The sequence below is a fragment of the Nocardiopsis sp. EMB25 genome, assembly GCF_026797795.1.
In the GTDB taxonomy this organism is placed as follows: domain Bacteria; phylum Actinomycetota; class Actinomycetes; order Streptosporangiales; family Streptosporangiaceae; genus Nocardiopsis; species Nocardiopsis lucentensis.
On the sequence record NZ_JAMTDN010000001.1, the window covers coordinates 4,650,160 to 4,880,845 of the forward strand.

The following is a 230,686-nucleotide window of genomic DNA, read 5'->3' on the forward strand; positions in this document are numbered from 1 at the left end:
CCTCGTCGGCCTCGACGGGGACACGGGGGTCCCGCTGCTGCTGACCGCCCACGCGCTCATCGGCGTCGGGTTCGGCTTCGCCAACGCCCCGATCACCACCACCGCGGTCGGCGGGCTCCCCACCGACCGCGCGGGCGTGGCCGGAGCGATCACGTCCACCGCGCGCCAGTTCGGCGCCGCGCTCGGCATCGCCCTCGCGGGTGGCCTGGTCGCCGGGGCCAGCCCGGCGGAACTCGCGCACGCGTCCCGTCCGGGCTGGATCCTGGTGACCGCCTGCGGCCTGTTCCTGTTCCTGGTCGCCCGCACGGCCCGGTCGGGGACCCCCGCCAGATGAGGGACCCCAGGGTCTGTTCCTTGGCACGGTCACCCGAGGGGGTCACCGTTCGGGCGCCCGAACACGGTCCGAAGCGAAGCGGCAGGACCCCGAGAACACCGCCTAGGGCAGCAGTCGGCGCAGCAGCAGCCGTTCGCCGAGCGTCCAGGCGGTCGTGGTCACCAGGTACAGCCCGGCCGCCAGCGGCACGAACGCCGCGATCACCACGGGCAGGAATCCGATCCACGACAGCGCCGCCGCCACGGGCGGCCGCCCCGACGGGGCGGCCGCCATGGACGGCAGCACGAGGTAGCGGCGGCTGGCCCACGCCAGCGCGGCGAGCAGCACGAGTAGCACCGCGAACACCGGGGCGATCAGGAACCCGTCCGCGCCCGCGCCCAGGGTCGAGCCCAACTCGACGCCGGCGAACGTGTGCTCCAGCAACGGCTCGTCCGCGACCGCGGCGCCCGTGAAGAGGCCGTACACGGCGATGAGCACCGGCGCCTGAGCCAGCCCGGGAAGGCAGCCCGCCAGCGGCGAGGTCCCCGCCTCGGCGAACACCTTCCGCTGCTCCTCGACCAGCCGCGTCGGATCGTTCTTGTGTCGGGCGGTGAGTTCGGCCAAGCGGGGCGCGATCCGGGCCCGGGCCTTCTCCGCCCGTACCTGGGCGACGCCCAGGGGGACGAGCAGCAGTCGGACGAGCATGGTGAGGACGACGACGGCGGCTCCGGCGGCGAACCCTCCGGCGAGCGGGGTGAGGAACGAGGTCAGGGCGGCGAGTACCGCCGAGAGCAGAGAGACGGCGGCCGCGATCGGCCCGAATCCGTACAAGGGTGAGGCCCTTCGTCCGTGTGGGGTGGGTCAGACGTCTGGCCGCTCGCGGAAGGCGCGTGAGCAGGGGCCCGTGCGCGAAAGGCGCGCGGGCGCACCGGAGGAGCGCGCCGTGGGGCGCGCGAAGCCGGTCAGCGCACGGGTTCGGTCAGCGAGCGGCCGGAAGGGCCGCGCCCGGGGCTCTGGGGCGGGGCCTGCCCGCCGCGTCCGGGTCACACAGGGTGAGCACGGGCAGACGTTCCGACCTGCGGCGCATCGCACGCGCCACGGTGCTCGCGGCGTCCGCCGCGGGCCAGGGGCCGATGCCGCACAGGACGTGGAGGGCCAGGGCCGCACCGAGGGCGGCCAGCAGCACCAGGGATCCGGGCTCGGGCACGAGTTCGGTCGGGAACAGGCCCAGGAGGAGGAATTCGAGCAGGGCGAGCAGCAGTGTCACCCCGGCCACCTCCTCCGCTCACTCAGTGCCCGTTCCGGTTCCGCGCTCCGCGGCGGGGCGGGCGCCCCCGATGGACGCCTGCGGCGCGGAACCCGCTCCGTCCGAGCGCCCCGATCCTACCCTCCGACGCCCGGGGCTCCGGAGCCGTTCCACCTGTCGCACGAATCACCCGACACTCCGCCGGGGTTCCCGCCCTTTCGCCTGAACCTGTAGCTAAATGACACAGAGTAACCGTCTCCGTGCCCACCGGCCGCTCACGCGTGCGAACGGGCACGGCCGAAGAGGGGAACCCCGTGCCGATCCGCCCAGCCAACCTCGCCACCATGTCCGCCACCATCGCCGGAGCGGTCTCCGGGATGTCGAACGGGGAGGACGACGCCGCCACGGTGCGGATCACCTTCGAGTCGGGCTTCGAGCAGACGGTCCGCAACGGCGGCTGCCGCACGCTGAAGACCGGCCAGGGCGGTGTCGTGGAGATCGACTCCGAGGCCAACGTCCGGTTCGCGCTCTTCTCCGGGACCAGCTGCCAGGGCAGCCGCGCGCTCGCCTCGGGACACGGGACCGTGCGGTTCGGGAATCCGGTCCTGGCGGGCGCGATCGTCATCGGCTGACATCCGGCGTCCGCACGGACCCCGGCCCCGGACGGAACCGGTCCCGCCGTCCCTATCCGACGTGTCCGCGCACCGACCGACCCGGCGACCGGTCGGTGCGGCGGCCGTCGCGGACGGTGAACTCGCCGCCCACGAGGACGTGTTCGATACCCACCGGCGCCCGGCGGGGCTCGTCGTACGTGGCTCCGGCCGCGACCGTGCCGGGGTCGAAGACCACCAGGTCCGCCACCGCCCCGACGTGGACGACGCCCCGATCGGTGAGGCCGAGTCTGCGGGCCGCGCGTGAGGTGAGGTGGCGGACGCACTCCTCCAGGCTGAGGACGCCGAGCTCCCGGACGTAGTGGCCGAGGTAGCGGGGGAAGGTGCCCCACCCTCGCGGATGGGGGCGGTCCCCGACCAGGATGCCGTCGCTGCCGCCGGTGTGCGAGCTGTGCCGCATGACGGTGCGGACGTTCTCCTCGTTGCCGACCTCCATCAGGCAACCGGACCGCAGCTCGTCCGCGACGAGGAGGTCGAGGAAGAGCTCGCCGGGCTTCGCCCCGCGCGACTCGGCGAGCGCGGCGACCGGCGAACCGACCGCCCACGACAGGGCGGGGTCGCCGACACCCGTGACCACGACGGTGGCCCAGTCCAGCGGTACGCCGTGGTTCCCGTCCGTCCCCTCGACCTCGACCTCGTGCAGGACGCGGGCGCGGATCGCGGGGTCGCGCAACCGGTCCAGGGTCGCCGCGGCACCGCCCTCCTGGACCCAGCTGGGCAGCGGGGCGGCCAGGTAGGTGGCGCTGGCCGTGTACGGGTAGCTGTCCAGGGTGACGTCGAGTCCGTACCGGACCGTGGCCTCGTCGATGGCGTCGAGGACCTCGGGGGCGCGCCCGCGGTTGCGGGGGTAGTTGACGTGGCAGTGCGCGAGGTGGAGGGGGACGTGGGCGCGGCGGGCGACCTCGAGGCACTCCTGGTAGGACTCCACGACGTGGGATCCGTAGTTGCGGTGGTGGGGGCAGTAGTAGCCGCGCGCCACGCGGACGGGTTCGAGGAGATCCACGATCTCGTCGTCGGTGGCGTACATGCCGGGGGTGTAGGTCAGTCCGGTGGAGAGGCCGTGGGCGCCCTCCGCCATGCCCCGGGCGACGATCTCGCGCATCCGTTCGGCCTCGGCGCGCGTGGGCGGTCGGTCCTCGTCCCCGATGACGGCCATGCGGACGTTGCCGTGCGGGACGAGACAGGCCACGTTGACCGGAGCGCCCCGGTCGACGAGGTCCAGGTACTCGCCGACGCCGTGCCAGGAGCGTTCGAGGTGCGGTGTGCCGTTCCACGCGGCGATCCGGCCGCTGATCTCGTCGGCGGTGGCCTCGGTGACGGGCGCGTAGCCGAGTCCGTCCTGCCCGACGACCTCCAGGGTGACGCCCTGGAGGACCTTGGCCTCATGGGCGGGGTCGGCCAGCACGGCGAGGTCGGAGTGGGCGTGCATGTCGATGAAGCCCGGCGCGACGACGAGCCCGCCGACGTCGACGTACTCCCCCGTGCTCCTGGCCCCGCCGGGCGGAACGATGTGGCTGACGCGGCCGCGCGCCAGGACGACGTCGGCGGCACGGGCGGGGGAACCGGTCCCGTCGACCACGCGCCCGCCGGTGAGTACGGTCTCGGACTGCTCGGACTGCACTGTTCCTCCGTTCGGGGTGCGCGCCGCACCCGTTCGGTGAGCCTCCGCCAGTGTTCCGGTGTGACCCAAGATACGCCGCACCCCGACAATGGATAAGTTTGTTTTCTGTTTATGGACGGTGCGGCGGCCCGTGAGTCGGCACGGGCTTCGGCATGAGCGGATGCACGTGCCCCCCATGGCCGCAATCGGTCACGACCGACAAACTGGGCGTTATAACGGACGTAACTCCGGTAGCTTGATGCATCGTCCGTAACCCACATCCCTCCCCCAACAAGAGGAAAACATGCTCATCTGGCGAGGCCGGGGCATTCTCGTCCTGCTCATCGCGGCACCGCTCGGCGGCCTGGGCGCCTTCACCGCCATGACCCTCATCGGGGAGGGCGCCGACCCCATGGGCGCCGGGATCGGCCTACTCCCCGCGGCGGTCGCCGTCTTCTTCCTCGGCAGGAAGCTCAACGCCCCGCGCCAGGGATTCCACCCGGCCACCGGACAACCGGTGCTCCACCGCAACGCGCACACGTTCTTCTTCGTGCCGATGCAGTACTGGGCCTTCATCCTGCCGGTTCCCGCCGTCGCGTTCATCGTCACGGGCCTGTCCGCCCTGGCCTGACCGGAACACGCGTCCCCCGACTCCGGCGGCCCGGCGCCGCCGGGGTTCACTCGTCCTCGGTCTCGAAGTCCGCGAGGCACAGGTCCAGCAGGGCCTGAACCCGGTCGGTGAGCCGCGCCCGATCGTGCGCGCGCAGCGCCGTGGCCCCCTCGATCAGCCGCACCCGGGTCAGGCCCAGCAGCACGGCGGCGACCAGGGAGGCGTGGACCGGCGCCTCGTCGCCCCCGAGGTAGGCGGAGAGGGGTTCGAGCATGGCGGACTTGAGCCGCCCCTCGTACACGGCCTGGAGCTCGGGGTCCCCGGAGGAGTGGTCGAGGGCGCGCTGCAACGCCGTCCCCTCGCCGTACAGGCGGCCGACCGCGTGCTCGGCCAGGCGCCGGGTCAGAGTGCCGGGATCACCTGAGATCAGCCCGGGGAAGACGCCGTCCTCGCGCAGGATCTCGGTGAGGAGACCGCGCTTGGCGCCGAAGTAGCGGTTGATCAGCGCCACGTTGACACCGGCGTGCGCGGCGATCATCCGCGAGGAGACCGCGCCGTACCCCTCACTGGTGAACAGTTCCCGCGCGCTCTCCAGGATGCGGGCACGCGTCGCCTCACGCCCGCGCGCTGGCGCGGAGCCGCCTCCGGTTTCCTCCGGACGGACCATGTGCACACCCTTCGGCGGCCGCGAACTGACTGTCGGATATCCAGGTTGACACCTCTGGGGCCGCGACGCACACCGATACGTCGGACAGATATCGATTTGACAGGTCAACAGCGTTTACATATACCGGACCATGGACGCCCGCCCCCGGCACTCAGCCGCGGGGCTATTCGCGCGTCCGGATTCGGGGGACCCATGGAACAGTCGGTACGAGACGAGCGCGAACCCGGCGGGCGACCCCCCGCCACGACCCCCGAGACCTTCGAGACCTCCGCCCCGTCCCCCGGCCCCGCCACGTCGGACTCCCCGGCGACGACCTCCCGGCCCGCCGTGCGCAGGATCATGGTCGGGCTGGTCCTGGCCATGCTCACCTCGATGCTCACCAACTCGATCATCGGGACCGCGCTGCCGACGATCATGGGTGAACTCGGCGGGCAGGACCGCCTGGCCTGGGTCGCCACCGCCGCCCTCCTGACCATGACCGCGTCCACGCCCGTGTGGGGCAAGCTCTCGGACGTGTGGGGACGCAAGCTCCTCTTCCAGATCGCGCTCGGCGTCTTCATCGTCGCCTCGCTCGCCGCCGGGATGGCCCAGGACGTCAACTCGCTGATCGCCGCCCGCGCCCTCCAGGGCCTGGGCGTCGGCGGCCTGGCCACACTGCCCAACATCATCCTCGGCGACGTCGTCCCGCCGCGCGAACGCGGGCGCTACAGCGGACTGATCGGCATGGTCTTCGGCGTGTCCACCGTCCTCGGACCGCTGGTGGGGGGTTTCCTCGTGGACAGTCCGCTGGGCTGGCGGTGGTGCTTCCTCATCACCGTGCCCCTGGCCGTCGTCGCCTTCGTCGTCATCCAGGTCATGCTCACCCTGCCCGCCCGGCCGCGCCACCGGGCCCCCGTCGACTGGCTGGGCGCCGGGTTGGTCTTCAGCGCCGCCAGCACGCTCATCGTGCTACTGAGCCTGGGCGGATCCCAGATCCCCTGGACCTCGCCGACCGCCATCGCCCTGGGCGTCGGAGCGGTGCTCTTGACCGTGTCCGCCGTCCTCGTCGAACGGCGCGCCGCCGACCCGATCGTCCCCATCCGGCTGTTCCGCGACCGCACGTTCGTCCTCGCCTCGGCGGGCTCGGTCTGCGTCGGCGTGATGATGTTCGGTCTCATCATCTACCTCCCGCAGTACCTGCAGATGGTGCACGGCGCGTCCCCGACGGTCTCCGGCCTGATGACCCTGCCGCTGGTCGTGTCGTTCCTGGTCACGTCGATCGGCTCCGGCTTCGCCGTGAGCGGGAACGGCCGTTGGAAGGGGTACACGGTCACGGGGATGGCGCTGGCCGTCACGGGCTTCGCCGTCCTCGGCCTGGGCCAGGTGCTGCCCGGTCTGGGCCAGGTGCTGCCCGATCTGGCCACGGTCGTCGTCGGTCAGGCACTGGTCGGCCTCGGGATCGGCCTCAACCTCCAGCTCCTGCTGCTCGCCACGCAGAGCGCCCTGCCGACCGGTGACCTCGCGTCGGGCACGGCCACCCTCACCTTCTTCCGCAACCTCGGCGGGTCGACGGGAGTGGCCGCGTTGGGCGCGGTGATGGTGGCGCGACTCGACACGGAGCTGGCGCAGGCGGCGGCGACGGCACGTGCGGACGTGGCGGCCCAGGACGGGCCGGGGGCCGCCGAGGCCGAGGAGTTGTCGGAGAGCCTGGCGCGTGCGGCGGAGTCGGCGCAGGGCTCCCCGGAGCTGGTCCACGCACTCCCCGGCCCCGTCCGGGACGTCATCGTGGGCGCGTTCGACCACGCCATGCAGGGCGTGTTCGTCGCGGGACTCCCCGTCGCCGTGATCGGGCTGGTCGCCGTGCTGTTCATGAGGGGCGTGCCGCTGCGCGGCGGGAGCGCCCCCGAGCGCGTTCCTCAGAGGTAGCGGCGGAAGCCCTCGGCGGAGACGCCGAAGCCGAGGGCCGCGGAGAAGCCGGAGGAGCGGTCGCGGCTCTCGTGCGCGAACAGCTCGACCTTGTAGCACCCGGCACGGGTCGCGCGGTCCAGGGCGTCCTCCATCAGGGCCCGGCCGACACCGCCTCCGCGCCGCTGCGGGTCCACCACCAGGTTGTCCACCACGGCCCAGGGCTGGGCGTCGTGGGTCAGGTTGGCGACGACGAGCAGGTCCAGGGTGCCGATGATCTGTCCGCGCTCCTCGGCGACCAGCACCGTGCGGTCCGGGTCGTTCTCCATCCGCGTCCAGGCGCGGACCGCGGCGGAGGACATGCGAACGTGCGCGCCCTGCGTGTCGGCGGTACCGCCGAGTTCCCTGAGCAGACGCAGAATCGCACCGAGGTCGGACCGGATGGCCGCGCGTATCATCATGGCTGTCGGCATCGTAGCCGACAGCCTGCGACAAGGCGGACGTCACCCTACATCCGGCCACAAAACGGCAAGGGCGCGTTCGGTGGATGCCGCCCGTCGCGAGCGGCGTCTCCGGTGCGGCTCTCGCAAGGCCGAAGAAGGAGTTCCCCTACTGTGCTCCGCTTCGCGAGCTCCGCAGTGTCGCACAGCGGGGGCCCGCCCGGGGTTGGCTGTCGACTGATGAGAACGCGGCGAGAGTTGTGCCGGGGCGTCGCGCAGCAGGGCGAGTGTCCACCGAACACGCCCTAGGGGGCGGGACCGGCGGTCCCACCCCCTGTCGCCCGGCCCTCGGCCGGGTGCGACCGCGGCGCTACTCGTTGCGGATGATCCGCACACCCTCCTGCCCCGCGGCCGGCGGCTGCGGCTGGGCGGACTGCGGACGGCTGTAGACACCGGTGATGTCCGTGTCGGCCGCGCCACTCGGCGGGGTCACGGGCCGCTGGGGACCGCTCGGCCCACCGTGACCTCCCAGAACGGGCGCCCCGGGGGCGGGAGCGCCCGGAGCGGGGACACCGGAGACGGGTGCCCCCGTGGGCGGAGCGGCGGCCTGCGGGGCCCCCGGAGCCGTCCCGTCACCCTTGCCGCCACCCGGCCGCGGTGCCTGCCCCGGCTGGGACACCGGGGTGATGCGCACGGTCGCCTCGTCCGCCTCCGGCTTGACCGGCGGCAGCTTCGTGGTCGGCTCGTCCGCCTCCGGCTTGACCGGCGGCAGCTTCGTGGTCGGCTCCTCAGCGCCCTGCGCCTTCGCAGCACCCTGGGCGGGCTTGGCGGAGTCGGCGGGCTTGGGCGCCTCCGCCGGCCTGGCGGACCGAGCCGGCCCAGCCGTCTCGGCGGGCGTGTCCTTGCCCGAGGCCTCCTTGCCCGGGGCCTCCTTGGCCGGAGCGTCCTTGGCGGGAGCGGGCTTGGCCGCGGTGTCCCTGGCCGAAGCGGTCTTCGCCGCGTCGGAGGCGGGCCCGGCGGCCTTCCCCGGTGCGGAGGTGCCGGAGGCGGGGGTGGTGGTCTCCTCGCGGGTCAGACCCGACTCCAGAGCGCCCGCCTCGTCCTCGGCCGTCACCAGGTCGGCCAGCGTGGAGTGCATGTCCTTGAGGCGGCGCAGCGCCTCGGCGTGCGTGGCCGTCAGGGTCGCGAGCCTGCGGTCCGCGGTGTCGTGGATCTTCTTGGCGCGCGCGTCGGCCTCGTTCAGGCGGCGGTCGCCCTCCGCCTTGGCCTGGTCGCGCAGCTGTTCGGACTCCTTCTTCGCGCTGGAGACCATCTCGTTGGCCTCCCCGCGCGCGGAGGAGACGATCCGCTCGGCGTGCTGCTCAGCGTCCTTGCGCTGCTTGGCGATCTCCTCCTCGGCCTTCTTCCGGGCCTCCTTGACCTCGGCGTCGACCTTGGCGCGACGCTCCGCGGCCTCCTCCTCCGTGATCCTCAGGATCTCGGCCATGCGCTCGCTGATCTGTTCGTGCTCAGGCTTGACCTGGTTCTTCTCACGTTCGATCGCGAGGTCGCGCTTGTACTGCTCCAGCTCGTCGTCCTGCCGCTGCAAACGCTCGCGGAGGTCCTTGAACTGGTTGTCCATCCGTACGAAGTAGTCGTCGACGTGCGCCTTGTCGTAGCCGCCCTTGCGCACCGTCGGAAACCTGTCCTGTTGCAGTCCGCCGCCCGGCAACATTTCGCTCAAGTGCCTTTCATGTCCTTAACACCGTCCGGCTGCGCGTCGCAGAAGGTGAGAGTTGCCCCGTACCCAGTTGTTGGCGAAGCACCCATCGGACCCGTGATCCGGGTCGCGCCCGCGGGTGGTCCCGCCTCGCCGCGCCGACCGGATGGGGGCACCGGCCACGCGCGGAGCGTCACGTCGTGGACACCGTCCAAACGACCAAGGTAGACCCGGGTGACACCAGCCCGTCAATAACCTCGACGGGTACATCACCGTGTGGACCCTGGTCACGTTCCTCTCTAAGGTATGCGCGATCATCCCCGTGCGGGGCTCAGCGGTCAACTCCGGTCGGCGCGTCGTTGCGCCGTGCCCCGGCCGATTCCCCCGGCGCGATACTTTCGGGCCGTCATCGGGATCACGCACACCGGAAACACATATGGAGGACCCGACATGGACAGTACGACCCACGGACACCCGAGCGGCGCCTCGGCCGGGCCGATGATCGGTGGGGCTCCGTTCGGGGAACCGGAGATCGACCCCAGCGCGTGGGTCGCGCCCGGCGCGGTCGTCGTGGGCCGTGTCCGGCTCGGGGCCGAGAGCAGCGTCTGGTACGGATCGGTCCTGCGCGCCGACACCGAGGACATCGTGGTCGGCCGGAGGGTGAACATCCAGGACCAGTGCGGAATGCACTCCGACCCCGGCCAGCCCGCGATCCTGCACGACGACGTCAGCCTGGGCCACAAGGCGATGGTGCACGGCGCGGTCGTCGAGGAGGGGGCCCTCATCGGGATCGGCGCGATCGTCCTCGGCGGCGCCCGCGTGGGGAAGGGGGCGCTCGTCGCCGCGGGCTCCCTGGTGCCCCCGGGCAAGACAGTGCCGCCGGACACGCTCTGGGCAGGGGTTCCGGGCCGCGTGATCCGGGAGCTGAACGACGACGACCGCGCCGTCCTGGAGCACACCCCGACCGCGTACGCGGGCTACGCCGTCCAACACAGGGACGTCACCTGGCGCGGGTGACCACGGTCTGCCCCGGCGGGACGCCGGGGCCCTGGACCGAGGTGACTACCGGCCGGTAGAACGGAGGGGGTGGGTGGTGCACCACCCCTGACTAGACCGGGTGAGCCGGGCACTGGTCCGCACGGGTCATGTGCGACCGGTCGTACTCGGCGTAGCCTGGGGGGTCTCACGCCCCGTGGTCCGGGTCCGTCGCGCCCGCATCACGCCGGACCGGACCGAGCGTCCCGTCACCCGCCCCGCGGCACCGCAGCCCTCCGGGAGGTGAGCACACGTGGACCACGACTCCGGCGCCCACCCTCGCGATGCGCTCAATCTCCACGACCGCGTCGCACTGGACGAGATCGACCTGTACACCGAGGTGCTCATCGCCGTGGCTGACGCGGAAGGGCCGCTCAGCCCCGCCGAGATCGACCACGTGCTCGGCGTGGTCCACGGCTCCGGGCCCGGGACCGCCGCCGGGAGCGGCCCCCTCGCGTCTCCCCCGCCCGCCGCGGGCTCGGCCGGGGCGCCGCACCGCACTGTCGGCGCGGACACCGCGCCCCCACCCGAACCCCGCCCGGGCGGGACGGGCGGCGGCCGATCACTGCCCGACACCGACCACCCGCTCCTCCCGGAGCCGAGGCTGCTCCCGGAGCCGACGCGGCCGCCCCCGCCCGCGCCCGTGTCCGGGGCGGCGACGCCCTCCGGCCCGTTCGGGCCGCCGTTGGGCGGCTCGTACACACTGCGCGGGCCGAACTTCTCGGGTCAGCGCATCTAGGCGGTGTTTTTTGGGTCCTCCGCTTCGCTTCGGACCGTGTTCGGGCGCCCTCAAGGCAGGGATTCTTCATCCTCGTCCTCGCCTGTCGCTCGTTCCTCGCTCGCGGCTCGACTCGTCTTGCACAACCCTGCCGGCGCCCGAACGACACCCCCTCGGGTGACCGTTCCAAGAAACAGGCCCTAGCCCCGGGACGGCGAGCGACGGCCGGCGCGTCCGCTACGGCGGCAGGACCGCCCGCAGCAGGAAGCCGCCATCCGGGGTCCGCGACGCCGACAGCGTGCCCCCGCCCGCCGCGACGCGCTCCGACAGCCCCGAGAGACCGTTCCCCGAGGACGCCGACTCCCGGCTCCCACCCGGCCGCGCCCGGTCGTTGGCCACCTCCACCACCAGCGATTCCGTCCCCGAGCCGGCGTCCCGCGTCCGGGTGAACCCGATCCGGCAGCGCGTGGCGTCGCTGTGCCGCAGCACGTTGGTGACCCCCTCGCGCACCACCCACGCGGCCAGCGCCGCCGCCCCCGGAGGCGACTCCAGCCCGTCCAGACCGGTGACCGAGACCTCCGTCCGGTTGGCGCGCAGGACCGCGCCGACCGACTCCACCTCCTCGGCCAGGTCCACCTCCCGGTACCCGCTGACCGCCGACCGCACCTGCGCGAGCGACGTCCGCGCCAGCGACCGCACCTCGGCGATCTCCACGGCCGCCCGTCCCGGGTCGCGCTCGGCGAGCCGACTCGCCAGCTGGGACTTGACCGCGAGCGCGGAGAGGCTGTGCCCCAGCAGGTCGTGCATGTCCCGTGAGAACCGCAACCGCTCCTCCATGACCGCGAGCCGGGCCCGCGCCCGCTGCCCGGCGACGGCGTCGTTCACGATCTCCCAGAGCCAGGCGCAGATCATCATCCCCCCGGCCAGGATCAGCGCGTACGCGACCCCGAACAGCCACACCACCAGGAACGGGACGAACCGGACGTCCGCCTGCGTGGTCGGGATGAGCAGCCAGGGCAGGGCGAGGAGCCCGGCGGTGACCCACGACGTGCGCCGCCGGGAGGCGACGACCACCCCGACGCACCACCACGCGGCGATCAGGATCACCACGTTGATCGGGTCCTGGAGCCCCGCGCAGCAGAGCACGAGCAGGGCGGTCGAGCCCCAGTAGGCCCACGGGGCGGGGTCGCGCCGTCCGTCGAGCCAGCCCGTGAAGAGGACGTGCAGCAGAGCGGCGCAGCCGATCCCCAGGGGCACCGCCGCGAGGGAGGGCCACAGGACGATCCCCTCCGCCGCCGACGTCGCCACGTCGATGAGCGGGAAGAGGACGAACAGGACGTCGAGGATCATCGTGGAGGCCACGAGCGCCCGCCGCGCGACACGGATCTTCCGGTCGCCGCCCGCGTCCGTACCTCCGTCCGCCTCCGGCGCGGAGCCTGCCCACGCGTCGGGCACTGGAGCTCCGCGCTCTTCCGGTGGCTGCTCCCCGCGCGCGTCGGGCGCCAAAGCCTCGCGCGCGTGCGCGCCGACGTCGCCGCTCACACGAGCTCACCCCCCGTGGACACGGCGCCCTCCGCCGGTCTCCGGTCCAGCGGCAGGACCGCGCGCAGCAGGAAGCCGCCGTCGCCCGTCCGCGCCGCCGACAGCGAGCCGCCGCCCGCCGCGACCCGTTCGGACAGCCCCGACAGGCCGTTGCCGAACGTCGCACCCGTCCCCGGCTCGCCGCGTGCCCCGTCGTTGGCCACCTCCACCACGAGCGCCTCCGTCCCCGAGACGACGTCCCCGGTCAGGGTGAACCCGATCTCGCACCGGGCCGCGTCACCGTGCCGCACCACGTTGGTCCCGGCCTCGCGCACCACCCAGGCGGCCAGCGTCTGCGTCCGCGAGGGCAGGAACAGTCCGTCCAGTCCCGTGACCGTGACCTCGGTCCGGTTCGCGCCGATCAGCGCGGTCACGGACCTCACCTCCTCCGCCAGACTCACCTCGCGGTAGCCGCTGACCGCCGACCGCACCTGCTGGAGCGACCGCCGCGCCAACGCGTGCACCTCCGCCATCTCGGCGGCGGCCCGCGCGGGCGCGGGCTCCAGCAGACGCCCCGCGAGCTCGGACTTGACCGCGAGCGCGGAGAGGCTGTGGCCCAGCAGGTCGTGCATGTCCCGCGAGAACCGCAGCCGCTCCTCCGTCACCGCCAACCGGGCCCGCGCCCGCTGGCCCTCCACCGCCTCGTTGGTGACGTCCCACAGCCAGATCGAGGTGAGGCTCGCACCCGCCACCACGAGGGCCTGCACGATCTCCACGAGCCAGAACACCGCGAACAGCCCCGGGTGGAGGTGGGGCCCCAACAGGAGGAGGTGCGCCCAGGGCAGGACCAGCAGGACCGCGCTGACCCACACCGCGCGCCGGCGCGGAACCGCGAGGACCGCCATCCCCCACCAACTGGCGAGACCGACGAGACCGAAGACCGGGGTGGCCGTCAGCGCGTACGTCAGCACCGCCAGCGCGAGGGAGCTCCAGAAGAGCCGGGGCTCCGCGTTCCGCCGCTCGTTGACCCGGCGCCAGACGATGACGCCGAGCGTGACGGCGGTCGGCACGACGGTGACCACGGGCCACACCGGCGACCAGGGCGGCGCCCCCTCCAGGTCGGTGGACGCCAGGAGGTCGACCACCGGCCAACCGAGGATCGAGACGACGCCGAACATCATCGTCGACATGATGCCGATCCGCGCGATCCGCATCCGGCCCGCGTAGCGCCCCTCGGCGCCGCCGGTTCCCGTCACGTCCCCGTCCACCCGGCCCCTCCCGTCCGCACCGGCCCGACGCACTCCGGGCCCCTACGAGTATCGGCCCCGCGCCCGCCCCGTCCACACGCGGAAGGGCGCGGCGGAACGGTTCCTCCACCGCGCCCCTTGCGCGCGGGGCGGCCTCACGGCTGGCGGGGGTCCCAGCGGAAGCGACGCTCCACGGCCAACGCCAGAGCCAGCGTCCAGGCCAGCAGCACCAGCAGCGAGGGCAGTGCCGCCGCCCACAGTCCGAGGTAGCCCGGCGTCCCGGCGCCCTGGTACCCGCCGAACACGTCGTAGCCGGTGTAGGCCGCCTGCGCGAGCTGGGCCGCCGGAGCCACCGGAAGCAGCTCGACCACCTGCCGCACGGTGTCGGGCAGCAGGTCCAGCGGGAAGAACACTCCGCCCATGAGCAGGAGGACCATCATCGGCAGGACCGACACCATCTGGGCGCCCTCGGCGTTGCGCACGAACGGGGTGAGGAGCAGTCCGACCATGGTCATCGACACCGCGCTCAGCACCACGGCCAGCGCCAGCATCAGCGGGTCGCGGGGCAGCTCGCCGAGCAGCACGGCGATCAGGCCCACCATGACGGCGGCGACGACCAGGGAGAAGAACACGATGATCGCGGTCGTCGCGCCGAAGATCACCAGCGGGGGCACCCCGCTCACCCGCAGCCGCTTCAACACGAGCGACTCACGGCGGGCGGTGAAGACGTTCGACGCGTGACCGATGCCGACGAGGACGCCGATGGTGCCCAACACCCCGGCCACGGACAGCTCCGCGTAGCCGACGCCGTCCAGGACCTCGTCGTCCGGCATCTGGAGGGTGACGAACAGGAACACGAGCGGCATCGCCAGGAACAGCCACGCCGTCTTGTACCGGACGAAGAGGGTGAACTCGGCGCGGGTCAGCCGCAGGGTCCGCCGGAACCAGCCGAGAGAGGGTCGGGTGGTCGGTGCCGGTGCGGTGGTGGGGCTCATGGTTGCTCCTCGGGTGGAACGCGCCGGGGCGGCGCCGGGCTGTGCGGGACGGAGGGAAGAAGACGGGGTCAGACCAGGTCGGCGGCGCCGTCGGCGACGCTGAGGAAGACGTCCTCCAGGGAGGCGCCGCGGACCTGGAGATGGCGCAGGACCGTCCCGTGCTCTCCCGCCCAGGTCAGAAGGGCCCCGACCGCGCGGTGGGCCCGCTCCGCCGCGTCGCCGCTCCGGGCCGTGTACGTGGCCCACAGGGTCTGGTCGCGGGTCTCCACGCTCAGTTCGGCGCCCTCCAGCTCTGGCAGGTCGGCGGTGCGCACGTCCTCCGGCACGGCGAACGCCACGCGGTCGCCCCAGCCCTCCAGCACGCCCGCCAGGGTGCCCTCGACGCGCACCTCGCCGCGGTGCATGATCGCCAGGCGGTCGGCGAGGCGCTCGGCCTCCTCCAGGTAGTGCGTGGTCAGGAGGACCGCCACACCGTCCTTCTTCAGTTCGGAGACGATCCGCCAGGTGTCGATCCGCGCCTCGGGGTCCATGCCCGTGGTCGGTTCGTCGAGGTAGAGCACCTCGGGAGAGGTCACCAGGGCCAGCGCCAGGTCCAGACGGCGCTTCTGCCCGCCGGACAGCTGGCGGACCGCGAGCCCACGCCTGTCGGTCAGGTTCACCATCTCCAGGACCTCCTCGGTGCCGCGCGGCCGGGCGGCGAGGTCGCGGGCGAGGTCGACGGTCTCCCGGACGGTCAGGTCCTCCAGGAGTCCGCTTCCCTGGAGGACGGCGTTGGTCCGCTCGCGGATCGAGGCGGGCTGGCCGTAGGGGTTCTCGCCGAAGACCCGGACGGTCCCGGACGTCGGTCGGCGGAAGCCCTCCAGCGTCTCGATGGTGGTGGTCTTACCGGCGCCGTTGGTGCCCAGGAGGGCGAACAGCTCACCGGGGCGGATCTCGAAGGAGACGCCCCTGACCGCCTCGAAGTCGCCGTACTTCTGACGAAGGTCGCGGACCACCACGGCGGGCCTGCCGGTGGTGGCCCGCGCGGGGGCGTCGGTGGCTGCGGAGTGCACTGTCGTCGTCATGTCCACCATGCTCGCGAAACCGCGTCACACGGAACAGACGCCGTTGTCACCGGCTCGCCGTGCGGAACCACCCGGAACGGTCACTGACAAATGTCATGCCGCCCGGTGCCGGGCACGGCGGGTATGTCACGTTTCGGCGCCCCGACCGTGGGGCCGTGCACCGCCTTCGGGGCGGGCCGGTGCGCTGGTGCGCGGGCAGGCGTCGGTCTGACGCCGTACACGTCGCGGGGCCGGCCCCGACCAGGAAAGGTCGGCACCGGCCCCGCGACGGGTCCGTCGGACGAAGATCAGGCCTGCGCGGGCTCCTTCTCGCCCTCGGTCGGGCTCTCGCCCTTGACCGAGCGCAGCAGGAGCTGGGAGACGTCCACGACCTCCAGCGACTCCTTGGCCTCGCCCTGCGACTTCTTCTCGTTGATCGCGTCGCCGAGCATGACCTGGCAGAACGGGCACGCGGTGGAGACGGTGTCGGGGTTGGTGGTCAGCGCCTCGTCCACCCGCTCGGTGTTGATGCGCTTGCCGATCCGCTCCTCCATCCACATGCGGGCACCGCCGGCGCCGCAGCAGAAGCCCCGCTCCTTGTGGCGGTGCATCTCCTGGGTCTTGACGCCGGGCACCTTCGCCATGATGTCGCGCGGCGGGGTGTAGACCTTGTTGTGGCGGCCCAGGAAGCAGGGGTCGTGGTACGTGATGTTCTCGTCCACGTTCCGCACCGGGGTCAGCCTGCCCTCGTCCACCAGCTTGGCCAGGAGCTGGCTGTGGTGGACGACCTCGTACGTGCCGCCGAGCTGCGGGTACTCGTTGGCGAGCGTGTTGAAGCAGTGCGGGCAGCTGGCCACGATCTTGGTGACGCCGGCCTCGTTCAGCGTCTCCACGTTCTGCTGGGCGAGCATCTGGAAGACGTACTCCATGCCCAGGCGGCGCGCGGGGTCACCGGTGCACGCCTCCATGCCGCCGAGCACGGCGAACTTGACGCCCGCGATGTCCAGCAGCTCGGCGATGGCCTTGGTGGTCTTCTTCGCGCGGTCCTCCAGGGCGCCCGCGCAGCCGACCCAGAACAGGTACTCGGTGTCCGGCGACAGCTTGTCGTCGACGACCTCGACCTCGACCGGGTTCTCCTGCTCGGCGAGCTCCTGGATCCAGTCCATCCTCCGGTCCTCGGCCATGCCCCACGGGTTGGCCTTGTTCTCGAGGTTCTTCAGGAGGGTGTTGGCCTCGGACGGGAAGTTCGACTCGACCATGACCTGGTAGCGGCGCATGTCGAGGATGTGGTCGATGTGCTCGATGTCGACCGGGCACTGTTCGACGCAGGCGCCGCAGTTGGTGCAGGACCACAGCTCGTCGGGGTGGATGACGCCACCCTCCTCCTCGGTGCCGACGAGCGGCTTGTTGAGGAGGGCGAGGACGTCGACGCCCGCGTGGCTCTCGTCGGGCTTCTCGGCGAGGGTCTCCTCGGTGATGCCCTTGAGCAGGTACGGGGCCTTCTCGTAGGCGTGCTGCTGGAGGTCGAGGATGACCTTCTTCGGAGAGAGCGGCTTACCGGTGTTCCAGGCGGGGCACTGGGACTGGCAGCGACCGCACTCGGTGCAGCTGCTGAAGTCGAGCAGGCCCTTCCAGGTGAAGTCCTCGATCTTGCCCGCGCCGAACGGGTCCTCGTCGGGGTCGGCCTCCTCGAAGTCGAGGGGCTTGACGCCGCTCTTGTCCATCATCTGCTTGGCGGCGCCGTGCGAGGGCGCGCCGTCGGCCTTGCGCTTGAAGTAGATGTTGACCGGCGCGAGGAAGCGGTGCCAGCCCACACCCATGGTGAGGTTGACCGACAGCACGACGAAGAACGCGTAGCTGATGATCAGCTTGAACGCGGCCACGAGGGCGATGGCGGGTTCGGCGACCGCGGCGTCACCGGGCAGGATGGCGCCCACCGCGTGGGAGATCGGGGTGGCCCAGACCGGGAACGGGAAGTCCTCCGAGGCGACCTTGAGACCGCGGATCGCGAAGATCGCCAGCAGCAGGCCGATGATGTAGGCCTCGACGTAGTACGCCGTCCAGTGCTTGGAGTGCATGAAGCGGGACTGGCGGCCGATCCGCTTCGGGCTGCTGATCAGGCGGTAGCCGGTCAGGCCGAGGATGCCGACGAGGCTGGCGCCCGCGATGATCTCGATGGCCAGGCCGTAGATCGTCCAGTCATGGATGATCGGCAGGTGGAAGTGCGGGTCGAAGACCTCGCCCTGGGCCTCGATGACGGTGAAGACCAGCAGGGGGAAGGAGACCATCACGAACCAGTGGGCCACACCGACCCACGGCCGCTTGAGCATCCTCGTGTGCCCGACGATCTCGATCAGCGTCATCGTCAGCCGCTGTCCGAACGGCCCCTTGCGCTCCGGCTCCACCGGACGGCCGATGCCCACGGTTCGCACGATCTGGCGGATGGCCAGAGCGAACACGGTGAACGCGACCACGGCGAAGACCGAGGTGATGATGCCCAATGTCAGGTACAGCATCGCCCGTGGCCTCCCATCCTGCTGTGTCGTCCGGTGCGCCACACACCGGCGGTCAAGACATATGTTACTAGCGAGTAATCGCTGGGACGCCATCGACCCGCCCCCCGCCACGGGGAACCGTCGACGACACCCGCGCCACCACCCGGGTCCGGGGTCGGACTACGGGATCCGATCCCGGCGCGCCAGCGCCCGCGGACGATGACACCGGGGAATCACAGGAGTGCGCCGGTCATGGCACCGGCCACATAATCCACGATCCACACATTATGTGTAGCCGACATCGGACACCCGGGGGCACAGCGGGGCACCGGTAATAACACCTGTCCGACCTCCCGCCGCCCTCCTCCGCCCCACCACCGACCTCGCCCCAGGGGTTCCCCTGGCCCGGAGTCAAGGTTCTCCCCGAGTTGCCCCGGGTTTGCGCCATTTCCCCCCTGAAGTCGCCCCCAACGGGAACACCACGCCTGGGCCGGCCGTTGTCTCTGCGTAGGAACTAACTTGAGTCGGGTTGACTCAACTGATTTGACAGCGATCACTCGACGAAGCAAACTTACGCCTGAACGACTCAACCTTGACGGAGGTAGCAACCATGGCTCGTGCGGTCGGAATCGACCTCGGTACGACGAACTCGTGCGTCGCGGTCCTGGAGGGCGGCGAACCCACGGTCATCGCCAACGCCGAGGGCTCCCGCACCACTCCCTCCGTCGTCGCCTTCGCCAAGAACGGTGAGGTGCTCGTCGGTGAGGTGGCCAAGCGCCAGGCGGTCACCAACGTCGACCGCACCATCCGCTCGGTCAAGCGCCACATCGGCACCGACTGGTCGGTGAAGATCGACGACAAGACCTTCAACCCGCAGCAGATCAGCGCCTTCATCCTCCAGAAGCTCAAGCGCGACGCCGAGGCCTACCTCGGCGAGGACGTCACCGACGCGGTCATCACCGTGCCCGCCTACTTCAGTGACGCCCAGCGCCAGGCCACCAAGGAGGCCGGCACGATCGCGGGTCTGAACGTCCTGCGCATCATCAACGAGCCGACCTCGGCCGCGCTCGCCTACCACCTGGAGAAGGAGGACGAGGCCACGATCCTCGTCTACGACCTCGGTGGCGGCACCTTCGACGTCTCCCTCCTGGAGGTCGGCGACGGCGTCGTGGAGGTCAAGGCGACCAACGGCGACAACCACCTCGGCGGTGACGACTGGGACCAGGCGATCGTCGACTGGCTGGTCGAGCGGTTCAAGAACGCCAACGGCGTGGACCTGTCCAAGGACAAGATGGCCCTCCAGCGCCTGCGCGAGGCCGCGGAGAAGGCCAAGATCGAGCTCTCCAGCTCCAGCGAGTCGGTCATCAACCTGCCCTACATCACGGCCTCGGCCGAGGGCCCGCTGCACCTGGACGAGAAGCTCACCCGCGCCGAGTTCCAGCGCCTGACCGCCGACCTGGTCGAGCGGACCAAGACGCCGTTCCAGCAGGTCATGAAGGACGCCGGGATCCAGCTCAGCGGCATCGACCACGTGGTCCTGGTCGGCGGCTCCACCCGTATGCCCGCCATCGCGGAGCTGGTCAAGGAGATGACCGGCGGCAAGGAGCCCAACAAGGGCGTCAACCCGGACGAGGTCGTGGCGGTCGGCGCCGCGCTCCAGGCCGGCGTGCTCAAGGGTGAGGTCAAGGACGTCCTGCTGCTGGACGTCACCCCGCTGTCGCTGGGCATCGAGACCAAGGGCGGCGTGTTCACCAAGCTCATCGAGCGCAACACGACCATCCCGACCAAGCGCTCGGAGATCTTCACGACGGCCGACGACAACCAGCCGTCCGTGCAGATCCAGGTCTACCAGGGCGAGCGCGACATCGCCCAGTACAACAAGAAGCTGGGCGTCTTCGACCTGACCGGTCTGCCCCCGGCGCCGCGCGGCGTCCCGCAGATCGAGGTCGCCTTCGACATCGACGCCAACGGCATCGTCAGCGTCACCGCGAAGGACCTGGGCACCGGCAAGGAGCAGTCGGTCACCATCTCCGGCGGTTCGGCCATGTCCAAGGACGACATCGACAAGATGGTCCGCGAGGCCGAGCAGTACGCCGAGGAGGACCGCAAGCGCCGCGAGGAGGCCGAGGTCCGCAACAACGCCGAGTCCCTCGTCTACCAGACCGAGAAGGTCATCAAGGACAACGAGGACAAGATCCCGGCGGACGTGCGCTCCGAGACCGAGTCGGCCGTCGCCGAGCTGAAGACCGCCCTGGAGGGCACGGACGTCGAGGCGATCCGCACCGCGAGCGAGAAGGTCGCGCTGGCCAGCCAGAAGATCGGCTCCGCCATCTACAGCCAGGGCCAGGAGGGCGCCGCCGCCGGCGCCGAGCAGACCGCCTCGGACACCGCCGACGACGCCGACGTCGTGGACGCCGAGATCGTCGACGAGGACAACGGCAAGGGCACCCAGTCCTGATCCGGGACCGAGTGACGAGTCGAGGAAGGAGGGCGCGTCCCAGATGGCGCAGTCGGACAAGACCAGCGGCTCCGGCGAGGGTGAGGAGCACCAGGGACCGGTGATCCGAGACAACCGCCGGATCGACCCGGAGACGGGCGAGGTCCGCGACCCCAAGGCCGCGGAGGCCGACGAGGCGGACGCCGGTGCCGAGGAGACCATCGAGGTCCCGGACACCCCGGAGACCGTGGTGACCGAGGCGATCAACGCGGACGAGCGGGTCGTCGAGCTCACCAACGACATCAAGCGGGTGCAGGCGGAGTACGCCAACTACCGCAAGCGCGTCGAGCGCGACCGCGTGGCCGTCCGCGAGGTCGCCACCGCCCAGGTCGTCGGCGAACTCCTGCCGATCCTGGACGACGTCGGCCGTGCCCGCGAGCACGACGAGCTCACCGGGGGGTTCAAGGCGGTCGGTGAGTCCCTGGAGGCCGTGGCGGCCAAGCTGGGCCTGGAGCGGTACGCCGAGTCGGGCGACGAGTTCGACCCGAACCTGCACGAGGCGCTCACCCTGGTCCCGGCACCGAACGTCTCCGTCCAGACGGTGATCGAGGTGTTCCAACCGGGGTACCGCATCGGTGAGAGGATCCTCCGCCCGGCCCGCGTGGTCGTCGGCGACCCCGTCGAGGGCGCCGAGGCCGCCGGGTCCGACGAGGACACCGGTTCCGCCGGGGACGAGGCCGACGCCTCCTCCGGCGGGGGCGAGGAGACGGACGGCAAGTAACGGGTTCGCCCGTGGTCGACTCCGGTCGTGCCCGCCGCCCCGGCGGTGGGTACGACCGGAGAGGCCGGGGCGTGTTCCGCGGACGTGGTTCGAGCACGTGTCCGCGAACCGCGCCCCGGCCCCGGTTCCGCGCGGAACCGGGGCACGTGTAAGCATCGGACGCAACCGGCACCAGCGGGAGAAGGCACCAGTCGATGAGCACCAAGGACTACCTGGAGAAGGACTACTACAAGGTCCTCGGAGTCTCAAAGACCGCCTCGAAGGACGAGATCAAGCAGTCCTACCGCAAGCTCGCCCGGGAGAACCACCCTGACGCGAACACCGACGACCCCAAGGCCGAGGGGCGCTTCAAGGAGATCTCCGAGGCCTACAACGTCCTGTCGGACGACAAGCGCCGCAAGGAGTACGACGAGGCGCGCTCGCTGTTCGGCGGGTCCTACCGACCCGGCGGCGGGGGCACCGGCCCCGGCGGGTTCGACATGGGAGACCTGTTCGGCCAGGGCCCCGGGGGCGGTGGAGCGTCCGGCGGCGAACGGCTGAGTGACCTGTTCGGGGGCCTGTTCGGGGGCCGGGGCCGGGGCGCCGGGGCCGCCCGCAGCAGGCGCGGCTCCGACATCGAGACCGAGACCACGCTGAGTTTTCGCGAGGCGGCCGACGGGGTCACGCGCTCCTTCCGCCTGGCCAGCGACACCCCGTGTCCCACCTGCAAGGGCACCGGCGCCAAGGCGGGCACGGCCCCCCGGATGTGCCCGAAGTGCTCCGGCACCGGGCACGAGAACACCAACCTGGGCGGCTTCTCGCTGTCCGAGCCGTGCGGTGAGTGCAAGGGCCGCGGCCTGGTCGTGGACGATCCCTGCACCGACTGCCACGGCAGCGGGCGCGGCAGGAGCACCCGCACCATCCAGACCCGGATCCCCGGCGGCGTGACCGACGGCCAGCGGATCCGCATCAAGGGCAAGGGCGCCCCGGGCGAGCACGGCGGCCCGGCGGGCGACCTGTACGTCGTCGTCCACGTGAAGGAGCACGCGGTGTTCGGTCGGAGCGGCGACAACATCACCATCACCGTGCCGGTGACCTTCCCCGAGGCCGTACTCGGCGCGGACGTGCGCGTCCCGACGTTGGGCGGCTTCCCGGTGACCGTGAAGGTCCCGCCGGGCACCCCGAACGGGCGCACGCTGCGGGTCCGCGGCAAGGGGGCCAAGCGCAAGGACGGCACCACGGGCGACATGCTCGTGACGATCGAGGTCACCGTTCCGACGAACGTCAGCGGCGACGCCCGCGAGGCGCTGGAGAAGTTCCGGGCCGCGACGACCGACCACGACCCGCGCGAGGGACTCGAGGCGCGGGCGAAGGGTGCGTGAACGACGTGAACGACTCCTTCGGCGCTGACGCTCCGGTCTATGTGATCTCGGTGGCGGCGGAGCTGGCCGGAATGCATCCGCAGACCCTGCGGCAGTACGACCGGCTGGGGATCGTGTCGCCGGGCCGGGCCTCCGGCCGGGGGCGTCGCTACTCCATGCGCGACGTGCAGCTGCTGCGCGAGGTGCAGCGTCTGTCGCAGGAGGAGGGCATCAACCTCGCCGGGATCAAGCGGATCCTGGAGTTGGAGCACGAGGTGGAGCAGCTGCGGGAGCAGGTGTTCCACCTGGCCAACGAGCTGGAGGCGGCGCGGAGGGCAGTGGCCCGGCGCGGCCGCCCCACCCCCGCGGAGGGCGGGGGCGCGCGCGGGGAGCTGGTGCGCCGCACGCGCGTGACGATCTTCAACACGGCCGAGCGGCCGGAGGACGACAACACCCGGAACACCGGTTCCGGGCAGGGCGGCCCGGGAGCGGGCCGCGACGACGAACGGGACTGACGGGGCTCCGGTACGACTGCACGGGGGCACGGTCGGCCATGGAATGTCACCCAGGGTGACAGAATTGGTGAAAGGAGTCACCGGAGATGAACTACAAGCTCACAAAGAAGAGCCAGGAGGCCCTGTCGGTGGCCGTCCGGCGCGCGACCGCGGACGGTAGTCCGGAGGTGGACCCGCTCCACCTTCTGGCCGCGCTGCTGGACCAGGCGGAGGGGGTGACCCGCCCGCTGCTCAAGGAGGTGGGGGCCAACCCCGACACGCTCAAGGACCGGGTCGAGGCGGCGATCAACGCCCTGCCGAAGGCGGCCGGGTCGACGGTCAGCTCACCGAACTCCTCGCGCCAGCTGATCGTGTCCATCAACACGGCGGCCAAGCGCGCCCAGCAGTTGGAGGACGAGTACGTCTCCACCGAGCACCTCCTCGTGGGGCTGGCGACGGACGGCGGTGAGGCCAAGCGGCTGCTGGGCGAGGTCGGCGCCACCCCGGAGGCGCTCCTGGAGGCGTTCGAGCGGGTGCGCGGGTCGGCGAAGGTCACGTCGGAGAACCCCGAGGACACCTACCAGGCACTGGAGAAGTTCGGTGTCGACCTGACCGAGCGGGCCCGCGAGGGCAAGGTGGACCCGGTGATCGGCCGCGACGGCGAGATCCGGCGGGTCATCCAGGTACTCAGCCGCCGGACCAAGAACAACCCGGTGCTCATCGGTGAGCCGGGTGTCGGCAAGACCGCCGTCGTGGAGGGGCTGGCCCAACGGATCGTGGCCGGTGACGTGCCCCAGTCGCTCGTGGGCAAGCGGCTGGTGAGCCTGGACCTGTCCGCGATGGTGGCGGGCGCCAAGTACCGCGGCGAGTTCGAGGAGCGGCTCAAGGCGGTGCTCTCGGAGATCAAGGAGTCCGAGGGCCAGATCATCACGTTCATCGACGAGCTGCACACCATGGTCGGCGCCGGTGCGGCCGAGGGCGCCATGGACGCGGGCAACATGCTCAAGCCCATGCTGGCGCGCGGAGAGCTGCGCATGGTCGGCGCCACGACGTTGGACGAGTACCGGGAGAAGATCGAGAGGGACCCCGCCCTGGAACGGCGGTTCCAGCAGGTCATGGTGGGTGAGCCGTCGGCCGCCGACACCATCGCGATCCTGCGCGGGCTCAAGGGCCGCTACGAGGCGCACCACAAGGTGCAGATCGCCGACGCCGCCCTGGTGGCCGCCGCGACCCTGTCCGACCGGTACATCACCGCGCGCTTCCTGCCGGACAAGGCGATCGACCTCATCGACGAGGCGGCCTCCCGGCTGCGGATGGAGATCGACTCCAGCCCGGTGGAGATCGACGAGCTCCAGCGCACCGTCGACCGGCTGAAGATGGAGGAGATGGCGCTCTCCAAGGAGTCGGACCAGGCCAGCATCCAGCGCCTGGACCGGCTGCGCGCCGACCTGGCCGACCGGCAGGAGCAGCTCAACGCGCTCGTCGCCCGCTGGGAGCAGGAGAAGGCGGGGCTCAACCGGGTCGGTGAGCTGAAGGGGCAACTGGACGACCTGCGCACCCGCGCCGAGCTGGCCGAGCGCGAGGGCGACTTCGCCCAGGCGTCCCGGCTGATGTACGGGGACATCCCGCAGCTGGAGAAGCAGATCGAGGAGGCCTCCAACGCCGAGGAGGAGGCGGCCAGCTCCGGCGGCGACACGATGGTCAAGGACGAGGTCGGCGCCGACGAGGTCGCGGACGTCGTCTCCTCGTGGACCGGCATCCCGGTGGGGCGGCTCATGGAGGGGGAGACCTCCAAGCTGCTGCGCATGGAGGAGGAGCTCGGGGCACGGCTGATCGGCCAGAAGGACGCCGTGACCGCGGTGTCGGACGCGGTGCGGCGTGCCCGGGCCGGGATCTCCGACCCGGACCGGCCCACGGGTTCGTTCCTGTTCCTGGGACCGACCGGTGTCGGCAAGACCGAGCTGGCCAAGGCGCTGGCGGAGTTCCTGTTCGACGACGAGCGCGCGATCGTGCGCGTCGACATGAGTGAGTACTCGGAGAAGCACTCCGTGTCGCGCCTGGTCGGGGCACCCCCCGGCTACGTCGGGTACGAGGAGGGCGGCCAGCTCACCGAGGCGGTGCGGCGCCGACCGTACACCGTGGTGCTGCTGGACGAGGTGGAGAAGGCGCACCTGGAGGTGTTCGACACGCTGCTCCAGGTGCTGGACGACGGTCGTCTGACCGACGGCCAGGGCCGCCACGTCGACTTCCGCAACACCATCCTCATCCTCACCTCCAACCTGGGGTCGCAGTTCCTGGTCGACCAGTCGCTGGACGAGGAGCAGCGGCGGGAACGCGTGATGAACGTGGTGCGGTCGACCTTCAAGCCGGAGTTCCTCAACCGGCTGGACGACGTGATCATGTTCGACGCTCTGTCCACGGAGGACCTGGCGAGGATCGTCGACCTCCAGGTGGACAAGCTGCGGAAGCGGTTGGCCGACCGGCGCCTGGAGCTGGACGTGACGCCCAGGGCCCGCGAATGGCTCGCGCTGACCGGCTACGACCCGAACTACGGTGCTCGCCCGCTGCGCCGCCTGGTGCAGTCCTCGATCGGCGACCCGCTGGCTCGGGAGCTGCTGTCGGGCGAGCTGGCCGAGGGGGACACGGTCGCGGTGGACGTCGACGACGCCACGGACAAGCTACTCGTGACCCCGGAGCGGGCGGAGGAGCCCGCGGTCTGACCGGGGCCGCGCGGAGCACGCGGGGCCGTCCTCCCGGGAGGGGGAGGACGGCCCCGCGCCGTGGGTCAACCGCCGGCGAAGGCGAGGAAGTAGATGACCAGGAACACCAGGCTGATCACCAGGCCGATCGTCATCGTGGTCCAGGCGTGGCCGATGAACCGGTCGCGCTCGGCCCGTCGGACACGCCCGTCGCCATGACCGGGAAGGTGAGAGACCCTGCGACGGACTCGTCACCGTTGCGAGACGCTCGTCGGTCTCAGCCCGCCCCGGTCTCCGGCAGGTCCGTCTCGGCGCGAGCATGGAAGGCACACGTATCAGGGTCGTAGGGGACCGAGGTGATCCGTTCGAGCAAGGGCTTGGCATGCTGGAACGTGGGTTGGATCTGACGGGCGAGCACGACGGTGACGACTCTGCGCGCTCCGGCCCGCTTGAGCCGGTAAGCGGCGGACTGGGCACGCGCACCGGTGACCCAGGTGTCATCTATGAGGAGGACGTCGGTCGGCGAGCTCGGATCGGGGATCCCATCGAGGCAGAACCAGTCTTCGTTGAAGTCCCTGGAGTCGGAGGGCACATCCGGGTTGACGGCGAGTGGTATCCGCCGAAGGCTGCGGACGGTCGAAGCGAGGGTCTCCTCGAGGGGATGAGTCGTCTGCCTCGAATTCTTCGTACTGGGCACGAAGGCCACGTGCGTGAACCGGTCCACTTCGGCGGCGGCCCTCACACAGACGATGTGGTTCAGGCAGAAGTCGGCGAACAGCGCGGCGAGGTTCGTCCTGGCCGGTCGACTCTCCGGAGACTGCTTGTACATCCTCAGCGCCTGGCTGTGTTGGCCGGTCGATCCGTTCCTGTAGGTGATGGGAACCACCAGGTCGGCTAACGTGGATCCCCCTCCGGCTCTGACCTTCTGGCAGGGAAGACAGTGCTTGAAGCCGGGTGAACAGGCTCCGAAACACGTCGAGCACACACCCTTCCCGCGTGCTGGGGCAGCGTGGAGGTAGGCGAGTTGAACTTCGACATGAGCGCGGACCGGATGTCGTCTGAGCTCACCAGACAAGCTCTGTGTCCTTGACGAGTTCCTCGGGAGTCACTTCGGCCGCAGCGAGGATCGCGTGGACGGCTTCCATGAGTTCATCGATCCCACCGACCACATGGACTCCGGGCCTTCGCGCGTAGTCACGAACCCACGCGTTCGACAGGAGGTCGCGCGGCAGGATGACCGGCCTCCCGTGCTTGAGGGCCATCCTCGCCTGGATCCGTGCCCCACTGCGTTCCCCGGCCTCCACCACGATGGTGGCGGCCGCGTAGCCGCTCATCACCGCGTTGCGCATCGGAAAACTCTGCCGGGTCGGTGCCGAGTCGGGCAGGAACTGACTGAGGACGAGCCCTTCGGACGCGATGTCCTCCTGAAGCTGTCTGTTCTGACTCGGATAGTGCCGATTGATCCCTGTGCCGATGACCGCGACCGTACGGCCTCCTGCCCGAAGCGCCGCGGTATGCGCAGCCGTGTCGACACCTGCGGCCAAACCGCTTACCACGGTGATGCCCTGCCTGCTGAGCTCGGTAGCGATGCTCCTGGCGATCGCGAGACCGCGTTCGGACGCCTTTCGAGAGCCGACCACGGCTATCGACCGCCGTTCGTCGGGAAGAACGGTTCCCCTCGTGAAGACCAGGGCGGGCATCTCGTGGATATCCCTCAGCTGAGCCGGATAGCTCTCCTCCCAGAAGGCGTGGACACCGACACCGTCGTCCACGCACCGAGCCAGGAGATCGTTCGCCTCCGCGAGGGCTCGGCTGACTGGTTCCTCGTCCAAATCGAACAGGGTCTCCCCGCCCCCGAGGGTGTTCTTCAGGACCTGTTGGGCGCTGTTCGCCTCGAGGACGTCCTCCACCACCCGTGTCCAGCCGAATCGGCGTCCGAGGAGGAGCCCGAGGAGGGCCGCCCGTTCCTCACTCTGTCGCATGTCTCTCAGGCTAGAGCGTTCTGGCTGCTCATTGAACTCCGGCACCGCATTCACCTCGTTCCCCGGAGCGCTCTCGCTTGATCGTTCTTAGAACACATGTTCCAACACACTGATGACATTGTCGACGGCGCGAGCCGATCAGCCACCACGGAGGGCCCCATCCGGCACGAGGTGTTCGACACGCTGCTCCAGGTGCTGGACGACGGTCGTCTGACCGACGGCCAGGGCCGCCACGTCGACTCCCGCAACACCATCCTCATCCTCACCTCCAACCTGGGGTCGCAGTTCCTGGTCGACCAGTCGCTGAACGAGGAGCAGCGGCGGGAACGCGTGATGAACGTGGTGCGGTCGACCTTCAAGCCGGAGTTCCTCAACCGGCTGGACGACGTGATCATGTTCGACGCTCTGTCCACGGAGGACCTGGCGAGGATCGTCGACCTCCAGGTGGACAAGCTGCGGAAGCGGTTGGCCGACCGGCGCCTGGAGCTGGACGTACCGAGGCCGCACGGAGCACGCGGGGCCGTCCTCCCGGGAGGGGGAGGACGGCCCCGCGCCGTGGGTCAACCGCCGGCGAAGGCGAGGAAGTAGATGACCAGGAACACCAGGCTGATCACCAGGCCGATCGTCATCGTGGTCCAGGCGTGGCCGATGAACCGGTCGCGCTCGGCCCAGTCGTCCTTGCCCATCGCGACGACCGAGAAGACGATCGCGATGATGCCGCAGATCTGGTTGCAGCACAGCGTCATGAGAATGGCGGCGGTCAGCGCGCCGCCCGCGCTCCTCTCTCCGCCACCGGACGCGGAAGGGTGGTAGGACACGGGGCCTCCAGGTCGTCGGGGGATCTCCGTGGCTTGGACGCGGCTTCGCCGACGACGGTTTCACGAGCCTCCGGTCTCCGGGCTCGGTCTCAGTCCCCCGGAGCTCCGAGCCGCCGCGCCATCAGCCCGAAGGCGACCGACGTCACCGCCTGCACGGCGAGGCACGTCCCGAAGGCGCCCGGGTACGACAGCTCCGGCAGAATCCCGGTGTAGGCGCCGCCGTAGAGGGCGACCCCCAGCGCCAGGGAGGCCTGCTGCACGGTCGAGAAGAGCCCGCCGCTCAGCCCCGCGACCGACGTCGGGACCCCGGCCATCACCGCGCTGAGCAGGGGAGTGAACATCAGTGCCTGGGCGGCGCCGAGCAGGGCGAGCAGCGGCTGGAGCAGCCACTGCGACGGGTACGGCCAGCCGAGCACGACGACGGCCGCGGCCCCCAGTAGCGCGACGACGTGCGCCGCCGCCCCGACCGTCATGACCGCGGAGCCGAACCACCGCCGGAACACGCCCAGGTTCATCGACACGACGGCGAAGACCACCGCGAACGGCAGCAGCGTCAGCCCCGAAACGAGGGGGCCCTGCCGCAGCCCGTTCTGGACGGTCAGCGCGAACACGTACATGAACGCGCCGTATCCGGCGAAGAGCACGCACGCCATCAGCAGCCCGAGCCGCAGCGAGCGGTGCCCGAGCACGCTCGGCGGCACCAGCGGCAGTCCGCCGGCGAGCTCGCGGCGGCGCTCCCACCACCAGAACACCGGGAACGCGGCGGCGGAGAGCACCAACGACGCGACCGTCCACGGCGGCCACCCGTCCTCGGGGCCGATCGTCACGGGGAGGAGGAAGGCCAGCAGGGCGGCGGCGAGCACGGCCGCCCCGACGACGTCGGCCTCACCGCGCCCGTCGGCCCCCGTCCTCGGCAGGGAGCGGGTGCCCGGCAGCGCCACGAGGGCCAGCAGGGCGCCGAACCAGAAGACGGAGCGCCAGCCGGTTCCGGCGACGTCCGCGCTGAGCAGTACCCCGCCGACCACCTGGCCCGCGGCGGTCCCCAACCCGCTGGCCGCGCTGAACAGCGCGACCGCCCGCAGACGCTCGGCTCCGCGGGTGGTGGTCTGGATGGTGGCCAGGATCTGGGGCACCATCAATGCCGCCGCGACCCCCTGCGCGCCACGGACGACGACGAGCCATGCGATACCGCCGACCAGCCCGGCGGCCAGGGAGGTCAGCGCGTAGGCGGTCAGGCCCGCGACGAAGAGCCGCCTGCGGCCGAACGCGTCGCCGAGCCTGCCCCCGATGATCAACAGGAGTGCGAAGCAGAGGGCGTAGACCCCGATCACCAGCCCGAGTTCCGCCGGGGAGGCGTCGAGGTCGAACGCGATGCGGGGGACCGCCACGTTCACGCTGGAGAAGGTGTAGGTGGCGACGAAGCCGCCGACGAGCAGGGCCAGCAGCCCCGGCCCGCGCAGTTCGGATGGTTCCCGGTGCGCGCGGGCGGGGGAGGCTCCCTCCCCCGCCGGGCGGACCCGGGGGGTTCTCGTGGTCACCGGTCCACTGTCGGACGACTGGCATCCTGGTACCAGGAGCCTACTTATCCTGGTACCGACACCACCCGACACCGGTCGGCGGAGGGAGCCACCACACCGTGGACGACCAGCGCAGGCGGGAACTCGCCGCCTTTCTCCGCAGCCGCCGGGAACGCGTCACCCCGGCCGACGTCGGGCTGCCCGCCCTCGGACGGCGGCGCACCCCCGGTCTGCGCCGTGAGGAGGTCGCCCAGCTCTCCGGCGTGGGGGTCACCTGGTACACGTGGCTGGAGCAGGGACGGCCGATCAACGCGTCCGCCCAGGTGCTCAACGCGGTGGCCCGCGCGCTGCGGCTCGACCCCGACGAGCACGCCCACCTGTTGAACCTGGCCGGGGACGACGCCACCCTCGACGACACCAGCCCGCACACGGTCACCGACGACCACCTGGCGGTGCTCGAACAGCTCCTCCCGCTGCCCGCGTGCGTCCAGACCACGCGGTTCGACGTGCTGGCCCACAACCGCACCTACCGCCACCTGATCAGCGACATCGAGGAGTGGCCGACCCGTGACCGCAACTGCGCGGTGCTGAACTTCCTCGACCCGGCGTGGGCGGAGGTGTACGAGGACCACGACCAGGTGTCGGCGAGCATCGTCGCCCGGCTGCGCTCCTCGATGGTCGGCCACCTCGACGACCCGGGATGGACCGGCCTCGTGGACCGGCTGTGCCGCGAGTCGGCGCTCTTCGAGGAGCTGTGGAACCGCCGCGACGTCCAGCGCACGGACACCCGGATCAGGGGCTTTCGCAACCCGCGGGTCGGACTCCTACGGGTGCGGTTCACACGCCTGTGGCTGGACCGCTCCCGGACCGTGCAGCTCGCCACGACCACCCCCGTGGACGACCGCACCCGTCGGCGGTTGGAGGAGCTGGCCGCGTCCGTCGCCTCGGACCCGCCCGTGACCTCCCGGCGGCCCGCCGAACGGGCGGCGTGACACGGCGGACCGGGGACCGGGGCGCGCCCGGGGGTCAGAGCCCGAGCAGCTCGGCCTCCACCTCCGGGTCCAGGCCGAGCTCCGGCCGGTCGGGGCGCTGCGGCGCCTCGCCGCCCAGGGCGCGCAGCCACGCCCAGGTGTCGGCGACGGTGTCGGCCACCGGACGGCAGCGCAGGCCCGTGGCGAGGGCGCGTGACACGTCGCCCTGGTGCATGGTGTCGTACAGTTCACCGGACGGCAGCCAGATCGGCAGGTCCGACCACGGTTCGACACCGGCGTCGAGGATGACCTGGGGGTCGGTCCAGCGCGGCTCCGCGTCGGCGCCCGTGGCCGCCGCGCACGCGGCCAGCAGGTCGCCCATGGTGGTGTGACCGGGCGGACTGACCAGGTTGTACGCGCCGCCCAGGCCGGACGCGGCGGCGTCAAGGGTCCACGCGGCCAGGTCGCGGACGTCGATGTACTGGAGCGGCAGGTCACGCGGGCCCGGAGCCAGGAACGGGCCGCCCCGGGCGATCCGGGTGAGCCACCAGGGCAGCCGGCCGACGTTCTCGTACGGACCGATGATGAGTCCGGCCCGCGCGAACAGCGCCCGGTCGCCGAACACCGTCTCCGCCGCGAGCTCGCCACCCCGCTTGGCGCGCGCGTAGTCGGTCACGTCGTCGTCCTCCGGCGAGGCGGCCACGACCGGCCCCTCCTCGTCCAGCCCCGCGGGGGCCGGATAGGTGTACACCGACCGGCTGGAGACGTAGGTGTGGTGCCCGACCCGGCCGTCGAGCAGCCGCGCCGCCGCCGCGACGGCGGAAGGGGCGCCCGACCACGTGTCGACGACGGCGTCCCACTCCCCCGACTCCAGCGCGGCCAGCCCGCCCGGTTCGGTGCGGTCCCCGTGCCGGACGGCGGCGCCCTCGGGGGCGGCGTGGCGGCCGCGGTGGAAGACCGTGACGTCCCAGCCCCTGCCGAGTGCGTCCTCGGCGACGGCCCTGCCCACGAACTCGGTACCACCGAGAATCAGAAGTCTCATGCGGGGCAGTCTGGCGGTTCGCCGCGGGAACGCACCAGGGTTGCCTGCTGTCAGCAGAATCCCGGATGGCGAAGGCACCGGGGAACAGCGTTTGCCCGCGTTTACACCAACCGGGAGGAAACCCGGTCTACCGTGGCCACAACGGCGTCGGGGGAGGAGCGATGAGTCGGACCATCGCGGACGTGGAGTCGCTGTGGGAGGCCGTCGACCGGCACACCGCGGCGATCGGGTCGAAGCTGGTCGGCTGGCGCCACCACTTGCACGCGCACCCCGAACTGCCCAACCGGGAGCGGGACACCGCCGCCTTCGTCACCCGCCACCTCTGCTCTCTGGGCCTGAACGAGGTCCGGACCGGCGTGGGCGGGTACGGCGTCGTCGGCGTCCTCGAGGGCGGCCTGCCCAGTGACCGGGTCGTCGCGCTGCGCGCCGACATCGACGCCCTCCCCGTCAAGGAGGACAGCGGTGTCGACTTCGCCTCCACCGTCGTCGACGACGACTACCCCGACGGACCGTTCCCCGTGGCGCACGCCTGCGGCCACGACTGCCACACCGCGATGCTCATGGGCGCCGCCGAGATCCTGTCCGACCTGCGCTCGGAGCTTCCCGGCACGATCCTCTTCGTCTTCCAGCCCGCCGAGGAGGGTCCTCCGATGGGCGAGGACGGCGGGGCGCGCGCCATGGTCGCCTCCCCGGCGCTGCTCGACCCCGCCCCCACGATGGTGTTCGGCCTGCACGTGGTCCCGCTGCCCACGGGCGTCGTCGGCTACCACGTCGGCAACCTCCTGGCCGCGTCGTGCGCGGTGCGGATCACCGTCCACGGCCAGCAGGTGCACGGGTCGATGCCGTGGCTGGGCGTGGACCCGATGCCCCCGGCGGCCGAGATCGTCTCCGCCTGCGGCCAGATCTACCGGCAGGTCCCGGCGACCTCACCGGTCGCCGTGTCCATCGGGCACGTGGAGGACACGGGCCGGTTCAACATCATCGGCGACTCGGTGGTCCTGTGGGGCACCGTCCGCTGCCTCGACGCGGCCGACATGGACACCGTGCGGGACCGACTGCGCCGCGCCGCCCAGCACATCGCGCTGGCCCACGGATGCACGGCCGAGGTCGAATACCTCCAGAGCGTGCCCCCGGTGAGGAACACGCCCGCGTGGACGTCGGCGACCCTGCCCACCCTGCGCAGGGTGGTCGGGGAGGAGATGGTCAAGCGCACCGAGTCGACCCTCGGCTGCGACGACGTGTCGGAACTCGTCGGCGCCTTCGGCGGGCTCTTCGTCCTGCTCGGCTGCCAGGACACGGAGTACGTCGGGGGCGCGCTGCACGCGATCCCCGGACAGCGGGGGGCGGCGACCAACCACAACCCCGCCTTCTACGCCGACGACTCGGTCCTGGCCACGGGGACGCGGCTGCACGCCAACGTCGCGATCGACCACGTGACCGGGCGGATCGACCCGGCCCTGGTGGGGCAGCCCGGCCCGCCCGCCTTCTAGACCGTGCCCGTTGCGGGCCCGCCGCTCCTCCCCGGCCCGTGTTCGGGGGAACGGGCCTCGGACACCTGAGGGCGCGGTGCTCACTCTCGCCGGGCGCGCTCCAGCAGCAGATCCCGTTCGCGTTCGTTGCGGGTGAGCTCGGCCGCGCGTTCGAACTCCGCGCGCGCCTCCTCGCCCCGCCCCAGCCGCGAGAGCAGGTCACCGCGGACGGAGGACCACGGGTGGTACCCCTCCAGGGCGGGCTCGTCGCGCAGGCGGTCGACGAGTGCGAGCGCCGGCCCCGGGCCCACCGCCATCGACACCGCCACCGCGTGGTTGAGCGCCACCACCGGAGAGGCGGTCACCTCGACCAGGGCCGCGTACAGTACGGCGATCGCCATCCAGTCGGTGTCCTCCGGCGTGGCCGCACGCGCGTGCTCGGCGGCGATCCCCGCCTGGAGCGAATACGGTCCCCTCCTGTCGGCGGGGTCGGCGGGCAGTGACCGGTCCAGGGCCGCCAGTCCCCGGTTGACGAGGAGCCGGTCCCAGCGGGAGCGGTCCTGTTCCAACAGCGGGACCGGCACGCCGTCGGGGCCCACCCTGGCGCGGAACCGGGACGCCTGAAGCTCCATCAGCGCGACCAACCCGTGGACCTCGCGCTCCTTGGGCAGCAGACCGACAAGCACCCGGCCCAGACGCATGGCCTCCTCACACAGGTCCGTACGCATCCAGTCCGGTCCGGACGTGGCCGTGTACCCCTCGTTGAAGACCAGGTAGAGGACCTCCAGGACGGAGGAGACCCGGGCGTCGCGATCCTCGCCGACCGGCACCTCGAAGGGCACCCTCCTCTTCGCGAGGGTCCGCTTGGCCCGGACGATGCGCTGGGCGACGGTCGGTTCGGGGACGAGGAAGGCCCGGGCGATCTCGTCGGTGGTGAGCCCGCCCAGGAGGCGCAGGGTCAGGGCGACCCGGGAGTCGGTGGACAGCACCGGATGACAGCACACGAACATAAGCCTGAGCAGGTCGTCGCCGTAGTCCTCCTCCAGGACCGCGTCGAACTCCGCCTGCCCGTCGTTCTCCTGGATCTCCCGGCCGAGGTCGGCCATCCGCAGCCTGAACCGCTCGTCGCGGCGCCAGCGGTCCAGCATCCGGCGCTTGGCGACCGTCGTCAGCCACGCGCCCGGGGTGTCGGGCACCCCCTCCTCCGGCCATTTCTCCAGGGCGCTGACCAGTGCGTCCTGGGCGAACTCCTCGGCGAGGCCGACGTCGCCGACCACACGGGTGAGGGCGGCGACGAGACGGGCGGACTCGATCCGCCAGACCGCCTCCACCGCACGGGTCGCGTCAGTGTGGCTCACGCCCCCATCCCAGCAGGGTGAGCCACACCACCGCAAGCGCGCCCGTCGCCCGCCACCGCCCGGAAGCCGCCTCCGCGGCAAGGGCGGGACGCCCTCAACCGACGGCCTCCGGCCGCGGCGCCTCCCGTGGTCAGCCGTTCTCGTACCCCTGGGCGCGCAGTTCCCGCTCGCGCTCCTTGACGTGGTCGGGGACCTCGTCACCGAAGTCCTCCAGTTCGGCGATGCGCCGCAGCCGCAGGTTGAGGACGGTGTCGTCGCCCTCCGGCGGGTGGGGGCAGCGCTTGGCCCACTCGATCGCCTCCTCGCGGGAGGAGACCTGGAGGATCCAGTATCCGGCGATGACCTCCTTGGCCTCGGCGAACGGGCCGTCGGTGACGGTCGCCCGGCCGTCACGGAAGCTGACGACCGCCCCCTCGGAGGTCGGCGCCAACCCCTCGCCCGCGAGCAGGACCCCGGCCTTGACCAGCTCATCGTTGTAGGCCGCCATCGCCTCGAAGACCTCCGCCGGCGGCACCTTCCCGGCTTCGGCGTTCTCGTCCGACATGATCGCCATCAGGTAGCGCATGGTGTTCACCTTCCGTGGTCCGCGGGAGCCGTGTCCCCCGCTCTCACCCACACGTCGAACGGGACCCGCGCGGATCGACACCCCGCCCGAGATTTTTTTGGGGATCACTCTCGGCTGGCCGTCTCCGCCGGGAGCGCCACGCGTTCGCTCCACCTCACCGCGGACGGCGGTCTCCGTTCGTCCGGCGACGCCGGACTGTGCCACGGCGACCTCGGGAACCTGGAGTCCTCGTCGTCGGTCGCCCGGCTCCGGGGCGGCGCAGAGCCTCCCCCGCTCTTCGATCCGCCCGTCGCGTGCCCCGGATCAGCCCACCGCCTCGAGCGCGTTGAGCCAGGAGCGGCTGAGCGACACCGTGGCCGTGTCCGCGCCCCTCCGCACCAGTTCCTCGCTCAACACGGGGTGCTTCACCACGCGGTCGGCACGGGTCATCAGGTCGAGGTCGGCACGCTTGAGCACGGCCTTGACGAGGGCGTTCTCCACCGTCGCGCGCACCTCCACCGCGAAGGGGCTGTGGCTGGCCGGCAGGAAAGGGCCCGGGTACCGGTCCAGGGCCTCCTCGGTCCCGCCCGAACGCAGCAGACCGAGTACCTCGGCCACGTCGCAGGAGACGCCCTCCTCCAGCCAGTAGGAGCCGCGCAGCCGGTCATAGCGCACGGGCAGTCCGATCTTGCGCGCCCGCAGCGCCAGGGTCGGCAGGCTGGAGGGGGCGGGGTCGCCCTCGAAGAGGTTGACCATCATCCAATCCCGCTGGGCCCGTCCTCCGGAGAGCACCAGCAGCGCGGTGAGTTCCACCGCCCTTCTGCTCGGGACGGTCACGCCGTCCACCGCGCAGGATCCGAGCGTCGAGATCTCCACCGTTCTTTCCATGGGGGAAGCTCCTCAGGTCGTGGTACGAACCGTCCGGCGTCGACCGGTTCGATGACCACCTTCCGGTCGCCCCGCATCCCGCACCTATCGGTGCCCTATTCCGTGAAGACCGTGTGAAGGAAAGGCGAGAGTGAATCCGATGAAATAGAGATGAGCGATAATTCGCATGTTTCGCGTTCCCCCGGCCTCCGTCGCCGAAGCCTGGCCGCCATCGGCCATCCCACCGCCCCCACCTGCGGGAAGGGGACGCGGATAGCCGAGGGATAGGGAAGGGAACGGCCGGCTTCCTAGGTTGGCGTCGTCCCCGAAGAACGGGGTCCCGCATCCTCCGGAAAGGCAGTCATGAAGGCTATGAAGTCGCTCGCCACGATCGTCATCGCCGTCGCGCTCCCCCTCCTCGCGGCCGAGCCCGCGACGGCGGCCACAACGCAGACGCACGCGGCGCCGGAGGTCTCCCGGATCGGTGAGATCGTCCGCGACCTCGACGACGCCAAGGAGGGTGTCCACGAGGTGGTCAGCCTCCTGACCGGGAGCGGTAACGGCTGGGAGCGAGGGTGACCCCACCCCTCAGCCCAGTCGTGCCAGTTCCTGTTCGATCCAGACCCGGCCCTCCGTGTCACGCAGCTCCGTGAAGAGATCGGAGGAGCGCGACAGGAGGGCGCGGGCCTCGGCCGTCCGCCCGCTGAACGCGTGCACCCGTGCCAGGGCACGCAGGACGACCGCCTTCCCGGAGGGGTCGTCGAGCTCCTCGACCAGGTCGAGTGCGCTCTGGAGGTGCTCCAGGGCCCGGGCGTACTCCGCGACGTCCGTGTCCACCATGCCGATCCGGTGCAGGACCTGGGCACGGGCTCTGGAGTCCCCCGTCTCCTCCGCGATGGCCAGGGCCCGGGCGAGCTCGCTCCGGCCCCGCACGGTGTCCCCGGCCAGACACCGGAGATAGCCCGCGTACATGAGGCTGCGCCACTGGCCGCCCAGGTCGTCTATTTCCTCGAACCCCGCCAGAGCCTGGTCACAGAGTGTGATCGCCCCTTGTTGGTCGCCGCCCAGATGTACCAGGTCCGCCATCTCCCTACGGGTGAGCGCCTCACCGTGGACATCGCCCAGGTCGACGAACTCCTCCAGCGCCTCCTCCAGGATCCGCCTCCGCGCGGCCATGCCGTGATGCCTGGTCACGGGGTCGTTCACCGCCTCTATCAGCGCCGCCCGTCCGCGCCGGTTGCCGCGTTCGCGCAGGAACGGCTCCACCGTGTCGTACAGCTCCTGGACGTCGTCCAGATAACCGCGGCGGATGAGGAACGGGGAGAGGCCCACGACCAGGTCCCAGGTGTGCTCGTCCAGTCCCTCGGCCATGGCCTGGTCGACGGCGTGCCGGATGTTGGACCGCTCGGCCTCCCACCATTCGCACGGGTCGGCCAGCAGCCGTTCCACGTACCGAGCCGGGAGCGGCCACCGGGGCGCCGTCCCGCGCAGGCGCAGGTAGTCGCCGCCCACCAGCCGCCGGTTAGCCGTGTCCAGGAGGGACAGCCAGCCGCCCAGCAGACGCTCCACGGCGGGCCGCCCCTCCTCATCCTCCCGGAGGAACCGCTCACGGGAGAAGTCACGGACGAGTTCGTGGAAACGGTAGACCGACTCACCCGCGGCGTCGGTCCCGACGACGTCGATCATGTGCGCGTCCACGAGGGGCTCGACCAGGTCCGAGGGAAAGGGCCGGTCGTCGTCGAGCAGCGCTCCGGCCGCCCAGGCCGGGATGGTGGGGCCCTCCAACGTCCCGAGCAGCCGGAAGGCACGGGCGGTCCGCGGGTCGATCCCGTCGTAGGTCAGGGAGAGGCTGGCCCGGACGGTCATGTCGCCGTGCGCCAACTCGTCCAGCCGCTTGCGCTCGTCCGCGAGGCGCTCCACCATCGTGGCGAGCCGCCAGCGGGGCCGGGCCGCCAGCCGGGCGGAGATGATGCGCAGCGCCAGGGGCAGACGGCCGACGGCGCGGACCAGGGCCCCGGCCGCGTCGGGCTCGGCACGCACCCGCTCCTCCCCCAGGACACGGGAGAGCAGATCGATCGACACCTCGTCCGGCAGCGTGTCCAGGACCACCTGGGCGGCGCCGGGCAGGCCGGTGAGGAAGGCGCGCGAGGTCACGAGGACACCGCAGCCCGCGCCCGCGGGGACGAGCGGGGCCAGCTGGGCCTCGTCGGCGGCGTCGTCCAGTACGACCAGCACCCGCCGGGAGGCGAGCATCCCCCGGTACATGGCCGCCCGCTCGTCGACGTCCTCGGGGATGCCCTGCGCCGGGACGCCCAGGGAACGCAGGAACCTGCTCAGAACGTCGGAAGAGGTCAGCGGGTTGCCCCGGGTGGCCCGAAGATCGCAGTAGAGCTGTCCGTCCGGGTAGTGATCGGCGGCCAGGGCGTGGGCGACGCGCATGGCGGTGGCGCTCTTGCCCACTCCGGGACGGCCCATGAGCACCGCGACACCGACCTGGTCACCGCTGTCGACCAGGGTCCGGGTGATGGTGCGGGTGACCTCCTCGCGACCGACGAAGTCGGCGGTGTCGGTGGGCAGTTGGTAGGGGTGGGCGGCCGAGTCGGTCCTCCGCGGCCCCTCCTCGTCGGCGGGGGGCGCGGAGGACTCCGAAGCGGGCACGGGTGTGGGAGCTGCGGCGGGCACCTGGAGCGCGGGATCCCCGGAGAGGATGGCACGTTCCAACCCCCGGAGTTCCTCACACGGTTCCAGGCCGAGTTCCTCCACGAGCAGATCGCGTCCGGCGCGGTACTCGTCGAGCGCCTCCGCCTGCCGCCCGGACCGGTACAGGGCGAGCATCAGCTGGGCGCGCAGGCTTTCGCGGAGCGGATGCTCACCGACCAGGGTGCGGATCTCCCCGATCAGCCGGGCGTGGTGCCCCAGATCCAGTTCGATGTCCAGGTGGGACTCGATCACCGACAGCCGCTCCTCGTCCAGCCGGACGGCCTTGGCCGCCAGCGGGGCGGAGTCGACACCGCTCAGGGTCGGGCCGCGCCAGAGTTCCGCGGCGGCGCGCAGGCTGGCCGCGGCCTCCTCCCAGCGTCCAGCGTCCCTCAGCTCGGCGGCCTCGCTAACCAGGGAACGCTGGACGTGCACGTCCACGGTCGCGGGGTCGACGACGAGCAGGTACCCCGGCGGACGAGTCTCGATGGACGCCCCGACGGGCCGCAGGAGGCGGCGCAGCCGGGAGACGCAGATCTGTACCTGGGTGCGGGCCGTCTCCGGGGGCTCGTGCTCCCAGAGAACGTCGATCAGGTGATCGACGGAGACGACGCGTTCGAGATCGAGGAGCATGGCGCTGAGGACGGTCTGCTGGCGCCCGGCCGGTACGGGCACCGGGCCCGCGGGCCCGGTGACCTCCAGGGGGCCGAGCAGCCGGAACCGGATTCCGGACTGCTCCTGGGTGATGTCGATCTTCCCTCCTCAGGAATCACCACGCTGTTTGGCGGACCTTGCACACGACCTCGGTATTCTACACGAATACCGATTCACCAAGCCACAAGTCTTCCCCTCCGGAACCCTCGGAGCCAGCGGATGAGATTTTTAATAAATCATTGAACTATCACCCCTAAGTCCACCGCCGCCAGAGACTGGGGCGCGGAGTCCCCGCAGTTCAGAGGGTTTTGATCCGCTCCGGTGGGGCCAGCCGGCATCCGGGTGGCGCGCGAACCACGAACCAGCGCAACGGAACGGACGGAAACGTGGCCGGATCCGGCCACCGTGGAACCCCGTTTCCAGGCGGCACGGAATCATCACGGCAATCGTTGGACACGGAAAGCCCTCCCTCCGAAGCGCTGATAGCAGCGTGATAGCGGAAGAATTCCGACCACGCTCAGCATGGGGCCTGGAACACACGGAAGAGGAGGAGAGCACCGTGTCCCAGCCCCAGGGAGGCCCCCCGTCTCCGCCACCCGGCACCAGCGTCTCGTCCATCGGGGCCGAACACGCCCTCTTGACCTATCTCTACCTGGACCGGGGGGACGTGGACGGATATGCCTCACTCGTGGACGGCGACGCCCGCTTCGAGCATCCGGGGTTCCCGGTCGCCCACGGCGCGGAGGCGGCCGCCGCCCTCGCCCTGAGGTGCTGCGGGTCCGGTGGGAGCCACCGCCCCCAACGTGTCATCACCGCCGAGCGGGATGTGGTCGTGACCGGCGAACTCGTCCTCCAGGACACGGAGGACGAGGAGCGCTCCAGCGAAGAGTTCGCCGACCTCTTCGCGATCACCGAACACGGCCTCCTCGCCTCCTGGAGGAGGTTTCGCCGACGTACCGACTGACCACCCCCGACGAGCGGTCGGCGACCGTGAGGCCCGTGTGAGGAGCCGGTCGGCGCCCTACACGGGAAGGAGGCGCCCGTCCGCGTGCTCCTCCGCTCCACCATGGCCGACGGCCGGTTCCGGGACGCCTCCGCCGAGATCGCCGGGGCGGCACGGCACCGGCGGGGTCGTCCAGGCGTGGCCGACCGCCGACCGCCTCCTCGAACTCCCGTCACCGGCGGACCGGGCCCGCGGGTACCAGGAGGCCGTGCTGTCCCGGATCGGCGAGGAGGGGTTCCGCACCGGAGCGCGGGGCCGGACCTCCCTGCTCGGCCGTACGCCGCCACGCTCTTGGCCGCCTCGGCGGTCGTGACCGTCCTGACCGTGGCCACAACCGGTCAAAAACGGTCAAACCCACCCCGCGGAGCCGTGCTGAACTGGGGGGTTCGGTAGAGTCCGGGGCGGTTCGACGTTGACGGGCACCCCCACGGGTGGCCGGGGCGCCTCGCGCGGGCGCCCGGAACGGGCCTCGGCATCGGAAAACACGGCGGGAGTGTGTGACCAGTGGGGCTCTTCCTCAGTACCGCCTTCGGCTTCCCCACCGTGCTGTTCACACCGATGCTGATCGTCGCGGCCGTCTACTGGATCCTCGTCGTGGTCGGCGCGGCCGACACCGAGCTCCTCGACGGTGTGGACGCCGACGGTGAGGCAGCCGGCCTGAGCGCTCTCATGACCCGGGCGGGTCTGCTGGGCGGATCCGGCCGGACATCGGCCGAGAGCCACGGCGAACGGAGCGGCGCGCGCGCCCCGGTCACGGTCTCGCTCACCCTCATGGTGGGCGTCGCCTGGTTCGTGAGCATGATGGGCGGCATCATGACCAGCCTCCTCGAAACCACGTCCCCCTCCCTGCTGCTCGCCCTCGGCGCCGTGGTCCTGCTGATCGCGCTGATCGCCGCCTGGGCGGTCACCAGCGGACTGGCGATGGCCGTCGCCCGGCTCCTGCCCGGGCGACGGAGCGACTCCAAGCACGACCTGGTCGGCCGTACCTGTGTGATCCGTATCGGCGAGGCCTCTGAGGGCTTCGGCCGCGCCGAGATCACCACCGACGCCGGGGCCGAGATCTCCATCCACGTCCGCACCACCGGCGGGGAGGTCCTGCCCCTCGGCAGCACCGCCCTGATCTTCGACCACGACCGGGAGAACGACGTCTTCCTGGTCACCCACTTCGACCCGGCCCTCGATCCCGGCCGGGACTGACCACCGCCGCGCGGACCGCCCCGGCATCCGGGGCGGGCGCCCCCGGCCGCCTCCGGCCATCCCTCCCCCGACCAGGTGTCACCCTCGGCCGTTCGACGGCCGGGGAGGGAACCGTTCCGGTGTCCGTCGCGTCCCATTCCCGCGAGCACCTCGGACACGGCCCCCGCCGCGCACACCTCCCCCGGTGCTCGCCAGCCCCACCGCACGCCACGTGTAGAAGGAGACCCCCACGTGTTGTTGAGCGCAGCCACCACGGGACAGGAGGCGACCAGCGCGGCCTTCCTGACCGTCGGTGTCGCCCTGGCCGTCGGAATCGTCGTCCTCCTGGCCCTGATCCTCATGGTCACGCGGCTGTTCCGCAAGGTCGAGCAGGGCAAGGCCCTGATCATCTCCAAGATCCGGGATGTCCACGTCACCTTCACGGGCGCGATCGTCCTCCCGGTCCTGCACAAGGCCGAGATCATGGACATCTCGCTCAAGACGCTGACCCTGGACCGGCGCGGACGCGAGGGCCTGACCTGCAAGGACAATATCCGCGCTGACATCAGGGTCTACTTCTACGTCCGCGTGAACGAGACCGCCGAGGACGTCCGCAAGGTCGCCAAGTCCATCGGGACCGAGCGGGCCAGCGACCAGGACACGCTCCAGGAGCTGTTCAACTCCAAGTTCTCCGAGGCGCTCAAGACCGTCGGCAAGCAGTTCGACTTCGAGGAGCTGTTCACCCAGCGCGAGCAGTTCCGCCACGCGATCGTCTCGCTCATCGGCACCGACCTCAACGGCTACAGCCTGGAGGACGTGGCCATCGACGAGCTGGAGCAGACCCCGCTGCACCAGCACGACGCCAACAACATCCTCGACGCGCAGGGCATCAGCAAGATCACCGAGCGCACGGCGATCGAGCACAAGCGCACCAACGAGTTCGAGAACGACCGCAAGCAGGAGATCGACCGGCAAAACACCGAGACCGCCGAGACCCTCGCCGAGCTGGAGAAGCGCCGTGAGGAGTCCGCGGCCAAGGCCAAGCGCGAGATCGAGATCATCCGCGCGCGCGAGGAGGCCGAGACCGCGCGCGTCCAGGCCGAGGAGCGGCTCAAGGCCGAGACCGCCAACATCCGCACCAGCGAGGCGCTGGGCGTCCAGCACCAGAACCAGCAGCGCGAGATCGCGGTCGCCGAGAAGAACCGCGAGCGCGTCATCGCCATCGAGACCGAGCGGATCGAGAAGGACCGCATGCTGGAGGTCATCGGCCGCGAGCGTGAGACCGAGCTGAGCCGCATCTCGAACGCCAAGGAGATCGAGGGCGAGAAGCGCGAGGTCGCCGACGTCGTCCGCGAGCGGGTCGCCGTCGACCGCACCGTCGCCGAGCAGGAGGAGGCGATCAAGCGGCTGCGCGCGGTCGAGGAGGCCGAGCGCACACGCCAGGCGATCATCATCCAGGCCGAGGCCGAGGCCCAGGAGAACCTGGTCAAGGACATCAAGGCCGCCGAGGCCGCGGAGTCGGCCGCCAAGCACCGCGCCGCCGAGGAGCTGACCCTCGCCGAGGCCCGCCAGCAGGCCGCCGAGCTGGACACCCGCGCCAAGATCCGCCTCGCCGAGGGCCTCCAGGCCGAGGCCGCCGCGAGCGGTCTGGCCGAGGTCCAGGTGCGCGAGCAGGACGCCGAGGCGATCGAGAAGGTCGGCCGCGCCGAGGCCGTCGTCTCCCGGGAGAAGGCCGAGGCCGAGGCCGAGGCCATCGAGCGGAAGCTGCGCGCCGAGGCCGCCGGTCTCAACGACAAGGCCGGGGCCATGGCCGCCCTGGACCAGGTCAGCCGCGAGCACGAGGAGTACCGCCTGCGACTGGAGGCCGAGAAGGAGGTCCGCCTGGCCGGGATCGACGTGCACCGCCAGGTCGCCGAGGCCCAGGCCACCGTCATGGCCGCCGGCCTGGAGAGCGCCGACATCAACATCGTCGGCGGCGACGGCGCCTTCTTCGACCGGATGGTCAACTCCATCGGCCTGGGCAAGGCCGTGGACGGCTTCGTCGGCAACTCCGAGACCGTCCAGGCGCTGGGCAACGGCTTCCTCAACGGCGAGGCCGACCTCAGCGACGAGCTGGGCCGGCTCCTGTCGTCCATCGGCACCGAGGACGTCAAGAACCTCACCGTCTCCGCTCTGCTGCTCCAGCTCATCAGCGCGGGCGGCCCGCAGGCCGACAAGCTCGACCAGCTGCTCGGCAAGGCCCGTGAACTCGGTGTGGACACACTCCCCGTGACCGCGCTCGCCCCCGTGAAGCAGTGAGGTAGTCCTCCGTGACCGAGGCCCAGTCCCAGGAGACCGCAAGCCCCGGACCGGACGCCGAGGACGCGCGGACGCTGGACGCGGGCACCTACGAGGTGCTCCGCGCCCGGCTCCGCGAGCAGACCGGCGAGCTGGCCCGGCGAACCGAGGCGCTCAACGCCCGCCGCCTGGAGGTGTTCGGCGGGTCGGACATGACCCTTCTGGGGACCGAACGCATCCGTACCGAGCACAACTGCGTGCCCCGGGACATCATCAGTGTCGGGCGTTCCGTCGGCGACGGCGCCGACGGGGACATGATCCTGTTCGGCTACAACGTCTTCATCGGCCTACAACGGGAGACCCGCGTCTGCGACGTGTTCTCCACACACCGGTACGAGCACGACGACGACTCCTTCACGTTCGTCGACGCGCCCGAGGACGCCGTGCCCGGGCTCCTGTCGGACGAGGAGTTCCGGCAGGAGTTCGCGCGGCTGTACCGCTACTACCGGGACACCCGGCTGTTGCAGCTGCGCCGTGTGGAGGACCGCCTGTTGGCGGTGTTCCAGACGGGACCGAACACCGAGGACGTACGCGTGCTGCGGTGGTCGGTCTCGCCGACGGGCGAGCTCTCCTACATGGACGACCGGGGCGAGCGCGACCACGTCCGCCCGCCCGCGCACGACTTCACGTGGGTGGAGACCACCCGTGAGGACCACGTGTCCGGCCGCCACCCGCACATCTCGATCCTCGACGAGCTGTTCGTGGAGACGGTGAACGGCGACCTCACCATCAAGGTGGAGAACAACACCGAGGTCGGCGAGGGAATCTACAGCGAACCGGTCGACGAGTCGCTCCAGAGCCTGGCCGACGCCTCCGTCCACTACGCGCGGGTCGGCGCGCTCATCCTCCTACGCGTCCTGCCCTACAACGAGACCGAGTGGCGCCACCTGGTCTTCAACACCCGCACCAAGGCGGTGGAGCGGCTCGACGGGATCGGCCAGGCGTGCCAGCGCCTGCCCGACGACCAGGGCCTCATCTTCCCCGGCGGGTACCACCTGACGACCGGCGCCGTGCGCACGTTCGACACCGACGTCACCGACCTGGAGTTCGAGCGGGTCGTGCGCTCTCCCAACGGCGAGGACGTGCTGTACGTCTTCCACTCGCCCGCGGACGGCCGCAGTCTGCTGCTGTCGTACAACACCATCCGCAAGGAGGTCGCCACCCCGATCGTCTGCCACGGGTACTCCCTGTTCGACGACGGCACGATGACCGTCTTCCGGGAGACCTCGGACGAGCCGACCCGCGTGCACCCGATGCAGGTGTGGCGGACGCCGTACGTGTCGGACGTGTACGCGGCGGCCCAGCCGGTGGGTACGGGTCCGCTGGAGCGCATCGGCAACGCCGAGCTGGTCCGCGGCGTGTCCGAGTGCCTGTCGGTGGCCCGGATCGCCAGCGACATGAGCCCGTCCACCGAGGTCTTCGAGGCGATCATCGCCTCCTGCCGCCGGGTGGCCGACCGCTTCCACTGGCTGGGCGAGGAGGAGCTGGGAGACCTGGCCTCCCCGCTGGCTGAGGTGCGGGCCACCGCCGAGCGGGTGCTGGAGGAGTTCGAGACCGTCCAGGCCCTGACCCGGCAGGCCGCTGACGCCCTCGCGGAGACCGAGGCGCGGGTGACCGCGCTCATCCGCACGTCGCGGGGCGAGACCCCCCGGTCGGCGGAGGGATGGGTGGAGCGGCTGACCGAACTGCGCCGCGCGCAGGGGCAGGCGGCCACGCTCTCCGAGACGCGCTACGTGGACACCGACCGGCTGGCCGAGCTGGACGGGCGGCTGTCCGAGGAGATCGACGCGGTCGGCCGGCGCACGGTGGGCTTCCTCGAACAGGACGACGCGTTCGACGGTTACCACTCCGACGTGGCGCGGCTGGTCGGGGAGGCCGAGGGGATCGACGCGGTCAGCGCCGCGACGGCCGTCGGCGAGCGCATCGAGGAGCGCACCGAGGGCCTCCAGGTGGTCACCGAGGTCGTGGGGTCCCTGGACATCGGCGACGCCCGGGTCCGCACGCGGATCCTGGAGCGGATCGGCGAGGTCCTGGCCGGGATCAACCGGGCCCGGGCCACACTGGAGTCGCGCCGCAGGGAACTGTTGGCCCAGGAGGGACGGGCCGAGTTCGCCGCGGAGTTCGCGCTGCTGGGGCAGGCGATCACCGGCGCGCTGGCGGCCGCCGACACGCCCGACCGCTGCGACGAGCAGCTCGGCCGGATCATGCTCCAGGTGGAGAACCTGGAGTCGCGGTTCGCCGAGTTCGACGACTTCCTCGCGGAGCTGTCGGACAAGCGCGAGGACGTGTACGAGGCGTTCTCCACGCGCAAGCAGTCGCTCGTGGACGAGCGGTCGCGCCGGGCGGACCGCCTGGCCTCGTCCGCCGCCCGGGTCCTGGAGGGCGTGCACCGCCGGGTCGCCACGCTCTCCACGCTGGAGGACGTCAACACCTACTTCGCCTCCGACGCGATGGTGTCCCGGCTGCGGCGCACGGTCGGGGAGATGCGCGAGCTCGGCGACTCCGTGCGCGCCGAGGAGCTGGAGGGCCAGATCCTGTCGGCCCGGCAGGAGGCCGGGCGGGCGCTGCGGGACCGGGCCGACCTGTTCGAGGGCGGACCCGGCGGCGAGACCATCCGGCTGGGGCGGCACCGGTTCGCGGTCAACACCCAGCCGATCGACCTCACCCTCACCCCGCACGACGGGACGATGGCGGTCGCGCTCACGGGCACCGACTACCGCGAACCGGTCACGGACGCGGCCTTCGGCCGGACCCGCCACCTGTGGGACCGTCTGCTGGTCTCCGAGAGCGACGACGTCTACCGGGCGGAGTACCTGGCGACGTCGATCCTGGCCGCCGCGGAGGAGGGCTCTCCGGAAACGGCGGCGGCCGAAGGCAGTCGATCGAGAGCCGGCGGAGGGCGACGGGAGGGCCTGAGCCTCGACGCCCTGGCCGAGGCGGGAGTGCACGCCGAGAACGGGTCCCTGCTGGAGCTGGTGCGCGGGGTCGCCGAGACCCGCTACGACGAGGGCTACGAGCGCGGCGTGCACGACCACGACGCCGCCCTCATCCTGTCCGCGCTGCTCAGGCTGCGCGCCGGGGCCGGTCTGCTGCGGTATCCGGGTACCACGCGCGCGGTGGCGCAGCTGTTCTGGGCCTACGGCGCGGGCAAGGAGGAACGGACCGCCTGGCGCACGCGCGCCGGGTCGCTGGCGCGCGCCCGCGCGGTCTTCGGGGTACGGCGCTCGGCGGCGGTCGACGCGCTGCGCACGGAGCTGGCCGAGGGCGTGGACGCCTTCCTCACCGGGACCGGGCTGTACCAGGACACCGACCTGGAGCTGGTGGGCGAGTACCTGTTCGAGGAGCTGGCCGAGGGATCGCGGACGTCGTCGGGCTTCGTGTCCGGGGCGGGCGCGCGGCTGCTCCTGGACCGGTTCCACCGGGCCCTGGGCAGTACGAGGGAGACCACGCGCAAGGCGTTCGAGGACGACCTGCGCACGCTGGAGGGCGACCTGGCGGCGCGGCACCAGCTGGTGACCGCGTGGCTGGAGGCGTTCGCGACCACGCTCGACGAGGTGGACCCGGGCGACCTGCCCGAGGCGGCGGCGATCGAACTCACCGGGTCGGCCGTGGAGCGGTACGAGTCGTCGGCGGCGGTGGGCGAGACCGTGACGGGCCTGCTCGGCACCCACCCGCGCGTGCGGGACCGGTCCCTGGAGGTGCGGCTGGACGAGATCCTGCCGCGCACCCGGGCGTTCCGCGCCCGCGACGTGCCCGCCTACCGGGACTTCCAGCGGCGCCGCAACGAGCTGGTGGCCGCCGAGCGCGAGCGCCTGCGGCTGGAGGAGTACCGGCCCAAGGTGATGAGCGGGTTCGTCCGCAACCGCCTGCTGGACGAGGCCTACCTCCCGCTGATCGGCGACAACCTGGCCAAGCAGCTGGGCGCGGCGGGCGACGACAAGCGGACCGACCAGAGCGGACTGCTGCTGCTCATCTCCCCGCCGGGGTACGGCAAGACCACGCTGATGGAGTACGTGGCCAGCCGCCTGGGGCTGGTGTTCGTCAAGGTCAACGGGCCCGCGCTGGGGCACGGCGTGACCTCGCTCGACCCGGACGAGGCGCCCGACGCCACGTCGCGGCAGGAGGTCGAGAAGATCTCCTTCGCGCTGGAGATGGGCAACAACGCCCTGCTGTACCTGGACGACATCCAGCACACCAACCCGGAGCTGCTCCAGAAGTTCATCTCCCTCTGCGACGGCCAGCGCCGGATGGAGGGCGTGTGGAACGGGCGGACGCGCACCTACGACCTGCGCGGGAAGCGGTTCGCGGTGTGCATGGCCGGAAACCCGTACACGGAGCAGGGCAAGCGGTTCCGGATCCCGGACATGCTGGCCAACCGCGCCGACGTGTACAACCTGGGCGACGTGCTGTCCGGCAAGGAGGAGATGTTCGCGCTCAGCTACATCGAGAACGCGCTCACCTCCAACTCCACGCTCGCCCCGCTGTCCACGCGCGACCGGGAGGACGTGTACACGTTCGTGCGGATGGCCGAGGGCGACGGGTCGGTCGGCACGGACCGGCTGAGCCACCCGTACTCGGCGGCCGAGGTGGACCGGATCGTGTCGGTGCTGCGCAAGATGCTGCGCGTGCGCGAGGTGGTGCTGGCCAACAACCAGGCCTACATCGCCTCGGCGGGCCAGTCCGAGGACGCGCGCACGGAGCCGCCGTTCCAGCTCCAGGGCTCGTACCGGAACATGAACCGGCTGGCGGAGAAGATCGTGCCGGTGATGAACGACGCCGAGGTGGAGGCCGCGATCGACGACCACTACCTGGGCGAGGCGCAGACCCTGACGTCGGGCGCGGAGGCCAACCTGCTCAAGCTGGCGGAGCTGCGCGGGGTGATGACGCCCGAGCAGGAGGCCCGCTGGACGGAGGTCAAGGAGGCGTTCCGCCGGAGCCGCGCGCTGGGCGGGGGCGAGGACGACCCGATGACGCGCGCGATCGGGGCGATGGGCCTGCTCGCCGACCGGGTGGGGTCGATCGGCACGGCCATCGACCGCGCCGCGGAGCGGTAGCGCGCCCCCGCGCACGCGGGCCGTCACCCCGAAGGGGGTGGCGGCCCGTCCGCGTCTCCTCCGGATCCGCGCTCCGTCCGCGGATGTGAACCGGGGACCACACCCGGAAAAACATCCAAAAGACCCCGTGTCCCGCTGGTTGGACATGTGCTATTTTCGCTTCCGCCCGGGGGCCAGAGAAGAACTCCGAACGAAGAGGACGATATGCCCCATTCGGCGGCACCAGAGATCGACCTGCCCGAACTGGATTTCGACGACATGGAGGTCATGAGCGTCCGCGAGGCGGTCGCCGTCCCCGAGACCGGCGCCACCAGCGGAAGCTCCAGCTGCACCTCCACCTCCTGCTGCGGCAGCAGCAGCTGCTGCTCCGGCGGCTCCTGCGGCTGAACCCCCCGACCGTCCCGCCCCACACACGCCACCAGGAGTGAACCCCCACCGATTCACGCGACATTCTCTGATCAAAGCGTGAATCGTTTCGGACGTACTCAAGTCGTGGGTGCGCCGGACACATAACCGGTACACCCATTTCGTGGAGTACACACACAACACCCCGACAACTCCAGAAGAAGGTGTTCGATGGCCACGCAGGAATCCCCCACGATCGACCTGCCCGACCTGGACTTCGACGACATGGAGGTCATGAGCGTCCGCGAGGCGGTCGCCGTCCCCGAGACCGGCGCCACCAGCGGAAGCTCCAGCTGCACCTCCACCTCCTGCTGCGGCAGCAGCAGCTGCTGCTCCTCGGGGTCGTGCGGCTGACTCCCCTCCCGGGCGGCTCCCCCCTGCCCCCGGCGGGGCCGCCCCCCACACACACGCCCGTCTCCACGAACACCGAGGGCCGTACGTGCACGCGATCAACGCCATCGACATCACCAAGGACTACGGGAGGGGCCGGGTCCTCCACGGGGTCACCTACCAGGTGCCCGCCGGGCGGATCGCCGCCCTGCTCGGCCCCAACGGAGCCGGGAAGACGACCCTGATCGAGATCCTGGAGGGGCACCGGGGCCGGACGTCCGGCCGGTTGTCGGTGCTCGGCCTGGACCCGGGCGACCGCCGCGACTTCGCGCGGCTGCGCCGCCGGATCAGCGTGGTCCTCCAGCAGACGATGCTGGAGCCGGGACTGTCCGTCCGTGACGTCCTGCGCCGCCACGCCTCCTACTACCCCGACCCCCTCGGCGTCGACGAGGTCCTCGAACAGGTCGACCTCACCGAGAAGCGCGGCGCCCTGGTCAAGTCGCTCTCCGGCGGCATGCGCCGCCGCCTGGACCTGGCCCTGGCCCTGACCGGCCGCCCCGAACTGCTGTTCCTGGACGAGCCCACCACCGGCCTGGACCCCGTGTCCCGCCGCCGCATCCACGCCCTCGTCTGCGGACTGCGCGACAGCGGCACCACCGTGGTCCTCACCTCGCACGACCTGGTCGAGGTCCAGGAACTCGCCGACCGCGTGGACGTCATCCGCGACGGGGAGTTCATCGCCTCGGGGTCCCCCGAGGAGCTCGTCCGCGGCGCGGCGGCGTCCACCGTCGTGGAGTTCGCCGCCCCCGAGGGCGTCGACGGCCGCCTGCCCGAGGGGGCCTCCCTCGTCGACGGCCGTGTCCGCATCCGCACCGACGACCAGGACGCCGTGGTGCGGCGGGTCCAGGAGTGGGCCGAGCGGGAGCGGACCGAGATCACCGGCCTGACGATCGTCCCGCCCAGCCTGGACGACGCCTACGTCGCGATGCTGGAGGGCGGCGAGAAATGACCACCGCGACACAACGCCGTCCGAGCAGCTTCCTCCTGCATGTGGACAGCGAGCTCAAGGAGTTCTGGCGCTCCCCCATCACCCTGGCCTTCATCGTGCTGATGCCGGTCATGTTCTACGTCGGGTTCGGGTTGGCCTTCCGCTCCCAGGCCGACGCGGTGCGCGTGGTCGGCGAGCACGAGATCACCCAGGCCAACCTGAGCTACGGCGGTGTCCTCGGCTTCGCCCTCATGTCGGTCGCCTTCGCCAACGTGGCGATCGGACTGGCCATCCGCCGCCACCACGGCCTGTTCAAACGCTTCCGCACCACGCCGGTCAGCCCGGCGACCGTGATGGGCGCCTACCTGGTGAACACCCTGCTCACCGCCGTGATCGTGCTCGTGGTGGTCACCCTGATCGGCCTCCTGGGCATGGGTGTGACCCCGGATCCGGCCCGGCTGCCCCAGCTGCTCGCGGCCCTCCTGCTCGGCTTCGTGTGCCTGGCCCCGCTGGGTGCGGCCCTCTCGTTGCTCCCGCCGAACGCCGACGCCGCCGTCCCCATGGTCAACGGCGTCTTCTTCCCCACCGCGTTCCTGGCCGGAGGATTCATCATCCTTCCCCTGGGCGACACCGTGGGCGCGGTCGTGGACCTACTGCCGGGCCGCCCCCTGACGATCCTCATCCAGGGCGCGCTCGCCGAGTCCGGCCCCGTCTGGGACTGGCCGTCGGTGTGGCTGCTGCTCGCCTGGTCGGCGGGGGGCACGGTGGTGGCGCTGCGCTGGTTCCGCTGGGCGTCCGAGCGCGAGCCGCGCGGATTCGGATCGGGCAGGCGCGGGGCCGCCGGAGGCGAGGAGTGAGCGCTTCCGGCATCGACTGCGTGGAGGGCCCCTACCTGGTCTCCCGTGTGAACCTGTTCCCCTACCGGCCGCTGCGCGCCCCCGGCCCCTCGGTGTCGGCGGACCGCGTCCTGCTGCTGGCCCTCGCCGAGGAGGAGCGGCGGCGGGACGGCCTCCGGACGCGGTTGGTCGACGAACTGCACCGGGTCGCCCCCGGACTGGAGACCGAGCGGCACCGCCGGGAGGCGCTGTCCGTCAAGCGCGACGTGTTCAACGACCGTCCGCCCCGCTCGAGTCAGCCGCTCTCCGAGGGCCCCCTCCTCGAACGGGTGCCGCTCCTGGCCGCGTGGTCGGAGAGCTGGGCGGCCACCGCGCGGGCCGTGGAGCGCCTCGACTCCGCGCACGCCGACGCCCTGGTGGCCGAGCGCGCCGTGCTCGCCGCGTGGGCGCGCGATCCCTCCGTGGACCGGAGCACGGCGCTGTCCAGCCCGGACCTGCACCGGGCGGTGGCCGCGCGCGCCGCCGCGGACGGGCCGCCGGACAAACGGGCGCGCAAGGCCGAGGCGGCGCTGGTCCGGTACTTCTCGCGGTCGACGGTGAAGGTCAGCCCCTACTCCCTCTACACCGGGGTCCACTTCGACGACCTGGAGCACCCGGTGTCGGCGGACCGCGACGGCGAGCCGCTGCGCCTCTCGACCAGGGCCGACCTGCGCCGGCTCCTGCCCCGGCAGGCGGCCCGGGTGCTGGCCGCCGACCCCGAGGCCCGGTCGGGCCTGGAGTGGGTGCTCACCGGTAGCGCGCGCCGTGAGGGCCAGCGGCTGGTCCTGCGCCGCAAGCGCTGGTCGCCGCCCGTAGCCGGGCTGCGCGCGGAGGCCTTCGGCGAGGAGGAGGTCCGCCTCCCGATGACCGGTGTGTGGGGTCGGCTGCTCGGTTCCCTCCAGGCGCGCGCCCGCGTCCCGGTCCGATTGGACGGGTTGCGCGAGGGCCTCGCCGAGGACCTGCGCTGCGCTCCGGAGTACGCGATGAACCTGCTGGACCGGCTCATCCGGGAGGGGATCCTGGTCCCGTGGGCCCCGTCCGCCGAACAGTCCCCGCACTTCGCCCGGGACTGGCACGACCTGGCGAAACGGCTGCCGGGGGCGGCCGCGGCCAGGGTGGCCGCGGCGTTCCGGAGCACCGAGGAGGTGCTCGACGGCTTCGGAGCGGCCGACGGCACGGAGCGGGCACGCGGGATCCTCCGCCTCCAGCGGTCGTGGTCGGACGCCCTCGGTGAGCCGGGCACGGCCACCGCACCGGTGGTGGAGGACTGCCTCGTGTCGCACGGGGCGCCCGTCCCCCGGTCGTGGACCCGCGCCTGGTCGTCGGACCTGCGCCGGCTGATGCCGCTGCTGTTCGCGCTGGACGACCAGCGGGTGCTGTCGGGCGCCTTGGAGAGCGTGTTCACGGCCCGCTACGGCCGGGGCGGCCGGTGCGCCGACCTGGACGAGTTCGCCGAACAGGCGCGCGCGGCCTTCCCCCTGACGCAGCGCCTGATGTCCGACGGAGCCGGGGCCGGGGAGACCGACCCCGACGGCGCGCTGTCCGCGCTGCTGGCGGCCCGGCGGCGCGCGGTGGAGTACCTCACCGCGCTGACGCGGGAGGACGCCGAGTCCGTCGAGGTGGACCCGGGGGTCGTGGACGAGATCGCCGAGCTCCTGCCGGAGCGGGAGTTCGCGGCACCGAGGTCCTTCGCGGTCTTCGGCCACCCCGACCGGGGCCGCCTCGTCCTCAACCACGTGTACGGAGGTCGCGCACGCTACTTCAGCCGGTTCCTCGCCGACCTCCCCGACGACGTCCGCGCCCGCGTGGCCGCCCACGTCCGGCGCCTGGCCCCGGAGGGTTCGGTCACCGTGCACATGAGGTCCGCCCTGGGGTTCAACGCCAACCTGTCACCGCTGCTGGCCGACGGGGAACTGGCCCTGCGCGACGAGCCGACCCTCGCCGACGGCCCCTCCACCCGCGACCTGGAACTGGTCCACACCCCGAACGGCCTGCGGCTCGTCCTCGCCTCGACCGGCCAGGAGATCGACCCCGTCTACACGGGGTTCCTCGTGCCGCACGCGCTGCCCTACGACGAGATGCTCGTGGCCATGGTGGCGGACTCGCCGTTCTTCTCGTTCGGCGACCTCTCCCTGGACCTGCACGACCGCCGACACGAACACGGGTCAGCGGCCGGAGGCCGTCCGTCGGGGGGCGCGACACCGCGGATCTCCTTCGGCGACGTGCTGCTGTTCCGCCGCCGCTGGGCCGTGGACGCGTCCTGCCTGCGGGCGGAGCCGGGCGAGTCGGCCGAGGCGCTGTACCGCCGGGTCAACACGGAGCGGCTGTCCCGCGGCATCCCCGACCAGGTGTTCGCGCGCCCGCTCCAGGGCGCCCGGCTCGGCCCCCTGGAGCGCGCCATGGCGCCCAAGCCCCAGCACGTCGACTTCCTGAGCAGGCTGCACACGGCCACCGCGGCCAAACGACTGGCCCACCTGGGTCCGACCCTGATGGTGGAGGAGTTCCTGCCGAGCCCCGAGGACGGTGGTCTGAGGGGACCGGACGGGCGCCACGCCACCGAGGTGTTCCTCGAACTCTCCGCCGTCCCCCGGCCCCCGTCCCCTCCGATGCCCGATCCCCCAGGCGAAGCGAGGCTGCTCCCTTGACCGTCGGACTCCGAGTGACCTACTACGACAGCGACAAGAGCGCGCTCCTGGGAGAGTGCCTCGTCCCGACCGCCCGGCGGATCGCGGCCCAGGCGGGTATCGACTCCGCGTGGCTCCACCTGCACTGGCGGCTGGGCCCGCACTGCGTGCTCTACCTCGACGGCGACCCCGTGCCGGTGGCGGAGGCGGCCGGGTGCGCCGCGGCCGACGTCGAGGAGTTCCTGGAGCGCAACCCCTCGACGCACGCCCTCGACCCCGGTCGGTACGCGGCGTTCTCCGAACGGATGGGCCGCATGGAACTGGTGGAGCCGCCCTACGCACCCCTGGAACCGGACAACTCCGTCCGGTGGCTGCGGGACGATCCGGTCGACACGTTCCTGCGCGGCCCCGAGGCGGTCGCGCTCAAGGGCCGGGTGTTGACCGACGGGCTCTCCCGCGTGGCCGACCGGGTCGACGGCCGGGCCGCGGTCCCGCACGTGTTCGCCGGGATGGCGGCGATCGCCTCCCGCTACCCCGAGTGGGGGCTGCGCTCCGGGTACCAGGCGTTCCTCTCACACTGGAAGGAGTACTTCCACTGGTCCGATCCGGAAGGGACGGCCCAGGAACGGCTCGCCGCCGCCTACCGGGACCAGCGCGAGGGGCTGGTCACCGCCCTGCGCGCGGTGCACGAGGGCACCACGGACGACCCGTCCGCGCTGTCCTGGCTCGACTGGACCCGGCGCTGGCTGCCCGAGGCGACCGCGCTCGCCGAGGAAGGGCACATCCTGCCGTTCCCGCACCCGGACCGCCTCGACGCGGCGGCCCGGTTCGGGGACGCGACGCGGGTGCGCTGGAGCGGGTCGGACGAACGTTCCTACAGCGACTTCCACCAGGAATTCAGGAAACTGGACTTCACCAGGCTCGGCGACGGACACGGGTTCGCGGCGTTCCGGTTCGTGATCAACTGCTTCTTCGACCTGCTGCCCCTCATGGGGGTGACGCCGGTTCAGCGGTACTCCGTCGCCTACCTGCTCACCGAAGCCGCACAGGAGGTGGTCGGCGAGACCTGGGAACAGACCGTGGCCAGGGTCGTCGCCCACCAGCAGAGCGACCCCGAGCTGAGGCCGACCCTCCCGTGGGTGGGCGATGACTGACCACACGGTTCCCACACGCCTCAAGAGCGCCGTCCGTGCCCGGTCCCTCGCGGAGGAGGGCGTCGCCGTGAGCATGGGCGCGACCGCCGTCGTCATCCGCGGGGCCCAGGCCGACACCGTGTGGCGGGCCCTGGAACCCACGCTGCGCACGGGTTTCGTCCGCGGCGCCCTGACCGCCCGGTTCCCCGCCCGGGGACGGCCCTTCCTCGAGGGCATGCTCGACCAGTTGGAGGAGCACGGCTTCCTGCGCGAGGTGGAGGAGGAGGCCGACCTCGCCGAGTCGGACCGCGCCGCCTTCGCCCACCTGGAGGCGATGACCCGGCGACCGTTCGCGGCGCTGCGTTTCCTGCACCGGAGCACGGTCCTGGTCCGCGCCTCCTGCCCCCGGCTGAGGTCGGAGGTCCACCGCGCGCTGGAGCGCGCGGGCTTCCGCTCCGTGCGAACCGAGCCCGGATCCGACGACGCGACCCCGCTGACCACGCGTCTCCTCGTCCCGGGGCACGGGGAGGCCCTGCACCTCATCGCGTCCGGCGAGGGCGTGTGGCTGTCCGGCCCCCGCACCACCTCCGCCACCCCCGACCTGGTCGAACGTGTCCAGGACTGGTGTCGGTACCGGGCCCCGGAGCGGAACCGCCCCCCGCTGGAGGAGGCCGCGCTGGGGATCACCCGCTCCCTCGTCGCCGCCCAGCTGGCCCTGGCACTGGTCGCCCACGTGGCGCGCTGCGCGAACGGCCCGCAGGACTCCCCCGCGGAACCCGGCCCGGGAGAGGTCCCCGAGTCGGACCCGGAGTTCATGGTGACCACCGACGACCTGGTCAGCGAACCGCACCCCTTCGTCGCCCCTCCCGCGCTGGACCCGGTACGCACCACGCCCTTCGCCCCCGGGGGCCTCGACGGCACGCCCCCCGCCGAGGCCCCCGACCAGCTGGACGCGGTCGCGCACCTGTGGGACCGGGTGTTCGGTCCGGTGGGAGCCCCCCTCCCCGGCGACCTTCCCCAGCTCCCCGTGGGCCTGGCCCGGGTGGAGCGCTCCGACCTCGTCGGCTGCGGACTCACCACCGCGCAGGCCAGGGTGGACGCCCTGCTCGGCGGTCTGCACGCCACCGCGTGGCGGCACCGCCCGCGGGAGGGCGGAGACGGCGGACGCGGGCTCGGGCTGACACCGCTCGCCGCGGTCGGCGCGGCCGTCGGGGACCTGGTCCTGACCGACCGGGCGGACGCGTGGAAGGACGTCGAGCCACCCTCCCTGTCCGCCCCCGCGCGTCGGCTGTGGGCGGCGCTGACCCTGCGCTTCGGGGTCTCGGCCCGGCTCCGGGTCCGCGCGTGGGAGGGGTTGTGGCTCACCACGCTCCTCACCCCGCAGGACGTCCTCCTCGGGGCCGCGACGGCGGCCGACCCCGACGCGTGTGTGCGGGAGGCTCTGCTCCGAGCCGTGGCCGGGGCCCAGGCCACCCACGGCTCCGTGGTCCGGAGCGCGGCCCGGACCGACCCGGCCACCGCCTCACTCGCCCGGTGGTGCCGGGAGACGGGGCTGGTCCGGGTGGAGGAGCCGGACGGCGCCCGGGACTGGCGGCGGCACGGTGTGTTCGCGGCGGTGGCCCGATGGTCGTGACCGCGCGCGTCCCCCGCCCGACCGGGGCCACGATGGCCGAACCGCACGCCACCCGCGTCGGCGGGGGCGTGCTGTACACCGGCATGAACGGCGCCCTCGCGGTCCTCGGCCCCTGGACACCCGCCGGAGGCACGGGATGCGCCCGCTGCGCGGGACTGTGGCGGCGCGACGTGGAGGGCGGTGTCGACCCCGACCGGGCCGCCGCCGACCCGGCCCTGTTCGCCCTGTGGTCGGACGCCTTCGCCCGCCTGGCCGACGCCGCCCTCGCCGGACCCGAGGAGCTGCGGCTCGCGCTGGTCGCGCTGGACTGCCGTACCGGGGAGGTGACCCGGCACCGGTTCGTCCCCCATCCGCACTGCGCGTCCTGCTTCCCCGACGGGGCCGGGCTCTCCCCTCCCGGGACGCTCGACCCCCGCACCCCCCAGCCGACCGTCGGCGACGCACTCCGCACCCGCGCCGTGGACCGGACCGACCTGCGCGAACGGCTGCTCGACTTCCGGTTCGGCCCGGCCGCGCACGTCTACCGCGACGAGGAGTCACCGCTGCCCCTCGTCACCTGCGAGACCGTCGCCCCCGGACACTCCACGCGGGAGGGCGGCTACGGCCGTTCCACCCGGTTCTCCGCCAGCGAGGTCCCCGCCCTCCTCGAGGGCGTGGAGCGCGTGACGGGAGGCCGCCGGCTGTCCGGCGCGGCGACGGTGACCGGCTCCTACAGCCAGCTCGCCGACGACGCCGTGGACCCCGAACGGCTCGGCCCGCACGAACCCGGGTGGTACGGCCACCCCGCCTTCGACCTCGTCCCGTACACACCGGACACCCCCACGACCTGGGTGTGGGGGTGGTCCACCCTGGAGCGGCGCCGGGTCCTGGTGCCCGAACACGTGGCGTACTGGCACGCCGGAGACCACGGGACCCGCTTCCTCTACGAGTCCTCCAACGGGTGCGCGGTCGGCTCCTCCCTGGAGGAGGCCGTCATGTACGGCCTGTTCGAGGTGGTGGAACGGGACGCGTTCCTGCTCGCCTGGTATTCGCGCACCCGGCTGCGGGAGGTGGATGTGCGCCGGAACCCCGACCTCGCCCACCTGCTGGACCTGTTGGACGAGCGCCGCCTGACCCTGCGCATCCTCGACCTCACCTCCGACCTGGGCGTCCCGACCGCGCTGGCCACGGTGACCGCCCTGGAGGAGGACGTCCGCGAAGGCCGGGCGCCCGCGCTCAGCCTCGCCACCGGCGCGCACCCCGACCCCCGCCGCGCACTCATGGCGGCGGTCGAGGAGACCGTCACCAACGCGCTCATGTACCCGAAGTGGGTGCGGATGCGGCCGTCGGTGAACGTGGAGCGCTGCCGCCCCATGCTCGACGACTTCACCCTGGTCCGGACCCTGGAGGACCACACCGGCATGCACGGCCTGTGGGAGGCCCGACCGCACTGGGAGTTCCTGGACGCACCCACGGGCACCGTGTCGGAGGAGGAGTTCCGGGCGGGACACCCCTCCTCGTTCGCCGGCGCCGACCTCACCGCCGTGCTCGGCGCCCGCCTGGCCCGGATGCACGACCTCGGTCTGGACGTCGTGGTGGTGGACCAGAGCAGCGCGCCCTACGTGGCGGCCGCGGGGGTGCGGTCGGTGAAGGTGATCGTCCCGGGCGCGCTGCCGATGACCTTCGGCCACACCCACCGGCGGACCCGCTCCCTGGAGCGGCTCACCCGCGCGCACACGCTGTTCGAGGGAGGAGTCCCATGGGAGAGCCCCGGCACGATCCACCCGGTTCCGCACCCGTTCCCGTGACCGACGACCTCGCCCCCGTCCTGGCGGCGTTCCACGCGCAGTCGCACGGCAAGGACGTCGCCCAGCCGGAGACACTGTTCTCCGGACCGGTCCTGTCCAGCGGTCCGACCGACGGCGCCGGGGAACCGCCCCTCACGCTCCCCGCCCTGGAGCCGCTGCGCGGTCTGGCCGCCGCCGGCCCCCCGCTCGGCGGCCCCTGGTCCCCCGTACAGCGGATGCTCGCCGCGAGCGTGGAGGCGGTGCGGGTGCGCAGGCTGTCGGCCGCCGACCGCTACCCCGTGCACCGCGCCTACCCCTCCCCCCGCGGGCTGTTCGGCGCCGACGTGTTCGTCTTGCCCGCCGGGCGCGGCTCCGGCTGCCTACGGGTGGACCCCCAGTCGCACGCGCTCCACCCGGTGGCGGGGGCCCGCCTCCCCGACGACCCGGAGACCGCCCTGGCCGGTGCCCACCTGGTCGTCGCGGTGGACCACCGGCGCTATCCGCCCGAGTACGGCCGGCTGCGACCGTCGCTGGCCTTGTTGGAGGGCGGCCACCTGGCGGCGACGCTCGGGCTCACCCTGACCCGCGCGGGTCTGCGCCCCCGGACGCGCCTGGGGCCCGCGGCCGCGCCCCTGCCCGACGGGCTCCTCCCCTGCGCCCGCGTCACCCTCGGCACGGACGGTGACGAGGACGGCCCCTCACTACGGCCCGAGGCGGTGGCCCGGGCCTCGGAGACGGCCGCCCCGACCGGAACACACCTGCGCGGCTGGTTGGACGACCGCACCAGCGGCGTCTCCACCGCCAACCTCGTGACCAGCGCACACGTCTCACCCGAACGCGGCTCCACGATCACGGACGCCCTCACCGCGGCCCTCGGCGCGGCGCGGTCGGTGGCCCCCGGCCCCGACTCCCTGAAGCTGTACCAGCAGACACTGGCGGACGGCCGGATCGACGACCGCACCGCACGCGAGCTGGGCCCCGACGGGGCCCGGCACCCCGGGCGGCCCGTCCCCCGGACCGACGCGACCCCCTTCTCCTCCTCCCTCGGCTTCACCCTGGCCGTGGACTTCATCCCGTGGGCCCGCGCCCACGGACCCCACGCGGAAACCGTCCTGCACACCCTCCTCGGCTGGATCGCCCAGTGGGGCTGTCTGGGCGCCGCCGCCACCGGGCTGTGCGCCCGCCCCATGCGCAACTACGAGGAGGCGGAGTGGGCCGCCGCGCTCGGGTTCGCCCCCGACCAGACCCCCGCCTACCAACTGTGGGTGCGGGCCGAACGCGGCGCCTACATGGACGTCCCCGTCGACGCCGCCCCACCGACCCCCGGTCACGGAGGGAGCACACCATGACGCGCGCCTGGACGGCCGTGTACGTCCACCTGCACCGCGACCGCGACCGCATCGACGCGTTCCTGCTCGACCGCCTGGCCCCCCGAGCGGAGGAACTGGTGTCCGCGGGACTCGCGCGCGCCTGGTTCTTCCTGCGGTACTGGGACGGCGGGCCCCACCTTCGGGTGCGGTTCCTGGACGCGGACGCCGACGCCGTCCGGGCGTTCGCCGAACACATGCGTACCGCGGCGAAGGAGACCGCCGGGGACGCGATCGAGCTGAGCAGCGCCGACTACTACGCGAGACTGCCCCGGGCCGACCCGGACCGCTGGCACGACGACGGCGACGTGGTCGACGCGGTCTACGCGCCGGAGACCGAGCGCTACGGCGGCCCCGAGGCCCTGGAGGTGTGCGAGGACTTCTTCTGCGTCAGCACGAGGATCAGCCTGGCGGTGCTGCGCGCCGCGCCCCGGCCGGACCAGCGGCTGGTGGTCGCCGCCGACCTGACGGCGCTGGCCTTCGGCGTGCTCGGGTTCTCCGACGTGGAGGCCGTCGGACAGGCCCGGGGCTACTACTTCGGGTGGGACTACTCCGCCGAGGTCGCCCGGGGCGACGACCGGGCGCGCGAGGCGGCCGAGCGGCTCTTCCACTCCGCCCCGTCGCGGTGGTCGGGGCGGCGCGACCAGGTGGAGCGGCTGGTCGCCGCCGAGGGCGACTCCACCCACCACCTGTGGCACCGGGCGCTGCGGGAGACCGTGACGCGCCTCCGGGGCATGGAGCTCACCAACGACCTCACCCGCGTCGTGTGGTCCCTGCTGCACATGACCCACAACCGTCTCGGACTGGACATCGAGGACGAGCGCCTGCTCGCCTGGCTGCTGTCCCTCTCCTATCCGCGCCGGGAGCCGCCCGGCGACTACTTCTCCCCCGAGACGACCGCCCCGGACCGGGTGTACGCGGAGGCGAGCAAGTACCGGGCGGCGACGATCGGCGGTGAGCACCTGCCCCGCCCGGTGCCGCCGGAGCGGCCCCTCCCGCCCACCCCGGGCGCCCCCGTGGTCGACCTTCCCGGACCCGGTCCGCTCACGGCCGAGCTGGGGGAGGTCCTGGCGCGCAGGTCGAGCGCGCACGGGGACTACGGCTCCCACCTGGCCCTGACCGACCTCTCCCGCCTCCTCGCCCACTCCGCCGGGCTGAGCCCGGCCCGCGCCGACGAGACCGGCCGCCGCCTCCCCCCTCGCAACCACCCCAGTCCGGGCGCGGCCTACGCCACCGAGGTCCACGTGGTGGCCCGGCACGTGGCCGGTCTGGCGCCCGGCACGTACCGCTACCTGGCCGAGGAACACGCCCTGCTCCGGACCGACGGCCCCCATGGGACGGAGCGCCTGGTGGGGCTGTCCCCCTTCCTCCGGAGAGAGGCCGACGGGCGCCCCGGGGCCGTGGCCGACACGGTCGGGGCCCTCGTGGTCCTGGTGGGAGACGTGGGAAGACTGCGTGCGGGCTACGGGCAGCGCGCCCTGCGCCTCCTCCTCCAGGAGGCCGGGCACGTCGCGCAGAACCTGACGCTGTGCGCCACGGCGCTGGGGCTGCGGAGCCTGGTGGTGTCCGGGTTCGCCGACGACGCGGTCAACGCCCTCCTCCACGTGGACGGCCTCGACCGGACGGCGCTCACCCTCGTCCCCGTCGGCGCGCCGGACCGCTGAGGGCGCGGTGGCCCGTCGGCTCAGAGGCGGACCGGCTCGCGACCGGGGTCCGTGAGCAGCTTCGGGTCGCGGTCGCGCAGGAGGGCGACGAGCGGGGCGGCCGTCCCCGCCTCCTGCGCGTGCGCGCCCTCGTCGGCGGTCAGACCCACGAGCTGGAAGAACATGACCAGCCCGTTCTCCGTCTGCATGGCGCGGACCTCGACGTCGGGGACGATGACCAGCGAGGTCATGTCGCCGTTCGAGGGCTCCCCTCCCAGCGGCGAGGGCGTGACGATCCAGTGGCCGACGTCCAGGTCGCTGCCCGCGAGGAAGTGGTCGGCCAGCGCGTGCAGGACGCGCAGGATCCAGGCGGGCACGGAGCGGTCGTCGGGGTCGCGCGGGATCCGGCAGGTGAACTCGAACCCCGCGCCGGAGATCCGCTTCTCCTCGCTGGTCTTCTCGCCCAGTTCCGTCAGGCCGAAGCCCACCAGGAGCCAGTGCCCCTCCAGGGGGTAGGCGAGGACGCCGTCCAAGCCCTCCCCGCCCTGACCGTCCGCGGCGAACTGGATGGTGAGGGGCTGGACGTCGGGGTACGTCCGCGCCCACTCCTCGTAGATCCGGGTGAGCCCGGGCAGCATCTCCAGCATGGTGTCGTGGCTCCCCACATCAGGTGTTCGTGCACGTCCGAGCATAGGAGCACAACGGGCGGAACATTCTGTACCTACTGGTATGTACAGTGTGGGCGTGAACACAGCGGAACGACTCATCGAGAGCACCCGGGAGCTCCTGTGGGAGCGCGGATACGTCGGCACCAGCCCGCGGGCCGTCCTCGAACGGGCCGGAGCCGGGCAGGGCAGCATGTACCACCACTTCCGGGGCAAACGGGAGCTGGCGCTGGCCGCCATCCGCCGGACCGCCGAGGATCTGCGCGAGCGCGCGGAGGAGCAGTTCGGCGGACCGGGCACCGCGCTCGATCGGATCACGGCGTACATGCGGCGCGAGCGCGACGTCCTCAGGGGCTGCCCGGTCGGCCGGCTGACCCAGGACCCGGACGTGATGGCCGACGCCGAGCTGCGCGCCCCGGTGGACGACACCCTCCGGTGGCTGCGCGGCCGCCTGGCCGAGGTCGTGGCGGAGGGACGCGACCGGGGCGAGCTGGACCCGGCGACGAACCCGGATCTGATCGCCGCCGCACTGGTCGCCGCCCTGCAGGGCGGCTACGTCCTCGCTCGCGCGGCGGACTCGACGGAACCGTTCCACCAGGCTGTGGCGGGCGTGCTCACCCTCCTGGCCGACCGCTCCACGACCGGCTCCGACTGACCCCGAAGGAGATCTCCCCGTGTACGCCAAGCAGTACGAGATCACCCTGCCCGTCGACCACGACATGAGCACGATCCGCGCCCGTGTGGCGGCGGCCGGGCCGATCCTCGACGACCACGCCGGGCTGGGGCTCAAGGCCTACCTCATCCGGGAGCGCGGCGTCGGCGGCTCTCCCGTCAACCAGTACGCGCCGTTCTACCTGTGGAACGACGTGGGCGCGATGGCCGAGTTCGTCGTCGGCGGGGGCGGGTTCCAGAACGTCATCCGTGACTTCGGCCGTCCCGTCGTCCACCACTGGACCGGCGTGGCCCGCGAGAGCGGCCCCGCGCGCGACTCGGCCCCCCGGTGGGCCACCCGGCGGCTGACCGACGTTCCGACCGGTTCCGGCACGGACGGCCTGGGCACCGCGGAGGCCGTCCGCCGGGAGATCGACGCCCTGCGCGAGCTTGCCCGGCACGACGGCGTGCACACCGCGGCACTCGCCGTCGACCCCGGGCGCTGGAGCCTCGTACGGTTCGTCCTGTGGCGGGACGCGCCGGGCGAGCCGGACGGGGCCGCCGAGCGGTACGAGGTCCTCCACCTGTCCGCCCCGCACCTGGACGACCTGCCCGAGGGCCGCGCCTGGTGATCCCGGGAGGCGGTGCCGATCAGCGGTGACGCCACCCGCTAGCGTTACCCCGACGCCGCGCCGGACCCCGCTCGGGAGCGGTTCCACTACCCTCCGCGACGGTCGATCTCCCACTCCTGACCTGCGACGGCGCCACACATCACTCGCCCGTACGCCAGATGTGCCTTCCCCCACTGGCGCACGGTGCTACTGGGTAGTAACATTGACTTGTTACTAGTCGGTAGATCCGCGTGTACAGACACCGCGGCCGGGACACAGCGGAGCTGTCCATGACGCATTACAAGAGCAACCTGCGCGACATCGAGTTCAACCTGTTCGAGGTGTTCAAGCGCCAGGACGTGCTGGGCAAGGGTCCGTTCGAGGAACTCGACGAGGACACCGCCCGTACCATCCTCGACGAGATCAACCGGCTCGCCACCGGTGTCGTCGCCGAGTCCTTCGAGGACGCCGACCGCAACCCGCCGGTCTTCGACCCGAAGACCAACACGGTCACCATCCCCGAGAGCCTGAAGAAGTCCTACCAGGCCTACATGGACGCCGGCTGGTACAACCTCGACCTCTCCCCCGAGCTCGGCGGCCTCGGCGCCCCCCGTTCCCTGGTGTGGTCCGCGGCCGAGCTCATCCTCGGCGCCAACCCCTCCATCCACATGTACTCGGCGGGCCCGGGCTTCGCGAGCATCCTCCACTCCGAGGGCAACGAGAAGCAGAAGGAGTTCGCCAAGCTCGCGATCGAACGCGGCTGGGGCGCCACCATGGTGCTGACCGAGCCGGACGCCGGCTCCGACGTCGGCGCCGGGCGCACCAAGGCGGTCGACCAGGGCGACGGCACCTGGCACATCGAGGGCGTCAAGCGCTTCATCACCTCGGCCGAGCAGGACATGACCGAGAACATCTTCCACCTGGTGCTCGCGCGCCCCGAGGGCGCGGGCCCCGGCACCAAGGGTCTCTCGCTCTTCCTGGTTCCGAAGTACCTGGTCAACGAGGACGGCTCCCTCGGTGAGCGCAACGGCGCCTACGTGACCAACGTCGAGCACAAGATGGGCCTGAAGGCCTCCACCACCTGCGAGCTGACCTTCGGCGACAAGCACCCCGCCATCGGCTACCTCGTCGGCGACAGGCACGACGGCATCCGCCAGATGTTCCTCATCATCGAGTACGCGCGCATGATGGTCGGGACGAAGGCGATCGCCACCCTCTCCACCGGCTACCTCAACGCCCTGGAGTACGCCAAGGAGCGCAAGCAGGGCTCCGACCTGACCGCCGGCGGCGACAAGAACGCCCCCAAGGTCACCATCACGCACCACCCCGACGTGCGCCGCAGCCTCATGACGCAGAAGTCCTACGTCGAGGCCATGCGCTCCCTCGTCCTGTACACCGCCACCCAGCAGGACGCGATCCAGATCGCTCAGGCGGCCGGTGAGGACGTCAAGGAGCTGGAGGCGATGAACGACCTCCTGCTGCCGATCGTCAAGGGCGTGGGCTCCGAGCGCTCCTACGCGCTGCTGGCCGAGTCCCTCCAGACCCTGGGCGGCTCCGGGTACCTCCAGGAGTACCCGATCGAGCAGTACATCCGCGACGCCAAGATCGACACCCTCTACGAGGGCACCACCGCGATCCAGGCGCAGGACTTCTTCTTCCGCAAGATCGTGAAGAACGGCGGCGCCGCCATCGGCAAGCTCGCCGCCGAGATCAAGGGCTTCGCCCAGAGCGAGGCGGGCAACGGCCAGCTGAAGGAGGAGCGCGGGCTGCTCCTGGAGGCGGTCGAGCACGTCGAGAAGATCGTCGAGATCATGATCGGCCACACGATGGGTGCGGCCGAGGAGCCCCGCGAGCTGTACAAGGTGGGCCTGAACTCCACCCGCCTGCTCATGGCCTTCGGTGACGTCGTCCTGTCCTGGCTGCTGCTGCGCCAGGCCGAGGTGGCCCTGAACAGCATCGACGGCGCCGAGGGCGCGGACAAGGACTTCTACACCGGCAAGATCGCCGCCGCGCGCTTCTTCGCCGACCAGTTCCTGCCGCGCATCGCCGCCGAGCGCCGGATCGCCGAGGGCGTGAACCTGGAGCTCATGGACGTGCCCGAGTCCGCGTTCTAACGCGTCTCCCACGCCCGAGGGGCGGGGCGGCCGCCGGCCGCCCCGCCCCTCGCGTGTTCCCGGTCCAGGCCGGTCAGGCGAGTCTCGGTCTCTCGACCGGCTGTGCGGTAACCTCGGCGATCAGTTCGAAATCCTTGTCGAGATGGAGCACGGTCAGACCGGCCCGTTCCGCCACCGCCGCGATGAGGAGGTCCGGCACTCCAGGAGCCCGGTGCTGCCCCCGGTCCGCGAGCAGTGCCTGGACCTCGACCGCCCGTTCCTCCATGGCGGGGGTGACGTACTCGACCGGCATCGCCGAGAGCGGAGGCCGGCCGAGGTGGTTCCTCAACTCCCCGCCGGACCGCGCGGAGAAACCCACCTCCAGTCTGGTCACCGTGGAGATCCGTACCAGGCCCCTCTCGATGCGCGCGGCCCACTCCCGCGCGTCCGGACTGGTTCCCAGCCGAACCAGGGCGGATTTGTCGATCAACCAGGTCATTCCCACGCCCGTTTCATGACTTCCGGATCCCCGAGGTCTGAGAAAGCCTCGGCGAAGCGCGACAGGTCGTCCTCCGTCACCGAGGTGCCAGCGCTTCTCGCCGTCCGCTCCAGAGAGCGTCTCAGGTACTCGCTGCGCGACAGTCCGTGTCTCTTGGCGTCCGCGTCGATCGCGCTCAGGACACTGTCCGGCACGTTGCGGATCAGGACATCGGCCATACGATCACCTCCAAGTGATATCTCATGATATCATCCGGGGGTCGAGCTCACCGACGCCGCAGGACGAGGCGCCAGAGAACCACGGTCGCGCAGAGCGTGGTCAGGCAGATGGGCACGAACGCCCACTGGAAGGAGGTCGGCGACTCGGGCAGGACCTGGAGCACGGCCCCGGCCAGGACGGTGCACAGCACGGCGGTGGAGAAGCCCGCCATGTTCACCAGACCGGAGGCGACACCGGTGCGGCTGACCGGGATACCGTCCCGGGCGAAGTCGAAGGAGACCGTCGGCGCCAGCGTCTGCCCCAGCGCGGTCAGCGCCAGGACCGCGATCCCCGCACCCGCCGGCGCCCCACCCGGCCACAGCACCAGGAGCAGCAGCCCCGCGCTCAGCGACGTGCCCAGGGCCAGTCCGAGCCACACGCGCGCGTTCGGCCAGCGGCCGATGACGACACCCGCGAACGGCGCGATCCACAGCCCCCCGGCGGCCAGGCCCGTGAGCGTGAGCGCGGCGGCCCCCTCGGACAATCCCAGGCCGCCCACGAGGAACGGATACCCCCACAGCACCATCATCATCGTGAACGGCGCCATGACGGCCGCGTGGTGTGCCATCCCGATCCGCGGACCGCGCGCCCGCAGCGCCTCTCCGAGCGCCGCCCAGACGGGCATCGGCTCGGCCACGGTGGACCTGCCGGCCGCCCCCGCGGGGCGGTCCCGCACGATCAGCAGCACCAGCACGGCCATGAGCGCCGTGAGCCCGGCCGTGGCGAGGAAGGCGGCCACCCAGCCCATGCCCTCCAGCGCCCACGCCAGCGGCGCGACGCTGGCCACCTGACCGGTCCCCCCGACCACTCCGGTGAGGCCGCTGACGAGCGCGTAGCGCTCGCGGGGGAACCAGAGGGCGGCCAGGCGGATGACGTTGAGGAAGACGAGGGCGTCTCCGAGTCCGATGAGGAACCGGCCGGCGACGGCCGCCTCCACCCCGGGCGCGAGCGCGAACAGACACGCTCCGCCGACCATCGCGCCCATCCCGATCACGAGGGCGTAGCGCGGACCGAGCCGGTCGGCCAGCAGCCCGGAGGGCACCTGGAGGAGGACGTACACGAGGAGCTGCAGCATCGGCAGCAGGGACAGCAGGGCGGGGCCGACGTCGAACCTCTCCTGCGCCTCCAGCGCGGCGACACCGAGGCCGTTGCGGTGCAGCATCGCCAGGAAGTAGCCGCCGACGGCGACGCCCCAGACGAGCCAGGCGCGGGCGCCGCCCGCCGGTTCGGAGGGGACGGAACCCGGACGAGTCGCGATCGGGTCACCGGATGTATTGGTCTGTGTCACTGCGCGGCTTCTCTCCTCGTTCGACCCGTTCCAGTGTCCTCCAGCCGCGCGACCACCCCATACACCGGGGTCACCGGGGGCGCAAAACGGGCATGGAGGCACGTGAACCCCCGACGGCGGAAGGCACAAGACCCGGCCCGACCCGGGTAAAGGACTCCTCACCTGCGTAAAGTCACTGTGGGTGAAGCAATGACGCCTAGTAGTCGCAAAAGCGGGTGATCACCGCGACAGCGAGAACGAGACTCCGCATCTCTTTCAGCTTCGAAAACTCTCAGACTTATGTTCGAAATAGGCATCCTCAACTGGTGGTTCTCTCAAACTCCAAGCTGATACCCATTCGTTAATTGTGAGATTGGTCACTCCCAAAAGCCTCGACCACGGAGGGTCGATTGCTGCTAGCATCCGGAGCGCAAAGAATAACTACGAGGTAACGACACGGTTCACGCCTCACCAACTTTGTGGAGGGAACCCGCTCACGCGACAGCGGCGGCGGCGCCCCTCGAACCGCGGCTCGTGGTCGCGACAAGCGCACACGGTCTGCACGCGGTACCCGACACACACTGGAGACGACCTTGAGTCACTGGCGCCTGAACAACCCCCGGGCCTCCCGGGCGAAGTCGGCCCTCGCCAGGCGAGTCAAGCACAAGCCTCGCCACGCCTTCTGTGCCGAGCGCGCGATCACCGCGCTCCTGGGCGAGCTCGCGTCCCTGACTCCCCGGCAGCTCTACTGGTCCGGAACGTCCGAGATGGCCGTCGTGTCGGTCCAGCGTGACGTCAACGTCTGGTGCCGCGACGGCCGGTTCTTCTGGACCGACCTCTTCCGCGGTGGCGAGACCGTCTCCCACCCCGCGAGCGACCCGGTGGGCGCGGCCGCCCTCCTCAACCCGTTCGCGCGGATCCCCGAGTCCTCCCACCACCACGGCCACGCGCTGGCCGGACTCACCGCCGCCTGATCCACGACGCATCCGCGACGTACGACACCCGTACCCGTACCCGCTCTCGCGGCACGGCGCCCCTCTGTCGCCGATGACGCCTGGAATGTCCTGGTCTGCGAAACTGTCCCCTCAGACGCAGACCGACGAAGGGACATACCGTGGGCACACACGTCGCGAGCGAGGACCGCTACGACTCCGTGGAGTACCGACGCTGCGGCAACAGCGGCCTCCACCTGCCCCGCCTGTCCCTCGGGCTATGGCAGAACTTCGGTGCCGACCGCGACTTCGAGGGCCAGCGCCGCATCCTCCTCCGAGCCTTCGACCTCGGTGTCTTCCACCTCGATCTGGCCAACAACTACGGCCCGCCGCCCGGCAGCGCCGAGGAGAACCTGGGCCGGATCCTCGACCGCGACCTGCGCCCCTACCGCGACGAGCTGGTCATCACCACCAAGGCCGGATACGTCATGGGCCCCGGCCCCCACCTGCGCGGCGGCTCCCGCAAGTACCTGCTGTCCTCCCTCGACCGCTCTCTCCAGCGGATGGGCCTGGACTACGTCGACATCTTCTACAGCCACTGTCCGGACCAGGACACACCGCTGGAGGAGACCATGCTCGCCCTCCACCACGCGGTGGTGTCAGGCCGGGCGATGTACGCGGGCATCTCCTCCTACAGCCCCGCCGCCACGCGCGAGGCCGCGCGGATCATGCGCGAGCTGGGCACACCCCTGGTCGTCCACCAGCCCTCCTACTCCATGCTCAACCGCTGGATCGAGGACGGCCTCCTGGCCGCCGCCGACGACGAGGGCATGGGCGTGGTCGCCTTCTCACCGCTGGCCCAGGGCGTTCTGACCTCCCGCTACCTGGACGGGAGCGTACCCGCCGACTCCCGCGCCGGAGTGGGCCGCCCCAGTTGGAGGAAGAACATGCTCTCCGACACCGTCCTGGAGCGGGCCCGCGCGCTCGACGCCATCGCGGCCGAACGCGGCCAGAGCCTCGCGCAGATGGCGATCTCCTGGGTCCTGCGCGACCAGGGCCCGCGCACGGTGACCACGGCGCTCGTCGGAGCCTCCAGTGTCGAGCAACTCGAACACAACCTGAGCGCGCTGGACGCCCCGGAGTTCACCGACGAGGAGTTGCGGCGTATCGACGCGTGGGCCGTCGAGTCCGATGTCAACATCTGGGCCGGGGCCACGGCCTCCCGCCCCTGACGGTGTTCTCCTCGGCCCCGCCGCGGGCGGCCCGCCGGGATCGGTCGGGCCGCCCGGCCCGGCCCCGCGTCACAGGTCCGTCGGCGGATCGTAGGGGATCTCCTCGTCCAGCAGCCACACCCACTCCGGGCGCCAGCGCGGGTCCCGGGCGGCCATCTCGTCCTGGAGGGAGGGCAGGCTCGGCGGCACCATGTGCCCGTCGAAGCCCGTGGACCGCGCTCCCCACGCGGGCCAGTGGTCGTAGGCGCGCTCAACCGCGACGTCCCCGCCGGCGGCGCGGAGCCGCAGAAAGTACCAGGAGCCGTGCTCGGGGTGCGCCTCCGCCCGGCGCAGCCGCCAGGGCAGCAGCCTGTCCTCCCACGGCTCCGCCAGGACCTCGCCGGAGGTGGTCACCAACCGCGGGAAGCTCAAGCCCCCCTGCTCGCAGGCGACGGTGAAGGTCAGCTCCTCGCCGCGTTCGGCGGCGAGTGAGCGCAGGCTCTCGCGCAGGGTGCGCAGCGGTTCGGTCTCCGGCGGGGTGGGGCGGTCGAGCTCGTGCGCGTCCCGCATGGCGCGCGCCACCAGCGCCTCCCGCTCCCGCTCCTTGAGCAGGCGCGGGCGCCGGGGCTCGGCGGGAGGGGTTCCGGCGGGCAGGGCGCTCCGCCAGGTGAACCAGTCCTCCCCGAGCAGCTCGCGCGCGCGTGCGGGATCCAGGCGGCCGGTGCCGAACAGGTCCCCGAACAGTTCCCAGGCCCGGTCGCCGTCGCCGTCGGCGACGGCGCGCATCAGCCCGGCCGCCACGCTTCGGTCACGGTCGCCCTTCGGCAGGGGGAGGGAGTGGGCGACCAGGTCATCGAGGGTGCCGAAGCTCCCGACGGTGCACAGGCCGTCGTCGACGACGGTGTCGGGGTAGTCCGTGCGCCCCCAGGCTCCGTCCCACCAGCAGAGGAAGGACACGCCCATCTGCTCGTGGCGGTACCGGGCGATATGCGTGTCCAGCCACTCGTGCGGAAGCCAGTCGGGGCCGCCCGCGAGCAGGTCGATCTCCTCGTCGATCGTGCGCTGGCCCAGCGGCTCGTAACCGGTCAGGACCGCCCTGCCGCCCTCCACCCAGGTCAGCCGCCACCAGCAGCCCGACGAGTTGTCGAAGTGCAGGCCGTGCGGGCCGTAGGTGAAGCCCTCGTGGGTGAAGGTGGTCCCCACCGGGTCATAGGTGAACGTCTCGCCCGGGCGCGCTTCGAGGGCGCGGTAGGCGCCGAGTTCGATCACGCCGTGGGCCCAGAGCATTCCGGGCGGCGGCAGGTCCTCGGGGCGAGCGGGCCGGTAGGGGCTCATGGGTCGGTGCGCTCCGGTATCGGGGCCCGCTCGGGTGCGGGCCGGGTCTCGGTCAGACGCACCGCGCGCCGGAACCGGTTCCCCGCGGACCCCACCGGTTCACTGCCTCACCGGCCGGGGCGAGGGTCAGGGGTCCGGGGGCCCGGGCGGAGGCCGTGAGCGACTAGATTGACGGACGCCCCCACCCCGGCCGAACGACCACCGGGGCAGGACCTCGGACCCCGTGAGGACCCCACCCACCGTGCAGCCGCTCACCCCAGGAGATCCCCCGTACATCGGCCCCCACCGTCTCCTCGCCCGCCTGGGCGCGGGCGGGATGGGCGAGGTCTACCTCGCGCGCACCCCCGACGGCCACCTGTGCGCCCTGAAGGTGGTCAAGGAGGACCTGGCGTTCGACACCCGGTTCCGCGCCCGCTTCGGCCGGGAGATCCGCGCCGCCCGCCTCGTCCGGGGGCCGTTCACCCCCGCGGTCGTGGACGCCGATCCCGACGCGCCCGCTCCCTGGATGGCCACCGAGTACGTCCCCGGTCCAACGCTGAAGGACGCCGTCCTCGCGGGCGGCCCCTTCCCGGAACCGTCACTGCGGGTTCTCGCCCTGGGGCTGGCGCGCGCCCTCGACACCATCCACGCGGCCGGGATCGTGCACCGCGACCTCAAGCCCAGCAACGTCCTGCTCTCACCGCGCGGGCCCCAGGTGATCGACTTCGGGATCGCCCGGGCCGTGGAGGGCACCGTCCTGACCCGCACCGGCCAGACCCTGGGCACCCCCGCCTACACGTCTCCCGAGCAGGTCACCGGTGACGAGGTCTCGCCGCGCAGCGACGTGTTCTCGATGGCCGGGACAGTGGTCTTCGCGGCCTCCGGGGAGCCGCCGTTCGGTGCGGGCCACCCGGCCGCCGTCCTGCACCGGGTCCTGTCCGGGGCGCCCCGCCTCGACACGGTCCCCGAGGGGGTGCTCCGCGACCTGGCCGCCGTGTGCCTGGCCAAGGACCCGGAGGCGCGTCCCGACACCGACCGGATCCTGGAGGAGCTGTCCGCGCTCCCGCTTCCGTCCGCGGAGCACGGGTGGCTGCCCTCCCCCGTCACCCAGCAGATCGACCTCCGGGAGAATGAGTCCCGGCGCGCGGAGACCGCCGAGCGCACCACGGTACCCATGGACGGCGAGGCGGCCGGCCGGTCCGCAGCGCGTGGTCGGCCCGGCCGCGCCGCGGACGACGCGGCGCCGCCCCCTCCGCCCGGATCCGATGACTCCGAGGCCGGGGCCCAACGCCCCTGGTGGCGGCGGCGCGGCACCGTCCTCGTGACAGCCGCGGCGTCCGCCCTGGTCATCGCGGGCGGGACCGCGCTCGCTCTCACCGGTCTCCCGTTCCCGGGCCAGGAGCCGGCCGCCACCGCCGGCCCCGGCGCCGACCCTTCGTCGTCCCCCGACCCGGGCGGCGAGCCCTCCGACGGCCCTCCCGAGGTCGAACTCAGCGGCTTCATGTACGACCTCGTCTTCTCCGACGACGGGGAGACGCTGTACGTCTACGGCGGAAGCACGCTGTCCGCCTGGGACTGGCGCGAGGGCGTGCCCATCGACACGTGGGAGCCCACCCCGACCTCCGCCGACATCACGTCCAGCGGCTACGTCGCCTCCGCGGCCGACGGCTACGTCGAGGTATGGGAGGGGTCCAGTGACAACCGTGTGGCCGTCGTGGGCCGAAACAACGGGGACCGCGGCTTCTACGACTACCCCGCCCTGACCGACGACGGCTCCCGGCTGGCGGTCCTCGCCTCCGAGGACGGGACCTACGACGGCGACCGGCTCATCCAGATCTGGGACGTGGAGAGCGACACCGCCGAGGTGGACATCCCGGTCGAGGGCATCGCCTTCGACCTCGACTTCACCCGTGACGGGTCCCTGCTCGTCGGCATGGTGGTCGACCACGAGTGGGACGCCTACCGGGGCGTGTTCGTCTGGGACACCGCCACCGGCCAAGAGCTGTACCGGATCTCCGGAGACGGTCGGTACTCGTTCACGCTCTCCCCCGACGACTCCACCATGGCCGTGGTGAACGGGGACAACCGCGCCTGGATCGTCGACACCGCCACCGGCGCGACCGTCCGTGAGCTGGCGCCCGTCGGCGAGGAGCACGAGCTCATCCACGACCTGGCCTTCTCCTCCGACGGCGGACGCGTCCTCGCCGGAGCCTACGGTCTGCCCTCCAGCCGGAGCAGCGTGTGGGACGCCGCGACCGGCGAGCTCCTGAGGGAGGGGGAGATCCTCCTCTACGACCCGATCGGCGTCCACCCGGACGGGGAGCACGTCGCCACCGCCGTCTCCGACACGGGAGAGATCAGCGTCCTGATCCTGGACTCCGGGTTCACCATCGTCTCCGAACTGTCCTGACCCGCCTCGGAAGGTCGCCATGCAGCAGCCAGCACCCGACGACCCGAGCCGGGTCGGACCGTACCGGATCGCCGCGCTCCTCGGCGCCGGCGGCATGGGCCGCGTCTACCTGGGGCTCGACGCGGCCGGTACGTCCGCGGCCGTCAAGGTGGTCCGGGCCGAGTACGCCTACGACCCCGACTTCCGCGAGCGCTTCGCCCAGGAGCTGGAGCTGGCCCGGCTCGTCCTGGGCGAGAACGTCCCCCGGGTCCTGGCGGCCGACACCTCGGGGCAGACTCCCTGGATGGCCACCGAGTACGTCATGGGGCCCTCGCTCCACGACCTCGTGCACGCCACGGGCCCGCTCCCGGAGGAGAGCGTGCGGTTCCTCGGGCGGGGCGTGGCCCGCGCGCTGGAGGGCGTCCACGCCAAGGGCCTGGTCCACCGCGACCTCAAGCCCGGCAACGTCATGGTGTCGGCGGACGGGGCGCAGGTGATCGACTTCGGGATCGCCGGGGCGATGGAGGACGCCCGCCACGGCGACGCGGACCGGATCGTCGGCACCCCCGGATACATGTCCCCGGAGATCGTCCGGGAACAGCGGTGCGGCGCCCCCTCGGACGTGTTCGCGCTCGGCGGGATGCTCGTGTACGCGCTCACGGGGACGGGGCCGTTCGGCGAGGGCCACCCGTCGGCCGTGATGTACCGCGTCGCCAACCAGGACCCCGTCCTGACCGGCGTGCCCGAGTCCCTGCGCGGGCTCGTCGCGTCCTGTCTGGACAAGGACCCCGACCGGCGGCCCACCGCCGCGGAAGTCCTCCGGGCGTTGGGCGGCTCGCCCGAACCCGCGCCGCACGCGGCCGCCTGGCTGCCCCCGGCCGCACGGGAGGCACTCGACGAGGTCGCGGGCGAACACCGGGACGCCGTGCGATCGACCGCCCTGGCCAAGGGCGAGAAGGGCCCTCTGGCGGGGCGGCTGCTCATCGCCGGGGCGGCGGCCGTCGCCCTGATGCTCATGGGCGGCTTCGGTGTGTGGTCGCTGGGCGGTCCGGACCTGGTGCGCGCCGAACCCGGCGAGGCCGTGCCGTCCGCGAGCGCGGAACCCGTCGAGCGCGAGGTGTGCGACCCCGCCGTGCACCTGGCCGACGAGTTCACCGAACCGGCCGAGAGCGGCGAACTGCCCGAGATGGAAGGGCGGCTCCACCCCGCGTTCTCCACCGACGGCTCAGTCCTCGCCATCGGCAGCCCGCAGGGGATCTTCCTCCTGAACTGGCGGGACGGCACCCGGCTCGCGTGGATCGACGTGGAGATCCCTCCTCTGCGGGGGAGGCCCGTGTTCTCCCCGAACGACTGTGAACTCGCCTTCACCTCGGACGACGGAACGCACGTGTACACCCTGGAGACCGGGGAGAGCACCGTCCTGGGCCCCGGACAGAACGTGACGGCCGCCGAGTTCTCCCCGGACGGCTCGGAGGTGACCACGGCCGCAGGCGGCCCCACGAGCGTGGTCACCTACGACGTGGAGAGCGGGGACGTGGTCCACGCCTACGAGGAGGCCGACAGCGCGGCTGAGATCGTCGCCTACTCCCCTGACGGCTCCCACCTGGGGGCCCACACCCTCAGCGGTGAGGTGCTCGTGTGGGACACCGGAACGCGCGAGCTGGTCGCGTACGGGGACGGCCACAGCTCCCCCCTGTTCGACCCGGACCTGGTCCTCACGGAGGACGACGAGGTGCTCTACTACAACGAGAGCGGTCCCCGCAGGCAGGTGCTCGGCAGCCGGGGGGAGCCCACCCGGTTCGTCCCCGCCGACCCGCCCGGGGCGCCCCTGGACCAGTTCGTGTACAGCCCGCAGGCGGACCGGCTGTACGCCACGTACCGGGAACCGGCCGCGGACCTGTCCGAGGGCGTGATGAAGGTGTGGGAGTTCTCCACGGGTGAGGAGCTGACGGCCGAGTCCGACGAGGGGTTCGTCGCCGAGATCACGCTCCATCCCGACGGTGAGATCTTCGTCGGGTTCCCGCCGACCGGCTCGGGGATGTGGGTCGTCGACGCCGTCGAACTGCGCCTGATCACCACCATCGACTGACGTCACGCGCCACCGCCGCCTCCAGGGAAGGGCCCATGCTCCCGCTCCACCCCCACGATCCGCCGTCCGTCGGCCCCTACCGCCTCCACGCCCGGTTGGGTGAGGAGACCTTCACGCGCGTCTACCTGGGGTCGGGCGCCGAGGGAGCACCCGTCGCGGTCAAGGTGGCGCGGTCGACGCACACCACCGACCCCGCCTTCCGGTCGGCCTTCGCCCAGCGGGTGCTGACCGCGCGCGAGGTGTCCGGCCCCCACGTGTGCGGGGTGCGGGACGCCGACCTGGAGGGTGCGGTGCCCTGGGTGGCCGTGGACCGCCCGTTCGGGCCGAGCCTGGCGCACCTGGTCCACGAGCACGGTCCCCTCTCCGCGGACGCGCTGGTCCCGCTCGCGCTCGCGCTCGCCCTCGCGCTGACCGGCCTGCACGCGTCGGGACGCGTCCACGGCTCGCTGTGGCCCGACGGGGTGCTCCTGACGGCGCGGTCGGCGGTCCTGGCCGACCCTGGTCTGGAATGGCTGGAACGGGACGGTTCCGAACGCGCCCCGCACCCGGCCTTCGCGGCGCCGGAGGGCGGGACGGCCCCGGCCGCGGACGTGCTGTCCTGGGCGGCGACGCTGTGCTTCGCGGCCAGCGGCGTCGAGGGGCCGGCCGGGCTCCCCCGGGTCCCCCTGCAACTGCGCGGACTGGTCGACGCCTGCCTCAAACGCCACCCGTCGCTGCGCCCCAGTGCGGCCGACCTGGTGCGGATGCTCGGCGGGGAGTCCGACCCGGGTCCATGGCCGCGGCGGGTGCGGACCGCGGTCGAGGCCGTCGCGGCACGGCAGAGGTCGGCCGTCGACCCCCGAGCCGGGGACCGCGCCGCCGGAGGGGTACCGAAACCCCCTCCCCGACGCGGACGTCGTGCCGCGCTCCTGGCGGCGGGTGGTCTGGTGCTCGCCCTGGTGGCGGGCTCCGCCGCGGCCTGGTCCCGCGGCTGGTCCCCCGGCGGAGCGGCGGAGGGCGGGGGTCCCGGAGAGCCCGACGCCGGACCGGTCGCCGACGCGTCCTGCCTGGACGGCACCGGGTACCCGTCACCCGGGACGGCACCCGACGGGGCCGGGGCGGGGCCGATCGGGCTGGCGTTCGGCCCGGGCGGGGACGCACTGGCCGTGACCACCGGGGAGTACGGGCTGACGGTGTGGGACTGGCGCGCGGGGAGGGAGGTCGCCCGCCCCGCCGACGCGGTGGACACCGACTCCGAGCCCGTGTTCTCACCCACCGGCTGCACGGTCGCCGCGGCGGTCCCCGTCGAATACGAGGGGGTCACCCTTCCGGTCGCGGTCACGCACACCTTCGACCTGCCGTCGGGGACGACCGCACGGCATCTGGGACCGCAGATCGGACCGGAGGAGAGCGGAGGCGTGTGGTCCGCCCCGCCACGCGACGCCCAGGACACGGCGTTCGGCCCCGACGGGAGTGTGCTCGCGGTGGCGCTGGCCGGAGGCGGTGACATGGACGCGGACAGCGTGGGTCTCGTCGACCCGGCCACCGGGGAGGCGACGGGATCGCTCGTGCCGGGGCGGACGAACCGCGTGGAGTTCGTCGGCCCCGACCGCCTCGCCATCGCCCGGACCGGGACGATCTCCGTGTGGGACATCGGCACGGGGGAGGAGGCGTACACCGTTCGGGGAACGGACTCGACGGTCTTCGCCGCGGTCCCCGGCCGCGACGAGGTGGTGTACGGGGACGGGGAGCGGCTGGTGTGGTTCGACTACGCGCGACGCGCGGAACTGGGCTCCTTCACGCTGCCCGGCTTCGCCGACACGGGGGTCGCCGTCCTCCTCGACGTCGTGGTGGATCCGGAGCGGTCTCGGGTGTACGCGAGTTGGGAGGTGCCGGGGTACGCGTCAGACGATGACGCGACCGGCTCCATGAGCCACGTGTGGGACCTGGAGACGGGAGAGGACCTCGCCGACCGCGACGGCGCGGTGGACTTCCGACGGGTCGCCGTGCACCCGGAGGGCGAGGCGCTGGCCGCGATCACCGCCGGGGGCCGGGTGGTGACCGTCGACCCGGAGACGCTGGAGCCCGGCGAACCCTTGTTCTGACGGGCCCTCCCGGGCGCGGGCGGGCTCAGCCGACCGCGGCGAGGATCTCCTCGGCGACCGTGACGGCACGCCGGGTCATCTCCTCCTCGTCGAGGTAGGCCACACCGACGTAGTCGCCCGCCCCGTCGTCGACAACCTCGTCAGCGTCGTACGTCACCTTCACGAGCACCTGCCCGTCGACCACGGTGAGTTCGGCGCTGGTCCCCTCCCGCTGGAACTCGATGGCCGCCAGTTCGCCGACGCCGAGCGAGGGGTCGGCCTCGGACTCCTCGATCGGGAGGACGTAGTCGTCCATCTGAAGCTCCTCACTGATCTCCAGGCTGTAGGTGAGGCTGTGGCTCCGCGGCGCCTCAGCGTCGATGTCCACGTCCGTGGTGATACAGGTCATCGTCAGCTGTCCGGTGTTCTCCAGACTGTCCGGGTCCGGGACGCCGCCTTCCCCCTCCTGGTTGCCCGCACGGCCCGGGCCCACGAACTCGTCCAGTGTGTCCTGGGACAGCACCTCGCACAGGTGGTCCGGGGCGAGCTCCATGGGGTCGACGAGTTCGACGGCCTCCTCGGCCGCGGCCGTCTCCTCGGCGCCCTCCGCGCCCCCGGCGACGGTGTCCGGCTCCCGTTCGGCCCGCCCGGTGTCGCCACCACCGCAGGCACTGAGCAGGAACGCCAGGGCGGCCCCTCCCGCCAGGGTCGCGGCACGGTTGATCGGCTCGGGCATGCGGGGTTCCCCTCCTGGGTCGTTCGTGGAACGGCGGACACCATATCGCCCTGAACACACGAACCGTCACTCAATGTCCGAAATCGGCCACACGGGCGGGCGCCCCCGGAGACACGGACGCGCCGGGAGGAGCGGCCCCTCGCCGGGGCGGCCCGGTAGCGTGTGGGGAAACCGGCGAGGGAGCAGGACCATGCTGAGATCCGCGATCCGACGTGCCCGACGCACCGCCCGAAACGCCGGTGGCGCGTCACCCGCCCGACGCTCCAGCCCCGCGCTGGACGCGCTCGTGCGCGTGGTGGAGGGCACCGGCACGGCGGCCAGGGCGGCCACCGTGTTCGGCGAACCGGTGGTGTCGGGCGCGACCACCGTCGTCCCCGTCGCGCGGGTCAGCGCGCTCAGCACCATGGGCGGCGGTTCGAGCCGTATCCCCGGCGCCGACGGGGCCGGGGGCAGCGGTTTCGCGCGGGTTCGGCCCGCGGGGTTCATCGTCCTGGACGGTGTGGGGGCCCGCTTCCATCCCATTCGCCAGCCCGCGGCCAGGCTCGTCCTCCCCCTTGCCGTGATCACGGCGGCGGCGGCCACCCGCATCGTGGGTGTGTCGCTCCGGGAGGCCCGGCGGCGGAGGCGGTGCGCCAACCCGCGAGGAGTGGCGGCGACGGCGGTGGTGGAGGCGTCGAACACCCCGTCGGGGCGGGAGGAACCGTCCCGTCAGGACCCGGCCGGCGCCGACGGCGCGTCGACCGAGCGCCCCTGAGTCCGCCCGGCGCGCCGCGGTCCCGGACCCGTGGCGGGAGGACCGCCGTCACTCCACCCCGGACATCCGCGCGACGAAGGCGAACAGGCCCATCCCCCAGGCGAGGGCCGCGCACATCGCGATGATCACCACGACCTCGACCCCGTTGAGGACGCGGCGCAGCGACGCGCGCGGGACGTCGGTCAGGCGCACCCAGCTCAGCACGCCCAGGACCATGCAGGCGAGCAGGACCGCGACCGGCAGCCACGGGCCCAGCACGGGGTACTCCCCGATCGCCGCCACACCCGCGGCTCCGATCCCCAGGACGCCCCCGAGCCGCAACGGCAGCACGTGGCGGATCCGGTCGAACAGGCGCGAGCGCATGATCAGCAGTACCGACAGCAGACCGCTGAGCAGGAGATCCGGCAGCCCCTCGGCCATGAAGGTCAGGAGCACGGTGACCGCGCCGCCGCTGATCGCGGCGCCCATCACGATGCCCAGCAGCAGACGGTCGCTGTTGGTGAAGGTGTCCTCGAAACGGTCCGTGGCGACCTGACCCGAGCGCCCCACCTCGTAGTCCAGCCCGGACAGGCCGCCCATCACCATGGCCACCCGCGGTAGCGCGCCGACGCACAGGGCCAGGGCCAGTCCCATCGCGCGGACACCCTGCACCGGGTCCACGAACGCCCCGACACCGACCAGCACCCCGGCGGTCACCGTGATCACGCCGAGCCCGGCGATGTAGGCCAGCCCGGTCTCGTGCAGGGCCCAGCCGACCCCGGCCACCAGGAGCGCGCCGGCCAGCGCGAACGCCGACATCACCAGGGCGCCCGCGGCGGTCACCAGGCCCGCGGCGAGTACGGCGGTCACCGCGCCCCACACGCAGGAGGCGGCGAACAGGACGTGGGCGACGGCGGGCAGCGGACGCCGTGCCGCGAGCAGCATGATCGCGATCGAGAACAGCGTGCCGACGCTCGCCACACCCAGGTGGCCGACCGAGGGTCGCAACCACATCATCAACAGCAGCATCAGCAAGGGGCCGATTCCGGCCACGAGGAGCCCGAAGGAGAGCGTCGTCGTCGGGTTCCAGATCCGGGCGGTCTCGTCGACCCGGTCCTCCACGGCACCGCGCACGTCGTCCACGTGCGCGGGTCGGCTGGGCGCGGTCCGCCGGTCGAGCATGAGGACGTCGCCGTCGTAGACCCCGGCGCTCTCCAGTGGCTCCTCCAGCCGGACCGGGGAGCCGTCGACGGTGGTCAACGCCCAGTGCGCGGGCTCGGTGCCCTCCTCCTGGGGAGCGCACACCTCGACGATGCGCGGCATCAGCGTCGCCACGGGCACACTTCCGGGCAGTGCCAGATCGGCCCAGCGGTCCGGTCCGGTGACCGTAACCCGGCAGTATCCACTCACACCCATGATTCCTTTGCCGTCGCCGTAGGGGGTTATCTCCGCTCGGGGGTACAGACCGACGCGAATTAGGTGATTCGCGGTGTTCGCGAGATCATTCCTAGCGTAGTCACCCAGACACCCAACCCCCGCCGGTGGACGGAAAGAGATCACTGTGGCGACGAGACCGGTCCCCCGCCCCGCCCGCAGCACCCCGACTGCCCCTGGGAACACGCCTCTGGTCATCGCGACCCCGCCGCAGATGCCGGAGAATCCTCCCGCCTCGAGTTCGGGCGCGATGATCATCATGCCGATCATCACCGGGTCGGGCTCCCTGCTGATGTCCATCACCATGGGCCACCGCCCGCTGATGGCGGTCGCGGGCGTGATGATCATGATGGCGAGCGTCGTCGTCGGCATCATCATGTTCGTCGCCCAGCACAACGGACCCCGTAAGCGGATCCGGGAACAGCGGGAGCGGTACGTCGACTACCTCGACCAGCTGCGCGAGATCGTCCGGGACGTGGCCGCCACGCAGCGCGCGGACAACGCCTTCCGCCACCCGGATCCGCAACTGCTGACCGAGCCCGCGCGCTCCCGCGCCCGGCGCTGGGAGCGGCGCGCGTCCGATCCCGACTTCCTGGACGTGCGCGCGGGTTCGGGGACCCGGCCGCTGGCCCGGGCGTTGAAGCTCAAGGTGGACAACTCCAACCCGCTGATCGTCTACGACCCCGTCTGCCAGGGCGCCGCCGACCAGCTCATCGAGCTGTACGGCGACGTGCCCGAGATGCCGCTGGTGCTCCCGCTGCGCGAGTACGGCGTGGTGTCGGTCGTCGGCGACCGCGAGGCCGGGCGGGGGCTGGCGCGGTCGATGATCGCGCAGTTGTCGACCTTCCACTCTCCGCACGACCTGCGGATCGGCGTGGTGCGCGACAACAAGATGCGCACGTCGTGGGAGTGGCTGAAGTGGCTGCCGCACAACACCTTCGACGAGGCCAAGGACGGCCCGATGCCCGCCCGGCTCGTGGCCGGGAACACCGTCCAGATCGCCGAACTGCTGTCCGAGGAGATCGAGCGCCGCACGGTCGACCTCCAGAGGCGGCGCGGCAAGCCGCCGGGCCCCGGCACACAGCGGCTGGTGGTCGTGCTCGACGGTGAGCACCAGTCGACGCTGTCCGGACTGCACGCCGAACCGCCCGTGACCTCCCTGGCCGACCTGGGTATCCATGTGATCGCCTTGGTGAGCGACCGCCGCGAGGAACCGGAGGCGGTGGACCTGCGACTGACGGTCGACGCCGACGGCACCCTCACCGAGGACACCGAACTGCCGGGTGCGGACGAGGCGGCCGACCGCAGCCCCATCGAGGGCAGGGCCGACCGGTCGAGCATCGCCCACCTGACGAGCCTGGCGCGCGGGCTGGCGCCGTACGGTATCGCGGTCACCGACTCCGACGACGCCATGCACGAGACCGTCGGGCTGCCGGAGATCCTGGGCGTGCCCGACGTCGCCCAGCTGGACACGCGGCGTACCTGGCGCAAGCGCAGCACCGGCGACTACCTGCGGGTCCCGATCGGTATCGGGCCGAGCGGCAACACGGTGCTGCTGGACCTGAAGGAGTCGGCGTTCGGCGGCATGGGCCCGCACGGGCTGGTGGTCGGCGCGACCGGTTCGGGCAAGTCGGAGATGCTGCGGACGATGGTGGCCTCACTGGTCATCAACCACTCGCCGGAGAACCTCGCGCTGCTGCTGGTGGACTTCAAGGGCGGCGCGACCTTCGCCGACACCGACCGGCTGCCGCACAGCGCCGGGTTGATCACCAACCTGGCCGACGACGACGGTCTGGTGACGCGGTTCCGGGAGGCGACCTTCGGCGAGCTGCTCCGGCGCCAGCAGATCCTGAAGAACGCGGGCAACCTGCCGAACCTGCACGCCTACGAGGCGGCGCGCGAGACCAACCCCGAGTTGGAGCCCCTGCCGCACCTGCTCATCATCATCGACGAGTTCTCCGAGCTGCTGACCGCCCATCCGGACTTCGCGGAGCTGTTCGTCGCGATCGGGCGCATCGGCCGGTCGATCGGGGTGCACCTGCTGCTGGCCACCCAGCGCCTGGAGTCGGGCAAGATCAAGGGCCTGGAGTCGCACCTGTCCTACCGCGTGGGCCTGCGCACCTTCTCCGAGGCGGAGAGCCGGGAGGCGATCGGCGTGGGCGACGCCTACCACCTGCCGCCCGAACCCGGATCCGGCTACCTCAAGGTCGACACCTCCGTCTTCGAGCGGTTCAAGGCCGCCATGGTCTCCCAGCCCTACGAGCCGCCCCAGCGGGAGGAGAAGGACGAGCACGAGCCCGTTCTGCCGCTGCTGTCCTACAACGCCCTGGAGAAGGTGACGGGCACGGGGTCGCTGGTCGACTCGCTCGTGGGATCGATCAGGGCCAAGGAGGAGGAGAGCAGGCCCAAGCAGGAGAAGCGCACGACCCTCCAGGTGACCGTGGACCAACTGGTGGCCTCGGGCGCCGAGCGCGTGCGGCCGGTGTGGCTGCCGCCGCTGCCGGAGCTGCTGACCTTCGACTCGGTGCTGGCCGACCTCGGGGAGGCCGACGACCTGGAGGGCGAGGGCACCGAGCCGGACCCGGCCGAGGCCAAGGCGGTCATCGGTCTCACCGACATCCCGCGTGAGCAGCGGGTGATCCCCGCGGAGCTGGACTTCACCGGCGGCGAGGGCAACATCGTCGTCCTGGGCGGGCCCCAGTCCGGCAAGTCGACGCTGCTGCGCACGATCATCGCCAGCCTGGCGTGGCGGTATCCGCCCGGCCGGGTCGGGGTGTACGCGATCGACTTCGGCGGCGGCGCCCTCCAGGCGATGGACGAACTGCCGCACGTCGCGGGCGTGGCGGGCCGTGCCGACCCGGAGCGGGTGCAGCGGATCCTGACCGACGTGTCGGGGCACCTGGACCGACGCCAACGGGTGTTCCGCAAGCACAAGCTGGACTCCCCGGCGGCGCTGCGCCAGGCGCGGGCCGACGGGAAGCTGCCCGCGAGCGTGGTCGGCGACCTGTTCCTCATGATCGACGGGTGGTCGGCGGTCCGGGACTCCTTCGACGCGGCCGACGACTTCCTCATGGACATCGCGACCCGGGGTCCGTCCCTGGGCGTGCACACGATCCTGACGGGTGCGGCGTCGTCGCAGATCAGGTCCCGGCTGCAGGCGCTGTTCGGCGGGCGCTTCGAGCTGCGGCTCAGTGACCCGATGGACTCGGGGATCGGCCGCAAGGTCGCCGAGGAGATCCCGAAGGACACCCCGGGCCGCGGCCTGACCTCGGAGGAGCACCACACGCACGTGGCACTGCCGCGGGTGGACGGGGTGGCCAGCGGTGAGGACGTGACCGACGGGATCCGCGACCTGATCAAGCGGGTCCGGGAGCGCTGGCCGCAGAAGGCCGTGCAGGGCGTGCGGACGCTGCCCCAGCGGGTGGAGCTCGACGAGCTGCTCAAGGGGCGCAAGAGCGGCAAGGGCCGCATGCGCGAGCTGGTGCTCGGCATGGCGGAGAGCTCGCTCGCCCCGGCCACGACCAACCTGGACCGGGACCCGCACCTGGTGGTGTTCGGCGACCCGCAGACCGGCAAGACGACCCTGCTGCGCGGGCTGGTCAAGCAGATCGTCCAGCGCCCGGCCAAGGAGCTGGGCATCGTCATGGTCGACTTCCGGCGCTCGCACCTGGAACTGGTGCCGGAGGAGCACCTTCTGGCGTACTGCACCACGGCGGAGCAGACCAAGGCCGTCGCGGACAACCTGGCGGGGTCGCTCAAGCAGCGCCTGCCGGGTCCGGACGTGACCCCCAAGCAGCTGCGGGAGCGCAGCTGGTGGAAGGGCCTGGACCTGTACATCGTCGTGGACGACATGGACATGATCGCCTCGCGCAGCAACCCGCTCGCGCCGCTGGCGCCGTACATCCCGCAGGGCGCCGACCTGGGCCTGCACGTCATCGCGGCCCGGCGCACCGGCGGTACGGCGCGGGCGATGTTCGAGCCGGTGCTCCAGGCGCTCAGCGACATGGCGACACCCGGTCTGCTGTTCTCGGGTGACCGGATGGAGGGCCGCCTGGCCAACGGCGTGGCCTCCAAGGCGCTGCCGCAGGGCCGGGCGCAGCTGGCGCTGCGCGGCAAGCGCCCCGACCTGGTGCAGGTCGGCTGGAGCGAGCCCCCGGCGTAGGGGGAAACGTGGGCGGGGCGGCCGGTGGCGGCCGCCCCGTCGGAACCGTTGCCTGGCTCGACTTCGTCCGGTGCCGCCCGGAACGGACGGCGCCCGCGAAGGCGTGATGTCGTTCCCGTCCCGTGGCCGACTCCGGCCGCCGCGCCCGCAGCACTCCGCCGGAGGTGGAACCATAGGGGGTCCGGGTTGGTCCCACTTGTGGCAACTCCACCGTTCCCTCCCCCGAAAGGCAGATTCGTGCGGCGTTCCCTCGCCCTCATGTCGGCCGCGTGTCTGGTGGCCGTCACCGCCTGCGACACCTCGTCCACGGACTCGGACGACCCGCCGGAGACCGTGGAGGAGATCACCGAGCAGGGACTGGCCGGGCTCGCGCTGCTGCACCGCGGGTACGAGGGCGGCGACCCGGAGACCGACCAGGTCCTCGTCTTCCACGACCCCGTGACCGGTCGGCCCGTCCACGAACTCGGCCTTCCCGAGGGGGCGGTGGACCCCATGGCGTCGGACCTGCCGGTGCACTCCCAGTTCTCCGCGGACTGGCAGTTCTTCGCCTACGCGACCACCGAGCCGTCCGCGATCACCATCGCCGCGCTCACCGATCCGGAGGACGCCGAGGGTTCCGCGGTCGCCGAGGCCACCGACGAGGAGGGCGAGGCACCCGCGATGATCACGTACCAGCCGGTCGAGTCGGTGACCGCCTCCTCCGGCGAGGTGGTGTCGCGACCGGTCATCCACGGCGACCGGCTCTGGTACGTCTCCGACAACGAGCAGGACGTCCAGCCGCCCCAGGTGATGTCGGTGCCGCTGGACGCACCGGGCGGCACGCCCAACCAGGAGGGCACCCTCCCTCTGGGAGAGGGCCGGCGCCCGAGCGACTGGGCGCTCACGCCCGCGGGCGAACTGCACATCCGCAACAGCGTCCCGACCCAGCAGCTGCCCGGCGCCGACGGCCGGACCCTGGTGGTCCGCCAGACCAACGGCAGCGTCGTCAACGCGTCCCTGACCACGGCCGAGGGACAGTGGCAGACCTTCGACGACGGCCTCGTGTGGGGCGGGGGCACCGCCGTGCTGGTCCACGATCCGGCCGGAGCCCAGCAGATGGCGGGCGCCTACCTGGTGGCCGTGGACGGGCAGACGCACACCGCCACCCGGATCATGGAGAACAGTGGCGGCCCGGTGCTCCAGTACGCGCCCGCGCCCGAGCGCGACGCGGTCCTGCTCCAGACGGAGGAGGCGTGGTTCCGCGTCGACCTGGAGGAGGGTGAGGTGACCGGCACGGAGGAGGCCTTCCCCCGGTTCCACGACGCCTCCATGGACGGCTACCCGCTCGTGGTCCGCTGGGCGGAGGAGCCCCCGGAGGACGAGGCCGGCGCCAGCCCGTCCAGCTGACCTCCCGCGATCGGCCCGGGCCGTGAACACCCGACGAACAGCACACTCCGGGCGCGGATAACATCTGCGAACACCTCGCGCACAACGGAACTCATCGCTACTCTCGGGCGTCTGACCCCGTGCCCCAGACCCAGACCCCGGCCGTCCCGCCGCCCCCCGGCGAGGCGGTACTCGCGTGTGGAGGGCGGAACCCGTCCTCCTGGTCATCCCGCACCCACGGAGGAGATCCCCATGAGCACAGAGGCGGGCGCCAACCCGATCGAGGCGATGGAGGGCGGCGAGTACGCCGAGACCCTCGCGGCCGCCATGGCCGGGCTGGCCGACATGTTCGACCTCCTCATGGAGGACGCCGAGGCCGCCGCGGGCCACACCGACGTCGTGGCCGGGTTCCGCACGTTCAAGGAGGAGTTCGCCCAGGACCTCATCGACGTCCAGGAGCACGGCCTCTCCCTCGCGAACAACATCCAGGCGGGTGCGTCCGAGATCGCCCGGAACGACCTGGAGGGCGCCGAGGACTACAACTCCGCCTGGGACGCGCGCCTGGAGATCAACTTCTAGAACCGTCCCCGCCGTCCCGGCGGACCAGTCCCACCCCCGCCCACGCCGTGCCCCGCCCCTTCCCAGCCCTCCCCGTTCACTCCCAAGGAAGACCGTGGCCTCCTTCGATCTGGACTTCTCCCCCCGCAACGTCGACTACACGTCCCGTCCGATGTACGACTGCGCCGGAGACCTGGAAGTACTCAACTCCCGGGTGCTCGGACGCGCCGACGATCTCCAGGGCGGCTTCGACTCCGCGGCCACCCAGTTCACCGACGTCATCGGCTGGGACATCAAGAACCTCTCCGAGGAGGACCAGCAGCACTGGCGCGACGCCGCGGTCACCGTCACCTACGTCGCCTCCGTCGCGGAGATGTGGGCGGACATGATCGAGGAGTTCAAGGACGAGTGGGGCGCCCAGGTCTCCGACTGGCACAACGACCGCCGCGCCAAGGAGGGCGACGTCCCCGGCAAGTACCAGGACGCGGTGATCACCGCCACCTACCCCGAGGCCGACGGCTTCCTCTGGACGGACTGGGGCGCCGGGGACGAAGCGAAGTGCCGTGAGCTCTACGACGGGCTCAAGTCCACCCGCGACTCCCTCGTCACCCGCGAGGAGACCAACTGGCAGAAGCTCCAGGACAACGCCGCGGACATCCGCGAGATGCTCGAACAGGGCCCCACCCCCGCCAACGTCCAGCGGCTCATCGACGCGGGCAACGCCGACTGGGCGTTCTACAACCTCGACCCCGCGCGCTTCGCCCAGCTCATCGACGAGAACCTCCTCACCGACGAGAACGCGCGCGAGTGGGCCGAGGAGCTCAACGGCTACTGGAGCGGCGACAAGCCCCTGGACGAGCGCTACGAGGAGCTCATGGCCCTGATGGCCATGATCGGCACCAACGCGCGGAGGGGCCAGGAGAACGACACCCCGCTCAACTCCCGTGAGGTCGACTTCCTGGAGGAGTTCTACGGGCAGCTGGAGGAGGAGCACACCAACGGTGACGGACTCGGCCTGGGCATTCTCGCCCTCCCCGGCCTCATGGCCGAGAGCGACATGACCGACGAGGAGCGCGAACGCGCTCTGGGCGTTCTCGGCGACGGCCTGCTCGCCCTCTCCGACCCGAACCTCGGCGGCGGCTACGACAAGCTGCCCCAGAGCTTCCGGACCGCCGTGGAGAGCTCCCTCCCCGTCGACTACGACGAGAACGGCATCCCCTACACCCCGGTCACGCTGGGGGACGACCTCAAGTCCCTGTCCGCTCTCCTCGCCCACACCGACGAGGACCTGGAGGCCGGGTACGGCCTGTCCACCAACCTCCACCTGTCCATGGGGGCCTTCCTCGACAACTGGGGCGACACACCCGACCCGGACGGGATCATGCCGAGTTCCGAGCAGATGGCGGCCCTGATCGACGTGGCCAGCCGCAACGAGGACTCCAACTACTTCATGCTCACGGGCACCCACCTCAACCCGGAGCCGGGGATCGATTACCACGACGACATGCGCGCCCAGGCTCTGGAGGGCACGCTCACCTACGAGTGGCACGACGACGGCGCCACCGCCCGCCAGCTGATCGACTGGGTGCACGAGGACCTGAACAGCGACGACCCCCTGGAGGTCAGCCGGGCCGGGCGCGCGTTCGCCGGGTTCATGGAGACCCTCACCGACCCCGACATGCACGACGCCCTCGTCAACACCGGGGTCGACGTGACCGAAGGGGAGAACGAGTACTCCGACGCGTCCTTCACCCAGTTCAACGGCGAACTCGCCGACGGTCTCGCCGACATCTTCGACGCCTACATCTACAGCTTCGCCGACAGCGACGTCCTCCAGGACAACGAGCCGGTGACGGGCGTCGGGAACTTCGAACCGGGCAGGAACTTCGTCTCCATGGGGCCCGAGGAGCGTGCCATGTACATGCAGCTGCTCATGGGCAACGACGAGACCGCCGGACGCGTGGTCAACTCGGTCGACGTCTACCAGCAGATCGAGGCCGCCGCGTACTTCGAGAGCGGGCAGGACGAGGAGACGGCACGCGGCGGGGGGCAGCTCCAGGCTCTTCTGGAGGAGGCCCTGCGCCGGGAGTCCGCCGACCGGACCGCCGACCTCGACGAGCAGATCGATCGCGAGACGCAGATCACGGAGTTCATCGTGGGCGAGGCGACCGGCCTGTCGGAGAAGATCCCGGTCATCGGCGCGGCCGTGGCGAAGGGTCTGGAACTCGGACAGGACAGCATCGTCGAGGCGATCGTCGACGGAGAGTACGAGGTCTCCCCGCGCCATCCGGACTTCTCCGGCGCCGAGTACATTGAGCGCAACTTCCGGATCGAGGCCCTCGACCACCTGTCACAGCACGACCCTGAGGCCCTCAACGACGTCATCCGCCCCGACGAGTTCCACACCCTGATCGACGGCGGCGCTCTCACCGTCTGGCAGGACGGTGTTCGGCTGACCGCGGAGGACATCGGGGAGGACTTCGTCTTCGACGACTCCGTCAGGGTCAGCGTCGAGAAGGACCCGAACGAGTGGACGGACAACGAGAACCAGGACCTCGACCGGATGGACGGCGCCATCAGCAACATCATGGACGACGTGGAGGTCACCACCAGCGACGGCCGTACCCAGCCGGGCCACCAGCGCGTGGGCGACTTCGTCGAGCAGTACAACAACTCCTACAACGACACGAACAGTGTCTTCGAAGGCCGAGAGGAGGAAGAGGAGGAGTGATGCGCGGCTGGCCACAGACCGTCGTCGACACGATCCGGAGGAACCGTTGACTCTGCACGGGGGCCGTGTACCCGCCTTCACGGCGGTCACCCTGGCCACGAGCCTGGTCCTGTCCGCCTGTTCGACCCCCGAACCCGAGACCGAGGAGGAGCCGGTCGGCGACTACGTCTCCTTCTTCTGGGTCGAACGGGAGGTCATGGTGCACACGCTGGACCGCATGTTCACCGAGGGCGACCCAGACCAGGTCGTCGAGAACATCGGCGACAAGAGGGACAGGTTGTTCGACACCGCGATCGTCCGGGAGGACGAGGACGGATACGCCGTCGAGCTGGACAACGACGAGTGGAACACCGAGGCGGTCCACAACTCCGGGCAGATCGACGGGGCCCTCGCGGACGCCATGTACAACAACGAGGTCACCTGGTGCGGTGAACCCGTCAACGGCGAGGAGTTCGTCGATGCCTACATGGACGAACACTGGGAAACCCTGGACACCCCGGAGGCGTACGAGGCGAGCGTCGTCGACTACGTCGACTGCGGTGACGGCCAGCCGTGAACCGGCCCTCCTGACCACAGCCCTGTGCGCCTGCCTGGCCCTGGCCGCGTGCTCGGCCCCCGCGAACGACGAGGGGGCCTCCCCGGATGAGGAGCCGACCACCGAGTACGTCTCGCGCTCCTGGGTCGAGCGCGAGGCCAGTGTGCGCACGCTGGACCGTATGTTCACCGAGGGCGACCCGGACGAGGTCATCGCGAACATGGGGACCACGCGGGACCGACTGTTCTACTCCCGCCTCGTCAAGGAGAACGACGACGGGTACTACGTCGAGCTGGACAAGGACGAGTGGAACACCCAAGGGTCCACCAGCCTCAACCAGGTCGACGGAGCCCTCGGAGACGCCATGTACCACAACGAGGTCACGTGGTGCGGTGAGACCGTGTCCGGTGAGGAGTTCGTCGATGCCTACATGGACGAACACTGGGAAACCCTGGACACCCCGGAGGCGTACGAGGCGAGCGTCGTCGACTACGTCGACTGCGGTGACGGCCAGCCGTGAACCCACGATGAATAACACCACATTGGCCGAATCCGGCCGCGATGTCGCGAAGGGTGCGTGGTCATTGACCCGCAGATGAGATCCTTACTATCGTCCGTAATCTCCCCTCCTCCCGTGTTCCGCCCCTGGGGGAACACCCTGCCCACGGAGGACGGGCACACCTCACACCTCCTCTCCCACCCCCGGAAGGGTTCAGATGTCCAACCACGCCGGTCTTGAGAATGTCAACGCACTCGGAACGGGTGGGGAGAACCTCGGACAGGAATCCGACGGTCTCCGTACCCAGATGAACCAGCTCATCCAGGACATGTCCAACGACGGCGACGCCCTGCAGGGTCAGGCCCTCAACGATTTCCGCGCGGCGCGCAACGCCCTCACCGAACGGTTCGACGAGCTCATGACCTGGTGCAGCCAGAACGGCATCAAGCTGAACGAGGGTCAGCAGCAGTTCAACATCACCGACCAGGATTCCGCCGACGACCTCTCGCAGGCCGGAAACGACCTCGGCGGCCTCGCCCGCCCGATCAACGCCTAACGCTCCCCCACCTTCTTCCCCGCCACGAGAAAGGCGCGCAGTCATGGGTAACCAGTTCGACGTCTACGGCAATGTCGGCCAACTGGAGGGCCTGGCCTCCGACCAACAGGCGCACCTGGCCCGCTTCACCGCGATCATGAGCCAGATCAACGAGCAGTCCGAGAGCACCGTCAACCAGTGGGAGGGCTCGGGCAGCTCGCAGTTCCAGGCCAAGGCCCAGGAGTTCGACTCCCATTTCGCCGAGGTCAACTCCGCCTTCTCGAAGATGATCGAGGCCACCAGCGGCACCGCCGAGAAGTACGGCCGTCTGAGCAACTACCTGAACAGTCTGTTCTAGTAGGCTGATCGGCGATGTCCTCCCCCACGCCGTCCCCACCGACCCCAGCGGATCCGGACCCGCAACTCCCCGAGGCGTTCCACTACACGCCCGACGAGGAGAAGTACGTCCTCCAGGCGGACGCCCTGCGGCACCGCCAGCTGCGGTCGGCTCTGCTGTACGGTTCCAGCCGCTACTGGCGGCGCCGTCAGCAGGTGTGGCCGGCGGTGATCGGCGGTCTCATCCTCACCGCCCTGATCTGCGGCGTCATCGCTCTCATCGGGGCGTTCGGCCGCCAGCAGGAGGTCAACGAGGAACGTGGGTTCGGAACGTTCCGGCAGCAGGTGGTGCAGGACCCCGCGTTCGACGCCCCGCGCCTGCCGGAACTGCCCTGACCCACCGCGTCACCATCCCCCACGCCTGAGCGCTGGGGCCTCCGCCACGAACACCACGAGGGGGTCGCTCACTCATGTCCGGCTCCGACCACGCCGCATGGGCGCCCGGATACGACACGTCCGCCGTACTGCGCCAGGGGCGCCGTGCCAGGATCGTCCGCGCGACGCGTGCGACCAGTGGTGCGGACGTCGTGCTCAAGGTCCTGCCCGCCGCCCAGGGGCGCGCGGAGCTCGACCGGCTGCGCGACCTCAGTGGGGTGCCCGGCGTGGTGCCTCTGTTGGACGCGGGCACCACGGCCGAGGGCGACCTGTTCGTGGTCCTGCCGTTCTACGCGGACGGCTCCTTCGCCGACATGCTCGCGACCAGGGGGCCGGCTCCGATCCAGGAGGCGGCGGCGGTCGCCCGGAGCGCGGCCGCGGCCCTGGGCGCGATGCACGGTCGGGGTCTGGTGCACAACGACGTCAGCCCGGGCAATGTCCTGAGGGCGGGCCGTACCCCGGTGCTGACCGGTTTCGGCTCCGTTCACCCGATCGGTGCGGCCGTGCCCCCGCCGCCGCCGGGTTCGGAGTCGTTCCTGCACGCTCCCCCGGAGGCGTTGCGCGGCGAGCCGCGGACGGCCGCCTCGGACGTGTACCAGCTCGCGTCGACGATCTGGACGATGCTCGTCGGCCGTACGCCGTTCACCGTCGGGGACGGGTTCGACGCGCAGGAGTACGCGCGGCGGGTGCTGACCGAGGAGGCCCCGCCGGTCGGACGGCAGGACATCTCCCGCAAGCTCCGCGGTGTGCTCTCGCGCGCCCTGGCCAAGGCCCCGCAGGAGCGGCACGAGAGCGCGGCGGACTTCGCGGCCGCGTTCGAGCAGGCACGCACGTCGCGACCGGCGACGACGGTCTCCGGTCCCAGCGGTGCCCAGGCTCCGTTGACCGGGGCGAGCGCCCCCGTCGACCCGCCCCCGGTGCCCGGTGGGGCTCAGCCCCCGACCTCGGTGCTGCCGACCACCGCCCCCGAGGCACCGCCCGCGGGGCCGCAGAACCCGTACCCGCACCCCGTACCCAGCGGGGAGCAGGCACCCCACACCGGTGCGCAGACTCCACCCCAGGAGCCCCACGCGGCTCCTTCCGGCGCGCAGCCCCCCTTCCCCGGTCCGCACACCGCACCCTCCGGGGCCCAGGCACCACTCTCAGGACCCCACACCGCACCCTCCGGGGCCCAAGCACCGCACCCGGGACCACAGACGCCTCCCCTCTCATCCCAGGGCGAGCAGGTGTCACACACGCCTCAGGAATCCCAGCCGTATCCCCCCACCACAACTGGCCATTCCAGCGCTGAGGTATCCCAGGTCCCATTCCCGTACGCTGTCCCCGGTGGCGTACAGGCCGCGCACACCCCCCACGAACCCCAACCACCCCACCCCGCCGCGGCCGCTCACCCCGACGCGCAGGTGCCGCCATCGAGACCACAGGCCTCCCACCCTGTCGCCGATGGGGAGCAGGCGCCCCACACCGGTGCGCGGACCCCACCCCAGGAGCCCCACGCGGCTCCTTCCGGCGCGCAGCCCCCCTTCCCCGGTCCGCACACCGCACCCTCCGGGGCCCAGGCACCGCACCCGTCCCCGTACTCCGTCCCCAGCGGGGAACAGGCCGCGCACACGCCCCAGCAGCACCTCCCCACACCGCCCTACGCGGTGTCGGCCCCCGGACACGCGCCCAACGCCCCCCTGTGGCCGCGGCAGACCCCCGAAGCCCCGGCCCCACCCGCGGCCCCTCCCCACCCCGCCGAGCACCCGCCCGCGCCCGCGTCGACGCGCCTCGACAGCGCCCGGCAACTGCGCGGCGACCAGCCCACGGCGGCGCCCGGGGACGACCAGAGCGGCAGCAGGCTTCCCGCCACCAACGCGGGTGGCACCGCCGAGATCATGATGGCCAAGCTGCGCGGCGAGGAGATCTCCCCGCTGCTCGCCTGGTCGCGCGTGGAGGGGTGGAGCGGCACGACCGAGTCGGGCCGCCTGCCCGAGGACGGGGCCGCCGCCCGGAGGGACGAGACCCCCGAGTGGCCCGCCCTCCACGAGCCGGACGTCTCCCAGGCCCGCTGGCGCAAACACCTCCACCTCGCAGCGAGCGTGTGCGGAATCCTGCTGCTCACCTCCGTTTCCGGAGCCTTCGCGTCGACCGGGCCCCAGACGCCGATCCTCTCGGCCGCCGAGCCCGAGGAGCCCGCCGCCGAGCCGAGCCCCGGAACCGACGAGGCCACCGGGGACGAGGAAGCCACCGGCGACGGCGCGGACGGGATAGTCGAACCGACCGTCCCCGAACCGATCAACGCTCCCACGGACGTGCGCCTGGCGGACACCCTCAACGCCGTCCAGCTCAGCTGGACCGACAACAGCGGCGGGACCGCGCCCTTCTTCGTGGTGGGCGGACCGCGAAACCTCGAACCCACGACCCTGGCCCGGACCGGTGCCGGGGTGACCTCGGCTCAGATCACCACCACCGACACCTACGGCGAGTACTGCTTCACCGTGGTCGCCGTCGACGGCTCCTCGGCCCCCGCGGAGGAGGTGTGCACCACCCGTGCCGCTGACCGCGCGGCCGCCGCGGCGGCCGAGGCGGAAGCGGAGGAGGAGGCCGCCGAGGAGGAGGCCGACCCGTCGGACGCCCCCAGCCCGGATTCCGGGGAGTGACCGTGTTCCCCTGACCCCCGGCGTGTCGTCGGCGCACCAGCTCGGATAGCGTTTCTCCCGCCGTGTCGCGGTTTCGCACGAGGAGCGCCGATTGTCCGGGGTCGTCGTAGGGTTCGGCGTCATCACCAGCGTCGTCGTCATCGGCTACATGCTGGGACGGATCCCCCTCCTGGGACCGGGCGCCAAGGACGTCCTCACCAGGCTCGCCTTCTATGTGGCCAGCCCGGCGCTACTGTTCACGATCCTCTCGCGCGCCGACCTCTCCTCCCTGGTGTCGACCTCGGCCCTGGCCAGCGTCCTGACCGTGCTGACGATCGGCCTGGCGTTCGCCTTCGTCGCCGCCGTCCGGGGGTGGGGGCTGGGCCGCTCCGCTGTCGGTACCCTCTGCGCCTGTTACGTGAACGCGGGCAACCTGGGCATCCCCATCGCCGCGTACGTGCTCGGCGACGCGTCCCTGGTGGCGCCCATCCTCCTCATGCAGCTGCTCGCGCTCACCCCCCTGGGGCTCACCGTCCTGGACCTGTCCCACGGGGGAGTGCGCGGGGTGGGCCCGGTCCTGCGGCGGGCGTTGGGCGCCCCGGCGCGCAACCCGATCGTCATCGGGTCGCTCGCCGGTGTCCTGGTCTCCGCTTCCGGGTGGCCCCCGCCCGCGCCGCTCATGGAACCGTTCGACCTCGTCGGCGGTATGGCCGTGCCCGCCATGCTGCTGGCGTTCGGGATCTCGTTGCACGGAAGCGGCCTCCCCGGGCGCGGTCCGGAACGCGGTCCCGTGTTCGTCGCGGTCGTGCTCAAGTCGTTCGCGCAACCGCTCGTCGCGTGGGCGATCGGCGCGTTCGCGTTCGGGTTGACCGGCACGACGCTGTTCTCCGTGGTCGTGCTCGCCGCCCTGCCGACCGCGCAGAACGTCTTCACGTACTCCGTCCAGCACCGGACGGGGGAGGGGCTCGCACGCGAGGTCGTACTGATCACCACGCTCCTCACCATCCCGGTCCTGTTCGGGGTCACCTTCCTGTTGGGCTGACACGGCCACGCCCCGCCGGGTGCGCTCCCGGCGGGGCGGCCGACGGCCCGTCTCGCCCGGCCTCCGTCACTCCGTGAACGGCACGTCCTCGACCTCCCCGAACGACCCGGCGCGCAGGGTGACCCGGTCGACCTCGGCGGGCGGCGCGGCGAACACCGCGACCAGCTGGTACGTGTTGCCCGGCTGCATCTCGTGGACCTCCTCCGCGAAGCCCGCGTAGCTGTCGCCGCCGAAGTTCAACAGCGTGACGTAGCGGACCAGGTCGGTGTCGGGCTCCAGAAGCTGGAAGCCGCCCAGCGCGCCCTGGCTGAACTCGGTCGGTCCGCCCGGGGACACGGCGTCCTCCCCGCCCATGTCGGGCAGCACCGGCTCGTCACCGGTGTTGGTCAGCGACACCGTGCTGATCACGTAGGCGCCGTCGCGCCGCAGCGGGTGCACGTCCATCCGCACGTCCCCCTCGGTGACCGAGGCGACCACCTCGGCGGTGTCGTCCTCGACGAAGGCGGCGGGCGGGAAGACACTGCGCTCGCTGGAGCCCAGGGCCTCGTCGTCGCGATCGTTCCCGGTCCTGGCGTCACCGGACCGGTCCACGCGGTAGGAGAACTCCACGCGCCGGTTGCGGGCACGCGCCTCCTCGTCGTCAGCGCCGCCCTCCTCGGCGACCGGCTCGGTGGCCCCGCGCCCCTCCACGGTGAAGTCGTACCCCTCACCGAGTTCCTCCGCGAGGACCTCCCGGACGGTCTCGGCCCGCTCGACGGACAGCTCCTGGTTGTAGGCGTCGGAGCCGCGGCCGTCGGTGTGGCCGATCACGGTGACCTCCGGGTCGTCGGGGTCGATGTTGTGCTCCAGCGACCGGGCGGCGCGCCGGACGACGTCCTCGGCCTCCGCGGTGAGCTCGGCCGAGTCGAAGGCGAACATGACGTCGGAGCGCAGGGCGACGGTCTCGGTGTCGCCGTCGCGGGTGGTGGAGGCGACGTCGGAGTCGACGAAGCTCTCCATCTCCCCGACGTGCTCCACGGCCTCGGCGTCGGGACGCCGGTTCTCGAACTCGACGGTGTCGCCGGACTCGGGGTCGAAGTCGGGATCGGCGCCGTTGGGGGCCTCGGGGTCGGGACGCTCCTCGTCGACGTCCACCACCGGGATGCCGGTCATGGCGCCGAGGCCGCTGCCGACGAACGTGACCTGGGTGACCTCGTCGGGAAGGCGCGGGAAGTACCAGCGGTACCGGTTGGTGGCGTCGACCTCGACGGGGTAGTAGCGCCCGTCCCGGGGTGCCACGGAGCCGTACCGGTCGCCGTCCTCGTCCAGCAGTGCGCGAAAGGCCCGTCCGCTGACGGGGTCCACCAGGGTGTCCGGCATGGCGAGGTTGCTGTTCCGGCCCCGGAAGTGGTCGATGTAGGTGCTCTCGGTGTACAGGACGGTGTACTCGTCGGTGCGCTCCAGGCCCGTGACGGAGAAGCGGAGCGTGGAGTCCTGGCCGGTGTCCTGGAAGATCTGCCCCTCACGGGTGTAGGGGAAGTCGACCTCGACGGGTTCGGGCGTGGGCTCGGGGGGCTCCGGTTCCTGGCTCGGACCGGGCGACGGTTCGGGCGGCTCCGGGCTGCTGCCGCCGGTGAGGTTGGTGATGTCGGGGACGACTCCGCAGCCGGACAGTGCCAGCGCGGTCGCGACCACCAGCGCGGTGGCGGTCAGGGGGCGTGACGTGTTTCCGCTCCGCGGCGCGTTCATGCGATTGACTCCTACAGTGTTTTCGCTTGCCAACGACAACTACGACGCAAGCAACACTGTGTTGGTTCGCGGTGCGGATTCCCCCTGTGGACAACCCCTCAACGCCCCTCCTCCGACCTACGGTGGTAACCGACAGCAACCCCCCGCGCTCCGGAGGTGACCGTGCCGCTCCGCCATGTCCCCTGTCCGCAGGGCGTTCTCCCCATACTGGTGACCGCGCTGTCCGCCATGCTGGCGTGGGTACTCCTGGCCACGTGGGCGGTTCCCGGAGCCGCCGCCGGGGTTGCGCCGGTCTCCGGCGGCCACGCGCCGCGAAGCGGCGAGGAACTGGGCGAACCCGTGGACGCGCAGAGCTTCCTGGACACGCGGGTACCCGAGTTCCTGGAGGAGTACGGAGTCCCCGGGGCGGTGGCCACCATCGTGTCGAGCGGCGAACGGACGGGGTACGGGGGCTACGGACACGCGGACGCCGAGCACGGGAGCGAGGTCGACCCCGACCGCCACGTGTTCCCCGTCGGATCGATCGCCAAGGTGTTCACCGCCGTGGCCGTCCTCCAGCTCGCGGAGGAGGGACGGATCGACCTCCACGAGGACGTCAACGCCTACCTCCCCGAGAACGCGAGGGTCCCCGCCACCCCCTCCGGGCGTCCGGTCACCACCCACCACCTGCTCACCCACACGGCGGGGTTCGAGGAGGCGATCGCCGGACAGGGCGCGTTCGACCCGTCGGAGCTGGCATCCCTGCCGGACCACGTCGCGGCGGCCGAACCCCGACGGATCTTCGAACCCGGCGAGTTCGTCGCCTACTCCAACCACTCCCTCAACCTGGCCGGGCTCATCGTCGAGGAGGTGTCCGGTACGCCGTTCGGGGAGTACGTCCGCACGCACGTGTTCGAGCCGCTCGGCATGGCGGACAGCGCGTTCGGCCCCCTGCACGAGCTGGCCCGCGCACACGACCTGCCCGTCGCCCACCACTCCGACGGCACCCCGGTCACCGGCTACCACCTGGGTGGAGAACCCTCCGGACTGGCGATCGCCTCCGCCTCGGACATGGCACGGTTCCTCCAGGCCGTCCTCAACGGCGGGGAGCTCGACGGCGAACGTGTGCTGTCGGAGGAGTCCGTCACCGCGATGCTGGACCGTCAGGCGGGCGGGCACCCGGAGGTCACCGGGGTCGGCTACGGCACCTGGGAGTGGCGACTGGACCGGCCCCGCGTGGTCGGCCACGCCGGGGACCTGTTCGGGTTCCACAGCATGTTCGTCGTCGTCCCCGAGGCCGAAGTCGGCTTCCATGTCGCGATCAACGGCGACGGGACCACCGACGCGGACGGACGGGACATGCGCATGGCCCTCAGTGAGGCGTTCATCGAAGAGTTCGCACCCGTCGCCGAGGGGTCCGGCACAGACAGCTCCGAGCCGCTGGGAACGGGTCCCTCCGCCGGTCCGGGCCCGGCCGAGGAGGAAGCCGCCGTGCCACCGGGCGGGTACGCGGGTACGTACGTCGCGACCCGCCGCACCACCAGCGGTCCGGCCTCGGTGTACTCGCTGCTGTCCTGGGTGCGGGTGCGCCAGGGGGAGGACGGGGCCGTGGTGGTCGACTCCGTCGGTCTGCCCGAACAACGGTTCCTGCCCCTCGGCGGTGGTTTGTTCGAGGAACGGGAAAGACGAGACCGGATCGGGTTCATCACGGCCAACGATCAGGTGACCGGGCTGTCCTTCGACACCAACCCCACGACCGCCTACCAACGCGTGGCGTGGCCGGACTCGCCCCGGGTCCACGCGATCGCGATCGGAGCGGCCCTCCTCGTGCTGGCGACTGTGCTGGTGTGGCCTGCGCTGGCCTTGGTCCGCCTGCTCCGGCGCCGTCCCAGCCCTCCTCGGGGCGCGGCCGCCGCGCGCTGGTGCGCCGCGCTCGCCGCCCTCGGGGCGTTCGCCACCGTGGGTATGTTCGCCTACCTGTTCACCGACCCGAACCTGCTGCTCGCCCTGTTCTTCGCGGACTCACCGGTGCTGCTGGTTCCCCTGACCCTGGGGGCTGCGGCCACTCTCGCGGCCCTGGTCCTCACCGCTCTGGCCTGGCGGCGCGGCTGGTGGTCGGCGGCCTGGCGGGTCCACCACACCCTGGTCATCGTGGCCGCGCTGTTCGTCGTGCTGATCGGGGTGCGCTACCACCTGGTCTGGCCGCTGGGCTGACCCCGGAGCAGAACGGAGCGCACACGCCATGTGTCGGTCAACGCCCGTCCGGGAATACCCCAATGGCGGGGTCCGTCCCTCTCCCCCTTGGGGGGCGGGCCCCGCCACCGCGTCCGGCTCGGCCGGGGTCGGGACGGCACGAGGCCTCCGGAGGACGGATGATCCGTCCGCCGGAGGCCTCGTTCACGCGCGAAGGGCCGCACCACACCGGTCCAGCGCTCGGAGCCCGGGCTCCGAGGAGGGTCGGCTACCCCCAGGCGAGGGCGGTCAGCTCGGGGTCCTCCAGCGCGGTGCCGATGTCCCGCAGCACCTTGGAGCCGAGCTCGCCGTCGACCAACCGGTGGTCGAAGGACAGCGACAGCGTCGTCACCTTGCGCACCGCCAGCTCACCCTCGTGCACCCACGGCATCTCCCGGATCTGGCCGAAGGCCAGGATCGCCGCCTCGCCCGGGTTGATGATCGGGGTGCCCGCGTCCACGCCGAACACGCCGACGTTGGTGATGGTGATCGTGCCCTGGGACATGTCCGCCGGGCTCGTCTTGCCCGCCCGCGCCGTGTCGGTCAGATCCTTCAGGGCCCCGGCCAGCTCGGGCAGGGTCTTGGCGTCGGCGTCCTTGACGTTGGGCACCACCAGACCCCGGTCGGTGGCGGCCGCGATCCCCAGGTTCACGTAGTCCTTGACCACGATCTCCTGGTTCTCCTCGTCCCAGGACGCGTTGACCTCCGGGTTGCGGCGGATCGCCATGAGCAGCGCCTTGGCCACCAGCAGCAGCGGCGAGACCCGCACGTCGGCGAAGTCGGGCCGCTCGCGCAGGCGTGTGATCGCCTCCATCGTCCGTGTGACGTCCACCTGGAGGAACTCGGTGACGTGCGGCGCGGTGAACGCGCTGCCGACCATCGCCGCCGCCGTGTGCTTGCGCACCCCCTTGATCGGGATCCGCCGCTCACGGGCGGCCCGGTCGGTCGTGACGGCCGGGGCCTCGGCGACCGGAGCGGCCGGAGCCTCGGCGGGCTCGGCCGCCGCGCGCACGTCCTCGCGGGTCACGATCCCCCCGGGGCCGGTCGGCGTCACCGACGCCAGGTCCACCCCGAGGTCGCGGGCGAGCTTGCGCACCGGTGGCTTGGCCAGCGGGCGCCCACCGGCCGCAACCGCGGGCGCGACCGGGGCGGCGGGCTCGGCGGGAGCGGCCGGCGCCACCGCGGCGGGCTTCGGGGCGGGCGGCGACACCGGAGCCGACGGGGTCGGGCGGCGACGAGCGCGGCGCTGGGTGGCCCCCGCCTTCTCGCCGTAGCCGACCAGCGGCTTCTCCCGCTCCTCGGTCTCCTCCGCGGCCGGGGGAGCCGACTCGGCCGCGCCGGAACCACCGCTGCCGTCGTCCACGGTGATGATCACCGTGCCGACGTCCACCGTCTGGCCCTCCTCGACCAGCAGCTCCCGCACGGTGCCCGCGAACGGACTGGGCAGCTCGACCACGGCCTTGGCCGTCTCGATCTCGCACAGGTTCTGGTTGACGGTGATCTCGTCGCCGGGCTTCACGTACCAGGTGAGCAGTTCGGCCTCCACGAGGCCCTCACCGACGTCGGGCAGTTTGAACGACTGCACGCCGCCGACGGCGGGTGCGTTCTTCTGAATCCCCATGTCTCCTGTTCCCCGATACCTAGAACGCGAACGCCCGGTCCACACCGTCCAGAACCCGATCAAGGTCCGGAAGATAGTGCTCCTCCAGCCTGGACTGCGGGTAGGGGGTGTCGAAGGCGGCAACGCGGATCACCGGCGATTCCAGGTGGTAGAAGCACTCCTCGGTGACACGGGCGGCGATCTCCGCGCCGGGGCCGCCGCTCAGCGGCGCCTCGTGCGCCACGACCAGACGGCCGGTGCGCTTCACCGAGTCCACGATGGTGGGGTAGTCGACGGGCGACAGCGATCGCACGTCGACGACCTCGACGGAGTGGTCGGTGTCGGCCTCGGCGGCCTGGAGGGCGGTCTTGACCATCGGCCCGTAGGCCAGCAGGGTCACGTCCGTGCCGGGCCGGGCGATCCGAGCGGCGTCCATCGGGGTCGCCTCGGCGATCGGGGCCTCGGTGTCCACCTCGGCCTTCTCGTAGTAGCGCCGCTTGGGCTCCAGGAAGATGACCGGGTCGTCGGACCGGACGGCCTGCTGGATCATCCAGTAGGCGTCCTCGGGGTTGGCGACCGTGACCACCCGCAGGCCCGCCGTGTGGGTGAAGTAGGCCTCGGGCGACTCGCTGTGGTGCTCCACCGCGCCGATGCCGCCGCCGTAGGGGATGCGCATGACGACGGGGACGCTGAGCTTGCCCGCCGAGCGGCGGCGCATCTTGGCGAGTTGGGTGAAGGTCTGGTTGGCCGCCGGGAAGAAGAACCCGTCGAACTGGATCTCCACCACCGGGCGGTACCCGCGCAGGGCCATGCCGATGGCGGTGCCGACGATGCCGGACTCCGCCAGCGGGGTGTCGATCACCCGGTCGGCGCCGAAGTCCTTGTGCAGGCCGTCGGTGACCCGGAAGACGCCGCCGAGACGGCCGACGTCCTCACCCATGACCAGGACCTTCGGGTCGTGTTCCATGGCGGCGCGCAAGCCCGCGTTGATCGCCTTGCCGATCGTGAGGTTGGTTCCCATGGCCTAGCGGCCCCCTTCCGCGCCGGCGCCCTCGAAGGACGCGAGGTACTCGGCGAACTCGGACCGCTGCTGGTCGATGTGGACGTTGGGTTCGGCGTAGACCTCGTGGAAGATGTCCAGCGGCTCGGGGTCGGGCAGCGCCCGGCACTCGGCGCGCACGCGCTCACCGATGGCGTCGGCCTCGGCGTCGACCGAGGCGAAGAACTCCTCGTCGGCCAGGCCCTCGCGCTCCAGGTGGCGGCGGAGACGCAGGATCGGGTCCTTGGCCTTCCACTCGTCCAGCTCGGCCGTCGCCCGGTACCGCGTGGGGTCGTCGTTGGTGGTGTGGGCGCCCATGCGGTAGGTGAACGCCTCGACGAGCGTGGGCCCGTTGCCCTCGCGCGCGTTGGTCAGCGCGGCGCGGGTGACGGCCAGGCACGCGAGCACGTCGTTGCCGTCCACGCGCACACCCGGGAAGCCGAACCCGGAGGCGCGCCGGTAGATCGGCACACGGGCCTGCCGCTCCAGCGGTTCGGAGATCGCCCACTGGTTGTTCTGGCAGAAGAAGACCACGGGGGCGTTGTTCACCGACGCGAAGTTGAACGCCTCGTTGGTGTCGCCCTGGCTGGTGGCGCCGTCGCCGAAGTAGGCGATGACCGCGGTGCCGTCCTCCCCGACGGCCCCGTCGCGCTGGACGCCCATGGCGTAGCCGGTGGCGTGCAGGGCCTGGCTGCCGATGACGATCGTGTACAGGTGGAAGCCGTGCTCGTGTGGGTCCCAGCCGCCGTTGGTGACGCCCCGGAACATACCCAGCAGTTCCTTGGGCTCGATGCCGCGGCACCAGGCGACGCCGTGCTCACGGTAGGAGGGGAAGGCCATGTCGCCGTCGCGCAGGGCCCGCCCGGACCCGATCTGCGCGGCCTCCTGGCCCAGCAGGGAGGCCCACAGGCCCAGCTCACCCTGCCGTTGGAGGGAGACGGCCTCGCTGTCGACCCGGCGGACGAGCACCAGGTCCCGGTACAGGTCGCGAATCTCGTCAGCGCCGATGTCCAGGGGGTAGTCGGGGTGTGCGGTGAACTCCCCTTCGGGTGTCAGGAGCTGGACAAGCTCCGTTTGTGCGTGTGCGGTGGTGTCCGACACGTCGCTCCTCGGGTTCTCGGGGCCGAATTCGCGTGGGTGAACGCTGATCGGCCGAATCAAGGTCCGCTCACCCGGGGTGGTGGGCGCAGCGGACAGCCCTCCCCACATCGTGACAGAACTCACTACGTGGAGCGCAAGCCCTCAGCGTCACCTTTTAACCTGTCCGCCCATCATCCCGATCCTCCACACATGCGCAACTACCAGGGCTTCCTATCAATTACAAGGACTTCCAACAACTTTGTGGACCCTGGTTGACGACGGAACGGAAACGCCCGGGCGGCCTCGATGTCGAGGCCGCCCGGGCGTGACGTGGCAGCACGCGGCGGCTACGGAGAGAGACCGCGCGGGGTCATGGGGTGGTTGGGGCGGGGGCCGGGGCGCCGTGCGAACGCGCGGGGCGGGACGGCTCAGGCCGGGACGCGCATGCCGCGCTCACGGCCGTAGTCGGCGAGCATCTCGCGGAGCTGGCGGCGGGCGCGGTGCAGCCGGGACATGACCGTGCCGAGCGGCGTCCCCATGCGGGCGGCGACCTCCTTGTAGGCGTAGCCCTCGATGTCCACGAGGTAGATGACCTCCTGGAACTCCTCGGGCAGGCGCGCGAGAGCCAGCTTGATGTCGGAGTCGGGCAGGTGGTCGAGGACTTCGGTCTCGGCCGAACGCATGCCGGACGACGTGTGCGCCTCGGCGGCGGCGAGCTGCCAGTCCTTGATCTCGTCGGTGGTCTCCTGGCGCGGCTCGCGCTGCTTCTTGCGGTAGGAGTTGATGAACGTGTTGGTCAGGATCCGGTAGAGCCAGGCCCTCAGGTTGGTGCCTGCCCGGAACTGATGGAAATTGGCGAAGGCCTTGGCGAATGTCTCCTGGACGAGGTCCTCCGCGTCCGCCGGGTTGCGGGTCATCCGCAGGGCGGTCGGGTAGAGCTGGTCGGCGAACGGTGTCACCGCGGTGGCGAAGTCCAGGGTCTGCTCTTCGGCGCGGGTCTCACCGGTCGTGGAGGTCTGGTCCGCTGCGATAGTCGTCAAGATTCCCCCCTCTGGACGACCGGACGATCACTTCCACACTGGTAGACGCCACCAGACGCTTCCAATGATGACATCAATCAGGGTGATACGAGTCACGAAGGTACCGAAACCGTCTCCAGTACGGGTAAGCATGCGGTAAAGGACCAGCGTGGCGCCTGGCCAGGGGCCGGTCGCGGGCCGGTGTGGCATACGCTGGCGTCGCCCCTCCGAGCGGCTCGGAGAGGCGCCCGCCCGGCTCCGCGGCGGGCAAGTGCGGCACACCCACATTTCTTCTGGAGGACGCTGTGGCCCGCGTCGTTGTTGACGTCATGCTCAAGCCCGAGATCCTGGACCCCCAGGGCCAGGCCATCGCCGGGGCCTGCTCCCGGCTGGGCTTCGAGGGGGTCGAGCAGGTCCGGCAGGGCAAGCGCTTCGAGGTCGAGGTGGACGGCGAGGTCGACGACGCCAAGCTCGCCGACGTCCGCCGGCTGGCCGAGACGCTGCTCGCCAACACCGTCATCGAGGACTTCGAGGTCCACGTCGCCTGACCCCGCACCGGGGACGGACACCCGCACACCTGGTGTGTCCGGAATTGGCCAGCCGTGTCCCGTATCGGGCACGGCTGTTCGTTTTGCGTCAACCGAGCTCGGGAAGGTTCCTTAACGCGTCGAACCGGCAACCGACCACGGAGCACGAGAGGTGTACGCATGGACGCCGTCTTCTCGATCTCGCTCCCCCGCCAGGCGTACACGGTCTCCGTCGTACGCGACGTCCTCGGCACCCTGCTGCGACGCGTGGGCCTGTGCCAGGACTGCGCCGACGACATCATCCTCGCCGTCTCCGAGGCCTGCGCCAACGCGATCGAGCACGCCGGTTCGGCCACCGACTACCGCGTCGAGGCCGACCTCGACTCCCGGTTGTGCGAGCTGCGGATCTCCCACAACGGGGAGGCGCCCGCTGGCACGGCCCTCCCCCGCGGGCTCTCCCCGGGCCCCGTGCCCCTGCCCCGCCTCAGCGCAGAATCGGGCAGGGGCATCTTCCTGATGCGCCGGCTCATGGACGAGGTCTCCTTCCGGGGCGCCCCGCGCACGACGGTCCTCCTGCGCAAGCGTCTCGCCCGGTGCGACCACCGCCCCGATCCCGGCCCCGCCCACATCCACGAGCAGGACTACGCCGCACTGTCCGCTTCCCGGTCGTGAACGACCGAGCCCGCGGGTGGGCGCCCGGCCGGCCGCCGGGTCCACCTCCCGCGTCCAGGAGCCCCCGGGACCGAACACCTCCGCACGGGGATGTGGCACACACCACCGCGCCTGTCGGGTCACACACCCCGACCGCGCTTCCAGCCGTCCGAATTGGGAGAATCGCACAGGCCAGGAGCCCGGAAGCGGGGTGAGGGTCGTACCCGAACACAGTCGACCGGGTACGCTGCGAGGTGCGGACGCGCCGTCCCGCGACGGCCCGGCGTCCGCGGACTCCTCGCCCAACCACCCGTCTTCCCGCGCGCGGGATGCGGACACACAATGACCCGGAGTGTGCTCATGGCAGCCCGTGTGGGCGTCGTCACCTTCCCCGGCTCCCTCGACGACAAGGACGCCGCCCGCGCCGTCGCGCTGGCGGGTGCCGAGCCCGTCGCGCTCTGGCACGCCGAACCCGACCTCAAGGGCGTGGACGCGGTCGTCCTGCCCGGCGGTTTCTCCTACGGCGACTACCTGCGCTGCGGCGCCATCGCCCGGTTCGCGCCCCTGATGTCCGAGCTCGTCCCGGCCGCCCGCTCGGGCGCGCTGCCGGTGCTCGGTATCTGCAACGGCTTCCAGATCCTGTGCGAGAGCCACCTGCTCCCCGGAGCGCTCACCCGCAACACCTCGCTCCGCTTCCTCAACCGCGACCAGGTGCTGCGTGTGGAGTCCACCGCCACCGCCTGGACCGGCGACTACACCGACGGCCAGGAGGTCCTCGTCGTCCTCAAGAGCGGCGAGGGCAGCTACGTCGCCGACGAGGAGACCCTGGACGAACTGGAGGCCACCGGCCGGGTCGTGGTCCGCTACGTCGGCGGCAATCCCAACGGATCGCGCCGCGACATCGCCGGGATCACCAACGAGCACGGGAACGTCGTCGGCCTCATGCCGCACCCCGAGCACGCCGTCGAGGCGCTGACCGGCCCCTCCACCGACGGGCTCGGCTTCTTCACCTCGATCCTCAGCCACCTGGCGACCGGAACCCCGGTACACGCCTGACCCGACGGACCCGCACACGGACAGGGGGACGAACCTCGCGATGATGGCGCTGCTGCGCTCCCGCCGTTTCAAGATCGCACTGGCCGTCGCACTCGTCGTCGGCCTGGTCGTCTCCGGCGCGCTCGGCCTGTTCCAGGCCCTGAGCACCCCCGTGCCCACGGCGTCGCCCGAACCTCCGGCTCCGGGGTCGGCCCAGACCCCGGAGCGCCTGGAGGCGCCGGACGTCGACGTGCTGGGCGACCCCCCGGACGGACTGTCCTACGTCTCCGGTGACGAGGACGTGCAGTGCACGACCGCCGAGTGCGTGCGCCTGGTGCGGGTCGTCACCGACGAGGGCGAGCGGGCCGCCGACTCCGAGGAGGCGATCGAGTCGGTCTACCACCACCTTCTGGACGCCAACTGGGGGCAACTGCTCCCCGAGGGCGCGGAGTCACCCGACGACGTCCCCCTGGGCGAGACCATCCTCAGCGACGGGGACGTCCTGGTCGCCGACTCCTCCGACCACGACGCGGAGGAGGCCGCCGCGCTCCTCATGCTCGGCAACGCCGTCCAGCCCAGATCCTGAGTTCTGCCCTGACCACGACCTTCCGCGCCGGTCGGCGGACGCCACGGCCCGGCTCACATCCGCACATCCCGAACGGAACCACGCATGTCTGAAGTACCTGGTCTCGACACCGTCACCACGGCGCTCGACACCCCGGACACCCCCCAGCCCTACGCCGAGCTGGGCATGGCCAAGGACGAGTACGAGCGGGTCCGCGAGATCCTGGGCCGCCGCCCCACCTCCTCCGAGCTGGCGATCTACTCGGTCATGTGGAGCGAGCACTGCTCCTACAAGTCCTCCAAGGTGCACCTGAAGCAGTTCGGGGAGAAGGCTCCCGAGAGCGACGCGCTGCTGGTCGGCATGGGTGAGAACGCCGGTGTCGTGGACGTGGGCGACGGACGCGCCGTCACGTTCAAGATCGAGTCGCACAACCACCCCTCCTACGTGGAACCGCACCAGGGGGCGGCCACCGGGGTCGGCGGCATCGTCCGCGACATCCTCACCATGGGCGCCCGGCCGGTCGCCGTGATGGACGCGCTGCGCTTCGGTCCCGCCGACGCCGACGACACCAAGCGCGTACTCCCCGGCGTGGTCTCGGGCATCTCCTTCTACGGCAACTGCCTGGGACTGCCCAACATCGGCGGTGAGATCGGTTTCGGCGCGGGCTACCTCGCCAACCCGCTGGTCAACGCCCTGTGCGTCGGCGTGATGCGGCACGAGGACATCAAGCTCGCCCAGGCTCCCGGCCCGGGCAACAAGGTGGTCCTGTTCGGCTCCACCACCGGCCCGGACGGGATCGGCGGCGCCTCCGTGCTGGCCAGCGCCAGCTTCGACGACGAGTCGCACGCCAAGCGCCCCAGCGTGCAGGTCGGCGACCCGTTCATGGAGAAGCTGCTCATCGAGTGCAGCCTGGAGCTGTACGCCCGCGACCTGGTCGTGGGCATCCAGGACCTGGGCGCGGCGGGTGTGTCCTGCGCGACCACGGAGCTGGCCGCGGGCGGTACCGGCGGCATGGACATCCAGCTCAACCGCGTCCCGCTGCGCGACCCCCGGCTCACGCCCGAGGAGATCCTCATGAGTGAGTCGCAGGAGCGCATGATGGCCGTGGTCGAGCCGGCCAAGATGGACGAGTTCCTCGCCATCTGCGCCAAGTGGCAGATCGTCGCCACCGAGATCGGCGAGGTCACCGAGGTCACCCCCGAGGAGGCCGAGCGCGGCGGCCGCCTCGTGATGACGTGGCACGGCGAGACCGTCGTGGACATGCCGCCGCGGACCGCCTCCGACGAGGGCCCGGTCTACCAGCGCCCCTACGCCCGCCCCGCCGAACAGGACGCGCTCCAGGCCGACGACGCCGCCGCGCTGCCCCGTCCGGCCGACGACGCCGAGCTGCGCGACCAGCTGCTCCGCGTGCTGGGTGCCCCCGGAGTGGGCGACCCCACCTGGGTCACCCAGCAGTACGACAGCTACGTGCGCGGCGACACGGTCGTCTCGGCTCCGCACGACGCCGGGATGATCCGCGTGTCCGACGACTCGCACCGCGGCGTGGCCCTGTCCACCGACGGCAACGGCCGCTACACCCGTCTGGACCCCTACGCGGGCACCCAGGCGGCCTACGCGGAGGCGTTCCGCAACGTCGCCGCCACGGGCGCCCGCCCGCTGGCGGTCACCAACTGCCTCAACTTCGGCTCGCCCGAGGACCCGGGGGTCATGTGGCAGTTCGCCGAGGCCACCCGGGGCCTGGCGGACGCCTGCCAGAGCCTGGGCACCCCGGTGACCGGCGGCAACGTGAGCTTCTACAACCAGACCGGTGACGTGGCGATCAACCCGACGCCCGTGATCGGCGTGCTCGGCGTGATCGACGACGTCCGCAACCGCCTTCGCTCGGCCTTCGACACCGACGGCGCCACGGTGTTCCTGCTGGGCGAGACCCGCGCGGAGTTCGGCGGTTCGGCCTGGGCCGACGTGGTCCACGGCCACCTGGGCGGGCTGCCGCCCCGGGTGGACCTGGCCGCCGAGGCCGCGCTGGGCGAGGTGCTGGCCACCGCCGCCGACCGAGGCCTGGTGACCGCCGCCCATGACCTGTCCGACGGCGGCCTGGGGGTCGCGCTCGCCGAGTCGGCGCTGCGCGGTGGCCGGGGCGTGCGCGTGGAGGTCGACGGCGACGTGTTCACCGCCCTGTTCAGCGAGTCCGGCGCCCGCGCCGCGGTCGCGGTGCTCCCGGAGCACGCGGACGCGCTCCGCGCGCTGGCCGCCGAGCACGACGTGCCCGTCGCCGAGATCGGCGCCGTGGGCGGCGACGCGCTGGTGGTCACCCACCCGGGCGGGTCCGTCGAGGTGCCGCTGGCGGACCTGCGCACCGCCTACGAGGCCACGCTGCCCGCCCTGATGGACGGCGTGTAGGCCCTGGAGACGACCGGAGCGGGGGAGCCCGGCGGGCTCCCCCGCTCCGTCGTGTCAGCCGACCTTCAACTGTTCGTCGCCGAAGTCCGCGACGATGACCAGAGTCCCGCCCAGCGCCGTGACATAGCGGTCGAGGACGTCACGCGTGGAGAGGTCCCCCGACTCGATCTGGGAGACCCGAGCGACCGACACTCCCATGCGCTGCGCGACCTCGGCCTGGCTGAGCCCCCGGTGCTTGCGCATCTCGACCAGTCGCCAGGCACGAGCCTCGTCCCGAAGGCGCGCCACACCGGCCTCGAACGCCTCGACACCTCCAGCGGTCTCGATCGCCCGTTCCAGGTGCCCGCTCTCCCGCCAGCTCTGGTAGCTACTCATCCACCCACCTCTTCCGACCGTTCTCGAAGGTGAACCTCTCACCGGCCGACCCGGTGCTCCCACGCACCGAACGGTGCCCGGACCCTGCACACCTCGGTCTTCGGGTCCACCTCCAACGAGAACTCGTCCAGGCCCGGCCAGCCGGCACTGTCCAGCGACTCGTAACCGACGGTGAACCTCTCCAGCAGCGAAGCATCCCCGCCGTAGGTGACCGTGCCATCCGGCCAGATGTACACCCAGGAGTCACCCGCGCCCAACGCGATGACGGGCGCGCTCCGCCCGTTCCACGGACGCCCGCCCACGTCGATGCGCATACTGGGGCAGACCAGCACCAGACGGGTGAGAAGGTCGCGGTCGAGCAATTCGACGGACCCGAGGGGGAACCTCCCCACACCGTCCGGCTCGGCACCGGTTCCGGGGAAGCGCTGGCGGGGGGCACGCTGGACACGGTTCCGCATGAACGCCGCGTCCCGCACGAACGGCCCCGCGAGCACATCCCCGGTCTCACGTAGGACGACGATGGGGGTGGGGCCGCTGTCGGCGTACGGCGTCCACGGCACCACGAGGGGCGCGTCCTGCCCGAGACGTTCGGTCCACTCGAGGGGGACGTTACTGACCGCGCAGGTGGCGATGGCGGCGTCATAGGTGTCTGTGCCAGGGGCTGTGGTGCCAGTGACGACCCGTACACCAGTTCGGGCCAGACGCTCTCGCGCGGCGGCGGCCACGCCGGGGTCGATCTCCACACTCGTGACCGAACCCGCCGGGCCGACCAGAGTGGACAGGATCGCGGCGTTCCACCCGGTTCCGGTGCCGATCTCCAGCACCCGCATCCCCGGCGCGATGTTCGCGGCGTCGATCATGTCCGCCATGAGCTGCGGTGCCGACGACGACGAGGTGGGCCGGTTCACCGGCCCAGACCCTCCGTCATTGGCCTGCGTGGTCACCGCATCGTCGGTGTAGACGATCCGTGCCCACTTCTCGGGGTCAGCGGTGCGGTACAGCGGCAGACCCATCGCGCTCGGCCAGATCATGTCCGGGATGAACCGGTGCCGGGGGTGGGCGGCGAACGCCGCCCGGATCCCCTCCGGGGTGTCCAGATCGGCCACGAGCCGAGCGTGCAGGTCGTTGAGGTCAGCCATCACACCTGTCCTGTTCCGTTACACAGGGGGCAGTCGATGATCTCCTTCTTCCATGGCCCGTTGCCGTCCTGGTCGTTGAAGATCTTGCCCGATCCATTGCAGTTCGAGCAGTCTGCGGCGCGGGGAGCCAGAGGGAGGGGCTGGGGGTTCGTCGTGGTGTCCACGTGCTTCCTTTCCGTCATCGCCGGGGCCTAACCAGCGGCGTAGTCCTCTATGGGTGTTCGTGTTCGTTGGCGACGTCCACCCAGTGGGCGCGGTCCATCCGCAGGGCGTTCGCGAGGGCTTCGTTGGTGAGGGAGTGCCGCAGACCGCAGACCCGCGTGAGGTAGCGGTAGCACTCGTCCCAACTGCCCTCCCGGCCGTCCACCAACCATCGGGAGCGACCGACGTAGGCGACGGCGTGGCGGGTCATGGCATCGCCCCTGGCCGGTGCCGGGGCGCGAACTGGGTCAGGTGCAGCCGTGCTCCCAGGACCTCGACCGTGTCGGCGCGGATGACGTCGTCAGCGTCGGGTCCGTGCACGGCGCTCCAGGAGGGGCCACCGTCGTAGGCCCGCTGGATCCTCCATCCGGGGTGCCGCTGGCGAAGGTCGTCGAGGGCGGTCTGTTCGGGTGTGCTGGGCTCCGTCATGCGTCCTATGTCACAGCGTGCTCACAATGCGCGGCGAGGGCAACGTTCTGATACGTCACCGTCGCCCCCGGTCGACTGCCGTGAGCGTCTGGTCAGCCTGGTAGGCATACCAGGTACCGCCCAAGCGAACGTGGACGGTGCCAGGCTGGGTGCGGCGAAGCGCCGTGACGGCTCGGATCCGACCGTCGGGCATGACGACGATGTCGCTGGGACGAAGCTGGGCGGACGGGATGGGCTGGCCCGGGAGCGTGGGCCACGTCGAGGTAGCGGCGGTTGAGCTGTCCATGTGACCACCATCACTTGACCGGGGAGCGACGGGGAGTGGCCGCGAGGGTGGCCACGCGCGCGACCACCCCACAAACCCGACCTCTGGGTGGTTATTGGGCTTCTATCTCGTCCATCAACATCCGCAACGTCAGCGAATGCTTTTCCGGTGGGAGCTGGTTCAACGCGGCGTGAGCGTGGGCCACACCTCCGCGCCGGTCTCCGGCGCGCACGAGCATCAACCCCCGGTGCATGTCCAGGTGGGTGCGGAACCGGGGCAGAGTCGGCGGTAGGTGCCGAGACGCCTCCTCCTGGGCGGCCAAGGCGTCACGTTCGTCTCCCAATCGCGCCGACAGGAGGGACAGGAACACATTCATCCGCCAGTAGGGAACGGCGTAATCGGACGCCTCGGAGTCGTCGGAAGCGGCCACGTCGAACGTGCGGCGACCTTCCTCGGCCAACTCGCGGGCGGTGTCGGCGTCCCCTCGGATGGCTGACGCGTGGGCCTTACCCATGATGGCGTTGAGTCGGCCCAGGGTCGGGCGGTCGTCGATAGCCAGGGCCTGGTCGGCGAGCCGTTCGGCGTCGTCCAGGGCGGCCCCCTCATAGCCGAGGGCGATAGCGGCACGTCCACGCACCCACACGCGGGCCTCGCGATCGTCGGCGCGGTCGGCGAACTCGGCGGCGCGCAGATACCACGAAACGGCCTTGACTCCGTCGGAGCCGGGGAACGTCTTGGCGAACAGGGTCGCCAGACGGGACGCGGTCGCCCACGCGTGAGGGGTGTCCAACTGCCGTTGCAACACCACCAAGTCCCCGGCCAACCGCTGTTGGATCTGTGCGGCCCCAGCGGTCATGTAGTCGCGACCGTAGGAGTCCACCAGCGCGTCCCAGTCGGGACCACGCCCGGACAGTGCTGCTTCAAAGCCGCGTTCAACCAGGTCGGACGCGACAAGGGGCGCGACGGCGGTACCGGCTATGGACGTAAGGAAAGCACGACGGTCCACGGGGTCAGTCTCCAAGGCTTCGAGGGGCACCTGTAGGGCTGCGGCGAGGTGGCGCAGGTGGTAGCGCGTCGGCGTGCGTTTGCCGTTCTCCCAGCGGGAGACGGTTTCGCGGGTGACAGTGTCCCGGCCGCTCACCCGGCACACCTCGTCCGCCAACCGACTTTGGGACCAGCCCAGATGTCCGCGTAGCTCCCGTATGGCCACAGCCACCCCGGTGGCCACTGGTTTACCGTGGGGCATAGCTCCGCCCTTCCAATCGGCTCGCACCGTCAGGGTAAAGACCGGAGCCTTTGCCGTCCTCCCCACTGGCCGCTCCCTGTACTCGGATCGTCACCGCCGAATTCACCCGGGGTGACCTGAGTTCACTCGTCTGCCACCCCCGGTGCCCGGAGTACATGACGCTGATGATGCGGCGGAACCTGATCCGGGCCGCTGACATCACCCAGTTGGTGCAGGCGCGCTCCCGGCGCTTCGAGGTGTTGGTGGCGAACAAGTTGGCGTCCGTGATGGCTGTGTTCCCCGCCTTCGCCGTGACCCGGCTACCTGATGACATTCGTCGCGCACAGGCCAGGCGGTTACTCGATCTGATCGGAACGGGACATCTCGATGTTCATCTGATCATGGCGGAGGAGACGCCGATCGGGCTCATGGGTCCACTGATGATGTTCCACCTGCACGAGGGCGGGGCGATCGCGGCCAGCGAGCACAATCGGGGAGTTATCGTGCACGACGAGGCGAGCGACTACGGCCGTCTGCACAACCAGATCAAGGCGGCCCTCGGCCGTTCTCTGCCTCCGGTGCAGTCGCGCCGGTTCCTGGACGAGGAGAAGGAGAAGTAGCCATGTGGCACAAGTCCACGTACAGCCCGAGCGGTGGTGACTGCGTCGAGGTGCGCGAGCACGGGAACGGCGCGGAGGTGCGCGACACCAAGCACCGCGAACTCGGCGCGCTGGCCTTCGACACCGACCAGTGGGTCACGCTGATCGCCACCGTCACCCGCTGACATCCCCGACCGGTGCCCCCTGGACGGCCCCGTCCACGGGGCACCGGTGTGTCCCACTCAGCCGGAACCGACGTCGAAGGCCGCCCAGACCTGGGTGAAGTAGCCCGACCACTCCGGGAAGGCGTGGCAGCCCCAGTCGGCGGCCAGGCTCTCCACCAGGAGCAGGCCGCGCTGCCCCTCAGCGAGGTCCCACTCGTCGGCGGTGCGCTCCGTGGGAATGCGGGGGCTGTCGGGCCCACCGGGATCGCTGACCGTCACGCGCAGCGTGCGCGGGTCCGTCAGGCACATCGTGCGGACGACCTCGCCGCCCGGACGGGCGTACTTGGCCGCGTTCGCCACGAGTTCGCTGACCACGAGCTGGACGGTGCCCACCAGGTCCGGGTCGAACCCGACCAGGTCACGACCGAGGTCGGCACGGACCCTGGCGAGTTCGGACAGGTCACCGGCGTAACCGCGGTAGGGCCACCAGAGGCCGGGCAGGATGATGTCCAGGGTGCTCACGCCGCCACCGCCCCACACCGCCGGGCCCGCTGGTCGTTCCAGACGCGGACCAGCGCGGCGAGCTCGTCGAACTCGCCGGGCCGGGGCTCCACGGGGGCGGCGAGCAGGTCCCCCGGAGGCGGGGTCTGCTTCGGAATCCAGGCGTGCAGGCGAGCGGTCGCCTCGGCCTGGACCCGGTCGAGGTCGCGCTCGCGGGACACGTGGTAGGGGCGGACGAGGGCGACCTCGTCGGCGGGGAAGCTCTCGCGCGGCGGCGCCAGACGCGGCGCGGAAACGGGCGCGGGATTCGGGGCGGGAGGCGTGCTGGCCTCGACCGGGGCGGGCACCGGCGCGTAGCGGCGGACCCGGGTGGAACGACGACGGCGGGCGGCGGCCGAGTGGCGGCCACGAGCGGGGGTGAACAGCGCCTTCAGGTACGCCCCGAGCAGGGCGAGGAAGGCAGCGCTATAATCGCGCATGCTGGCAATCCTTTGCGTAAAAGGTTCGAGTTTGCTGGCCACGACCCCGGGCGGTAATCAATCGTCGCGGGGTCTTCCGAGTTTTCGGTTGTGTTGGTTAGAAGAGTAGGGGATGAGGGGGAGTGGAGGCGAACTTTTTCGCGAAGGACATCGGAAAAATTTCACCGCGACGGACGCCACCCCAGCTCAAACCCCTTGTTTGAAACGGACGTTCCCATTCTTGAACGCCGCCAGAAGAATTACATTGGTCCGAATTGAAGGGATTTACTGGGATATCTGAAACCCAGCCACGTGGGTAGGGGTGGGGGAAGGGGGTGACGCGCGTGCGGGTGGAGTCCCCCACCAGGAGCAAGGGCATCGCCCCGCGCTGGCTGCCCCTGGTGCCGGTGACCGCCGTGGTCACGACCCTCGCGGCGACCGGTGTCCTACCGACCTGGCCGGGCCTGGTCCACCTCGTCGCGCTCCCGCCCCTGGACCTCTTCGGCGACCTGCGGGTCCTCCTGACCACGACCACCGGCCCCGTGCCGTTCACCCTCCTCCTGGCCCTGGCGCTCGCCGTCCGCGTCACCGTCCTGGCCCTGATGGCGGGCGGGCTCACCCGCGAGCGGCTGGCCCTGGCCGCCGCCTTCTACGGGGTCCTGCTCATCCCCACGCTGCTCGCGGCCGAGGCCGTCTACATCGCGGGCACCCTCCTGTACGCGCGCCTGTTCTGGGGCGGGGTCGTCGCGGTCGCCGTGCTCGTCCTCGCGTTCGCCCCGCTGCCCTGGCGGGCGGGTCCACGGATCCGCGACACCCTGGCCCGCGCCTGGCGCGACGGCTTCCGCGTCGGTGTGACGCTGCCCTACGGCTGCGCGGTGTTCGGGGTCGGCGCGCTCGCCGACCTGTTCCCGGGGCTGACCCTCGCGCTCGTCCCGGTCTCGGCCGCCGCCACCGCCGTCGCCGTCACCGCCCTGGCCCGCCCCGCGCGGCCCGGGGGCCCGATTCGCCTGGGCGCGGTCGCCGTGGCGTTCGCCCTGCTGTCCTGGGCGTGGGTCGCCACACGCGGCACCGACCCGCCCGAGCCCGCCCGCCCCCGTGCGGGATCGGTCCTGGTCATGTCCGGCATCGACTCGCGCTCCGGTGCCGGGACCGCGTTCCGGACCCGCACCGACCTGCTCGGCTACGGCTGCGACCAGACCTTCTACTTCTCCTACGCGGGCCCCGGGGACGGCCAGCCGCGGGGCGAGGCGCTGTGCCCGATCCGGACCGGCGCCCCCTACGTCAGCGCCCACACCCAGCGGCCGGTCGACGAACAGCTCCGGGCGTTCGCGGAGCAGACCGAGGACCTGCCGCGCCCCCTGGTCGTGGTGGGGCACTCGCAGGGGGCGTGGATCGCGTGGAAGGCGGTGGCCACCGGCGCGGCTCCCCGGGTGGACGCCCTCATCCTGGTGGGCCCCTTCCCCGAGAGCACCGGCGGCTACCGGCCCACCGGCGAACCGGGTCCGGGCCGCCCCGCGTCGGACCTGCTCCAGGTGCTGACGCCGCTGAGCCGCACGGCCGACTTCACCTTCGACCCCGGCTCCCCCGCGGGCTACGCCCTGCTGGGCACCACGGACGCCCCCGCGTCGATCCTCTCCCTCCCGCTGCCGGAGCACACGCGCTCGCTCAGCGTGGTCTCCACCGGGGACCTGCCGCTCATGCCCTCCGGGTGGCGGCTGCCGGTCGACCGGAACGCCTGCCCGGTGCGCGCACCGCACGCCTACCTGCCGACCAGCGCCGCCTTCCACGAGGAGGCGAACCGGTTCCTCGACGGCGCGCCCGCCCCGCACTGCCCCGTCCTCCGTGACTGGGGCGGCCCGATGGCACGGCCCTTCGGCGTCCCGACACTCCACGTGACACCCGATCCCGAGGAGGGCCTCCGCCAGGGTGGGTAGGGGTGGGGTGCGGGGCCCGTCGAGCGGGGCCGCTGCGTCCACCCGACGGCGCGCCGGTAGAACGGACACGGACGGCGCGAAGGGAGGACGCCATGCGGCGGGGAAGTCTGAAGGGTCCGCTGGGCAGTCACGACCGGCCCGCGAGCGCGCTGGGGTTCCGCATGGTCCTGGCGGTGTTCGGGGCCCTGGTGCTGCTGGTGGGAGTGGTCGCCGCGGCGCTTCTGACGGATGAGACGTGGCTGGTCGTGCTGCTCGGCGCGGGGTTGGCGGGCGCGTGCCTGAACGTGTACTGGGTGTACCGGAGGCTGCGGTACGAACACCCCCGCCGTTGAGGGGAGGAGCCCGCCGCGAGGCGGCCCCGGACGGTGGTGGGTGACGGGCGGGCGCAGCGCCGAGGACATCCCCTTTTCCCGAAGAGTCGACCGTGTCCGTTCGGTCGGCGCTCACCCCCGCGCGGCGTCGTCACGGCTGGACGACCAGATGCCCACGAGCCGCGCGACGATCACGGTGAGGTACAGCGTCCCGGCAACGGACAGGAGGGAGCCGAGCGAACGGGCCCAGGGAGTGATCGGCAGGACGTCGCCGTACCCGAGCGTGGCGACGGTGACGTAGGAGTAGTACAGCAACTGCTGCCAGACCAGCGGTCCGTCGGCCTGCGGGTCCTCGAAGCTGCCCGGCACGGCGATCTCGAGCAGCGTGAAGCTCGCGGCCGCCAGCCCGCCCAGGATGAGGTAGGCCGTGATCGCCGCGAGGACGAGGTCGATGCCGGGCACGGTGCCGCGCCGGAAGACGAACCGCATGAGCGAGAACATCAGTGAGGCCATCGACAGGGCCACGCTGACCAGCATCGCGACGGCCGCGGGCGTGCTGTCCTGGTCCAGGGAGAACCAGGTGCCCGTGAACAGGAACACGACGGTGACGGCGATCAGCGGCCGGTACGTCTCCCCCTCGGCGTGCACCACCAGGAGCCCGAAGATCAGCATGACCGCGTAGAGGACCATGTAGAGCGCGGTCCACAGCTCGCCGTATCCGGTGATCGGATAGCCGAACTGCAGGACGGAGACGAAGCCCAGCAGGCTCGCGAGCAGGGAGGTACGACTCATGGGATCACCAAGGGCGGAGGTGGCACGGGGCGGGGAACGGCCATAACGTATCGACGTGACGGGCGGTCGCGCCGATACTACTCGCGCGGTGTCACGATCCGCCTCCCGACGGTGGTCGCCGTTCAGGGACGTTCCCTGCCGGACGACGTGTCGCACCAGTACGAGAGAGGACCACGCGTGAGCGTGCAACAGACCCGGAACCTGCTCCGGACCAAGGACACCCAGGGGCACGTCGGCCCCGTCGAGCTGCTGTTCGACCTGGTCTACGTCTTCACCATCATCCAGCTGTCCCACTACGTGGTGGCCCACCTGGACGTGCTCGGCGTCGCGGAGGCGGCGGTGCTGTTCTTCGCGGTGTGGTGGGGGTGGAACTACACCGCGTGGGCGATGAACTGGCTCAACCCGTTCGCGCGGGGCACACAGCTGCTGCTCGCGGTGCTCATGCTGGCCGCGCTGACGATGGCCATCGCCATCCCCGAGGCGTTCACCGAGCGCGCCTGGCTGTTCGTCACCGGGTACCTGGTACTCCAGCTGGTGCGGAGCTCGTTCATGGTGTGGGCGTTCCGCGGCCAGGTGATGGGCCGCAACTACGCGCACCTGCTGGCGTGGAGCGCCATCGCGGGAGTGCTGTGGCTGGTCGGGCTGGGCTTCGAGGGCGAGGCGCGGCTCGCGCTGTGGGCGCTGGCGGTGCTGATCGAATACGCGTCGCCCCGGTTCGGGTTCTGGCTGCCGGGACTCGGCTCCACGCCCATGTCGTCCTGGCCGACCACCGAGTCGCACCTGGCCGAGCGCAACCGGCTGGTGTTCATCATCGCCCTGGGCGAGTCGATCCTGGTGCTCGGGGGAGCCCTGCTGTCGGAGGAGTTCACGTTCGGCGTCGTGGCCGCCGCGGTGGTCGGGTTCACCACGATGTTCCTGCTCTGGTGGCTGTACTTCGACTTCCGCCACGGCAATGCCGAGCACGAGTACGAGTCCGACGACGTCACCGCGGCCGCCCGGGACGCCTACGCCTACGCCCACGCGCTGATGGTCGGCGGCGCGATCCTGGTCGCGGTGGGCATCGAGGAGGTCGTGCACCACCCGGTCGGGGAGACCTCGGCGTGGATCGCCTTCACGATCGTCTCCGGCCCGATCGTCTACCTGCTCGGCAACCTGATCTTCCAGCGCGCCCTGTGGCGCCGCACCGCCACCAGCCGACTGACCGGGATCGCCGCGCTGCTGGCCGTCGGCGTCACCTCCCTGTGGCTCCCGCCGCTCGCGGTGGCGGTGCTCGTGGTGGCGGTGATGGTCGCGCTCGCGGCGTTCGACGCCTCCTCCGACAGGGGCGTCACGACCGCCGCCCAGAACACCTGACCGGCTCGGACGCGATCGGACGGTGGCCACGCGCCATGACGCGATCGCCCTTCGCACGAGGCCACCGTCCTGGTCACCGCCGCCGACGAATGGATCCGAGTTCCCCGGCGGGCCCTACAACCCGCCGTGGCGGCCGCCGTGCGCCGCGGGCTCGGGGAGCGCCCACGGGCTCGGGGTCGCCTTGGCCCCGAAGAAGTCGCCGCCCTTGCTCTTGACGTCGTCGGTGCCCCAGGCCTCGTCCCGGCCGACCTCGCGTAGGCGGGGGATGTGCTTGCGGCAGTGGATGTAGGCCTCCTCGACGTGGACGAGGACCCACACGAGCGCGCGCTGCCCGGGCACCTCCGGCGTCGGGAGCGCGGGAACGTGCTCGCGGATCCGATCGTCCTCCACGATCCGGGCGCGTCCGTTGACGTGCAGCCCGATCCGATCGTGCAGGAAGTCGAGGAACATCAGGCCGATGTGCGGGTTCTCCATGATGTTGCCGACGCTGGCGAACACACCGTTGCCCCGGTACTCCGGATAGGCGACGGTGTACTCGTCGATCGTGTGGACGAACCCGGGCGGTCCCGCGCGGAAGCTGGAGTCACACTCGCCCTTCCCGTCGGAGGTGGCGATGAACAGCATCTGCTGGCGGGCGACGAACTCGCGCATGCTCGGGTTCAGATGGTCGAGCATCTGATCCTGGTAGAAGCGGTCGGCGCGGTCGGCGGTGCCGAGAACCGCCTGGACGTGGCGTTCACCCTCCGTGCCGGGGGTGCGGCTGTCGTGTCGCGTCATCGGGGTCCCTCGCGGGGTCGGGGTCGGGGATGGCGTCGGGAAGGGGTGCGGTCGCGGAGGCGTTCCGCCGGGCTCGATCAACGCGTGGTCCGGGCGTACCGGCGGTGCGCCGCCGCGCCGCGCCCGGCGGCACTGGCGGGAGCACGCTCGGCGGAACCCATGGAAGCGCTCCCAGAATCCTGCTCGACACCGGCGAGCATGTTGGCGGTGATCCATTCGTAGACCAGCACCCACGCGGAGCTCATCGAGGAGGACCAGGTCGGGGAGATCTCGCTGACCGCGCGGACCAGGGCGCGGCCGACGTAGGGGTAGTGCTCGGGTTGGACCCCCAGTTCCCCGTGGTGCTGGGCGCCGAGCGCGCGCAGCTCACGTGCGACCTCGTCGGGCGTGTCGAGGTACTGGACGACCTGGAGGAGGGCCTGGGCCATCCGCCGGTGCTGGGGCCGCAGATCGTCGGCGAACATGCTCCGCACGCCGGGGGCCATCTGGAAGAGGTGCTTGTAGAAGGTCTCGGCCAGGCGGGTCGAACCGGTGGGCAGTTCCGAACAGGAACGGCGGACGGCGTCGATGACCGACTGGTCGGGAAGAGGGACGTGGGCCAGCGAGCGGGGAGCCATAACGTTCCAAGGGGTATCGGTGACAGGGCGACACCGGATCACCGGGGGCGCGAACGGCGTGCGCGCCGCCGCTCCGGGTCAGGGGCCGCTTGCGCGACCGGTGCGCTCCGCGACGACCGCGGGTCCTGTCGGGAGCCAGCGGCGGGTGAACGCGGCACTGTGCGACGGTCCGCGCTCCGGTGGCCGGACGGCGGAATCATGGGGTTCGCACGGATGGCTGAGAGCCGCTTTCTGCCCGTTTGTCGCAGAAGTGGTCGTACTCTAACAGAGACCTTCCGCTGGCACACCGTCACCGTGCGCCACATTGGTCACCACACGTGACCGGACGACGAGGGCCGGGGCGGGTCCTCCCCACCCCGGCCATCGGTCCGGATCAGCGCCCCTCGTATCCCTCGGGGATCCAGTCGCGCCACACGTCCGGGTTCTCCTCCACCCAGATCTCGGCCGCCTCCGAGGGGTCGAGCCCCTCGTCCGCGATCATCCGCGCCACGGCGTTCTGGTCGGAGTTGCTCCACCGCCAGTTGTCGAGGAACTGGTAGGCGGGGTCACCCGTCTCCACGAACCCGGCCCGGAAGATCTTGTTCAGCTCGTAGACCGGGTAGTCGCAGGGGACGTCCTCCAGGTCGTCGTCGCACCCCTCGAAGTAGGGCGGGAACTCCACCTTGACCAGGTCGAGCTCGTCCTGGAGCCACTGCGGGTCGTAGAAGTAGAAGAGCACCGGCTCCTCGTTCGCGTACCGTCGCCTGACCTCGGTGATCTGCGATGCCTCCGACCCGGCGTAGACGATCTCCAGGTCCAGGTCGAAGGCGTTGATCATGCCCTGGTCCTGGGTGACGAACCCGGGGGCGCCGGCGAGGAACTCCCCGCTGTCCCCGGTCTGCGCCGTCCGGAACAGCTCGGAGTACTCCTTGACGCCCTCCACGGTCGCGATCTCGGGGTACTCCTCCACCAGGTAGGCGGGGACGTACCAGCCGATCACACCCTCGTTGCCGGTGGGGCCGCCGTCGACGACCGTCCCCTTGCCCTCGGGGCCGTAGAGCTCCATGAGGTCCTCGTGACCCCAGTTCTCCACGATGACGTCCAGCACGCCCTGGTCGAGCGCCTGCCAGGCGGGCTGCTCGTCCACCCGCATGAGCTGGACCTCATAGCCCATCTCCTCGCGGAGGATGTAGGCCAGCACCTCGGCGCTGGCCTCGTACCCCACCCATCCGTTGACGGCGATCCGCACGGTGTTGGGGTCCCGGGCGACCTGGTCCGTGCGCACCGCGCAGGAGCTGACCGACACCGCGGCCAGCACCACCGCGAGCAGGCGGATCAGGGCGCCCTTCCTCATGAACCTAGGCACGGGGTGCCCTCCTTCCCTGCGTCACGCGGTCCAGGAACAGGCCCAGGCAGACGATCGCCAGGCCGGAGGCCAGACCCAGGCCGAACTGGTTCTGCGCCAGGCCGAACACGACACCGAAGCCGAGCGCCCCCGCACCGACCAACGCGCCCATGACCACCATGGACAGCACGAGGATGATGCCCTGGTTGACCGCGAGCAGCAGCGACCCGCGCGCCATCGGCAGCTCCACCTTGGTGAGCAGCTGCCACTTCGTGGAACCCTGCGACACCCCGGCTTCCAGGGTATTCGCGGGCACCCCGCGGATGCCGTCGTTGACCAGCCGGATCACCGGCGGCAGGGCGAAGACGACCGCCGCGACCAGCGCGGGGACCGGCCCCAGACCGAAGAACGCCACGGCCGGGATCAGGTACACGAACGGCGGCAGGGTCTGCATCGCGTCCAGGATCGGCTTCAGGATCGCCGCGAACACGTCGCTGCGCGAGGCCAGGACGCCGATGACCACGCCCAGGGCGATCGTCACCAGCGCCGCGACCAGGACCTGCGCCAGGGTGTCCATCGCCTCGGTCCACACACCGAGCAGACCGACGACGACGAAGGACACACCCGAGATCACGGCGGTGCGCACCCCGGCGAAGATCCACCCCAGCGCGGCGGCGACGAGCACCACCAGCCACCAGGGCGACCCCGTGAGCACGGCGGTCAGCGGGTTGATCACGAAGCTCTGGGTCACGGTGCCCAGGGCCGCGGTGAAACCGCCCGCCACCGCCTCGAACCACTCGTTGAACGCGTTGATCGGGTCGCTGATGTCGACCGCCAGGTCACGCGGCCACCCGTCCACGCCCAGGAAGCGCGCCACACCGACCGAGGCGATCACGATCGCCAGACCGGCGCCGAGCACCGGGAGGCGGAACCGCGGGGCGATCTGCGGCGTGTGCGCGCCGTGCCCGACCGCGCCCGTCACCCGGTCCATCGCGATCGCCAGCATGACGATCGCGACACCGGCCTGGAACGCCTGGCCGACGTTGACCTTGGCCAGCGCCTGGTAGATCGCGTCACCGAGACCGCCCGCGCCGATCACCGACGCGATCACGACCATGGAGACCGCGAGCATGATGGTCTGGTTGACGCCCAGCAGGATGGTGCGCCGCGCCATCGGGAGCTGCACCTTGGTGAGGACCTGCCAGGGGGTGGAGCCGAGCGACGTCGTCGCCTCGATCGCCCCCTTGTCGACCTCGCGGATGGCCAGGGCCGTGATCCGCACCGCGGGCGGCATCGCGTACACCGCCGTCACCACGACCGCGGCCGGGTTGCCGATACCGAAGAGCAGCACGAACGGCAGCAGGTAGGCGAAGGCGGGCAGGATCTGCATGAAGTCCAGCACCGGCCGGATGCCCCGGTAGAACCGTTCGCTGCGCCCGGCCAGGACACCCAGCGGGAGGCCGACCAGCAGGGCGGCCAGGACCGAGGTGATGATCAGCGACAGCGTGGTCATCGACTCGTTCCACAGCCCGGTCAGCGCGAACACCGCGAACGTGACCAGCACGAGCAGCGCCACCCGCCATCCGGCGATCCGCCAGGAGGCGAGCACCCCGAGGACGGTGACGCCCACCCAGGTGAGGAAGTCGAGGATCTGGTTGATCAGCACGACCGCCGACCCCAGACCCACCGAGACGTAGTTGAACCCGTACAGGAACAGCGGGCTGTCGTTGCGGTTGAGGACGATCCACAGGTAGAGGTCGTCCATCCGCGCCATGAACCACTCGCCGGTGGCGGACGGGAAGGGACCCGACCACCCGGGGTGGCCCAGCGCGCGGCTCACCCAGTATCCGGCGACGAGCACCGCGATCGCGATGACCGCCTGGACCCAGGTCCACGTCAGAGGAGTGCCGTCGGCCGAGTTCCCGGTGGTCTGACCGGAGTCCGACCTGGTCACCGTGGCCATGTCACCCACCGTCCCCGGTCGGGGCCGGACCGCCGTGCCCCTTGTAGCCGCTGGGTCCGTTGTAGCCGCCCGCGTCGGAGGGCCCGCCGGGCTCCGGTGCGGCCGCGCCGCCCGTGCCCCGCCCGGGTTCGGCCCCGGACGTCTCCCCGTCGTCGGCTCCGGTGTCGGTGTCCGCCCCGGACGGTCGGGCGTTCCCGCCCGGTTCGCCGTCCGTCGGTTCCTCGCCGATCTCCTCGACGGCCTCCTCCTCGATGGCCGCCGCGACCGTGGCGTCGGCCAGCTGGTCCTCGGCGATCGCGCGCAGCACGTCGTCGCGGCCCACGTACCCGAGGAAGGTGTCCCCGTCCATGACCCGCACGGGCGCCGTGGTGGCGGCCAGCATCGGCAGGACCTCCGCCAGGACGGTGCGCGCCTGGCAGACCGGACCGTCGGTGCGCTCCTCGGGGAACGCGTCGCGGACCAGCCAGCGTGCGGTGAGCACCGTGGTACGGGCGACGTCCGAGGTGAAGTCGGCGACGTAGGCGTCGGCCGGGCGGCCGACCACCTGCTCCGGCGTACCCACCTGCACCAGCTCGCCGTCGCGCATGATGGCGATGCGGTCGCCGAGCTTGAGCGCCTCCTGCAGGTCGTGGGTGATGAACACCGACGTCTTGTCGAGCTCGCGCTGGAGCCGGATGACCTCGGCCTGCATGTCGCGGCGGATCAGCGGATCCAGGGCGCTGAACGGCTCGTCGAACAACAGGACCTGCGGGTCGACGGCGAGCGCGCGGGCCAGGCCGACCCGCTGCTGCATGCCGCCGCTCAGCTGGCTCGGGCGGGAGTTCTCGTACCCGGACAGCCCGACCATCTCGATCATCTCGCGGGCCCGGGCGTGGCGTTCGGGGCGCGGCATCCCGCGCACCTCCAGCCCGTAGGCCACGTTGTCGATGATCCTCCGGTTGGGCAGAAGGCCGAAGTGCTGGAAGACCATCGCCATCTTGTGGCGGCGCAGTTCCCGCAGGCGCTGCGGGCTGGCCTCCTCGATGTCCTCGCCGTCGAGCAGGACCTGGCCCGAGGTCGGTTCGATCAGGCGGGTCAGGCACCGGATCAGGGTCGACTTGCCCGACCCCGACAGGCCCATGACCACGAAGATCTCACCGGGGTGGACGTCGAAGGACACGTCGCGCACGGCGACGGTGCAGCCGGTCTCCTCCCGGATGCGGTCGCGGTCCGCGCTCTCCAGTTCGGTGCCGATGACCTTGTCGGCGTTCTTCCCGAAGATCTTCCACAGGTTGCGGACCGAGAAGGTGACCTCGGCCCCACCGCTCGGCGGACCGGCCGCCTCGGCCGTCTGCGTGCTCATCAGGCCTCCTCCTTCCGGACGACACGATCGGCGCGGATCAGATCCGCGGCACGCTCGCCGAGCGCCAGCACCATCACCATGGGGTTGGGTGTGGGCAGCGTCGGGAAGACGGAGGCGTCGGCGACGCGCAGACCGCGCAGACCCCGTACGCGCAGCCGGGGGTCGACCACGGCGGTGTCGTCGTCGGCGGCGCCCATCTTGCAGGTGCCCGCCGGGTGGTACACGGTGTGCGCGGCGCGGCGGCCGTACTCGGACAGCTCCTCGTCGGTCTGGACCTTGGGGCCGGGGGCGACCTCGCGCTTGATCCAGGAGCGGAACGGCTCGGTGGCGGCCACGTCGCGGGCGATCTTGAGCCCGTCGACGATGGTCCGCTCGTCGTAGCCGTCGGGGTCGGTGAAGTAGCGGAAGTCCAGCGCGGGCTTCGCCTTCGGGTCGGAGCTGGTCAGGTACAGCTTGCCGCGCGACCGGGACCGGGGGATGTTCGGCGTCATGCACACCGCGTAGCCGTCCTCGGGGGACTCGTAGCCCAGCCGCTTCGTGTTGTCGTCGAAGGGGATCTGGTAGATGTGGAACATCAGGTCCGGGCGCGGGTCGCTCGTGTCGCGGCGGACGAACAGGGCCGCGTCGGAGTCCATGACCGTCTCCCGCGGAACCGGGCGCTCGGTCTCCCACATGATGATCGACTCGGGGTGGTCGAGCAGGTTCTCCCCGACACCGGGCAGGTCGTGGCGGGCCTCGATGCCGACCGAACGCAGCTCCTCGGCGGCGCCCACACCGGAGAGCATGAGCAGACGCGGGCTGTCGACGGCGCCGGCGGCCAGGATGACCTCCTGGCGGGCGTTGACGGTGACGCGCTCACCCGACTTCAGGGTCGCGCTGACGCCCGTGGCGCGGTCGCCGTCGAAGACGATCCGGTCGACCCAGGTCTCCAGCATGACCGTGAGGTTGTCGCGCTCGCCCATGATCGGGTGCAGGTAGGCGACGGAGGCCGAGGACCGGTTCCCGGTGTAGGGGTCATAGGCGATGGACAGGAAGCCCGCCCCGTCGGCGAACCCGCCGCCGTGCGAGGTCAGGGCGTTGAAGTCCTCGACGACGGGGACGTTCGCCGCCTCGGCGGCCGAGGACACCCAGTCCTTGACCATGGCGTTGCGGTCCTTCTCGGCGACCGGGACGATGTTGCACTTGATCCGGTCGGCGTAGGACTGGACGGTGGCGTTGTCCCAGCCCTCGGCGCCCATGGCGACCCACTCGTCCAGGTCCTCGGCGAACGGCCGGAAGCTGATGAGCGTGTTGTGCGAAGAGCATCCGCCGAGCACGCGGGCGCGCGAGTGCAGGATGTGGGAGTTGCCGCGCGGCTGCTCGGTCGTGGTGTACCCGTAGTCGAGGTCGCCGTCGAGGACGCTCAACCAGTCGCGGAGCTTGATCACGTTCTCGTGGTCGCGGTCGTCGGGGCCACCCTCGATGACACAGACGGTGGTGCCCGGGTCCTCGGTGAGCCGGTTGGCGATCACCGAACCCGCGGTTCCACCTCCCACGATCACGTAGTCGTAGGTGCTCTGGTTGTCGGACACGGCCTGGTTCCTCTCGTGAATTCTTGCTCAGGGGGATGCCGGGGGTACCGACCCGTGTGTCCGGGTCCGGTCCCCGGTGACGACCGCCCCGGACGGTCGGACCGTCCGGGGCGGTGTCAGGGCACGCGTGGCGGACACACGCCCTGGCTAACCGAACCAGCGCTGGGGTTCGGGTGCGAGATTGCGGTAGATGTGCTTGGCCTCCCGGTACTCGTCGAGCCCGGCGAGGCCGAGTTCGCGGCCGACGCCGCTCTGACCGAAGCCGCCCCACTCGGCGCCCGGGAAGTAGGGCCCGTAGTCGTTGACCCAGACGGTCCCGTGCCGCAGGGCGGCGGCGACGCGCTCACCGCGTGCGGTGTCGTTGGTCCACACGCCGCCGGAGAGCCCGTAGTCGGTGTCGTTGCCGAGCTCGATCGCCTGCGCCTCGGTCTCGAACCGCTCGACCGTCACGACCGGGCCGAACACCTCGGTCTGGACGATGTCCATGGAGCGGTCGCAGTCGACGAAGACCGTGGGGCGGTAGAAGTAGCCGTCGGCCAGCTCGGGGGCGTCGGGGCGCTTGCCGCCCGCGATGACCCGGGCGCCCTCCTCGACGCCGCGCGCGACGGCGGCCTCGACCTTGGATCGGTGCTCGGCGGAGACCAGCGGCCCGCACCGCACTCCCTCGACCTGGCCGCGGCCGATCCGGATGGCCTCGGCCCGGCGGGCGAGTTCGGTGGTGAAGGCGTCGTGGATGTCGTTGTGCACGATGAGCCGCGCGCCCGCCGAGCAGACCTGGCCGGAGTGGAAGAACGCGGCGCTGAGCGCGTAGTCCACGGCGGTGTCCAGGTCCACGTCGGGGAAGATGATGTTGGGGTTCTTACCGCCGAGCTCCAGGGCGATCTTCTTGACCGTCTCGGAGGCCGCCGCCATGATGCGGCGCCCGGTGACCAGACCGCCGGTGAAGGAGATCAGGTCGACGTCGGGGTGCTCGGACAGGGGCGCGCCCGCGTCGGGACCGCTGCCCAGGACCAGGTTGACCACGCCCGCCGGGACGCCCGCCTCCGTGCTGAGTTCGACCAGCTTGGCGGTGGTGACCGGGGTGATCTCGCTGGGCTTGATCACCATGGTGTTGCCCGCGGCGATGGCGGGGGCCATCTTCCAGGCGAGCTGGAGCAGCGGGTAGTTCCAGGGCGTGATCATGCCGCAGACGCCGACGGGCTCGTAGACGACGCGGCTCTGCACGCCCTCGGGGGCGGAGACGAGTCGGCCGGCGTCCTTGTCGGCGAGACCGGCGTAGTGGCGGAAGACGTTGGTGACGTCGTCGACGTCGATCCCGCCCTCCTCGATCGTCTTGCCGGTGTCCAGCGACTCCATGACCGCGATCTCGTGGCGGTCGCGCTGGAGGAGGTCGGCGATGCGCTCCAGGACACGGCCGCGTTCGGTGGCCGTGGTGCTGCGCCACTCACCGTGGTCGAAGGCGCGTCGGGCGGCGGCGATGGCGTCCTCGGCGTCGGCGCGGCCGCCTTCGCTCACGATGGTGAGGACGGATCCGTCCGCGGGGTCCAGGATCTCCCGGACCCGGCCGTTGCGGGCCGCCCGCCACTCACCGTCGATGTACAGGCTCGTGGCCGTGGCCGACCCCGGTTCCGACAGGTACGGCACGGACGGAAGGGTTACGTAGGGTTCGTTCACGGGTCCGGTTTGCCCGAGATCGGTAGTCACAAACTGCCTCGTCTCATAGGACACTTACGCAACAAAACTCCCACAAACCACTTCTGGTCAGCAAAAACACGAGCTCCAGAAGCCGTGACCCGTGGTGAGCATCACGCCACGACAGTGTCCACAGGTACGCGGCGCGGGTGGGCCGCTACACAGCGAACACGCCCGCCTGGGGAATACCTGGGGGAGAATTTGACGTACATTTAGGTGTACCTCAGTGGGTTCGTCCGGCTCCGGACGCCCACGTCACCGACCGCCCAGGGCGTGTCCGCGGAACACGCCTCAGACCGCACCGCCAGAGCGCGCGTCGAGGATGCCCCATGCTGCTAGAACAGGAACGCCGGGACGTTTGTCTGACCGCCCGTAACCTCGTCTCCGCCGTCGGCTCCGCCCCCGGAGAGTCGACGACCGTCAGCGTCCGCAGCGGCGACCTCGTGGTCGTCACGCCGCACGGGGTCGCACCCGACCAGCTCCAGCCCGCCGACTGCCCGGTGATGTCCCTGGACGACCGCGTCCTGGAGGGGCGCCACGACCCCGCGGCCGAGGCCACCCTGCACATGGCCGTGCACCGTCAGGCCGCCGAGCACGGGCGCGACGCCACCGCCGTGGTGAACGCCTTCACCACCGACACCGTCGCCGTCTCCTCCGTCCTGGCCGAGCTGCCCCCGGTGCACCACCGGGCCGCCGCCCTGGGCGGGGCGATCACCGTGACGCCCTACACGACCTACGGCACCGGGGAGATCGCCGACCAGGCGGCCAAGGCGCTCAAGGGGCGCGACGCCGCCCTGCTCGCCAACCACGGCGGGGTGGCGCTGGGGCACGGTCTGGAGCACGCGCTGGAGAACCTGCGGCTGCTCGACTGGCTGTGCGCCGCCTACCTCAGGGCCCGCCAGATCGGTGAGCCCCGGGTGCTCTCCGAGGACGAGCTGGCCCTGGTCCGCCAGCGCGGCACCTACGGCTGGGCGGGCCCGGACATCTTCTGATTCCTACTCGACCCCCGTCGCCAGGACGCCGGGGAGGTCACCGAAACGTGCCTTGGCGTCGCGGCTCACGACGGTCCGACCCGTCTGCGCGGCGTGCGCGGCGAGCATGAGGTCGTGCTTCCCACGGGGTGTACCACTGCGTTTGGTGTAGGCGATCAGAGCCGCGTGGTGTGCGGCCGTCGCCTCTGTGTACTCCAGGACCTCCACGTTGTCGAGGATGGCCGCCAGCGCCCTGGAACGTTCGGCTGCCCGCGCGGCGGTGCCCGCCATCTCGATACCGACTCGGAACTCAGCCACCGTCAGCGCGGCGATCGACAGGTCGTCCTCGTGGAACATCGAGCGGTCGATCGTGCCCCGCTCGTAGGAGATCAGGACATTGGTGTCCAGGATCAGGCGTCGACCCACGGGTCGGCCTCCTCATCCGTGAGAAAGTCCAGTGCCCCGTCGATGTCCTTCTCGAACTCGTCGTCAAGCGGCGCGATGCCTTCCAGGGCCGCGTGCAGGTCCGCACCAGTGCGGCGACGAGCTGGTCCGATCTCCGCAACGGGAACCCGCCCCCGGGTGATGGTCACCCGCTCACCGGCCTCGATGGCGTCCAGGAGATCCGAGAACTTTCTCGCGGCCTCGGTCGCGGTCATCGTACGCACGGTCAACATGATATCTGACTATCAGATTTCTGCCAGGTTGAGAGGCGAGACCCAAAAACCCGCGCGCTGGCTCGCGCCGGTCAGTCGTCCTCGTCGTCGACGATCTCGTCGGGCTGCGTCCAGGCCAGGTAGGCGGAGGGCGCCGACGTGTGCACCATGAGGATGAGCCACAGGAGCGGCCACGTCAGTTCCTCGGGGAAGGACACGGCGTCGTAGCTGAACACGTTCAGCACCATCACCAGGAGGAAGGCGCTGACCAGCACCGCCGCCGTGACGTGGTGGCCGATCCGGGTGGAGCGGTCGCGCTCGATCCGCTGGCGCTCGTCCAGGTGCTGGTAGCTCACCGCCAGGCGCGTGGCCATGTTCAACTGCGCGACCAGCCAGACGAACACGGCCAGCGCCGCGACGACCCCCAGGACGAGGCCGGGGCCGCCACCGTTGGCGGTGTAGGGCTGCCACCACAGGAACGCGGCGCCGACCAGGCCCATCGCCCCCATCAGGACGGTGGCGGCACGCCGCCGGGACCGGGAGGCCCAGCGGCGGCGGACCTTCGGGTTCTCCGTCCGGAGCCGGGTCACGTCGTCGATGTCGCGCTTGATCTGGGAGGGGCGGAACTCGTCGATGAGGGTGGAGAGGAAACTCACGGGGTCCCCCTTTCCGGGGAGAGGTGGGGTCTGGTCACTGGCCGAGGCGCGGGAAGGGCTCGGTGGAGAAGACCACCTCGACCGGCACCTCGAAGTAGCGCGCGATGCGCAGGGCCAGGTGGAGGCTGGGACTGTACTCGCCCCGTTCCAGGTAGCCGACGGTCTGGTAGTGGACACCGAGGGCCTCGGCCAACTGGCGGCGGGACACGCTGCGCTCCGCGCGCAGCATCGCGATGCGGTTGTAGATCGCCTCGCCGCTCCCGGCCGCCGACCGGCCCTTGCGCCCGCTCCCGCCGTTCGCGCCGCGCCCGTTCGCCGGCGCCTTCTCAGAGGACACGCTTCATCGCCTTCTCCCTCGCCGCCTGCACCCGCGACCCCGACTCCCGCCGAGCCATCCGCCGCAGCACGCGCAGAGCCACCAGGGACCCGACCACGGCCCACGCCGCCAGGACCGCCGCCACCACGGGCAGCTGCCAGGCCCCGGCCAGTTCGAGCGCGCCGTAGTCGGTGGGCAGCGTACCGGCCCGCACCCCCTGACCGAGCCAGTACACGGGCAGCGCCCGGGCGACGGTGAACACCCAGTCCGGCAGGAGCTCCAGCGGGAACAGGACCCCGGAGAGCATCAGCAGGGCCATGATCGGGATCATCATCAGCCCCACGGCGCGGGGGTTGCTGATGAGGGCGCCGAGGGTCGCGCCGATCGGGGCCATGGCCAGCAGTCCCAGCACGCAGACCCACACGAGCGTGAGGGCCGCGCCCCAACTCGGGGGACCGAAGCCCTCCACGAGGAACAGGCCGGGGACGACGGTGAGCGCCACCGCCACGGCGGACATGGACAACAGGTGGACGACCTTGGCGACGCCGTAGCCGAGCATCCCGTGCGGAATCGCCTTGGCCCGCAGGAACGTGCCGTCCTCACGCTCGGCCGCCAGGACCTGGGCCACGGCCAGCGTCCCCAGCATGATCAGCATGAGGACCAGGCCGCCGCTGTAGGTCACCGCTCCGTAGTTGGTGGCGGCGCCGTCGACCTCCTCGCCGGAGAGGAAGAAGCCGAGGGCGACGAACAGGACGGGCATGTAGAGGTAGCCGAACAGGTCCGGCGGGTTGGTGAAGGTCCCCCTGAACTCCAGGAGGCCGCGGGCGGCCCCCGCACGGACGGCGTTGCTGGTGGCGTGGTTCACCGGATCCCCTTCGCGAACTCGTGGACGGCCTCGTCCGCGTCGCCGGACTCGTGGCGGCGGACCAGCTCCATGTAGACGTCCTCCAGGGAGGCCCTGCTGACCCGCAGGTCGGTCAGGTCCTCGCCGTGCTCCGCGTACAGCTCGGCGACGTGGTGGGCCGGGCTGTCGGTGGTGTGCACGTTCCGTTGGCCGTGGAGGCTCCAGGAGACCTCGCTGTCCCGCTCGACCAGCGCGGACAGCTGCTCGACGCTGCCGTCGGCGACGATGGTGCCGCCCGCCAGGACCAGGATCCGGTCGGCCAGCTTCTCCGCCTCGTCCAGGTCGTGGGTGGTCAGCAGGACGGTGGTGTCGTCGCTGTCGACGATGTCGTGCACGAGGTCGTGGAAGTCGCGGCGGGCCCGGGGGTCGAACCCCGCGGTGGGCTCGTCCAGGAAGAGGACCTCCGGACGGCCGACGACGCCGATCGCCACGTCCAGTCGGCGCCGCTGCCCGCCGGACAGCTTGTTGATCCGCTGGTGGGCGTGTTCGGCGAGGCCGACCCGTTCCAGCAGCTCGTCGGTGTCGTGGGGGCGGACGCGGTCGGGGGTGGAGTAGGGGGCGTGGAAGCGACCGAAGTGGTGGAGGAGGTCGCGCACCCGCCAGCGGCCGTGGTCGCGCCAGGACTGGAGGACCACGCCGAGTCCGGCGCGCCAGTCCTCCCCGCCGTGCTGGGGGTCGGCCCCGAGGACCTCGACGTCACCTCCGGAGCGCTTCCGGAACCCCTCCAGGATCTCAACGGTCGTGGTCTTGCCCGCACCGTTCGGCCCGAGCAGCGCGACCACCTCACCCCTGCGGGCGACGAAGTCGACCCCCCGGAGGACCTCTGTGCTCCCGTAGCTCATTCGCAGGTCACGGACCCGGATCACGGGCTCGGCCACGGCGTCGGTCGCCTGCGCCTGCGCCCTGGATGTCCGTGTGGTCGGCGTACTCGTCACACCAGTCCCCCACTTCGTCTCTGTTCTGCTGCCATTGATAGTATGTGTACTACATTCCGAGGCAGAAGGACAACGCATGGCCGGGAACGGCCACGGGCACACGGCGCGCCGGCCGGGCCATGGGTCCGTGAAACGCGGGTACTGAATACTCGGTGACCGACCGACCCGACCCGCCACGACGCCCCGGCGGGCCCCGGACAGCGACCGGCAGGAGGCCCCATGCGCTGCACCTACATCAGGCTCCTCGTCAACGACTACGAGGCCTGCTTCCGCTTCTACTCCGACGTGCTGAAACTCCCCGTGCTGCGAGGAGACACGGGCAGTCGCTACGCGGAGTTCGACGCGGGGTCCGCCACCCGCCTGGCGCTCAACCAGCGCGAGGTCATGGCGGAGGCGCTGGAGACCGACACGGCCGACCCCGAACTCCCCCACCAGGACCGGCTCGCCGTGGTCTTCGAGGTGGACGACGTCGACGCGACCGCGGCCCAGCTGGTCGCGGACGGAGCCCGGTTGGTGCGCGGGCCGAGGGACTGGACCGCGTGGGGTATCCGCGCGGCGCACTTCCGCGACCCGGACGGCTACCTGCTGGAGATCAGTCGGCCGCTGATCCCGGAGGACGGCGCCATGTGACCGTCACCCCGGTGGGACCTCGCCCCGCGGTCAGACCACGCTGCCGGGGCGCCAGCGGGTCAGATGCTCGGTGACCAGCTCGTTGACCGGTTCGGGGCGCTCCACTCCCACCAGGTGCGCGGCGCCGGCGACCACCTCGAAACGGGAGTCGACGATCCCGTCCGCCAGCCTGCGGCCGTGCCCGGGGGGCAGCAGCGGATCGTGGGCTCCCGTCACCACGAGGGTCGGCGCCCGCACCGCGGCCACCAGGTTGCGCTGGTCCATGGCGGCGACGGCATCGCAGACGGAGGCGAACGCGCCGGGGTCGAGCCTGCCGAGGGCCTCTTCGAACCGCTCGACGTCCTCCGGGCGGTCCTCGAGCATGTCGGGAGTGAACCACGGCAGTGCGACCTCGTCGGCCACCGCCGCCAGGCCGCCGGAACGAACCTTGGCGGCGATCCGGCCCCAGTGGTGCGACGGGGGAGTACGCGGCGCCGCGGCCAGCAGCGCGAGCCGGTCCAGGGTGCGCGGGGAGTTGGCGGCGATCCACACGAGCAGGGACGATCCGAACCCGGCCCCGACCGCCGAGACCCGGGGGAACCCGCGTTCCTCCAGCACCCGCAGGACGTCGAGCGCCATGTCGGCGATCGTGTACGGACCCTCCGGCGCCGGGGAGAACCCGTGCCCGCGGTGGTTGATCCGCAGGACCTGGTGGTCGCGGGTCAACGCGGGCAACTGGGCATCCCACACCGACATCGTCGTGCCGAAGGGCGGCACGAGCAGGACCACGGGCGCGTGCCTGGGGCCGTCGAGTCGGTACTGGAGCGGGATGAGCGCCATGAAACCTCCGGGTCGCCAGAGGCCCAGGTTATCGGGAGAGCTTCCGAGGGTTCCAGGGACGAACACGAAGCCCGGACGAACGCAGGACAGCAGCTGACCTCCACCCGCCCTACCGTCGGCACCGATCGCGAAGGACGACATCGGAAAGCGGTGGTCATCATGGCGAACCAGCCCCAGGACACCACGGTCGACGCCGAGCGGGCGGCACTGCTCCAGGCGCTGGAGGAGGCGCGCGGGAACCTGCGGTACACCGTCCGGGACCTGACCGAGGAACAGGCGCGCCGGCGCACGACCGCGAGCGAGCTCTGCCTCGGCGGCATCGTCAAACACATGACCCGCGGCGAGCGGCGCTGGTCCCGGTTCATGGCGGAGGGCGACCACGGCACGGACTACCTGGACCCGGAGGTCGTCGCGGCGCACGAGGGCGGCTTCCGCATGGAGGACGACGAGACCCTGGCCGACGTCCTGGCGGACTACGGGCGCGCGGCGAAGGAGACCGAGGCCGTCGTCGGCGCACTGCCGGACCTGGACGTCCGGCAGGACCTCCCGACCGCGCCCTGGTGGCCGGAGGGCGGTTCCCGGAGCGCCCGCGAGACCCTGCTGTTCATCATCTCGGAGACCGCCCAGCACAGCGGGCACGCGGACATCATCCGCGAGTCCCTGGACGGTCAGAAGACCATGGGCTGACGCCGAACGAATCCCGGATCACCGTCGAATGTAGGACAGAAACTGACCTACACCCTTCCTATCGTGGGGACCGAACTCGAAGGACGACGCGAAAAGCGGTGATCGGGATGCAGGCGCGGGACACGATGGTGGACGTCGAGCGCACGGCTCTTCTGGAGTTCTTGGAGAGGACACGGGGGAACCTGCGGTACACGGTCCAGGAACTCACCGACGGGCAGGCGCGCCAGCGGCCGACCGCGAGCGAGCTGTGCCTGGGCGGGGTGGTCAAGCACGTAGCCACGGTGGAACGGCACTGGACCGAGTTCATCCAGGAGGGGGCCAGGGGCCTCGACTTCTCGGACCCGGAGGTCATCGCCGACCACGTGGACGGCTTCGAGCTCAAGGAGGGCGAGACGCTCGCCGGCGTCCTGGAGGAGTACGAGCGGGTGGCCGAGGAGACGGCGCGGGTCGTCAACGCGCTGCCGGACCTGGAGGTCCGACACGCGCTTCCGGTCGCGCCCTGGTGGCCGGAGGGCTCCTCGTGGAGCGCCCGCGACGTCCTGCTGCACGTCATCGCGGAGACCGCCCAGCACAGCGGGCACGCGGACATCATCCGCGAGACGCTCGACGGCCAGAAGACCATGGGCTGACCCCGAGCCGCCCTCCGCTCCCCGCGCCCCGGGGGCGGGGCGGTTCGCGTGCGGTGGTCAGAGCGCGGCGGCGAAGGCCGCGCCGATGTACGCGGCGCCCAAACCGGCGCCCACGGAGGCCGCGGCGTTGGCGAAGGCGAGGAACCAGGTCTTCTTCTCCAGCAGGCGCAGGGTCTCGTAGCCGAACGTCGAGTACGTGGACAGCGCGCCGAGGAATCCGGTCGCGACCAGCGCGTAGGCCCAGTCGGGCAGAGCGAGCACGCTGACGAAGCCGAAGATCAGACAGGCGGTCGCGTTGGCCGTGTGGGTCCCCCAGGGGAACACGGAGTCGTGTCGGATCTGCACGAACCGGTCGGTGAGGTAGCGCAGGGGGGCGCCGATCGCGCCGCCGACGGCGACCATGAGCAGGATCATCGCCGCACCCGCCCCGAACGGCGCAGACGTGTGGCCCGGGTGGCCAGGGTGACACCGAGCCACGCCGCCGCCAGTCCGCCCGCCAGGTTGGCCCCGAGGAAGGCCAGGGTGAGCCCGGCCCGCCCCGCCTCCAGCAGGTCGTGAGCGTCCATGATGTGCGTGGAGAAGGTGGTGAAACCACCGAGGAAACCGACGCCGAGCAGGGGGCGCAGCAGCACCAGGCGTGGCCAGACGTCGACGACGAGCACCATGAGCACACCGATGAGCAGGCAGCCGGTCACGTTGACGAGCAGCGTGGACAGGGCGAACGCGTCCGGGGCGTGAGGGAGCGCGGTGTCGACTCCGTAGCGGGCGCAGGCGCCGAGCGCTCCGCCGAGGGAGATGGCCGCGAGGACCGCCCAGGGCTCGTCGGGCAGTTCACGGCGCTGCCGGGGAAAGTGGACGTCGACGTCCGAGTCGACGGGCAGTTCCCCGTCCTCACGCTGCATGGCCGCCCCCTCTCGCACTCCACCGGGCACGGCGATCGTATCGGGCCCGGGGCGGCGCCCCACCTGTGGCGACCGTGGCCGAACGCCCGCTCAGGACCGGATGCGCACGACCGAGGTCCAGGTGGCGACCGCCCACGCGACCACCCACACGGCGCCGACGGCGAGCGCCGCCCACGCCGCGACGCCGTCCGCGGGCGCGCCGAGGCCGGGAAGCAGGCCCGTCGCCCGGGCCCCGAAGGTGAGCACCCCCGCGCCGACCATGGCGGCGCCTACCGCGTTGGTGAGGACCAGGGCCCAACGCCAGAACGTCCCGACCGGTGGTCGCAGCAGCCCGAGGATGAGGACCACCAGAACCGCGCCCACCGCGGCGTTGGAGAGCTGCCCGGTCAGCGGGTCGTAGGTCGCGTAGGACTCCTGAGGGGCGGGGAAGCCCGGCATGCCCAGTCGGCCGGACAGCGCCAGCTCGACCTTCGAGACCGCGTAGGCGGCCGCCCCTCCGGCGGCCACGAGGACGGCCGCGGTGTGTCGGTTCATGCCGCCGAGTCTGACGCACCGCCGCACCGCGCGCGTCACCCACAGGGGCGAGGAACCTCCCTCTCCCGGGGGATCGGTCGATCGTCAATCATGAAGATGTACATACTCATGATCAGGAGGACGCTGTGAGCCTGGTCCAGCTCGACGTCGATGACGAGGCCCTACGTGAGGCCATGAGGCTCTCCGGTTCCCGGACGAAGAAGGAGACCGTCAACCTCGCGCTCAGGGAGTACGCCGCACGCCACAGGCGTGTCGCCGCGCTCGACCACTTCGCGGAACTCGCCCAGGGGTGGGACTACGAGGGCTGGGCGGAACTGCGGGCCGAGGAGAAAGGGCCAAGAGGGTGATCCGGTACCTGGTCGACGCGTCCGCCCTGTGGCGCGTACCGACTGCCACGAACCCGTACGTCCCTCCCCGGCCGGAAGACGCCGATTCCCGAACACGACCAGGAGACCGACATCACCAGCACGGAACCGGAGCGGGCGGAGACTGACCTGGGGGACCTCGCCCTGGTCATGGCCCGGAAGCGCACGGACAGCGGACGACGCACCTCCATGGACGACGTACTGACCGCCCTCGGACACAGCCGCGCCTCACTCGAAGAACTCCCCGAGGGCTGACGGCCGGGACCACCTTCACCGACGCCGCCCTCGACGACCTGCGGCTCGGCGTCGCGCGACCGGCACCCGCGGCGCGCAACGCCACGGGAACGACACCGGGGGCGCCCCCGCCGAACTACGGGAACGCCCCCGGAAAGAGGTGGCGAGGGTCGCCTCCGCATCCCCCCTCAAAGTACGGAGACGACCCTCGCTCTGGGAAACGGCCTGCGACTCCTCCCCCCTGGAGTCGCGGCCTGGAAGGCCTGTCCGCGGATACGATCCCGTCGATCCGCGTTGATAGAGACACTACCCACCCCACCCTCGAATAACAACCCTCAGTCACTGGAAACTACTTAAAGTGATCGTCATTCTCCGGCCCCTGCGCGACCAAGCCCATGTGGTCAGTGTCAATCCGGGGTCATGATCGCCTCCCCGAGGGGCGCGCATAGCCTGGTCGGGTGAGAACACTGCTCAGTCCCCGCTGGATCGGCCTGCACCTCCTCCTCGCGCTGGTCGTCGTCGTGTGCTCGGCCGGGACCTACTGGCAGTCCCTCCGCTCCGTCGAACCCGACCGCGAGGTGATCACCAACCCCGCCGAGGACCTCGCGGACGCCACTCCCCTCGACGACCTCATCGACCCCGGCGCCTACATGCACCCGGACCTGTACGCCAACACCGCCGTCGAGGCGACCGGCCACTACGACACCGACGCCCAACTCCTGGTCCCCCGGTTCTCGGACGGCGTCCGCGGTTACGATGTCGTCCTTCCCCTCGTCACCGGCGACGGCACCGCCGTCACCGTCAACCGGGGCTGGACCGAGGACGGCTCCGACGTCCCCGACGCGCCCGGCGGCCGGGTCACCGTCACCGGCTGGATCCTCCCGCCCGACGCCGCGACCGACGGCGTCGTCCCCGTCGACACGCCCGACGGCCAGGTCGAGCGCATCGCCACGTCCGTCCTGGTCAACGCATGGGACTACCGCCTCTACGAGGGCTACGTCGCCCTCCCCGAAGACGACCCCGCGACCGCGTCCCTGCGCCCCGTCCCCCCGCCGGAGCCGCCCACCGAGATCACCGTCAACTGGCGCAGCCTCGGCTACGCCGTCCAGTGGGCGATGTTCGGCGTCTCCGCGATCGCCTTCTGGGTCGTCCGCGTGCGCCGGGACGTCAAGGAGGCCCGCTCCCAGCGGGAACGGGCCTCGGAGACGGAGGGCGGGGCCGGTCAGACGGTCGGCGCGGGTTCCTGAGTTCCCTGTCCAGCCGCCTGGTCCGCGGCGCGCTCGGCCTTGACCAGCCGGTGCTCGACCACGAAGCCCAGTACCGGAATCGTGCCCGCGAGCACCACGCCCAGGGTCCGGCCCGCTCCCCAACGCCGGTTGAGCGACACCCACAGCACGACCAGCACGTACGCCATGTACACGTAGCCGTGCGGCATCGCGATGAACATCATGAGCGGCGACTCGGGGCCGAACCAGTGCTCCGCGCCGCTCGGCGCGGGGATGAGCGCGAGCGCCGAATCCTCCCCCACCAGGTACTTCGCGGGCATGGCCACGAAGGTCAGACCGAGCAGGAACACACCGGTCACGTACGCCAGCACCCGGTACAGCGTGAACGACACGCGTCTGCTGTCCACCGCTACTCCACCTCATCCACAGACTGCCGCCCCGAGGAGGGTCGGGGCCCCTCCCCGAGGCTAAACGCTGTCCGGGACCGCCCCGCGCCGGGGTGGGCGGGGCGGTGGGATCTCACACCGTTCCTGGTCAGGACCGGTTCGACACACGCACCGGGCTGCTCCACCGACCGTCGGAGTCGGCCGTCCACGCCCGGGGGATCATCCGCAGCGCGAGGTAGGCGTCGATCAGGCGCATCGGAAGGAAGAACAGCCCGTACAGCAGGTAGGACGGGCGCCTCCGGACCATCGCCAGCACACACGTGAGCGCGTAGTCGGGTACGAACAGGCCCACCGCGATCGCCACCGGCGGCAGGAACGCGGTCACCGCCGCCACGCCCTCCCCGTAGTAGGGGATGCTCATGACCGGCTCGCCGCCGACCACTCCCACCAGGACGAACAGGCCCAGCGCCGACGTGAGCAGCAAGACGGCGGAGACCAGCACGACCTCCAGCAGGTAGGGGGCCAGGAACAGCCAGAACGCGCTGGGCCACACCCCGTGGCGGCGGACCGTCTGCCAGAAGCCCAGCGTCCACCGGCCCACCTGCTTGGAGTAGTCCCGCAGTGTGAAGGGGTCCTGGCTGTAGGCGCGGGTGTCGGGCCGCATCGAGATCCGTCCGAGGCGCTTGCGCTGGAGCTCGAAGGTCATGTTGAAGTCCTCGATCACCAGCCCCTTGGGGTTGACCTCGATCTCCCTCAGCGCGCTGCTGCGGTACACGCTGGCGAATCCGGGCACGATGAACGCCGTGCTGGAACGCCGCCAGGTCTGCCCGAACCGCATGAAGTACTGGAGCATGAAGTACAGCCGGTCGCGGTAGGCGGAGATCAGCCGACCCGCGAACGTACGCTCGCGCGGCTTCCACTCCGACACGACGAACCCGGCCACGGCCGCCACGTCCGGGTCCTTGAGCTGCCGCTTGGCGCCTTCGACGTACCTGGGGTCCAGCTCGGTGTCGGCGTCCAGGATGAGCACGCCGTCGTAGTGCTCGGTCAGCGCGAACTCCTCGATCACCGCCTCCAGCGCGCCCGCCTTCCCGCGGTTGGTGAGCAGCTCCAGGACGTTCACACCGGTCCTGGCGGCGATGTCGGCCGTGGCGTCCTTGGAGGAGTCCGAGACGACGTACACGTCCCACCGGTCGAACAGCCTCAGCGCCGAGTCGATCGCGCCGCCGATCACCGGTTCCTCGTTGTGCGCCGGGATGATGACGGCGATGCTCACGTCCCCGGGGGCGTCGGCCCCCTCCACCCGGTCCGGAGCGACCGCGCCGCCGAGTGGCGCCACGTCACCCGGTTCCGGGCCGCCGGAGGAGGCGGCGGCCTCGGCCGCCTCGGTTGCCGGGTCGACGGTGTCCGTGCCCGCCCCGATCGCCGTGGCCGCCCCTGGTCCGGGGGCTCCGGCGCCGACGAGGACGCGTTCGCCGGCGGCGCCCGCCGTGACCTCGTCCCGCCTCCGAGCGCGGGCCCGGCCTCCGACGACGGTTCGGACCGACCCCTCACCCAGCCGTAGCAGTCCTACGACGGTCCACCACAAGAGGTTCGCGCCGAACGCCAGCCACAGGAAGGCGTAGGCGAGTGCGCCTCCCCCAGCCTCCGCGACCGAGGTCGTGGCGAAGTCGAACCAGTAGACGAACAGTGCCGCTGCCAGCACGAGGGCGACCAACCCCGCCAGCAGGCCTCCGATGAAACGCACGATACGCACAACCCTGGGACCCTCCGGAAGTCACTGGTTTTCGGACCGACATTAACCGCAAAGTCGGCGTTAGGTTGACGCTCTGCGACTCGGATGGGTTCACCCGGCTTCGCGTCCTATGTAGGCCACGCAAATCGTATCCACGGGCTTGCGTGAGGTGGTACCCATTAGAGGATATTTGTGATGACGACCGGAGCCCGCCCCACTCCGGTTTGTTGGATACTGCCCGAAAAACCGGAAAACCTCATGAACGGTGACACGAAGAGACAAGGAGAACGCCAGGCGTGATCGGCGACCAAGCGCCCACCTCAGCCACGCGGGGCCCCGATCCGGGGGAAAACGGAACCGCAGGACCCCATACCACCAGCCACGATGCCGCTCATCCGCGCTCGGCGAACGCCCGACCTCGCAGGTTCTCCCCACCGCGAGCGACCGGCGAAGGCAGGAGAATCGACAGATCCGCCCCTTTCCCGAAGGTGGCCACGACACCAAACCCGGAACGGCTCGAAGCACCCCTCCGACATAACCGAAACCACGTAGTAGACCAAGAGAATCCCCACCCCCCGACCATCCGAGCAAGACAAGAGAACCTCATAAAGGACACGACTCGTGACATGAGCGGGGAAACAGACATCACGAGGGTCTCTCTGAACACATTGGCCACAAAACACCGTTCTGTGGCCACGGGCATGCGGAATCCGCACACACGTTCGCCGAAACGAGGGCGAACCCGCGCCACCGGTCACCCGCCCCAGTCGTCCGCCGGCGCACGAGACGACACCGCCCGGCCCGGATCCCCCCTCCGCACCAGCGAACGGACCCGCCCCCCTGTGCGTTCAAGGCTCCCCTGAAGCCCCCAAGGCCCCTGGAGTCCCGACAATCCCGGAGCCCTGACCCTGCCTCATGGCCACCGCGACCACGGCAACGACCACACATCACACGGGTCCCGCTCCCCACTCCGGTCCCAAACACACTCGTGTCGACCGACCGGAATCCCCCACACGCACCTTTCGCTAAAGGACGGGAAACTGGCATGAAGACAGACTGGTCCCAGGAGCGCATCCTGGTCCTCGCACCCCACCCCGACGACGAGACCCTTGGCTGCGGCGGTCTCATGAGCAAGGCCAAGGACGCGGGCGCCGAGGTCTTCGTGCAGTTCATGACGGTCGGGGACACCGCCGACCTGTCCCCCCGGGGCTTCTCCACCGCCGAGGAGCGCTTCGCCGAGATCAAGCAGGTGCGCGACCACTTCCACTGGGACGACTGGCACATGGCCCTGCCCGGCGACGAGTACCACCTCAAGCTCGACCTCGTGGGCCGGATGCGGCTCGCGCAGGTGATCGAGCACGAGAGCCCGATCTCGATCTCCCGCCTCCGGCCCACGGTCGTGCTCACGCCGCACCACACCAGCTACAACCAGGACCACCGGGCCGTCGCTGAGGCCGCGCACACCGCGCTGCGCCCCTCCAACGCCGCTCTCCGGCACCACCCCCCTCTGGTCCTCGCCTACGAGGAGGCCGCGGACCAGTGGCGAACCGAGCCGACCGGCCCGCCGACCCTCCTGGTCGAACTGGACGAGAAGGCCATGGCGGACAAACTCCAGGCCATGGCGGCCTACGGGTCACAGAGCCACCCCCACCCGCACACCCGCTCCGAGGCGACCCTGCGCGCCCTGGCCGTCCTCCGGGGCATGCAGGCCGGAGTCGCGTTCGCCGAGGGGTTCCACGTCCTGCGCCAGCTCGCCTGAGCCCCCGGGCGGCACACCCGCGGGGCACCACCGGCGACGTCCCCGATCCGTCCCCGACCAACCCGCGATCCGCACGCTTCCCACCCTTCCCATGCGATCCACCCAGTCTCAAGAAGAACGACAACGCACAACCCCCTCAGTGGAGGTCAACGATGAAGATCCTCGTCACCGGCGGCGCCGGTTTCATCGGCTCACACCTGTGCGACCACCTGGTCGCGCAGGGGCATGACGTCACCGTGCTCGACGACCTGTCGACGGGGTCGGCCGACAACCTGGCGCACGCGGAACGGGCGCCGGGGTTCCGCTTCGTCCACGGCGACATCCTCGACCAGGGCCTCGTCGGCTCCCTCGTCGCCGAGTCCGACGCCGTCTACCACCTGGCCGCGGCGGTCGGCGTCCACACGATCGTGGACAACCCCCTCCGTTCCCTACGGACCAACCTGCACGGGACGGAGAACGTGGTGGAGGCCGCCGTGGCCCACCGGGTGCCGTACATGGTCGCCTCGACCAGCGAGGTGTACGGCAAGAACGACGCCGACGGCCTCACCGAGGACGACGACCGCGTCTACGGGTCGCCGACCAAGAGCCGGTGGTCGTACGCGGCCGCCAAGGGCCTGGACGAACTGGTCGCCTACGTCCACGGCGTGGAGTCCGGGGTCCCGTGCGTCATCACCAGGTTCTTCAACGTGGTCGGACCCCGGCAGACCGGCCGCTACGGCATGGTCGTCCCGCGCTTCGTCGGCCAGGCGCTGGCCGGTGAGCCGATCACCGTGTACGGCACCGGTACGCAACGCCGCTGCTTCGGCTCGGTCTTCGACGTCGTTCCCGCGATGACCCGGCTGATGGAGACCCCGGAGGCGTACAACCGCGCCGTCAACCTGGGCGGCCGGGAGGAGGTGTCGATCAAGGGGCTCGCCGACCGCGTGGTCGAGCTGACCGGGTCCTCCAGCGCGATCACCTACGTCGACTACGAGGAGGCCTACGGCGAGGGGTACGAGGACATGCAGCGCCGCTACCCCGACACCTCGCTGGCCCGGCGGCTGATCGGCTTCGAGCCCGCCCGCGACCTCAACGACATCATCCACTCGATCGTCGAGCACCGTCGCTCGGCCCGATCCGTGCCGACTCCGGCCTGACGGGAAGCGGCCGTCGACGGGCCCCGGCGCGCCCCCCGTACCCGCGTGAGGGAAGGGAGCACGGCCGCCGGGCGCCCGCACCAGCCCGATCAGGGCATACGGACGCCAGCGGGCGACCGCTCAGGCCAGAAGGGCCGTCACCGCGAGGACGACGCACAGCCCGAGGACGCCCGCGCTGAGCAGACCCAGCGCCCACGGGCTGGCCAGGGTCGGGGGAGGCTCCCCGGTGGCGGGGTCGCGCAGACCGCGCCCGGTCCGGCGCCACCGGTACCACAGGTGCAGGCCGAGGACCGCGCACAGCAGCAGGAGGGCGGCCAGGGTGGCCAACCGCACGCCCACGGGCGCCTCCGTGACCGCGACGCCGCCGGGAACCAGGGCCCCGCGCAGGTACAGCAGACCCACCAAGAACACCAGGATCAGTGTCCGATGCCAGGACAGGAGGGTGCGCTCGGGCTGGAGCCCCGGGTCCCGGTCCTCGTCGTACCCGGCGGTCACCACAGGTTGCCCCAGAGGATGACGGCGCACACGGCGAAGACCGCGACCGTGGCCACGATGGGCAGCACGCTCATCCGCAGGGTCTCGCCCCGGCTCATGACCTTCTGCACGTGGTACCAGCGCAGGGGCGCGTACACGGCGATGACCCCGGCCAGGACGGTCAGGGTCAGGCCCACCGTGGTGCGCTGGGCCTCGTTCCAGTCGAGCGGGAGCAGGTGCAGGACGGCGACGGCCCCGGCGAGGAGGGCGAGGGCCGTGCGCAACCAGGCGAGGAAGGTGCGCTCGTTGGCGAGGGTGAAGCGGTAGTCGACCGGGGCGCCCTTCCCGGATGCATTCGTACCCATCCGTCCCCCCGTTGACCTTGTGTTTTCGACTTTCGGGCCACAGTTGGCACCGTGGTCACGACAATGGGAGCGTGTCCCATGAGCCGACCCTAGCCCGAGCGCGCCCATCCTCCCAAACAGGTATGTCATCCGTTTTTGGTCGAAAAACGACAGGTCGGCGGCGTCCCCCGGCCGTGCCTGCGGGGTATGGAACAAACCGGAGGACGCCGCCGCTGTAGCACTGGAAGAGGATGGCCGTTGGCCGCAGGTCGACACCAGACGACGATCAGATTTCAGGAGACCCCGTGCCCACAGTCGAACTCACCAAGGACAACTTCGCCGAGACCCTCAAGGACAACGACCTCGTCCTCATCGACTTCTGGGCCGAGTGGTGCGGCCCCTGCCGCCAGTTCGCCCCGGTGTTCGAGCAGTCCTCGGAGAAGCACGCCGACGTCGTGCACGCCAAGGTGGACACCGAGGACCAGCGCGAGCTCGCCTTCGAGTTCGAGATCCGCTCCATCCCGACCCTGATGGTCGTCCGCGACCGGACCGTCATCTACAACGAGGCGGGGGCGCTCCCGGCCGAGGCCCTGGAGAGCCTGATCACCCAGGCCCGCGAGCTGGACATGGACGAGGTCCGCGCGAAGATCGCCGAGCAGCAGGCCGCCGCGGGCGACGGCGAGGGGCCCGCCGCCCAGGAGTGAGCCTCCGGCGACCGGACGCGAACGCCCCGGGCACCGCGAGCACCGGTGCTCGGGGCGGTTCCGGTCGGCCGTGATCACCCACCCGTTCGTCCACCGCCCCCGTCCGGTCACCGACACCGTCACCTCACATCCGGTCACGTACGGTGTCCACACCCTCTCCGATCGTCCCGGTCGAAACGGTGACATCCGGAATCATCCGAGTTCACCGCACACGTTCACTTTGGCCACGAGGTTCGTTCACCTCCGCTTCATTCGGACACCTTTGCATGGGTACGACCGCGCTCCGCGGATCCGCCCCCTCACCGACCGCGCAAGCTCCGTCCGACCCGGAAGTGGCCTCATGTCTGTCAGCAACACCGCGACTCCCCGTGGCTCCGAGTCCGGCCGTGGCGTCGCCCCCGACACCGTCCGGTACAACCGGGAGGTTCCCGGGCTGGACGAACCCGTCTTCGACGTCAGCGGCCTCTCCATCTACTACGGCTCCAACAAGGCCGTCCGCGACGTGAACATGAAGGTCGGACCGCGTCAGATCACCGCGATGATCGGCCCGTCCGGCTGCGGCAAGAGCACCGTGCTGCGCACCCTCAACCGGATGAACGACCTCATCCCGGGGGCCCGGGTCGAGGGCAGCGTGACCTACCACGGCGAGGACCTGTACGACCCCGCCGTCGACCCGATCGAGGTCCGCCGCAGGATCGGCATGGTCTTCCAGAAGCCGAACCCGTTCCCCAAGTCGATCTACGACAACATCGCCTTCGGCCCCCGCATCAAGGGCGTGCGCAGCGGTCTGGACGACCTGGTCGAGGAGTCGTTGACCAAGGCCGCCCTGTGGGACGAGGTCAAGGACAAGCTCAAGGAGAGCGCGTTCGCCCTCTCCGGCGGTCAGCAGCAGCGGCTGTGCATCGCGCGGGCGATCGCGGTCAACCCCGAGGTGATCCTGATGGACGAGCCGTGCTCCGCGCTCGACCCCATCGCGACCCTCAAGATCGAGGACCTGATGTATGAGCTCGCCGACGAGTTCACCATCGTCATCGTCACCCACAACATGCAGCAGGCCGCGCGCGTCTCGGACCGGACCGCCTTCTTCACCGCCGCCGTCGACGACAACGGCGACCGCTTCGGCGGCCTGGTCGAGTTCGACGAGACGGCGACGATCTTCAGCAAGCCCTCCGACAAGCGGACCGAGGACTACATCTCCGGACGCTTCGGGTAGGCCGCCCGCCACGCGCCCCGTCCTCCCTCCCCTTCGACGAAGTGGATCGCCCATGCCCGCGTTCACCCCCTCCACCTCCGTCCCGCAGCCCTCGGGAGCTCCGGACGAGGAGGAGCGGGTGGAGCGGGTGGAGCGGGGCGACCCCGGCGAACGGACGGAGGGGCCGATCCGCGTCCTGCTGGTGGAGCCGGAGTCGGAGCAGTCGCACCAGCTCGTGCTCTCGCTCAGCGGGCACGACATGGACATCACCGTCTGCGTCGACGGGGCCGAGGCACTGCTCCGGATCGGCATGATCCGGCCGGACACGCTCGTCACCAGCGCGGCTCCCCCCGAGGTCGACCTGGAGACGCTGGTGCGCGTGGTACGGCGCGCGACCGACATCCCCATCCTCATCGGGGTGGGCGCGGGCGACTCCCAGCGGGCCCTCAGGGCCCTCACCGCGGGGGCCACCGCCTGCGTCAATCGCCCCTACCGGATTCCTGAGCTCTCCGCGCTGCTGCGCGGATCGCTCCCCGGGGCCGATGCTCCCGCTCCGGCTTCCGGAGGTCAGCAGCCGACGGCCCTGCGGTCCGGAGCCCTGGAGCTCGACGCGCTGGGCCACCGGCTGTTCGTCGACGGGAACCCGGTCAACCTGGCGCTGCGGGAGTTCGGGATCATGGACTTCCTCATGCGCAACAGCGGGCGCGTCGTGAGCCGTGAGGAGCTGTGGACCGAGGTGTGGCACAAGCCCCTGCCTCCGGTGAACAACACGATCGCCGTGCACATCAGGCGCCTGCGCCACAAGCTCGGGGACTCCGAGTCCCAGCCCCGGTTCATCCACACCGTCCGCGGGATCGGTTACCGTCTGGACACCCTCGCGCCCTAGTCGCCCCAGTCGACGTTCTCGAAGGGTCCCGGGACCCGTTCGCCCCGGGCGCGGAGCTTCTCCTCCCAGGCGATGCGCATCGCCACCCAGCGGCCCTGGACCTGCACCGCCCGCTCCTCCTCGGCCGTCAGCGGCCGGTTCTCCCATTCCTCGCGCGTCATGGCCGCCCGCTCCCCTCCACCGCCTGGGAGCCGAGCACCCGGTGGATCTCGGCCTCGTCGAACCGCTGACCGCCGCTCGGGGTGCGCACGCACCGCACCCGCCCCTGGCGCGCCCACCGGTGCACCGTCGCGTCCGCCACCCGGAACAGGTCCGCCACCTCACCGGCCGTACTGGCCGTCAACGACCTCGGCCTCACCCACACCACGTCCTCACCCATCGGGGTGTCCCTTCCACGGGCCGCGCCCCGGGTTCCAGGTGGTGGGGGATGCCCGGGACCCGGGGCGCGGCGATCCTTCACCGGCTAACGGTCGGTTGCGGGTTCGAGCGGGGAGCGCCACACGATCGGGTGGACGCGTCCGTCCGGTGCGGTGACGCACACCCGGGTGGCCACGCCCCTCGTGGCGCCCCAGACCTCACCGCCGTCCGTCGTCGCGCCCATCCACCGGACGCGGGCGCCGTGCACACGCGCCCACAAGCGCAGTTCGCTCATCGAGGCCACCTGGCGGATCTCGCACACCGTCCGCCGCTTCCTCATCGCGTGCCCCCGTTCCTGGGCGCGGGCACGACCCTGTTCCTCGTGTGGCGGGCGATGACGGTGAACAGCTCCCGGTAGGAGGCAGCTTCCAGGCGGGTGTGGGGATCGCCGTTGCCGGTCCAGCCGACCGGCCGCCGGGCGGTGTAGGTCCGCACCCCGGCGTCGTCGATCTCGTAGGAGAGCACCCACCGGCCCGCGATCAGCTCGTCCAGGGCCCGGCGCGCTTCCAGGCGGTCCATCACCGCACCCCCGCCCGCAACCACGACAGGCCCAAGACCACGACGGACAGCGGTCGCGGCTCGGCCACCAGGCGCAGCAGGTCGGCCGGGCCGGACACGACGAACGGCAGTGCGGGGCCGGGGCGGGCGTAGCGACGGGGGCGCGCCGCCCGGCGGGGGCGCAGGCCGCGCACGAGCCGACGGGCCACACCGGCGGTGCGGTCGGGCAGTTCGGGACGGGAGACGGCGCGGGCCAGCGGCCACAGCGCCAGCAGGAACAACAGCAGGTAGCGCACAGGCGCACCTCCAGGGGTTCAGGTGCCGGATGGGAGGTCCGGCGGCTGCATTGGGCAAGACCATCATCACTATCGGCGGCAGATTTTGCAATGCCAATGAAGAGATTCCATGCTGGATATACGCTTCAACCGCAGAAATAAAGATTGGTGGATGACGATATGTCCCGTAGTGCGAAGATCGGCGTAGGATCAGGTCAGGAACTCAGCAGCCGACGGAGGAACCCCGACGTGTCCGGAAGCCCGACCGTGCGCAGGCGTCGCCTCTCCTACCTTCTCCGTGACCTGAGAGAGTCGAAGGGCTACACCGCCCAGTTCGTCACGGACCAGCTCGACTGGAGCCGGGGAAAGCTGACCCACATCGAGCAGAACCAGTGGAAGCGGCCCAACCGCCGCGATATCGAGGACCTGCTCGACATCTACGAAGTCACCGACGAAGGGAAGCGCGACGCCGCGCTCTCGCTGGTCAAGCAGGCCCGTCAGCGTGGATGGTGGGTTTCCTACTCGGATGTGTGGGGCAGCGGCACCTTCGTCGGCCTGGAAGCGGAGGCGTCCTCGATCCGAACCTTCGAGGCCCTCGCGATCCCCGGGCTGCTCCAGACCGAGGAGTACGCCCGCGCTGTCGTGCGCTCTGGCGGCATCACGGACGATGACGAGGTCGACCGGCGTGTCCAGGCGAGGATGATGCGCAAGCAGGTGCTGTCCGCGCCCAAGGCACCGCTGTACTGGGCAGTGATCGACGAGGCCGCGCTGCGCAAGTGCTCATCCGAACAGCTCTCGCATCTGCTGGAGGTTCAGTCTCCGCGACTGGGGATCCAGATCCTGCCGGACAGTGTGGGACCGCATGCGGCGTTGACGGCTCCGTTCGTGATCCTGGACTTCCCCGAACCGGATCCCGGAGTGGTCTATGTGGACACCGGGTCGGATGAGCTGTACTTGGAGAAGCCTCCGCACCTGGCACGCTACGAGACACTGTGGAGGCACATCCAGGCCACCGCCCTGTCGACGGATGACTCGCGCCAACTGATCAGTGCGCTGAGGCAAGCGAAGAAGTAGAAGGCGAAGTGATCACCCATGCGCATTTCCCACCCTGCGGCGCCCACAGGTTGGCGTAAGTCGTCCTACAGCAGCTCGCACGGGCAGAACTGCGTGGAGATCGCGGACCTGCCCGGCGGTGCGGCGATCCGTGATACACAGAACCGCCACCTCGGGCACATCAACGTACCCGCGTCCGAGTGGGCCGCGCTGCTCGGCACAGTGCGGTCCGCTGGATAGTGGATCCAGGCAAGCACGAAGGCCCCCGGCACGACCGGGGGCCTTCCGCATGCATTACCCAATGCATTTCCCGCGCCGAGTCTATCGGCGGAAGCGCTTTGCGGCCAGGTTCCGCTCGCCCCTAGCCGGACTCGGGACAGGCGGCCACGGAGTGTCATGTGAAGGCGCTACGAGAACGAAAGGGTGTGGGACAGTCCCCGCTGCTCCATTGCGGATTCGGGTCAGCTCAGCTGGGCTGCTTTCCGCTGCCGCCGCACATCGGGCACGGTACGTTCACGACGACACCGTCCCGAGACTCCTGGACCGTCTTCTTGCCGTCGCAGTTGAAACAGTTCACTTCCTTGCGGTGACCCATCAGTCCTCAGCCCTTCCCGCGACGCGATTCTCCGGCGAGTCCAACCACACGTGTTGTCTGGCGCGGTCGACGGTGACGCCGAAGCGCTCCGCACCAGGGCTCCCCCAGCCCACCCACTCCAGGTAGGCGGCCTCCAGTTCGTCCCACAGATCGCGTGGACCAATCTGCGTGACCGACACCTCACCATCGGACCCGGACCAGGACACCGACGCGTAGGATCTGGTGGCCGGATGTTTCAGGGACGCGCCGTCCGCCCCCCGTTCCCAACTGGTGAGCACCACACCGGGCAGCATCCCGGCCAGAGCCACCGTGAACCCCGCGTCCGCACGAAGCATGCGCCTCGGATCGACGCGTGCCGATGAGTGACGGGGCTCTCCCACCGGAGGCGGATACCCGGCGCGCTGAGCGCGCATCACCATGAACGCCGTATCTCCGTGGAGCCGCCCGACGGCCCGCCCGTCCGTGACGGTGAGCACCAACCGGTGCCCGCTCGCGCGGTTGGGCACCCACGGAACCGCGATCACGCCACCGGGCCGGGTCTGTTCCACCCACGCGAACGGGATCTGGCGAGTGCCACAGGTCACGTGCACGCGGTCATAGGGCGCACCGTCCGGGTGCCCCAGCGCACCGTCGCCGACGACGAGGGTCGGCTCCAGCCCCGCCTGTTCGAGGTTGGCGGCGGCCCGCTTGGCGACCTGTTCGTCGACCTCGACCGTCGTCACCGCCTCGCCGCCGAGCCGCGCGGACAGCAGACCCGCGGTCCAACCGGTACCGGTGCCGATCTCCAGCACCCGGTCACCGGGATAGGGGTCGAGCAGTTCCAGGAAGCCGACAACGATGCTCGGCGCCGTGGAGGAACTGGAGGGGAGGCCGGTGCTGGCGGCCTCCTCGGTCAGCGTGGTCGCGCCGTCGTCGATCTGGGTGAGGATCGTCGCGTCGCTGTACACGGCGGACCGCCAACGTTCGGGGTCCGCCGCACGGTCGATCCAGAAGGCCGGTCCGCCGGACATGGGGGAGACTTCCGCGGAGTCGGGGATGAAGTGCTCACGCGGCGCCGCGCGGAAGGCGTCCGCCCACCCCGGACCGGCGATGGCGAACAGATCCTCGGGGCCTCGAACATCAGGAGCCATGAAGAAACGGTAATCGGCCCAGCACACCGTGTCAGAGCCTTGGCCGGATCCGGCCAGCCAGGGCGTTCCGTAACCACCCGTTCGGCTGCTCCCGACGCGTGGACCGCGGACGGCGACAGCCGGGCCGGTCAGGCCTCGCGGGGAGCCGTCTCGCCCATCTCTCCCCAACCGCTCATCCCGGGGATGTCGGTGGAGACGATCGAGGGGCGCTCCGCGATCGCGTAGGACATGTCCTCCATCGCCTTGGCGAAGTGCGCGGACTCCACGTGCGCGCGCCCGGCCTCACCGTCGGTGAACGCCTCGACCAGGTAGAAGACGTGGTCCTCGTCGACCGAGCGGGACCACTCGAAGAAGACGTTGCCCGGCTCGGCACGGGTGGCCTCGGTGAAGGAGCGGGTGAGGTCGAGCCACCCGTCGGCGCGCTCGGGGCGGACGGTGAACTTGACGGTGATGAAGATCAACGGGCTCTCGCTTCGCTGTGGGTGCGTTCGTCCGCGTCGGACCGGGGCCACCGCCCCGCCGACGCTCCGTCCACCCATGATGCCCGGGCGCCGGGGACCAGGGGATCGCACACGGCGAGGGTCTGGTCACACGCCGCCTTTCGCGTTTCCCACGCAAGTACGGTAGGAAAGTTGTACTCTCCGACCATCAGAGTCATGATGGAACCGTGTCGCCGGTACGGGAAAGCCGGGGCACACCCCTTTGGGACGGGAAGGGCCACCAGTCATGAGCGAGACGAAGGCGAGACGTCGACGTGCGGTGATGCGTCGTAAGAACCAGGTCACCCTGCCCCGTGAGGTCGCCGAGGCGCTGCACATCCGTGAGGGCGACGAGGTCGAGTTCGACATCACGGAGAGCGGTCAGGTCACGCTCAGGGGCATGACCTCGGTCCCCGCCGACCAGGCGTGGTTCTGGGCCCCCGAGTGGCAGCGGGGTGAGCGGGAGGCCAGCGAACAGATCGCCGCCGGTCAGACCGAGGAGTTCGAGGACGCGGAGTCGATGTTCGACGCCCTGGAACACGACGAGGAGCGCTGAGAGCACTGGCCACGTTCGCCACCACCCCCCGGTTCCAGGCCGACTTCAAGAAGCTCACCCGCCAGCAGGCGGAGCGCTTCCGGCGGGTGGTCACCACCGAGTTCGCACCCGACGTGGAGAAGGGGCGGTTCCGACCGGGCCTGCGTGTCAAGGGAGTCCAGGGCGCCCCGGGGGTCTACGAGATGACCTGGGCGCCCGACGGGCGCGCGACGTGGGAGTACGGCAACGAACGCTACCCGGGTAAGCCGCATGTCATCTGGCGTCGGGTGGGCACACACGCCATCTTCAACCCCGGACCGCCCTGACAGGCGCTCCGTGAACGACCTCAGCCACCGCCCGTCTCCGGGACGGTGAGCCGGTACCCCACCCCGTGCACCGTGCTGATCCACCGCGGGCGCGCGCGGTCGTCGCCCAGGCGTCTTCGCAACCGCATGATGTGCACGTTGAGCGTGTTGCTCCGCACGTCCGCGTCACCGGCCCAGGCCGCCCGGACCAACTCCTGGCGCGGGACCACCGCGTCGACGTTGCGCGCCAGGTGCCGGAGCAGCAGGTGCTCCGTCGGGGGCAGCGCGACGAGCGCCCCGTCGAGCCGGAACGCCGGGGCCTCGCCGTCCACCCGCAGCCGCCCCAGGTCGATGGGGGCCGAGCCGTGCGGATCGCGCACGAGCCCCCGGAGCAGGGCCCGCACCGAGGGCACCAGGTCAGCGGCGCCGTAGGGCCGCTCCACCGTGAGCGTCGCCCCGAGGGAGCGCGCCGTGTCGGCGTACGACGCGTCTCCGCTCGGCACGCCCACCACCACCGGCAGGACCCGGTCCGAGCTGCGGACGATGCGCAGGAACTCCAGCGAGTCGATCGGCCCGTCCATGGCGCCCAGGAGCACGGCGTCGGGCCCCTCCCGGCCGAGCAGCAGCAGGGCCCTGGGCGCCTCGGCGCAGAACAACACGTCGATCGGCTCGTCGGCCAACAGCGCGCGCAACTCGTTCGCGGCCCGCCCGTCCGACTCGCCCACCAACAGCAGCGGCCGCCCCTCCGGGGCCGACGGAGACTCCACGCGCGGACCTCCAGGGACGGGACGAACCCGACACGGCCGTGGCGCCGGTCGGGAGGCTGACCGAACGAGCGGGCCCGTGGGCGTCCACGGGCGCGGCCCGGGGTGCGCTCGCGGGCACCCCGGTCATCTCGCGTTCTTGTTCTCGTAGTGGTTGCGCAGCCAGATCGCGAACGAGTTCATCGTCAGTAGCACGGCCAGCATGAGGATCACACCGGCGGCGGCGAGGACGCGGAACTCCTCCTGGGGGCGGCCGGCGTAGTTGTAGATCTGCACCGGCAGCACCGAGTACTGGCCCTCGAGGAAGGAGGGGTCGAAGGTCACGAACGTGACGGCGCCGACCAGCAGCAGCGGCGCGGACTCACCGATCGCGCGCGAGACGGAGAGGATGAGGCCGGTCAGGATCCCGGGCAGCGCGCCCGGCAGGACGTGGTGCCAGATGGTCTGCCACTTGGTCGCGCCCAGGCCGAGCGAGCCCAGCCGGGTCGAGTTCGGCACGGCCTTGATCGCCTCACGCGCGGCGAGGATGACCGTCGGCAGCACGAGCAGGGACAGTGTGAACGAACCCGCGGCGGCCACGAACCCGAGGCTGAGCGGGCCGCGGACGATGAACGCCAGGCCCAGGATGCCGAACACGATGGACGGCACGGCCGCCAGGTTCTGGATGTTCACCTCGATGGCGCGGTTCCACCACCGGGTCTTGTCCGCGTACTCCTCCAGGTAGATCGCCGCGCCCACGCCCACGGGGACGATGAACAGCACGACGCCGCCGATGACCCACAGCGTGCCGAGGATGGCGGTCCGGTACCCGGCGCTCTCCGGCATGATGGAGGACGGACCCTCGGTGATCAGCTCGGCGTCCAGCCGGGGCGCGCCCTCGACGAGCGACCAGAGGATGATGGACACCAGGCCCAGCAGGGCGACGCCCATGCCGAGCAGCAGCAGGGACCGGAACAGCACGTTGCCGATCCGGTCCGAGCGCGACGACGTGGCGAAGATGCTGTCGGTGGCCGCCCGGGCGCCCGCGACGGCCAACCGCGACCTCTGGGGCCGCTTTCCCTTGTCGATGACCATTTACTCGTACACCTCACGGAAGCGGCGGACCAGACGGGTCGCGATGATGTTCATGACCAGCGTCATCGAGAAGAGCAGGGTGCCGACGGCGAAGATCGTGTCGTAGACGATCGTGCCCTGCGGGATGTCGCCGGTCGCGGTGCCGCCGATGTAGGCGGTCATGGTCTGGGCGGAGTTGAACCAGTCGAACGTCAGGTTCGGGTTGCCCGCGCCCGCGGCGATGAGGACGACCATCGTCTCGCCGATCGCGCGGGAGGTGCCGAGCACGATCCCGGCGATGATGCCGGAGATCGCGGCCGGGAACACCACGCGCAGGGTCACCCGCATCTTGCTGGAACCGAGCGCGTAGGCGCCCTCGCGGAGCCCTCCGGGGACCGACCGCATCGCGTCCTCGGACACGGAGGCGACCAGCGGCACGATGAGCAGGCCCACGGCCATACCCGCGATACCGATGGAGAACGGGGTCTCCCAGGGGAAGAACGGGAACAGGCTCTCCGCGATCGGGCGCATGAAGAAGAACGCGAAGAGGCCGATCGCGACGGTGGGGATGCCCTCCAGGACCTCCAGGACCGGCTTGATCGTCTTGCGCACGCGCGGCGAGGCGTACTCGGACAGGTAGACGGCGGAGGCGAGACCGATCGGAATCGCGACCAGGAGCGCGGTCACGACGACGATCAGCGTGCCCACGACGATCGGCAGGACACCGAACGAGGGGTTGGCGAACGCCGGCTGCCAGACGGTGCCGAAGAGGAACTCGGAGAAGGTGATCTCCCCGAAGAAGCTCACCGTGGGGACCACGAGGGCGACGACGATCCCGGTGGTGACGATGATGGAGAAGGCCGCGCACAGGGCGAGGAGGAACTTGATGCTCTTCTCGCCCAGGTGGGAGGATCCGGCGCCCGCCAACGGCCGGCGCTGGTCAGCGCCGGCCGGAGGGGTCGCCATGCTGCTTTTTGCCATGGCTGATGTGCTCTCGGATCGAGGGCGGTCAGGAGGTGAGGGACTCGATCTGGGCGGTGGCCGCGGCCTTCTGCTCCTCGGTCAGCGGAACGAAACCGGCGGTCTCGGTGATCTGGTCGGAGTTCTCGATGTAGAAGTTCATGAAGTCCACGGCGGCCTGCTCCTGGAGGGCGACGTCACTGGCGTAGACGAAGAGCCCGCGGCCCAGGGGGGCGTAGGAGCCGTCCTGGACGTTCTCCAGGGTCGGCTCGACGCAGCCGTCGCCGGAGTCGATCTGGAGCGGCTTGACCGCGTCGCCGGCCTCGGTGAAGTAGGAGTAGGGGATGTAGGCCATGGCGCCGGCGTCGCCCTCGACGCCGACGATGGCGGCCTGGTCGTCCTCGCCGATGTCGGTGTAGTCGTTGCGGATCACGCCCTCCTCACCGTTGATGGCGTCGGTGAAGTAGTCGAACGTGCCGGAGGAGGAGCCGGGGCCGTAGAGGGTGATGTCCTCGCCGGAGAGGTCACCCACGTCGAGGCCGTCGACGTCGCCCCAGGTGGAGACGGTGGAGCCCTCGTTCCAGATCTGGCTGGCCTGGTCGACGGTGATGCACTCCAGGGGGTTCTCGGGGTTGACGACGATCGCGAGGGCGTCGTTGGCGACCTGGACGCTCTCGAACGCGATCTCGTTCTCCTCGCAGGCGGCGATCTCCTCGTCCTTGATCTCGCGCGAGGCGTCGTTCATGTCGGTCTCGCCCTGGCAGAACTTCTCGAACCCGCCACCGGTGCCCGACTGGGCGACCGAGACCTGGACGCCGGAGTTCTCGTTCATGAACATCTCGGCGGCGACCTCGGAGAGGGGGCCGACGGTGCTCGAACCGTCGATCGCGATGGTGCCGGACAGCTCCGAACCGCCGTCGCCACCGTCGCCACCGTCGCTGTTCCCACCGCACGCGGTGAGGATGAACGGAACCACTCCGGCGACGCCGGCGACCTGAAGCCACTTCTTGGAGATCACGTGGGAATCCTCGACTCGTTACTTTCGGGTCGGCAGGGGGCCGCCGACCCAGTGCAGGGACCGCCCGGCGTGTCCCGCCGAGCACGTTCCCCATGCAAGGCCGTCCGACTGATCAGGGAAAAGAGAAAAGATGAACGAAAGATGAAGGAGCCGACTCAATTCACCCCCGCGCCACCGGGAAACAACCAAGAGCATTCTTATTATTACCCAGAGTGACATTCCATCACATGCCGTCCCCTCCGCGTGCCGCGCCGTGTCCTTCCTGGCCGGTGGCGCCCCCGATACGCTGGCGCGAGCCACAGCAACCAGAGCCGAGAAGGGGACCCCGATGCCCGACACCAACGAGTACGCGACGACCTTCGCGTTCGTCGACGCCGACAGCGACGGGCGCATCTCCGCCCAGGAGTACGCCGACCTCATGCACCGCCTGGGCGACACCTGCACCGAGGAGCAGGCCCGAAAGGCGATCGAGGCCATGGACCAGGACGGAGACGGGCTGATCACCCTGCGGGAGTTCGCCGACTACATGTCGAGCGAGGACTGATCCGCCGAGGGCGAGCCCGCCAGGTACACGACATCGGGCACACCCCGGGCGACGGGCACCTCGATGACCTCCACCGAGGCGAAGCGGGCGCGCAACGCCTCCTCGAAGGCGGACACGCTGTTGGCGCTCCAGAAGGCCAGCAGCCCGCCCGGGGCGAGCAGGTCGGCGAGCGTGTCCAGCCCGGCGCCCTCGTACAGTCGGCCGTTACCCTCGACGACCGTCCAGTCGGGGCCGTTGTCGGTGTCCAGGCAGATGACGTCGTAGCGGACGGGGTCGGCGGCGGCCCGGGCGTCGTCGAGCCAGGCCACGATGTCGGCGTTGTGCACCCGGCAGCGCGGGTCGCGGTGGACGTACCCGGCCGCCTCCCCGAGTTCGCCGTCGTGCCAGGCGATGACCCTCGGTTCGAGTTCGACCACGTCGACGCGGGCCACCCGGGGGTGGTCGAGGGCCTCGCGCGCGGAGAAGCCCACGCCGAGCCCCCCGATCAGCACGCGTGCCAGGGACCGCCCGTGGGGCAGCGCGGACAGGCTCGCCCGCACCATCTCCCGCTCCGAGGTCCCGTCGCGGGTGTCCATGAGGAAGACCCCGTTGGAGTAGATCTCGTAGTGCGCGCCGACCCGGCGCAGGACCAGGTCGCCTCCGGTCTGACCGGTCACCCGCTCCAGGGTGACCGTCTCCCCGCCCCCGGGGGCGGTGTCCGCCGTCCGCTCCGATCTCCGCTGTTCCATGCCCACATTGTGCCCGCAGCGGGGACCCGTGCGGGGGGGCGGGCGGTGGCCCCCGGGACTACCGACGAGTAGGTTTGTGGGCGGCGCGTCACGAGAGGAGTGTGCATGACCGTGAACACCCGCCTGGAGAGACTGCGCGCGGTGGCTCCGCGCGCCCTGGGATGCCTGTTCGTCGCCTCGGGAACGCTGCACTTCGCCGCACCCAAGCCCTTCGAGACGATCATGCCCCGGCGTCTTCCCGCCCACCGGGCCTTCGTGTACGGCAGCGGGGCGGCCGAACTGGCATGCGGGTTCGGACTGCTGACCCGCCGACGGTGGGCCGGTCCGGCCAGTGCCGCGCTGTTGCTCGCGGTGTGGCCCGCCAACGTGCGGATGGCCCTGGACGCGGGTTCGGGGCGGCTTCCGGCGGTCGCCGACAACAGGCTGGTCGCCTGGGGGCGTGTCCCCCTCCAGATCCCGCTGATCTGGGCGGCCCTCCAGGCCCGGCCGAGGTCGGGCGACTCCCCCGAGGGCTGACCGGCGCCGGGGCGGGCGCACGCCCCGGAAACACTTCCGTCACCCCCCTGTGCACAGGGCACGTCACAGGGTAGCCTGACGGCGTTTGGGAGCGCTCCCAAACGGGAGTGCTCCCGGCACCGCGTGAACGGGGGCCGACAGACGAGACGACGCACGGGGGTCCTGGAAGAGCACGACGGGGGTCAATCCACGAAGGAAGGCTCATGTCCCGAACACGTACAGCCGTCGGAGCCGCCCTGGGCTCCGTCACGGCCCTGGCCCTCGGCGCCGCCCTGCTCGGCGTGGCGCCGGCCTCGGCCGACGAGTCCGAGTTCTACGTCAACCCCGACACGTCCGCGGCCGTGTGGGTCCGGGAGAACCCGGACGACCCGCGGGCCGACGTGATCGGCGACCGCATCGCCTCGGTCGCCCAGGCCACCTGGTTCGCCCAGCACAACCCCGACGAGGTCCGCGCGGAGGTCGACGCGCTGGTCGGCGCCGCGGACGCCCGGGACCAGGTCCCCATCCTGGTCGTCTACAACATCCCGGGACGCGACTGCGGCAACCACAGCGGCGGCGGGGCGCCCAGCCACGAGGCCTACCGGGCCTGGGTGGAGGAGGTGGCCGCCGGACTGGAGGGCCGTCCCGCCACCATCGTACTGGAGCCCGACGCCCTCCCGCTGGTGAGCGCGTGCAGTGACCCCTCCCCGCTCCTGGAGTCGATGGCCTTCGCGGGCCGGGCCCTCATGGCGGGCTCTCCCCAGGCCCGGGTGTACTTCGACATCGGGAACTCGGCCTGGCTGAGTCCCCAGGACGCCGCCGACCTGCTCAACGGCGCGGACATCGCGCACAGCGCCCACGGCATCGCCACCAACACCTCCAACTACAACTGGACCGACGACGAGATCGCCTTCGCCGAGTCCGTCATCGCCGCCACGGGCGTACCCGGGCTCGGCGCCGTGATCGACACCAGCCGCAACGGCAACGGCCCCACCCCCGACAACGAGTGGTGCGACCCGCCGGGGCGGATGATCGGCCGCCCCAGCACCACCGACACGGGCCACCCGCTGATCGACGCCTTCCTCTGGACCAAGCTGCCGGGTGAGGCCGACGGCTGCATCGCGCCCGCGGGGCAGTTCGTCCCCCAGGCCGCCTACGACCTGGCGGTGAACGCCCCCGACCCGGGTGAGGAGCCGAGCGACCCTCCGGCCGACGAGGACTGCACGGCCGAGTACCGGATCGTCTCCGAGTGGTCGGGCGGTTTCCAGGCGGCGGTGACGGTCACCGCGGGGTCGGCGCTCTCCGGCTGGACCGTGACGTGGACCCACGACGACGGCCAGAGCGTCGTCCAGGGGTGGAACGCCGACATCACGACCAGTGGGACGCGGGTCACCGCCACGGACCTGGGCTGGAACGGGACGCTCGGCCCCGGCGACAGCACGGAGTTCGGGTTCACCGGGACCCACGACGGCACCGGAGGCGTACCGGACGTGGTCTGCTCGGCGGCCTGAGGCCCCGGACACGCGGGCGGGGTGGGGCGGGTTCCGTTCCACCCCGTCGCCGCACGCGCGGCGGCCCTCCTCAGGCCCCGGTCGGGGCCGGGGTCTCCCGGGCCGCCGTCAACCGGTGGACGACCGCGACCGGCACCGCGCACACCCAGCCGGTGCACACGCCCCACAGCAGGCCGCTGAGGGTCCCAGCGAGCACGAACCCGGCCAGCGCCAGGAGCCCGACGCCCCCGGCGAGGGCGTCGGCGGCGGCGCGCAGGACACCGGCGGCCACCAGTCCGAGCAGGACCGCGGCCCAGACGGAGAGCAGGAACCGCGAGGAGTTGGCGCCGGGCCGACGGCCCAGGGCGCGATACGTCCACCACGCGGTGACCCCGGCGAGGACCAGCACGGCCAGGATCTCCGTGACGTGGTTCCAGGGCGGCTGACCCACGGTCGAGGGGCCGAGCCGGGGAAAGGCGAAGGGGGCGCCGAACGCGGACGGCAGCAGGAGCCAGGCGGCGCGGGCGCCGAGCCAGGCGACGAACGCGCCGTTGCCGAAGAGCGCGCAGGGGAGCAGGGCCGTGAAACCGGCGGCGCCGGCCAGACGGATATTGCGAATCTTATTCACCTTTTGCATCCTAGTGATCCGCGTCTCATCCAACACCCCGTCCTGACCACCCCCTCGCCCCCATCCCCGAAAGGACGGTGCCGATGCCGCGCCAGGCCCGAGGCCGACTCCCCCGCCGACTCCCCGCCGCCGCCCTCGTGGCGCTCGCGCTACTCCTGACCACCGCCGTCGCGGTCATCACCGAGCACGATCCCGGGCCCACCCGCTACCTCACCGACGACCGGGGACGCGCCCTGTTCCTCCACGGGTTCAACACCTCCGGTTCGGCCAAGTCCGACCCCGAGCGCCTGCCCTGGATCACGGAGGAGGCCGTCCAGCGCGAGTACGACCTCATGGGCACCAACTTCGTCCGCCTGCTCCTCCAGTGGCAGGCGCTCGAACCGGAACACGGGGTCTACGACGAGACGTACCTGGACGCGGTAGCCGAACGGGTCGACTGGTACTCCGAACGCGGCTACCACGTCCTCCTGGACATGCACCAGGACCTCTACGGGCGGTTCACCAGCCCCGAGCGGCACTCCGGCAACGGCGCCCCCGAGTGGGCCACCCACACCGACGGCCTGCCCGTGGAACCCCAGGAGATGTGGGAGCTGGTCTACCTGGAGCCGGGGGTGGTCCGGGCCTTCGACCACTTCTGGGGCACCACCGGTGAGCACCCCGAACTGATGGACGGTTACGCCGCCGCCTGGGCGCACGTCGCCGCGCGCTTCGCCGGCGAACCGGCGGTCATCGGCTACGACCTCATGAACGAGCCCTTCGGCGGCAGCCTCCAGGGGCCCGACTTCGAAAGCGGCCCCCTCGCCGAGCTGTACCGCCGCTGCGTCGCCCGGATCCGGGAGGCCGACCAGGACACCTGGCTCTTCGTGGAGGGGCAGGCGGTGGGCGTCAACTGGGGGACGCCGTCGGCCCTGCCGCACCTGGCGGACCCTCGCGAGGGGGAGCCCCGGATCGTCTACGCCCCGCACGCCTACCCGCTGCCCATGGACCTCGGGCAGCCGTACGCGGGCGAGTCCCGGGAGACGGTGGACACGAGCGTCGAGCTGTGGTCGGCGAGCGTCCGCACCACGGCGGAGCGACTGGACGCGCCGATCGTCCTGGGCGAGTTCGGCCTGAACGTGTCCAGGGAGGGCGCCACCGACTACGTGGCGCGGATGCTGGCGGAGACCGAGCAGATGGCCGCGGGGCGGGTCTACTGGTCCAACGACCACGACGGGTGGGGGCCGTGGGCGGACGAGGAACTCAACCCCGGACCCCTCGTCGACGTGATGAACCGCGCCTACCCCCGCGCGGTCGCCGGAGACCCGCTGGAGATCGACCACGACACGGACGCCGCGCGGCTCTCGGTGCGGTTCGCGGTGCGCGAGGGCGTGTCCGGACCGACCGAGCTGTACCTGCCCGAGACCGACTATCCGGACGGGTTCGACCTGTCCGTGGCCGCCCCGGACGGGGCGAAGGACTGGACCTTCGAGTGGGACGCGGACCGGCGGGTGCTGTTCGTGGACACGCCCTCGGGGGCGCCCGGCGACGAGTACACGCTCACCGTCGTCCCCGGATGACCGCGCGAGGGCGCCCACGACGACGGGCCCGCACGGTGTACGGGGCCCGTCGCGGATCAGCGCGCCAGGGCGTGTTCCGTGGGCGCTGCTCGTCGCGAGCGGCGTATCCAGTGGTGCTCTCGCAAGGCCGAAGAAGGAGTCAGGGTGGTGTCCTGTCGACTGATGAGAACACAGCGAGAGTGCCGCTGGGGCGACGCGCAGCAGAGTATGTGCCCGCGGATCACGCCCTAAAGGCGGCAGGCGTAGATGTCGGTGACCAGGATGGCGCGGGCGCCGAGGTGCCACAGGTCGTCCATGATGCGCTGCGCGTCCTGGCGCGGCACCATCGAGCGGACCGCGACCCAGCCCTCGCGGTGCAGCGGGGAGACCGTCGGGCCCTCCATGCCCGGGGTGAGGGCGACGGCGGGCTCCAGGTGCTCGGCGTGGACGTCGTACTCCATCATCACGTAGTCGCGGGCGACCAGGACGCCGCGCAGGCGCCGCAGCAGCTGCTCGATCTTGGGGTCCTCACCCGCGCCCGACGGCCGGATCACGACCGCCTCGGAGACCAGGATCGGTTCGCCGAAGGTCTCCATGCCCGCCTGGCGGAGCGTGGTCCCCGTGGAGACCACGTCGGCCACCGCGTCGGCCACGCCGAGCTGCACGGAGCTCTCCACGGCGCCGTCCAGGTGGATCACGCGGGCGTCGACGCCCTGTTCGTCCAGGTAGGAGCGGAGCAGCCCGTCGAAGGACGTGGCGATCCGCTTGCCGTTGAGGTCGCAGACCTTCATGCTCGCGCCGTTGGGGGCCGCGAAGCGGAAGGTGGAGGCGCCAAAGCCCAGGGCGAGGACCTCGTCCACGGCGGCGCCGGAGTCCAGCAGCATGTCACGGCCGGTGATCCCGGCCTGGAGGATGCCCTCGCCGACGTAGACGGCGATGTCCTTGGGGCGCAGGAAGAAGAACTCGGTGTCGTTGTCCGGGTCGACCATGACCAGGTCCCGGGAGCTCTTGCGCTGCCGGTACCCGGCCTCGCGCAGCATCTCGACCGCCGGTTCGGACAACTGGCCCTTGTTGGGCACGGCGATTCGCAACAGGTCGGACATGTGAGTGGTTCCTTCGTCGGTTCTGGCGTTTCGGGGACGTCCGGTGGGCCGGTGCGGGAGACCGGCCGGGGCGTGTTCGGCGAACACGCCCTAGAGATGCTTGTAGACGTCCTCGAGACGCAGGCCGCGGGCCAGCATCAGGACCTGGAGGTGGTAGAGGAGCTGCGAGATCTCTTCGGCCGCGTGGTCGTCCGACTCGTACTCGGCGGCCATCCAGACCTCCGCCGCCTCCTCCACGACCTTCTTGCCGATGGCATGGACACCGGCGTCGAGTTGGGCGACGGTCCCGGACCCCTCGGGGCGGGAGCGTGCCTTCTCGGACAGCTCGGCGAACAGCTCTTCGAAGGTCTTCATGGTGTCTTTCCTCGACCGACAGTGCGTTACCAGCGTAGGCGGTCCGGGCGCCCGTTGCCGCACGGGGACGCGGATGTCTCACGATGTGGTCGAAACGTTCGGTGAACGATCCCGGTCGAGGTCGCGGCGGAGGTCAGCCGAGACGGCGGCCCAGGGCGCGCACGACCGGTCGCGGCAGGACCCTGAGGAGGCTGTCGGCGGTCTTGTACTGGGCGCCGGGGACGACGTGCGAGCGCCCGGCGGACCACGCGCGCAACGAGTCCCGCACGATCTGCGCCTTGGACACGAAGGCGAACTCGGGCAGCCCCCTCTCCTGGACGGCTCGGGTCATGTCGGTGCGCACGAACCCGGGCAGGACCACGGTGACCTGCACACCCTTCGCGCGAACCTCGGCGGCCACGCTCTCGCTCCACAGGGTGACGAACTTCTTTCCGCCCCCGTACACCGAACCGCCGGGGTTCACGACGGGCTCACCGGCCAGCGACGACACGTTGAGCACACCGAGCTTGGCGGTCTCGCCCGCCGCGCGCCGGGCGATCTGGACGGGCAGGACCGCTCGGGTGAGCTGGAGGACGGCGCGGACGTTGAGGTCGATCATGGCGTCGATCTCGCCCGGGTCCTGGGTGGCGAACGCGCCGCCGTCCCCGCGCCCGGCGTTGTTGACGAGCAGGTCGACCGGGGCGGCGTCACCCCCGCCGTCGGCGGACAGGCGCCCGGCCACCGCCGTGACGCCCTCGCGGGTGCCGAGGTCGGCGGGGAGGGTCTCGACGGCGGTGCCGTAGGTCTCACGGATCTCCTCCGCGAGCTCGTCGAGGAGTGCCGCACGGCGGGCGACGAGCACGAGCGCGTACCCGCGCTGGGCCAGCCTGCGCGCGAACTCCTCACCGATACCGCTGGAGGCGCCGGTGACCAGCGCGGTCCGGGAACGGGGGGCGGTTCCTGGGGTGTCGTCCGCATCGCTCATGGAGGTCAGCCTACGCCGCCCCGACCCACGTCTGCGGCGCGGTGCCGTTCACGCCGTCGGAAGGCGTCGAACCTGAGGATTTGACGCCGATCCCTCCCGTCGGCGCGCGCCAGGCGCTAGCGTTCGGGTATGGCCGAGACCACGAGTCCCACCGGACCTCTCACCGCCCTCAAACTGGACGAGCGTCTCCGCGACACCAGGCTCTTCTTCACCCAGGCGGTACGGACCTTCCACGCCACCGGCTCCGTCGTTCCGAGCAGCAGAGCCCTGGCCGACGCCCTGGCCGAGTTCGTGCGGGAGCGCCCCGCCCCCGACCGACCGCTGCGCATCATGGAGGCCGGCGCCGGGACCGGCGCGATCACCCGGGGCATCGCCGCCGCCATGCGCCCCGGCGACACCGTCGACCTGGTGGAGGCCAATCCCGCCTTCGCCGCCCACGTCGAGGACCTGCTGGGCACCGACCCCGAACTGTCGGAGATCGCCGACAGCGCGACGGTGCACGCGATGCTCGTCAACGACATGGGCACCGACCGGGTCTACGACGTGATCGTCTCGGGGCTGCCGTTCGCCAACTTCACGGCGGAGGCGGTCGGGGAGATCCTCGACTACTACTTCGAGGTGCTGAGGCCGGGCGGGACGCTGTCCTTCTACGGCTACCTCTACACCAAGGAGGTCAAGGCGATCATCGCGCGCCGCGAGGACTACCTCCGCCAGGCACGGACGAGCTGGCTGGTGCAGGACTGGATCGACCGTTACGGGATCCGCTCCGAGCGGGTACTCGCCAACTTTCCGCCCGCGTGGGTGCACCACCTGCGCAAGCCCGCCTGACCGACGGGACCCGTGCCCCGTCCGGCCCCTCCCCCGCGCCGCGTACGCCGGGAGAGGGGCCGTTCCGCCTTCTCCGGCCGCCACACCAATGTGACCTGTTCTGCCCAGATTGAGTGTCGCGGTGACTCGTGTGGCCCAGGTAGTCTCACGTTGACTTCTTGAGGACCCGGCCTTGTTCCGGCCGACTGCCAGTGCAGTCTGTCCGTGTTCACACCAAATATTCCCAAGGTCTGATTCAAGTCCCCTGAAGCCCGTCCCGCGCCACAAGCCCTGGGCTCTACGTTCTTCACACCAGCTGTGGTGTGCGCCCGAACCATGCGCGCGGACTCCCGTACCTCACCGACGTCCCCAGGTCGACGAAGACCTATGGAGGAGGCAACGTGACGCTCACCCAGGCGGCCGGAACGGCCCTAGGACTGTCCGGCCGAACCGGCGACACGACCCCCGAGGCCCTGCCCGTGGATGTGCGGCGGCGGATCTCCGCTCTGGCCCGCACCCCCCGCCTCCTCATCGCCTGCGACTACGACGGCGCCCTCACCCCCACCGACACCGGCGACACCAATACGGCGCGCCCGCACCCCCTGGCCGTACGCGCCCTACGCGAGCTGGCCGACCTGCCCGCCACCACCTGCGCCGTCATCTCCTCCCGCCCCCTGACCAGCCTGGCCACCCTCTCCCGCCTGCCCGCCGAGATCCACCTGGTCGGCGCCCACGGCACCGAACCCGACACCGCCCTGCACACCCACCCCTCGAACAAGCCCACCGCCCTGCAGGCCCTACGCGAACACGTCGAGGCCACCGCCACCTGCTACATCGGCGGCGGCGACGGCGAGGAAGACGCCCTGGCCCACCTGACCGGCCCCGACGCCGGCATCCGCGTGGGCGAGCACACCGCACCGACCATGGCCGCCCACACCATCCCCGACACCCCCACCGCCGCCCTGTTCCTGGCCGCCCTGGTCACCGAACGCCGCGCCTGGACCTTCGGGGAACGCCCCACCCCCATCGAACGCCTGTCCCTGCTGTCCAACCAGACCTCGGTGGCGTTGGTGGGCCCCGACGCCCGCCTGGCCTGGCTGTGCCACCCCGAACCCGACTCCGGCGCGGTGTTCGCCGAGATCCTGGGCGGCCGGTCGGCGGGGACCTTCGCCCTGGCCCCCGCCCACGGCGGCCAACCCCTGGGCCAGCGCTACGAGCCGGGCACCATGACCGTGCACACCCGCTTCGCGGGCCTGCACGTCACCGACTACCTCGCCCACCCCACCCAGCGGGGCCGCACCGACCTGGTCCGGGTCCTGTCCGGCACCGCCCCCACCCTGGTGGAGTTCGCCCCCCGCCCCGACTTCGGCCGCACCCCGGTCCGGTTGCGCGCCCACACCGACGGTCTGGTGGTCCAGGGCGCCGACTTCCCCATGGTGCTGCACGCCCCCGGCGTGCAATGGGCCATCGACCACGACGGGGTCCACGACAGCGCCCGCGCCACCGTCCACCCCACCAGCGAGCACCCGGTGGTGCTGGAACTGCGCCTGGGCACCGGGGACCTGTCCGCGGCGCCGGTGGCCGAGACCGACCGCCGACGGGCGGTGCGTGACCACTGGGCGGGCTGGTTGGACACCCTGTCGTTGCCGGTGGCCGCCCGGGAGTTGGCCGCGCGTTCGGCGCTGACGCTGCGGGGGTTGTGCACCCCTTCGGGTGGGGTGATGGCGGCGGCCACCACCTCCCTGCCCGAGGAGATCGGGGGGGTGCGTAACTGGGACTACCGGTACTGCTGGCTGCGGGACGGGGCGCTGACCGTGCGGGCTCTGGTGTCGCTGGGCTCCACGGCCGAGGCGGACGCGTTCTTGGACTGGGTGCACCGGGTGGTGGCCACGGTGCCCTCGCCGGAGTTGTTGCGGCCGTTGTACACGTTGGCCGGGACGGACCTGGGCCCGGAGGAGACCATCGAGTCCCTGGCCGGGTACGCCGGGTCGCGGCCGGTGCGGGTGGGCAACGCCGCCGACCACCAGGTGCAGCTGGACGTGTTCGGGCCCGTCGTCGAGCTCATCGCGGATCTGGCCCACCGGCGGGGGGTGCTGGCCGACCGGGACTGGGAGCTGGTGCGGTCGATGGCCGAGGCGGTCGCCCGCCGTTGGCACGAGCCCGATCACGGGATCTGGGAGGAGCGGGACGAGCCCCGCCAGCGGGTGTACTCCAAGGTGATGTGCTGGGTCACCCTCGACCGGGCGGTGCGGCTGGCGGACCGGTTCGGTCGGGTGGTGGACCCCGTGTGGGGGCCGTTGGCGGCCGATATCGCCGCTGAGGTGGTGGCCAAGGGGTGGAACGAGACGGTGGGGGCCTACACCACGGCCTATGAGGGTGAGGATCTGGACGCGGCGTCGTTGCACATCGGTTTGTCCGGGCTGTTGGATCCGGCGGATGAGCGGTTCCAGGCGACGGTGACCGCGGTGGAGGCGGGGTTGCGGCAGGGGCCGACGGTGTACCGGTACCGGCGCGATGACGGGTTGCCGGGGGGTGAGGGCGGTTTCCATCTGTGTACGGCGTGGTTGATCGAGGCGTATCTGCTCACGGGGCGTGGGGTGGAGGCCGAGGAGTTGTTCGCGCATCTGGTGGAGCGGGCGGGGCCGACGGGGTTGATTCCCGAGGAGTTCGATCCCGACTCGGAGCGGGCGTTGGGTAATCATCCGCAGGCGTATTCGCATCTGGGGTTGATCCGCTGCGCCCAACTCCTCGACCAGCACTCCTGACACCCGGGTCCGCGTCCGCCGCCACGGACGCGGACCCGGTGTCCGCACCGGCGGGTAGGGTGCCCCCTCCCAGCAGCGACCGGGAAGCAGGCCACGATGACCACGACCGGCACCACCCTGACCCGGCGCGCGCTCAACCGCGCCACTCTCGCCCGCCAGTTCCTCCTCCGCCGCGTCGACCTGCCCGTCACGGAGGTCGTCACCCGCCTCGCGGGGCTCCAGGCCCAGACCACGCACACCTGGTACGTCGGCCTCCAGAACCGGATCGAGGGACTCGACCCGCACGCGGTCGGGCGCATGCTCACCGACGGCGAGCTGGTGCGCGTCACCCTCATGCGCTCGACGCTCCACCTGGTCACCCCGGAGGACATGGCGTGGCTGCGGGCCACCGTGCAGGCCGTGATCGACCGCGATCTGACCCACAGCGGCCACGGCCGGACCACACGCGAGCTGGACCTGGACGCGGTCGTCGCCGTCGGCCGCGAACTCCTGGCCCGACGGCCGCTCACGCCCACCGACCTCGGCGCCCGCCTCGCCGAGCGCTGGCCCGACGTCCCCGACCGCGACCTGGCCTACGTCGTCCGCTGCCGACTGCCCGTCGTGCAGGTCCCACCACGCGGGGTGTGGGGCGCGTCGGGACCACCCGCGCTCGCCCCCGCCGACACCTGGACCGGGCGGACCCTCGACGCCCGCCCCGACCCGGCGACGCTGATCACGCGCTACCTCGCCGCGTTCGGCCCGGCCAGCGTGAAGGACGTCCAGACCTGGTCGGGGCTGACCCGACTGCGCGAGGTCGTCGACCGGCTACGCGACCGGCTCATCGTCCTGCGCGGAGAGGACGGCGCCGAACTCCTCGACCTGCCCGACGCACCGCGCCCCGACCCGGACACCCCCGCCCCCGCGCGCTTTCTGTACGACTTCGACAACCTCCTGCGCGGCCACGCCGACCGGAGCCGGGTCATCTCCGCCGAGGACCTGCGGCGCATCTGCGCGCGTAACGGGATGCCCCCGGCCACGGTCCTGGTGGACGGCGAGGTCAGCGCCGCGTGGAAGGTGGTTCGCACGCGCGCCGCGGCGGCCGTCGAGGTCGTCCCGTTCCGTCCCCTGACCCCAGCGGAGACCGACGAGGTGACCGCCGAGGGCCTGCGGCTGCTGCGATTCCTGGAACCCGACCGCGACGGACACGAGATCCGTGTCCTCGACACACCCTGAACTTTCCCCTGTGGGGCTTTCGCCCATACCTGTCCGGACCACGGATGACACGTGTGGATATGGAAGGATTCTCGGGTGACTGAAGAGTTCCGCGCCGCGTTCCAACGCGTCCTCGACACCGCCGCAAGCCAAGCACCAGAGTTCTCCTCCGCCGTGCACGATGTGTTCCGGCTGTCCTCACAGGTGTCCAAGGATGAGCTCGCCACCGCGCTGGAGGCGCTCGCACCGGTCCTCGGTGAGTGCGAATCCGTCGCGGGCGTGGCCGCCGACCTTGCCGTCCTGGCCGGAGCCCTGGTCGAGTCCGGCGCCCCGGCGGGGCAGGTCGGTCTGGAGGTCCTCCGCCAACTCGGCAGCTACGGCCAGGCGGCCGTGGCCTTCATGCACGCGTGGGACAAGACGGGCGGCGGAGCGCTCCCCGCCCCCGCCGCGGTGACGGAGGCCGAGGAGAAGCGGGTCGAGGAGGTCCTCGGGGACAACGCGCCGCTGGCCACGGTCGGCTGGTGGACCTCGCAGCGCTACGGCCTCGCGGCCAAGGCCATGCTGGGCGACCCTGGTGTGCGCACCGCCGTGCGCGGTGACGCCAGCGCGCTGGAGGGGCTGGGCCAGATCGTCCGCGCGCTGTCGACACAGCTCAGCGAGTTCGTCGAGGTCCACGAACTGCTGAGGATGGCCGAGACGAGCCGTGCGCTGGTGCTCGACCGCGCGTCCTGGCGGGGGTTCCGGGTGCGGTTCGACGGGATGGGCGACAACTTCCAGCTGCACACGCTGCTGGCGGACGCGCTCATCGGCAAGGAGGGACACCGGGTCCCGGGCACCCGACCGGATCCGCGCTGGACCGCCGCCTGCCTGAACGCGCCCGCCGACCCCCTGGCGGACGTCGTGCGCGGTGAGTGGGACCTGGTCGGCGGCGACGGAACGTGGCTCGGCAACGAGGCCGTCCCGGCCGACATCCCGGTGATCGACGGCGAACGGGTGCTGGTCCTGGAACCGCAGACACTCGCGCACTCGTGGCGCGCGGGTCGCCGCCACCCGCACATCCCCGGATCCTTGGAGGTCCTGGAGGAACTGCACCCGGACGAGGCCGCCGCGTGGTGGTCGCGCATGCACCCGGCGGGCTCGGTCCGCCACCCGCTGGCGCCGCCGATCGAACACGACGACACCGGTTCGCAGCTCGCTCCCCGGCACTTCGGGGTCGCGGCGCACTTCGCCGAGGTGGACTCGGGGCCGCTGTCGGCGCCGTTCGAATCCCCGGCGCCCGGGGACGAGGACGGGCCGAAGGAGACCAGGGAGTCCTGGGAACACGAGGAGGCCTGGGCGACGGAGGACCCCGGAGGGATCGGTGACCCCGGCGGGATCGGAGAGGCTCTGGGGACCGAGGAGATCTGGGAACCCCAAGGGCTCCGGGAACCGGGGGAACCGCTCCCGTTCCGGGAACCCCGAGGCCCCGGGAACGCCTCTGGGTCCGCCGCCTTCGGCGGGTTCGGAGAACCGGGAGGCGAGGCCGGCGGCGTTCCCGTGCCCGAGCCCCTCGCGCCGGAGCCGTGGGGTGCCGTGTCGGAGCCCGCCGCTCCCGAGCCCGTCGGTCCCGAGCCCCTCGCGCCGGAGCCGTGGGGCCCCGTGCCGGACCAGCCCGAACCGCACCCGTGGGCGGCCGAACCGCCTCCGCCCGCCCCGAAACCGGTCACCGCGGACGAGGAGCGGCCGCCCGGCGCGCACCTGCTCCCGCCCATGCCCCCGGACGTCTCCGAGAGCTGCCGGTGGGCCCCGTCCTGGCGGTGGCCGGTGCCGCCGGGTCCCCGGGACTGACGGTGTCTCGCGGGGGCTTCGTCTCACCCCCTCACCCTCCACCGAATCCGGACCCGCGGACGCCGTGCCCCCTGCGCGTCCCGACATGACACCTGTCATCCCCCGCACGTCACGTCCCTCATTCCGACACGGTGACGTGTACGACTACGGCGGACCCGTCCGCCACGACATGCTGGGAACCATGGCAACGCAGAGGAACACCCACCCGACCGCCGACGGCGCGAGCACGGACGAGACCACCCCGGGCGACGGTGTCACCGAGACCGGAACCGACCGGACCGACGAGGACACCGCGACCGACGCGGACGGCCCCGCGGACGGCCCCGGCGACGACGCCCCCACCGACCCCAAGGAGGCGGAGCGGGCCAGACGCGAGCAGGAGGCCCGGGAGGCCCTGCGTGCCATGAAGCCCTGGAAGGGCAAGGCCACCCGCCAGGACAAGATCCTGCTCGCCTGCGCCATCGGCATCCCCGCCTTCTTCCTGGCCCTCACCCCCGTCAAACCGCTCCTCATCGCCGACCATCCGATCGGGCTGGCCTTCCTGACGGGCAGCAACGCGGCGGTCGGGGCGGCGGCCGCCTTCGCCCGCATCGGCGAGATCCCGCTGTGGCTCGTCGTGGTCGCGGGCGTCTTCGGCAAGGTCAAGGTCGACTGGCTGTTCTGGTGGCTGGGCCGGCGCTGGGGCCGCGGCTTCATCAACAACTTCCTCGCCCGAGGCGAGCGGGCGCAGAAGTTCGCGGACAAGGCCCACGACCTCAACCCGTGGATCATCCGGATCGCGCTCACGCTCTCCTACCTGCCGGGCGTGCCCGCCGCACTCATCCACGTCACCGCGGGGTGGACCGGAATGCGCCTGCGGACCTTCTTCCTCTTCGACGCCCTCGGCGCCCTGATCCTCACCGGGGTCGTGACGGCCGTCGGCTACGCGAGCGGTCAGACCGGGGTCGACATCATCCTCCTCGTCGACCGCTACGCCCTGTGGATCACCTTCGCGATCATCTTCGCGATGGCCTTCTACCCCGTGTTCAAGCAGCAGCGCGCGGAGAAGGCCAGACAGAAGGCCCGGGAGAGGGCCGCCACGGCGGCCGAGTCCGCCGAGAAGACCGCCTGAGGGCGTGCGCGTCCACCTGGTCACCCACGAGCGGGGGCCGCACGGCTAGGCTGGCGTTCGGCAATCCGACACCCCGGGCCTGCCGGCTGCCTGGGTGCGTCACGAGCACACTCAAGGAGAGATCCCGTCATGGGACAGCGACACTTCGATCTGGTGGTCCTCGGCGCTGGGCCCGGCGGCTACGTCGCGGCGATCCGCGCGGCCCAGCTCGGGCTGAACACGGCCGTCATCGAGGAGAAGTACTGGGGCGGCGTCTGCCTGAACGTCGGCTGCATCCCCTCCAAGGCGCTCCTGCGCAACGCCGAGCTGGCCCACCTGTTCCGCACCGAGGCCGACCAGTTCGGCATCAAGGTGGACGGCACGGTCGAGTTCGACTTCGGCAAGGCCCACAGCCGCAGCCGTGAGGTGGCCGAGGGCCGCGTCAAGGGCGTCCACTTCCTCATGAAGAAGAACAAGATCACCGAGCTCAACGGGCGCGGCGCCTTCCTCGACGCCAACACCGTCGAGGTGCGCGGTGAGGACGGCTCCACCGAGACCGTCACCTTCGACAACGCGGTGATCGCCGCCGGGTCCTCCACCAGGCTGATCCCCGGCACGGAGCTCTCCGAGCGGGTCGTCACCTACGAGGAGCAGATCCTCGACGAGAACCTCCCCGAGAGCATCATCATCGCGGGCGCGGGCGCCATCGGCGTCGAGTTCGCCTACGTCCTCGCCAACTACGGCGTCGACGTGACCATCGTGGAGTTCCTCGACCGCATGGTCCCGCTGGAGGACGAGGAGGTCTCCAAGGAGCTGGCACGCGCCTACAAGAAGCTCGGTGTGAAGGTCATGACCTCCACCCGCGTGGAGGGGGTCGAGGACACGGGCGAGAACGTCCGCGTCACCGTCTCCACCTCCGACGGCGAGCAGCAGACCCTGGAGGCCGACCGCCTGCTCCAGGCGATCGGGTTCGCGCCGAACGTCGAGGGCTACGGCCTGGAGAACACCGGTGTGAAGCTGACCGACCGCGGCGCGATCGACATCGACGCCCGGGGCCGCACCAACGTCCCGAACATCTACGCGATCGGCGACGTGACCGCCAAGCTCATGCTCGCGCACACCGCCGAGGCGATGGGCGTCGTCGCGGTGGAGACCATCGCGGGCGCCGAGACGCAGGAGGTCGACTACCGGTTCATCCCGCGCGCCACCTACTGCCAGCCCCAGATCGCCAGCTTCGGCTACAGCGAGACGGAGGCCCGGGAGGCCGGGTACGACGTCCAGGTCGCCAAGTTCCCCTTCATGGCCAACGGCAAGGCGCACGGCCTGGGCGAGACCCGCGGCTTCGTCAAGGTCATCTCCGACGGCGCGTACGGGGAGTTCCTCGGCGCCCACATGATCGGCCCGGACGTCACCGAACTGCTGCCCGAGCTGACGCTGGCCCAGCAGTGGGACCTGACGGTGCACGAGGTGTCCCGCAACATCCACGCGCACCCGACGCTCAGTGAGGCGGTCAAGGAGGCCGTGCACGGCCTGGCCGGGCACATGATCAACCTCTGACCGGACCGTGACACGCGGGGCGGCGGGAACGAGGACTCGGCCACGTCGGCGAGGCACACGGGGGACTTGCTAAGTTTCCCTGTGACCCCCGCCGGAGTCTCCTCCCGCCGTCCGGCGCCCCCGATCCGAAAGCCACCCATGCGCCTGATCCCCTCCACCCCCCTGTCGTGCCTGGGCACGGCCGTCGTCGTTGTCGCCGTCGGCGGTGTCGCCCTCGTCGGCTTCGGCGTGATCGACCTCGACATGGACCTGAGCCTGTCCAGCGGCGACCTCGACGCCTTCGAGGGCCTGCCGCTCGGTGATCCCAGCGGCGAGCCCAGCACCGGTCCCGACGCCGAGGAGACCCCGGACGCGCCCGGCTACGCCCTCCCCGAGTCGTGCGCGGCGGCGGGCGTCGCGGAGGTCGTCGGCGACCTGGCACCGGGCCCGGTCCTGACCGAGGAGTCCGGCGAGGTCGAGGGCGTCGACGACGCGGAGCAGCTCGTGTGCTCGTACGGTGACGGCGGCGCCGAGCCGGGCAGTCCCACCTTCACCGTCGTGTTCACCCTGGGCGCCGACCCGAGCGCCAATCCCGACGTGGTCCGGGTGCCCGGTTCCGAGGAGCGGATGAACTGGGAGGTGGACGTCGACGTGGACGTGGACACCTACCACACCGACGAGGCCGACAGCCTGGGCGGCGACCTGGAGTACGTGGGAACCGTGGACGGCTCCAGCCGCCACCTGTACCTGGCGCTCCCCGGTGAGCTGCACGTGACCGCGATCTCCTACTTCGGCGACGTGCCCCGCGAGGACCTGGAGCGCGTCGTCATGACGGCCGCGGAGCGGATCAGGAACTGAGCACGCCCGCGGCCAGGCGCCGCAGGCAGCGGTCGACCAGGGCGGCCGGACCGTCGTCCCCCTCCGCGGGTGCGTCGACGGCCGCCCACTGCTCGAGCGACACCCGCACCGCGTCGGTGGCGACGGCCGCCGCCAGGCGGTGGGCGATCGGGTCGTCGCCGAACCCGGGCCACGTCTCCAGCACCTCGGCGAGCCGTTCCTCCGACTGCCGGTTCACCCGGTACCAGACATCGCGGAGGGCCTCGTCGGTCGCGGCCGCGCGCAGGAGCGCCCGCGTCCACTCCAGCCCCTCGGGTCCGCCGTCGTCCCCCTCCGACATGGTCTCGGCGACCGACTCCGCCAGGAACCCGACCAGGTCCCGCCCGGTCGCGCTCCCCTTCCCCGGCGCCGCCATCCGCTCGGAGAGCCGGGCACGCCAGCGGTCGGCCCCCGCGAGCAGCAACGGCGCCACGGCGTCCTGCTTGGTGCGGAAGTAGCGGTAGAAGGTGCGCAGCGCCACCCCGGACGCGCGGGCGATGTCCTCGGCGGTGGTCTGGTCCACTCCGTCACGCGCGAAGAGCGCGGCTGCGGCGCGGGCGATCTCCAGGCGTGTGGCCCGTCGTCGGCGCTCGTGCAGGGGGGCGGAGGGCGCCTCGGGCGGCGGTGCGGCACTCATTCCCACCAGCATAGTCATGTGGTAATGACCATGTACGCCAATGTGGCATGACGTGCCAAACGTGCATAACGTGTAGTGGGGAGTGGAGCCGCCGACGACACAGCCCGACGGCCACGAGAGTCTGGAGCAGACCATGAACCGCTACGAAGGGCGCCGCGTACTCGTCACCGGCGCCGGATCCGGAATCGGCCAGGCCACGGCGCTGCGCGTGTTGTCGGAGGGCGGCGCGGTCGTCGCCGCGGACGTGAGCGAGGCCGGTCTGAGGGACACCCTGGACAAGGCGGGCCCGGCCGCCGAGCGCCTCGGCACCGTGGTCGTCGACATCGCCGACGAGACATCCGTCCGCGCCGCCGTCCGATCCGCCGCCGCCCAGCTCGGCGGACTGGACGCGCTGGTCAACGCCGCCGGGATCCTGCGCTCCTCGCACACCGAGCGGACCAGCGCGGCCGACTTCACCCACATCCTCCGGGTGAACCTGGTCGGCACGTTCCTCGTCATCCGGGAAGCGCTGCCGCACCTGCGCGAGGGCCGGGGTCCCGCCGTGGTCAACTTCAGCTCGACCTCAGCCGCCTTCGCCCACCCGTACATGGCCGCCTACGCGGCGAGCAAGGGTGGTGTCCAGTCCATGACCCACGCGCTCGCCAGCGAGTACGCCGCGGACGGCATCCGCTTCACCGCCGTGCAGCCGGGCTCGATCTCCAGCGGCATGACGGACGGCAGCGGCGCGAGCGGGCGGAGCGTCGGCCCGGGCCTGCCCGAGGACGCCGACATGAGCCTGTTCGCCAAACTGAGCCCCGCCGTCGGCGGCGGGGGCTTCGCCGGGCCGGAGACCGTCGCCTCCGTCGTCGCCATGCTGGCGTCGGAGGACGGGGCGTTCGTCACCGGCACCGAGATCCGCGTCGACGGCGGCACGCACTTCTGATCCGGCCCTGACCTGACACGGGTCCCGCACACACGAGGGGCGCGGCCGCGCGCACCGCGACCGCGCCCCTCCCCGTGCCTGCGTCGGGGAACCGGTCAGTACTCGACCGGGATCTCCTCGAACTCGCCGAACGGGCCCGCGCGCAGGGTCAGCCGCTCCACGTCCGCCGCGGGCGCCGGGAACACGGCGACCAGGTCGTAGGTGTTGCCCGGCTGGAGCAGGTGCACCTCCTCGGCGAAGCTGCTGTAGCGGCCCTCGCCGAAGTCCATCTGCGCCACGTACCGCACCAGGCCGTTCTCCGGCTCCAGCAGCTGGAAGCCGCCGAGCGTGCCCTTGTTGAACTGCTCCGGGCCACCCGCCAGGATCGCGTCCGTTCCGCCCAGCTCCGGGATGGTCGGCTCGTCCCCGGTGTTGGTGAGGGCGAACGTCCCGAGGACGTAGGCGCCGTCGCGGCGCAGCGGGTAGACGTCCAGGCGCACCCCGTCGAGCTCACCGCTGGCCACCACCGAACCCGGGTCGTCGCTGTAGGGCGCGGGCCAGGTGACGTTGCGCTGGGCCACGCCCAGGGCGTCCTCGTCGTACGCCTCTTCCTCCGAGGCCTCCGACGAGGTGTTGTAGACGTAGGAGAACTCGACGCGGCGGTTGCGGGCGCGGGCCTGCTCGTCGTCGGGTCCGCCCTCGCGCGCGACCGGCTCGTTCATACCGCGCCCCTCGACCTCCAGGGTGTACCCGGAGCCGATCTCCTCGGCGAGCAGGTCGCGGACGGTCTCGGCGCGGTCCACCGACAGGGCGTCGTTGTAGGAGGCGCTGCCGATGCCGTCGGTGTGGCCGATGACCGTGATGGTCGGGTCCTCGGGGTCGACGTTGGCGGTCAGGGTCGTGGCCGCGCGCCGAACCACCTCCTCGGCCTCCGGGGTGAGGTCGGAGCTGTCGAAGGCGAACATCACGTCCGAGTGCAGCGAAATGATCTCGCGGTCGCCGTCACGGGTGGTGGAGGCGATCTGGGAGTCGACGAAGCTCTGCACCCAGCCCTCGTCGGCCACGGCGTCCTCGTCGGGGCGGCGGTTGGCGAAGGTGAGGTTCTCGCCGCGCGGCGGGGGGTTGTCCAGGGTGAGGTGGTCGGCCCCGTTCGGGTCCTCGGGGTCCGCTCGTTCCTCGTCCACGTCCTGGACGGGGATCCCGGTCATCGCGCCCAGGCCGCTGCCGATGAAGGTCACCTGCTCGACCTCGTCGGGCAGGCGCGGGTAGTAGCGGACGTACTCGTTGGTGACCTCGTCGTGCACCGGGTACAGCCCGTCCCCGCCCGGGCTCTCGGAGCCGTACTTGAGGCCGTCCTCGTCGAGGAACTGGCGGTACACCCGGCCGGTCATCGGATCCACGAGCGTGTGCGCCATGCTCAGGTTCCGGTTGGGGCCGGAGAACTCGTCGGAGTAGGTCACCTCGTAGTACATGACCGTGTACTCGTCGGTGCGCTCCAGGCCGGTGATCGAGAAGGTCATCTCGTTGTCCTGGCCCGTGTCCTGGAAAATCCGGCCCTCGCGGACGTAGGGGAACTCCTCCGTGACCTCGGGCGGGCCGTCCCCGCCGAAGGTCTCGGACCACCAGCCGGCGGTGGCCGTGCAGCCGCTGAGCAGGAGGGCTCCCGATACGGTCAGGGCGACCGCGGTGACGGGCGTCTTCCACGCCATGTGGGGGAACTCCGATCGTTGAGGGGACGTACCGGCAACATCCTCCACCAGTCGGGCGCCTGAGCCGACCGCGCGGCCCCCTCGACGGGGCCGCGTCGCCCCCGGACGGAAATTCTTCCGAACCGACCAATCCGCGTCCGCGCCCGGCCGCGAATCCCCCACGTGACCACCAAGACACGGGGCGGCAGCACGCGGCCCGAGAAGCAGCGAGGAACCGCCGTCGGCGTGACCGTCGGCCTGCTCACCGCGGCGTTCGGCCTCGGCGCCGCCGAACTCGCCGCCGGCGCGCTGCGCACCGCGTCCCCGGTGGTCGTCGTCGGCGACGCGCTCGTCGACAACAGCCCACCCGAGCTGATGGAACTGGCGATCTCGCTGCTCGGTACGGCCGACAAGCCCGTACTGATCGCGGGGATCGTGGTGGTCCTCGCCGGGTCCGGCGCCGTGCTGGGGATCGTGGCGCTCGCCCGCCCGGTCCTCGGCCACGCCGGACTGGCGGTCCTGGCGACGGCGGGTGCGACCGCCGTCCTCCTGCGCCGCGCCGACGAACCGGGAGCCGTGGTCCCGGTCCTCGTCGGCGCGGTCGCGGGGGCGCTGGCCCTGGCCCTCCTGCTCAGGAGGGCCGGGGCCGGTCCCTCCCCCGTGGAGGGGGAGAAGGGGGAGACGACGGCACCGGCGGCGCGGGGGGAGACGCCCGATCCGACCCGGGAACCCGGAAGGCGCGGTTTCGTCCTGACCGCGACCGGGGTCCTGGGGGCGTCCGCGGCCGCCGGGGCCGTCGGCCACTGGCTCCCCCGGTCCCCGGGAGCCTCCACGGCTGCCTCCCTCACACTGCCCGAACCGGCCCGGCCCCTGCCCCGGCTGCCCGCCGGGGTCGACCTGGGCGTCCCGGGGCTCACCCCGTTCACCACCCCCAACACCGGCTTCTACCGGATCGACACGGCGCTCTCCGTCCCCCGGCCGGACCCCTCCCGGTGGACCCTGCGCGTCCACGGAATGGTCGACCGCCCCTTCGAGATCGGTATGGACGAGCTGCTGTCGATGCCGCTGGAGGAGGCCGACATCACGCTCTCCTGCGTGTCCAACCAGGTGGGCGGCGACCTCGCGGGCAACACGCGCTGGCTGGGCGCCCCGCTCGCCCGACTGCTCCGACGCGCCGGAGTGCACTCCGGCGCCGACCAGATCCTCAGCACCTCCGACGACGGCTGGACCTGCGGAACCCCCACCGAGGTCGTCATGGACGGGCGCGACGCCCTCCTCGCCGTCGGCATGGGCGGCGAGCCGCTGCCCGCCGAGCACGGATTTCCGGCCCGCATGGTCGTGCCCGGCCTGTACGGCTTCGTGAGCGCCACCAAGTGGGTCACCGACATCAAGCTCACCCGGTTCGCCGACGAGCGCGCCTACTGGGCACAGCGCGGCTGGGCCGTCCGGGCGCCGATCAAGACCATGTCCCGGGTGGACGTGCCCGCCCCGCTGGCCCGGGTGGCCGCCGGGGACGTGGTTCTGGCCGGGGTCGCCTGGGCCCAGCACCGGGGCGTCGACGCCGTCGAGGTGCGGGTGGACGGCGGCGACTGGTGGGAGGCCGAGCTCGCCCGCGTCCCGGGCGTCGACACCTGGGTCCAGTGGGTGGCCGAGACCTCCGTGGAACCCGGACAGCACGACGTGGAGGTCAGGGCGACCGACGCCACCGGCGCCACACAGCCCTCGGCCAGAGCCGAACCCGTTCCCGACGGAGCCACCGGGTGGCACCGCATCCGCTTCACAGCGGAGTGACGAACCATCCTCCCTCGCCGCGACCGCGGCCACCGAAGTTGAACAAGTTGAAGGAGAGTTCCATGATTCGCAAGAGCGCACTCACCACCGCCGCCTCCGCCGCCGTTCTGGCGTTCGGTCTGACCGCCTGCGGCGACATGGGCGGTGAGGAGGCCACCGACGCCGCGTCGCCCGAGGCGACCGAGGAGGCCAACAACGGCGGAGGGGAGACCGCGGGCGAGGACATGACCGCCATGGAGGCGTTCGGTCCGGGCTGTGCCGCGGTCCCCGAGGACGGCGCGGGCAGTTTCGAGGGCATGGCCCAGGACCCGGTCGCGACCGCGGCCTCGAACAACCCCGTCCTGTCCACCCTGGTCACCGCCGTGACCGAGGCCGACCTGGTCGACACGCTCAACTCGGCCGAGGACATCACGGTGTTCGCGCCCACCAACGACGCCTTCGCCGCGATTCCCGAGGAGGACCTCAACGCCCTCCTCGCCGACCAGGAGCAGCTGACCGAGGTCCTGACCTACCACGTCGTCGGGGGCAGGCACGCTCCGTCCGACCTGGAGGACGGGACGTTCACCTCGCTCCAGGGCGGGGACGTCACCACCGAGGGCGCCGGGGAGGACTTCACCGTGAACGGCGACTCCCAGGTGGTGTGCGGCAACGTCCAGACCGCCAACGCCACGGTCTACATCGTCGACACGGTGCTGATGCCCTCCTGAGGGCCGTGACGTCCGGGCGGTCCGTGCGCTGACGCCGGTCCGCCCGGACACCGTTCCCGACCGCCCGTGAGAGGAAGTGGGCAGATGGACGAGGAAGCCGCGGAGCCCCTCGCCCCCGGTGCCGTGGCCCAGGGGCCGCCGAACGCCAGACTCGCCGGACTGCTCCGGCGGGTGGCGCGCGGTGACGAGGAGGCCTTCGACGAGGTGTACGGCCTGGTGAGCCCCTCCGTCTACGGCCTGGCACGCCGGATCCTGCGCGACCCGGCCCAGTCCGAGGAGATCGCCCAGGAGGTGCTGGTGGAGATCTGGCGCACCGCCTGCCGGTTCGATGAGAACCGCGGGAGCGCCCGCGCCTGGGTGATGACGCTGACGCACCGCAGGGCGGTCGACCGCGTCCGCTCCGAGCAGGCCGCCTCCGACCGGGAGGCCCGTGCCACGGCCTCCGAGACCCACCGGCCCTTCGACGAGGTCGCGGAGGAGGTCGGCGACCGGCTGGAGCGCGAACGCGTCCGCCGGTGCCTCGACACCCTCACCGACCTCCAGCGCCAGTCCGTCCGGTTGGCCTACTACGGCGGGTACACCTACCGGGAGGTCGCCCGGCTGCTGACCACGCCGCTGGGTACCGTCAAGACGCGGATGCGCGACGGACTGATCCGGCTCCGAGACTGCCTGGGGGTGGAGTGGTGAGGAGATCACTGAGCCAGGACCCGCACCGCCTGTCGGGTGCCTACGCCCTCAACGCCCTCTCCCCCGACGAGCGCACGCGCTTCGAGGACCACCTCGCCGGGTGCGCCGCCTGCGTGCAGGAGGTGCGGGGCTTCTCCGAGACCGCCGCCCTGCTCGGTTCGACGGCGGCCGAGGCTCCGCCTGAGGGGCTGCGCGAACGCGTCATGGAACAGGTGTCCCGGACCCGGCAGCTGGCGCCCGCCCCGGAACGCCTGCCCGAGCCCCGTCGGCGCCCGTGGGGGTGGGGCCCCTGGCTGGTGCTCGCCGCCTGCCTGGCCGTGGTGGTCGCCCTCGGCGCGGTCGTGGCCGACCAGGTCGGCCAGGTCCGCGAACTGCGGGAGCGGGAGCGGCTCATCTCGTCCGTGCTCACCGCGCCGGACGCCGAGTACACCTCCGGCGAACTGGAGGAGGGGGTCAGCATGACCCTCGTGCACTCCGAGGAGCGGGGCCGCATCGTGTTCGGCGCCCAGGGGCTGTCGGAACTCGAGGGACGGGACTACCAGCTCTGGGTGACCCACGAGAACGGGGCGGTCACCCCGGCCGGCCTCCTCGCCCTCGACGACGAGGGCGTGGCCGTTCCCGTCGTCGCCGCGGCCGACGCCGAGGGCGCTGAGGGCGTGGCCGTCACGATCGAGCCCGAGGGTGGATCCGAGCAGCCGACCACGGATCCCATCGCGGCGATGACGTTCAGCGGCTGACAGCCGGTGTCCGTGGCCTGACGGGAGTGTGCCCCCTCAGGCCACGGACACCTCCTCCGGCCGGGGCAGGGACCGCATCACCGGGGTGAGGGTGCACAGGGCGGCCGCCCCGGACACGAGCGCCATGGTCAAGAAGACCCATTCGGGTCCGGCGTGGTCGTAGACGAGCCCGACGCCGAGGATCCCCACGGGCTGGGACAGCATCGCCAGGAACACGACGGCGCCCAGGACGCGCCCCTGCCGCGCGTCGCCGACCGAGGCGGCCACGTACCCGTGGAACAGGGCGTTGGCGCTCGGGACGATGGCGAACACGCATCCGACGACTACCCCGAGCAGGAGCACGTTGGGGGCCGCGAGCAGCACGAGCGCGCCCAGCGGGGCCGACCACGCCGCCACGAGGAAGGTCGCCGACGGGCGCGCCCACCGGACGACCAGCCCCGCGACCAGGGACCCCACCAGGCCGCCGGTGCCGGCCAGGGAAACGGTCATGCCGATCTGGAGGTGGGAGGCGCCCTGCCCCTCCGCGGTCGCGATGATGGCGAGGAAGGACCCAGTGACGGTGAAGACCAGGTTGAACCCCAGGATCCACGCGATCATCGGCCGCAGAACGGGGTGCCTGACCAGCAGGACGAAACCGTCGGCCACCCCGCGCAGAGTCCACCCCTCAGCCTCGGAACGGTCCGCCTGCATGGGTCGGCGGACGGCCAGCAGCAGGACGGCCGAGGCCAGGTAGGTGACGGCCTCGACGGCGAACGGCAGCGCTCTTGCCAGGTTGAACAGCGAACCCGCGACCGGGGCGCCCAGGGCCGTGGTGCCGAAGAGGCGGATCTGGTTCTGGGCGGCGGCGTCCGCGAGCTGGGCGGCCGGGACCAGCTGTTTGGTCGCGGCCGTGGCCACGGGGTTGGCGATCCCCGTCATGGTGGCGGAGGCGACCGCCACGCACGCGATGAGCGGGATGGACGCGTGCCCGGCCAGCAGTAGGCCGGTGAACAGGACGAGGAGGGCCAGCCGTCCCAGGTCGCAGACCAGCAACACCGCGCGCCGGTTGATCCGGTCGGCGAGGGCCCCGCCGAGGACGGCGGAGACCATCGCCGCCGTCACCTGGGCGGCCCCGATCGCACCGGCCTGCGCGGCCGATCCCACGAGGGCGAGCACCAGGAGCGGGTAGGCGACCTCACCGCTCTCCTTGCCCAGTCCGGCCAGGAACCTGCTGGTCCAGAGCGCCTGGAAGTCGCGGTTGCGCAGAAGCGCCCGGGACCCGTTCGCCCCGACCCGGCACGGGGCCCGTCCGGGTGGCCCGGACGGGTCCCGCCGCTCGGTGGTCATGTGGACCGGTGGAACGCCGTGGGAACCGGTCTGGAAGGCCGATCGGGGGGTGCGGATCTCATGCCGCCATTATGCGCGCACGACCGACCTTCCCGTGGTACGCCGACCCACGGATTCGGCGGCCGCCTCGATGGTGCGCGGGGTGCGTTCGACGTAGGCCACGACCAGGGCGACTGTGAGCGATCCACCAGCCACGAACAGGTACGACGCACCCCATCCGCCCGTCAGCTCGCCCACGAGGCCGAAGAGCAGCGGCCCGCCCAAGGCGATCCCGCTGCCCACTCCCTGGACGAAACCGGAGAGGGCGCCCGCCCCTCCGGGGGTGGTGCTGCGCGTGTTGATCATGGTCATGGTCACCACGAACAGGCTGGTGCCCATGCCGAGGAAGACCGCCCACAGGGGTGTCAGGTGCTCGGGGGCCACCGCGACTCCCAGGTAGCCGATCGCGTACCCGGCCACGCCGAGCGCGATGATCGGGAAGGTGTTGGCCGAACGCACGGTGACGGTGGGCGCGACCAGACCGAACAGCAGGCTCACGCCGACCATCAGCGACACCATGCTCCCGGCGAAGGCGTCGGTGTGCCCGGCGTCGGCGAGCAGGGTCGGCAGCCACGTGAAGAGAGTGAAGACGTTCCAGGTGACCATTCCGAACAGCAGGGCCATGCGCCAGGCCATGCCCACGCGCCAGACGGGGCGGGCCAGCGCGGTTCGGGTCGGGGCGGGCACGGCCTGGGCGGCGTCGCCCCGGGTGGGGCTCAGCCACTGGAGGACCCACAGGCCGGCGGCCGCCAGGGCGATCACGGCCCACGCGCCGATGGCGAGGCGCCATCCGACGGCCTCGGCGAGGGGAACGGCGACCAGCGGCGGGAAGAGGGCGCCCGTGTGGATGGCGACCATCTGAACGGTGCTGAGCGTCGCCAGGCGGTCGGGGAAGTACTGCTTGATCAGGGGCGGCAGCACGACGTTGCCCAGCGCCGCGCCGGCGAGGGCCACGGCGGTCAGCACCAGCAGGGTGCCGGTGTCGGGCGCGAAGGCGCGCAGGGCCTGGCCGAGGGCGGTGAGCAGCATGCTCAGAACCGCGGTGAGCTCCGGGCCCAGGCGACGCATGATCGCCGGGGTGACCAGACCGAAGACGGCGAAGGCGATCAGCGGCAGGGTGCCGAACACGCCGATGACGGTGGCGGCGAAGCCGAACTCGTCCCCGACCGTGGTCAGCAGGGGTGACAGGGCGGTGACCACCAGGCGCAGGTTCAGTGCCGCGCAGGTGATCGCCAGCAGGGCCAGGGTGCGGCCTCGGAGGGCTCCTGTGGGAGCCGTGGTGAGCGGCCGGACCGACGGTCGGTCGGTGGCGGCCGCGACGGAGGAAACGCTCATGACGGCGACGGACGTCCCTTGTTGTGCGGTGATGCGGCGCTGCATCAGAGCGGGGTCGACCGGCGGGCGACGCTGCCTGCCCGGGAAGGATCGGCTTCCCTGGGCGAGCCAAATACGACCTTTTCAAGGAAATGTTATGCACAAAGCGGGTGTATACACAACTTTCCGTACTTAATACGGATACTATGGGGTTATGGCTGATCTCGACGAACTTGATACGGCGATCCTGGCCGAACTCCAGTCGGACGCACGACGCACCAACCGGGACGTGGCCTCAGCGGTGGGCGCGTCCCCGACCACGACGCTGGACCGGACCCGCGCGCTCAGGGAGAGGGGTGTGATCCGGGGCGCACTGCTGGACGTCGACCTGGAGCTCATCGGCCGACCGGTGCAGGCACTCATCACCGTGCGCATCGTCAAGCCCTCACGGCACAACATCGAGGCGTTCCGCGACTGGGTGCGCTCCCTTCCCGACACCCTGTCGGTCTTCGTGACCTCGGGAAACGAGGACTTCCTCATCCACGTCGCCCTCCCGGACAACGACAGCCTGTACGCGTTCGTCGTCGACAAGCTGACGGAGCGGCCGGAGGTCGCCGACGTGCGGGCGTCGATCGTCTACGAACACCTGCGCAACGACCGCATCGCCCCCGCCACGGCGGGGGGACGCCGACGGAGGTAGCGGACACGTGGTCGTGGCCGGAGTCCTGCCGCCCGCGCCGTGAGACACGCCCCGATCTCAGTCGGGCGAGGGCGTGAGCAGCACGAACCCGGTCTGGAACGGATCGACGCACAGGACCAGGCGTCCCACCCGGGGAACGTCGGCGGGGCCCATGACCACCTGACCGCCCGACGAGGTGACCTGCGCGGCAGCCACGTCGCAGTCGGTGACGGCGAAGACCGGATGCCAGTCTCCGCCACCGCCGCTCTCCGCCAGCTGGGCGCGGTCGACACCCATCATCCCGCCGAACTCCCGCCCCTCGGCGCCGCCCGCCGGGGCGATGATCCGATAGGGCTCGGGACTGTCCGGAAGGGCGAAGTCCTGGTAGCGCCAGCCGAACAGCTTGGAGTAGAAGGACAGCGCGCCCGCGCTGTCCGGCGTCCACAGCTCGACCCAGCACAGACTGTTGGCCTGGTCGGTGACCCCCATGCCCGGGAAGTCACGCGCCTCCCAGAGCCCGAAGTCCCCGCCCTGGGGATCGGCGCAGAACGCCATGCGGCCGAACGAGAGGGCGTCCGTCGGCCCCTCGTGCACCACGCCGCCGAGACTCACCACGGCACGGGCGGTCTCGTCGACGTCGCCGGTGGCGAAGTAGACCGTCCACACCGGCCGCTGCCCCTCCTGCGTCAGCGGCCCGAGCCCGGCCAGCGGTATCCCGTCCAACTGGAGCATCCGGTACCCGCCCGTCTCCGGCGCCGCCTCGCTGGCGGTCCAGCCGAACACCTTCCGGTAGAAGGTGACGGAGGCCTCGATGTCCGGCGACCCCAGCTCGATCCAGCACGGGGAGCCGGGAACGAAGTCGGTGGTGATCATGGGTACCCCTTCTGCGTGTTTCCACGAAACGCACCACCTCCGAGTCTCTCCCTCCCCCGTGCCGGGAACGAGCCGCGACGCGGCAAAGACTCACACAACTCCCGCGTCGACGCGCTACGCGCCTCCGACCACACGGCGCCCCGCCCGATCGACCGGCCCTCCGGAGCCGTGGCCCGCCTCGTCGTGAACGCGCTCCACATCGCCCGGGCGGTGGCGGTCGCCGTCACGGCGGGCTGACACGACGGCGGCCGGACGGGCCGCGCCTGTGCGCGGTGGTCGTGGAACCGCGACCCCGGCCGGACGCTCATGACCTACTCAGCCGCCCCCGGCCCACCCTCGGAGGAGCGCCTCGCCCCGCTCTCCGCCGCCACGCCGTCAGGTGTCCCCGATGGCACGACCGCCCACCACACGCCCGCGATCGTCCCGACCGACAAGACGCCGCCGACCGCCGACGTCAGCGCGTCGGGGGCCACCACCGACTGCCCCCGCAGCGCCTGCCAGGTGGTCAGCGCGAACAGCCCCGCGTACGCCGCCGCGACCACGACCACCAGTCGCACCCGGGCCCGCGCGCGCCGCGGTCCCCGGCCGGACCGCGTCACCGCCGTCAGGGCCAGCGCGAACAGGATCATCACCTGGAGCCCGTGCAGTCCCACGAAGTGCGGCACCCTCAGGTCCCCCGCGACCGTGCTCCACCCGACCAACGGCAGCCCCGGACCGCCGTCGGGCGCGCCCACGGTGTGCGCGCCGATCACGTCCGACCCGCCGCCCGCCAGAGCGGCCTCCTGCTCGGGTGTGGCGGGGGACATGAGCAGCGCCACCGGCATGCCCGCCAGCGCGATCACCGTCCCCAGCCGGACCGCCCACGTCACGGCGGGGTCCCCGGTCCGCCTCCGCGCCAGCAGGACGCCCACGGCGACGTTGGCCGCCCACACCGTCATGATCACGGCGCCCATCCCGTTGAAGACCAGGGCGTCGAGCGTCGTCTCCACGTTGAAGTGGCTCCGCCGCCCTCGCAGGACCTGGACCACGATGGCCACCAGTTCGACACCGACGAGGACGGCGATCACCGAGCCGAGCCGGCGCCCGCCGGGCCGGACCAGCGACAGCAGCCAGGCGAGCGTCACGTTGTACACGGCGATGGACAGCGCGAACCGGGCGGGCTTGGCCCAGATCGGCTCCCCGACCAGGACCCGGCCGTCGACCGCGGTCCCCACCAGCGACGCCGCCAGCACGAGTCCGGCCAGGGCCGCCGTCAGCACCAGGGGTCGGTGCCAGTCCAGCACGGTTCTCAGGAAGAGGGGGAAGCACACGGGGCACCTCGGAGCAACCGTCACCTTCTGTTACCGGTCTCCTCCTACCCCGCCCAACGGCTCACAGACGGAGTTCGAAGACCATCCGGTCCACACCGGGCGCCTCGTAGTCGGCGTGCGGCCCCGTCACCTCGAAGCCGAACGCCCGGTGGAAGGCGATCGACCGCTCGTTGACCGGCGAGGTGATCGCCCGCACCACCGTCCGCCCCTCGGCCCGGGCGGCCGCCGTGAACCGCTCGTACAGCCGGCTCGCCAATCCCGACCTGCGGTGCTCCGGAGCCACTCCGACGAAGTGCACGTAGGCCTCCTCCGGCTCAGAGGGCGACGCGAACCCCACGAGGAAGCCCGCCAGCTCCTCCCCGAACTCGGCCGTGAGGCTGCTGGTGTGGAAGTGGTCGAGGAACAGCCGGGGCAGCACTCCCGAGATCGGCCGCCCCCACCAGTCGTCGCACACCGCGATGATCCGCGCGTGGTCGGAGGGGCGGGCGGTGCGGATGTCGACATCGGACACGGGAAGGGTCTCCTGCCATCTCGGGAGTCGGACGGGTGATGGTCATACCCCGCCCTCGTGGGCGAACGGCCGGGTCACGACCGGCCGAACGCCTCTCGGAACGGCGACCGCACCGCGTCGGTTCCCATCACCGCGAACACCACGTGCCCGAACACCCCGGCGAACTCCCCGTCCAGGTGTTCGGCGAAGGCCCCCGCCACCTCGGCGGGACGGTTTCCGAACACACCGCACCCCCACGCGCCAGGACCAGGACGTCCGCACCCCGGTCGGCGGCCACCGCCAGGACGCCCCGGGCCCGGTGTACCAGCGCCCCGGGGATCCGGTCCGCCTCACCCGTCCGGTTCCGCTCGACCATCCGCCGGTTCGGCGCGGCGCACGTCAGAAAGGCCGCCACCACGGGGTCGGGCAGCCACCCGCCCCGGTCGTCCCGGAACACCGGGACACTCGGCGAGTAGATGACCCGGTCCGTGTAGAGCAGGCTCCGCTCGCTCCGATGGTGGTCGTAGAACTCCGGGCACGTCGTCAGCGACGCGTACAGTCCGCTCGACCTCGCCAGACTCTCCTCCTGGGCACGGGCCCCGTTGGCCACGCCCCCACCGGGGTTGCGGGCCGACGCGAAGTTCAGCGCCGCGACCTCACCGGCCCCGGCCAGCCGTGCGACGGCCTCCAGGGTGCTCTCACCCGTGACCTCGACCCGGGTCCTCCCCGTGCCCTCCGGCGCGGTCAGGCCCCGCAGCTCCTCGGGCGGATAGAGCCGTGTGCCCGCGCGCATCGCCGCGAGCGCCCCCGACAGGTCCACCGTGCGGCCGCCGGCCGTGTACCGCTCCGCCTCGACGGCGGTCCGGGTCTCCCGCCACACGCGGCGCAGTCTCTGGGACATGTGCGTTCCCTCCGTCCTCGGCGGAGCACGAACCTACCGGCGGCGCGGCGGGGGCCCAACCGCTTTTTCCCGGGCCCGGAAAACCGTTGGCCGCGGCGCCCGGACGTGGAGCATGCTCGAAGCATGGACCCCAAGCGCCGTGTCCGGACCTCCAAGTTCCTCTCCCTCGTCCTGCGCCACGACCCCTCCCGTGTGGGAATCACCCTCGACGCCGAGGGCTGGGCCGACATCCGCGCACTCCTGGACGGCTGTCGCCGCGCCGGTCGCCGCGTCACCCACGCCGAGCTGATGGAGGTCGTCCGCACCAACGACAAACAAAGGTTCGCCCTCAACGCCGACGGAACACGCGTACGCGCACGTCAGGGACACTCCGTCCCGGTCGACCTCGCCCTGGCGCCCGCCACTCCGCCGGAGCTGCTCTACCACGGCACGGTCGGCCGATTCCTGCCCGCGATCACCGCCGAGGGCCTGCGCTCCATAGGCCGCCACGACGTCCACCTGTCGGCGGACGAGGCCACCGCTCGCAAGGTCGGCTCCCGCCGCGGCGCACCGGTCGTGCTGGTCGTCGCCGCCGGACGCATGCACGCCGACGGGTACGCCTTCCGGATGAGCGACAACGGCGTCTGGCTGGTCCCCGAAGTCCCACCGGAGTACCTGGGCGAACCCGTCAGTCGGGCCTGACCGCGCTGAAGATCGCCGTCCCGGGGATCATCCGGCCGCGGATCGGCCCCCAGCCGCCCCAGGCCCGGTCGTGTCCCTCCGGCCACTCCGGTTCGACCACGTCGCGCAGGACCAGCCCGGCCCCGGTGATCCCCCGGATCCAGTCCCCCATGGTCAGGTGGTGTTCGACGTAGACCGCCCGCCCCCGGTCGTCCTCCTCCACGTAGGCGCGCCGGTCGAAGTAGGACTGGCACACGGTGAACCCGTGCTCGGTCGGGTCGTCCGGGAAGCACCACCGCACCGGATGGGTCACCGAGAACACCAGGCGCCCGCCCGGCCGCAGCACCCGCCCCGCCTCGGCGAGCGCGTCCGTCGCGGCGGGAACGAACGGGAACGCCCCGAAGGCCGAGAACACCACGTCGAACGACGCGTCCGCGAACGGCAGTCGTTGGGCGTCCGCCTGCGCCGTGGGCACCGCGAGCCCGGTCTCCTCGTCGATCCGCCGCGCGTGCTGGAGCTGGCGCGAGGCGAGGTCGACTCCGACGACCTCCCGTACGCCCTGGGACCGCAGCCACCGGGCGCACTGGCCCGCGCCGCACCCGACCTCCAGGAACCGCCCGTCACGTGTGTTCGCCAGGTCGAGCAGGTCCGCGTCGGCCTCGGTCAGCCCCTCGGGGCACCACACGAACCCGGTGTCCCCGAGGAAGCCCCCGTGGTCGGCCTGATAGGCGTCCGCCGCCGCGTCCCACCACAGCCGGCCCGCCCGGGCGCTCTCCCACGGACCGACCGCACGCCGTTCGACCCATCCCGGGTCCGGGTAGTCAGCCTCGTCCGGCACGGTCGCCCGCCTCCTCCTCGCGCGCGGCACGCGCGCCGTCCGACTCCGCGCCGCCGCCGTCGTCGTCGTCCGATCCGCCGTCGGCCGCGCCCGGGGCCGACCGGGCCTCCCGCGCGTCCCGAACCTCGCGGCGGACGAGGAACACCCATCCGCCGATCGCGATGAGCGTGAACACCCACCACTGCACCGCGTAGGACAGGCTCATCCCCGATTCCAGCTCCTGCGTGGCGACGCGTTCGGGGGCCGGGTCGGGAACCGGGTCCTGGCTGGTGAGCTCCACATACCCGCCGTAGACGGGATAGGGCAGCTCCTCGGCGAGCGCGTCGACGTCGACGATCATGATCTGCCCCTCGGGCAGGCCGCCACGGTCGTGCACCCCGGTGTTCTCCTCGGTCTCGGAGAACTGGAGGCGGCCCTTGACCTCGATCTCGCCCTCGGGCGCCGGCGGCACCTCCGGGGTGTCCCGGGCGGTCTCGCCCGGCGGGATCCAGCCCCGGTTGACCAGGACCGCGGCCCCGTCGTCGGTCACCAGCGGCGTGAGCACGTGGAACCCCACACCGCGCGAGCCGTCCCGGTTGCGCAGCAGGAGCTGGTGTTCGGTGTCCCAGGTTCCGGTGACCTCGACCGTGCGCCACCGATCGTCCCGGTCCACGGTCCCGCCGACCTCGGTGAGGTCGGAGACGGGCACCGGATCGGCGGACAGGTTCCCCTGTTGCAGGTCGACCGCGGCGCTGCGCTGCTCCCAACGGTCCAACTGCCAAAAACCCAGCCACACGAAGCTGGGAACGATGAGCACGACCAGCGCGTGGAACGCCAGCATGCGTGAGGAGAACAGGACTCTGAGCACGTCTTCGAGGTTATGAGACGTCCCCGGCCTCCCCGCACCGCCCCCGCCCGGGCACGCGGAACGCCTCCGGGGCCGCGCCGGGCACGCGAAGGGCGGGGCCCGGAACACCGGAACCCCGCCCGAACAGCCTTTGTCGTGGACTCGCCGTGGGGCTAGACCTCGTCCTCGGCGCCCGCCGCCGCGCGGCGCTTGCGTGCGAAGTACAGACCGGCGCCACCGGCCCCGATCGCCGCCAGACCGGCCGCGACCAGACCGCCCAGGGCGGTGCCGGTCACCGCGAGCTGCTCGTCGGCCTGCGGCTTGCGGTCGTCGCCGGTGGAGGAGGAGTCGTCGCCGTCGGAGCCGCCGTCGTTGCCGTCGTCACCGTTGTCGCCATCGTCACCGTCGTTGCCGTCGTCGCCGTCGCTACCGTCGTCACCGTCGTTGCCGTCGTTGCCGTCATCACCCCCGTCACCATCGTCGCCGTCGTCACCGTCGCTACCGTCGTCACCGTCGTTGCCGTCATCACCCCCGTCGCCGCCGTCATCCGAGATCTGCTCCATACAGGCGGCCTCGGCGAGACCGAGCACGGACACCGCGTTGCCGCAGATCTCGACGGCCGCGTCGACCGGGACGATGATCTGGTTGCCGCTGGCCACACCGCCGGAACCGTCGGTGGCGGGCCCGCCCTCGTTCTCGGGGGAGGCCTGGATGACGTTGACGATCGTGGTGCACTCGGCGCTGGAGCCGCCCAGGATCGCGATCGAGTTGCCGCAGACGTTGAGGGCGACATCGACCGGGACGATGATCTGGTTGCCGCTGGCCACACCGCCGGAACCGTTCGTGGACGCGGTGGACGCGGGCTCGCCCTCGGACTCCTCCTCCAGGGCCTCGACCACCTCGACGCAGTCGGCCTCGGAGATCCCGCCGACGGCGACCGCGTTGCCGCAGGCGTCCACGGCGGCGTCGACCGGGACGATGATCTGGTTGCCACCGGCCACGCTGCCGGAACCGTCGGTGGTGGCGCCCTGCCCACTGGTCTCGTACAGCACCTCGGACACCTGGTCGCACTCGGCGCCGGAGATGCCCAGTACCGCGAGCGAGTTGCCGCACAGGTCGGCCTGGACGTCGGCGGGGACGACGACCTGGTTTCCGCCGGCCACGCTGCCGGAACCGTCCGTGGACGTGTCGGCGAGGGCCGCGGTCAGGGGGGCGACCACGAGTCCGGCGGTGAGGACGGTTGCGAAGGGGTAGCGGAGTGTGTTGCGCATCGTGCTGCTTGGACCTTTCACGGAAGACGGCCAGGCGGTCACGCCGAAGTCGGCGTGAAACACCGTGGGCGGAACCGGGTGCGTGTTCGACCGCGAAGCGATTCCACCGTCACGGCGAAAGCGGGCCCGTCACCAGTGGCGGTGAATGAGGCGGGCGGCCCGCGTACGTGCGGAGGTCGCGGTTCCTTGGGGTTCTCCCCTTGCGAGAACCGGCGACGGACCGAAACGTTAGCAAGCCACTGGGGACGCGCAGGCGTTTTTCAGAAATGTTTATCCGCACCACGAACACTTTACGCACACGCAATGCGACGCAGTGAAGTAATTCCTGGTCAAAGGCTGGCCTTTGATTACTCTGCGCACACAGGCAGAAGCATTCTGTCGCCATTCCCGGGGAAGAAAATTTTGCACCCTTGACCCGAAGTCCACTAATCAACTTCGTGGACTAGCGCCCGTAACCACGGCCGAACGCCATTTCACCCACCCGGATCCACCCGGTTATAGCAATATGACCGATTCACGCAGAAAGCCTGAAATGAGATAATCTCGTCCGGGGAGGAGTCCCCCGGGCCCCGACACGCCCCCCGCGGGGACCGTGCCTCCGCCCCCGGACCCAGACCATGGACGGGGGCTCGAGCACGCGAGCGGCCGAGCCGCGCTGCCTAACCGCACACCACGGCAAACCAGACACATGGGACACGCGTCCCACTCAACGGACACCCCGACCAGCCCCGCGCTCCAGGAGCCACCGAATGCCGTCACGTCCCCCGAACCCCCGGACCCCGTTGAGCACCGGCGCCGCGCTGCTCGCGGGCGCGCTCCTCGTCACCGCCTGTTCCCCCGGCGACCCGACCGACGACACCGGGGGAGACGCCGCCCTCCAGGGCTCCACCGCCTCACCCACGGAATCGCCCACCACCCCACCCGAGAACACCGGCCCCCTCACCATCGCCTTCGGCGGCGACGTCATGTTCGAGGGCATCCTCGAACCCCGGCTGAACGACCCGTCGACCGCCCTGGGCCCCATCGCGAGTCGGCTCTCCGCCGCCGACCTGGCCATGGTCAACCTGGAGACCGCCGTCACCGAGGGCGGCACCCCCGCCCCGAACAAGCAATACGTCTTCCGTGCCCCCGCCACCGCCCTGGACGCCCTGGACGCGGCGGGCGTGGACGTGGCCTCCGTCGCCAACAACCACGGCATGGACTACGGGACGGACGGGCTGGCCGACACCCTCGCCAACGGCGAGGCCTCACCGGTCGCCCTGGTCGGCGCGGGCGACGACGCCGACGAGGCCTACGCCCCCCACGTCGCCGAGGTCAACGGGCAGTCGGTCGCCCTGTTCGGCGCCACCGACGTTCTGGACGACCACCTCATCGAGGCCTGGACCGCGGGCGAGGGCAAGCCCGGTCTGGCCTCCGTCAAGGGCGAGGCGCGCGGGCGGATGCTGACCGCCGTCTCCGAGGCCGCCGCCGAGCACGACAACGTCGTCGTGTTCCTGCACTGGGGCCTGGAGGGCTCGCACTGCCCGATCGGGCACGCCCCCACCCTGGCCCAGGAGCTGGTCGACGCGGGCGCCACCGCCGTCGTCGGCGGCCACGCCCACGTCCTGTCGCCGGGCGGCTTCGTCGGAGACTCCTACGTCCACTACGGACTGGGCAACTTCGTCTTCTACAACTTCGACGGCCCCACCGCGGAGAGCGGCGTCCTCACCCTCACCCTCGACGACGGGCGCGTCACCGAGTCCGACTGGGCACCCGCGCAGATCCAGGGCGGAGTCCCCGTCCCCTACGAGGGCGCGGCCGCCGACCAGGCCCACCAGACCTGGGCGGGCATGCGCGACCAGTGCGGACTGCCCCTGACCGACTCACCCGCGTAGGAGCCCCGCTCTCGTCTACAGGCCGGGCGCCGCGACACCATGGCGCTCGGCGACGGCGGCGATCTCCGACAGGAGCGCGTGACGGCGCGCCGTGCCCAGGTAGGCGGCACGCACCCCGTTCGCGGCCAACCGCACCAGGTCGGCCGGGGACAGCCCGAGCGCGTGGGCGGTGCGGTACTCGCGGGTCAGGTCGGTGCCGAACATCGTGGGGTCGTCGGTGTTGAGCGTGACCAGCAGTCCGGCGTCCAGCATGCTCGGCAGCGGGTGGTCACCGATCTCCCCGACCGCGCGTGTGCACACGTTGGAGGTCGGGCTGACGTCCACCGGAACCTGTTCGTCGACCAGGCGGGCGACCAGGTCCGGGTCCCGCATCGAGTCGATGCCGTGGCCGATCCGCTCCGCGCGCAGCGCGTCCAGTGCCTCGCGCACCCGTTCGGGGCCGCCGTGCTCACCGGCGTGCGGCAGGCTCGCCAGGCCCGCCGCGCGAGCCCGGCCGAACACCCCCGAGTACTGCTCCAACGGGGTCTCCACCCCGCCGACCCCGAACCCGACCACACTGTGCGGCGCGTCCTTCAGCACGGCCTCGACCGTCCGCTCCGCGCTCTCCAACCCGAAGTCGGCCGGGAAGTCCGGAATCCACCGGAGTTGGATGCCGTGGTCGCGCTCGGCCGCCACCCTCGCGTGCTCGATCCCGTCGAAGACCACCCGGGCCGGGACCCCGCGCATGAGGTGCCCGTACAGGCTCACGTGCAGCTCCGCGTACCGCACGTTGTGCTCGACCAGCCTCTCGGCCACCACGGACGCCAGGAGGGCGAAGTCCTCCTCCTCCCGCAGGGCGCCCACGGACTCCAGGTACACCTCGACGAAGTGCGGGAAGTCGCTGAAGGCGTACCACTCGCGAAGGGACTCCAGGTCGCTCGGGACCTTCGTCAGCCCGTGCTTGCGGGCCAGGGTGAACAGGGTGTCCGGGGGCATCGAGCCCTCCAGGTGGACGTGGAGTTCCACCTTGGGCAGATCCCTGATGAGCGCGTCGACGGCCGCCGGGGTCGGGTTGGTGTCCATGGGCGCGAGACTACGCGCGCGGGCACCCCGTCCCAACCCCGGGCGGCACAAGCTCACACGGGCCCGTGAGATCCCGTTGGAACCCCGGCGGCGCCCGGACCGTGTCCGCCTTGGTCCTCCGCTCCGCTTCGGACCGTGTCCGCCTTGGCCCTCCGCTCCGCTCTAGGCCTCCGGGACGCCGTTCACCCGGCGCGGCACGCCCAGCGGATTGTCGTCGCGCAACTCGGGCGGCAGCAGCGGCTGGGGGACGGACTGGTAGGTGACCGGTCGCAGGAACCGGCGGATCGCCGTGCTGCCGACCGACGTGTGCCCCGGGGCCGTCGTCGCCGGGTAGGGCCCGCCGTGGGTCATGGCGTGCGTGACGGCCACGCCCGTGGGCCACTCGTTCCACACCACACGCCCGGCCAGGGCGGCCCCCATGGACAGGAGCACGGGCGCGACGGCGTCGTCCTCCTCCCCGTGCACGGTGACCGTGAGCTGACCGTGCAGTACGCCCGCCAGGTCCGGGAGCCGTTCCTCGTCGGCGTAGGTGACCACGAGGGTGGCGGGGCCGAAGCACTCCCGCAGGAGGTCGTCGGTGTGCGCCATCAGGGCGTCCAGGTCGGTCCTCAGCAAGGTGGGAGACCAACCGTCAGTGGTCGCACTCCCCCTGACCAGCACCTCGGTGGCCGGGTGGTCGGAGAGGTCGCCCAGGACACGGGCGAAGCCCTCGCCCACCCGCTCGTTGAGCAGCGGTGCCGCGGCGCGCGCCGCGAAGTCCTCGACCAGGGAGTCCAGCGGGGCGTCCTCGGGGACGAACACGACCCCGGGCTTGGTGCAGAACTGCCCGGAGCCCAGGTTGGCCGACTCCGCGTAGCCGGTGAGGATCTCCTTACCGCGCGCGGCCATCGCGGCGCGCGTGACGAACACCGGGTTGAGGCTGCCCAGCTCTCCGTAGAAGGGAATCGGGTCCGGGCGGGAGACCGCCAGGTCGTACAGCGCGCGCCCGCCAGGGATGGAACCGGTGAAGCCCACAGCGCGGGTGCGCGGATGGGTGACCGCGAGCTTACCGGTCTCGACCCCGGTGACCAGGGCGAACGCGCCCTCGGGGGCGCCGGCCTCACTGAGTGCCGCGGTGAGCAGCTCGGCGGTGCGCCGCGCCAGCCCCGGGTGTCCCGGGTGACCCTTGACCACGACGGGGCATCCGGCGGCCAGCGCGGAGGCGGTGTCTCCGCCCGCCGTGGCGAAGGCGAAGGGGAAGTTGCTCGCGCCGAACACCACGACCGGACCGAGCGGCACGAGAAGGCGTCGTACGTCCGGTCGGGGCGTACCCCACTCCGGGTCGGCCTCGTCGATCCCCGCCTCCAGGTGGGCGCCGTCCACCGCGACGTCGGCGAACAGCCGCAGCTGGAAGGTCGTGCGGCCGAGCTCCCCTCGGCAGCGCGCCTCGGGGTAGTGGGCCTCGGCCATGGCGAGGGGGACGAGCTCGTCGGCGGCGGCGTCCAGCGCGTCGGCGGCGGCCCGGAGCAGGCGGGCGCGGTCGGCCGGAGCCATCGCGGCCAGACGCGGGGCCGCGGCGGCCGCCCTTTCCATGACCGCGTCGAGTTCGTCGGGGGTGGTGTCGGGGGCGGCGGTGGTCATGCCTGAACCTCCAGCGGGGGGTGGGTACGCGTCCTTGGGAACGTTCCCACACTGCCACGTCCCCGAGCGGAAAGTGTCGGACCCACGGGGTAACGTCCGCCCCACACGAACAGTGACGATGACAATCCATGCCAGAGACGACGAAGGGGACATCCGTCACATTCGACGGAACCACCTTCATGACCTCGGACAACACCCGTATCACGGGGACAGCGGGCACTTCCGCAACGATCCCTGGAACGAAACTGGAATTTCCACGGAACCAGGTGATTCCGGAAAGGCATCATAGGTGGCGTGACGACAAATCCCCGAAGCTCAACGTCCCAGCGGCCGCGACGGTCCCCTGGCGGCGCGAACGGGTCCCACGTGTCGCGCGAGAGCCGTGGGCCGGCCAACCTCGCCGCCGAGGACCTCGCCTTCGCCCAGGCTCCGCTCCGCAGACTCCCCGCACAGCAGCGCAGCATGCTCAGAGTCCAGCGCATGCTCGACTGCTGCGCGGAGCTCCTCGACGAGATCGGCTACGACAACCTCTCCACCACCCGCATCGCCGAACGCGCCGGCGTCGCCATCGGGTCGGTCTACCAGTTCTTCCCGGACAAGAAGGCCATCACCCAGGCCCTCGGCCTGCGCTTCCTCGACCAGTTCGGCGCCCGCGTCACCGAACGCCTGGCCGACGCCTCCTTCTCCCACTGGACCGTGGCCGTCGACACCGTCATCGACGAGTACATCGACATGCACCGCACGATCCCCGGCTTCCGGAGCCTGCACTTCGGCGACATCGTCGACCGCAGGCTCCTCCACGGCGGCGCCGACAACAACCGGGTCATCTCGGTCCGTCTGCGCGGGATCATCGTCTCCGTCACCGGCATCCCCGACACCGACGACCTCGACCGCGCCATCCACGTGGCCGTCGAAGCCGCCGACTCGGTGCTCAAGCTCGCGTTCCGCCATGACCCGGAGGGCGACCCCGACCTCATCCGCGAGGCCAAGCACCTGGTCAGCAGCTACCTGTCCGACTTCTCCCAGCGCAACGGAGGCGACGACCCGTGGTAGCCGACGCCAGCACCCTCACCCGCCCCCTCACCGGAACGGCCGCCGGTGTCCCCTACCTGGCCCTTCCACCCGCGGCGAGTGACGCCCCGGCACCGCTCGTCCTCGCGCTGCACGCCTTCGAGCCGCCCCGCGGTGAGGCCGCCCTGGCCGGGGCCGTGCCCATGGCCCCGCTCCCCGCATGGCGCGTGTACCTGGGCCTCCCCCTGTTCGGGGCCCGCCTGCCCGAGGGCGGCGTCGCCGAGATCAACCAGCGCGGTGAACGCGACTACCTCGTCGAACTGTTCGGCCCGGTGGTCGAGGAGGCCGCCGCCGAACTGCACCGCGTCGCCGACGCCCTCCGCGCGCTCCTCCCCGTCACCGAGGACCCCGTCGGCCTGGTGGGTGTCGGGGCCGGAGCCGCCGCCGCGCTGCTCGCCCTCGCCGAGAGCCGTCTGCCGATCGGCGCGGCCGCCGTCATCAACCCCGTCGTCGACCCCGCCCTGGTCCTCGCGGCCCGCGAGCGGCGCACGGGCGCCCCCTACGAGTGGACCGACCAGTCACGCCAGACCCGTGAGTGGCTGGACTTCACCGCCCGCGCCGGAGACGTCGCGCACGGCCGTACACCACTCCTCATCGTCAACGGCGGACGGGACGACGTGGTCTCCCCCGGGGACGGCCTGGCCCTGCACGACGCGCTCAGCGCTCAGGGCGCCGAACATGCCCTGCGTCACATCGTCGTCCCCGACCTGGCCCACACGATCGGCCCCGAGCCCGGCCTCGAGCCCGGACCGCTCACCCCGGCCGGCGTCCTCACCGACCGTGCCCTCACCGAGTGGCTCCACCGGCACCTGACCTCTTCCGCGCAGGTCCGGGCATCCGCCGAAGGCTGACGGACCCCTCCCGCGGCGCTGCGCGCATCCGCCCGCGCGCCTCCGGCACCGGCCGTTCATCGTGTGCACCATCCGCCCTCTCCCCACAGCCGTTTGGCGGACGCCGCCGCGACAGCTGGTGCACGTTCCATGGGATCATCCAGTGGCGACCGCGCGAGCGGTCCACCTGACCGTTTTCGACTCATCCATCAGGAGGGCGAACCACGTGACGGAACCGGCACCGGTCTTTGCCAGCGGGGTCGACAACGAGCGGATGAACGCGCAACTGCGCTTCCTACTGGAAGTCGACAAGCTCAAGCGCGTCCTGCGGCAGAACCTGCTGGTCGACGGCTCCCGCCGGGAGAACGCGGCGGAGCACTCCTGGCACCTGGCCCTGGCCGCGCGCACCTTCGCCGAGTACGCCCCCCAGGGCACCGACATCGACCGGGTCACCGAGATGCTCGTCCTGCACGACATCGTCGAGATCGACGCCGGGGACACCTACGTCTTCGACCAGGTCAACACCGAGACCCAGGCCGAGCGCGAACGCGCCGCCGCCGACCGCATCTTCCCCCTGCTGCCCGAGGACCAGGCAGAACGGGCGCGCGAGCTGTGGAACGAGTTCGAGGCGCGGGACACCCCCGAGGCCCGCTTCGCCCGAGCCGTCGACCGCCTGGCGCCCATGCTGGCCAACTGGCACAACGAGGGCGGCACCTGGCTGCGCTTCGGGATCACCCGCGCCCAGGTCATGGAGAAGGTCAAGCTGATCGCGGAGGGCTCCGAGGCCCTGGGCGCCTACGCCACCGCACTGGTGGAGGACGCCAACCGACGCGGGTACTTCAAGGGTTGAGGAGGGCCCCGGGCCGGGAGGGGCTCAGATCCGGCCCATGACGAGCTGGAGGGCGGCGGTCAGTCCCACGACGACCACGCACACCCGCAGCGCCGCCGGACTGAGCCGGCGCCCGTAGCGCGCGCCCAGGTGCCCGCCGATGATCGTGCCGGCCGCGATCAGCGCCACCGCGGGCCAGGCGGGCGCGGCGAAGACGATGTAGAACACCGCCGCCGTGCTGTTGGCGATGGTCGTGAGGACGTTCTTCAGGGCGTTGAGGCGTTGGAGGTCGTCGTCCAGGGCCGTGCCGAGAATGCTCAACAGGATGATCCCCTGCGCCGCCGCGAAGTAGCCGCCGTAGGCGCCGGTCGCGTAGCAGCCCATGGGAAGCAGCGGCCCGCCGTTGGCGGACGCGGGCCTGCGCGACCGCGCCCACGCGGAGATCCGGGGCTGGAAGAGGATGAGGACGCACGCCGCGCCGATCATGAACGGCACGACGGTCTCGAACACCCCCGGCGGCAGGTAGACGAGGAGCGTGGCCCCCGTGATCGCGCCGACGAAGGCCGCGCCGCCCAGACGCAGCATCCGGGTGCGCTGCCCCCTCAGCTCACGCCGGTAGCCGATGGTCCCGCTGAGCGACCCAGGGGCCAGCCCGATCGTGTTGGAGACGGTGGCGGTGATCGGAGGGTAGCCGAGCGCCAGGAGCACGGGGAAGGTGAACAGGGTGCCCGACCCGGCGATGATGTTGATCCCCCCGGCCGCGACTCCGGCCAGGAGGATGGCCGCGGCCTCCCACAGTCCCATCCCCGACACCCCAGCTCCGTTCCGGTCCCCGGATGACCGGAGAAGATTCCCCACAGACTACGAGAACCGGTCATCGGACCATGGGGCCGGGGTACCGGACCCCGGGGCTCAGGAGACCCGGACGACGTCCTCGCGCAGCCGCTCGAAGGCGTCGCCGACGCCCTGGAGCGCCTTGCCCATCTCGGACGGGACGATCCACACCTTGTTCGCGTCACCGCGCGCGATCTCCGGAAGCTTCTGGAGGTAGTGGTAGGCGAGGACGTCCTGGTCGATCCGGCTCGCGTGCAGGGACTTGAACACGATGTGGATGGCGTCGGCCTCGCCCCGCGCCCGGAGCGTCTGGGCGTCGGCGTCGGCCTTGGCGGTGAGCATCTGCGCCTCGGCCGAACCCTTGGCCCGGAGCACCGCCGCGGAGCGCTCGCCCTCGGCCCGCAGGACGGCCGACTGCTTCTCACCCTCGGCGCTGAGCAGCTGGGCGCGTTTCTCACGGTCGGCGCGCATCTGCATCTCCATCGCCTCCTGCACGGAGGAGGGCGGCTCGATGCCCTTGAGCTCGATCCGGCTGATCTCGATGCCCCAGTCGGACGTGGCCTCGTCCAGGACCGTCTTCAGCTCGCGGTTGATCTCGTCGCGGGAGGTGAGCGTGGCTTCCAGATTCATGCCACCGATGACGTTGCGCAGTGTGGCCAGGGTGAGCTGCTCGACCGCCTGGATGAAGTTGGCGACCTCGTAGGTGGCCCGGTAGGCGTCGGCGACCCGGATGTAGACCGCCGAGTCGACCTCCACCGCGAGGTTGTCCTCGGTGATCGCCGACTGCGGTGGGAAACTGACCACCTGCACCCGCCGGTCGATCCGTTCCCGTACCTGGTCCACACCCGGGATGACGATGTTGAATCCCGAGTTCAGCGTTCGGTGGAACTTACCGAACCGCTCGACGACGTCCTCCATCGAGTGCGGGACGATCCGCACGCTCCGCCAGAAGATGAGCAGCAGAACGGCGACGAAGAGCGCGACGATGATGATCGTGGTGGTCATGGGGCAACCCCCGTCTCGAAGCGGGGGGCGAAGATCAGCAGCGGCATCAGGGCGGCTCCGGAATTTCCCAACGGGGTCAGGGGAGCGGGCGCGGACCGCGCATCGGCGGCCCCACCCACCCGATGATCATAAAGCGCGCCGAAATGGAGCGATCCACTCACCGTTCGATGACGCTACCCCATATACCTCAGGAGCTACCACATCCGGACAGACATAGGAATTGTGGTCAATAGATTGCTCCGATTAACTCAATCCCAAATTGTCAGAAGGCGCGGGCGCTCCACCGGTCGCCGTCACGCTCCACCTTCAGGGGCAGGTCGAAGGTCTGCGACAGCGTGTCCGCCGTCATGACCTCGTCCAGCGGACCCGCGGCGACCACACCGCCCTCCCGCAGCAGCAGACCGTGCGTGAAGCCCACCGGGATCTCCTCCACGTGGTGCGAGACCACGACGAGTGTCGGCGCCGCCTCGTTGCGGGCGAGCGCGCCCAACCTCCGCAGCAGGTCCTCACGGCCGCCCAGGTCCAGCCCCGCCGCGGGCTCGTCCAGCAGCAGCACCTCCGGGTCGGCCATGAGCGCGCGGGCGATGAGGACGCGTTTGCGCTCTCCCTCGGACAGCGTGTGGAACTCGCGGTCGGCGAGGTCGCCCACACCCCAGTGGCCGAGCAGCGCACGGGCCCGCCCGTAGTCCGGGATCCCGTACTCCTCCCGGAACCGGCCCAGATAGCCGTAGGCGGCGCTGAGCACCAGGTCGATGACCGGGGTCCCCTCCTCGATCCGCCCCGCCACAGCGGCGCTCGCGTAACCGATCAGCGGCCGCAGTTCGAACACGTCGACACCGCCGAGCCGCTCACCGAGGATCTCCACCGAGCCCCCCGTCGGGAACAGCTGACTGGAGGCGACGTTGAGCAGCGTGGTCTTTCCCGCGCCGTTCGGTCCGAGGATGACCCACCGTTCACCCTCCCGGACCGTCCAGTCGACCCCGTTCAGCAGAGCCGAACCCCCGCGCCGCACCGTGACCCCGTTCAGGCCCACCACACGCCCGTCCATCGTCCTCCCTCACCTCACGTCCCGCACCGGTGCACCGGCCGACCTACCCTGTAGCAATGCATCTCACGTCCGCACCGCTCGTCGCCTGGGGCAACGCCTGGCTGTCCGGACACGTCGGGCTGGACGACGCCGTCGACGCCGTGGAGCGCCGCGGCGGCCCCAGCCTGATCGGGACAGTACCCGCCGACGACCTGCCGTTCGACAGTGGCGTCCCCCTCCGGTCCGCACTGGTTCGCCTGGGCGGCCTCGGGTTGTCGGTGTTCCGGCTCGCGCTGCCCACCTGGGGGGATCCGCTGGGACTGGTCGGCCCCAAGGAACTCAACCAGGCCGCCGTGGAGGCCAGGGAAGGCGTCCTGGTGCAGCTCGCCGGCGAACAGGTGGGCCTGGTGCCCACACCCGACCGGCGGGGATCATCCTACGTGGGCGTTTCGTGGACGCCGTTCCGGGCCACCAACGCCGTGCCCCAGGTTCCCGATCTGGCCGAGGCCGAGCAGCGGCTCAAGCTGACCCTCCTCGAGGTCACCCGGACCCTGGAGGGGGTGGACGACGTCACCGGGTTCGGAGCCGAGGCCCTCGGCGCCCTGGAGACGCGGCAGTCCCCTCCGCTCGCGCACGGCTACCCGCCGCGGGCCCACCGACTGGCCGCCCAGGCCGAGCGGCTCGCGTACATCGTCGAACTGGCCGAACCGCTCTCCGGCCGGGGGCTCACCGCCCACCAGGCGGAGAGTCGCCGTGAGGCGCTCCGGAAGCTCGACATGGCCGTGCGCCGCGCACAGGTGGCCGCGCACGCGGCGATCGCCCCACGCGGTTAGCCGGCGCCGAGGTGACCGAATCTCGGGGTTCTCCCAGGGGAATCACCTGATCCGACACGACGGATCTCCCCCAATACTGGATGGCAGGTGGACACGAGGGAACGAGGAGACCATGCAGCCCGACCACATCCGAGCCTCCGACGCGGACCGCGACGAGGTCGCCGCCAGGCTTCGGGAAGCCCTGGCCGAAGGCCGGCTGAGCCCGGTGGAGCTCGAGGAACGGTTGGACGGCCTCTACCGCGCCAAGACCGTCGGCGAACTCGCACCTTTGGTCCGGGACCTGCCGACGAACCAACGGGAGGAACATCCCGCCCTGGGAGCGGAGGCTCGGGACCTGGCCGGACGGAGCAAGGGATCGGAGAACCTGGTGGCCGTCTTCGGCGGCTGCGAGCGCAAGGGCCGTTGGCTGGTGGAGCCGCGCACCAACGTGTCCGTGCTGTGCGGCGGAGTGGAACTGGACCTGCGTGAGGCCGTCCTCAGCCAGAACGAGGTGACGATCCAGTTGGCCGTCATCATGGGCGGGGTCGACATCACCGTGCCGCATGGGGTCAGGGTGATCAACAACACGTCCGCGATCCTGGGCGGGACCGACGTGCACGGTACGGACCAGGTCACGGAGCCGAACGCGCCGGTCGTCCGGCTCACCGGCACCTGCATGTTGGGCGGAATCGACGTCAAGGCGAAGCAGCCGAAGCGTTAACAGCTGTCCATATAGTGAACGACCTGCGAAAAGAGGCTGACCTGCCGATCACTCGCAGGTCCGGGCCGAGTACCGTGGATGGCGTCATGAATGATGAAACCACGTTGTCGGTCACGGTGACCGGACGAGACCGTCCGGGCATCAGCGCGCGTCTGCTCAGCACCCTCTCCGTCTTCCCGGTGGCCATCGTCGACCTGGAGCAGGTCGTCCTCGGTGGTCGCCTGGTCCTGGGGGCGATCCTGGAGGTGGACGAACGCGTCGCCCCCGGCGTGACCCGGCACCGGGTCTTCGAAGAGGTCCGCGGCGCGCTGGACAAGACCGCGATCGACCTCGACATGGAGACCGAGTACGGGGACGGAAACGGTCGGGTCAACGCCTACGACCCCAACCGCCTGCACGTCACCGTCCTGGCGGATCCGCTCCGCCCCGGCGCCCTGGCCGCGATCACGTCCTGTGTCGCCCGGGCGGGGGCCAATATCGACCGTATCGAGCGGCTCTCCAGCTATCCCGTGACCTCCGTCGAGATGGACATCTCCGGGGGCAGCGCCGACCAGCTCCGCGCCGAGCTCGCGATGGAGGCGAGCACCCAGGCCGTGGACGTCGCCGTCCAGTCGAGCGGGCTGCACCGCCGGGGCAAGCACCTCATCATCATGGACGTGGACTCGACCCTGATCCAGGGCGAGGTGATCGAGCTCCTGGCCGCCCACGCCGGTTGCGAGGCGGAGATCGCCAAGGTCACCGAACAGGCGATGCGCGGGGAACTGGACTTCGAGGAGTCCCTCCGTGCCCGTGTCGCACTGCTCCGCGGCCTGGACGCCTCCGCGATCGACCGTGTGCGCGAGGAAATCGTCCTGACCCCGGGCGCCCGAACCCTGGTACGTACGTTGAAGCGCCTGGGCTACGAGTGCGGCATCGTCAGCGGCGGGTTCACCCAGATCACCGACTCCCTGGTGGAGCTCCTGGACCTCGACTACTCGGCGGCGAACACCCTCGAGGTCGTGAACGGGAAGCTCACCGGTGAACTGGTCGGGCCGATCATCGACCGCAAGGGCAAGGCGACGACCCTCCAGCAGTTTGCCGACGAGGCCGGGGTCCCGCTCACCCAGACGGTCGCCATCGGGGACGGCGCCAACGACCTGGACATGCTCCAGACCGCGGGGTTGGGTGTGGCCTTCAACGCCAAGCCCGTGGTCCGGGAACAGGCTGACACGTCGGTGACCGTTCCCTACCTGGACGCGATCGCCTTCATCCTGGGCATCACGCGCGAGGAGATCGAGGCCGCCGACCTGCACGGGTAGGGCGCGGGTGAGGCGGGGGCAAGGACCTCCCGCCCCGGTTCGCGCGTACCCGTGCGCCCAGCCGTGTCGCACCGGGGGGAGTCGGACCGACGGGAGAACCGCGGTGGGTCAGTCGGCTGCGGCGGCGCTCCCACGGAGGTGGCTGGTCGGAACGCCGTCTGGCCGGTAGCCCCGCACATAGTCGACGACGAAGTGTTTCGGGCGGGCGGTTTCGGGCTCCGGGCGTTCAGCGGGGAACTCGTAGATGTTCAGCATCAGCTGCATCGGGTAGTCCGGGGACTGGTCGAGACTGCGCTGGAGGTGGCCGTCGATGAAGAAGGCGACGTGCTCCGGGGTCCATTCCACGGTGTAGGTGTGGAATCGACGGACATCGATCTCGACTCTGACCTGTGTGAAGTCTTCGTGGAGGGTGGGGTCGTCGAAAGGATGGACGCCCATGCCGACCGCCGCCGACTCGGGTGAGACGTCACGTCCGAAGATCTCGGCGACGCAGATCTCCCCCGACCGCTCAGGAACCTCCTCGTAACCGATCATCCACAGAGCCACCATGCAGTCCGCATCGGCGATGGCCTTGGCACGCATCTCGATCACCCCGTAGTGGGGTGTGTAGAGTCGCTGGTTCTTCCACTCCTCGCGGACTCGGGCCGCCGGGTGGACGCCGTGCTGACCGATGTCGCTCCCGAGCGGCCCGGCGAACAGGCCGGTCTGGAGGCTCGAGACGCGCATCTGCCCGTCCAGGGGAGGCGCCCAGGGCTGCTGGTCATCCTCGATTCTCAGATCCAGGTGCCCGCCGCCGACTCGGTAGCGAGCCGCCGCAGCGGCCCGGCTCGACCACTGCGGCAGGTAATAGGGGATCCACCGGGTGGGGTCGAGTCGCTCACCGGTGAAGTTCTCGTCGAATTCGAGCACATAGCCTGCCTTGGTCACCGGATCAGGCTTCGGAGGGTAGTTGGGCGTAACAGTCAACAGGCTGCCTTCCACTAGATCGCGGCGAGTGTACGCGATGCCTCCGACAAGGCCAGCAGGATTTTCACATGTTCACAATGGTCGGCGCAAAAAGAAGGGGGCCGCCCCGTCAAGGACGACCCCCCCAAGAAAAACCGTGGCAGCGACCTACTCTCCCACCCCACCACAGGGCAGTACCATCAGCGCACAAGGACTTAACGACCGGGTTCGGAAAGTTACCGGGTGTAACCCCTCTGCCATAACCACCACGGAAACCCAACACCACCACAACCCCCACCCCCACAAAGGGAACCAAGGAGCCACAGCGGAAAACCGTGTGAAACAGTATGCGCGAACACCCAATTATCTGCAGCGGACAAGCCCTCGACCTATTAGTACCGGTCAGCTCCACCCCTCACAAGGCTTCCACACCCGGCCTATCAACCCTATCGTCTCTAGGGAGTCTTACCCTCTCAAAGGAGGCAGGAGACCTCATCTCGAAGCAAGCTTCCCGCTTAGATGCTTTCAGCGGTTATCCCTCCCGAACGTAGCCAACCAGCCATGCCCTTGGCAGGACAACTGGCACACCAGAGGTTCGTCCGTCCCGGTCCTCTCGTACTAGGGACAGCCCTTCTCAAGTCTCCAACGCGCACAGCGGATAGGGACCGAACTGTCTCACGACGTTCTAAACCCAGCTCGCGTGCCGCTTTAATGGGCGAACAGCCCAACCCTTGGGACCAACTCCAGCCCCAGGATGCGACGAGCCGACATCGAGGTGCCAAACCATCCCGTCGATACGGACTCTTGGGGAAGATCAGCCTGTTATCCCCGGGGTACCTTTTAGCCGTTGAGCGACACCGCTTCCACACGCCGGTGCCGGATCACTAGTCCCAGCTTTCGCTCCTGCTCGACACGTCCGTCTCACAGTCAAGCTCCCTTGTGCACTTACACTCAACACCTGATTACCAACCAGGCTGAGGGAACCTTTGGGCGCCTCCGTTACTCTTTAGGAGGCAACCGCCCCAGTTAAACTACCCACCAGACACTGTCCCCGAACCGGATCACGGTCCAAAGTTAGATGCCCGAAACAGTCAGAGTGGTATTTCACCAACGCCTCCACCGCCACTAGCGTGACAGCTTCACCGGCTCCCACCTATCCTACACAAACCATCCCAAACACCAATGTCAAGCTATAGTGAAGGTCCCGGGGTCTTTCCGTCCTGCTGCGCGAAACGAGCATCTTTACTCGTAGTGCAATTTCACCGGGCCCATGGTTGAGACAGTGGGGAAGTCGTTACGCCATTCGTGCAGGTCGGAACTTACCCGACAAGGAATTTCGCTACCTTAGGATGGTTATAGTTACCACCGCCGTTTACTGGCGCTTAGATTCCCAGCTTCGCGGGCCGAAACCCACTAACCAGTCCTCTTAACGTTCCAGCACCGGGCAGGCGTCAGTCCGTATACAGCGTCTTACGACTTCGCACGGACCTGTGTTTTTAATAAACAGTCGCTTCCCCCCGCTATCTGCGACCCCACCCAGCTCCGACCGAAAAGATCTTCACCAGACAGGGCTCCCCTTCTCCCAAAGTTACGGGGACAATTTGCCGAGTTCCTTAACCATGGTTCACCCGAACGCCTCGGTATTCTCTACCTGACCACCTGCGTCGGTTTAGGGTACTGGCCACACACGAACTCGCTAGAGGCTTTTCTCGACAGCATGGGATCACTCACTTCACCAAAAACGGCTCGGCATCACGTCTCAGCCACACGGTGCGCGGATTTACCAACACACCAGCCTACACGCTTACCCCCGGACAACCACCGCCGGGTAGAGCTACCCTCCTGCGTCACCCCATCACTTACCTACTACAACATCGGTTCCCAGACCAGAAAACCCAAGCTCCCCGAAGGGACCCTAGGCATCCAGCGTGGTTAGCATCCGTCGCCTCGATACTGGACGCTCGTGCACGGGTACGGGAATATCAACCCGTTATCCATCGACTACGCCTGTCGGCCTCGCCTTAGGTCCAGACTCACCCTGGGCGGATTAACCTGCCCCAGGAACCCTTAGTCAATCGGCGGCAACGTTTCTCACGTTGCTTTCGCTACTCATGCCTGCATTCTCACTCGCACACCCTCCACCACACGATCACTCGGCAGCTTCACCGGATGCACGACGCTCCCCTACCAACCCAGCCAAACGACTGGGCTCCACAGCTTCGGCGGTGTGCTTTAGCCCCGCTACATTATCGGCGCAGAACCACTTGACCAGTGAGCTATTACGCACTCTTTAAAGGATGGCTGCTTCTAAGCCAACCTCCTGGTTGTCTCAGCAACTCCACAACCTTTCCCACTTAGCACACGCTTAGGGGCCTTAGCTGATGATCTGGGCTGTTTCCCTCTCGACTACGAAGCTTATCCCCCGCAGTCTCACTGCCGCGCTTCACTTCACCGGCATTCGGAGTTTGTCTGACGTCAGTAACCTTGTCGGGCCCATCAGCCAAACAGTAGCTCTACCTCCAGCAAGAAACACGCGACGCTGCACCTAAATGCATTTCGGGGAGAACCAGCTATCACGGAGTTTGATTGGCCTTTCACCCCTACCCACACCTCATCCCCCAGGTTTTCAACCCTGGTGGGTTCGGGCCTCCACGAGGTCTTACCCCCGCTTCACCCTGGACATGGGTAGATCACTCCGCTTCGGGTCCACAGCATGCGACTCAACGCCCTCTTCAGACTCGGTTTCCCTACGGCTACCCCACCCGGGTTAACCTCGCCACACACCATGACTCGCAGGCTCATTCTTCAAAAGGCACGCCATCACCAACCCGAAAGTCAGCTCTGACGGCTTGACAGCACACGGTTTCAGGTACTATTTCACGACCCCTCACCGGGGCACTTTTCACCTTTCCCTCACGGTACTAGTGCACTATCGGTCACCAGGACGTATTTTGGCTTAGCAGGTGGTCCTGCCAGATTCACACGGAATTCCTCGGGCTCCGCGCTACTCGGGAGAACATCAACACCTAACCAACGACTTCATCTACGGGACTCTCACCCACTACGGTGCTGCTTCCCAACAGCTTCAACTATCGTCGATATCAGCGCTCCAGGCCGGCAGACCTGAAAAGATGCACCCCACAACCCCGCACACGCAACGACTGCCGTCTATCACACGCGCACGGTTTAGCCTCTTCCCCGTTCGCTCACCACTACTCAGGGAATCACTGTTGTTTACTCTTCCTACGGGTACTGAGATGTTTCACTTCCCCGCGTCACCACCAACTGCCCTATACATTCAGACAGCGGCAACCCGACACAACTCGGGCTAGGTTTCCCCATTCGGACACCCACGGATCAAAGCTCGGTTGACAACTCCCCGTGGACTATCGCGGCCTCCCACGTCCTTCATCGGCGCCTGGTGCCAAGGCATCCACCGTATGCCACTATCACTTGGCCACTACAGATAACAAGATGCTCGCGCACACTATTCACAAATCAAAACACCAACCGCATACCCAAACACCACTCACACCAGAAGCAAGAAGACTCATCGTCTCCCACCACCAGAACAAGAGTTCTCCGGGGCGGTCCGCGGGAACCAACCCAAGGGTTGCTTCCTCAGACACCCAACAGCGCGCCCCCGGGCGCTTCTAGTCGCCCGGGGCAAAGTTCGATTCTCATCTAAGCCACTCCCAACCGGTTCCACCAAGGGAACCCGGCGGGTCCACTTTCGAGTCCGACCAGCACATAGGAAAAACGCTGGTCTGTGAAAGACTCCTTAGAAAGGAGGTGATCCAGCCGCACCTTCCGGTACGGCTACCTTGTTACGACTTCGTCCCAATCGCCAGCCCCACCTTCACTCATTCCCTCCCACAAGGGGTTGGGCCACAAGTTTCGGGTGTTGCCGACTTTCATGACGTGACGGGCGGTGTGTACAAGGCCCGGGAACGTATTCACCGCGGCGTTGCTGATCCGCGATTACTAGCGACTCCACCTTCATGGGGTCGAGTTGCAGACCCCAATCCGAACTGAGACCGGCTTTTAGGGATTCGCTCCACCTCACGGTATCGCACGCCCATTGTACCGGCCATTGTAGCATGTTTGCAGCCCAAGACATAAGGGGCATGATGACTTGACGTCGTCCCCACCTTCCTCCGAGTTGACCCCGGCAGTCTCCCATGAGTCCCCACCATTACGTGCTGGCAACATGGAACAAGGGTTGCGCTCGTTGCGGGACTTAACCCAACATCTCACGACACGAGCTGACGACAGCCATGCACCACCTGTCACCCACCAACTAAATGACCCCACATCTCTGCAGGTCCACGGGTGATGTCAAACCTTGGTAAGGTTCTTCGCGTTGCGTCGAATTAAGCAACATGCTCCGCCGCTTGTGCGGGCCCCCGTCAATTCCTTTGAGTTTTAGCCTTGCGGCCGTACTCCCCAGGCGGGGCGCTTAATGCGTTAGCTACGGCGCGGAAACCGTGGAAAGTCCCCACACCTAGCGCCCAACGTTTACGGCATGGACTACCAGGGTATCTAATCCTGTTCGCTCCCCATGCTTTCGCTCCTCAGCGTCAGGTAAGGCCCAGAGACCCGCCTTCGCCACCGGTGTTCCTCCTGATATCTGCGCATTTCACCGCTACACCAGGAATTCCAGTCTCCCCTACCTACCTCTAGCATGCCCGTATCCACTGCAGAACCGGAGTTAAGCTCCGGTCTTTCACAGCAGACGCGACACGCCGCCTACGAGCTCTTTACGCCCAATAATTCCGGACAACGCTCGGACCCTACGTATTACCGCGGCTGCTGGCACGTAGTTAGCCGGTCCTTATTCCCCACCTACCGTCAACCCCGGGAGAACCCGGAGCCTGCGTTGGTGGTAAAAGAGGTTTACAACCCGAAGGCCGTCATCCCCCACGCGGCGTCGCTGCGTCAGGCTTTCGCCCATTGCGCAATATTCCCCACTGCTGCCTCCCGCAGGAGTCTGGGCCGTGTCTCAGTCCCAGTGTGGCCGGTCGCCCTCTCAGGCCGGCTACCCGTAATCGCCTTGGTAGGCCGTTACCCCACCAACAAGCTGATAGGCCGCGAGCCCATCCCTGACCGAAAAACTTTCCACCCTCCACCATGAGGTGGTGGGTCGTATCCGGTATTAGACGGCGTTTCCACCGCTTATCCCGGAGTCAGGGGCAGGTTGCTCACGTGTTACTCACCCGTTCGCCGCTCGTGTACCCCGAAGGGCCTTACCGCTCGACTTGCATGTGTTAAGCACGCCGCCAGCGTTCGTCCTGAGCCAGGATCAAACTCTCCATAAAGGTCACTCAACCCTGCCCGACCACCTGAAAGGGGTCTGGGCGGGTAAACCTAGAAGTAATCCTGACCAACCACTCTCGTGGTTAATCAAAGGAACCCTTCACACCGAACACGTGGTTCGTGTGTGACGGGGCCAAAACAAACATGGCTTAAAGAAAATCAAACACGCGCTGTTGAGTTCTCAAGAAGCAACCGCTCTTCCCGTACAAGCCCCGGTTTGTGTGTCCGGTCGCTCTTCCGTGGAAGGCGTCTGCGTTTCCGCTTTGTTGTGTCTTTACTTTATCAGGTGTTCCGTGTCCCGCCAAATCGGCGGTTTCGGATCAACCGAACGGGGTAAAGCGCCCGCTTTGCTTCATTCACCCTAGCGGACGGATTCGCCCGTTCGGGTTGGTGAAGCGGCTCCCCGAGCTTACACACACTGAGCGCATGCTCAGTCCGTGAGGACTCAGGAAAGGGGTGGATGTGCTGGCACGCCCGCGTAGATCTCGCGTTCGTCTCGCTCAGCGTCAATCCGTCGCCCCTTGCGACCTTGGGCCGTTCGGAAGCGACTCGGAGAACACTACCCCCACACTCACGCTCCGGCAAACCGCCACGCGCGTGTCGTGGGTCACAACCCCACCGGGTGCGTGGGGCCGGTCCCGGCACGTGGCCGGCCCAGCGGCCGCCTCGGCCCCGGGAACCTCCTCAGTTGAGGAGCGTGCCCTCACCGGTTCCCGGTGCCGCGTACAGCCACTCGACGTCCAGTTCCACGGCGGCCACGGTCGCGGGGGCGAACGACACCAGCGCCCCGTGACCGACGAACGCCGCCGCCAGCTGGGCGACCGTCGGGTTGTGCGCGACCACGAGCAGCGTCCGCACGTCGGGGTCGACGTAGTTCACGAGTTCCAGGAGTGAGTCGGTACCCGCCGAGTACACCGCCTCGGAGTAGTCCACCTCCGGAGCCGCGTCCGTGCCCATCGCGCCCAGGACGCCGTCCAGCGTCTGCCGTGTCCGAAGCGCCGCGGAGCACAGGACGTGGTCCGGCGCGTACCCGCGTGCCGCGAGGAGGCGGCCCACCTCCTCCGCCTGCCTCCGGCCGGTGTCGTCGAGCGCGCGGTCGAAGTCGCCGCCCCCGTGACCGGCCTCGGCCCTGGCGTGCCGCATGAGCAGGAGTGTGCGGCTCATCCGGCCAGCACCGTCGCGACCACGGCCAGCCCGCCGATGAAGGCGACCATGATGCCCACGATCGTCGCCAGCCCCTTCAACCCCGTCACCGGGAACCCTCCTCATGTCACGCCTGTCAGGTCTCTCGCCGTCCACGCACGGGTGTCCGACGTACACGACCGGCACGCACGAGGGCGCCGCACGGTCCCACCCCCCAAGGTTAGGTCCGCGCACGCGACGTGGCCGCCCGGGTTACCCCGGACGGCCACGTCCTCGTACTCACGGTGGTTCTCACGACCCCCGCCCGGTGGGGCGCACACCCCGACGGGACGGCTGGGGCCTGTTTTTCGGAACGGCCACCCGAGGGGTGTCGTTCGGTCGCCCGAACACGGTCCGAAGCCCGGCGGAGGACCCGGAGAACACCTCCTAGCCCTTGCCCTCTCCGGCGTGGGCCTCCTCCCTGCGGTCGGGCTCGGCCTCGGCGGGGCCGTCGTCCGACGCGTCGGCCTTCTCCGCGGACCCGCCGTCCGTGGACGCCGTGTCGCCGTCCCCGACCTCGGGGGCGCCCTTCGGAGCGGCCGAGCCGCCGGTCTCCGCCAGGTCGGTCTCCGTCCCGGACCCCCGGCTCTTCGACCACAGCACCGCACCGACGAGCACACCGACGGCGACCACCGTCACGCCCACGCGCAGCGCGATGTTGTCGGCGTAGATGACCACGCTGGGCGCCACGATCAACGCCACCAGGTTCATCACCTTCAGCAGCGGGTTGATCGCCGGTCCGGCGGTGTCCTTGAAGGGGTCGCCGACCGTGTCCCCGATGACCGTGGCCTCGTGGGCCTCGGAGCCCTTGCCCCCGTGGTGCCCGTCCTCGACCAGCTTCTTGGCGTTGTCCCACGCGCCACCGGAGTTGGCGAGGAACACCGCCATGAGCACGCCCGCCGCGATGGCACCGCCGAGGAAGGCGCCGAGCGGGGCGTAGCCGAGCGCGAACCCGACGGCGATCGGAGCGAAGACGGCCAACAGACCCGGTGTGACCAGCTCCCGCAGCGAGTCCTTGGTGCAGATGTCGACGACGCGCGCGTACTCCGGCTTCTCGCTCCCGTCCATGATCCCCGGTCGGGTGCGGAACTGGTCCCGCACCTCCAGGACGACGCGGCCCGCGGCCCTGCCCACCGCCATGATGGCCAGCCCCGAGAAGAAGAACACGACGCTCGCGCCGATGATGACGCCGACCAGCACGTCCGGCCGGTCAAGGGAGAGGGAGAAGGCGTCCGCACCCGCGTCGGCGATGGTCAGCTGTTCCTGCACCGAGGTGCGGAAGGCGCCGAAGAGCGCGGTCGCGGCCAGGACGGCGGTCGCGATCGCGATGCCCTTGGTGATCGCCTTGGTCGTGTTGCCCACCGCGTCGAGACCGGTGAGCACGTCGGCGCCCTTGCCCTTGACGTCGCCGGACATCTCCGCGATGCCCTGGGCGTTGTCGGACACCGGGCCGAAGGTGTCCATCGCGACGATGATGCCGACGGTGGTGAGCAGACCCGTGCCGGCGAGCGCGACGGCGAACAGGCTCAGCGTGATGGAACCGCCTCCGAGGAGGAAGGCGGCGTAGACGGCGCCCGCGATGAGCAGGGCGGAGTAGACGGCCGACTCCAGGCCGACCGAGATGCCGGACAGGACGACGGTCGCCGCACCGGTCTCGGAACTGTCGCCGATCTCCCGCACCGGCCGCCGGTCGGTCTCGGTGAAGTACCCGGTGAGCAGCTGGATGGCGGCGGCCAGGACCAGGCCGATGAGGACCGCCGCGACGGCGATGAGGCGCGGGTTGGGGTCGGTTCCCGCGGCGGCGATCTCCTCCACGACCGTCGGGCTGACTCCGGACAGTCCCTCGACGCTGCTGGGCAGGTACCAGAACGCCGTGCCGACGACGAGGACCGCGGAGATTCCGGCGGAGACGAAGAACCCGCGGTTGATCGCCGACATCGCCGTCCTGTCCCGGGTGCGGGGCGCGACGATGAAGATGCCGATGATCGCGGTGACGACGCCGATCATCGGGACCAGCAGCGGGAACACCAGTCCCTCGGTGCCGAAGGCCACCCGGCCGAGGATGAGCGAGGCCACGAGCACGACGGCGTAGGACTCGAACAGGTCGGCCGCCATGCCCGCGCAGTCGCCCACGTTGTCCCCGACGTTGTCGGCGATGGTGGCGGCGTTGCGCGGGTCGTCCTCCGGGATGCCCTGTTCGACCTTGCCGACGAGGTCGGCGCCGACGTCCGCGGCCTTCGTGAAGATCCCGCCGCCGACACGCATGAACATGGCCAGCAGCGCGGCGCCGAAGCCGAAGCCCTCCAGCACGATCGGCGCGTCCCCCCGGTAGAGGAGGACGACGGTCGCGGCGCCGAACAGGCCCAGGCCGACGGTGATCATGCCCGCGACGCCGCCGGTGCGGAAGGCGATGCGCATCGCCGACCGGCTGGCGGCCTCGTCGCCGCCGCGCGCGGCCGCGGCGACCCGCACGTTGCCGCGCACCGCCAGCCACATACCGATGAAGCCGGTGGCCGCTGACAGCAGTGCGCCCAGGGCGAAGAAGAGGGAACGGCCGATCGCGATACCCCAGGACTCCGCGGGAAGCAGCAGCAGGAGGAGGGGGATGACGACGACGAAGACCGCGAGGGTTCGGAACTGTCGTTTGAGATAGGCGGCCGCTCCTTCCTGAACGGCGACCGCGATGTTCTGCATTCGCTCGGTGCCCTGCCCTGCGGCGAGGACCTCACGCACCAGCATCCCCGCGACGGCGAGGGCCAGGAGCGCCACCGCCATGACGACGATGACGAGTGTGAAGTCGCTGCCTTCCAAAGCTAGGGCCATGCCGCCGTCGGCGGCGAGGTTGAGCCCAGACAATCCGTCCTCCTTGAGACGGGCACGACCATTTCGGCCCCGTTCACGGTACGCACGGAACGGTTCGCCTCTGGGGCGTCGGTCCCGCGCGAGGCCACGGACGTACCGTCGTCCGGAGGGAGCCTGAGCTGGCCCGACGACACGCTGTCCGGGGTCGAAGCGGTGCCATCTTTATGTGTGATGCGCACCGCCCGCGCCACGAGTTCACGAGCGGTGATCCGGGGATTCTACGCACGACGACGAATAAAGGTGAGAGGCGATTCGGCTTTTCCCCAGGAGGAGTCAAAGATGTGACCACATGGTGATCTGAGGATGTGGATAAATTACTTTATCTGCGACATTTGCCTTTTATCTTATCGCATAATGCTTTAATGCGATGTTAACGTTAAAGCGTGCACCGGGCCTTATACAAGCACGCAGCGCCCGAAACATCACCAAAAGTCACAGAAGGACGCATTCGCACACCAACCGGGAACGGAGCTCCCCAGACGCGGGGACACCTTCCGGCGCTCGGTGACGCCTCGTGCTACCTCCCGCGCAGGCGCATGCCCGAGGGATCGATCCCGTCACCCGGCCGCGCCCGACCCGCCTCCAGGTCCTCGGCCAACGCACGGGCGAAGTCCGCGACCCCGTTCGCGTCGACACCGTGCGGTGCCTCCGGTCCGAACGCCGCCACCCGGTCCGCGCCCCGCCGCAACAGGCGCGCGGCCCCGACCGTGTTCCCACGCTGGGCGTGCGTCACGCCCACCGCCGTCTGGGCGAGCCCCCGCCACAGTTCGCGCTCCGGCTCGGGCACGGACTTCCACACGGCCTCCAGGACCTCGTGGGCGGTGAAAGCGTACCCGCCGTCGAGCAGCCGCTGGGCGGTTTCCAGTCCTTCCTCCACGGTGAACTCGGCGTCGTCGGGGACGCGTTCGACCTCGCCCACGCTTCCGTGCGGCATCGGTCGACCGTAGCGGTCGCGCGGACGCTGGTTCTGCGCGCGCCCCCGCTCGTTCCGGTCCCGATCGCCGTCCGCACCGTTCGGGGAAACCGCCATCACTGCCTCACCGCCGTCATCACGCCGCCACGACCACCGGCGCCACCACGGCACCGCGCCCGTTCGGGGTCCTCCTCCGCGCCGCCTACCGCTCCACGACGGCCACGCCCCCCAGCCACTCCACCAGTGCCCGGGAGACCTCTTCCGGTCGCTCCTCGTGCGGGAAGTGTCCCGCGCCGGGGATCCCCTTCCAACGGTAGGGCCCCGCGACCATCCCCTGCGAGGCGCGTGCGCCGTGGGGCGGGCAGGCCCGGTCCTCGGTGCCGTGGAGCTGGAGGACGGGCACCCTCACGGGGCGCCGCATCCTCGCGTTGTACCGAGCGCCGTCCAACCGCCAGCGCGACCGGAAGATCCAGCGATGGTACTCCAGGGAGCAGTGGGAGACCTTGGGGATCGAGAACGCCAGCCGGTAGCGCTTCTCGGTCTCCTCGTCCGGCCACCCGGGGCCGCTCCACTCCCGCAGCAGGTCACCGACACGGACGCAGCCGTCCGCCAGGAGCCGGTGTTCGGGGAGGACCGGCAGTTGGGCCCGGAGCAGGTGCCGGGCGCCCGGTCCCATCGACACCAGGGTCCGGCCCATGCGCGAGGGGTGGGGTGCCGCGACCGCCGCCAGGGCCCTGACACGATCGGGGTGGTGCACGGCCGCGGTCCATCCGACGAGCCCGCCCACGCCGTGCCCGACGACGACCGCGTCCGCGGCTCCCAACGCGCGAACCAGGCCGGCCGCGTCCTGGGCGAGGGTGATGAGGTCGTACCCGCGTGGGGGCTTGTCGCTGGCGCCGTATCCGCGCAGATCCGCGGCGACCGCGCGGTATCCGGCGTCGGCGACCGCGGTCAGCTGGGCTCGCCAGGCCCACCAGAACTGGGGGAACCCGTGCAGGAAGAGGACGAGCGGCCCGTCGCCCAGTTCGGCGACGTGGAACCGCGCCCCCGCCGCACCGATCGTGCGGTGCCTCCAGGGTCCGTCGACGTAGGCGACCGAATCGTCCAACACCTGGGTGGGGACCTACTTCTCGGCGGGGGCGGTCTCGCCGGAGACGGCCACCGCGCCGTCGCCGTTCCGGGGCGGCCTGATGTCGCCGCGCAGGATGCTGACGAGCCGGGAGGTGGTCTCGGCGGTGCGGGCCAGTCCCTGGCGCCTGCGCAGGTTGACGATGGCGATGAGTACGAGGACCACCGCCACCAGCAGGTAGAAGAGTGTGACGATGCCGAAGGCGATCCACGGCGCCAGGCCGAGCTCCATCAGGCCGAGACCGATGGTGACCGAGAGGAGGATCGCGACCAGGTGGAGGACCACCCCGGCCGCGAGGAACTCGCCGACGCTCTTGCCGATCCGTGTGGCGTCGGCCTTGGCCTCGAGTTTGGCGAGCCTGATCTCCAGGCGTACCAGCCGGGAGAGGTTGTCGGTGGCGTCGGAGACCAGTTCACCGATGGAACGGTCGGTGCCGCTGGATGCGCCAGGTTCGCCGCCACCCGGCTTGTCCACCATCGTGGGGGGTCCCTTCTCTCGGTCCGAACTCGTGGATGATCCTCCGCATCCTCGCACATGACCGACCGCCCATGTCTCTCACGGCACGCAAAACGACATGGTCGCGTTTGGTCACACGGGTGAGCCGGAGCGGCGGTTCGAGCCCCGCGGGCCTTCCTCGAACCCCGCTCCGGCGTGTGCCCGGTGCGGCACCGGCGCGGGGCGGCCGTGACGACCGCCCCGGCTCACTCGCCCTTGGAGGCGGACGGCAACTGCCTGGCGATCACGTCCATGATCGAGGAGTCGGTGAGCGTCGAGGTGTCGCCCACGGCGCGGTTCTCGGCGATGTCGCGCAGGAGGCGCCGCATGATCTTCCCGGACCGCGTCTTGGGCAGCTCGGGGACGGCCAGGAGCCGGGCGGGTTTGGCGATCGGGCCGAGCGAGGCGCCGACGTGGTCGCGCAGCTCCTTGACGAGCTCCTCCGGCACCTCCTCCGCACCGCCGCGCAGAATGACGAACCCGACGATCGCCTGGCCGGTGACCTTGTCCGTGGCGCCGACGACCGCCGCCTCCGCCACCTTCGGGTGGGAGACGAGCGCGGACTCCACCTCGGTGGTGGAGATGTTGTGGCCGGAGACGAGCATGACGTCGTCCACGCGGCCGAGCAGCCACAGGTCGCCGTCCTCGTCCTTCTTCGCGCCGTCACCGGGGAAGTAGAGGCCTTCGAAGCGGGACCAGTAGGTGTCCTTGTACCGCTCGGGGTCGCCCCAGATGCCGCGGAGCATGGACGGCCAGGGCTCGCGGATCACGATGAAGCCGCCCTCGCCGTCGGGCACCGAGTCGCCCGCCTCGTCCACGACGTCGGCGACGACGCCGGGCAGACCGCGCATGGCGGCACCGGGCTTGCCGGCGGTGACGCCGGGCAGGGGGCTGACCATGATGGCGCCGGTCTCGGTCTGCCACCAGGTGTCCACGACCGGGGTCCGGCCGCCGCCGATGTGCTCGCGGTACCAGACGTAGGCCTCGGGGTTGATCGGCTCGCCGACGGAGCCGATGACGCGGAGGCTGGAGAGGTCGAACTTGGCGGGGATGTCGTCACCCCACTTCATGAAGGTGCGGATCGCCGTGGGCGCCATGTAGGCGATGGTGACCTTGTACTTCTCGACGATCTCCCAGAAGCGGCCGCGGTGCGGGGTGTCCGGGGTCCCCTCGTACATCACGGTGGTGGCCGCGTTGGAGAGCGGGCCGTAGACGATGTAGGAGTGTCCGGTGACCCAGCCGATGTCCGCGGCGCACCAGAAGACGTCGGTGTCGGCCTTCAGGTCGAACACGGCCCAGTGGGTGTAGGAGACCTGGGTGAGGTAACCGCCGGTGGTGTGCAGGATGCCCTTGGGCTTGGCCGTGGTGCCGCTGGTGTACATGATGTACAGCGGGTCCTCGGCGTCGTGCGCCTCGGGCGTGTGCTCGGTGCTCGCGGCCTCGACGGCCTCGTGCCACCACACGTCGCGGTCGGTCCACTCCACGTCCTGGCCGGTGCGGCGGACGACGAGGACGTTCTCCACGGCCGGGCGGTCGGCGACGGCCGCGTCCACGGCGGGCTTGAGGGCGCTGGCCTTTCCGCGCCGGTAGCCGCCGTCGGCGGTGACGACGAGCTTGGCCTGGCTGTCGTCGAGCCGCTGTCCGAGGGCGTCCACGGAGAACCCGCCGAAGACGACCATGTGGACCGCGCCGATGCGGGCGCACGCGAGCATGGCCACGACGGTCTCGGGGATCATCGGCATGTAGATGGCCACCCGGTCGCCCTTGCGCACCCCGAGCCCGGTCATCGCGTTGGCCGCCTGGCAGACCATGTCCTTGAGCTGGGCGTAGGTGATCGTCCGGGTGTCCCCGGGCTCGCCCTCCCAGTGGTAGGCGACGCGGTCGCCCAGCCCGGCCGCCACGTGCCGGTCGACGCAGTTCACGGAGGCGTTGATCTTCCCGCCGTCGAACCACTTCGCGAACGGCGGGTTCCAGTCCAGGACGGTGTCCCAGGGGCGCTCCCACTGGAGCCTGCGCGCCTGTTCCTCCCAGAACCCGAGGCGGTCCTCGGCCGCGGCGGCGTAGGCGTCGGCCTTCACGTTGGCCTGGGCGGCGAGGTCGGCCGGCGGCGGGAAGCTGCGGGTCTCGTGGAGAAGGTTGGACAGTGTCTCCTGGCTCGGGGGAGTGCTGTCGGCCACTGTGATTCTCCTTACGTCGACGGTTCACACCCAATTAATCATGTGGTCCATACCACTGGAACCACCGGGGCGGAATCCAGCGGCGGGGACCGCGGGGCACGCGGCGAACGGTCGGTGAACGGTCGCCGCGGCGCGATGAGCGGTCAGGGCCGGCTGGTGTGGGCGCACGGTATTACCGGCGCGTAGTGTTGGTGACCGTGAGCGAATCGACTTCCGCCTCCCTGTCCGACCCGCTGAAGCGGATCGCCGAACTGCCGGGCGTCGCCGACGCCGTCGCCGAGACCCGCACGTTGGTCGACCGTCTGCTGGGGCACCGCATCCTGCGCCGACGCAGCAGCGACGTGTCCATGGAGTCCTCCCTGCGGGGCGCGTGCGCGTCGGCCGCGCTGGAGGGCGCCGAGGTCTCGATGGACGAGATCCGCGCGGGCCACGTGTACGACACCCGGATCAAGGGCGCGCTGCGCGTGTCCGGTGAGCTGGGCGGTCTGGTGGACACCTGGCCCAAGGCCCCGCGCCAGGCCCTGGCACGACTGCACACCCTGGCCGCGGCGGACGCGATCGCGGAGGAGGCGCTGGGGCGGCCGCGGCTGCCCGGTGAGCGCGTCGAGGACCCGATGGAGCTCGGCCGGGTGCCGGATCCCCAGACCGCGCTGGCGCGGATGGAGGGGCTGTACTCGCTCCTGGGCGCGCGTTCGTCCGTCCCCGCGCTGGTGACGTCCGCGCTGGTGCACGGGGAGCTGATGGCGATCCGCCCGTTCGGCTGGGGGGACGGCCTGGTCGCGCGCGCCGCGGAGCGGCTGACGCTGGTGGAGCGGGGGCTGGATCCGAAGTCGCTGGTCCCGTCCGAGCTGGGGCACCAGGTGCTGCGGGAGGAGTACGGTCCGGCACTGCGCGGATACATGGAGGGCACCCCTGAGGGCGTGGCCGAATGGGTGGTCTACTGCTGCCGCGCCGTGCGGGCGGGCGCACAGGACTCCCTTGCCACGTGTGAGGCGCTCAAACGCGGTTGAGTGGAACGTCGTGCGTGACCGAGCGGATCCGAAACTCCAGAGTTCACGGGGTCGTTCATTTACCGACCAGTAGTCATCGTGGGATACCAGTTCGGTCACGCTTGTTCGCGGCCGAATGTTTCGGGATTGCTTCACGCAGATGAGGGCATGCGCGAACGGCGCCCCGCCTCCTCTTGCGGGGCGCCGCCTCCGGCGCGTCCCACCGGGTTAGCAAGCATCCATTTTTCTAGTCTGACCAGGCCGTTCAACCTCAAGTCTGGCCTAGACAGCCCTTACCGGGCCGAGTGGTGCGTGGGTTCCCAGCTGCCGCGTCGGGGTGGATCTTCGCCACCAACCTGCTTTCTTTCTACGGCTCGGTTCATCCTCCGAAAAGACGGTTGACCCAAGTTTTTCTCATCGATTCCCGAACCGATACACGGAGGCGCGTGGTAACGTCGTCACCGGCGTTCGATCGAGGGCCAGCCACGCCACAACGGCTCAAGGCGGAATCCCCACTGAGCGGCTGTTGTCCCGACACATTCCGTGTCCCGTCGGCGTGATCGCTCCTCGGAGAACGAGTACGTTTCCAGGTCCTTCGGTGGTCGTGGGGCGCTGTCCCCGCGAACCCTCCCGGAGAGCGGACCCGGTCCTATCCCCCCCCAGGACCGGCCCCGAGGAGACGGCTCCCCTCTCCCCCTGCGGGGGCCGTCACCGCGTCCGCTCCACTCGCCTGTCGGGTAGGGATGCGTGTCCGCCCCCGTAAGCACGCATCCCTCCCGTCGGGTGTGTGGCCTGACGCCCCCGGGCGCGCGGCGGAGGCCCTCCGGGAAGGCGCTGATCGCCGCCCGGCGGAGTTGTCCACAGATACGGATCGGGTCTTTCGGGACGGATCTCGTTCGGCGATGGTCGAGGTGAACCCCTCGACCTCGGAGACGCCATGGACGCCCGGTCCCGCCCCCTGCTCGCCACCGACGACCCCATCCTGCTCGACGACCTGCTGAGGCTGGCCACGGCCGCGTCCGTCGAGGTCGCAGTCGCACGCTCGGCGGTTCAGGCCCTGCGCTCCTGGTCGCGGGCCCCGCTGGTGGTCGTCGGCGCCGACCTGCTCCCGCCTCTGGCCACGGCCGACGCTCCGCCGCACCCCCGGGCCGTGGTCGTGACGCGGGACCACGGCCCGGCTCCCGGTGTCGGCGAGGCCTCGGCCGACACCGCCGACGGTGAGCCGGGACGCCCCGGAGCCACGTTCGCGGTCCCGTCGCCCGGTGGACCCGCGATGGACCGACGACCGCCCCTGTGCCTCCCGGGGGACGAGTCGGAGCTCGTGGACCTCCTGGCCGGAGCGGCCGCACGGGGTCACCCCCCGGCTCCGACGGTGGCGGTCATGGGCGGTCGGGGCGGTGCCGGGGCCACCCTGACCGCGGTCGCCCTCGCCTTGGCCGGCGCGCGCGGTGGACGGGACACCGCGCTCCTGGACGCCGATCCGCTCGGCTGCGGACCGGACGTCTACCTCGGGTGCGACCTCGCCGCTCCGGCCGATCCCGGACACCGGACCGGATGGGACGACCTCCTCCACCGCGACGGCCGGGTGCGCTGGCACGACCTGCGCTCCGGCCTGCCCGGCGCGCTCGGCGTCTGCGTGCTCACCTGGTCCCGTCGTCCCGACGCCTCCGGCGACGGCGCCCCCGGGATCGACGTCACCGAACGCGACGCGCTACCCGTCGACACGGCCCGGGCGGCCCTCGGCTCCGCCCGGGAGGGCACCGGACTGGTCGTGGTCGACCTCCCGCGGTCCTTCGACTCCGCCACCACCGAGTTCCTGAACCGGGCCGATCGCGTCCACGTCGTCGTCCCGGCGGACGTGCCGTCCGTGGTCGCCGCCTCCCGGGTGGCGCCCCGCCTGCGGGCGGAGGCGCCGGGGGTGAGCGCCGTCGTCATCGGCGCCGGAGGAGAGCTGACGGCCGACGTGATCGCCCGCACGCTGGGACTGCCGCTCGGCGCCGACCTGCCGCGGGAGCCGGGCCTGGCGCGGCTCCTGGCCGCCGGCCGGACCCCGGCCCGACACCGCAGGTCCCCGCTCGCCCGGTTCGCGGACCGCGTCGTGGCGGAACTGCCCGTAGTGGAACCGGTCCGGTGAACGCCCTGCTGGAGGCGGTGCGCGACCGCCTGGTCGAGTCGGGCGGACCGGTGAGTCGGGCCGCCGTGGCCGCGGCGCTGCGCGAGGAGGGCGGTGTCCTGGGGGACGCCGAACTGCTCGCCCTGACCCGGCGGCTCGCCGCCGAGTTGTCCGGCGCGGGGCCGTTGGAGGACCTGCTGACCTCCGGGGTCACCGACGTCCTGGTCAACGGACCGGACGAGGTGTGGGTCGACGACGGTGACGGGCTGCGGCGCGCCGGGGTCCGGTTCGCGTCGGCGGAGGAGGTGCGTCGACTCGCCCAACGGCTGGCCGCCCAGGCCGGGCGGCGACTGGACGCGGCCGTCCCCTACGTCGACGCGCACCTGCCGAACGGGGCACGACTGCACGCGGTACTGCCTCCGGTGGCCCCGGAGGGGGCGTGCGTGTCGCTGCGGCTGCCGCCCCGTCGGGTGTTCGACCTGGGGCGGCTGACCGAGTGCGGAACGCTCACCCCACGCGGCGCGGCCCTGCTCCGGGCGGTGGTGCGCGCACGGGTGCCGTTCCTGATCAGCGGCGGCGCGGGGACCGGAAAGACCACGTTGCTGTCCTCGCTGCTCTCGTTGGTCGGTCCCGCTGAGCGCGTGGTCCTGGCCGAGGACTCCCCCGAGCTACGTCCCGAGCATCCGCACGTGGTCCGTCTGCGGACCCGTCCGGCCAACATCGAGGGCAGCGGGGAGGTCCCCCTGTCCGTCCTGGTGCGTCAGGCGCTCCGGATGCGCCCGGACCGGCTGGTGGTCGGCGAGGTGCGCGGGCCGGAGATCGTCTCGCTCCTGGCGGCCATGAACACGGGCCATGAGGGTGGCGCCAGCAGCCTCCACGCCAACGGCGCCGAGGACGTCCCGGCCCGGGTGGAGGCGCTGGGTTGCGCGGCCGGGCTCACCCGGGACGCGGTGCACAGCCAGCTGGCCGCCACCCGCGCGCTCGTGATCCACCTCGTCCGGGACACCGCGGGACGTCGGCTCGCCGAGGTCCGGGTGCTGCGCCGGGGAGGCGACGGGGTGGTGGAGGCGCTGCCCGCCGTCGCCTTCACCCCCGAGGGGGGCTGCCATGAGTTCCCCGGCGCGGAGGCGCTGGCGGACCGGTTGGGCGGGGGGTGGCCGAGCTCATGACCGTCCTGCTGCTCTGTGTGGTCGCACTGGTCCTGTTGGCTCTCGTGCCCGATCCCAGACGGGACCGCCTGTCACGGGCGTGCCCGGCCCAGGAGCCCGGACCGGAGTGGTCCGGGCCAGGCGGACCTGGGTGGACGGCCCCTGCGGTCGGCCCGTCTCGGTCACGGGGACCAGGGACGGAGCTTCACGGGATCGGCCGGTCACGATCACGAAGGTCAGAGGTGGAACCGGCGCGACGGGCTCCGGGTCGGTTCGGGGATCCGCTCCGACCGTGGGTCCGCGCCCTGGTCCGGCGGATCGTCCGCGCCCTGGCCCACCGCCGCGAGGGGTCGCGGCGCCGTCGCGCGGTGGTCGTGCTGTGCCGGATCCTGGCCGCGGAGCTGCGTGCCGGGCAGCCTCCCGACGAGGCGCTGCGCGTGTCGGCGGCGCAGGCGGGACCCTCGGTGGCCGGGCTCCGCGACGCGGCGTCGATGCGCGCCGCCGCCGACCGCGATCCCGACCTGTGGGCGCTGGCCTACCTCGCCGCGTGCTGGGAGGTCTGCGCCGAGACCGGGGCCGGGCTGGCAGGGGTGGTCGACGCCCTGGCCGAGGAACTGACGGCGCATGAGGAGCAACGGTCAGAGGTCGCGGCCAGGACCGCCGGGCCCCGCACCACGGCGATCGTGCTGGGTGGGCTTCCCCTGGTGGGCCTGCTGATGTCGGCGGGGCTGGGCGGTTCACCCCTGGTGTTCCTGTTCACCACACCGGTGGGCCTGGGGTGTCTGGTGGGCGGGGCGGCCCTGGACCTGCTCGGGGCCTGGTGGACGTTGCGCATGGTGCGCGGCGCCGTGGACGCGGGCGAGGAACGGTCCCGGGGATCACCTCCGCCCCGCGGACCCGCGGCACGCCCGGGCGTGCCCGCGACACCTGCGCGAGCAGGACCCGCATGGAGCGGGAGCGTCGCAGGGCGGACCCGTATGAGACGGGACCCGCGCGGAGGAGACCCGACGTGAGCCGGACACGGCACGCAGGAGAAGCGGAGACGAACCGGAGCGAGGAGAGAACGACACGAGGCGGCACTGGCGCGGAAGCGACACGAAGCGGGAGCGGTGTGAGCGGGAGCCGCATGAGGCGGAAGCAGCGTGAGGAAGGGGATGGATGTTCGAGGCGGCCACGGTGGTCCTCGGGACCGCCGCCGTATGGGTGCTCATGGGTGGGAGTCCGGTCCACCGGATCCGCGGCCCGCGTCCGATTCCCCGTCCTTCTCGGGCGAGGGCACGGATCCGCCGCGCCGCGCCGGTCCTGGCCGGTGCGGCGGGGACCGTCGTCGCCCTCGCGCTACTCGGCCTCCCGGGAGGTGCCGTGGCGGCGGCCACCTGTGCCGGTCTGTGGATCCGGCGCCGCCGTCACCGTAGGCGGGCGGTCGACCCTCCGGTGACGACGGACCTTCCCGTGGCGGTGGGCCTGCTCGCCTCGGGGGTCCGCGCGGGGGCGGCCGTTCCGTCGTGCCTGTCCGCAGTGGCCCGGTCGACGGGCGGACGGCTGGGGGAGGAGCTGGCGCTGGTCGCGGAGCGGCTGCGGTTGGGGGCCGACCCCGCCACCGCCTGGCGGAGTCCCGCCCTCCCGGAGTCGTTGACCGCCGTCGGCCGTGACCTCGCGCGGGCGGCGGACACCGGAGCACCGGTCGCCGACCTGCTGGACCGGCACGCGGCGGATCTGCGACGCGCGTCGCGTGCGCGGGCTCTGGCACGGATGGAGCGGCTCGGGGTCCTCGTCGTGGCTCCGCTGGGTCTGTGCTTCCTGCCCGCCTTCGTACTGATCGGCATCGTCCCCATGGCGGCCGAACTCCTGGCCGGCGCGCTCGGCGGCTGACCGCACCGCCTCCGACCGCCCGTGACCCACCACAGGCAGGGGGCTCGGTGACCTTCCCCGGCCGAGCCCCCACCACACGAACAGCCAGGAGCCACCCGTGCCCCACGCAACCCGGCAAGACCACGCGCCCCTCCCCGACGCGTTCGCCGTTCCGCACCGCTCGCCACCGTTCGCTCCCTCGCGGTTCCGGTCTCACCGCCAGGCGAACGCCACCGGCCCCGACGACCTGTCGGAGCTGGCCGAGGCCATCCGTGCCCTCCTCCACCACCGCCCCGGCCTCGGCCACCCCACGATCCCGAACGGCAGGACCCCGCCGATGCCCACGCTCGTCACCGACCTGCTCATCGCCCTGGCCGAGGTCCACCGGCTCACCCTGACCATCGACGCCCTCCGCACCGGCCCCTGACCCGCTCCGTGCGGGACACCGCGCGGCAGGAGGTGCCGGAGGGCGGCCACGGCCCGGGCGGGCGCGTCCCGTCTAGGACTCGTTCTCGCACAGCCCGTCGATGATGTCGTCGAGGACGAGCGTGCGGTCGCGAACCGACATCAGGGTGAGCTCCTTGAGCGCGGGACGGGTGTCGACCCGCTCGCCACGCGCTCCCTCGACCATGCACACCCGCATGCAGTGCTGGGTGGTGGCCTGCCAGAAGTCGCGCTCGTCGATGGGGGCGATGCTGTAGACCGTGGCCGGGTAGCGGGGCGGGCGGCTCGGCGAGTACCACTGCTCGACCCGTGCGAGCACGAACCCGGTGATCAGGGAGTCGAACACCCCGCCCGCCGCGAGGTCGGCCACCGCCTCGCGGTCCCCCTCGGCCCGGCACTCGGAGCAGCAGGCCAGTTCCGCCCGCAGCAGCCATCGGGCCCGGGCGTGGCTCACCTCGGAGTTCTTGAGTGTGCTCGGGTGTCGGTGTCCCATAGATCAGCAGGGTACGGCCGAACCGGGCCGGCGCGGGCCCGGGCGGTGACGGTCCGCTCCAGCACGGACGAGGGGACCGAGACCGCCACCTCGACGGTCAGGCCGGTGACGACGCACGAGACCAGCGCACCTCCGTTGGCCTCGGCGACGGCCCGGCCCCGGTCGCAGGACCGGTCCGTTCCGTCCACCGCCCCGGCCGCGGCCGCCAGCGCGGCGAGGTCGGCGGCGGTGGCGGCCCGGTCCCGGTCCAACCGGGCGGCCGCGGTGAGCAGCACGGTGAGGACGGCCAGCCAGAGCAGCGCGCACACCCCCACCGTCCAGACCGTGGCGGAACCGGTGTCGTGGGTGACGCGCACGGATCACACCCCCGGTTCCAGCGGGACGGCCGCGTTCCCGACCACCTCGACCGGCGGACCGATCACCGGGCCGATCCGCAGCTCGGCCCGGACGGTCACCCGCACCGTCCCGGCCTCGCGGACCAACCGCACGTCGGCGGTGTCGGGGGCGGCGGACAGCGCCAGCTCACGCGCCCTGTGGTCGGTCTCGCCCCGTGCGAGGGCACGGGCTCCCACGCGCGCGGCGTCGGCGCACGCCAGCTGGGCGGCGGCCACCGTGACCCCGCCGAGCAGCACGGACAGGACGAGCAGCAATGAGGGGAGCACCATGGCGGTCTCCATGGTGACCGAGCCCCGGTCAGACACCGGAGCTGAGCGCGTCGACGACGAGGTTGGTGAGGACGTCGTTCACGGTGTCACCGGTGAGGATGGCGTACAGGACACCAGCGAAGGCGACCGCGGAGACAGCGCACAGGGCGTACTCGGCCGTGGTCACCCCCCGGTCGTCGGCGGGGACCCGGGTGACATCCGCGCCCCCGTCGACCACGTTCGTGGTCATCCCGTGATCGGTGGGGACTCGAGGTCGGACGAGTGGACACGCGGCAACAGGCATGGGACCTCCCGGGGCGGGGGGTGACGGAGCGTCAACCCTCTCCCACCAGGGTCCGCCGGGCGGGGGGTCGACGAAAGACCCATCCACAGCCTGTGGACAACCGCCCCGGCGCGCCACACTCCTCCGCCCGGCGGCGGCCACGCGTCTGGGACACCGCACCGACCGGACCTGGCGGGCCACGTCCGTCGGCCATCGGGAACGCCGCCGAGGACCGAGCGCCTAGGGTTCCCGCATGGCTCCACACGCGATCCCCATCGGCCTGAGTGATCGGCTCTCCCACATCGACGAGGCCCTCGCCACCCCGTTCCCCACGCGGAGCGTCGGGAACGGCCCGCACGTCTCCGGCCCCGGCTTCCACCTGTCGACACTCGCCCTCAGCCGGGACTTCTGGGAGGACCGGTCGCCGGAGATCGTCGACGCCGCCCTGGCCTCGGTCGAGGCGGAGCGGGATCAGGTCGTCGCGGCACTCGCGCGCAGATGGGGACCCGCCCAGCGATTGGACACGGCCACCTTCAGGGACGTCGTCGACGAGGGAGAACCGATCCCCGACCACTTCCACGAACTGTCCTACGCCGTGGACGATCCGCCGTTCTGGCGACACCGTCCCATCGACCGCTGGCTCGGGCTGGCCATCGTCCAACACGACAGCGAACTGCCGTTCCTCCTGTACGCGGTGGTCGGGGCGGAGTCGGACCTCGACGCCGTGTCGGCCGTTTCTCCCCGTGGATGATGGAGTCGGAGTGTCCACAGGCTGTGGAAGGTTTCATTCCTCAGCCACGTCCAGGACCTCGTCCAGCAGTCTCAGGGCCCCGGACTTGCTCAGCGGCTCGTTCCCGGTCCCGCACTTCGGCGACTGGATGCACGAGGGGCACCCCTGGTCGCACTCGCAGTCGGCGATCACGTCGCGGGTCGCGGCCAGCCACTCGCGTGCGGCCGCGAAGCCCCGTTCGGCGAAGCCCGCACCGCCCTGGTACCCGTCGTAGACGAAGACCGTCAGCCTTCCCGTGTCGGTGTGCACGGAGGTGGACACCCCGCCGATGTCCGACCGGTCGCAGGTGGCCAACAGCGGCAGCAGTCCGATCGACGCGTGTTCGGCCGCGTGCGCCGCGCCCAGTAGGCCCACGTCGGCCTCACGCAGCCGCTCCTCGCCCTCGCGCGGCAGCGTCCACCACACGGCGCGCGTGTGCAGCGTCCGCTCCGGCAGGTCCAGGGGCTGCTCTCCCAGGACCGCCCCCGTCCGCACGTCCCGCTTGAGGAAGCCCACCACCCGGCGGGCCACCTCGACCTCCCCGAAGTACACGGCCGCCCCGCTGGGCCAGGACTCCTTCCGACGGACCGACCGCACCGTGATGTCCGTGGTGTCGCGCGCCCACGTGCTGTAGGGGGGCTCCGCCTGGTGCACGAGGGCGACCCCCTCCCCCAGGTCGAGGTCGTCGACGAGGTAGGTGGTTCCCTGGTGCAGGTACACCGCGCCGGGGTGCACGGTGCCGTGTGCCGCCGCCTCGTCGATCTCGCCGAGCAGCTGCCCGCTGCCGGTGTCGACGATCTGCACCGGCGGGCCGCCCGCTCCCCGGATATCGGCCATGTCACTCGCGCGTTCGTTGCTCGTCCAGAACCAGCCCCTCGGGCGCTTCCTCAGAAGTTTTCCTGAGACGAGTTCACCGAGCAGCTCCTCGGTCGTCGGACCGAACAGAGTGAAGTCGTCCCGGGTGATCGGGAGTTCCTGGGCCGCCGCGCACAGGTGTGGACCGAGGATGTGCGGGTTTTCCGGATCAAGAACCGTCGCCTCTACGGACCGACCGAAAATGGCCTCCGGGTGGTGGGCCAGATAGGTGTCCAGTGGGTCGTCGCGGGCGATGAACACCGCGAGCGCGTCCTCACCGCGCCGTCCCGCGCGGCCGGCCTGCTGCCACAGCGAGGCCAGTGTCCCCGGCCACCCCGCGATGAGCACGGCGTCCAGGCCGCTGATGTCCACCCCGAGTTCGAGGGCGTTGGTCGTCGCCAGACCGAGGATCCTCCCCGACCGCAGCGACTCCTCCAGTTCCCTGCGCTCCGACGCCAGGTAGCCGCCCCGGTAGGCGGCCACACG

At 71.0% G+C, this 230,686-nt stretch carries 211 protein-coding genes, 3 rRNA genes and 4 pseudogenes (2 of these 218 running past the window's edge); 108 read left to right on the plus strand and 110 right to left on the minus strand.

The genetic code is table 11. The features are described from left to right. Window positions 1-334, plus strand: partial view of an MFS transporter gene (locus KIK06_RS20365; protein ID WP_268644717.1) — the 3' end only. It extends 1,061 nt beyond the left edge of the window; 334 of the gene's 1,395 nt are visible here — the last part of the coding sequence; its start codon lies off the left edge, out of view; the stop codon is at window positions 332-334. A gap of 102 nt (window positions 335-436) precedes the next feature. Here KIK06_RS20365 and KIK06_RS20370 read toward each other — a convergent pair whose 3' ends face one another. Then, window positions 437-1,144: a YidC/Oxa1 family membrane protein insertase gene (locus tag KIK06_RS20370; RefSeq protein ID WP_268644718.1), complete on the minus strand. Its 708-nt coding sequence runs from the start codon at window positions 1,142-1,144 to the stop codon at window positions 437-439. 148 nt (window positions 1,145-1,292) lie between these two features. Further along, window positions 1,293-1,580, minus strand: coding sequence for a DUF6412 domain-containing protein (locus KIK06_RS20375; protein WP_268644719.1), 288 nt, complete (start codon window positions 1,578-1,580; stop codon window positions 1,293-1,295). Between the two features lie 293 nt (window positions 1,581-1,873). On the opposite strand from KIK06_RS20375, the gene KIK06_RS20380 reads away from it, so the two are divergent. Continuing rightward, the gene (locus tag KIK06_RS20380; RefSeq protein ID WP_268644720.1) at window positions 1,874-2,191 is read left to right on the plus strand and encodes a hypothetical protein; all 318 of its coding nucleotides are present in this window, start codon (window positions 1,874-1,876) and stop codon (window positions 2,189-2,191) included. A gap of 52 nt (window positions 2,192-2,243) precedes the next feature. Here the strand turns inward: KIK06_RS20380 and KIK06_RS20385 are convergent, their stop codons facing one another. Then, window positions 2,244-3,851 (minus strand): N-acyl-D-amino-acid deacylase family protein, encoded by a 1,608-nt coding sequence (locus KIK06_RS20385; RefSeq protein ID WP_017600532.1) that lies wholly within the window; start codon window positions 3,849-3,851, stop codon window positions 2,244-2,246. A 283-nt stretch (window positions 3,852-4,134) separates the two neighbouring features. Between KIK06_RS20385 and KIK06_RS20390 the strand changes: the two genes are divergently transcribed. Further along, entirely contained in the window at window positions 4,135-4,461 is a 327-nt protein-coding gene (locus KIK06_RS20390; RefSeq protein WP_268644721.1) for a hypothetical protein, read from the plus strand. A gap of 46 nt (window positions 4,462-4,507) precedes the next feature. On the opposite strand, the gene KIK06_RS20395 is transcribed toward KIK06_RS20390, so the two are convergent. Next, entirely contained in the window at window positions 4,508-5,107 is a 600-nt protein-coding gene (locus KIK06_RS20395) for a TetR/AcrR family transcriptional regulator (RefSeq protein WP_017600530.1), read from the minus strand. A 192-nt stretch (window positions 5,108-5,299) separates the two neighbouring features. On the opposite strand from KIK06_RS20395, the gene KIK06_RS20400 reads away from it, so the two are divergent. Beyond that, entirely contained in the window at window positions 5,300-7,012 is a 1,713-nt protein-coding gene (locus KIK06_RS20400; protein ID WP_268644722.1) for an MDR family MFS transporter, read from the plus strand. Here the strand turns inward: KIK06_RS20400 and KIK06_RS20405 are convergent. Beyond that, complete coding sequence (locus KIK06_RS20405; RefSeq protein WP_017600528.1) at window positions 7,003-7,452, minus strand: GNAT family N-acetyltransferase; 450 nt, start codon at window positions 7,450-7,452, stop codon at window positions 7,003-7,005. The genes KIK06_RS20400 and KIK06_RS20405 overlap by 10 nt on opposite strands. A gap of 349 nt (window positions 7,453-7,801) precedes the next feature. After that, window positions 7,802-9,145, minus strand: coding sequence for a cell division protein DivIVA (locus tag KIK06_RS20410; protein ID WP_268646090.1), 1,344 nt, complete (start codon window positions 9,143-9,145; stop codon window positions 7,802-7,804). Window positions 9,146-9,580: 435 nt separating this feature from the next. On the opposite strand from KIK06_RS20410, the gene KIK06_RS20415 reads away from it, so the two are divergent. Together KIK06_RS20415 and KIK06_RS20420 are read left to right on the plus strand one after the other, a co-directional pair. Beyond that, the gene (locus KIK06_RS20415; RefSeq protein ID WP_017600525.1) at window positions 9,581-10,147 is read left to right on the plus strand and encodes a gamma carbonic anhydrase family protein; all 567 of its coding nucleotides are present in this window, start codon (window positions 9,581-9,583) and stop codon (window positions 10,145-10,147) included. A 271-nt stretch (window positions 10,148-10,418) separates the two neighbouring features. Continuing rightward, window positions 10,419-10,904, plus strand: coding sequence for a hypothetical protein (locus KIK06_RS20420; protein WP_268644723.1), 486 nt, complete (start codon window positions 10,419-10,421; stop codon window positions 10,902-10,904). A 216-nt stretch (window positions 10,905-11,120) separates the two neighbouring features. Here KIK06_RS20420 and KIK06_RS20425 read toward each other — a convergent pair whose 3' ends face one another. The 5 genes from KIK06_RS20425 to KIK06_RS20445 form a co-directional block, all read right to left on the minus strand. After that, window positions 11,121-12,425, minus strand: coding sequence for a sensor histidine kinase (locus KIK06_RS20425; RefSeq protein WP_268644724.1), 1,305 nt, complete (start codon window positions 12,423-12,425; stop codon window positions 11,121-11,123). Continuing rightward, the gene (locus KIK06_RS20430) at window positions 12,422-13,660 is read right to left on the minus strand and encodes a sensor histidine kinase (protein ID WP_268644725.1); all 1,239 of its coding nucleotides are present in this window, start codon (window positions 13,658-13,660) and stop codon (window positions 12,422-12,424) included. The genes KIK06_RS20425 and KIK06_RS20430 overlap by 4 nt, the downstream gene beginning before the upstream one ends. 146 nt (window positions 13,661-13,806) lie before the next feature. Then, window positions 13,807-14,646, minus strand: a complete 840-nt coding sequence (locus KIK06_RS20435) for an ABC transporter permease (RefSeq protein WP_017601316.1) — start codon at window positions 14,644-14,646, stop codon at window positions 13,807-13,809. Between the two features lie 68 nt (window positions 14,647-14,714). Next, window positions 14,715-15,710, minus strand: a complete 996-nt coding sequence (locus tag KIK06_RS20440; RefSeq protein WP_268644726.1) for an ABC transporter ATP-binding protein — start codon at window positions 15,708-15,710, stop codon at window positions 14,715-14,717. Window positions 15,711-15,997: 287 nt separating this feature from the next. Further along, window positions 15,998-18,205, minus strand: coding sequence for a (Fe-S)-binding protein (locus tag KIK06_RS20445; protein WP_268644727.1), 2,208 nt, complete (start codon window positions 18,203-18,205; stop codon window positions 15,998-16,000). A 589-nt stretch (window positions 18,206-18,794) separates the two neighbouring features. On the opposite strand from KIK06_RS20445, the gene dnaK reads away from it, so the two are divergent. From dnaK to clpB, 5 genes are all read left to right on the plus strand, one after another. Further along, window positions 18,795-20,642, plus strand: coding sequence for a molecular chaperone DnaK (gene dnaK, locus KIK06_RS20450; RefSeq protein WP_017601313.1), 1,848 nt, complete (start codon window positions 18,795-18,797; stop codon window positions 20,640-20,642). A 43-nt stretch (window positions 20,643-20,685) separates the two neighbouring features. Beyond that, the gene (gene grpE / locus KIK06_RS20455) at window positions 20,686-21,402 is read left to right on the plus strand and encodes a nucleotide exchange factor GrpE (RefSeq protein WP_017601312.1); all 717 of its coding nucleotides are present in this window, start codon (window positions 20,686-20,688) and stop codon (window positions 21,400-21,402) included. Between the two features lie 194 nt (window positions 21,403-21,596). Beyond that, window positions 21,597-22,763 (plus strand): molecular chaperone DnaJ, encoded by a 1,167-nt coding sequence (gene dnaJ, locus KIK06_RS20460; RefSeq protein ID WP_017601311.1) that lies wholly within the window; start codon window positions 21,597-21,599, stop codon window positions 22,761-22,763. Further along, window positions 22,760-23,257 carry a heat shock protein transcriptional repressor HspR gene (locus tag KIK06_RS20465; RefSeq protein WP_268644728.1) on the plus strand — a complete coding sequence of 166 codons (498 nt, stop codon included), beginning with the start codon at window positions 22,760-22,762 and terminating at the stop codon, window positions 23,255-23,257. Before dnaJ ends, KIK06_RS20465 begins: the two co-directional genes overlap by 4 nt. Before the next feature lie 86 nt (window positions 23,258-23,343). Beyond that, window positions 23,344-25,956 (plus strand): ATP-dependent chaperone ClpB, encoded by a 2,613-nt coding sequence (clpB, locus tag KIK06_RS20470; RefSeq protein ID WP_268644729.1) that lies wholly within the window; start codon window positions 23,344-23,346, stop codon window positions 25,954-25,956. A 256-nt stretch (window positions 25,957-26,212) separates the two neighbouring features. On the opposite strand, the gene KIK06_RS20475 is transcribed toward clpB, so the two are convergent. Together KIK06_RS20475 and KIK06_RS20480 are read right to left on the minus strand one after the other, a co-directional pair. Then, a complete protein-coding gene (locus tag KIK06_RS20475; RefSeq protein ID WP_268644730.1) occupies window positions 26,213-26,821 on the minus strand; it encodes a phosphoribosyltransferase in 609 nt (202 codons plus the stop codon). 178 nt (window positions 26,822-26,999) lie between these two features. Further along, window positions 27,000-27,917, minus strand: a complete 918-nt coding sequence (locus KIK06_RS20480) for a DNA-processing protein DprA (protein WP_268644731.1) — start codon at window positions 27,915-27,917, stop codon at window positions 27,000-27,002. A 168-nt stretch (window positions 27,918-28,085) separates the two neighbouring features. On the opposite strand from KIK06_RS20480, the pseudogene KIK06_RS20485 reads away from it, so the two are divergent. Then, a pseudogene (locus tag KIK06_RS20485) lies at window positions 28,086-28,493 on the plus strand (AAA family ATPase); the annotation flags it as partial. On the opposite strand, the gene KIK06_RS20490 reads toward KIK06_RS20485, so the two are convergent. After that, on the minus strand, window positions 28,478-28,735 hold the full coding sequence (locus tag KIK06_RS20490) for a hypothetical protein (protein WP_026128083.1): 258 nt from the start codon (window positions 28,733-28,735) through the stop codon (window positions 28,478-28,480). The pseudogene KIK06_RS20485 and the gene KIK06_RS20490 overlap by 16 nt on opposite strands. 89 nt (window positions 28,736-28,824) lie before the next feature. After that, the gene (locus KIK06_RS20495; RefSeq protein WP_268644732.1) at window positions 28,825-30,273 is read right to left on the minus strand and encodes an MFS transporter; all 1,449 of its coding nucleotides are present in this window, start codon (window positions 30,271-30,273) and stop codon (window positions 28,825-28,827) included. A gap of 98 nt (window positions 30,274-30,371) precedes the next feature. On the opposite strand from KIK06_RS20495, the gene KIK06_RS20500 reads away from it, so the two are divergent. Beyond that, on the plus strand, window positions 30,372-31,244 hold the full coding sequence (locus tag KIK06_RS20500; RefSeq protein ID WP_268644733.1) for a helix-turn-helix transcriptional regulator: 873 nt from the start codon (window positions 30,372-30,374) through the stop codon (window positions 31,242-31,244). 34 nt (window positions 31,245-31,278) lie between these two features. Here KIK06_RS20500 and KIK06_RS20505 read toward each other — a convergent pair whose 3' ends face one another. Continuing rightward, window positions 31,279-32,265 carry an NAD-dependent epimerase/dehydratase family protein gene (locus KIK06_RS20505; RefSeq protein WP_268644734.1) on the minus strand — a complete coding sequence of 329 codons (987 nt, stop codon included), beginning with the start codon at window positions 32,263-32,265 and terminating at the stop codon, window positions 31,279-31,281. 161 nt (window positions 32,266-32,426) lie between these two features. On the opposite strand from KIK06_RS20505, the gene KIK06_RS20510 reads away from it, so the two are divergent. Continuing rightward, window positions 32,427-33,755, plus strand: coding sequence for a M20 metallopeptidase family protein (locus KIK06_RS20510; RefSeq protein ID WP_268644735.1), 1,329 nt, complete (start codon window positions 32,427-32,429; stop codon window positions 33,753-33,755). An 80-nt stretch (window positions 33,756-33,835) separates the two neighbouring features. Here KIK06_RS20510 and KIK06_RS20515 read toward each other — a convergent pair whose 3' ends face one another. The 3 genes from KIK06_RS20515 to KIK06_RS20525 all read right to left on the minus strand — a co-directional run bounded on the left by KIK06_RS20515 (window position 33,836) and on the right by KIK06_RS20525 (window position 36,524). Continuing rightward, complete coding sequence (locus KIK06_RS20515; protein WP_268644736.1) at window positions 33,836-35,092, minus strand: RNA polymerase sigma factor; 1,257 nt, start codon at window positions 35,090-35,092, stop codon at window positions 33,836-33,838. 130 nt (window positions 35,093-35,222) lie between these two features. Next, on the minus strand, window positions 35,223-35,657 hold the full coding sequence (locus KIK06_RS20520; protein WP_026128081.1) for a YciI family protein: 435 nt from the start codon (window positions 35,655-35,657) through the stop codon (window positions 35,223-35,225). Window positions 35,658-35,960: 303 nt separating this feature from the next. Continuing rightward, the gene (locus KIK06_RS20525; protein WP_017601301.1) at window positions 35,961-36,524 is read right to left on the minus strand and encodes a hypothetical protein; all 564 of its coding nucleotides are present in this window, start codon (window positions 36,522-36,524) and stop codon (window positions 35,961-35,963) included. A 342-nt stretch (window positions 36,525-36,866) separates the two neighbouring features. On the opposite strand from KIK06_RS20525, the gene KIK06_RS20530 reads away from it, so the two are divergent. After that, window positions 36,867-37,082 (plus strand): hypothetical protein, encoded by a 216-nt coding sequence (locus KIK06_RS20530; protein ID WP_152486453.1) that lies wholly within the window; start codon window positions 36,867-36,869, stop codon window positions 37,080-37,082. A 9-nt stretch (window positions 37,083-37,091) separates the two neighbouring features. On the opposite strand, the gene KIK06_RS20535 is transcribed toward KIK06_RS20530, so the two are convergent. Then, window positions 37,092-39,875 (minus strand): AfsR/SARP family transcriptional regulator, encoded by a 2,784-nt coding sequence (locus KIK06_RS20535; RefSeq protein WP_268644737.1) that lies wholly within the window; start codon window positions 39,873-39,875, stop codon window positions 37,092-37,094. A 538-nt stretch (window positions 39,876-40,413) separates the two neighbouring features. On the opposite strand from KIK06_RS20535, the gene KIK06_RS20540 reads away from it, so the two are divergent. The 14 genes from KIK06_RS20540 (at window position 40,414) to KIK06_RS20605 (ending at window position 62,209) form a co-directional block, all read left to right on the plus strand. Continuing rightward, window positions 40,414-40,818, plus strand: coding sequence for a nuclear transport factor 2 family protein (locus KIK06_RS20540; protein ID WP_268644738.1), 405 nt, complete (start codon window positions 40,414-40,416; stop codon window positions 40,816-40,818). Window positions 40,819-41,361: 543 nt separating this feature from the next. Continuing rightward, on the plus strand, window positions 41,362-42,054 hold the full coding sequence (locus tag KIK06_RS20545) for an OB-fold-containig protein (protein ID WP_268644739.1): 693 nt from the start codon (window positions 41,362-41,364) through the stop codon (window positions 42,052-42,054). A gap of 231 nt (window positions 42,055-42,285) precedes the next feature. Next, window positions 42,286-44,331 carry an SPFH domain-containing protein gene (locus KIK06_RS20550; protein WP_017601296.1) on the plus strand — a complete coding sequence of 682 codons (2,046 nt, stop codon included), beginning with the start codon at window positions 42,286-42,288 and terminating at the stop codon, window positions 44,329-44,331. Between the two features lie 11 nt (window positions 44,332-44,342). Continuing rightward, window positions 44,343-49,424, plus strand: a complete 5,082-nt coding sequence (locus tag KIK06_RS20555; RefSeq protein ID WP_268644740.1) for a DNA repair ATPase — start codon at window positions 44,343-44,345, stop codon at window positions 49,422-49,424. A 204-nt stretch (window positions 49,425-49,628) separates the two neighbouring features. Beyond that, the gene (locus KIK06_RS20560; RefSeq protein ID WP_268644741.1) at window positions 49,629-49,811 is read left to right on the plus strand and encodes a thiazolylpeptide-type bacteriocin; all 183 of its coding nucleotides are present in this window, start codon (window positions 49,629-49,631) and stop codon (window positions 49,809-49,811) included. Between the two features lie 189 nt (window positions 49,812-50,000). Next, window positions 50,001-50,183, plus strand: coding sequence for a thiazolylpeptide-type bacteriocin (locus tag KIK06_RS20565; protein ID WP_268644742.1), 183 nt, complete (start codon window positions 50,001-50,003; stop codon window positions 50,181-50,183). Window positions 50,184-50,268: 85 nt separating this feature from the next. Then, window positions 50,269-51,168 carry an ABC transporter ATP-binding protein gene (locus tag KIK06_RS20570; RefSeq protein WP_268644743.1) on the plus strand — a complete coding sequence of 300 codons (900 nt, stop codon included), beginning with the start codon at window positions 50,269-50,271 and terminating at the stop codon, window positions 51,166-51,168. Beyond that, window positions 51,165-52,004 carry an ABC transporter permease gene (locus KIK06_RS20575; protein ID WP_268644744.1) on the plus strand — a complete coding sequence of 280 codons (840 nt, stop codon included), beginning with the start codon at window positions 51,165-51,167 and terminating at the stop codon, window positions 52,002-52,004. The genes KIK06_RS20570 and KIK06_RS20575 overlap by 4 nt, the downstream gene beginning before the upstream one ends. Beyond that, on the plus strand, window positions 52,001-54,667 hold the full coding sequence (locus KIK06_RS20580; protein ID WP_268644745.1) for a lantibiotic dehydratase: 2,667 nt from the start codon (window positions 52,001-52,003) through the stop codon (window positions 54,665-54,667). Before KIK06_RS20575 ends, KIK06_RS20580 begins: the two co-directional genes overlap by 4 nt. Continuing rightward, the gene (locus KIK06_RS20585; protein WP_040691311.1) at window positions 54,664-55,800 is read left to right on the plus strand and encodes a lantibiotic dehydratase C-terminal domain-containing protein; all 1,137 of its coding nucleotides are present in this window, start codon (window positions 54,664-54,666) and stop codon (window positions 55,798-55,800) included. Before KIK06_RS20580 ends, KIK06_RS20585 begins: the two co-directional genes overlap by 4 nt. Next, entirely contained in the window at window positions 55,793-57,412 is a 1,620-nt protein-coding gene (locus tag KIK06_RS20590; RefSeq protein WP_268644746.1) for a hypothetical protein, read from the plus strand. Before KIK06_RS20585 ends, KIK06_RS20590 begins: the two co-directional genes overlap by 8 nt. Further along, complete coding sequence (locus KIK06_RS20595) at window positions 57,403-59,199, plus strand: TOMM precursor leader peptide-binding protein (RefSeq protein WP_268644747.1); 1,797 nt, start codon at window positions 57,403-57,405, stop codon at window positions 59,197-59,199. The genes KIK06_RS20590 and KIK06_RS20595 overlap by 10 nt, the downstream gene beginning before the upstream one ends. Then, a complete protein-coding gene (locus KIK06_RS20600) occupies window positions 59,196-60,527 on the plus strand; it encodes a hypothetical protein (RefSeq protein WP_327084657.1) in 1,332 nt (443 codons plus the stop codon). The genes KIK06_RS20595 and KIK06_RS20600 overlap by 4 nt, the downstream gene beginning before the upstream one ends. Further along, window positions 60,524-62,209, plus strand: a complete 1,686-nt coding sequence (locus tag KIK06_RS20605; protein ID WP_268644749.1) for a thiopeptide-type bacteriocin biosynthesis protein — start codon at window positions 60,524-60,526, stop codon at window positions 62,207-62,209. The genes KIK06_RS20600 and KIK06_RS20605 overlap by 4 nt, the downstream gene beginning before the upstream one ends. Window positions 62,210-62,229: 20 nt before the next feature. Here the strand turns inward: KIK06_RS20605 and KIK06_RS20610 are convergent, their stop codons facing one another. Next, the gene (locus KIK06_RS20610; RefSeq protein ID WP_268644750.1) at window positions 62,230-62,835 is read right to left on the minus strand and encodes a suppressor of fused domain protein; all 606 of its coding nucleotides are present in this window, start codon (window positions 62,833-62,835) and stop codon (window positions 62,230-62,232) included. Between the two features lie 97 nt (window positions 62,836-62,932). On the opposite strand from KIK06_RS20610, the gene KIK06_RS20615 reads away from it, so the two are divergent. From KIK06_RS20615 to KIK06_RS20625, 3 genes are all read left to right on the plus strand, one after another. Then, the gene (locus KIK06_RS20615) at window positions 62,933-63,508 is read left to right on the plus strand and encodes a TetR/AcrR family transcriptional regulator (protein WP_268644751.1); all 576 of its coding nucleotides are present in this window, start codon (window positions 62,933-62,935) and stop codon (window positions 63,506-63,508) included. Between the two features lie 19 nt (window positions 63,509-63,527). Further along, a complete protein-coding gene (locus KIK06_RS20620; protein WP_268644752.1) occupies window positions 63,528-64,136 on the plus strand; it encodes a DUF4865 family protein in 609 nt (202 codons plus the stop codon). Between the two features lie 269 nt (window positions 64,137-64,405). Next, window positions 64,406-66,229 carry an acyl-CoA dehydrogenase gene (locus KIK06_RS20625; protein WP_268644753.1) on the plus strand — a complete coding sequence of 608 codons (1,824 nt, stop codon included), beginning with the start codon at window positions 64,406-64,408 and terminating at the stop codon, window positions 66,227-66,229. Window positions 66,230-66,302: 73 nt separating this feature from the next. Here the strand turns inward: KIK06_RS20625 and KIK06_RS20630 are convergent, their stop codons facing one another. Genes KIK06_RS20630 through KIK06_RS20640 form a run of 3 tightly spaced genes read right to left on the minus strand, consistent with a single transcriptional unit; the run spans window position 66,303 to window position 68,253 of the window. Next, window positions 66,303-66,707, minus strand: coding sequence for a PIN domain nuclease (locus KIK06_RS20630; RefSeq protein ID WP_268644754.1), 405 nt, complete (start codon window positions 66,705-66,707; stop codon window positions 66,303-66,305). Next, window positions 66,704-66,925 (minus strand): type II toxin-antitoxin system VapB family antitoxin, encoded by a 222-nt coding sequence (gene vapB, locus KIK06_RS20635; RefSeq protein ID WP_268644755.1) that lies wholly within the window; start codon window positions 66,923-66,925, stop codon window positions 66,704-66,706. Before vapB ends, KIK06_RS20630 begins: the two co-directional genes overlap by 4 nt. Before the next feature lie 47 nt (window positions 66,926-66,972). Then, entirely contained in the window at window positions 66,973-68,253 is a 1,281-nt protein-coding gene (locus tag KIK06_RS20640) for an MFS transporter (RefSeq protein WP_268644756.1), read from the minus strand. A 572-nt stretch (window positions 68,254-68,825) separates the two neighbouring features. On the opposite strand from KIK06_RS20640, the gene KIK06_RS20645 reads away from it, so the two are divergent. Then, window positions 68,826-69,206, plus strand: coding sequence for a hypothetical protein (locus KIK06_RS20645; RefSeq protein WP_017601281.1), 381 nt, complete (start codon window positions 68,826-68,828; stop codon window positions 69,204-69,206). Window positions 69,207-69,346: 140 nt separating this feature from the next. Next, complete coding sequence (locus KIK06_RS20650) at window positions 69,347-70,396, plus strand: aldo/keto reductase (RefSeq protein ID WP_268644757.1); 1,050 nt, start codon at window positions 69,347-69,349, stop codon at window positions 70,394-70,396. 69 nt (window positions 70,397-70,465) lie between these two features. On the opposite strand, the gene KIK06_RS20655 is transcribed toward KIK06_RS20650, so the two are convergent. After that, complete coding sequence (locus tag KIK06_RS20655) at window positions 70,466-71,710, minus strand: hypothetical protein (protein WP_268644758.1); 1,245 nt, start codon at window positions 71,708-71,710, stop codon at window positions 70,466-70,468. Between the two features lie 223 nt (window positions 71,711-71,933). Here KIK06_RS20655 and KIK06_RS20660 point away from each other — a divergent pair, with 223 nt between their 5' ends. The 3 genes from KIK06_RS20660 to KIK06_RS20670 are packed head-to-tail and all read left to right on the plus strand — an operon-like array spanning window position 71,934 to window position 78,251. Beyond that, window positions 71,934-74,099 carry a serine/threonine-protein kinase gene (locus KIK06_RS20660; protein ID WP_268644759.1) on the plus strand — a complete coding sequence of 722 codons (2,166 nt, stop codon included), beginning with the start codon at window positions 71,934-71,936 and terminating at the stop codon, window positions 74,097-74,099. Between the two features lie 19 nt (window positions 74,100-74,118). Then, on the plus strand, window positions 74,119-76,167 hold the full coding sequence (locus tag KIK06_RS20665) for a WD40 repeat domain-containing serine/threonine protein kinase (RefSeq protein ID WP_268644760.1): 2,049 nt from the start codon (window positions 74,119-74,121) through the stop codon (window positions 76,165-76,167). Window positions 76,168-76,202: 35 nt separating this feature from the next. Then, a complete protein-coding gene (locus KIK06_RS20670; RefSeq protein ID WP_268644761.1) occupies window positions 76,203-78,251 on the plus strand; it encodes a protein kinase in 2,049 nt (682 codons plus the stop codon). 25 nt (window positions 78,252-78,276) lie between these two features. Here KIK06_RS20670 and KIK06_RS20675 read toward each other — a convergent pair whose 3' ends face one another. Beyond that, a complete protein-coding gene (locus tag KIK06_RS20675; protein ID WP_268644762.1) occupies window positions 78,277-78,966 on the minus strand; it encodes a hypothetical protein in 690 nt (229 codons plus the stop codon). Between the two features lie 190 nt (window positions 78,967-79,156). On the opposite strand from KIK06_RS20675, the gene KIK06_RS29280 reads away from it, so the two are divergent. Next, window positions 79,157-79,720 (plus strand): GerW family sporulation protein, encoded by a 564-nt coding sequence (locus KIK06_RS29280; protein WP_327084658.1) that lies wholly within the window; start codon window positions 79,157-79,159, stop codon window positions 79,718-79,720. Window positions 79,721-79,768: 48 nt separating this feature from the next. Here KIK06_RS29280 and eccD read toward each other — a convergent pair whose 3' ends face one another. Then, window positions 79,769-81,109, minus strand: coding sequence for a type VII secretion integral membrane protein EccD (eccD, locus tag KIK06_RS20685; protein WP_268644763.1), 1,341 nt, complete (start codon window positions 81,107-81,109; stop codon window positions 79,769-79,771). A gap of 220 nt (window positions 81,110-81,329) precedes the next feature. Here eccD and eccCa point away from each other — a divergent pair, with 220 nt between their 5' ends. The 11 genes from eccCa (at window position 81,330) to KIK06_RS20740 (ending at window position 95,952) form a co-directional block, all read left to right on the plus strand. Continuing rightward, window positions 81,330-85,295 carry a type VII secretion protein EccCa gene (gene eccCa / locus KIK06_RS20690; RefSeq protein ID WP_442789830.1) on the plus strand — a complete coding sequence of 1,322 codons (3,966 nt, stop codon included), beginning with the start codon at window positions 81,330-81,332 and terminating at the stop codon, window positions 85,293-85,295. A 237-nt stretch (window positions 85,296-85,532) separates the two neighbouring features. Beyond that, entirely contained in the window at window positions 85,533-86,681 is a 1,149-nt protein-coding gene (locus KIK06_RS20695; protein WP_268644764.1) for a hypothetical protein, read from the plus strand. Window positions 86,682-86,912: 231 nt separating this feature from the next. After that, window positions 86,913-87,239, plus strand: coding sequence for a hypothetical protein (locus KIK06_RS20700; protein WP_017601270.1), 327 nt, complete (start codon window positions 86,913-86,915; stop codon window positions 87,237-87,239). A gap of 94 nt (window positions 87,240-87,333) precedes the next feature. Then, window positions 87,334-89,949: a TPR repeat region-containing protein gene (locus KIK06_RS20705; RefSeq protein ID WP_268644765.1), complete on the plus strand. Its 2,616-nt coding sequence runs from the start codon at window positions 87,334-87,336 to the stop codon at window positions 89,947-89,949. Between the two features lie 46 nt (window positions 89,950-89,995). Further along, on the plus strand, window positions 89,996-90,505 hold the full coding sequence (locus KIK06_RS20710) for a hypothetical protein (protein WP_268644766.1): 510 nt from the start codon (window positions 89,996-89,998) through the stop codon (window positions 90,503-90,505). Beyond that, entirely contained in the window at window positions 90,489-91,004 is a 516-nt protein-coding gene (locus tag KIK06_RS20715; RefSeq protein ID WP_268644767.1) for a hypothetical protein, read from the plus strand. Before KIK06_RS20710 ends, KIK06_RS20715 begins: the two co-directional genes overlap by 17 nt. A 196-nt stretch (window positions 91,005-91,200) precedes the next feature. Then, on the plus strand, window positions 91,201-91,539 hold the full coding sequence (locus KIK06_RS20720; RefSeq protein WP_017601268.1) for a hypothetical protein: 339 nt from the start codon (window positions 91,201-91,203) through the stop codon (window positions 91,537-91,539). Window positions 91,540-91,582: 43 nt separating this feature from the next. Then, window positions 91,583-91,876, plus strand: coding sequence for a WXG100 family type VII secretion target (locus KIK06_RS20725; protein WP_017601267.1), 294 nt, complete (start codon window positions 91,583-91,585; stop codon window positions 91,874-91,876). 14 nt (window positions 91,877-91,890) lie between these two features. Then, a complete protein-coding gene (locus KIK06_RS20730) occupies window positions 91,891-92,250 on the plus strand; it encodes a hypothetical protein (RefSeq protein WP_268644768.1) in 360 nt (119 codons plus the stop codon). A 74-nt stretch (window positions 92,251-92,324) separates the two neighbouring features. Further along, window positions 92,325-94,931, plus strand: a complete 2,607-nt coding sequence (locus tag KIK06_RS20735; RefSeq protein ID WP_268644769.1) for a serine/threonine protein kinase — start codon at window positions 92,325-92,327, stop codon at window positions 94,929-94,931. Between the two features lie 91 nt (window positions 94,932-95,022). Next, window positions 95,023-95,952: an AEC family transporter gene (locus tag KIK06_RS20740; RefSeq protein WP_017601263.1), complete on the plus strand. Its 930-nt coding sequence runs from the start codon at window positions 95,023-95,025 to the stop codon at window positions 95,950-95,952. Between the two features lie 66 nt (window positions 95,953-96,018). Here the strand turns inward: KIK06_RS20740 and KIK06_RS20745 are convergent, their stop codons facing one another. After that, entirely contained in the window at window positions 96,019-97,680 is a 1,662-nt protein-coding gene (locus KIK06_RS20745; protein WP_268644770.1) for an OmpA family protein, read from the minus strand. Window positions 97,681-97,890: 210 nt separating this feature from the next. Between KIK06_RS20745 and KIK06_RS20750 the strand changes: the two genes are divergently transcribed. After that, window positions 97,891-99,873: a serine hydrolase domain-containing protein gene (locus tag KIK06_RS20750; protein ID WP_268644771.1), complete on the plus strand. Its 1,983-nt coding sequence runs from the start codon at window positions 97,891-97,893 to the stop codon at window positions 99,871-99,873. 247 nt (window positions 99,874-100,120) lie between these two features. Here the strand turns inward: KIK06_RS20750 and KIK06_RS20755 are convergent, their stop codons facing one another. From KIK06_RS20755 to KIK06_RS20770, 4 genes are all read right to left on the minus strand, one after another. Beyond that, window positions 100,121-101,512 carry a dihydrolipoamide acetyltransferase family protein gene (locus KIK06_RS20755; protein ID WP_268644772.1) on the minus strand — a complete coding sequence of 464 codons (1,392 nt, stop codon included), beginning with the start codon at window positions 101,510-101,512 and terminating at the stop codon, window positions 100,121-100,123. A gap of 19 nt (window positions 101,513-101,531) precedes the next feature. Next, entirely contained in the window at window positions 101,532-102,512 is a 981-nt protein-coding gene (locus tag KIK06_RS20760; protein WP_017601259.1) for an alpha-ketoacid dehydrogenase subunit beta, read from the minus strand. 3 nt (window positions 102,513-102,515) lie between these two features. Then, the gene (gene pdhA / locus KIK06_RS20765) at window positions 102,516-103,631 is read right to left on the minus strand and encodes a pyruvate dehydrogenase (acetyl-transferring) E1 component subunit alpha (RefSeq protein WP_268644773.1); all 1,116 of its coding nucleotides are present in this window, start codon (window positions 103,629-103,631) and stop codon (window positions 102,516-102,518) included. A gap of 407 nt (window positions 103,632-104,038) precedes the next feature. Next, a complete protein-coding gene (locus KIK06_RS20770; protein ID WP_017601257.1) occupies window positions 104,039-104,650 on the minus strand; it encodes a sigma-70 family RNA polymerase sigma factor in 612 nt (203 codons plus the stop codon). Between the two features lie 284 nt (window positions 104,651-104,934). Between KIK06_RS20770 and purS the strand changes: the two genes are divergently transcribed. From purS to purL, 5 genes are all read left to right on the plus strand, one after another. Further along, complete coding sequence (gene purS, locus KIK06_RS20775) at window positions 104,935-105,177, plus strand: phosphoribosylformylglycinamidine synthase subunit PurS (protein WP_026128073.1); 243 nt, start codon at window positions 104,935-104,937, stop codon at window positions 105,175-105,177. A gap of 159 nt (window positions 105,178-105,336) precedes the next feature. Continuing rightward, window positions 105,337-105,828: an ATP-binding protein gene (locus KIK06_RS20780; RefSeq protein ID WP_268644774.1), complete on the plus strand. Its 492-nt coding sequence runs from the start codon at window positions 105,337-105,339 to the stop codon at window positions 105,826-105,828. A 339-nt stretch (window positions 105,829-106,167) separates the two neighbouring features. After that, on the plus strand, window positions 106,168-106,863 hold the full coding sequence (purQ, locus tag KIK06_RS20785) for a phosphoribosylformylglycinamidine synthase subunit PurQ (protein WP_026128072.1): 696 nt from the start codon (window positions 106,168-106,170) through the stop codon (window positions 106,861-106,863). A gap of 40 nt (window positions 106,864-106,903) precedes the next feature. After that, on the plus strand, window positions 106,904-107,428 hold the full coding sequence (locus KIK06_RS20790; protein WP_017601253.1) for a hypothetical protein: 525 nt from the start codon (window positions 106,904-106,906) through the stop codon (window positions 107,426-107,428). Between the two features lie 84 nt (window positions 107,429-107,512). After that, window positions 107,513-109,807 carry a phosphoribosylformylglycinamidine synthase subunit PurL gene (gene purL, locus KIK06_RS20795; protein ID WP_268644775.1) on the plus strand — a complete coding sequence of 765 codons (2,295 nt, stop codon included), beginning with the start codon at window positions 107,513-107,515 and terminating at the stop codon, window positions 109,805-109,807. A gap of 54 nt (window positions 109,808-109,861) precedes the next feature. On the opposite strand, the gene KIK06_RS20800 is transcribed toward purL, so the two are convergent. The 7 genes and pseudogenes from KIK06_RS20800 to KIK06_RS20830 form a co-directional block, all read right to left on the minus strand. Continuing rightward, window positions 109,862-110,182: a helix-turn-helix domain-containing protein gene (locus tag KIK06_RS20800; protein ID WP_017601251.1), complete on the minus strand. Its 321-nt coding sequence runs from the start codon at window positions 110,180-110,182 to the stop codon at window positions 109,862-109,864. Between the two features lie 38 nt (window positions 110,183-110,220). Beyond that, the gene (locus KIK06_RS20805; RefSeq protein ID WP_268644776.1) at window positions 110,221-111,321 is read right to left on the minus strand and encodes an rRNA adenine N-6-methyltransferase family protein; all 1,101 of its coding nucleotides are present in this window, start codon (window positions 111,319-111,321) and stop codon (window positions 110,221-110,223) included. Continuing rightward, entirely contained in the window at window positions 111,321-111,485 is a 165-nt protein-coding gene (locus KIK06_RS20810; RefSeq protein WP_206538976.1) for a hypothetical protein, read from the minus strand. The genes KIK06_RS20805 and KIK06_RS20810 overlap by 1 nt, the downstream gene beginning before the upstream one ends. 47 nt (window positions 111,486-111,532) lie before the next feature. After that, window positions 111,533-111,733 carry a hypothetical protein gene (locus tag KIK06_RS20815; protein WP_017601249.1) on the minus strand — a complete coding sequence of 67 codons (201 nt, stop codon included), beginning with the start codon at window positions 111,731-111,733 and terminating at the stop codon, window positions 111,533-111,535. Continuing rightward, window positions 111,730-111,951, minus strand: coding sequence for a hypothetical protein (locus tag KIK06_RS20820; RefSeq protein WP_268644777.1), 222 nt, complete (start codon window positions 111,949-111,951; stop codon window positions 111,730-111,732). The genes KIK06_RS20815 and KIK06_RS20820 overlap by 4 nt, the downstream gene beginning before the upstream one ends. 377 nt (window positions 111,952-112,328) lie before the next feature. Further along, complete coding sequence (locus tag KIK06_RS20825; protein ID WP_268646267.1) at window positions 112,329-113,096, minus strand: transcriptional regulator; 768 nt, start codon at window positions 113,094-113,096, stop codon at window positions 112,329-112,331. Window positions 113,097-113,246: 150 nt separating this feature from the next. After that, a pseudogene (locus KIK06_RS20830) lies at window positions 113,247-113,462 on the minus strand (helix-turn-helix transcriptional regulator); the annotation flags it as partial. Between the two features lie 50 nt (window positions 113,463-113,512). On the opposite strand from KIK06_RS20830, the gene KIK06_RS20835 reads away from it, so the two are divergent. Beyond that, the gene (locus KIK06_RS20835; RefSeq protein ID WP_268644778.1) at window positions 113,513-114,061 is read left to right on the plus strand and encodes a Scr1 family TA system antitoxin-like transcriptional regulator; all 549 of its coding nucleotides are present in this window, start codon (window positions 113,513-113,515) and stop codon (window positions 114,059-114,061) included. Between the two features lie 2 nt (window positions 114,062-114,063). After that, the gene (locus KIK06_RS20840) at window positions 114,064-114,225 is read left to right on the plus strand and encodes a DUF397 domain-containing protein (protein WP_268644779.1); all 162 of its coding nucleotides are present in this window, start codon (window positions 114,064-114,066) and stop codon (window positions 114,223-114,225) included. 57 nt (window positions 114,226-114,282) lie between these two features. On the opposite strand, the gene KIK06_RS20845 is transcribed toward KIK06_RS20840, so the two are convergent. Continuing rightward, the gene (locus KIK06_RS20845; protein ID WP_268644780.1) at window positions 114,283-114,726 is read right to left on the minus strand and encodes an ATP-binding protein; all 444 of its coding nucleotides are present in this window, start codon (window positions 114,724-114,726) and stop codon (window positions 114,283-114,285) included. Beyond that, window positions 114,723-115,184 (minus strand): hypothetical protein, encoded by a 462-nt coding sequence (locus tag KIK06_RS20850; protein WP_268644781.1) that lies wholly within the window; start codon window positions 115,182-115,184, stop codon window positions 114,723-114,725. Before KIK06_RS20850 ends, KIK06_RS20845 begins: the two co-directional genes overlap by 4 nt. Window positions 115,185-115,498: 314 nt before the next feature. On the opposite strand from KIK06_RS20850, the gene KIK06_RS20855 reads away from it, so the two are divergent. Continuing rightward, a complete protein-coding gene (locus KIK06_RS20855) occupies window positions 115,499-117,097 on the plus strand; it encodes a hypothetical protein (RefSeq protein WP_268644782.1) in 1,599 nt (532 codons plus the stop codon). A gap of 92 nt (window positions 117,098-117,189) precedes the next feature. After that, window positions 117,190-117,429 (plus strand): hypothetical protein, encoded by a 240-nt coding sequence (locus tag KIK06_RS20860; RefSeq protein ID WP_017601240.1) that lies wholly within the window; start codon window positions 117,190-117,192, stop codon window positions 117,427-117,429. 111 nt (window positions 117,430-117,540) lie between these two features. On the opposite strand, the gene KIK06_RS20865 is transcribed toward KIK06_RS20860, so the two are convergent. Further along, window positions 117,541-118,200 carry a potassium channel family protein gene (locus KIK06_RS20865; protein ID WP_017601239.1) on the minus strand — a complete coding sequence of 220 codons (660 nt, stop codon included), beginning with the start codon at window positions 118,198-118,200 and terminating at the stop codon, window positions 117,541-117,543. Window positions 118,201-118,377: 177 nt separating this feature from the next. On the opposite strand from KIK06_RS20865, the gene KIK06_RS20870 reads away from it, so the two are divergent. After that, window positions 118,378-119,553 (plus strand): low temperature requirement protein A, encoded by a 1,176-nt coding sequence (locus tag KIK06_RS20870; RefSeq protein ID WP_268644783.1) that lies wholly within the window; start codon window positions 118,378-118,380, stop codon window positions 119,551-119,553. Window positions 119,554-119,667: 114 nt separating this feature from the next. Here KIK06_RS20870 and KIK06_RS20875 read toward each other — a convergent pair whose 3' ends face one another. The 7 genes from KIK06_RS20875 to KIK06_RS20905 all read right to left on the minus strand — a co-directional run bounded on the left by KIK06_RS20875 (window position 119,668) and on the right by KIK06_RS20905 (window position 128,821). After that, the gene (locus tag KIK06_RS20875; protein ID WP_268644784.1) at window positions 119,668-120,330 is read right to left on the minus strand and encodes a pyridoxamine 5'-phosphate oxidase family protein; all 663 of its coding nucleotides are present in this window, start codon (window positions 120,328-120,330) and stop codon (window positions 119,668-119,670) included. 77 nt (window positions 120,331-120,407) lie between these two features. Next, window positions 120,408-120,947, minus strand: coding sequence for a globin domain-containing protein (locus tag KIK06_RS20880; RefSeq protein WP_268644785.1), 540 nt, complete (start codon window positions 120,945-120,947; stop codon window positions 120,408-120,410). A 373-nt stretch (window positions 120,948-121,320) separates the two neighbouring features. Next, window positions 121,321-122,280, minus strand: a complete 960-nt coding sequence (locus KIK06_RS20885; RefSeq protein WP_268646092.1) for a glycine betaine ABC transporter substrate-binding protein — start codon at window positions 122,278-122,280, stop codon at window positions 121,321-121,323. A 4-nt stretch (window positions 122,281-122,284) separates the two neighbouring features. Further along, a complete protein-coding gene (locus tag KIK06_RS20890) occupies window positions 122,285-124,234 on the minus strand; it encodes an ABC transporter permease (protein WP_442789784.1) in 1,950 nt (649 codons plus the stop codon). 1 nt (window position 124,235) lies between these two features. Beyond that, window positions 124,236-125,576, minus strand: coding sequence for a quaternary amine ABC transporter ATP-binding protein (locus KIK06_RS20895; protein ID WP_268644787.1), 1,341 nt, complete (start codon window positions 125,574-125,576; stop codon window positions 124,236-124,238). Beyond that, entirely contained in the window at window positions 125,576-127,147 is a 1,572-nt protein-coding gene (locus KIK06_RS20900) for a GMC family oxidoreductase (RefSeq protein ID WP_017601232.1), read from the minus strand. Before KIK06_RS20900 ends, KIK06_RS20895 begins: the two co-directional genes overlap by 1 nt. 147 nt (window positions 127,148-127,294) lie before the next feature. Beyond that, window positions 127,295-128,821 (minus strand): aldehyde dehydrogenase family protein, encoded by a 1,527-nt coding sequence (locus KIK06_RS20905; protein ID WP_268644788.1) that lies wholly within the window; start codon window positions 128,819-128,821, stop codon window positions 127,295-127,297. 347 nt (window positions 128,822-129,168) lie between these two features. Between KIK06_RS20905 and KIK06_RS20910 the strand changes: the two genes are divergently transcribed. Continuing rightward, a complete protein-coding gene (locus KIK06_RS20910) occupies window positions 129,169-129,831 on the plus strand; it encodes a class II aldolase/adducin family protein (protein ID WP_268644789.1) in 663 nt (220 codons plus the stop codon). A 3-nt stretch (window positions 129,832-129,834) separates the two neighbouring features. Here the strand turns inward: KIK06_RS20910 and KIK06_RS20915 are convergent, their stop codons facing one another. The 6 genes from KIK06_RS20915 to KIK06_RS20940 all read right to left on the minus strand — a co-directional run bounded on the left by KIK06_RS20915 (window position 129,835) and on the right by KIK06_RS20940 (window position 133,184). Further along, window positions 129,835-130,236: a type II toxin-antitoxin system VapC family toxin gene (locus KIK06_RS20915; RefSeq protein ID WP_268644790.1), complete on the minus strand. Its 402-nt coding sequence runs from the start codon at window positions 130,234-130,236 to the stop codon at window positions 129,835-129,837. Continuing rightward, window positions 130,221-130,469, minus strand: a complete 249-nt coding sequence (locus tag KIK06_RS20920) for a type II toxin-antitoxin system Phd/YefM family antitoxin (protein WP_268646094.1) — start codon at window positions 130,467-130,469, stop codon at window positions 130,221-130,223. Before KIK06_RS20920 ends, KIK06_RS20915 begins: the two co-directional genes overlap by 16 nt. 89 nt (window positions 130,470-130,558) lie before the next feature. Further along, complete coding sequence (locus KIK06_RS20925; RefSeq protein WP_268644791.1) at window positions 130,559-131,122, minus strand: hypothetical protein; 564 nt, start codon at window positions 131,120-131,122, stop codon at window positions 130,559-130,561. A gap of 34 nt (window positions 131,123-131,156) precedes the next feature. Then, window positions 131,157-131,459, minus strand: a complete 303-nt coding sequence (locus KIK06_RS20930) for a helix-turn-helix transcriptional regulator (protein ID WP_268644792.1) — start codon at window positions 131,457-131,459, stop codon at window positions 131,157-131,159. After that, on the minus strand, window positions 131,449-132,303 hold the full coding sequence (locus tag KIK06_RS20935) for an ABC transporter permease (protein WP_268644793.1): 855 nt from the start codon (window positions 132,301-132,303) through the stop codon (window positions 131,449-131,451). Before KIK06_RS20935 ends, KIK06_RS20930 begins: the two co-directional genes overlap by 11 nt. After that, window positions 132,300-133,184, minus strand: a complete 885-nt coding sequence (locus tag KIK06_RS20940) for an ABC transporter ATP-binding protein (protein ID WP_268646095.1) — start codon at window positions 133,182-133,184, stop codon at window positions 132,300-132,302. The genes KIK06_RS20935 and KIK06_RS20940 overlap by 4 nt, the downstream gene beginning before the upstream one ends. A 312-nt stretch (window positions 133,185-133,496) precedes the next feature. On the opposite strand from KIK06_RS20940, the gene KIK06_RS20945 reads away from it, so the two are divergent. Next, window positions 133,497-133,907, plus strand: a complete 411-nt coding sequence (locus KIK06_RS20945; protein ID WP_017601224.1) for a VOC family protein — start codon at window positions 133,497-133,499, stop codon at window positions 133,905-133,907. A gap of 30 nt (window positions 133,908-133,937) precedes the next feature. Here the strand turns inward: KIK06_RS20945 and KIK06_RS20950 are convergent, their stop codons facing one another. After that, a complete protein-coding gene (locus tag KIK06_RS20950) occupies window positions 133,938-134,726 on the minus strand; it encodes an alpha/beta fold hydrolase (RefSeq protein ID WP_017601223.1) in 789 nt (262 codons plus the stop codon). 159 nt (window positions 134,727-134,885) lie between these two features. Between KIK06_RS20950 and KIK06_RS20955 the strand changes: the two genes are divergently transcribed. Further along, window positions 134,886-135,413, plus strand: coding sequence for a DinB family protein (locus tag KIK06_RS20955; protein WP_268644794.1), 528 nt, complete (start codon window positions 134,886-134,888; stop codon window positions 135,411-135,413). 107 nt (window positions 135,414-135,520) lie between these two features. After that, window positions 135,521-136,042, plus strand: coding sequence for a DinB family protein (locus KIK06_RS20960; protein ID WP_268646097.1), 522 nt, complete (start codon window positions 135,521-135,523; stop codon window positions 136,040-136,042). A 57-nt stretch (window positions 136,043-136,099) separates the two neighbouring features. Here the strand turns inward: KIK06_RS20960 and KIK06_RS20965 are convergent, their stop codons facing one another. From KIK06_RS20965 to KIK06_RS20975, 3 genes are all read right to left on the minus strand, one after another. Beyond that, window positions 136,100-136,456: a fluoride efflux transporter FluC gene (locus tag KIK06_RS20965; protein ID WP_026128064.1), complete on the minus strand. Its 357-nt coding sequence runs from the start codon at window positions 136,454-136,456 to the stop codon at window positions 136,100-136,102. Beyond that, entirely contained in the window at window positions 136,453-136,944 is a 492-nt protein-coding gene (locus KIK06_RS20970; RefSeq protein ID WP_017601220.1) for a fluoride efflux transporter FluC, read from the minus strand. Before KIK06_RS20970 ends, KIK06_RS20965 begins: the two co-directional genes overlap by 4 nt. 90 nt (window positions 136,945-137,034) lie before the next feature. Continuing rightward, window positions 137,035-137,478, minus strand: a complete 444-nt coding sequence (locus KIK06_RS20975; protein ID WP_268644795.1) for a hypothetical protein — start codon at window positions 137,476-137,478, stop codon at window positions 137,035-137,037. Window positions 137,479-137,603: 125 nt separating this feature from the next. Here KIK06_RS20975 and KIK06_RS20980 point away from each other — a divergent pair, with 125 nt between their 5' ends. Both KIK06_RS20980 and KIK06_RS20985 read left to right on the plus strand, forming a co-directional pair. After that, window positions 137,604-137,825 (plus strand): type II toxin-antitoxin system VapB family antitoxin, encoded by a 222-nt coding sequence (locus tag KIK06_RS20980; RefSeq protein ID WP_268644796.1) that lies wholly within the window; start codon window positions 137,604-137,606, stop codon window positions 137,823-137,825. A 710-nt stretch (window positions 137,826-138,535) separates the two neighbouring features. Next, entirely contained in the window at window positions 138,536-139,324 is a 789-nt protein-coding gene (locus KIK06_RS20985) for an SURF1 family protein (protein WP_268644797.1), read from the plus strand. Here the strand turns inward: KIK06_RS20985 and KIK06_RS20990 are convergent. Together KIK06_RS20990 and KIK06_RS20995 are read right to left on the minus strand one after the other, a co-directional pair. Then, window positions 139,300-139,710 (minus strand): DUF3817 domain-containing protein, encoded by a 411-nt coding sequence (locus KIK06_RS20990; protein WP_017601214.1) that lies wholly within the window; start codon window positions 139,708-139,710, stop codon window positions 139,300-139,302. The two genes, KIK06_RS20985 and KIK06_RS20990, sit on opposite strands and share 25 nt — an antisense overlap. Before the next feature lie 127 nt (window positions 139,711-139,837). Beyond that, window positions 139,838-141,445 carry a glycosyltransferase family 2 protein gene (locus KIK06_RS20995; protein ID WP_268644798.1) on the minus strand — a complete coding sequence of 536 codons (1,608 nt, stop codon included), beginning with the start codon at window positions 141,443-141,445 and terminating at the stop codon, window positions 139,838-139,840. Window positions 141,446-142,469: 1,024 nt separating this feature from the next. Here KIK06_RS20995 and KIK06_RS21000 point away from each other — a divergent pair. Then, window positions 142,470-143,183: a PIG-L deacetylase family protein gene (locus tag KIK06_RS21000; RefSeq protein ID WP_017601212.1), complete on the plus strand. Its 714-nt coding sequence runs from the start codon at window positions 142,470-142,472 to the stop codon at window positions 143,181-143,183. 152 nt (window positions 143,184-143,335) lie between these two features. Beyond that, window positions 143,336-144,319, plus strand: coding sequence for an NAD-dependent epimerase/dehydratase family protein (locus KIK06_RS21005; protein ID WP_268644799.1), 984 nt, complete (start codon window positions 143,336-143,338; stop codon window positions 144,317-144,319). Between the two features lie 120 nt (window positions 144,320-144,439). Here the strand turns inward: KIK06_RS21005 and KIK06_RS21010 are convergent, their stop codons facing one another. Together KIK06_RS21010 and KIK06_RS21015 are read right to left on the minus strand one after the other, a co-directional pair. After that, window positions 144,440-144,817, minus strand: a complete 378-nt coding sequence (locus KIK06_RS21010; RefSeq protein ID WP_268644800.1) for a DUF202 domain-containing protein — start codon at window positions 144,815-144,817, stop codon at window positions 144,440-144,442. Further along, window positions 144,811-145,158 (minus strand): DUF202 domain-containing protein, encoded by a 348-nt coding sequence (locus KIK06_RS21015; protein ID WP_017601209.1) that lies wholly within the window; start codon window positions 145,156-145,158, stop codon window positions 144,811-144,813. Before KIK06_RS21015 ends, KIK06_RS21010 begins: the two co-directional genes overlap by 7 nt. 284 nt (window positions 145,159-145,442) lie before the next feature. Here KIK06_RS21015 and trxA point away from each other — a divergent pair, with 284 nt between their 5' ends. The 3 genes from trxA (at window position 145,443) to KIK06_RS21030 (ending at window position 147,919) form a co-directional block, all read left to right on the plus strand. Then, window positions 145,443-145,841 (plus strand): thioredoxin, encoded by a 399-nt coding sequence (gene trxA / locus KIK06_RS21020; RefSeq protein WP_017601208.1) that lies wholly within the window; start codon window positions 145,443-145,445, stop codon window positions 145,839-145,841. A 340-nt stretch (window positions 145,842-146,181) separates the two neighbouring features. Then, on the plus strand, window positions 146,182-147,054 hold the full coding sequence (pstB, locus tag KIK06_RS21025; RefSeq protein ID WP_017601204.1) for a phosphate ABC transporter ATP-binding protein PstB: 873 nt from the start codon (window positions 146,182-146,184) through the stop codon (window positions 147,052-147,054). Between the two features lie 52 nt (window positions 147,055-147,106). Further along, window positions 147,107-147,919 carry a response regulator transcription factor gene (locus KIK06_RS21030; protein WP_268644801.1) on the plus strand — a complete coding sequence of 271 codons (813 nt, stop codon included), beginning with the start codon at window positions 147,107-147,109 and terminating at the stop codon, window positions 147,917-147,919. Here KIK06_RS21030 and KIK06_RS21035 read toward each other — a convergent pair. From KIK06_RS21035 to KIK06_RS21055, 5 genes are all read right to left on the minus strand, one after another. Further along, entirely contained in the window at window positions 147,916-148,080 is a 165-nt protein-coding gene (locus tag KIK06_RS21035; RefSeq protein WP_268644802.1) for a hypothetical protein, read from the minus strand. The two genes, KIK06_RS21030 and KIK06_RS21035, sit on opposite strands and share 4 nt — an antisense overlap. Then, on the minus strand, window positions 148,077-148,298 hold the full coding sequence (locus KIK06_RS21040) for a helix-turn-helix domain-containing protein (RefSeq protein WP_268644803.1): 222 nt from the start codon (window positions 148,296-148,298) through the stop codon (window positions 148,077-148,079). The genes KIK06_RS21035 and KIK06_RS21040 overlap by 4 nt, the downstream gene beginning before the upstream one ends. Window positions 148,299-148,382: 84 nt before the next feature. Further along, complete coding sequence (locus KIK06_RS21045; protein ID WP_268644804.1) at window positions 148,383-148,571, minus strand: hypothetical protein; 189 nt, start codon at window positions 148,569-148,571, stop codon at window positions 148,383-148,385. A 41-nt stretch (window positions 148,572-148,612) separates the two neighbouring features. After that, window positions 148,613-148,855 carry a hypothetical protein gene (locus KIK06_RS21050; RefSeq protein ID WP_268644805.1) on the minus strand — a complete coding sequence of 81 codons (243 nt, stop codon included), beginning with the start codon at window positions 148,853-148,855 and terminating at the stop codon, window positions 148,613-148,615. After that, window positions 148,855-149,130 carry a hypothetical protein gene (locus tag KIK06_RS21055; RefSeq protein WP_268644806.1) on the minus strand — a complete coding sequence of 92 codons (276 nt, stop codon included), beginning with the start codon at window positions 149,128-149,130 and terminating at the stop codon, window positions 148,855-148,857. Before KIK06_RS21055 ends, KIK06_RS21050 begins: the two co-directional genes overlap by 1 nt. Window positions 149,131-149,358: 228 nt before the next feature. Between KIK06_RS21055 and KIK06_RS21060 the strand changes: the two genes are divergently transcribed. Continuing rightward, window positions 149,359-150,183, plus strand: a complete 825-nt coding sequence (locus KIK06_RS21060) for a helix-turn-helix domain-containing protein (protein ID WP_268644807.1) — start codon at window positions 149,359-149,361, stop codon at window positions 150,181-150,183. An 18-nt stretch (window positions 150,184-150,201) separates the two neighbouring features. Next, entirely contained in the window at window positions 150,202-150,402 is a 201-nt protein-coding gene (locus KIK06_RS21065; RefSeq protein WP_268644808.1) for a DUF397 domain-containing protein, read from the plus strand. 354 nt (window positions 150,403-150,756) lie between these two features. Here the strand turns inward: KIK06_RS21065 and KIK06_RS21070 are convergent, their stop codons facing one another. Together KIK06_RS21070 and KIK06_RS21075 are read right to left on the minus strand one after the other, a co-directional pair. Next, on the minus strand, window positions 150,757-151,887 hold the full coding sequence (locus KIK06_RS21070) for a methyltransferase domain-containing protein (protein WP_268644809.1): 1,131 nt from the start codon (window positions 151,885-151,887) through the stop codon (window positions 150,757-150,759). A gap of 128 nt (window positions 151,888-152,015) precedes the next feature. Then, complete coding sequence (locus KIK06_RS21075) at window positions 152,016-152,348, minus strand: putative quinol monooxygenase (protein ID WP_017601196.1); 333 nt, start codon at window positions 152,346-152,348, stop codon at window positions 152,016-152,018. Window positions 152,349-152,649: 301 nt separating this feature from the next. Between KIK06_RS21075 and KIK06_RS21080 the strand changes: the two genes are divergently transcribed. Both KIK06_RS21080 and KIK06_RS21085 read left to right on the plus strand, forming a co-directional pair. After that, window positions 152,650-152,922, plus strand: coding sequence for an AbrB/MazE/SpoVT family DNA-binding domain-containing protein (locus tag KIK06_RS21080; protein ID WP_327084688.1), 273 nt, complete (start codon window positions 152,650-152,652; stop codon window positions 152,920-152,922). A gap of 86 nt (window positions 152,923-153,008) precedes the next feature. Then, complete coding sequence (locus KIK06_RS21085; protein ID WP_017601194.1) at window positions 153,009-153,227, plus strand: hypothetical protein; 219 nt, start codon at window positions 153,009-153,011, stop codon at window positions 153,225-153,227. A 20-nt stretch (window positions 153,228-153,247) separates the two neighbouring features. On the opposite strand, the gene KIK06_RS21090 is transcribed toward KIK06_RS21085, so the two are convergent. The 4 genes from KIK06_RS21090 to KIK06_RS21105 all read right to left on the minus strand — a co-directional run bounded on the left by KIK06_RS21090 (window position 153,248) and on the right by KIK06_RS21105 (window position 157,001). After that, window positions 153,248-153,973 carry a response regulator transcription factor gene (locus tag KIK06_RS21090; protein ID WP_268644811.1) on the minus strand — a complete coding sequence of 242 codons (726 nt, stop codon included), beginning with the start codon at window positions 153,971-153,973 and terminating at the stop codon, window positions 153,248-153,250. 123 nt (window positions 153,974-154,096) lie between these two features. After that, window positions 154,097-155,044, minus strand: coding sequence for a phosphate ABC transporter permease PstA (gene pstA, locus KIK06_RS21095; RefSeq protein ID WP_268644812.1), 948 nt, complete (start codon window positions 155,042-155,044; stop codon window positions 154,097-154,099). Continuing rightward, a complete protein-coding gene (gene pstC / locus KIK06_RS21100) occupies window positions 155,045-156,004 on the minus strand; it encodes a phosphate ABC transporter permease subunit PstC (RefSeq protein WP_026128059.1) in 960 nt (319 codons plus the stop codon). A gap of 28 nt (window positions 156,005-156,032) precedes the next feature. Then, window positions 156,033-157,001, minus strand: coding sequence for a PstS family phosphate ABC transporter substrate-binding protein (locus KIK06_RS21105; protein WP_268644813.1), 969 nt, complete (start codon window positions 156,999-157,001; stop codon window positions 156,033-156,035). A 328-nt stretch (window positions 157,002-157,329) separates the two neighbouring features. On the opposite strand from KIK06_RS21105, the gene KIK06_RS21110 reads away from it, so the two are divergent. Beyond that, the gene (locus tag KIK06_RS21110; protein ID WP_017601189.1) at window positions 157,330-157,545 is read left to right on the plus strand and encodes an EF-hand domain-containing protein; all 216 of its coding nucleotides are present in this window, start codon (window positions 157,330-157,332) and stop codon (window positions 157,543-157,545) included. On the opposite strand, the gene KIK06_RS21115 is transcribed toward KIK06_RS21110, so the two are convergent. Continuing rightward, complete coding sequence (locus KIK06_RS21115; protein WP_017601188.1) at window positions 157,524-158,273, minus strand: spermidine synthase; 750 nt, start codon at window positions 158,271-158,273, stop codon at window positions 157,524-157,526. The genes KIK06_RS21110 and KIK06_RS21115 overlap by 22 nt on opposite strands. Window positions 158,274-158,378: 105 nt before the next feature. On the opposite strand from KIK06_RS21115, the gene KIK06_RS21120 reads away from it, so the two are divergent. Next, on the plus strand, window positions 158,379-158,789 hold the full coding sequence (locus tag KIK06_RS21120) for a DoxX family protein (RefSeq protein ID WP_268644814.1): 411 nt from the start codon (window positions 158,379-158,381) through the stop codon (window positions 158,787-158,789). Window positions 158,790-158,992: 203 nt separating this feature from the next. Further along, window positions 158,993-160,279 carry a glycoside hydrolase family 6 protein gene (locus KIK06_RS21125; protein WP_268644815.1) on the plus strand — a complete coding sequence of 429 codons (1,287 nt, stop codon included), beginning with the start codon at window positions 158,993-158,995 and terminating at the stop codon, window positions 160,277-160,279. Between the two features lie 70 nt (window positions 160,280-160,349). On the opposite strand, the gene KIK06_RS21130 is transcribed toward KIK06_RS21125, so the two are convergent. Continuing rightward, a complete protein-coding gene (locus KIK06_RS21130) occupies window positions 160,350-160,895 on the minus strand; it encodes a hypothetical protein (protein WP_268644816.1) in 546 nt (181 codons plus the stop codon). 74 nt (window positions 160,896-160,969) lie between these two features. Here KIK06_RS21130 and KIK06_RS21135 point away from each other — a divergent pair, with 74 nt between their 5' ends. Further along, window positions 160,970-162,442 (plus strand): cellulase family glycosylhydrolase, encoded by a 1,473-nt coding sequence (locus tag KIK06_RS21135; RefSeq protein ID WP_268644817.1) that lies wholly within the window; start codon window positions 160,970-160,972, stop codon window positions 162,440-162,442. Between the two features lie 227 nt (window positions 162,443-162,669). Here KIK06_RS21135 and hisG read toward each other — a convergent pair whose 3' ends face one another. The 3 genes from hisG to KIK06_RS21150 form a co-directional block, all read right to left on the minus strand. After that, window positions 162,670-163,524, minus strand: coding sequence for an ATP phosphoribosyltransferase (gene hisG / locus KIK06_RS21140; RefSeq protein ID WP_017601183.1), 855 nt, complete (start codon window positions 163,522-163,524; stop codon window positions 162,670-162,672). Between the two features lie 90 nt (window positions 163,525-163,614). Next, window positions 163,615-163,878, minus strand: a complete 264-nt coding sequence (locus KIK06_RS21145; protein ID WP_017601182.1) for a phosphoribosyl-ATP diphosphatase — start codon at window positions 163,876-163,878, stop codon at window positions 163,615-163,617. Between the two features lie 133 nt (window positions 163,879-164,011). Then, window positions 164,012-164,842: an SDR family NAD(P)-dependent oxidoreductase gene (locus KIK06_RS21150; protein WP_268644818.1), complete on the minus strand. Its 831-nt coding sequence runs from the start codon at window positions 164,840-164,842 to the stop codon at window positions 164,012-164,014. A 129-nt stretch (window positions 164,843-164,971) separates the two neighbouring features. On the opposite strand from KIK06_RS21150, the gene KIK06_RS21155 reads away from it, so the two are divergent. From KIK06_RS21155 to KIK06_RS21185, 7 genes are all read left to right on the plus strand, one after another. Then, on the plus strand, window positions 164,972-165,670 hold the full coding sequence (locus KIK06_RS21155) for a class I SAM-dependent methyltransferase (RefSeq protein WP_268644819.1): 699 nt from the start codon (window positions 164,972-164,974) through the stop codon (window positions 165,668-165,670). 380 nt (window positions 165,671-166,050) lie between these two features. Beyond that, window positions 166,051-168,414 (plus strand): trehalase-like domain-containing protein, encoded by a 2,364-nt coding sequence (locus KIK06_RS21160; protein ID WP_268644820.1) that lies wholly within the window; start codon window positions 166,051-166,053, stop codon window positions 168,412-168,414. Window positions 168,415-168,510: 96 nt separating this feature from the next. After that, complete coding sequence (locus tag KIK06_RS21165; protein ID WP_268644821.1) at window positions 168,511-169,626, plus strand: winged helix DNA-binding domain-containing protein; 1,116 nt, start codon at window positions 168,511-168,513, stop codon at window positions 169,624-169,626. Between the two features lie 75 nt (window positions 169,627-169,701). Beyond that, complete coding sequence (locus KIK06_RS21170; protein WP_268644822.1) at window positions 169,702-171,432, plus strand: hypothetical protein; 1,731 nt, start codon at window positions 169,702-169,704, stop codon at window positions 171,430-171,432. Window positions 171,433-171,613: 181 nt separating this feature from the next. Beyond that, window positions 171,614-172,543 carry a DedA family protein gene (locus KIK06_RS21175; protein ID WP_268644823.1) on the plus strand — a complete coding sequence of 310 codons (930 nt, stop codon included), beginning with the start codon at window positions 171,614-171,616 and terminating at the stop codon, window positions 172,541-172,543. Window positions 172,544-172,672: 129 nt separating this feature from the next. After that, window positions 172,673-174,079 carry a dihydrolipoyl dehydrogenase gene (gene lpdA, locus KIK06_RS21180; protein ID WP_017601969.1) on the plus strand — a complete coding sequence of 469 codons (1,407 nt, stop codon included), beginning with the start codon at window positions 172,673-172,675 and terminating at the stop codon, window positions 174,077-174,079. Window positions 174,080-174,217: 138 nt separating this feature from the next. Beyond that, on the plus strand, window positions 174,218-174,916 hold the full coding sequence (locus KIK06_RS21185) for a hypothetical protein (protein ID WP_268644824.1): 699 nt from the start codon (window positions 174,218-174,220) through the stop codon (window positions 174,914-174,916). On the opposite strand, the gene KIK06_RS21190 is transcribed toward KIK06_RS21185, so the two are convergent. Beyond that, on the minus strand, window positions 174,906-175,571 hold the full coding sequence (locus tag KIK06_RS21190) for a TetR/AcrR family transcriptional regulator (protein ID WP_268644825.1): 666 nt from the start codon (window positions 175,569-175,571) through the stop codon (window positions 174,906-174,908). The genes KIK06_RS21185 and KIK06_RS21190 overlap by 11 nt on opposite strands. Before the next feature lie 133 nt (window positions 175,572-175,704). Here KIK06_RS21190 and KIK06_RS21195 point away from each other — a divergent pair, with 133 nt between their 5' ends. Further along, window positions 175,705-176,493 (plus strand): SDR family NAD(P)-dependent oxidoreductase, encoded by a 789-nt coding sequence (locus KIK06_RS21195; RefSeq protein WP_268644826.1) that lies wholly within the window; start codon window positions 175,705-175,707, stop codon window positions 176,491-176,493. Window positions 176,494-176,588: 95 nt separating this feature from the next. On the opposite strand, the gene KIK06_RS21200 is transcribed toward KIK06_RS21195, so the two are convergent. Next, on the minus strand, window positions 176,589-178,181 hold the full coding sequence (locus tag KIK06_RS21200) for an OmpA family protein (protein ID WP_268644827.1): 1,593 nt from the start codon (window positions 178,179-178,181) through the stop codon (window positions 176,589-176,591). 162 nt (window positions 178,182-178,343) lie between these two features. Here KIK06_RS21200 and KIK06_RS21205 point away from each other — a divergent pair, with 162 nt between their 5' ends. The 4 genes from KIK06_RS21205 to KIK06_RS21220 all read left to right on the plus strand — a co-directional run bounded on the left by KIK06_RS21205 (window position 178,344) and on the right by KIK06_RS21220 (window position 182,082). Then, complete coding sequence (locus tag KIK06_RS21205) at window positions 178,344-179,951, plus strand: molybdopterin-dependent oxidoreductase (RefSeq protein WP_442789785.1); 1,608 nt, start codon at window positions 178,344-178,346, stop codon at window positions 179,949-179,951. 62 nt (window positions 179,952-180,013) lie between these two features. Further along, on the plus strand, window positions 180,014-180,658 hold the full coding sequence (locus KIK06_RS21210; RefSeq protein WP_268644828.1) for a fasciclin domain-containing protein: 645 nt from the start codon (window positions 180,014-180,016) through the stop codon (window positions 180,656-180,658). Window positions 180,659-180,742: 84 nt separating this feature from the next. Continuing rightward, the gene (locus KIK06_RS21215; protein ID WP_268644829.1) at window positions 180,743-181,345 is read left to right on the plus strand and encodes a sigma-70 family RNA polymerase sigma factor; all 603 of its coding nucleotides are present in this window, start codon (window positions 180,743-180,745) and stop codon (window positions 181,343-181,345) included. Continuing rightward, window positions 181,342-182,082 carry an anti-sigma factor gene (locus KIK06_RS21220; RefSeq protein WP_268644830.1) on the plus strand — a complete coding sequence of 247 codons (741 nt, stop codon included), beginning with the start codon at window positions 181,342-181,344 and terminating at the stop codon, window positions 182,080-182,082. The genes KIK06_RS21215 and KIK06_RS21220 overlap by 4 nt, the downstream gene beginning before the upstream one ends. Window positions 182,083-182,118: 36 nt before the next feature. Here the strand turns inward: KIK06_RS21220 and KIK06_RS21225 are convergent, their stop codons facing one another. Further along, window positions 182,119-183,408: an MFS transporter gene (locus KIK06_RS21225; RefSeq protein ID WP_268644831.1), complete on the minus strand. Its 1,290-nt coding sequence runs from the start codon at window positions 183,406-183,408 to the stop codon at window positions 182,119-182,121. 69 nt (window positions 183,409-183,477) lie between these two features. After that, window positions 183,478-184,782, minus strand: a complete 1,305-nt coding sequence (locus tag KIK06_RS21230) for an MFS transporter (protein ID WP_268644832.1) — start codon at window positions 184,780-184,782, stop codon at window positions 183,478-183,480. 193 nt (window positions 184,783-184,975) lie between these two features. Between KIK06_RS21230 and KIK06_RS21235 the strand changes: the two genes are divergently transcribed. Further along, complete coding sequence (locus KIK06_RS21235; RefSeq protein ID WP_268644833.1) at window positions 184,976-185,461, plus strand: Lrp/AsnC family transcriptional regulator; 486 nt, start codon at window positions 184,976-184,978, stop codon at window positions 185,459-185,461. 57 nt (window positions 185,462-185,518) lie between these two features. Here KIK06_RS21235 and KIK06_RS21240 read toward each other — a convergent pair whose 3' ends face one another. Continuing rightward, on the minus strand, window positions 185,519-186,313 hold the full coding sequence (locus KIK06_RS21240) for a VOC family protein (RefSeq protein WP_268644834.1): 795 nt from the start codon (window positions 186,311-186,313) through the stop codon (window positions 185,519-185,521). Between the two features lie 15 nt (window positions 186,314-186,328). Between KIK06_RS21240 and KIK06_RS21245 the strand changes: the two genes are divergently transcribed. Beyond that, window positions 186,329-186,550, plus strand: a complete 222-nt coding sequence (locus KIK06_RS21245) for a hypothetical protein (RefSeq protein WP_268644835.1) — start codon at window positions 186,329-186,331, stop codon at window positions 186,548-186,550. Window positions 186,551-186,624: 74 nt separating this feature from the next. Here the strand turns inward: KIK06_RS21245 and KIK06_RS21250 are convergent, their stop codons facing one another. The 3 genes and pseudogenes from KIK06_RS21250 to KIK06_RS21260 form a co-directional block, all read right to left on the minus strand. Continuing rightward, window positions 186,625-187,623 (minus strand): hypothetical protein, encoded by a 999-nt coding sequence (locus tag KIK06_RS21250; RefSeq protein ID WP_268644836.1) that lies wholly within the window; start codon window positions 187,621-187,623, stop codon window positions 186,625-186,627. A 61-nt stretch (window positions 187,624-187,684) separates the two neighbouring features. Further along, window positions 187,685-188,134, minus strand: a complete 450-nt coding sequence (locus KIK06_RS21255; RefSeq protein ID WP_017601986.1) for a GNAT family N-acetyltransferase — start codon at window positions 188,132-188,134, stop codon at window positions 187,685-187,687. 74 nt (window positions 188,135-188,208) lie between these two features. Further along, window positions 188,209-189,014 (minus strand): annotated as a pseudogene (locus tag KIK06_RS21260) (TIGR02452 family protein). Between the two features lie 123 nt (window positions 189,015-189,137). Here KIK06_RS21260 and KIK06_RS21265 point away from each other — a divergent pair. Next, the gene (locus tag KIK06_RS21265; RefSeq protein ID WP_268644837.1) at window positions 189,138-189,695 is read left to right on the plus strand and encodes an RNA 2'-phosphotransferase; all 558 of its coding nucleotides are present in this window, start codon (window positions 189,138-189,140) and stop codon (window positions 189,693-189,695) included. Here KIK06_RS21265 and KIK06_RS21270 read toward each other — a convergent pair. The 3 genes from KIK06_RS21270 to KIK06_RS21280 all read right to left on the minus strand — a co-directional run bounded on the left by KIK06_RS21270 (window position 189,682) and on the right by KIK06_RS21280 (window position 192,609). Continuing rightward, window positions 189,682-190,512, minus strand: coding sequence for a class I SAM-dependent methyltransferase (locus KIK06_RS21270; protein ID WP_017601989.1), 831 nt, complete (start codon window positions 190,510-190,512; stop codon window positions 189,682-189,684). The two genes, KIK06_RS21265 and KIK06_RS21270, sit on opposite strands and share 14 nt — an antisense overlap. Next, complete coding sequence (locus KIK06_RS21275) at window positions 190,496-191,359, minus strand: SURF1 family cytochrome oxidase biogenesis protein (protein ID WP_268644838.1); 864 nt, start codon at window positions 191,357-191,359, stop codon at window positions 190,496-190,498. The genes KIK06_RS21270 and KIK06_RS21275 overlap by 17 nt, the downstream gene beginning before the upstream one ends. 152 nt (window positions 191,360-191,511) lie before the next feature. Next, window positions 191,512-192,609, minus strand: a complete 1,098-nt coding sequence (locus KIK06_RS21280; protein ID WP_268644839.1) for a chaplin — start codon at window positions 192,607-192,609, stop codon at window positions 191,512-191,514. A gap of 749 nt (window positions 192,610-193,358) precedes the next feature. Here KIK06_RS21280 and KIK06_RS21285 point away from each other — a divergent pair. After that, on the plus strand, window positions 193,359-194,483 hold the full coding sequence (locus tag KIK06_RS21285; RefSeq protein WP_268644840.1) for a CapA family protein: 1,125 nt from the start codon (window positions 193,359-193,361) through the stop codon (window positions 194,481-194,483). 15 nt (window positions 194,484-194,498) lie between these two features. Here KIK06_RS21285 and add read toward each other — a convergent pair whose 3' ends face one another. Together add and KIK06_RS21295 are read right to left on the minus strand one after the other, a co-directional pair. Further along, entirely contained in the window at window positions 194,499-195,545 is a 1,047-nt protein-coding gene (gene add / locus KIK06_RS21290; RefSeq protein ID WP_268644841.1) for an adenosine deaminase, read from the minus strand. A 162-nt stretch (window positions 195,546-195,707) separates the two neighbouring features. After that, window positions 195,708-197,165, minus strand: a complete 1,458-nt coding sequence (locus tag KIK06_RS21295; protein WP_268644842.1) for an aldehyde dehydrogenase (NADP(+)) — start codon at window positions 197,163-197,165, stop codon at window positions 195,708-195,710. Window positions 197,166-197,627: 462 nt separating this feature from the next. On the opposite strand from KIK06_RS21295, the gene KIK06_RS21300 reads away from it, so the two are divergent. From KIK06_RS21300 to KIK06_RS21310, 3 genes are all read left to right on the plus strand, one after another. Continuing rightward, the gene (locus KIK06_RS21300) at window positions 197,628-198,218 is read left to right on the plus strand and encodes a TetR/AcrR family transcriptional regulator (protein ID WP_026128223.1); all 591 of its coding nucleotides are present in this window, start codon (window positions 197,628-197,630) and stop codon (window positions 198,216-198,218) included. After that, entirely contained in the window at window positions 198,212-199,087 is an 876-nt protein-coding gene (locus KIK06_RS21305; protein ID WP_017601997.1) for an alpha/beta hydrolase family protein, read from the plus strand. Before KIK06_RS21300 ends, KIK06_RS21305 begins: the two co-directional genes overlap by 7 nt. 205 nt (window positions 199,088-199,292) lie before the next feature. Next, window positions 199,293-199,916 carry an HD domain-containing protein gene (locus KIK06_RS21310; protein ID WP_017601998.1) on the plus strand — a complete coding sequence of 208 codons (624 nt, stop codon included), beginning with the start codon at window positions 199,293-199,295 and terminating at the stop codon, window positions 199,914-199,916. A 24-nt stretch (window positions 199,917-199,940) separates the two neighbouring features. On the opposite strand, the gene KIK06_RS21315 is transcribed toward KIK06_RS21310, so the two are convergent. The 3 genes from KIK06_RS21315 to KIK06_RS21325 form a co-directional block, all read right to left on the minus strand. Continuing rightward, window positions 199,941-200,699 carry a sulfite exporter TauE/SafE family protein gene (locus KIK06_RS21315; protein ID WP_017601999.1) on the minus strand — a complete coding sequence of 253 codons (759 nt, stop codon included), beginning with the start codon at window positions 200,697-200,699 and terminating at the stop codon, window positions 199,941-199,943. A gap of 108 nt (window positions 200,700-200,807) precedes the next feature. Next, on the minus strand, window positions 200,808-201,734 hold the full coding sequence (locus KIK06_RS21320; protein ID WP_017602000.1) for an SPFH domain-containing protein: 927 nt from the start codon (window positions 201,732-201,734) through the stop codon (window positions 200,808-200,810). 262 nt (window positions 201,735-201,996) lie between these two features. Further along, window positions 201,997-202,782, minus strand: coding sequence for an ABC transporter ATP-binding protein (locus tag KIK06_RS21325; protein WP_017602001.1), 786 nt, complete (start codon window positions 202,780-202,782; stop codon window positions 201,997-201,999). Between the two features lie 56 nt (window positions 202,783-202,838). Between KIK06_RS21325 and KIK06_RS21330 the strand changes: the two genes are divergently transcribed. The 3 genes from KIK06_RS21330 to serB all read left to right on the plus strand — a co-directional run bounded on the left by KIK06_RS21330 (window position 202,839) and on the right by serB (window position 205,592). Then, window positions 202,839-203,594, plus strand: coding sequence for a hypothetical protein (locus KIK06_RS21330; protein WP_268644843.1), 756 nt, complete (start codon window positions 202,839-202,841; stop codon window positions 203,592-203,594). Between the two features lie 112 nt (window positions 203,595-203,706). Beyond that, on the plus strand, window positions 203,707-204,294 hold the full coding sequence (locus KIK06_RS21335; protein ID WP_017602003.1) for a DUF1707 SHOCT-like domain-containing protein: 588 nt from the start codon (window positions 203,707-203,709) through the stop codon (window positions 204,292-204,294). An 86-nt stretch (window positions 204,295-204,380) separates the two neighbouring features. Then, entirely contained in the window at window positions 204,381-205,592 is a 1,212-nt protein-coding gene (serB, locus tag KIK06_RS21340; protein WP_026128224.1) for a phosphoserine phosphatase SerB, read from the plus strand. 108 nt (window positions 205,593-205,700) lie between these two features. Here the strand turns inward: serB and KIK06_RS21345 are convergent, their stop codons facing one another. The 10 genes from KIK06_RS21345 to acs form a co-directional block, all read right to left on the minus strand. Beyond that, window positions 205,701-206,519, minus strand: coding sequence for a glycoside hydrolase family 16 protein (locus KIK06_RS21345; RefSeq protein ID WP_268644844.1), 819 nt, complete (start codon window positions 206,517-206,519; stop codon window positions 205,701-205,703). A 173-nt stretch (window positions 206,520-206,692) separates the two neighbouring features. Further along, window positions 206,693-206,808, minus strand: a 5S ribosomal RNA gene (rrf, locus tag KIK06_RS21350). A gap of 100 nt (window positions 206,809-206,908) precedes the next feature. After that, window positions 206,909-209,997: ribosomal RNA gene (locus KIK06_RS21355) — 23S ribosomal RNA — on the minus strand. A gap of 325 nt (window positions 209,998-210,322) precedes the next feature. After that, a 16S ribosomal RNA gene (locus tag KIK06_RS21360) occupies window positions 210,323-211,855 on the minus strand. Together the 16S, 23S and 5S rRNA genes form the textbook arrangement of a ribosomal RNA operon. Before the next feature lie 682 nt (window positions 211,856-212,537). Then, window positions 212,538-213,017 (minus strand): SixA phosphatase family protein, encoded by a 480-nt coding sequence (locus KIK06_RS21365; RefSeq protein ID WP_268644845.1) that lies wholly within the window; start codon window positions 213,015-213,017, stop codon window positions 212,538-212,540. 405 nt (window positions 213,018-213,422) lie between these two features. Next, window positions 213,423-215,858 (minus strand): sodium-translocating pyrophosphatase, encoded by a 2,436-nt coding sequence (locus KIK06_RS21370; RefSeq protein ID WP_268646102.1) that lies wholly within the window; start codon window positions 215,856-215,858, stop codon window positions 213,423-213,425. Between the two features lie 556 nt (window positions 215,859-216,414). Further along, window positions 216,415-216,927 carry a DUF309 domain-containing protein gene (locus tag KIK06_RS21375; RefSeq protein ID WP_268644846.1) on the minus strand — a complete coding sequence of 171 codons (513 nt, stop codon included), beginning with the start codon at window positions 216,925-216,927 and terminating at the stop codon, window positions 216,415-216,417. A gap of 85 nt (window positions 216,928-217,012) precedes the next feature. Beyond that, on the minus strand, window positions 217,013-217,921 hold the full coding sequence (locus tag KIK06_RS21380) for an alpha/beta fold hydrolase (protein WP_268644847.1): 909 nt from the start codon (window positions 217,919-217,921) through the stop codon (window positions 217,013-217,015). A gap of 12 nt (window positions 217,922-217,933) precedes the next feature. Further along, complete coding sequence (locus KIK06_RS21385; RefSeq protein WP_268644848.1) at window positions 217,934-218,416, minus strand: phage holin family protein; 483 nt, start codon at window positions 218,414-218,416, stop codon at window positions 217,934-217,936. 224 nt (window positions 218,417-218,640) lie between these two features. After that, the gene (gene acs / locus KIK06_RS21390; protein WP_268644849.1) at window positions 218,641-220,611 is read right to left on the minus strand and encodes an acetate--CoA ligase; all 1,971 of its coding nucleotides are present in this window, start codon (window positions 220,609-220,611) and stop codon (window positions 218,641-218,643) included. Window positions 220,612-220,808: 197 nt separating this feature from the next. Between acs and KIK06_RS21395 the strand changes: the two genes are divergently transcribed. From KIK06_RS21395 to KIK06_RS21420, 6 genes and pseudogenes are all read left to right on the plus strand, one after another. Continuing rightward, complete coding sequence (locus tag KIK06_RS21395) at window positions 220,809-221,621, plus strand: hypothetical protein (RefSeq protein ID WP_026128246.1); 813 nt, start codon at window positions 220,809-220,811, stop codon at window positions 221,619-221,621. Between the two features lie 916 nt (window positions 221,622-222,537). Further along, entirely contained in the window at window positions 222,538-223,734 is a 1,197-nt protein-coding gene (gene ssd, locus KIK06_RS21400; RefSeq protein ID WP_268644850.1) for a septum site-determining protein Ssd, read from the plus strand. Further along, window positions 223,731-224,882: a TadA family conjugal transfer-associated ATPase gene (locus KIK06_RS21405; protein WP_268644851.1), complete on the plus strand. Its 1,152-nt coding sequence runs from the start codon at window positions 223,731-223,733 to the stop codon at window positions 224,880-224,882. The genes ssd and KIK06_RS21405 overlap by 4 nt, the downstream gene beginning before the upstream one ends. Window positions 224,883-225,073: 191 nt before the next feature. Then, window positions 225,074-225,712: pseudogene (locus KIK06_RS21410) on the plus strand (type II secretion system F family protein); the annotation flags it as partial. A gap of 307 nt (window positions 225,713-226,019) precedes the next feature. Beyond that, the gene (locus tag KIK06_RS21415) at window positions 226,020-226,733 is read left to right on the plus strand and encodes a type II secretion system F family protein (RefSeq protein ID WP_268644852.1); all 714 of its coding nucleotides are present in this window, start codon (window positions 226,020-226,022) and stop codon (window positions 226,731-226,733) included. A 97-nt stretch (window positions 226,734-226,830) separates the two neighbouring features. Beyond that, window positions 226,831-227,139, plus strand: a complete 309-nt coding sequence (locus KIK06_RS21420) for a hypothetical protein (protein WP_268644853.1) — start codon at window positions 226,831-226,833, stop codon at window positions 227,137-227,139. Window positions 227,140-227,211: 72 nt separating this feature from the next. Here the strand turns inward: KIK06_RS21420 and KIK06_RS21425 are convergent, their stop codons facing one another. Genes KIK06_RS21425 through KIK06_RS21440 form a run of 4 tightly spaced genes read right to left on the minus strand, consistent with a single transcriptional unit; the run spans window position 227,212 to window position 228,543 of the window. After that, window positions 227,212-227,649 (minus strand): hypothetical protein, encoded by a 438-nt coding sequence (locus KIK06_RS21425; RefSeq protein ID WP_268644854.1) that lies wholly within the window; start codon window positions 227,647-227,649, stop codon window positions 227,212-227,214. Further along, window positions 227,607-228,005 (minus strand): Rv3654c family TadE-like protein, encoded by a 399-nt coding sequence (locus KIK06_RS21430; protein ID WP_268644855.1) that lies wholly within the window; start codon window positions 228,003-228,005, stop codon window positions 227,607-227,609. The genes KIK06_RS21425 and KIK06_RS21430 overlap by 43 nt, the downstream gene beginning before the upstream one ends. 3 nt (window positions 228,006-228,008) lie before the next feature. Continuing rightward, complete coding sequence (locus KIK06_RS21435; protein WP_268646104.1) at window positions 228,009-228,326, minus strand: TadE family type IV pilus minor pilin; 318 nt, start codon at window positions 228,324-228,326, stop codon at window positions 228,009-228,011. A gap of 16 nt (window positions 228,327-228,342) precedes the next feature. Next, complete coding sequence (locus tag KIK06_RS21440) at window positions 228,343-228,543, minus strand: DUF4244 domain-containing protein (protein WP_017602113.1); 201 nt, start codon at window positions 228,541-228,543, stop codon at window positions 228,343-228,345. Window positions 228,544-228,829: 286 nt separating this feature from the next. Between KIK06_RS21440 and KIK06_RS21445 the strand changes: the two genes are divergently transcribed. Further along, window positions 228,830-229,327 (plus strand): hypothetical protein, encoded by a 498-nt coding sequence (locus tag KIK06_RS21445; protein WP_017602112.1) that lies wholly within the window; start codon window positions 228,830-228,832, stop codon window positions 229,325-229,327. Between the two features lie 33 nt (window positions 229,328-229,360). Here KIK06_RS21445 and KIK06_RS21450 read toward each other — a convergent pair whose 3' ends face one another. Further along, a protein-coding gene (locus KIK06_RS21450) for a DEAD/DEAH box helicase (RefSeq protein ID WP_268644856.1) crosses the window boundary here: on the minus strand, window positions 229,361-230,686 show its 3' portion. 969 nt of this gene lie beyond the right edge of the window; 1,326 of the gene's 2,295 nt are visible here — the last part of the coding sequence; its start codon lies off the right edge, out of view; it ends in the stop codon at window positions 229,361-229,363.

Coding starts and splice junctions, on each gene's coding strand:
- KIK06_RS20390 (WP_268644721.1), top strand. CDS start 4,135: ATGCTCATCTGGCGAGGCCGGGGCATTCTCGTCCTGCTCATCGCGGCA.
- KIK06_RS20395 (WP_017600530.1), bottom strand. CDS start 5,107: ATGGTCCGTCCGGAGGAAACCGGAGGCGGCTCCGCGCCAGCGCGCGGG.
- KIK06_RS20400 (WP_268644722.1), top strand. CDS start 5,300: ATGGAACAGTCGGTACGAGACGAGCGCGAACCCGGCGGGCGACCCCCC.
- KIK06_RS20405 (WP_017600528.1), bottom strand. CDS start 7,452: ATGATGATACGCGCGGCCATCCGGTCCGACCTCGGTGCGATTCTGCGT.
- KIK06_RS20410 (WP_268646090.1), bottom strand. CDS start 9,145: ATGTTGCCGGGCGGCGGACTGCAACAGGACAGGTTTCCGACGGTGCGC.
- KIK06_RS20415 (WP_017600525.1), top strand. CDS start 9,581: ATGGACAGTACGACCCACGGACACCCGAGCGGCGCCTCGGCCGGGCCG.
- KIK06_RS20435 (WP_017601316.1), bottom strand. CDS start 14,646: ATGAGCCCCACCACCGCACCGGCACCGACCACCCGACCCTCTCTCGGC.
- KIK06_RS20440 (WP_268644726.1), bottom strand. CDS start 15,710: ATGACGACGACAGTGCACTCCGCAGCCACCGACGCCCCCGCGCGGGCC.
- KIK06_RS20445 (WP_268644727.1), bottom strand. CDS start 18,205: ATGCTGTACCTGACATTGGGCATCATCACCTCGGTCTTCGCCGTGGTC.
- dnaK (WP_017601313.1), top strand. CDS start 18,795: ATGGCTCGTGCGGTCGGAATCGACCTCGGTACGACGAACTCGTGCGTC.
- grpE (WP_017601312.1), top strand. CDS start 20,686: ATGGCGCAGTCGGACAAGACCAGCGGCTCCGGCGAGGGTGAGGAGCAC.
- dnaJ (WP_017601311.1), top strand. CDS start 21,597: ATGAGCACCAAGGACTACCTGGAGAAGGACTACTACAAGGTCCTCGGA.
- clpB (WP_268644729.1), top strand. CDS start 23,344: ATGAACTACAAGCTCACAAAGAAGAGCCAGGAGGCCCTGTCGGTGGCC.
- KIK06_RS20480 (WP_268644731.1), bottom strand. CDS start 27,917: ATGCGACAGAGTGAGGAACGGGCGGCCCTCCTCGGGCTCCTCCTCGGA.
- KIK06_RS20505 (WP_268644734.1), bottom strand. CDS start 32,265: ATGAGACTTCTGATTCTCGGTGGTACCGAGTTCGTGGGCAGGGCCGTC.
- KIK06_RS20510 (WP_268644735.1), top strand. CDS start 32,427: ATGAGTCGGACCATCGCGGACGTGGAGTCGCTGTGGGAGGCCGTCGAC.
- KIK06_RS20520 (WP_026128081.1), bottom strand. CDS start 35,657: ATGCGCTACCTGATGGCGATCATGTCGGACGAGAACGCCGAAGCCGGG.
- KIK06_RS20525 (WP_017601301.1), bottom strand. CDS start 36,524: ATGGAAAGAACGGTGGAGATCTCGACGCTCGGATCCTGCGCGGTGGAC.
- KIK06_RS20530 (WP_152486453.1), top strand. CDS start 36,867: ATGAAGGCTATGAAGTCGCTCGCCACGATCGTCATCGCCGTCGCGCTC.
- KIK06_RS20560 (WP_268644741.1), top strand. CDS start 49,629: ATGCCCCATTCGGCGGCACCAGAGATCGACCTGCCCGAACTGGATTTC.
- KIK06_RS20565 (WP_268644742.1), top strand. CDS start 50,001: ATGGCCACGCAGGAATCCCCCACGATCGACCTGCCCGACCTGGACTTC.
- KIK06_RS20575 (WP_268644744.1), top strand. CDS start 51,165: ATGACCACCGCGACACAACGCCGTCCGAGCAGCTTCCTCCTGCATGTG.
- KIK06_RS20590 (WP_268644746.1), top strand. CDS start 55,793: ATGACTGACCACACGGTTCCCACACGCCTCAAGAGCGCCGTCCGTGCC.
- KIK06_RS20595 (WP_268644747.1), top strand. CDS start 57,403: ATGGTCGTGACCGCGCGCGTCCCCCGCCCGACCGGGGCCACGATGGCC.
- KIK06_RS20605 (WP_268644749.1), top strand. CDS start 60,524: ATGACGCGCGCCTGGACGGCCGTGTACGTCCACCTGCACCGCGACCGC.
- KIK06_RS20610 (WP_268644750.1), bottom strand. CDS start 62,835: ATGCTGGAGATGCTGCCCGGGCTCACCCGGATCTACGAGGAGTGGGCG.
- KIK06_RS20625 (WP_268644753.1), top strand. CDS start 64,406: ATGACGCATTACAAGAGCAACCTGCGCGACATCGAGTTCAACCTGTTC.
- KIK06_RS20630 (WP_268644754.1), bottom strand. CDS start 66,707: ATGACCTGGTTGATCGACAAATCCGCCCTGGTTCGGCTGGGAACCAGT.
- vapB (WP_268644755.1), bottom strand. CDS start 66,925: ATGGCCGATGTCCTGATCCGCAACGTGCCGGACAGTGTCCTGAGCGCG.
- KIK06_RS20655 (WP_268644758.1), bottom strand. CDS start 71,710: ATGAGCCCCTACCGGCCCGCTCGCCCCGAGGACCTGCCGCCGCCCGGA.
- KIK06_RS20665 (WP_268644760.1), top strand. CDS start 74,119: ATGCAGCAGCCAGCACCCGACGACCCGAGCCGGGTCGGACCGTACCGG.
- KIK06_RS20670 (WP_268644761.1), top strand. CDS start 76,203: ATGCTCCCGCTCCACCCCCACGATCCGCCGTCCGTCGGCCCCTACCGC.
- KIK06_RS20675 (WP_268644762.1), bottom strand. CDS start 78,966: ATGCCCGAGCCGATCAACCGTGCCGCGACCCTGGCGGGAGGGGCCGCC.
- KIK06_RS29280 (WP_327084658.1), top strand. CDS start 79,157: ATGCTGAGATCCGCGATCCGACGTGCCCGACGCACCGCCCGAAACGCC.
- KIK06_RS20700 (WP_017601270.1), top strand. CDS start 86,913: ATGAGCACAGAGGCGGGCGCCAACCCGATCGAGGCGATGGAGGGCGGC.
- KIK06_RS20720 (WP_017601268.1), top strand. CDS start 91,201: ATGTCCAACCACGCCGGTCTTGAGAATGTCAACGCACTCGGAACGGGT.
- KIK06_RS20725 (WP_017601267.1), top strand. CDS start 91,583: ATGGGTAACCAGTTCGACGTCTACGGCAATGTCGGCCAACTGGAGGGC.
- KIK06_RS20730 (WP_268644768.1), top strand. CDS start 91,891: ATGTCCTCCCCCACGCCGTCCCCACCGACCCCAGCGGATCCGGACCCG.
- KIK06_RS20735 (WP_268644769.1), top strand. CDS start 92,325: ATGTCCGGCTCCGACCACGCCGCATGGGCGCCCGGATACGACACGTCC.
- KIK06_RS20745 (WP_268644770.1), bottom strand. CDS start 97,680: ATGAACGCGCCGCGGAGCGGAAACACGTCACGCCCCCTGACCGCCACC.
- KIK06_RS20755 (WP_268644772.1), bottom strand. CDS start 101,512: ATGGGGATTCAGAAGAACGCACCCGCCGTCGGCGGCGTGCAGTCGTTC.
- KIK06_RS20760 (WP_017601259.1), bottom strand. CDS start 102,512: ATGGGAACCAACCTCACGATCGGCAAGGCGATCAACGCGGGCTTGCGC.
- KIK06_RS20780 (WP_268644774.1), top strand. CDS start 105,337: ATGGACGCCGTCTTCTCGATCTCGCTCCCCCGCCAGGCGTACACGGTC.
- purQ (WP_026128072.1), top strand. CDS start 106,168: ATGGCAGCCCGTGTGGGCGTCGTCACCTTCCCCGGCTCCCTCGACGAC.
- KIK06_RS20790 (WP_017601253.1), top strand. CDS start 106,904: ATGATGGCGCTGCTGCGCTCCCGCCGTTTCAAGATCGCACTGGCCGTC.
- purL (WP_268644775.1), top strand. CDS start 107,513: ATGTCTGAAGTACCTGGTCTCGACACCGTCACCACGGCGCTCGACACC.
- KIK06_RS20800 (WP_017601251.1), bottom strand. CDS start 110,182: ATGAGTAGCTACCAGAGCTGGCGGGAGAGCGGGCACCTGGAACGGGCG.
- KIK06_RS20805 (WP_268644776.1), bottom strand. CDS start 111,321: ATGGCTGACCTCAACGACCTGCACGCTCGGCTCGTGGCCGATCTGGAC.
- KIK06_RS20815 (WP_017601249.1), bottom strand. CDS start 111,733: ATGACCCGCCACGCCGTCGCCTACGTCGGTCGCTCCCGATGGTTGGTG.
- KIK06_RS20820 (WP_268644777.1), bottom strand. CDS start 111,951: ATGACGGAGCCCAGCACACCCGAACAGACCGCCCTCGACGACCTTCGC.
- KIK06_RS20840 (WP_268644779.1), top strand. CDS start 114,064: ATGTGGCACAAGTCCACGTACAGCCCGAGCGGTGGTGACTGCGTCGAG.
- KIK06_RS20850 (WP_268644781.1), bottom strand. CDS start 115,184: ATGCGCGATTATAGCGCTGCCTTCCTCGCCCTGCTCGGGGCGTACCTG.
- KIK06_RS20860 (WP_017601240.1), top strand. CDS start 117,190: ATGCGGCGGGGAAGTCTGAAGGGTCCGCTGGGCAGTCACGACCGGCCC.
- KIK06_RS20865 (WP_017601239.1), bottom strand. CDS start 118,200: ATGAGTCGTACCTCCCTGCTCGCGAGCCTGCTGGGCTTCGTCTCCGTC.
- KIK06_RS20875 (WP_268644784.1), bottom strand. CDS start 120,330: ATGACGCGACACGACAGCCGCACCCCCGGCACGGAGGGTGAACGCCAC.
- KIK06_RS20880 (WP_268644785.1), bottom strand. CDS start 120,947: ATGGCTCCCCGCTCGCTGGCCCACGTCCCTCTTCCCGACCAGTCGGTC.
- KIK06_RS20885 (WP_268646092.1), bottom strand. CDS start 122,280: ATGAGGAAGGGCGCCCTGATCCGCCTGCTCGCGGTGGTGCTGGCCGCG.
- KIK06_RS20890 (WP_442789784.1), bottom strand. CDS start 124,234: ATGGCCACGGTGACCAGGTCGGACTCCGGTCAGACCACCGGGAACTCG.
- KIK06_RS20895 (WP_268644787.1), bottom strand. CDS start 125,576: ATGAGCACGCAGACGGCCGAGGCGGCCGGTCCGCCGAGCGGTGGGGCC.
- KIK06_RS20910 (WP_268644789.1), top strand. CDS start 129,169: ATGCTGCTAGAACAGGAACGCCGGGACGTTTGTCTGACCGCCCGTAAC.
- KIK06_RS20920 (WP_268646094.1), bottom strand. CDS start 130,469: ATGACCGCGACCGAGGCCGCGAGAAAGTTCTCGGATCTCCTGGACGCC.
- KIK06_RS20940 (WP_268646095.1), bottom strand. CDS start 133,184: ATGAGCTACGGGAGCACAGAGGTCCTCCGGGGGGTCGACTTCGTCGCC.
- KIK06_RS20945 (WP_017601224.1), top strand. CDS start 133,497: ATGCGCTGCACCTACATCAGGCTCCTCGTCAACGACTACGAGGCCTGC.
- KIK06_RS20950 (WP_017601223.1), bottom strand. CDS start 134,726: ATGGCGCTCATCCCGCTCCAGTACCGACTCGACGGCCCCAGGCACGCG.
- KIK06_RS20955 (WP_268644794.1), top strand. CDS start 134,886: ATGGCGAACCAGCCCCAGGACACCACGGTCGACGCCGAGCGGGCGGCA.
- KIK06_RS20960 (WP_268646097.1), top strand. CDS start 135,521: ATGCAGGCGCGGGACACGATGGTGGACGTCGAGCGCACGGCTCTTCTG.
- KIK06_RS20965 (WP_026128064.1), bottom strand. CDS start 136,456: ATGATCCTGCTCATGGTCGCCGTCGGCGGCGCGATCGGCGCCCCCCTG.
- KIK06_RS20970 (WP_017601220.1), bottom strand. CDS start 136,944: ATGCAGCGTGAGGACGGGGAACTGCCCGTCGACTCGGACGTCGACGTC.
- KIK06_RS20975 (WP_268644795.1), bottom strand. CDS start 137,478: ATGAACCGACACACCGCGGCCGTCCTCGTGGCCGCCGGAGGGGCGGCC.
- KIK06_RS21000 (WP_017601212.1), top strand. CDS start 142,470: ATGAAGACAGACTGGTCCCAGGAGCGCATCCTGGTCCTCGCACCCCAC.
- KIK06_RS21005 (WP_268644799.1), top strand. CDS start 143,336: ATGAAGATCCTCGTCACCGGCGGCGCCGGTTTCATCGGCTCACACCTG.
- KIK06_RS21015 (WP_017601209.1), bottom strand. CDS start 145,158: ATGGGTACGAATGCATCCGGGAAGGGCGCCCCGGTCGACTACCGCTTC.
- pstB (WP_017601204.1), top strand. CDS start 146,182: ATGTCTGTCAGCAACACCGCGACTCCCCGTGGCTCCGAGTCCGGCCGT.
- KIK06_RS21030 (WP_268644801.1), top strand. CDS start 147,107: ATGCCCGCGTTCACCCCCTCCACCTCCGTCCCGCAGCCCTCGGGAGCT.
- KIK06_RS21035 (WP_268644802.1), bottom strand. CDS start 148,080: ATGACGCGCGAGGAATGGGAGAACCGGCCGCTGACGGCCGAGGAGGAG.
- KIK06_RS21040 (WP_268644803.1), bottom strand. CDS start 148,298: ATGGGTGAGGACGTGGTGTGGGTGAGGCCGAGGTCGTTGACGGCCAGT.
- KIK06_RS21045 (WP_268644804.1), bottom strand. CDS start 148,571: ATGAGCGAACTGCGCTTGTGGGCGCGTGTGCACGGCGCCCGCGTCCGG.
- KIK06_RS21050 (WP_268644805.1), bottom strand. CDS start 148,855: ATGGACCGCCTGGAAGCGCGCCGGGCCCTGGACGAGCTGATCGCGGGC.
- KIK06_RS21065 (WP_268644808.1), top strand. CDS start 150,202: ATGCGCATTTCCCACCCTGCGGCGCCCACAGGTTGGCGTAAGTCGTCC.
- KIK06_RS21070 (WP_268644809.1), bottom strand. CDS start 151,887: ATGGCTCCTGATGTTCGAGGCCCCGAGGATCTGTTCGCCATCGCCGGT.
- KIK06_RS21080 (WP_327084688.1), top strand. CDS start 152,650: ATGCGTCGTAAGAACCAGGTCACCCTGCCCCGTGAGGTCGCCGAGGCG.
- pstA (WP_268644812.1), bottom strand. CDS start 155,044: ATGGTCATCGACAAGGGAAAGCGGCCCCAGAGGTCGCGGTTGGCCGTC.
- pstC (WP_026128059.1), bottom strand. CDS start 156,004: ATGGCAAAAAGCAGCATGGCGACCCCTCCGGCCGGCGCTGACCAGCGC.
- KIK06_RS21110 (WP_017601189.1), top strand. CDS start 157,330: ATGCCCGACACCAACGAGTACGCGACGACCTTCGCGTTCGTCGACGCC.
- KIK06_RS21115 (WP_017601188.1), bottom strand. CDS start 158,273: ATGGAACAGCGGAGATCGGAGCGGACGGCGGACACCGCCCCCGGGGGC.
- KIK06_RS21120 (WP_268644814.1), top strand. CDS start 158,379: ATGACCGTGAACACCCGCCTGGAGAGACTGCGCGCGGTGGCTCCGCGC.
- KIK06_RS21125 (WP_268644815.1), top strand. CDS start 158,993: ATGTCCCGAACACGTACAGCCGTCGGAGCCGCCCTGGGCTCCGTCACG.
- KIK06_RS21130 (WP_268644816.1), bottom strand. CDS start 160,895: ATGCAAAAGGTGAATAAGATTCGCAATATCCGTCTGGCCGGCGCCGCC.
- KIK06_RS21135 (WP_268644817.1), top strand. CDS start 160,970: ATGCCGCGCCAGGCCCGAGGCCGACTCCCCCGCCGACTCCCCGCCGCC.
- hisG (WP_017601183.1), bottom strand. CDS start 163,524: ATGTCCGACCTGTTGCGAATCGCCGTGCCCAACAAGGGCCAGTTGTCC.
- KIK06_RS21145 (WP_017601182.1), bottom strand. CDS start 163,878: ATGAAGACCTTCGAAGAGCTGTTCGCCGAGCTGTCCGAGAAGGCACGC.
- KIK06_RS21150 (WP_268644818.1), bottom strand. CDS start 164,842: ATGAGCGATGCGGACGACACCCCAGGAACCGCCCCCCGTTCCCGGACC.
- KIK06_RS21155 (WP_268644819.1), top strand. CDS start 164,972: ATGGCCGAGACCACGAGTCCCACCGGACCTCTCACCGCCCTCAAACTG.
- KIK06_RS21165 (WP_268644821.1), top strand. CDS start 168,511: ATGACCACGACCGGCACCACCCTGACCCGGCGCGCGCTCAACCGCGCC.
- KIK06_RS21175 (WP_268644823.1), top strand. CDS start 171,614: ATGGCAACGCAGAGGAACACCCACCCGACCGCCGACGGCGCGAGCACG.
- lpdA (WP_017601969.1), top strand. CDS start 172,673: ATGGGACAGCGACACTTCGATCTGGTGGTCCTCGGCGCTGGGCCCGGC.
- KIK06_RS21185 (WP_268644824.1), top strand. CDS start 174,218: ATGCGCCTGATCCCCTCCACCCCCCTGTCGTGCCTGGGCACGGCCGTC.
- KIK06_RS21190 (WP_268644825.1), bottom strand. CDS start 175,571: ATGAGTGCCGCACCGCCGCCCGAGGCGCCCTCCGCCCCCCTGCACGAG.
- KIK06_RS21195 (WP_268644826.1), top strand. CDS start 175,705: ATGAACCGCTACGAAGGGCGCCGCGTACTCGTCACCGGCGCCGGATCC.
- KIK06_RS21200 (WP_268644827.1), bottom strand. CDS start 178,181: ATGGCGTGGAAGACGCCCGTCACCGCGGTCGCCCTGACCGTATCGGGA.
- KIK06_RS21210 (WP_268644828.1), top strand. CDS start 180,014: ATGATTCGCAAGAGCGCACTCACCACCGCCGCCTCCGCCGCCGTTCTG.
- KIK06_RS21215 (WP_268644829.1), top strand. CDS start 180,743: ATGGACGAGGAAGCCGCGGAGCCCCTCGCCCCCGGTGCCGTGGCCCAG.
- KIK06_RS21225 (WP_268644831.1), bottom strand. CDS start 183,408: ATGACCACCGAGCGGCGGGACCCGTCCGGGCCACCCGGACGGGCCCCG.
- KIK06_RS21230 (WP_268644832.1), bottom strand. CDS start 184,782: ATGAGCGTTTCCTCCGTCGCGGCCGCCACCGACCGACCGTCGGTCCGG.
- KIK06_RS21235 (WP_268644833.1), top strand. CDS start 184,976: ATGGCTGATCTCGACGAACTTGATACGGCGATCCTGGCCGAACTCCAG.
- KIK06_RS21240 (WP_268644834.1), bottom strand. CDS start 186,313: ATGATCACCACCGACTTCGTTCCCGGCTCCCCGTGCTGGATCGAGCTG.
- KIK06_RS21265 (WP_268644837.1), top strand. CDS start 189,138: ATGGACCCCAAGCGCCGTGTCCGGACCTCCAAGTTCCTCTCCCTCGTC.
- KIK06_RS21280 (WP_268644839.1), bottom strand. CDS start 192,609: ATGCGCAACACACTCCGCTACCCCTTCGCAACCGTCCTCACCGCCGGA.
- KIK06_RS21285 (WP_268644840.1), top strand. CDS start 193,359: ATGCCGTCACGTCCCCCGAACCCCCGGACCCCGTTGAGCACCGGCGCC.
- add (WP_268644841.1), bottom strand. CDS start 195,545: ATGGACACCAACCCGACCCCGGCGGCCGTCGACGCGCTCATCAGGGAT.
- KIK06_RS21295 (WP_268644842.1), bottom strand. CDS start 197,165: ATGACCACCGCCGCCCCCGACACCACCCCCGACGAACTCGACGCGGTC.
- KIK06_RS21300 (WP_026128223.1), top strand. CDS start 197,628: ATGCTCAGAGTCCAGCGCATGCTCGACTGCTGCGCGGAGCTCCTCGAC.
- KIK06_RS21315 (WP_017601999.1), bottom strand. CDS start 200,699: ATGGGACTGTGGGAGGCCGCGGCCATCCTCCTGGCCGGAGTCGCGGCC.
- KIK06_RS21320 (WP_017602000.1), bottom strand. CDS start 201,734: ATGACCACCACGATCATCATCGTCGCGCTCTTCGTCGCCGTTCTGCTG.
- KIK06_RS21325 (WP_017602001.1), bottom strand. CDS start 202,782: ATGGACGGGCGTGTGGTGGGCCTGAACGGGGTCACGGTGCGGCGCGGG.
- KIK06_RS21330 (WP_268644843.1), top strand. CDS start 202,839: ATGCATCTCACGTCCGCACCGCTCGTCGCCTGGGGCAACGCCTGGCTG.
- KIK06_RS21335 (WP_017602003.1), top strand. CDS start 203,707: ATGCAGCCCGACCACATCCGAGCCTCCGACGCGGACCGCGACGAGGTC.
- serB (WP_026128224.1), top strand. CDS start 204,381: ATGAATGATGAAACCACGTTGTCGGTCACGGTGACCGGACGAGACCGT.
- KIK06_RS21365 (WP_268644845.1), bottom strand. CDS start 213,017: ATGAGCCGCACACTCCTGCTCATGCGGCACGCCAGGGCCGAGGCCGGT.
- KIK06_RS21370 (WP_268646102.1), bottom strand. CDS start 215,858: ATGGCCCTAGCTTTGGAAGGCAGCGACTTCACACTCGTCATCGTCGTC.
- KIK06_RS21375 (WP_268644846.1), bottom strand. CDS start 216,927: ATGGCGGTTTCCCCGAACGGTGCGGACGGCGATCGGGACCGGAACGAG.
- KIK06_RS21385 (WP_268644848.1), bottom strand. CDS start 218,416: ATGGTGGACAAGCCGGGTGGCGGCGAACCTGGCGCATCCAGCGGCACC.
- ssd (WP_268644850.1), top strand. CDS start 222,538: ATGGACGCCCGGTCCCGCCCCCTGCTCGCCACCGACGACCCCATCCTG.
- KIK06_RS21415 (WP_268644852.1), top strand. CDS start 226,020: ATGTTCGAGGCGGCCACGGTGGTCCTCGGGACCGCCGCCGTATGGGTG.
- KIK06_RS21425 (WP_268644854.1), bottom strand. CDS start 227,649: ATGGGACACCGACACCCGAGCACACTCAAGAACTCCGAGGTGAGCCAC.
- KIK06_RS21435 (WP_268646104.1), bottom strand. CDS start 228,326: ATGGAGACCGCCATGGTGCTCCCCTCATTGCTGCTCGTCCTGTCCGTG.
- KIK06_RS21440 (WP_017602113.1), bottom strand. CDS start 228,543: ATGACCACGAACGTGGTCGACGGGGGCGCGGATGTCACCCGGGTCCCC.
- KIK06_RS21445 (WP_017602112.1), top strand. CDS start 228,830: ATGGCTCCACACGCGATCCCCATCGGCCTGAGTGATCGGCTCTCCCAC.